At 64.6% G+C, this 222,145-nt stretch carries 222 protein-coding genes, 3 tRNA genes, 2 pseudogenes and 1 riboswitch (1 of these 228 cut by a window edge); of the genes and pseudogenes, 129 read left to right on the top strand and 98 right to left on the bottom strand.

The genetic code is table 11. From position 1 onward, the window contains the following. From E8E91_RS01190 to E8E91_RS01160, 7 genes are all read left to right on the top strand, one after another. Positions 1-1,433 carry the 3' portion of a DUF6160 family protein gene (locus E8E91_RS01190; RefSeq protein WP_280374258.1) on the top strand. 892 nt of this gene lie to the left of the window's left edge, so the window shows 1,433 of its 2,325 coding nt (coding positions 893-2,325); its start codon lies off the left edge, out of view; the stop codon is at positions 1,431-1,433. A gap of 303 nt (positions 1,434-1,736) precedes the next feature. Next, the gene (locus tag E8E91_RS01185) at positions 1,737-3,287 is read left to right on the top strand and encodes a 2-isopropylmalate synthase (RefSeq protein WP_280374257.1); all 1,551 of its coding nucleotides are present in this window, start codon (positions 1,737-1,739) and stop codon (positions 3,285-3,287) included. Next, positions 3,284-4,087, top strand: coding sequence for an energy transducer TonB (locus E8E91_RS01180; RefSeq protein ID WP_280374256.1), 804 nt, complete (start codon positions 3,284-3,286; stop codon positions 4,085-4,087). Before E8E91_RS01185 ends, E8E91_RS01180 begins: the two co-directional genes overlap by 4 nt. Next, entirely contained in the window at positions 4,084-4,536 is a 453-nt protein-coding gene (gene rimI, locus E8E91_RS01175; protein ID WP_280374255.1) for a ribosomal protein S18-alanine N-acetyltransferase, read from the top strand. The genes E8E91_RS01180 and rimI overlap by 4 nt, the downstream gene beginning before the upstream one ends. Positions 4,537-4,607: 71 nt before the next feature. Further along, entirely contained in the window at positions 4,608-5,252 is a 645-nt protein-coding gene (gene can / locus E8E91_RS01170; protein WP_151136873.1) for a carbonate dehydratase, read from the top strand. 3 nt (positions 5,253-5,255) lie between these two features. Next, entirely contained in the window at positions 5,256-6,167 is a 912-nt protein-coding gene (locus E8E91_RS01165) for a DMT family transporter (protein ID WP_280367607.1), read from the top strand. 4 nt (positions 6,168-6,171) lie between these two features. Beyond that, entirely contained in the window at positions 6,172-7,170 is a 999-nt protein-coding gene (locus E8E91_RS01160; RefSeq protein ID WP_280374254.1) for an isocitrate/isopropylmalate family dehydrogenase, read from the top strand. A gap of 105 nt (positions 7,171-7,275) precedes the next feature. On the opposite strand, the gene E8E91_RS01155 is transcribed toward E8E91_RS01160, so the two are convergent. From E8E91_RS01155 to E8E91_RS01120, 8 genes are all read right to left on the bottom strand, one after another. Further along, on the bottom strand, positions 7,276-7,503 hold the full coding sequence (locus E8E91_RS01155; protein WP_280374253.1) for a hypothetical protein: 228 nt from the start codon (positions 7,501-7,503) through the stop codon (positions 7,276-7,278). Between the two features lie 130 nt (positions 7,504-7,633). Further along, on the bottom strand, positions 7,634-7,837 hold the full coding sequence (locus tag E8E91_RS01150; RefSeq protein WP_190830608.1) for a hypothetical protein: 204 nt from the start codon (positions 7,835-7,837) through the stop codon (positions 7,634-7,636). 408 nt (positions 7,838-8,245) lie between these two features. Beyond that, positions 8,246-8,322, bottom strand: a tRNA-Met gene (locus tag E8E91_RS01145). 262 nt (positions 8,323-8,584) lie between these two features. Continuing rightward, positions 8,585-9,250, bottom strand: a complete 666-nt coding sequence (locus E8E91_RS01140; RefSeq protein WP_280374252.1) for a carbohydrate-binding family 9-like protein — start codon at positions 9,248-9,250, stop codon at positions 8,585-8,587. Between the two features lie 26 nt (positions 9,251-9,276). Further along, positions 9,277-9,630, bottom strand: coding sequence for a cupin domain-containing protein (locus tag E8E91_RS01135; RefSeq protein ID WP_280374276.1), 354 nt, complete (start codon positions 9,628-9,630; stop codon positions 9,277-9,279). Between the two features lie 36 nt (positions 9,631-9,666). Then, complete coding sequence (locus E8E91_RS01130; protein ID WP_280374251.1) at positions 9,667-11,061, bottom strand: FAD-dependent oxidoreductase; 1,395 nt, start codon at positions 11,059-11,061, stop codon at positions 9,667-9,669. 22 nt (positions 11,062-11,083) lie between these two features. Then, on the bottom strand, positions 11,084-12,367 hold the full coding sequence (locus E8E91_RS01125; protein ID WP_280374250.1) for a glycosyltransferase: 1,284 nt from the start codon (positions 12,365-12,367) through the stop codon (positions 11,084-11,086). Between the two features lie 183 nt (positions 12,368-12,550). Then, positions 12,551-13,480, bottom strand: coding sequence for a GntR family transcriptional regulator (locus E8E91_RS01120; protein WP_280374249.1), 930 nt, complete (start codon positions 13,478-13,480; stop codon positions 12,551-12,553). A 186-nt stretch (positions 13,481-13,666) separates the two neighbouring features. Between E8E91_RS01120 and E8E91_RS01115 the strand changes: the two genes are divergently transcribed. The 15 genes from E8E91_RS01115 to E8E91_RS01045 all read left to right on the top strand — a co-directional run bounded on the left by E8E91_RS01115 (position 13,667) and on the right by E8E91_RS01045 (position 31,481). Then, complete coding sequence (locus E8E91_RS01115; protein ID WP_280374248.1) at positions 13,667-14,719, top strand: spermidine/putrescine ABC transporter substrate-binding protein; 1,053 nt, start codon at positions 13,667-13,669, stop codon at positions 14,717-14,719. An 87-nt stretch (positions 14,720-14,806) separates the two neighbouring features. Continuing rightward, the gene (locus E8E91_RS01110; RefSeq protein ID WP_280374247.1) at positions 14,807-15,670 is read left to right on the top strand and encodes an ABC transporter permease; all 864 of its coding nucleotides are present in this window, start codon (positions 14,807-14,809) and stop codon (positions 15,668-15,670) included. Continuing rightward, positions 15,663-16,475 (top strand): ABC transporter permease, encoded by an 813-nt coding sequence (locus E8E91_RS01105; RefSeq protein WP_280374246.1) that lies wholly within the window; start codon positions 15,663-15,665, stop codon positions 16,473-16,475. The genes E8E91_RS01110 and E8E91_RS01105 overlap by 8 nt, the downstream gene beginning before the upstream one ends. Further along, entirely contained in the window at positions 16,465-17,544 is a 1,080-nt protein-coding gene (locus E8E91_RS01100; RefSeq protein ID WP_280374245.1) for an ABC transporter ATP-binding protein, read from the top strand. Before E8E91_RS01105 ends, E8E91_RS01100 begins: the two co-directional genes overlap by 11 nt. 28 nt (positions 17,545-17,572) lie before the next feature. Further along, entirely contained in the window at positions 17,573-18,859 is a 1,287-nt protein-coding gene (locus E8E91_RS01095) for a glycosyltransferase (protein WP_280374244.1), read from the top strand. After that, positions 18,852-19,217: a cupin domain-containing protein gene (locus E8E91_RS01090; RefSeq protein WP_280374243.1), complete on the top strand. Its 366-nt coding sequence runs from the start codon at positions 18,852-18,854 to the stop codon at positions 19,215-19,217. Before E8E91_RS01095 ends, E8E91_RS01090 begins: the two co-directional genes overlap by 8 nt. A 61-nt stretch (positions 19,218-19,278) precedes the next feature. Beyond that, positions 19,279-19,623, top strand: coding sequence for a cupin domain-containing protein (locus E8E91_RS01085; RefSeq protein WP_280374242.1), 345 nt, complete (start codon positions 19,279-19,281; stop codon positions 19,621-19,623). A 4-nt stretch (positions 19,624-19,627) separates the two neighbouring features. After that, the gene (locus E8E91_RS01080) at positions 19,628-20,671 is read left to right on the top strand and encodes a phosphotransferase (protein WP_280374241.1); all 1,044 of its coding nucleotides are present in this window, start codon (positions 19,628-19,630) and stop codon (positions 20,669-20,671) included. A gap of 16 nt (positions 20,672-20,687) precedes the next feature. Continuing rightward, complete coding sequence (locus tag E8E91_RS01075) at positions 20,688-22,190, top strand: aldehyde dehydrogenase family protein (protein WP_280374240.1); 1,503 nt, start codon at positions 20,688-20,690, stop codon at positions 22,188-22,190. A gap of 154 nt (positions 22,191-22,344) precedes the next feature. Beyond that, positions 22,345-23,400, top strand: coding sequence for a LuxR C-terminal-related transcriptional regulator (locus E8E91_RS01070; RefSeq protein WP_280374239.1), 1,056 nt, complete (start codon positions 22,345-22,347; stop codon positions 23,398-23,400). A gap of 181 nt (positions 23,401-23,581) precedes the next feature. Then, positions 23,582-25,330, top strand: a complete 1,749-nt coding sequence (locus tag E8E91_RS01065; RefSeq protein ID WP_280374275.1) for an amidohydrolase — start codon at positions 23,582-23,584, stop codon at positions 25,328-25,330. Between the two features lie 113 nt (positions 25,331-25,443). Next, complete coding sequence (locus E8E91_RS01060) at positions 25,444-26,916, top strand: OprD family porin (RefSeq protein WP_280374238.1); 1,473 nt, start codon at positions 25,444-25,446, stop codon at positions 26,914-26,916. A 193-nt stretch (positions 26,917-27,109) separates the two neighbouring features. Continuing rightward, positions 27,110-28,060 (top strand): NTP transferase domain-containing protein, encoded by a 951-nt coding sequence (locus E8E91_RS01055; RefSeq protein WP_280374237.1) that lies wholly within the window; start codon positions 27,110-27,112, stop codon positions 28,058-28,060. Positions 28,061-28,074: 14 nt separating this feature from the next. Further along, the gene (locus tag E8E91_RS01050; protein ID WP_280374236.1) at positions 28,075-29,556 is read left to right on the top strand and encodes an aldehyde dehydrogenase family protein; all 1,482 of its coding nucleotides are present in this window, start codon (positions 28,075-28,077) and stop codon (positions 29,554-29,556) included. Positions 29,557-29,819: 263 nt separating this feature from the next. After that, the gene (locus E8E91_RS01045; RefSeq protein ID WP_280374235.1) at positions 29,820-31,481 is read left to right on the top strand and encodes an NAD(P)/FAD-dependent oxidoreductase; all 1,662 of its coding nucleotides are present in this window, start codon (positions 29,820-29,822) and stop codon (positions 31,479-31,481) included. Between the two features lie 43 nt (positions 31,482-31,524). Here E8E91_RS01045 and ychF read toward each other — a convergent pair whose 3' ends face one another. From ychF to E8E91_RS01000, 9 genes are all read right to left on the bottom strand, one after another. Beyond that, a complete protein-coding gene (gene ychF / locus E8E91_RS01040) occupies positions 31,525-32,625 on the bottom strand; it encodes a redox-regulated ATPase YchF (RefSeq protein WP_280367617.1) in 1,101 nt (366 codons plus the stop codon). 26 nt (positions 32,626-32,651) lie between these two features. Beyond that, positions 32,652-33,236: an aminoacyl-tRNA hydrolase gene (gene pth / locus E8E91_RS01035; protein WP_077524268.1), complete on the bottom strand. Its 585-nt coding sequence runs from the start codon at positions 33,234-33,236 to the stop codon at positions 32,652-32,654. Positions 33,237-33,274: 38 nt separating this feature from the next. Then, positions 33,275-33,877 carry a 50S ribosomal protein L25/general stress protein Ctc gene (locus E8E91_RS01030; protein WP_280374234.1) on the bottom strand — a complete coding sequence of 201 codons (603 nt, stop codon included), beginning with the start codon at positions 33,875-33,877 and terminating at the stop codon, positions 33,275-33,277. Between the two features lie 108 nt (positions 33,878-33,985). Further along, positions 33,986-34,927, bottom strand: coding sequence for a ribose-phosphate pyrophosphokinase (locus E8E91_RS01025; protein ID WP_028629917.1), 942 nt, complete (start codon positions 34,925-34,927; stop codon positions 33,986-33,988). Between the two features lie 86 nt (positions 34,928-35,013). Beyond that, positions 35,014-35,088 (bottom strand) — tRNA-Gln (locus tag E8E91_RS01020). Between the two features lie 60 nt (positions 35,089-35,148). Further along, positions 35,149-35,223: transfer RNA gene (locus tag E8E91_RS01015), tRNA-Gln, on the bottom strand. A gap of 32 nt (positions 35,224-35,255) precedes the next feature. Continuing rightward, positions 35,256-36,107, bottom strand: a complete 852-nt coding sequence (gene ispE / locus E8E91_RS01010; RefSeq protein ID WP_280374233.1) for a 4-(cytidine 5'-diphospho)-2-C-methyl-D-erythritol kinase — start codon at positions 36,105-36,107, stop codon at positions 35,256-35,258. A gap of 1 nt (position 36,108) precedes the next feature. Continuing rightward, a complete protein-coding gene (gene lolB / locus E8E91_RS01005) occupies positions 36,109-36,726 on the bottom strand; it encodes a lipoprotein insertase outer membrane protein LolB (protein WP_280374232.1) in 618 nt (205 codons plus the stop codon). Between the two features lie 3 nt (positions 36,727-36,729). Further along, entirely contained in the window at positions 36,730-38,460 is a 1,731-nt protein-coding gene (locus E8E91_RS01000) for a tetratricopeptide repeat protein (protein WP_280374231.1), read from the bottom strand. 185 nt (positions 38,461-38,645) lie between these two features. On the opposite strand from E8E91_RS01000, the gene hemA reads away from it, so the two are divergent. The 6 genes from hemA to E8E91_RS00970 all read left to right on the top strand — a co-directional run bounded on the left by hemA (position 38,646) and on the right by E8E91_RS00970 (position 43,985). After that, positions 38,646-39,920 (top strand): glutamyl-tRNA reductase, encoded by a 1,275-nt coding sequence (gene hemA, locus E8E91_RS00995; protein ID WP_280374230.1) that lies wholly within the window; start codon positions 38,646-38,648, stop codon positions 39,918-39,920. Beyond that, on the top strand, positions 39,917-40,999 hold the full coding sequence (gene prfA, locus E8E91_RS00990) for a peptide chain release factor 1 (protein ID WP_280374229.1): 1,083 nt from the start codon (positions 39,917-39,919) through the stop codon (positions 40,997-40,999). The genes hemA and prfA overlap by 4 nt, the downstream gene beginning before the upstream one ends. A gap of 1 nt (position 41,000) precedes the next feature. Then, entirely contained in the window at positions 41,001-41,831 is an 831-nt protein-coding gene (gene prmC / locus E8E91_RS00985; protein WP_280374228.1) for a peptide chain release factor N(5)-glutamine methyltransferase, read from the top strand. Continuing rightward, entirely contained in the window at positions 41,825-42,580 is a 756-nt protein-coding gene (locus E8E91_RS00980; RefSeq protein WP_280367633.1) for a molybdopterin-synthase adenylyltransferase MoeB, read from the top strand. Before prmC ends, E8E91_RS00980 begins: the two co-directional genes overlap by 7 nt. After that, the gene (gene murI, locus E8E91_RS00975) at positions 42,573-43,367 is read left to right on the top strand and encodes a glutamate racemase (RefSeq protein ID WP_280374227.1); all 795 of its coding nucleotides are present in this window, start codon (positions 42,573-42,575) and stop codon (positions 43,365-43,367) included. The genes E8E91_RS00980 and murI overlap by 8 nt, the downstream gene beginning before the upstream one ends. Before the next feature lie 102 nt (positions 43,368-43,469). Next, a complete protein-coding gene (locus E8E91_RS00970; protein ID WP_280374226.1) occupies positions 43,470-43,985 on the top strand; it encodes an acyloxyacyl hydrolase in 516 nt (171 codons plus the stop codon). Between the two features lie 84 nt (positions 43,986-44,069). Here the strand turns inward: E8E91_RS00970 and phrB are convergent, their stop codons facing one another. The 4 genes from phrB to E8E91_RS00950 form a co-directional block, all read right to left on the bottom strand. Beyond that, positions 44,070-45,500: a deoxyribodipyrimidine photo-lyase gene (gene phrB, locus E8E91_RS00965; protein ID WP_280374225.1), complete on the bottom strand. Its 1,431-nt coding sequence runs from the start codon at positions 45,498-45,500 to the stop codon at positions 44,070-44,072. A gap of 11 nt (positions 45,501-45,511) precedes the next feature. Further along, the gene (locus E8E91_RS00960) at positions 45,512-46,384 is read right to left on the bottom strand and encodes a MerR family transcriptional regulator (RefSeq protein ID WP_280374274.1); all 873 of its coding nucleotides are present in this window, start codon (positions 46,382-46,384) and stop codon (positions 45,512-45,514) included. 50 nt (positions 46,385-46,434) lie between these two features. After that, entirely contained in the window at positions 46,435-47,403 is a 969-nt protein-coding gene (locus E8E91_RS00955) for a DUF523 and DUF1722 domain-containing protein (RefSeq protein WP_280374224.1), read from the bottom strand. A gap of 206 nt (positions 47,404-47,609) precedes the next feature. Further along, a complete protein-coding gene (locus E8E91_RS00950) occupies positions 47,610-48,593 on the bottom strand; it encodes an NAD(P)/FAD-dependent oxidoreductase (RefSeq protein WP_280374223.1) in 984 nt (327 codons plus the stop codon). Between the two features lie 197 nt (positions 48,594-48,790). Here E8E91_RS00950 and E8E91_RS00945 point away from each other — a divergent pair, with 197 nt between their 5' ends. From E8E91_RS00945 to E8E91_RS00935, 3 genes are all read left to right on the top strand, one after another. Next, positions 48,791-49,699, top strand: coding sequence for a TIGR01777 family oxidoreductase (locus E8E91_RS00945; RefSeq protein WP_280374222.1), 909 nt, complete (start codon positions 48,791-48,793; stop codon positions 49,697-49,699). After that, on the top strand, positions 49,699-50,727 hold the full coding sequence (gene hemH / locus E8E91_RS00940; RefSeq protein WP_280374221.1) for a ferrochelatase: 1,029 nt from the start codon (positions 49,699-49,701) through the stop codon (positions 50,725-50,727). The genes E8E91_RS00945 and hemH overlap by 1 nt, the downstream gene beginning before the upstream one ends. 211 nt (positions 50,728-50,938) lie before the next feature. After that, complete coding sequence (locus tag E8E91_RS00935; protein ID WP_280374220.1) at positions 50,939-52,306, top strand: MFS transporter; 1,368 nt, start codon at positions 50,939-50,941, stop codon at positions 52,304-52,306. A 148-nt stretch (positions 52,307-52,454) separates the two neighbouring features. Here E8E91_RS00935 and E8E91_RS00930 read toward each other — a convergent pair whose 3' ends face one another. Together E8E91_RS00930 and upp are read right to left on the bottom strand one after the other, a co-directional pair. Beyond that, a complete protein-coding gene (locus tag E8E91_RS00930; RefSeq protein WP_280374219.1) occupies positions 52,455-53,732 on the bottom strand; it encodes a uracil-xanthine permease family protein in 1,278 nt (425 codons plus the stop codon). 3 nt (positions 53,733-53,735) lie between these two features. Next, positions 53,736-54,374, bottom strand: coding sequence for a uracil phosphoribosyltransferase (gene upp / locus E8E91_RS00925; protein ID WP_028629936.1), 639 nt, complete (start codon positions 54,372-54,374; stop codon positions 53,736-53,738). Between the two features lie 279 nt (positions 54,375-54,653). On the opposite strand from upp, the gene E8E91_RS00920 reads away from it, so the two are divergent. Together E8E91_RS00920 and E8E91_RS00915 are read left to right on the top strand one after the other, a co-directional pair. Beyond that, positions 54,654-55,211 carry a hypoxanthine-guanine phosphoribosyltransferase gene (locus E8E91_RS00920; protein WP_280374218.1) on the top strand — a complete coding sequence of 186 codons (558 nt, stop codon included), beginning with the start codon at positions 54,654-54,656 and terminating at the stop codon, positions 55,209-55,211. 3 nt (positions 55,212-55,214) lie between these two features. Beyond that, positions 55,215-55,688 carry a WbuC family cupin fold metalloprotein gene (locus tag E8E91_RS00915; protein ID WP_280374217.1) on the top strand — a complete coding sequence of 158 codons (474 nt, stop codon included), beginning with the start codon at positions 55,215-55,217 and terminating at the stop codon, positions 55,686-55,688. Here the strand turns inward: E8E91_RS00915 and dauA are convergent. Next, positions 55,655-57,409, bottom strand: coding sequence for a C4-dicarboxylic acid transporter DauA (dauA, locus tag E8E91_RS00910; protein ID WP_280374216.1), 1,755 nt, complete (start codon positions 57,407-57,409; stop codon positions 55,655-55,657). The two genes, E8E91_RS00915 and dauA, sit on opposite strands and share 34 nt — an antisense overlap. A 129-nt stretch (positions 57,410-57,538) precedes the next feature. Here dauA and E8E91_RS00905 point away from each other — a divergent pair, with 129 nt between their 5' ends. Both E8E91_RS00905 and E8E91_RS00900 read left to right on the top strand, forming a co-directional pair. After that, positions 57,539-58,027: a hypothetical protein gene (locus tag E8E91_RS00905; protein ID WP_271470232.1), complete on the top strand. Its 489-nt coding sequence runs from the start codon at positions 57,539-57,541 to the stop codon at positions 58,025-58,027. 64 nt (positions 58,028-58,091) lie between these two features. After that, positions 58,092-58,379 (top strand): PA4642 family protein, encoded by a 288-nt coding sequence (locus E8E91_RS00900; protein ID WP_271470231.1) that lies wholly within the window; start codon positions 58,092-58,094, stop codon positions 58,377-58,379. Positions 58,380-58,527: 148 nt separating this feature from the next. Here the strand turns inward: E8E91_RS00900 and mqo are convergent, their stop codons facing one another. After that, positions 58,528-60,045 (bottom strand): malate dehydrogenase (quinone), encoded by a 1,518-nt coding sequence (gene mqo / locus E8E91_RS00895; RefSeq protein ID WP_280374215.1) that lies wholly within the window; start codon positions 60,043-60,045, stop codon positions 58,528-58,530. A gap of 352 nt (positions 60,046-60,397) precedes the next feature. After that, entirely contained in the window at positions 60,398-60,631 is a 234-nt protein-coding gene (locus E8E91_RS00890) for a hypothetical protein (RefSeq protein WP_280374214.1), read from the bottom strand. A 177-nt stretch (positions 60,632-60,808) separates the two neighbouring features. On the opposite strand from E8E91_RS00890, the gene E8E91_RS00885 reads away from it, so the two are divergent. After that, on the top strand, positions 60,809-61,393 hold the full coding sequence (locus E8E91_RS00885) for a YajG family lipoprotein (protein WP_190830662.1): 585 nt from the start codon (positions 60,809-60,811) through the stop codon (positions 61,391-61,393). Positions 61,394-61,598: 205 nt separating this feature from the next. After that, positions 61,599-61,883 (top strand): hypothetical protein, encoded by a 285-nt coding sequence (locus E8E91_RS00880; RefSeq protein WP_190830664.1) that lies wholly within the window; start codon positions 61,599-61,601, stop codon positions 61,881-61,883. 64 nt (positions 61,884-61,947) lie between these two features. On the opposite strand, the gene E8E91_RS00875 is transcribed toward E8E91_RS00880, so the two are convergent. Further along, positions 61,948-63,111 carry a 1-acyl-sn-glycerol-3-phosphate acyltransferase gene (locus E8E91_RS00875; RefSeq protein ID WP_280374213.1) on the bottom strand — a complete coding sequence of 388 codons (1,164 nt, stop codon included), beginning with the start codon at positions 63,109-63,111 and terminating at the stop codon, positions 61,948-61,950. Positions 63,112-63,217: 106 nt separating this feature from the next. Between E8E91_RS00875 and E8E91_RS00870 the strand changes: the two genes are divergently transcribed. Genes E8E91_RS00870 through E8E91_RS00860 form a run of 3 tightly spaced genes read left to right on the top strand, consistent with a single transcriptional unit; the run spans position 63,218 to position 64,299 of the window. Beyond that, the gene (locus E8E91_RS00870) at positions 63,218-63,400 is read left to right on the top strand and encodes a CPXCG motif-containing cysteine-rich protein (protein ID WP_280374212.1); all 183 of its coding nucleotides are present in this window, start codon (positions 63,218-63,220) and stop codon (positions 63,398-63,400) included. Further along, positions 63,400-63,660 (top strand): DUF2007 domain-containing protein, encoded by a 261-nt coding sequence (locus E8E91_RS00865; protein ID WP_190830670.1) that lies wholly within the window; start codon positions 63,400-63,402, stop codon positions 63,658-63,660. The genes E8E91_RS00870 and E8E91_RS00865 overlap by 1 nt, the downstream gene beginning before the upstream one ends. A 24-nt stretch (positions 63,661-63,684) precedes the next feature. Next, positions 63,685-64,299 carry an SOS response-associated peptidase gene (locus E8E91_RS00860; RefSeq protein ID WP_280374211.1) on the top strand — a complete coding sequence of 205 codons (615 nt, stop codon included), beginning with the start codon at positions 63,685-63,687 and terminating at the stop codon, positions 64,297-64,299. A gap of 134 nt (positions 64,300-64,433) precedes the next feature. Here E8E91_RS00860 and E8E91_RS00855 read toward each other — a convergent pair whose 3' ends face one another. Next, entirely contained in the window at positions 64,434-66,569 is a 2,136-nt protein-coding gene (locus E8E91_RS00855; protein ID WP_280374210.1) for a methyl-accepting chemotaxis protein, read from the bottom strand. A gap of 173 nt (positions 66,570-66,742) precedes the next feature. Here E8E91_RS00855 and E8E91_RS00850 point away from each other — a divergent pair, with 173 nt between their 5' ends. Both E8E91_RS00850 and E8E91_RS00845 read left to right on the top strand, forming a co-directional pair. Next, entirely contained in the window at positions 66,743-67,561 is an 819-nt protein-coding gene (locus tag E8E91_RS00850) for a M48 family metallopeptidase (protein ID WP_280374209.1), read from the top strand. A gap of 113 nt (positions 67,562-67,674) precedes the next feature. Further along, positions 67,675-68,658 carry an NAD-dependent epimerase/dehydratase family protein gene (locus tag E8E91_RS00845; protein ID WP_280367685.1) on the top strand — a complete coding sequence of 328 codons (984 nt, stop codon included), beginning with the start codon at positions 67,675-67,677 and terminating at the stop codon, positions 68,656-68,658. A gap of 29 nt (positions 68,659-68,687) precedes the next feature. Here the strand turns inward: E8E91_RS00845 and E8E91_RS00840 are convergent, their stop codons facing one another. From E8E91_RS00840 to E8E91_RS00820, 5 genes are all read right to left on the bottom strand, one after another. Then, a complete protein-coding gene (locus E8E91_RS00840; protein ID WP_190830680.1) occupies positions 68,688-69,131 on the bottom strand; it encodes a ketosteroid isomerase-related protein in 444 nt (147 codons plus the stop codon). Positions 69,132-69,297: 166 nt separating this feature from the next. Then, positions 69,298-69,879, bottom strand: coding sequence for a TMEM165/GDT1 family protein (locus E8E91_RS00835; protein ID WP_280368561.1), 582 nt, complete (start codon positions 69,877-69,879; stop codon positions 69,298-69,300). 31 nt (positions 69,880-69,910) lie between these two features. After that, a riboswitch (yybP-ykoY riboswitch) is annotated at positions 69,911-70,093 on the bottom strand. A 48-nt stretch (positions 70,094-70,141) separates the two neighbouring features. Next, the gene (locus tag E8E91_RS00830) at positions 70,142-71,602 is read right to left on the bottom strand and encodes an amino acid permease (RefSeq protein ID WP_280374273.1); all 1,461 of its coding nucleotides are present in this window, start codon (positions 71,600-71,602) and stop codon (positions 70,142-70,144) included. Between the two features lie 105 nt (positions 71,603-71,707). Beyond that, complete coding sequence (locus E8E91_RS00825) at positions 71,708-72,706, bottom strand: class I SAM-dependent methyltransferase (RefSeq protein WP_280374208.1); 999 nt, start codon at positions 72,704-72,706, stop codon at positions 71,708-71,710. A 51-nt stretch (positions 72,707-72,757) separates the two neighbouring features. Next, positions 72,758-73,720: a 2-hydroxyacid dehydrogenase gene (locus E8E91_RS00820; RefSeq protein WP_280374207.1), complete on the bottom strand. Its 963-nt coding sequence runs from the start codon at positions 73,718-73,720 to the stop codon at positions 72,758-72,760. Positions 73,721-73,801: 81 nt separating this feature from the next. Here E8E91_RS00820 and E8E91_RS00815 point away from each other — a divergent pair, with 81 nt between their 5' ends. Continuing rightward, positions 73,802-74,431 (top strand): LysE family transporter, encoded by a 630-nt coding sequence (locus tag E8E91_RS00815; protein WP_280374205.1) that lies wholly within the window; start codon positions 73,802-73,804, stop codon positions 74,429-74,431. Between the two features lie 31 nt (positions 74,432-74,462). On the opposite strand, the gene E8E91_RS00810 is transcribed toward E8E91_RS00815, so the two are convergent. Next, positions 74,463-75,278: a helix-turn-helix transcriptional regulator gene (locus E8E91_RS00810; protein WP_280374204.1), complete on the bottom strand. Its 816-nt coding sequence runs from the start codon at positions 75,276-75,278 to the stop codon at positions 74,463-74,465. 83 nt (positions 75,279-75,361) lie between these two features. On the opposite strand from E8E91_RS00810, the gene E8E91_RS00805 reads away from it, so the two are divergent. After that, positions 75,362-76,546, top strand: coding sequence for an MFS transporter (locus E8E91_RS00805; RefSeq protein ID WP_280374202.1), 1,185 nt, complete (start codon positions 75,362-75,364; stop codon positions 76,544-76,546). Between the two features lie 257 nt (positions 76,547-76,803). Here the strand turns inward: E8E91_RS00805 and E8E91_RS00800 are convergent, their stop codons facing one another. Further along, the gene (locus tag E8E91_RS00800) at positions 76,804-77,979 is read right to left on the bottom strand and encodes an acetyl-CoA C-acyltransferase (RefSeq protein ID WP_280367698.1); all 1,176 of its coding nucleotides are present in this window, start codon (positions 77,977-77,979) and stop codon (positions 76,804-76,806) included. 180 nt (positions 77,980-78,159) lie between these two features. On the opposite strand from E8E91_RS00800, the gene E8E91_RS00795 reads away from it, so the two are divergent. The 4 genes from E8E91_RS00795 to E8E91_RS00780 all read left to right on the top strand — a co-directional run bounded on the left by E8E91_RS00795 (position 78,160) and on the right by E8E91_RS00780 (position 86,353). Further along, the gene (locus E8E91_RS00795; protein ID WP_280374200.1) at positions 78,160-79,842 is read left to right on the top strand and encodes a fatty acid--CoA ligase; all 1,683 of its coding nucleotides are present in this window, start codon (positions 78,160-78,162) and stop codon (positions 79,840-79,842) included. 273 nt (positions 79,843-80,115) lie between these two features. Beyond that, positions 80,116-82,080, top strand: coding sequence for a DUF1302 domain-containing protein (locus E8E91_RS00790; protein ID WP_280374198.1), 1,965 nt, complete (start codon positions 80,116-80,118; stop codon positions 82,078-82,080). 31 nt (positions 82,081-82,111) lie between these two features. After that, entirely contained in the window at positions 82,112-83,479 is a 1,368-nt protein-coding gene (locus E8E91_RS00785) for a DUF1329 domain-containing protein (protein WP_280374197.1), read from the top strand. A 153-nt stretch (positions 83,480-83,632) separates the two neighbouring features. Next, entirely contained in the window at positions 83,633-86,353 is a 2,721-nt protein-coding gene (locus tag E8E91_RS00780) for a LuxR C-terminal-related transcriptional regulator (protein WP_280374195.1), read from the top strand. Here E8E91_RS00780 and E8E91_RS00775 read toward each other — a convergent pair. Next, positions 86,342-87,202, bottom strand: coding sequence for a hypothetical protein (locus tag E8E91_RS00775; RefSeq protein WP_280374194.1), 861 nt, complete (start codon positions 87,200-87,202; stop codon positions 86,342-86,344). The genes E8E91_RS00780 and E8E91_RS00775 overlap by 12 nt on opposite strands. A 90-nt stretch (positions 87,203-87,292) precedes the next feature. On the opposite strand from E8E91_RS00775, the gene E8E91_RS00770 reads away from it, so the two are divergent. Both E8E91_RS00770 and E8E91_RS00765 read left to right on the top strand, forming a co-directional pair. Then, positions 87,293-87,955: a TetR/AcrR family transcriptional regulator gene (locus E8E91_RS00770; protein ID WP_280367710.1), complete on the top strand. Its 663-nt coding sequence runs from the start codon at positions 87,293-87,295 to the stop codon at positions 87,953-87,955. Between the two features lie 69 nt (positions 87,956-88,024). Continuing rightward, positions 88,025-88,966, top strand: coding sequence for an alpha/beta hydrolase (locus tag E8E91_RS00765; protein WP_280374192.1), 942 nt, complete (start codon positions 88,025-88,027; stop codon positions 88,964-88,966). Between the two features lie 183 nt (positions 88,967-89,149). Here E8E91_RS00765 and E8E91_RS00760 read toward each other — a convergent pair whose 3' ends face one another. Next, positions 89,150-89,986: a metal-dependent hydrolase gene (locus tag E8E91_RS00760; protein WP_280374191.1), complete on the bottom strand. Its 837-nt coding sequence runs from the start codon at positions 89,984-89,986 to the stop codon at positions 89,150-89,152. Positions 89,987-90,108: 122 nt separating this feature from the next. Between E8E91_RS00760 and E8E91_RS00755 the strand changes: the two genes are divergently transcribed. The 6 genes from E8E91_RS00755 to E8E91_RS00730 all read left to right on the top strand — a co-directional run bounded on the left by E8E91_RS00755 (position 90,109) and on the right by E8E91_RS00730 (position 99,076). Continuing rightward, complete coding sequence (locus tag E8E91_RS00755) at positions 90,109-91,128, top strand: AraC family transcriptional regulator (RefSeq protein ID WP_280374189.1); 1,020 nt, start codon at positions 90,109-90,111, stop codon at positions 91,126-91,128. Between the two features lie 49 nt (positions 91,129-91,177). Then, on the top strand, positions 91,178-91,819 hold the full coding sequence (locus E8E91_RS00750) for an MBL fold metallo-hydrolase (RefSeq protein WP_280374187.1): 642 nt from the start codon (positions 91,178-91,180) through the stop codon (positions 91,817-91,819). An 80-nt stretch (positions 91,820-91,899) separates the two neighbouring features. Next, positions 91,900-92,601 (top strand): OmpA family protein, encoded by a 702-nt coding sequence (locus E8E91_RS00745; protein ID WP_280374186.1) that lies wholly within the window; start codon positions 91,900-91,902, stop codon positions 92,599-92,601. 193 nt (positions 92,602-92,794) lie between these two features. Further along, positions 92,795-96,523, top strand: coding sequence for a response regulator (locus E8E91_RS00740; RefSeq protein WP_280374185.1), 3,729 nt, complete (start codon positions 92,795-92,797; stop codon positions 96,521-96,523). After that, positions 96,504-98,660, top strand: coding sequence for an EAL domain-containing protein (locus E8E91_RS00735; RefSeq protein ID WP_280367725.1), 2,157 nt, complete (start codon positions 96,504-96,506; stop codon positions 98,658-98,660). The genes E8E91_RS00740 and E8E91_RS00735 overlap by 20 nt, the downstream gene beginning before the upstream one ends. Before the next feature lie 101 nt (positions 98,661-98,761). After that, a complete protein-coding gene (locus E8E91_RS00730) occupies positions 98,762-99,076 on the top strand; it encodes an EthD family reductase (protein ID WP_280374183.1) in 315 nt (104 codons plus the stop codon). A gap of 50 nt (positions 99,077-99,126) precedes the next feature. On the opposite strand, the gene E8E91_RS00725 is transcribed toward E8E91_RS00730, so the two are convergent. From E8E91_RS00725 to E8E91_RS00710, 4 genes are all read right to left on the bottom strand, one after another. After that, positions 99,127-100,032: an acyltransferase gene (locus E8E91_RS00725; protein ID WP_280374181.1), complete on the bottom strand. Its 906-nt coding sequence runs from the start codon at positions 100,030-100,032 to the stop codon at positions 99,127-99,129. 771 nt (positions 100,033-100,803) lie between these two features. Then, the gene (gene pta, locus E8E91_RS00720) at positions 100,804-102,840 is read right to left on the bottom strand and encodes a phosphate acetyltransferase (RefSeq protein ID WP_280374180.1); all 2,037 of its coding nucleotides are present in this window, start codon (positions 102,838-102,840) and stop codon (positions 100,804-100,806) included. 22 nt (positions 102,841-102,862) lie between these two features. Next, complete coding sequence (locus tag E8E91_RS00715; protein ID WP_280374178.1) at positions 102,863-104,029, bottom strand: acetate/propionate family kinase; 1,167 nt, start codon at positions 104,027-104,029, stop codon at positions 102,863-102,865. Next, positions 104,029-104,304 (bottom strand): DUF3565 domain-containing protein, encoded by a 276-nt coding sequence (locus E8E91_RS00710; protein ID WP_280374176.1) that lies wholly within the window; start codon positions 104,302-104,304, stop codon positions 104,029-104,031. The genes E8E91_RS00715 and E8E91_RS00710 overlap by 1 nt, the downstream gene beginning before the upstream one ends. Before the next feature lie 18 nt (positions 104,305-104,322). On the opposite strand from E8E91_RS00710, the gene E8E91_RS00705 reads away from it, so the two are divergent. The 5 genes from E8E91_RS00705 (at position 104,323) to E8E91_RS00685 (ending at position 108,631) form a co-directional block, all read left to right on the top strand. Then, the gene (locus tag E8E91_RS00705; RefSeq protein WP_179060472.1) at positions 104,323-104,808 is read left to right on the top strand and encodes a peptidylprolyl isomerase; all 486 of its coding nucleotides are present in this window, start codon (positions 104,323-104,325) and stop codon (positions 104,806-104,808) included. 126 nt (positions 104,809-104,934) lie between these two features. After that, positions 104,935-105,417 (top strand): glutathione peroxidase, encoded by a 483-nt coding sequence (locus E8E91_RS00700; protein WP_120654663.1) that lies wholly within the window; start codon positions 104,935-104,937, stop codon positions 105,415-105,417. 190 nt (positions 105,418-105,607) lie between these two features. After that, positions 105,608-106,198 carry a TetR/AcrR family transcriptional regulator gene (locus E8E91_RS00695; RefSeq protein WP_280374272.1) on the top strand — a complete coding sequence of 197 codons (591 nt, stop codon included), beginning with the start codon at positions 105,608-105,610 and terminating at the stop codon, positions 106,196-106,198. A 57-nt stretch (positions 106,199-106,255) separates the two neighbouring features. Further along, positions 106,256-107,365 carry an NADH:flavin oxidoreductase gene (locus E8E91_RS00690; RefSeq protein WP_280374174.1) on the top strand — a complete coding sequence of 370 codons (1,110 nt, stop codon included), beginning with the start codon at positions 106,256-106,258 and terminating at the stop codon, positions 107,363-107,365. Positions 107,366-107,671: 306 nt separating this feature from the next. Further along, positions 107,672-108,631, top strand: coding sequence for a DegV family protein (locus E8E91_RS00685; RefSeq protein WP_280374173.1), 960 nt, complete (start codon positions 107,672-107,674; stop codon positions 108,629-108,631). Here E8E91_RS00685 and E8E91_RS00680 read toward each other — a convergent pair. Both E8E91_RS00680 and E8E91_RS00675 read right to left on the bottom strand, forming a co-directional pair. Next, the gene (locus tag E8E91_RS00680; protein ID WP_280374271.1) at positions 108,628-109,839 is read right to left on the bottom strand and encodes a glycosyltransferase family 1 protein; all 1,212 of its coding nucleotides are present in this window, start codon (positions 109,837-109,839) and stop codon (positions 108,628-108,630) included. The two genes, E8E91_RS00685 and E8E91_RS00680, sit on opposite strands and share 4 nt — an antisense overlap. Before the next feature lie 344 nt (positions 109,840-110,183). Beyond that, positions 110,184-110,414, bottom strand: a pseudogene (locus E8E91_RS00675) (EI24 domain-containing protein); the annotation flags it as partial. 701 nt (positions 110,415-111,115) lie between these two features. Here E8E91_RS00675 and E8E91_RS00670 point away from each other — a divergent pair. Further along, the gene (locus tag E8E91_RS00670) at positions 111,116-111,781 is read left to right on the top strand and encodes a hypothetical protein (protein ID WP_280374171.1); all 666 of its coding nucleotides are present in this window, start codon (positions 111,116-111,118) and stop codon (positions 111,779-111,781) included. A 676-nt stretch (positions 111,782-112,457) separates the two neighbouring features. Here the strand turns inward: E8E91_RS00670 and E8E91_RS00665 are convergent. Next, on the bottom strand, positions 112,458-112,760 hold the full coding sequence (locus E8E91_RS00665; protein WP_280374170.1) for a hypothetical protein: 303 nt from the start codon (positions 112,758-112,760) through the stop codon (positions 112,458-112,460). A 456-nt stretch (positions 112,761-113,216) separates the two neighbouring features. Between E8E91_RS00665 and E8E91_RS00660 the strand changes: the two genes are divergently transcribed. Further along, positions 113,217-113,837, top strand: a complete 621-nt coding sequence (locus E8E91_RS00660) for a recombinase family protein (RefSeq protein ID WP_280374168.1) — start codon at positions 113,217-113,219, stop codon at positions 113,835-113,837. Between the two features lie 297 nt (positions 113,838-114,134). Here the strand turns inward: E8E91_RS00660 and E8E91_RS00655 are convergent, their stop codons facing one another. After that, positions 114,135-114,503 carry a Rap1a/Tai family immunity protein gene (locus E8E91_RS00655; RefSeq protein WP_280374166.1) on the bottom strand — a complete coding sequence of 123 codons (369 nt, stop codon included), beginning with the start codon at positions 114,501-114,503 and terminating at the stop codon, positions 114,135-114,137. 352 nt (positions 114,504-114,855) lie between these two features. Further along, positions 114,856-115,671 carry a hypothetical protein gene (locus tag E8E91_RS00650; protein WP_280374164.1) on the bottom strand — a complete coding sequence of 272 codons (816 nt, stop codon included), beginning with the start codon at positions 115,669-115,671 and terminating at the stop codon, positions 114,856-114,858. A gap of 155 nt (positions 115,672-115,826) precedes the next feature. On the opposite strand from E8E91_RS00650, the gene E8E91_RS00645 reads away from it, so the two are divergent. Continuing rightward, complete coding sequence (locus E8E91_RS00645) at positions 115,827-116,579, top strand: hypothetical protein (RefSeq protein WP_280374163.1); 753 nt, start codon at positions 115,827-115,829, stop codon at positions 116,577-116,579. Positions 116,580-116,683: 104 nt separating this feature from the next. On the opposite strand, the gene E8E91_RS00640 is transcribed toward E8E91_RS00645, so the two are convergent. From E8E91_RS00640 to cysZ, 3 genes are all read right to left on the bottom strand, one after another. Further along, positions 116,684-117,766 (bottom strand): type I restriction endonuclease, encoded by a 1,083-nt coding sequence (locus E8E91_RS00640; RefSeq protein WP_280374161.1) that lies wholly within the window; start codon positions 117,764-117,766, stop codon positions 116,684-116,686. 118 nt (positions 117,767-117,884) lie between these two features. Then, complete coding sequence (locus tag E8E91_RS00635) at positions 117,885-119,207, bottom strand: site-specific integrase (RefSeq protein ID WP_280374160.1); 1,323 nt, start codon at positions 119,205-119,207, stop codon at positions 117,885-117,887. An 85-nt stretch (positions 119,208-119,292) separates the two neighbouring features. Further along, positions 119,293-120,039 (bottom strand): sulfate transporter CysZ, encoded by a 747-nt coding sequence (cysZ, locus tag E8E91_RS00630; protein ID WP_280374159.1) that lies wholly within the window; start codon positions 120,037-120,039, stop codon positions 119,293-119,295. A gap of 287 nt (positions 120,040-120,326) precedes the next feature. Between cysZ and trxB the strand changes: the two genes are divergently transcribed. Next, a complete protein-coding gene (trxB, locus tag E8E91_RS00625; protein WP_280374158.1) occupies positions 120,327-121,274 on the top strand; it encodes a thioredoxin-disulfide reductase in 948 nt (315 codons plus the stop codon). Between the two features lie 219 nt (positions 121,275-121,493). On the opposite strand, the gene E8E91_RS00620 is transcribed toward trxB, so the two are convergent. The 7 genes from E8E91_RS00620 to E8E91_RS00590 form a co-directional block, all read right to left on the bottom strand. Further along, positions 121,494-122,081 (bottom strand): putative glycolipid-binding domain-containing protein, encoded by a 588-nt coding sequence (locus tag E8E91_RS00620; RefSeq protein ID WP_280374156.1) that lies wholly within the window; start codon positions 122,079-122,081, stop codon positions 121,494-121,496. Between the two features lie 176 nt (positions 122,082-122,257). Beyond that, positions 122,258-122,599 carry a HopJ type III effector protein gene (locus E8E91_RS00615; RefSeq protein WP_280374155.1) on the bottom strand — a complete coding sequence of 114 codons (342 nt, stop codon included), beginning with the start codon at positions 122,597-122,599 and terminating at the stop codon, positions 122,258-122,260. Continuing rightward, entirely contained in the window at positions 122,596-122,889 is a 294-nt protein-coding gene (locus tag E8E91_RS00610) for a DUF1244 domain-containing protein (protein WP_226282592.1), read from the bottom strand. Before E8E91_RS00610 ends, E8E91_RS00615 begins: the two co-directional genes overlap by 4 nt. Before the next feature lie 104 nt (positions 122,890-122,993). After that, a complete protein-coding gene (folX, locus tag E8E91_RS00605) occupies positions 122,994-123,368 on the bottom strand; it encodes a dihydroneopterin triphosphate 2'-epimerase (protein ID WP_151136724.1) in 375 nt (124 codons plus the stop codon). 3 nt (positions 123,369-123,371) lie between these two features. Continuing rightward, the gene (folE, locus tag E8E91_RS00600; protein ID WP_280374153.1) at positions 123,372-123,932 is read right to left on the bottom strand and encodes a GTP cyclohydrolase I FolE; all 561 of its coding nucleotides are present in this window, start codon (positions 123,930-123,932) and stop codon (positions 123,372-123,374) included. A gap of 20 nt (positions 123,933-123,952) precedes the next feature. Next, the gene (gene folM, locus E8E91_RS00595; protein ID WP_280374151.1) at positions 123,953-124,660 is read right to left on the bottom strand and encodes a dihydromonapterin reductase; all 708 of its coding nucleotides are present in this window, start codon (positions 124,658-124,660) and stop codon (positions 123,953-123,955) included. A 115-nt stretch (positions 124,661-124,775) separates the two neighbouring features. After that, complete coding sequence (locus E8E91_RS00590) at positions 124,776-125,345, bottom strand: antibiotic biosynthesis monooxygenase (protein WP_280374149.1); 570 nt, start codon at positions 125,343-125,345, stop codon at positions 124,776-124,778. 234 nt (positions 125,346-125,579) lie between these two features. Between E8E91_RS00590 and E8E91_RS00585 the strand changes: the two genes are divergently transcribed. Continuing rightward, a complete protein-coding gene (locus tag E8E91_RS00585) occupies positions 125,580-126,527 on the top strand; it encodes a MerR family transcriptional regulator (RefSeq protein ID WP_280374270.1) in 948 nt (315 codons plus the stop codon). Positions 126,528-126,606: 79 nt separating this feature from the next. Here the strand turns inward: E8E91_RS00585 and E8E91_RS00580 are convergent, their stop codons facing one another. After that, positions 126,607-127,053 (bottom strand): PAS domain-containing protein, encoded by a 447-nt coding sequence (locus tag E8E91_RS00580; protein ID WP_280374148.1) that lies wholly within the window; start codon positions 127,051-127,053, stop codon positions 126,607-126,609. 105 nt (positions 127,054-127,158) lie between these two features. Here E8E91_RS00580 and E8E91_RS00575 point away from each other — a divergent pair, with 105 nt between their 5' ends. Together E8E91_RS00575 and E8E91_RS00570 are read left to right on the top strand one after the other, a co-directional pair. Next, complete coding sequence (locus E8E91_RS00575; RefSeq protein ID WP_280374147.1) at positions 127,159-127,608, top strand: flavodoxin; 450 nt, start codon at positions 127,159-127,161, stop codon at positions 127,606-127,608. Next, positions 127,608-128,066: a cupin domain-containing protein gene (locus E8E91_RS00570; protein ID WP_280374145.1), complete on the top strand. Its 459-nt coding sequence runs from the start codon at positions 127,608-127,610 to the stop codon at positions 128,064-128,066. Before E8E91_RS00575 ends, E8E91_RS00570 begins: the two co-directional genes overlap by 1 nt. A gap of 40 nt (positions 128,067-128,106) precedes the next feature. On the opposite strand, the gene E8E91_RS00565 is transcribed toward E8E91_RS00570, so the two are convergent. Then, on the bottom strand, positions 128,107-129,009 hold the full coding sequence (locus E8E91_RS00565) for a LysR family transcriptional regulator (RefSeq protein WP_280374143.1): 903 nt from the start codon (positions 129,007-129,009) through the stop codon (positions 128,107-128,109). A 96-nt stretch (positions 129,010-129,105) separates the two neighbouring features. Here E8E91_RS00565 and E8E91_RS00560 point away from each other — a divergent pair, with 96 nt between their 5' ends. From E8E91_RS00560 to E8E91_RS00530, 7 genes are all read left to right on the top strand, one after another. Next, positions 129,106-129,492 (top strand): CidA/LrgA family protein, encoded by a 387-nt coding sequence (locus tag E8E91_RS00560; protein WP_280374142.1) that lies wholly within the window; start codon positions 129,106-129,108, stop codon positions 129,490-129,492. After that, positions 129,482-130,168 (top strand): LrgB family protein, encoded by a 687-nt coding sequence (locus tag E8E91_RS00555; RefSeq protein WP_280374140.1) that lies wholly within the window; start codon positions 129,482-129,484, stop codon positions 130,166-130,168. Before E8E91_RS00560 ends, E8E91_RS00555 begins: the two co-directional genes overlap by 11 nt. 94 nt (positions 130,169-130,262) lie before the next feature. Then, positions 130,263-131,045, top strand: coding sequence for a class II aldolase/adducin family protein (locus tag E8E91_RS00550; RefSeq protein WP_280374139.1), 783 nt, complete (start codon positions 130,263-130,265; stop codon positions 131,043-131,045). A 50-nt stretch (positions 131,046-131,095) separates the two neighbouring features. Continuing rightward, a complete protein-coding gene (locus E8E91_RS00545) occupies positions 131,096-131,917 on the top strand; it encodes an alpha/beta hydrolase (RefSeq protein WP_280374269.1) in 822 nt (273 codons plus the stop codon). A 107-nt stretch (positions 131,918-132,024) separates the two neighbouring features. Further along, complete coding sequence (locus E8E91_RS00540) at positions 132,025-132,276, top strand: hypothetical protein (RefSeq protein ID WP_280374138.1); 252 nt, start codon at positions 132,025-132,027, stop codon at positions 132,274-132,276. 104 nt (positions 132,277-132,380) lie between these two features. Continuing rightward, the gene (locus E8E91_RS00535; RefSeq protein ID WP_280374136.1) at positions 132,381-133,292 is read left to right on the top strand and encodes an SDR family oxidoreductase; all 912 of its coding nucleotides are present in this window, start codon (positions 132,381-132,383) and stop codon (positions 133,290-133,292) included. A 243-nt stretch (positions 133,293-133,535) separates the two neighbouring features. Then, positions 133,536-134,309: a crotonase/enoyl-CoA hydratase family protein gene (locus E8E91_RS00530; protein ID WP_190830766.1), complete on the top strand. Its 774-nt coding sequence runs from the start codon at positions 133,536-133,538 to the stop codon at positions 134,307-134,309. Between the two features lie 212 nt (positions 134,310-134,521). Here E8E91_RS00530 and E8E91_RS00525 read toward each other — a convergent pair whose 3' ends face one another. The 4 genes from E8E91_RS00525 to E8E91_RS00510 form a co-directional block, all read right to left on the bottom strand. Continuing rightward, positions 134,522-134,866 carry a cupin domain-containing protein gene (locus E8E91_RS00525; RefSeq protein ID WP_280374134.1) on the bottom strand — a complete coding sequence of 115 codons (345 nt, stop codon included), beginning with the start codon at positions 134,864-134,866 and terminating at the stop codon, positions 134,522-134,524. A 75-nt stretch (positions 134,867-134,941) separates the two neighbouring features. Then, positions 134,942-136,348, bottom strand: a complete 1,407-nt coding sequence (locus E8E91_RS00520) for an FAD-binding oxidoreductase (RefSeq protein ID WP_280374132.1) — start codon at positions 136,346-136,348, stop codon at positions 134,942-134,944. Between the two features lie 173 nt (positions 136,349-136,521). After that, positions 136,522-137,310: a nuclear transport factor 2 family protein gene (locus E8E91_RS00515; protein ID WP_280374130.1), complete on the bottom strand. Its 789-nt coding sequence runs from the start codon at positions 137,308-137,310 to the stop codon at positions 136,522-136,524. A gap of 54 nt (positions 137,311-137,364) precedes the next feature. Beyond that, the gene (locus E8E91_RS00510) at positions 137,365-138,168 is read right to left on the bottom strand and encodes a transglutaminase family protein (RefSeq protein ID WP_280374129.1); all 804 of its coding nucleotides are present in this window, start codon (positions 138,166-138,168) and stop codon (positions 137,365-137,367) included. A 163-nt stretch (positions 138,169-138,331) separates the two neighbouring features. Here E8E91_RS00510 and E8E91_RS00505 point away from each other — a divergent pair, with 163 nt between their 5' ends. The 5 genes from E8E91_RS00505 (at position 138,332) to E8E91_RS00485 (ending at position 143,572) form a co-directional block, all read left to right on the top strand. Then, positions 138,332-139,351: a Glu/Leu/Phe/Val dehydrogenase dimerization domain-containing protein gene (locus E8E91_RS00505; protein ID WP_280374127.1), complete on the top strand. Its 1,020-nt coding sequence runs from the start codon at positions 138,332-138,334 to the stop codon at positions 139,349-139,351. 92 nt (positions 139,352-139,443) lie between these two features. Next, a complete protein-coding gene (pdhA, locus tag E8E91_RS00500; RefSeq protein ID WP_280374126.1) occupies positions 139,444-140,538 on the top strand; it encodes a pyruvate dehydrogenase (acetyl-transferring) E1 component subunit alpha in 1,095 nt (364 codons plus the stop codon). Continuing rightward, positions 140,531-141,532: an alpha-ketoacid dehydrogenase subunit beta gene (locus tag E8E91_RS00495; protein ID WP_280367821.1), complete on the top strand. Its 1,002-nt coding sequence runs from the start codon at positions 140,531-140,533 to the stop codon at positions 141,530-141,532. Before pdhA ends, E8E91_RS00495 begins: the two co-directional genes overlap by 8 nt. A gap of 15 nt (positions 141,533-141,547) precedes the next feature. After that, entirely contained in the window at positions 141,548-142,654 is a 1,107-nt protein-coding gene (locus tag E8E91_RS00490; RefSeq protein ID WP_280367823.1) for a dihydrolipoamide acetyltransferase family protein, read from the top strand. 240 nt (positions 142,655-142,894) lie between these two features. Continuing rightward, positions 142,895-143,572, top strand: coding sequence for an AraC family transcriptional regulator (locus tag E8E91_RS00485; RefSeq protein WP_280374124.1), 678 nt, complete (start codon positions 142,895-142,897; stop codon positions 143,570-143,572). On the opposite strand, the gene E8E91_RS00480 is transcribed toward E8E91_RS00485, so the two are convergent. The 4 genes from E8E91_RS00480 to E8E91_RS00465 all read right to left on the bottom strand — a co-directional run bounded on the left by E8E91_RS00480 (position 143,569) and on the right by E8E91_RS00465 (position 147,282). Beyond that, positions 143,569-144,450, bottom strand: a complete 882-nt coding sequence (locus E8E91_RS00480) for a sterol desaturase family protein (RefSeq protein ID WP_280374123.1) — start codon at positions 144,448-144,450, stop codon at positions 143,569-143,571. The genes E8E91_RS00485 and E8E91_RS00480 overlap by 4 nt on opposite strands. Positions 144,451-144,566: 116 nt before the next feature. Next, positions 144,567-145,433 (bottom strand): DMT family transporter, encoded by an 867-nt coding sequence (locus tag E8E91_RS00475; protein ID WP_280374122.1) that lies wholly within the window; start codon positions 145,431-145,433, stop codon positions 144,567-144,569. A gap of 487 nt (positions 145,434-145,920) precedes the next feature. Further along, a complete protein-coding gene (locus E8E91_RS00470; RefSeq protein ID WP_190830791.1) occupies positions 145,921-146,178 on the bottom strand; it encodes a YebG family protein in 258 nt (85 codons plus the stop codon). A gap of 108 nt (positions 146,179-146,286) precedes the next feature. Further along, positions 146,287-147,282: an MBL fold metallo-hydrolase gene (locus E8E91_RS00465; protein WP_280374120.1), complete on the bottom strand. Its 996-nt coding sequence runs from the start codon at positions 147,280-147,282 to the stop codon at positions 146,287-146,289. Between the two features lie 209 nt (positions 147,283-147,491). Here E8E91_RS00465 and E8E91_RS00460 point away from each other — a divergent pair, with 209 nt between their 5' ends. Further along, entirely contained in the window at positions 147,492-147,983 is a 492-nt protein-coding gene (locus tag E8E91_RS00460) for a phosphate-starvation-inducible protein PsiE (RefSeq protein ID WP_280374118.1), read from the top strand. 22 nt (positions 147,984-148,005) lie between these two features. Here the strand turns inward: E8E91_RS00460 and E8E91_RS00455 are convergent, their stop codons facing one another. Next, positions 148,006-148,317 (bottom strand): DUF3509 domain-containing protein, encoded by a 312-nt coding sequence (locus tag E8E91_RS00455; RefSeq protein WP_280374117.1) that lies wholly within the window; start codon positions 148,315-148,317, stop codon positions 148,006-148,008. A 260-nt stretch (positions 148,318-148,577) separates the two neighbouring features. On the opposite strand from E8E91_RS00455, the gene E8E91_RS00450 reads away from it, so the two are divergent. The 4 genes from E8E91_RS00450 (at position 148,578) to E8E91_RS00435 (ending at position 151,314) form a co-directional block, all read left to right on the top strand. Then, a complete protein-coding gene (locus E8E91_RS00450; protein ID WP_280374115.1) occupies positions 148,578-148,874 on the top strand; it encodes a DUF3649 domain-containing protein in 297 nt (98 codons plus the stop codon). Then, complete coding sequence (locus tag E8E91_RS00445) at positions 148,871-150,394, top strand: PepSY-associated TM helix domain-containing protein (protein ID WP_280374113.1); 1,524 nt, start codon at positions 148,871-148,873, stop codon at positions 150,392-150,394. Before E8E91_RS00450 ends, E8E91_RS00445 begins: the two co-directional genes overlap by 4 nt. Further along, entirely contained in the window at positions 150,394-150,717 is a 324-nt protein-coding gene (locus E8E91_RS00440) for a DUF3325 domain-containing protein (RefSeq protein WP_280374111.1), read from the top strand. Before E8E91_RS00445 ends, E8E91_RS00440 begins: the two co-directional genes overlap by 1 nt. 87 nt (positions 150,718-150,804) lie before the next feature. Beyond that, positions 150,805-151,314 carry a DUF3016 domain-containing protein gene (locus tag E8E91_RS00435; protein WP_280374109.1) on the top strand — a complete coding sequence of 170 codons (510 nt, stop codon included), beginning with the start codon at positions 150,805-150,807 and terminating at the stop codon, positions 151,312-151,314. A 300-nt stretch (positions 151,315-151,614) separates the two neighbouring features. On the opposite strand, the gene E8E91_RS00430 is transcribed toward E8E91_RS00435, so the two are convergent. The 3 genes from E8E91_RS00430 to E8E91_RS00420 form a co-directional block, all read right to left on the bottom strand. Next, positions 151,615-154,161 (bottom strand): TonB-dependent receptor, encoded by a 2,547-nt coding sequence (locus tag E8E91_RS00430; RefSeq protein ID WP_280374108.1) that lies wholly within the window; start codon positions 154,159-154,161, stop codon positions 151,615-151,617. A 182-nt stretch (positions 154,162-154,343) separates the two neighbouring features. Further along, on the bottom strand, positions 154,344-155,306 hold the full coding sequence (locus tag E8E91_RS00425; protein WP_280374107.1) for a FecR family protein: 963 nt from the start codon (positions 155,304-155,306) through the stop codon (positions 154,344-154,346). 1 nt (position 155,307) lies between these two features. Continuing rightward, positions 155,308-155,784, bottom strand: a complete 477-nt coding sequence (locus tag E8E91_RS00420; RefSeq protein WP_280374268.1) for a sigma-70 family RNA polymerase sigma factor — start codon at positions 155,782-155,784, stop codon at positions 155,308-155,310. Between the two features lie 211 nt (positions 155,785-155,995). Between E8E91_RS00420 and E8E91_RS00415 the strand changes: the two genes are divergently transcribed. Both E8E91_RS00415 and E8E91_RS00410 read left to right on the top strand, forming a co-directional pair. Next, positions 155,996-156,403: a PA2779 family protein gene (locus tag E8E91_RS00415; RefSeq protein ID WP_280374105.1), complete on the top strand. Its 408-nt coding sequence runs from the start codon at positions 155,996-155,998 to the stop codon at positions 156,401-156,403. Further along, positions 156,403-157,368 (top strand): PA2778 family cysteine peptidase, encoded by a 966-nt coding sequence (locus E8E91_RS00410; RefSeq protein ID WP_280374104.1) that lies wholly within the window; start codon positions 156,403-156,405, stop codon positions 157,366-157,368. The genes E8E91_RS00415 and E8E91_RS00410 overlap by 1 nt, the downstream gene beginning before the upstream one ends. A gap of 179 nt (positions 157,369-157,547) precedes the next feature. Here the strand turns inward: E8E91_RS00410 and E8E91_RS00405 are convergent, their stop codons facing one another. Beyond that, on the bottom strand, positions 157,548-158,306 hold the full coding sequence (locus E8E91_RS00405) for an SDR family oxidoreductase (RefSeq protein ID WP_280367853.1): 759 nt from the start codon (positions 158,304-158,306) through the stop codon (positions 157,548-157,550). Between the two features lie 104 nt (positions 158,307-158,410). Between E8E91_RS00405 and E8E91_RS00400 the strand changes: the two genes are divergently transcribed. The 7 genes from E8E91_RS00400 to E8E91_RS00370 all read left to right on the top strand — a co-directional run bounded on the left by E8E91_RS00400 (position 158,411) and on the right by E8E91_RS00370 (position 164,512). Continuing rightward, entirely contained in the window at positions 158,411-159,142 is a 732-nt protein-coding gene (locus E8E91_RS00400; RefSeq protein ID WP_280374102.1) for a HugZ family protein, read from the top strand. A 66-nt stretch (positions 159,143-159,208) separates the two neighbouring features. Further along, complete coding sequence (locus E8E91_RS00395; protein ID WP_280367858.1) at positions 159,209-159,661, top strand: FxsA family protein; 453 nt, start codon at positions 159,209-159,211, stop codon at positions 159,659-159,661. Positions 159,662-159,855: 194 nt separating this feature from the next. Next, entirely contained in the window at positions 159,856-160,149 is a 294-nt protein-coding gene (locus tag E8E91_RS00390; RefSeq protein ID WP_028628402.1) for a co-chaperone GroES, read from the top strand. Positions 160,150-160,197: 48 nt separating this feature from the next. Beyond that, a complete protein-coding gene (groL, locus tag E8E91_RS00385; protein ID WP_280374100.1) occupies positions 160,198-161,838 on the top strand; it encodes a chaperonin GroEL in 1,641 nt (546 codons plus the stop codon). Between the two features lie 195 nt (positions 161,839-162,033). Continuing rightward, on the top strand, positions 162,034-162,717 hold the full coding sequence (locus E8E91_RS00380; RefSeq protein WP_280367863.1) for a response regulator transcription factor: 684 nt from the start codon (positions 162,034-162,036) through the stop codon (positions 162,715-162,717). Continuing rightward, positions 162,707-163,996 carry a HAMP domain-containing sensor histidine kinase gene (locus E8E91_RS00375; RefSeq protein ID WP_280367864.1) on the top strand — a complete coding sequence of 430 codons (1,290 nt, stop codon included), beginning with the start codon at positions 162,707-162,709 and terminating at the stop codon, positions 163,994-163,996. The genes E8E91_RS00380 and E8E91_RS00375 overlap by 11 nt, the downstream gene beginning before the upstream one ends. 291 nt (positions 163,997-164,287) lie before the next feature. Next, the gene (locus tag E8E91_RS00370) at positions 164,288-164,512 is read left to right on the top strand and encodes a hypothetical protein (RefSeq protein WP_280374099.1); all 225 of its coding nucleotides are present in this window, start codon (positions 164,288-164,290) and stop codon (positions 164,510-164,512) included. A 174-nt stretch (positions 164,513-164,686) separates the two neighbouring features. On the opposite strand, the gene E8E91_RS00365 is transcribed toward E8E91_RS00370, so the two are convergent. The 7 genes from E8E91_RS00365 to E8E91_RS00335 form a co-directional block, all read right to left on the bottom strand. Next, a complete protein-coding gene (locus tag E8E91_RS00365; protein WP_280374097.1) occupies positions 164,687-167,740 on the bottom strand; it encodes a multidrug efflux RND transporter permease subunit in 3,054 nt (1,017 codons plus the stop codon). A gap of 26 nt (positions 167,741-167,766) precedes the next feature. Then, a complete protein-coding gene (locus tag E8E91_RS00360) occupies positions 167,767-168,918 on the bottom strand; it encodes an efflux RND transporter periplasmic adaptor subunit (protein ID WP_280374095.1) in 1,152 nt (383 codons plus the stop codon). 241 nt (positions 168,919-169,159) lie between these two features. Next, on the bottom strand, positions 169,160-170,791 hold the full coding sequence (locus E8E91_RS00355) for a methyl-accepting chemotaxis protein (RefSeq protein ID WP_280374093.1): 1,632 nt from the start codon (positions 170,789-170,791) through the stop codon (positions 169,160-169,162). A 292-nt stretch (positions 170,792-171,083) separates the two neighbouring features. Further along, a complete protein-coding gene (locus E8E91_RS00350; protein ID WP_280374091.1) occupies positions 171,084-172,178 on the bottom strand; it encodes a DUF1513 domain-containing protein in 1,095 nt (364 codons plus the stop codon). Position 172,179: 1 nt separating this feature from the next. Beyond that, on the bottom strand, positions 172,180-173,244 hold the full coding sequence (locus tag E8E91_RS00345) for an imelysin family protein (RefSeq protein WP_280374089.1): 1,065 nt from the start codon (positions 173,242-173,244) through the stop codon (positions 172,180-172,182). A 10-nt stretch (positions 173,245-173,254) separates the two neighbouring features. Then, the gene (locus tag E8E91_RS00340; protein WP_280374088.1) at positions 173,255-174,682 is read right to left on the bottom strand and encodes a di-heme oxidoredictase family protein; all 1,428 of its coding nucleotides are present in this window, start codon (positions 174,680-174,682) and stop codon (positions 173,255-173,257) included. 292 nt (positions 174,683-174,974) lie between these two features. After that, positions 174,975-176,315: an imelysin family protein gene (locus tag E8E91_RS00335; protein ID WP_280374086.1), complete on the bottom strand. Its 1,341-nt coding sequence runs from the start codon at positions 176,313-176,315 to the stop codon at positions 174,975-174,977. A gap of 202 nt (positions 176,316-176,517) precedes the next feature. Here E8E91_RS00335 and E8E91_RS00330 point away from each other — a divergent pair, with 202 nt between their 5' ends. After that, positions 176,518-177,090 (top strand): LemA family protein, encoded by a 573-nt coding sequence (locus tag E8E91_RS00330; protein ID WP_280374084.1) that lies wholly within the window; start codon positions 176,518-176,520, stop codon positions 177,088-177,090. Position 177,091: 1 nt separating this feature from the next. Continuing rightward, complete coding sequence (locus tag E8E91_RS00325) at positions 177,092-177,991, top strand: GIDE domain-containing protein (RefSeq protein WP_280374083.1); 900 nt, start codon at positions 177,092-177,094, stop codon at positions 177,989-177,991. Positions 177,992-178,105: 114 nt separating this feature from the next. On the opposite strand, the gene E8E91_RS00320 is transcribed toward E8E91_RS00325, so the two are convergent. The 4 genes from E8E91_RS00320 to E8E91_RS00305 form a co-directional block, all read right to left on the bottom strand. Next, positions 178,106-180,172 carry a GGDEF domain-containing phosphodiesterase gene (locus E8E91_RS00320; RefSeq protein ID WP_280374081.1) on the bottom strand — a complete coding sequence of 689 codons (2,067 nt, stop codon included), beginning with the start codon at positions 180,170-180,172 and terminating at the stop codon, positions 178,106-178,108. Positions 180,173-180,459: 287 nt separating this feature from the next. After that, positions 180,460-181,041 carry a Fe-Mn family superoxide dismutase gene (locus E8E91_RS00315; RefSeq protein ID WP_190830849.1) on the bottom strand — a complete coding sequence of 194 codons (582 nt, stop codon included), beginning with the start codon at positions 181,039-181,041 and terminating at the stop codon, positions 180,460-180,462. Between the two features lie 205 nt (positions 181,042-181,246). Beyond that, complete coding sequence (locus E8E91_RS00310) at positions 181,247-181,849, bottom strand: LysE/ArgO family amino acid transporter (RefSeq protein WP_280374080.1); 603 nt, start codon at positions 181,847-181,849, stop codon at positions 181,247-181,249. Positions 181,850-181,854: 5 nt separating this feature from the next. Further along, positions 181,855-182,262 carry an ACT domain-containing protein gene (locus E8E91_RS00305; protein ID WP_280374078.1) on the bottom strand — a complete coding sequence of 136 codons (408 nt, stop codon included), beginning with the start codon at positions 182,260-182,262 and terminating at the stop codon, positions 181,855-181,857. A 99-nt stretch (positions 182,263-182,361) separates the two neighbouring features. Here E8E91_RS00305 and E8E91_RS00300 point away from each other — a divergent pair, with 99 nt between their 5' ends. Beyond that, a complete protein-coding gene (locus E8E91_RS00300; RefSeq protein ID WP_280374076.1) occupies positions 182,362-183,261 on the top strand; it encodes a LysR family transcriptional regulator ArgP in 900 nt (299 codons plus the stop codon). Positions 183,262-183,369: 108 nt separating this feature from the next. On the opposite strand, the gene E8E91_RS00295 is transcribed toward E8E91_RS00300, so the two are convergent. Continuing rightward, positions 183,370-184,410: a saccharopine dehydrogenase NADP-binding domain-containing protein gene (locus E8E91_RS00295; protein ID WP_280374267.1), complete on the bottom strand. Its 1,041-nt coding sequence runs from the start codon at positions 184,408-184,410 to the stop codon at positions 183,370-183,372. Between the two features lie 194 nt (positions 184,411-184,604). On the opposite strand from E8E91_RS00295, the gene E8E91_RS00290 reads away from it, so the two are divergent. Then, complete coding sequence (locus tag E8E91_RS00290; RefSeq protein ID WP_280374074.1) at positions 184,605-185,594, top strand: NAD-dependent epimerase/dehydratase family protein; 990 nt, start codon at positions 184,605-184,607, stop codon at positions 185,592-185,594. Here E8E91_RS00290 and E8E91_RS00285 read toward each other — a convergent pair. Further along, positions 185,591-185,854 carry a hypothetical protein gene (locus E8E91_RS00285; protein ID WP_280367894.1) on the bottom strand — a complete coding sequence of 88 codons (264 nt, stop codon included), beginning with the start codon at positions 185,852-185,854 and terminating at the stop codon, positions 185,591-185,593. The two genes, E8E91_RS00290 and E8E91_RS00285, sit on opposite strands and share 4 nt — an antisense overlap. A 305-nt stretch (positions 185,855-186,159) precedes the next feature. On the opposite strand from E8E91_RS00285, the gene E8E91_RS00280 reads away from it, so the two are divergent. Continuing rightward, entirely contained in the window at positions 186,160-187,008 is an 849-nt protein-coding gene (locus E8E91_RS00280; protein WP_280374072.1) for an ATPase, read from the top strand. A gap of 61 nt (positions 187,009-187,069) precedes the next feature. On the opposite strand, the gene E8E91_RS00275 is transcribed toward E8E91_RS00280, so the two are convergent. From E8E91_RS00275 to E8E91_RS00260, 4 genes are all read right to left on the bottom strand, one after another. After that, positions 187,070-187,402: an amidase gene (locus E8E91_RS00275; protein ID WP_280374071.1), complete on the bottom strand. Its 333-nt coding sequence runs from the start codon at positions 187,400-187,402 to the stop codon at positions 187,070-187,072. After that, on the bottom strand, positions 187,399-188,511 hold the full coding sequence (locus E8E91_RS00270; RefSeq protein WP_280374069.1) for a serine hydrolase: 1,113 nt from the start codon (positions 188,509-188,511) through the stop codon (positions 187,399-187,401). The genes E8E91_RS00275 and E8E91_RS00270 overlap by 4 nt, the downstream gene beginning before the upstream one ends. A 108-nt stretch (positions 188,512-188,619) precedes the next feature. Then, positions 188,620-189,405, bottom strand: a complete 786-nt coding sequence (locus tag E8E91_RS00265; RefSeq protein ID WP_280374068.1) for an MBL fold metallo-hydrolase — start codon at positions 189,403-189,405, stop codon at positions 188,620-188,622. Positions 189,406-189,602: 197 nt separating this feature from the next. Beyond that, positions 189,603-190,490, bottom strand: a complete 888-nt coding sequence (locus tag E8E91_RS00260) for an acyl-CoA dehydrogenase family protein (protein ID WP_280374066.1) — start codon at positions 190,488-190,490, stop codon at positions 189,603-189,605. Between the two features lie 171 nt (positions 190,491-190,661). Between E8E91_RS00260 and olsB the strand changes: the two genes are divergently transcribed. Both olsB and E8E91_RS00250 read left to right on the top strand, forming a co-directional pair. Then, the gene (gene olsB, locus E8E91_RS00255; RefSeq protein WP_280367909.1) at positions 190,662-191,432 is read left to right on the top strand and encodes an L-ornithine N(alpha)-acyltransferase; all 771 of its coding nucleotides are present in this window, start codon (positions 190,662-190,664) and stop codon (positions 191,430-191,432) included. Positions 191,433-191,440: 8 nt separating this feature from the next. After that, complete coding sequence (locus tag E8E91_RS00250) at positions 191,441-192,214, top strand: lysophospholipid acyltransferase family protein (RefSeq protein WP_280374064.1); 774 nt, start codon at positions 191,441-191,443, stop codon at positions 192,212-192,214. A gap of 6 nt (positions 192,215-192,220) precedes the next feature. Here the strand turns inward: E8E91_RS00250 and E8E91_RS00245 are convergent, their stop codons facing one another. Both E8E91_RS00245 and E8E91_RS00240 read right to left on the bottom strand, forming a co-directional pair. Next, complete coding sequence (locus tag E8E91_RS00245; RefSeq protein ID WP_280374063.1) at positions 192,221-193,102, bottom strand: universal stress protein; 882 nt, start codon at positions 193,100-193,102, stop codon at positions 192,221-192,223. A gap of 70 nt (positions 193,103-193,172) precedes the next feature. Next, entirely contained in the window at positions 193,173-193,754 is a 582-nt protein-coding gene (locus tag E8E91_RS00240; RefSeq protein WP_280374061.1) for an ACP phosphodiesterase, read from the bottom strand. A 124-nt stretch (positions 193,755-193,878) separates the two neighbouring features. Here E8E91_RS00240 and E8E91_RS00235 point away from each other — a divergent pair, with 124 nt between their 5' ends. From E8E91_RS00235 to E8E91_RS00200, 8 genes are all read left to right on the top strand, one after another. Beyond that, on the top strand, positions 193,879-194,187 hold the full coding sequence (locus E8E91_RS00235; RefSeq protein ID WP_280367920.1) for a helix-turn-helix transcriptional regulator: 309 nt from the start codon (positions 193,879-193,881) through the stop codon (positions 194,185-194,187). Positions 194,188-194,232: 45 nt separating this feature from the next. Then, on the top strand, positions 194,233-195,396 hold the full coding sequence (locus E8E91_RS00230; RefSeq protein ID WP_280374059.1) for an MFS transporter: 1,164 nt from the start codon (positions 194,233-194,235) through the stop codon (positions 195,394-195,396). Between the two features lie 15 nt (positions 195,397-195,411). Continuing rightward, entirely contained in the window at positions 195,412-196,461 is a 1,050-nt protein-coding gene (locus tag E8E91_RS00225; RefSeq protein ID WP_280374057.1) for an alkene reductase, read from the top strand. Positions 196,462-196,863: 402 nt separating this feature from the next. Then, a complete protein-coding gene (locus tag E8E91_RS00220; protein WP_280374055.1) occupies positions 196,864-197,445 on the top strand; it encodes a YceI family protein in 582 nt (193 codons plus the stop codon). Beyond that, positions 197,442-198,599: a phosphatidylserine/phosphatidylglycerophosphate/cardiolipin synthase family protein gene (locus E8E91_RS00215; RefSeq protein ID WP_280374266.1), complete on the top strand. Its 1,158-nt coding sequence runs from the start codon at positions 197,442-197,444 to the stop codon at positions 198,597-198,599. The genes E8E91_RS00220 and E8E91_RS00215 overlap by 4 nt, the downstream gene beginning before the upstream one ends. A 91-nt stretch (positions 198,600-198,690) precedes the next feature. Beyond that, positions 198,691-199,302: a DUF2846 domain-containing protein gene (locus E8E91_RS00210; protein WP_280374053.1), complete on the top strand. Its 612-nt coding sequence runs from the start codon at positions 198,691-198,693 to the stop codon at positions 199,300-199,302. Between the two features lie 108 nt (positions 199,303-199,410). Further along, positions 199,411-199,992 (top strand): DJ-1/PfpI family protein, encoded by a 582-nt coding sequence (locus E8E91_RS00205; RefSeq protein ID WP_280374052.1) that lies wholly within the window; start codon positions 199,411-199,413, stop codon positions 199,990-199,992. A gap of 119 nt (positions 199,993-200,111) precedes the next feature. Beyond that, the gene (locus E8E91_RS00200; RefSeq protein ID WP_028628683.1) at positions 200,112-200,414 is read left to right on the top strand and encodes a ribbon-helix-helix domain-containing protein; all 303 of its coding nucleotides are present in this window, start codon (positions 200,112-200,114) and stop codon (positions 200,412-200,414) included. A gap of 4 nt (positions 200,415-200,418) precedes the next feature. Here E8E91_RS00200 and E8E91_RS00195 read toward each other — a convergent pair whose 3' ends face one another. Beyond that, a complete protein-coding gene (locus E8E91_RS00195) occupies positions 200,419-200,817 on the bottom strand; it encodes a nuclear transport factor 2 family protein (protein WP_280374050.1) in 399 nt (132 codons plus the stop codon). Between the two features lie 113 nt (positions 200,818-200,930). On the opposite strand from E8E91_RS00195, the gene E8E91_RS00190 reads away from it, so the two are divergent. Beyond that, entirely contained in the window at positions 200,931-201,521 is a 591-nt protein-coding gene (locus E8E91_RS00190; protein WP_280374049.1) for a GNAT family N-acetyltransferase, read from the top strand. Further along, positions 201,518-202,396: a carbon-nitrogen hydrolase family protein gene (locus E8E91_RS00185; RefSeq protein WP_280374047.1), complete on the top strand. Its 879-nt coding sequence runs from the start codon at positions 201,518-201,520 to the stop codon at positions 202,394-202,396. Before E8E91_RS00190 ends, E8E91_RS00185 begins: the two co-directional genes overlap by 4 nt. A 125-nt stretch (positions 202,397-202,521) precedes the next feature. Here the strand turns inward: E8E91_RS00185 and E8E91_RS00180 are convergent, their stop codons facing one another. Further along, the gene (locus E8E91_RS00180; RefSeq protein WP_280367945.1) at positions 202,522-204,045 is read right to left on the bottom strand and encodes a fumarate hydratase; all 1,524 of its coding nucleotides are present in this window, start codon (positions 204,043-204,045) and stop codon (positions 202,522-202,524) included. 213 nt (positions 204,046-204,258) lie between these two features. Between E8E91_RS00180 and E8E91_RS00175 the strand changes: the two genes are divergently transcribed. The 3 genes from E8E91_RS00175 to E8E91_RS00165 are packed head-to-tail and all read left to right on the top strand — an operon-like array spanning position 204,259 to position 207,126. Continuing rightward, positions 204,259-205,386 (top strand): GGDEF domain-containing protein, encoded by a 1,128-nt coding sequence (locus E8E91_RS00175; protein ID WP_280374045.1) that lies wholly within the window; start codon positions 204,259-204,261, stop codon positions 205,384-205,386. Further along, positions 205,379-206,320 carry an iron-sulfur-binding ferredoxin reductase gene (locus E8E91_RS00170; protein WP_280374044.1) on the top strand — a complete coding sequence of 314 codons (942 nt, stop codon included), beginning with the start codon at positions 205,379-205,381 and terminating at the stop codon, positions 206,318-206,320. Before E8E91_RS00175 ends, E8E91_RS00170 begins: the two co-directional genes overlap by 8 nt. A 32-nt stretch (positions 206,321-206,352) precedes the next feature. After that, positions 206,353-207,126 (top strand): enoyl-CoA hydratase, encoded by a 774-nt coding sequence (locus E8E91_RS00165; RefSeq protein ID WP_280367951.1) that lies wholly within the window; start codon positions 206,353-206,355, stop codon positions 207,124-207,126. A gap of 199 nt (positions 207,127-207,325) precedes the next feature. On the opposite strand, the gene pyk is transcribed toward E8E91_RS00165, so the two are convergent. Both pyk and E8E91_RS00155 read right to left on the bottom strand, forming a co-directional pair. Then, positions 207,326-208,777 (bottom strand): pyruvate kinase, encoded by a 1,452-nt coding sequence (pyk, locus tag E8E91_RS00160; protein WP_280374043.1) that lies wholly within the window; start codon positions 208,775-208,777, stop codon positions 207,326-207,328. A 110-nt stretch (positions 208,778-208,887) separates the two neighbouring features. Beyond that, positions 208,888-209,691 carry a tetratricopeptide repeat protein gene (locus tag E8E91_RS00155; protein ID WP_280374041.1) on the bottom strand — a complete coding sequence of 268 codons (804 nt, stop codon included), beginning with the start codon at positions 209,689-209,691 and terminating at the stop codon, positions 208,888-208,890. A gap of 167 nt (positions 209,692-209,858) precedes the next feature. Here E8E91_RS00155 and E8E91_RS00150 point away from each other — a divergent pair, with 167 nt between their 5' ends. The 3 genes from E8E91_RS00150 (at position 209,859) to E8E91_RS00140 (ending at position 211,156) form a co-directional block, all read left to right on the top strand. Beyond that, a complete protein-coding gene (locus E8E91_RS00150) occupies positions 209,859-210,230 on the top strand; it encodes a tetratricopeptide repeat protein (RefSeq protein WP_280374040.1) in 372 nt (123 codons plus the stop codon). A gap of 83 nt (positions 210,231-210,313) precedes the next feature. After that, a complete protein-coding gene (locus tag E8E91_RS00145; RefSeq protein WP_280374038.1) occupies positions 210,314-210,736 on the top strand; it encodes a DUF4124 domain-containing protein in 423 nt (140 codons plus the stop codon). 60 nt (positions 210,737-210,796) lie between these two features. Beyond that, positions 210,797-211,156 carry a PilZ domain-containing protein gene (locus E8E91_RS00140; RefSeq protein ID WP_280367961.1) on the top strand — a complete coding sequence of 120 codons (360 nt, stop codon included), beginning with the start codon at positions 210,797-210,799 and terminating at the stop codon, positions 211,154-211,156. Positions 211,157-211,325: 169 nt separating this feature from the next. Here E8E91_RS00140 and E8E91_RS00135 read toward each other — a convergent pair whose 3' ends face one another. Continuing rightward, positions 211,326-211,829, bottom strand: a complete 504-nt coding sequence (locus tag E8E91_RS00135; RefSeq protein ID WP_280374036.1) for a L,D-transpeptidase family protein — start codon at positions 211,827-211,829, stop codon at positions 211,326-211,328. A gap of 45 nt (positions 211,830-211,874) precedes the next feature. Continuing rightward, complete coding sequence (locus E8E91_RS00130) at positions 211,875-212,429, bottom strand: NUDIX hydrolase (RefSeq protein WP_190830920.1); 555 nt, start codon at positions 212,427-212,429, stop codon at positions 211,875-211,877. Between the two features lie 169 nt (positions 212,430-212,598). Between E8E91_RS00130 and E8E91_RS00125 the strand changes: the two genes are divergently transcribed. From E8E91_RS00125 to E8E91_RS00105, 5 genes are read left to right on the top strand one after another with little or no spacing between them, the layout of a single operon-like run. Continuing rightward, positions 212,599-213,201: a CoA pyrophosphatase gene (locus tag E8E91_RS00125; protein ID WP_280367969.1), complete on the top strand. Its 603-nt coding sequence runs from the start codon at positions 212,599-212,601 to the stop codon at positions 213,199-213,201. Between the two features lie 21 nt (positions 213,202-213,222). Then, entirely contained in the window at positions 213,223-213,747 is a 525-nt protein-coding gene (locus tag E8E91_RS00120; RefSeq protein ID WP_280374034.1) for a gamma carbonic anhydrase family protein, read from the top strand. Next, entirely contained in the window at positions 213,747-213,956 is a 210-nt protein-coding gene (locus E8E91_RS00115; protein WP_178119382.1) for a DUF1289 domain-containing protein, read from the top strand. Before E8E91_RS00120 ends, E8E91_RS00115 begins: the two co-directional genes overlap by 1 nt. A gap of 17 nt (positions 213,957-213,973) precedes the next feature. Further along, entirely contained in the window at positions 213,974-215,155 is a 1,182-nt protein-coding gene (gene purT, locus E8E91_RS00110) for a formate-dependent phosphoribosylglycinamide formyltransferase (RefSeq protein ID WP_280374033.1), read from the top strand. After that, positions 215,152-215,925, top strand: a complete 774-nt coding sequence (locus tag E8E91_RS00105) for an SGNH/GDSL hydrolase family protein (RefSeq protein WP_280374031.1) — start codon at positions 215,152-215,154, stop codon at positions 215,923-215,925. Before purT ends, E8E91_RS00105 begins: the two co-directional genes overlap by 4 nt. Before the next feature lie 54 nt (positions 215,926-215,979). Here E8E91_RS00105 and E8E91_RS00100 read toward each other — a convergent pair. Both E8E91_RS00100 and E8E91_RS00095 read right to left on the bottom strand, forming a co-directional pair. After that, positions 215,980-216,660, bottom strand: a pseudogene (locus tag E8E91_RS00100) (transporter associated domain-containing protein); the annotation flags it as partial. A gap of 151 nt (positions 216,661-216,811) precedes the next feature. Beyond that, on the bottom strand, positions 216,812-217,612 hold the full coding sequence (locus E8E91_RS00095) for an inner membrane protein YpjD (protein ID WP_280367983.1): 801 nt from the start codon (positions 217,610-217,612) through the stop codon (positions 216,812-216,814). Between the two features lie 156 nt (positions 217,613-217,768). On the opposite strand from E8E91_RS00095, the gene ffh reads away from it, so the two are divergent. The 7 genes from ffh to E8E91_RS00060 all read left to right on the top strand — a co-directional run. Beyond that, entirely contained in the window at positions 217,769-219,142 is a 1,374-nt protein-coding gene (gene ffh, locus E8E91_RS00090) for a signal recognition particle protein (RefSeq protein WP_280374030.1), read from the top strand. Positions 219,143-219,277: 135 nt separating this feature from the next. Next, positions 219,278-219,529, top strand: coding sequence for a 30S ribosomal protein S16 (gene rpsP / locus E8E91_RS00085; RefSeq protein WP_069085410.1), 252 nt, complete (start codon positions 219,278-219,280; stop codon positions 219,527-219,529). 8 nt (positions 219,530-219,537) lie between these two features. Continuing rightward, positions 219,538-220,074, top strand: coding sequence for a ribosome maturation factor RimM (gene rimM / locus E8E91_RS00080; protein ID WP_280367987.1), 537 nt, complete (start codon positions 219,538-219,540; stop codon positions 220,072-220,074). A gap of 9 nt (positions 220,075-220,083) precedes the next feature. Further along, positions 220,084-220,836: a tRNA (guanosine(37)-N1)-methyltransferase TrmD gene (gene trmD, locus E8E91_RS00075; RefSeq protein ID WP_280367989.1), complete on the top strand. Its 753-nt coding sequence runs from the start codon at positions 220,084-220,086 to the stop codon at positions 220,834-220,836. A 44-nt stretch (positions 220,837-220,880) separates the two neighbouring features. Then, positions 220,881-221,231 carry a 50S ribosomal protein L19 gene (gene rplS / locus E8E91_RS00070; RefSeq protein ID WP_003451517.1) on the top strand — a complete coding sequence of 117 codons (351 nt, stop codon included), beginning with the start codon at positions 220,881-220,883 and terminating at the stop codon, positions 221,229-221,231. A gap of 193 nt (positions 221,232-221,424) precedes the next feature. Then, a complete protein-coding gene (locus tag E8E91_RS00065) occupies positions 221,425-221,853 on the top strand; it encodes an acyl-CoA thioesterase (RefSeq protein WP_271470165.1) in 429 nt (142 codons plus the stop codon). A gap of 92 nt (positions 221,854-221,945) precedes the next feature. Then, the coding region (locus tag E8E91_RS00060; protein ID WP_280374028.1) for a helix-turn-helix domain-containing protein at positions 221,946-222,145 on the top strand (200 nt) is incomplete at its 3' end.

Genomic DNA, 222,145 nt, shown 5'->3' with positions numbered 1-222,145 from the left:
ACCTGGCCCAGGACGTCGGCGGCAGTTATGCACAGGTGGCGTTCCAGGACCTCAAGCTCAACGCCACCCTGGGCGGCCTGATCATCGGCAACCCGACCAACCAGAAGCTCGGCAGCCTGGCCATCGACCTCAACTTCGCCGACGACGGCGCCAAGCAGAACTGGCTCAAGCTGCGCCCGGGCGGCGACCCCAACTCCGGTGCCAAGGGCCTGACTGCCGATGTCAGCTGGAACATGGCCAACAGCTCGGTTTCCCTCACCGATAACGGCAACAGCATGTGGTTCAGCGGCCTGCGCACCAATGGCACCGGCCAGATCACCCTGGACCTGACCAAGAGCTGCGCCAGCGGGGCCAGCGCTGGTTGCTATGCCGGCACCCAGAGCGACATGACCAAGGGCAGCTACAACGGCCATTTCGACGGCCTGCGCCTGGGGCTTTCCAACATCAAGGGCGGCTACAGCTTCGACGGCCTGCGCGTGGGGTCGGCCAACGCGCCGCTGCAGGGCGGCACCGAGTTGCTGGTGCTGATGGAAATCTTCCCCGCCTACGACTTCACCCTGAACGGCCAGATCACTCTGTTGCCGGGAGGCAGCAGCGGCGACGGCCTGCGCTACAACGCCGATTTCGTCTTCAGCGATGCCCGCGCCGCGATCTCGGTCGACGAGACCGGCAAGGGCCTGTGGTTGGCCGGCACGACCTACGACATACACTTCCGTGATGGCTCGGTGGACGTAAGCAACAACGGCGTGGAGCTGCGCAAGGGCACCTACTGGTCGAAGCTGGAAGTCAGCGACCTGCGCTGGGGTGACCGTGCTACTGGCACCAGTCTCGGCCGGCTGGTGCTGAAACGCTACGAGCTGGGCTCCACGCTGGCGCTCAGCTCCGGCGGTGCTGGCGCCCTCTGCGTGGGCGGTAGTGGCACCAGCGCTGGCGCCTGCTCGGCCAGTGGCGGCCGCTGGGAAGACCGGGGCAATGAAGGGGTGTCGGTGAAGCTGAAGAACGTCTTCGTCCGCGACACCGCCATCGAAAGCACCACCAACGGCGTGGCCACGGACGAGAAGCGCAACCAGGTCGTCTGGGAAACCAACCGCGTCAACGGCGCCGCCGGCAGCGGCAGCCAACTGGTTGTGGATAACTTCTACACCTCCGATGGCAACCCCAGCGACCCCAACGCCAACACCTATGGCTTCAACGCCGACCTCAACCTCGACGTGGCGCCCACCAAGGTCTGCAACAAGAACGGCGGCAGCTGCACCCCGGTCACCCCCGACCCGCTGGGCTTCGCGGTCAACGGCCGCATCCACTTCAAGGAAATCAACGTCGACCGCCTGCAACACGTCCACCCCACCGGCGGCGCGGTGACCTCCATGTACGGCATCAAGGTGCAGAACGCCGATATCAGCGCCAACCTGACGGCTACGCCGATCAATTGAGCCTTCGGGGCGCCGCCCCCACAAGGATTTCCGGGAGCGGATCTTTTCTTGTGGGGGCGAATTCAGTCGCGAAGCAGGCCGAAGGGCAGCCCAGCATGGTCGGTTGGGGCAGCTGCGATGCCCTTGGCGAATAAATTCGCCCCTACAGTGTTTCTCTGGCCCCTATCGACCACCCGCCCACCGACCTTTCCGCCCACCGCTTTTCACGCCACAATTCCCTGATCTGGAGCCGTCGCCACAAGCAGTCCGGCACCATCAGCCTGAGCCCGGCCGCACGCACGGTGGGGCCGTGAGGAGCGAGCCATGAGCAGCCAAGATCGCGTCATCATCTTCGATACCACCCTGCGGGACGGCGAGCAGAGCCCCGGCGCTTCCATGACCAAGGAAGAAAAGTTGCGCATCGCCAAGGCCCTGGAGCGGATGCGGGTGGACGTGATCGAGGCGGGCTTCGCCATTGCCAGCCCCGGTGACTTCGAGGCGGTCAAGGCGATCGCCGACAGCATCAAGGACAGCACCGTATGCAGCCTGTCCCGCGCGGTGGACGCTGACATCGACCGCGCAGCCGAGGCGCTGGCCGGGGCCAACTCCGGGCGCATCCACACCTTCATTGCCACCAGCCCCATCCACATGCAGTACAAGCTGCGCATGGAGCCCGACCAGGTGGTGGAACAGGCCATCCGCGCGGTGAAGCGTGCGCGCAACCTCTGCGCTGACGTGGAGTTCTCCTGCGAAGATGCCGGCCGCTCCGAGATCGACTTCCTCTGCCGCATCATCGAAGCCGCCATCGATGCCGGTGCTCGCACCATCAACATCCCCGACACCGTGGGCTACGCCATTCCACACCAGTACGCGGACACCATGCGCCAGCTGCTGCTGCGCATCCCCAATGCCGACAAGGCGGTGTTTTCGGTGCACTGCCACAACGACCTGGGGCTGGCGGTGGCCAACTCCCTGGCGGCGGTCGCCGTCGGCGCGCGGCAGGTGGAATGCACCATCAATGGCCTGGGCGAGCGTGCCGGCAACGCTGCGCTGGAAGAGATCGTCATGGCCATCAAGACCCGCCAGGACGTGCTCGGCGTCTACACCAACATCGACACCCCGCACATCCTCAGCACGTCGCGCATGGTCTCCGGCATCACCGGCTTCCCGGTACAGCCGAACAAGGCCATCGTCGGTGCCAACGCCTTCGCCCATGAGTCCGGTATCCACCAGGACGGCGTGCTCAAGCACCGCGAGACCTACGAGATCATGTCCGCCCAGTCCGTCGGCTGGCACACCAACAAGATGGTGCTGGGCAAGCACTCGGGGCGTAATGCCTTCCGCACCCGTCTGGAGGAGCTGGGCATTGCGCTGGGTAGTGAGGCCGACCTGAATGCCGCCTTCGCTCGCTTCAAGGAGCTGGCGGACAAGAAGCACGAGATCTTCGATGAAGACCTGCAGGCGCTGGTCTCCGACACACTGGGCGAGGAAGCCCCGGAACACTTCAAGCTGGTCTATCTGGAGGTCGCGTCCAAGACCGGCGAAGTGCCCCACGCCAAGCTCGTGCTGTCCATCGACGGCGTGGAGCAGGGCTCCAGTGCCGAAGGCTCCGGCCCGGTGGACGCCACGTTCAAGGCTATCGAAAGCCTGGCCACGTCCGAGTCGAGCCTGCAGCTCTACTCGGTCAACGCCATCACCCAGGGCACCGATTCCCAGGGTGAAGTTACCGTCCGCCTGGAAAAAGCCGGACGAATCGTCAACGGAAACGGTGCGGATACCGATATAGTTGTCGCCTCCGCAAAGGCCTACCTCAACGCGCTGAACCTGATGCAGGCAGGCGTGCGCAAGGCTCATCCACAGGTTGCTGACGTTTGATCACAGAACACCGTCGTCGCGCGTATCTCGATGCCATGCAGGTAGCCACCTGGCTACCTCGCACGGCATTGCCCTTTGCCGCGCCCTCCAACCCCGAATTGCTGGCGCTGGCCCCGGAAGTCCTCCTTGAGGATGCCCCCGCGCCAGTCGCCGACGTAACCCCCGAAGCGCCAGCCGCCGAGGCCCGCCCGGCGGCGACATCGGTGCGCGCCAGGATCGAGATTCCGCGCCCTGGCAGCACCCCACGCCCGGCCGTGCAGCCCGAACCCGAAGCAGCCGCCGAGCCTGAAGCCGCGCCGGCCAAGGTGGACGTGCTGCCCCCGCCGCGCTTCTCCCTGCAGCTGCTGCGTGCCGGCAACTGCCTGCTGCTGGTGGAACTGCCCACCGGCGAGCCCTTCCAGAGCCGCGACCCGGCCTACCTGCTGCTGAAGGATTTGCTGCGCGCTGCCGGCCTGCCGGACAGCCCGCAGATTCTCGGCGAGCCGGTGCGCTGGCCGCTGCTCAGCCGCGGCAATATGGACCAGGGCCCCGACGCCGCCCGCGACTTCGTCCAGGGCTTCGTTGGTATGCGAATGGAAGAGCAGGGCGACTGCGCCTGCCTCTGGCTCGTGGGCCTGCCGGCGGTGCGCTTCGCCGGTGAAGCCGATGCCGCCGCCTTCAATCGCGAACTCCAGGTCGAAGGCCTCGGCGCCGCCTGGGCCCTGCCGGGCCTTGAACTGTTGATGGACGAGCCCGAGCGCAAGAGCGAACTCTGGCAAGCCATGCGCCGTGTGATGCGCCGCTGGAAGCACACTGAATGACCGATGCCGTTTCCTTCCGCCCGATGACCGAGGCGGACCTCGATGCCGTCCTGAAAATCGAATATGCCGCCTTCAGCCACCCCTGGACGCGCGGCATCTTCACCGACAGTCTCAAATCCTACGATTGCTGGCTGATGTTCGAAGGCGACCAGCAGGTTGGCCATGGCGTGATCAACGTCATCATCGACGAGGCGCACCTGCTGAACATCACCGTCAAGCCGGAAAGCCAGGGCCGCGGCCTGGGGCTGCGTCTGCTGGAGCGCCTGATGGAGCGCGCCCGCGAGCTGAAGGCCGGCGAATGCTTCCTCGAAGTGCGCGCCAGCAACCAGTCCGCCTACCGCTTGTACGAGCGCTACGGCTTCAATGAAATCGGCCGTCGACGCGACTATTACCCCGCTGTGGGTGGCCGCGAAGATGCCCTGGTGATGGCCTGCACGTTGATCGACTGAACCCTGCGCAGGCCATTGCCAAAGCTCCCGGCGCTCCGTAAGGTGCCGCCAGCCACGAGAGGAGAAGACGCATGAGCGACCTGCAACAGCTGATCGACAACAACGCCCGCTGGGCCGAGAAGATCAAGCAGCAAGACCCGGACTTCTTCGCCAAGCTCGCCAAGCAGCAGGTGCCGGAATACCTCTGGATCGGCTGCTCCGACGCTCGCGTGCCGGCCAACGAAATCGTCGGCATGCTGCCCGGTGACCTGTTCGTCCACCGCAACGTGGCTAACGTGGTGCTGCACACCGACCTCAACTGCCTGTCGGTCATCCAGTACGCGGTGGATGTGCTCAAGGTGCGCCACATCCTCGTCACCGGCCACTACGGCTGCGGCGGCGTCCGCGCTGCCATGCGCGACACCCAGTACGGCCTGATCGACGGCTGGCTGCGGACCATCCGCGACCTCTACTACGACCAGCGCGAGCACCTGGCTACCTTCGCCACCGAGGAAGAGCGGGTCGATCGCCTGTGCGAGCTGAACGTTATCCAGCAGGTGGCCAATGTCAGCCACACCACCATCGTCCAGAACGCCTGGCACCGTGGCCAGGAACTGTCCGTCCACGGCTGCATCTACGGCATCAAGGACGGCATCTGGAAGAACCTCAACGTCACCGTCAGCGGCATGGAACAATTGCCGCCGCAGTACCGCCTGCGCCCTCTCGGACAGAGCTGAACCATGTCAAATCCCAACAGCCGGGCCGTTACCCTGGCCTGGCTCGGCCTGCTTGTGGCCAGCGTTTTCTGGGCCGGCAACGCCCTTGTGGCCCGCGCCTTCCACGATGCCATTCCACCCTTCACGCTAGCGTTCTGGCGCTGGACCCTGGCGCTGGTCATCCTCCTGCCCTTCGTCGCCCGACCCATGTGGGAACATCGCAGCGCGCTGCGTTACGCCGGCTGGCGCCTGTTGGTGGTGGCCGCCCTGGGGATCAGTACCTACAGCGTGCTGCTCTACTTCGCCGCGCGTACCACGGTGGCCATCAACCTCACGCTGCTCAACACCTGTCTGCCGCTGGCCACCTTCATCGGGGCCGGCGTGCTGCTCAACGAGTGGCCGCCCCGGCGCGCCTGGCTTGGCATGGCGGTAGCGACCTGCGGCCTGCTGGTGCTGATCGCCCAGGGGCAGTTGGCGCAACTGGCCGCGCTGTCGTTCAACCCGGGTGACCTGATCATGCTGCTGGCCGTGGTCGACTGGGCGCTTTACACCCTGCTGCTGCGTCGCTGGAACAGCTACTTCAAGCTGCCGCCGCTGGTGCTGCTGGGCGCGCTGGTGGCGTGCGGCGTGCCTATGCTGCTGCCGTTCTATCTGCTGGAACTGGCCAGTGGGCAGCGCTTCGAACTGTCCACTGAGAACTTTGCCGCCATCGGCTACACCGGGCTTTGCGCCTCTCTCCTGGCCTACCTGTTGTGGAACCAGGGCATCCGCGTGCTGGGTGTGGCCAAGGCCGTGCTCACCAACTACCTGATGCCGGTGTTCACCGCGCTGCTCGGTTATCTGCTGTTGGGCGAGGGATTGCAGGCCTACCATTGGTTGGGTGGGGCGATGATCTTCGCCGGCCTGCTGTTGGCGACGCGCCCCTCATTGAGGTGAGCCCATGCACACGCTAGTTGTCATCCCCGGGGACGGCATCGGCCGCGAAGTGGTGCCGGTGGCAGTCGAGGCCCTGGAGAAACTCCTGCCCGACCTGAAAACGGTGGAAGCCGAGGCTGGTTGGGACTGTTTCCAGCGCACCGGCAGTGCCGTGCCCGAAACCACCTTCCAGGCCCTGCGCGACAGCGGGGCGGGCATCTTCGGCGCCGTTTCCTCTCCCACCGGCCAGCGTGTGCCCGGCTATCGCAGCGCGATCCTGCAACTGCGCCAGGTTCTCCAGCTCAACACCAACCTGCGCCCGGTGCGCAGCTGGCCCTGCGTGTCGCACCGGTCCGGGGTGGATCTGATGATCCTGCGTGAGAACAGCGAGGGCCTCTACAGCGGCCGCGAACACTGGGAATCCGAAGGCGTCGCCATCGCCGAACGGGTCATCAGTCGTGATGCCTGCGAGGCCCTGGCCCGTCGCGCGCTGGAAGTGGCCAAGGCACGCAAGGCTCGGCGCATCACCCTGGTCCACAAGGCCAACGTCCTGCCCGTGACCTGCGGCCTGTTCCGCGACACCTGCCGCGAAGTGCTGGAAGGGGAAGGCTGGGCCGCCGAGATCGACGAACGCCTGGTGGATCTCGCTGCCCTGCAACTGGTGGAACAACCCGAAGCTTTCGACCTGATCGTGACCACCAACCTCTTCGGCGACATCCTTTCCGACCTCGCCTGCCACTGGAGCGGCGGTCTCGGCCTGGCGCCTTCCCTCAACTGGGGCAACCACATGGCCCTGGCCGAACCCGTCCACGGCAGCGCCCCCGACATCGCCGGCAGCGGCCGCGCCAACCCCATCGCCGCGATCCTCAGCGTGGCCCTGCTGCTGCGCTACCACTGGCAGAAGCCCGCTCTCGCTAAACGCCTGGAAACCGCTGTGGAAAACTTCCTGCGGGAAGAAGGCAAGGCCGACTTCGGCTTCGAGACAACCCAGGTAGTGGGGCAGGGCATCCTGGCTGCGCTTTAGGGCTTTTGCTCTCCCTCTCGTCTTCAGGGAGGGGGAGTTCCACCCCAGGCACCGATCTCCCGCCCCCCACAAAAAGAAAACCCCGCCAAAGCGGGGTTCCCACATTCACCCGGAATCAATCTCCGGCGGCCCCGGCAGAGTCTTCTCCACCAGGAACAACATCCTTTTGGGCGCCCGAACCTCGAGCCGCGCCGAGCCATTCACAATCGGCCCCACCACGATCTCGATCCCCTCCACCTTCAACATCTCCATCAACACTGATTCGCAGACTCCTTCCAGCACCCTCAGCGTAAGCACGTCACCTTCCCTGCGTTCGCCAACATGAATCTGCATGTGGATTGCCTCGCATGGATGACCGGGGAAGGGGACCACGGAGCGGAAAGGTGTGCTACGGGAGAAGGTGGAGTTCAGCGGTTTCGTACGGAGGGTTCGGACTTTCGGTAGAGCGGTCTACATCTCCCACTCAGGGAATAGCGATCTGCAAACTGCCCATGCTGAGCTTGAGGAAGATAAACCAGCCAATCGTGCTCACGATGCCCAGCACGGTGTAACCGACGATGATACCCAGCGCGATCTGCTTCCAGAGTCCCGCGTAGTTTCTGGTGGGGGCCACGCGGTGAGGCGGAGTTTCGCGTTCTGCTCGAATGCTTTCGAAGTCGTCTTTCACTTTCTCATCTGTCCGTATGGGCGAATTGTGAGGCTCAGGAATCGGTGCATGCCTTACTGGTTGCTATCACCTGCGCCACTGCATGAAGCACGGTCCGACCGGCAAAGGTCGGAGTTTCGATGCCTGTTCAGGGGCGATTCTTCCTGAAATCAGCCAGAGGGAATAGTGAGGATAGGCGACTGCCAGCATGCAATTTACTTCATCGTCTTGGGCCGCAGCGGGTCCTTGTCCACTCGTCGATGGCCATGACGAAGCATTGCGCGAGTTGGGCTAGCGAATGAATAGCGATGGTGTTCCCCGCGAGCACCAGTAGGGCGGTTGGGGGAGAGGTAGGCAGGGAGCAGTAACTTCGTAGTCACTACCCCAGAAAGCACAAAGGGCTAGCTTGCGCTAACCCTTTGTTTTGTATGGTGGCTACACCGGGACTTGAACCTGGGACATCAGCATTATGAATGCTGCGCTCTAACCGACTGAGCTATGTAGCCGAGTGGCGCGCATTTTCCGTATCTCGCGGTAGGCTGTCAACCCCTCCGCTTAGATAATTTTGTGATCTTTCAATTGTTTAGGCGGCGATGGCGTTTTCAGGGGCGCACACCGGGGAGGCTGCGCTGCGGTACTGCTTTGTCGCGGTGGTGGCGCTCTGGGTTTTGTCGGAGGTACGAGGTCGCGCCGAAAAGAGAAGCCCCGGAGATCCGGGGCGTTTTGTTGAGGGGGAGTCAGGATGGGCTGTGGTCTCCCGGTCCTGGATCAGGCGAAGCGAATCGTGCCGAACGACTCGGGAGCATGGAAGTTGAGTTCCGCCACCGGCTGCCAGGAGGCCCAGTGCGGGCGCGAGGTTTCATCGGCACATTTGAACAGGTTGCAGCGCCAGCTCTGTCCGCTCGGTTCGCCCAGCGGTCCGACGTAGTCTTCCAGCACGCTGAAGGGCAGGAAGAATTGCAGGCACCACTCGGTCGGCTCGGACCACTCGGGCTCGACCAGTTGGGGCAGTGTGCTGCGGATGGTGACCTGACGGCCCTGTTCCGGTGTCAGCCTGGCGAAGGCCTTGAAGCCTCCCGGAGCGCGCTCGGCGTCGGTGATGTAATAGCTGAGCAGCGTGCCATTGCCGCTCATTTCCAGATTCATATAGCCGAGTTCCGTCTTGGGCTGGAAATAGACCTCGACGCAACTGTCTTTGCACACGAGGTCCTGGAAGCGGGTATGCACGCAGCGCACATAGCGATCCTGCACCCGGAAGATGCCGTGGATGCCCTGCTCGCTGTAGAGCAGGCGCGCTTCGGTGGTGGGGCGGTGGTCGCTGCTTTCCGGACGGAACTGGTCGATGCGGATGAGCTCGGCCGCCTGCCAGGCGGGTGCTGCCCAGTCGGCAGTCAGCGGCAGCGAGCCGTTCAGGCGATTGACGCGATAGGCCATTTGCGGAGTTCCTGAGGGCGGCGCGCTCAGGCGCCGAGGATCACGTAGACCTTGCGCACCGGGGCGAGGTTTTCCCAGGTGCCTTTGAAGCCGGCGGCCACCACGAAGGTGCTGCCGGGACCGAATTCACGGCTGCTGCCGTCGGCGTCGGTCAGACGCACCCGGCCTTCGAGGATGTGGCACAGCTCGTCGTAATCGCAGTTGCAGTATTCCTTGTGCGTCCCGGCCTCCCAGACGCCGGCGGTGAAGTGCTTGCCGGGATTGCTGAAGTGGCGCCAGGTGTGGCTGCGGTAGGGCGCTTCGACGATGGCGGGATCGGTGATGTCGCGAACCAGGGCCCCAACCGGGCTGGCGGCGAAATCGATGACGTGGGCGGGCATCTGAGACACGGGGCGTTCCTTGTGGGCTGAGGTCTGTCAGGAGTCGAAGCCGACGCCGAAGGCGTCCATGGTGCGCAGCAGCAGGTTGCGTCGACCGGTCTGGTCCTCCCGCTCCAGGCCACGCTGGGCCAGGCTCACGGCGGTGTAGCGAATGGGTTCTGGCGGGAAGGCGACCGGGGCACGGCTGAGCATGCGCAGGGCGGTGCGCTCGGTCTGCTCGCCGGCCAGCAGGTCGAGCATGGTGGCGGCCGCGAAGCGACTGGCGGACACGCCCTGGCCGGTGAAGCCCAGGGCATAGGCGATGCGGCCGCGGGCGGCGCTGCCGGTGAACAGGGTGGTGCGCGCCGACGAGTCGATGATGCCGCCCCAGGCGTGGCTGAACTGGATTTCGCCCAGCTGCGGGAAGGTCGCGAGGAATTGCTCGGCCAGGCGCACGAAGGTTTCCGGGCGTTGGGTCAGGCCTTCGTCGAGGCGGCTGGCGAAGGGGTAGATGGCGTCATAGCCGCCCCACAGGACGCGGTTGTCGGCCGTCTTGCGCCAGTAGTGGAACTGGTTGCCGGAGTCGGCGATGCCATAGCGGCCGGTCCAGCCGAGGCTGCGCAGTTGTTCCTGCGTCAGCGGCTGGGTGGTCAGCGCGTAGTCGTAGATGGGGATTACCTTCGACTTCAGGCTCGGCAGCAGCGTGGTGAATACGTTGGTGGCCAGCGCCAGACGCCGAGCATGGACTTCGCCATAGGCCGTCTCCAGACGCAGGCCGTCGGCCAGCTCGGTGAGGCGGGTTACCGGTGAGTGCTCGTACAGCTCGATACCCTGTTCCAGGCAGACCCGGCGCAGTTCACGTGCCATCTTCGCCGGATTCAGCAGGGCATAGTTCGGCTCGAACAGGCCGGCGCTGTAGCCGGGTGAGTCGAGGTATTCGCGCAGCGCCTCGCCCTCCAGGTAACGGCAGTCGATGCCGAAGCGCTGGTATTTCTGCTGCAGCGCCCGCAGGCCTTCGATTTGCCACGGCGTGGTGGCGACATTGAGCTTGCCTTCGCGCTCGAACTCGACGGCCAGGCCGAAGCGCTCCAGATCCCGCTGCAGTTCGTCGAGATTCTGCCGGCCGAGGCGGATCAGGGTTTGCGCCTCGTCCGGCCAGCGCTTCATGGCATTGGACACGCCGTGGGAAATGCTGGGTGCGCAGAAGCCGCCGTTGCGTCCGCTGGCCGCGCCACCACAGGCCTGTGCCTCGATCAGCACGATGCGCTGCTGTGGATTGCGCTGGCGCGCCAGGAGCGCCGTCCACAGACCGGTGAAGCCGCCGCCGACGATGACCAGATCGCAACGCAATTCGCCCACCTGGCGGGTGAAGGCCGGTGCGGGGCCCTCGGCATCAAGCCAGTAGGGCTTGGGGGTGGCGTGTCTGAGGCTGGCGAGGGCGCGTTCGGTCATGGCGATTCTTCTTGTATTTAGGCTATGGGCTGGGCAGCCCGAGGATGGCGCGAGCGGCCACCTCGGTGCCCCGTGAGGACTGCATGGCCGTGCTGGCGCGTTGCAGGCGTTCGTGCATGGCCTGGTCCGCCAGCAGTTCGGCGATGGCATCCGGCAGCGCCGCCAAAGGGTCGGCGAAGCGCGGCAGGTAGCGGCCGACGCCGGTTTCCTCGGCACGCCGGGCGTTGTCGTGGCCGTCCCAGCAATACGGGATGATCAGCGACGGCAGGCCGAAGTAGAGCGCCTCGCAGAAGCTGTTGTTGCCGCCGTGGTGGATGAACAGCTGGCACTCGCGCAGCACGGCCGGCTGCGGGAACCAGCTGTCCAGGTAGACGTTGTCCGGCACGTTGTCGTACTGCTCGCGGTAGGCGCCGACATTGATCAGGAAGCGGTAGGGCAGGGTCTCCGCCACGGCGATCAGGCGTTTCATCATGGCCACGTCGGCGGCGCCCAGGCTGCCGAAGCTGAGGTAGATCAGCGGGGCGTCGTTGTGGCGCGGGAAGTCCGGCACCACGTAGGGCGCCTCGCGCCGTACGCAGCCTTCCAGGTAGACGAAGCGTTGCGGGTCGAGCGGCTGCTGGCGCTGGTAGCGCACTGGCGTCGGCGAGAGCAGCAGGTTGAGCCAGGGCGACTCCTCGAGGAACAGGCCCGGCGCGCAGGGCTTGTGGCCGTGGCTTTCGAGGAAGCGGGCGAGGCGCGCATGGGCCGGGGCGACTGCCTCGACATAGCGCTGCCAGTAGTCGGCGCAGGCCTGCCCGTCGTGGGTGCTGGCGCCGGACAGGTAAGGCGGTACGGCCGCATCCGGCAGTTCGGTCTCGGCGCAGGAAATGACCCGCACCCAGGGGCAGCCCGCCTTGGCGATCGCCGGGAACATCACCACGTTGTCCAGCACGATGGCATCTGGCTTGAGCCGGGTGAGCAACTGCTGCAGCGGCTTCTCGGCCTCGATGGCGGTGTCGATGACGGCTTCCCAGGCGGGCGCGACGTAGCTGTCGATCTGCTCCAGCGGAGTCTGGTCGAAGTAGGGGATGTTGCGCTCGATGAAGCGCTCCCAGTAATGCTGGTGCTCCTCGGCCGACAGCGGGCTGTCCAGCAGCAGGGGGTACTCGGCGAAGCCGTATTCGGCGAACAGCCCCTGGAAGTGCTCGTGACAGATGAAGACCGGGCGAGCGCCCTGTTCGCGCAGCGCTTGAGCGATGCCGATGCAGTTCAGCGCGGCGCCGAAACTGGCTTCAGGAAACAGGGCGATGAGTTTTTCTCTGGGCATGAGCGGTTTTCTTCCATCTCCGGGGGAGCTAGGGTCTCCGGCCGGGTTTTCTAGATAATGTATTTTTTCTAATAAAAAAACATTTTTATTTCGGAGACCCGGAAATTTTTCCACGGGCGAGCGCAATCGGCGACGAGCATGCCATGCTCGTCGCGCCTTTGCCTGAAGCTCAGGTTACAAGGCTTATCGGCGCTGGGAAAAACCCTGCGGGATGCCGCGGTTGGCGGTCTGCGGGCGTACCGCCGCGGACAGGCGCAGGTGCAGGCGCAGCAGGTCGGCGGCGATTTCGAGCTGGCCGCGTTCGATGTGCTCGATCACTCGCAGGTGCTCGCGAAGCGCCTCCTGCAGGCGGTGCACGCTGACCATCGGCAGCAGGTTGGGCAGGCGTCGCAGGCGCTGGTGCTGGAGCAGGGCGTCGCCGATGAAGCGGTTGCCGCTGCAGGTGGCGATCATCTCGTGGAAGCTGATGTCCAGCTCGCGGAACTGCTCGATGTCGAAGCGTTCGATCGGGCGTGCCAGCAGGTCCTCGGTGCCGTCGCGCAGTAGTGCCAGGCGCTGGCGGTCGATGTTGAAGCCCGCGGCGAGCAAGGCCTCCGGCTCCATGACCATGCGAAAGTGCAGGCTCTCCTCCAGCGCCGTGAGGTTGTCCAGCAGCGGACGGAACTGCCAGGACTGACCAGGGCCGCGCTCCAGTACCTGATTCTCGCTGAGCTGGCTTAGCACCTTCTGTGCGGCCGGCCGGCCGATGTCATAGCGGCGCATGATCTCGCTGACGCTGATGCTATTGCCCAGGCGGCCGGCCATGCGGTCGCGCAGTACCGAGGCGGCCAGTTCCTCTTCTTCAGCCTGCGGCAGTGCCGGGCTCAGCGCCTGGCTGGCGGGATCGGCCAGCAGGCTGTAGCCGCGTCCGGCCTGGTGTTCGGCCAGGCCTTGCTCGACCAGCAGATTGAGGCCGGCGCGAATCAGTGTGCGGGAGACCTGGAAGCTGCGCGCGAGCTGCTGCTCGGAGAGGGCATCGCCGCTGCCCATGCTGTTTTCCTGGGCGAGCTCGATGATGCGTCGAGCCAGTTCCAGGTGGTTGGTGCGCGGCTTTTTCTCGGTGCTCTTGGTCAAACCGTGGGCTCTCGTACGGGGGTGTGGCGTGCGCCCACCTTATGCCACAGCGCTGTCTCGCCAACAAGAAACAGAAAAGTGTTGACTTGTGGGTGTTGCGGGTTTTTATTTTTAAAAAAAGACACGTAACACCGCTTTGCCCATTGCTGCCTTCGAAACAACAACAAACAGTCGTTAGGTGTGCCCATGAACAGAAGCAGAACCCTGCTGTGCGCAAGTCTTTCCCTGTCCGCCGTGCTGGCCGCTCCGCTGGTCCAGGCCAAGGACATGGTGATTTCCATCTGGGACGGTTACATGGCCCCGGATGCGCTGGAGAAATTTCAGCAAGCCACCGGTATCCAGGCCGATAAGTCCCTGCACGCCACCAACGAAGAGATCATGGGCAAGCTCATGGCTTCCGGCGGTGAGGGCTATGACGTGGTGTTCGTCTCCGCCCAGTTCGCGGAGGTGCTGCAGAAGCAGGGGATGCTGGCCGAGATGGATCCGGCAAAAGTGCCCAACTTGAAGAACCTCTATCCCGAGGCGCAAAGCCTCGCCTACGACCCGGGCAACCATTTCTCGGCTCCCTACACCTGGGGCACCACCGGCATCTGCTATCGCTCCGACAAGCTCGCCCAGGCCCCGGCCAGCTGGAACGACCTGCTCAAGCCCAGCGACGAGGTCAAGGGCAAGCTGACCCTGCTGGCCACCGACCGCTGGCTGCTCGGGGCGGGCTTCCTGGCCAACGGCTGGAGCGTCAACGAGTCAGATCCGGCGCACCTCTCCCTGGTACGCGACGAGCTGATCCAGACCAAGAAACGCATCCTCTCCTTCGACGACACCACCTTCTACTCCAAGCTGGCCTCCGGCGAGACGCTGATGGCCCACGCCTGGGACGGCTGGTGCAACTACGGCACCCAGGCCAACGCCAGCATCAAGTTCGTGGTGCCCAAGGAAGGCTCCGACCTGTGGGTCGACACCATGGTGGTGATGAAGAGTTCGAAGAACCTCGACGCGGCCTACCAGTTCGTCAACTTCATGCTGGCGAAAGAGAACCACGCCTGGGTCGCCGAGAACATCCTCTACAAGGTGCCCAACCAGGCAGCCATGGCGGGGCTGAGCAAGGACCTGCTGGCGAAGTATCCGAACCTCACCACCACGCCCGCCGAACTGGTCAAGCAGGAGCTGCTGCGTGACGTTGGCGGTTCCACGCAGAAGGCCTACACCCGCGCCGTGACCGAGATCATGGCCGCGCAGTAAGGCGCCCGACCCGGAGCGGCGCCCGCCGCTCTGTTATCCGAACCCGCTGCATACAACCCCATTGGCTTGGGGTTGGGGGAACTACGCATGAGTGTTTTGCACGCTGACAGACGCCTGTCGGCCTGGCTGCTGCTGCCCGCGTTGGGCTGGCTGGCCCTGTTTCTGCTGGTGCCGTGCTTGCTGGTACTGGTCTACAGCTTCTTCGAGCGCGGCGCCTACGGTGGCATCGATTACGTGTTCACCTGGGAGAACTACCGGCGCGCGCTCGATCCGCTGTACCTGGAGATTCTCCTGCGCTCGGCGAAGATCGCCGGCCTCGCCACGTTGTTCGCTGTGCTGATCGGCTACCCGGCGGCCTACGCCATCGCCCGTGCGCCGCAGCGCCGTCAGGCGATCTACCTGTTCCTGGTGATGCTGCCGTTCTGGAGCAACTACCTGATCCGCACCTACGCCTGGATCGTGCTGCTCAATCGCAAGGGGCTGATCGCCGGCCTGCTGGAGCCGCTGGGGCTGTACGGCGAGCTGCTCGACATCCTCTATACCGAGAGCGCCGTGGTGCTGGGTCTGGTGTACAACTACATCCCCTTCGTGATCCTGGCGATCTTCTCTTCGCTATCGCGGATCAACCGCGAACTGTGGGAAGCCTCCAGCGACCTGGGCGCCTCCGGCTGGACCACCTTCCGCCGCATCATCCTGCCCATGAGCGTGCCCGGCATCGCTGCCGGCGCGGTGTTCGTCTTCGTCCTCAGCATCGGCAACTTCATCACCGCCGACCTGCTGGGCGGCAAGCAGGTGCTGATGGTCGGCAACCTGATCTACTCGCAGTTCCTCACCGCGCGCGACTGGCCGTTCGGCTCGGCGCTGGCCTTCTTCCTCATCGGCATCATGCTCCTGCTGCTGTTCGTCCAGGCGCTGCTCGCCCGTCGTGCCCAGGAGGTGCGCCATGCGTAACGCATCCGGACTGTTGCTCGGCAGCCACCTGTGGCTGGTGTACGCCTTCCTTTATGTGCCGATCCTGGTGCTGATCGCACTGTCGTTCAACGCCAGCGGCCTGCCCACCGCCTGGGGTGGCGCTTCGCTGAAGTGGTACGGCGCGCTGCTGGCCAACCAGGCGATCCAGCATGCGGCGCTGAACACCCTGATCGTGGCGCTGGTCTCTACCACCCTGGCCTGCCTGCTCGGCACCCTGCTGGCGCTAGGCGTCGAACTGCGCGCCCACGCCAGCGGCAATCCGGCGCGCAGTGCCGGGCTGGCCGACACCCTGCTGATGGCGCCGATGATCATCCCGGACATCGTCCTGGCCATCGCCCTGCTGAGCTTCTTCAACCTGCTGAAGATGAGCCTGGGCCTGCACTCGATCATCCTCAGCCACGTGGTGTTCAACATCGCCTTCGTCTGTGCGGTGGTGCGGACCCGACTCAAGCACTTCGATTACTCGATCCTCGAAGCCTCGATCGACCTCGGCGCGAGCTGGCCGACCACCCTGCGCCGGGTGCTGCTGCCGGCCATCTTCCCCGGCGTGCTGGCGGGTGGGCTGCTGGCGTTCACCCTGTCGGTGGACGAATTCATCATCGCCTTCTTCAACTCCGGCTCGGGCAGCGCCTCGACCACTTTGCCGATGCAGGTCTATTCGATGATCCGCTTCGGCGTCACCCCCGAAATCAACGCCCTGGCGACCCTGGTGATGCTGGTCAGCTTCACCGCGCTGTTCGCGTCCCAGCGACTCAACAAGGTGCAAAGCAAGCATGAAGACTAATAAAGCCCCGCTGCTGGTCCTGGACAAGATCAGCAAGAGCTATGGCCAGGGTCTGGCCGTCAACGATGTGTCGCTGAGCGTGCGCGAGAACGAATTCTTCGCCCTGCTGGGGCCGTCCGGCTGCGGCAAAAGCACTCTGTTGCGCATGCTCGCCGGGTTCGAGACGCCGACCTCCGGCAGCATCTACCTCGACGGTCGCGACATCTCGCCGGTGCCGGCCAACCGCCGGCCGCTCAACCTGATGTTCCAGTCCTACGCGCTGTTCCCGACCATGAGCGTGCGCGACAACATCGCCTACGGCCTGGAGATGGAGAAGCTGCCCAAGGACGAGATCGCCCAGCGCGTCGACGCCATGCTGGAGACCGCCCAGTTGCGCGATCTGGCCCGGCGCCGCCCGGACCAGTTGTCCGGCGGCCAGCGCCAGCGTGTGGCCCTGGCCCGTGCGTTGATCAAGCGCCCGCGCGTTCTGCTGCTCGACGAGCCGCTCGGTGCCCTGGACAAGAAGCTGCGCGAGAAGATGCAGCTGGAGCTCAAGCGTCTACAGCACGAGAGCGGCATCACCTTCATCGTGGTCACCCACGACCAGGAGGAGGCGCTGGTCATGGCCGACCGCATGGCCGTGCTCAAGGACGGCCAGGTCAGCCAGTGCGGCACCCCGGCCGATCTCTACGAGTACCCGAAAAACCGCTTCGTCGCCGGCTTCATCGGCGTCAGCAACCTGATCGAGGTCCAGCGCCTGTCCGGCAACCAGGTCGAGGCCGGTGGCCGGACCTTGCACATCGAGCCGACCGCCGAGGTCGTTGGCGGCCAGGTAACCCTTGCCCTGCGTCCCGAGCGCCTGCGCGTGCTGGGCGCCGCCGACAGCGCCTGTGACAACCAGCTCGACGGCCAGGTGGTGGAGGTCGCCTACCACGGCCTGGATACCAACCTGCATGTGCGCACGCCGATCTCGACCAAGCCGCTGATCGTCCGCGTGCCAAGCGCCGAACACGAATTCTCCGCCTTCGCCACCGGCATGCCGATCCGTCTCGGCTGGAATGCCGAGCATGCCCGCGTCCTGTCCTGCTGATTACAAGAACAACACTGGAGTACCGATCATGAGTGAACGCAAAGTCATCGCCTTCTTCCCCGAGGCCGCCTACGGCCCGGCGCTCAACTCCGTGGGCATCGCCCAGGCCTGCGAGGCCATGGGGCACAAGGCGGTGTTCCTCACCGACCCGGGCATGACCGGGGTCTATTCGGCCTACGGCTTCGAGGAGCACTACGTGAACATGTCCGAGCCGATGCCGGCCGAGGAGATGGCGCGTTACTGGACCGACTTCATCAACGGCCACATCCCCAACTTCGGCAAGGAGCCGATCGACCAGCTCGACAACTACGTAAAGGAATGCTGGTCCGCCATCGTCGAGACCAGCAAGTGGGCACAGAAGGAGCTGCCGGCGATCCTCGACCGGATCAAGCCGGACCTGATCTGCGTCGACAACGTCATCCTCTTCCCGGCCATCAAGCAGTACGGCAAGCCCTGGGTGCGCATCATTTCCTGTTCGGAGAACGAGGTTGAAGACCCGGATATCCCGCCTTACCTGTCGGGCATGAGCATTGACGACAAGGCTGGCCACGCGCGTTTCCGCGCCCGCTTCGAGGAAGTGATCCGGCCGATCCACGACGACTTCAACGCCTTCCTCAACGCCTGTGGCGAGCGTCCTTATCCGATGGGCACCTTCTTCGAGGAATCGCCCTGGATGAACCTGCTGCTGTACCCGGACCCGGTCAAGTTCGAGCGCCGCTACCCGCTGCCGGCCCGTCGCTTCCACTACCTGCAGGGCTGCGTGCGCCAGGACAAGCCCTACGAGATTCCCGAGTTCCGCGCCAACAACGACAAGCCGCTGCTGTACGTCAGCTTCGGCAGCCTCGGCTCGGGCGATGTCGGCCTGCTCAAGCGCCTGATCGCCAGCATCGGCCAGTTGCCATACCGCGCCCTGTTCAACGTCGGTGAGCACGTCGAGAAATACACCGAGCTTCCGGACAACGTGATCGTCTCCAACTGGTACCCGCAGCCCTCGGTGATCGCCCAGGTCGACGCGGTGATCCACCACGGCGGCAACAACAGCTTCACCGAGTGCCTGTACTTCGGCAAACCGGCCATCGTCATGCCCTACGTGTGGGACGGCCACGACAACGCCATGCGCGCCCAGGAGAGCGGCCACGGCTTCCGCATGCACCGCAGCGACTGGGAGCACGCCGAGCTGGCCGAGAAGTTGGCGCTGTGCATCGGCGACGCCGACATGAACGCGCGCCTGAAGCGCACCAGCGAGTACATGACCTCGCGCAAGGGCCCGCAAGACGCGGCCACGATCCTCGATGGAATCCTCGCCAATGCCTGAAGCCCGCCTGCAATCCAGCGCCCCGCACATCGTCGGCGCCCGTGACTACGCCGACCTGGTCGACTGGGGCTACCAGTCCGACGCCGTCTCTGGCCAGTCGCACTCCAGCGGTCGCCTGCTGTTCAAGGGACCGAACAACAGCCCGGAAACCGGCCTGTGGGTCTGCACCCCGGGCACCTGGCGCCTGTCCATCCCGCGCGACGAGCTGTGCCACTTCCTGGCCGGCCAAGCGATCTACCGCCGCGCCGACGGCGAGGTGATCGAGGTCGGCCCGGACACCCTGGTGCTGTTCCCCGCCGGCTGGACCGGCGAATGCGAGGTCCGCGAGACCCTGCGCAACGTCTACATGCTGGTCTGATCCGGCTTAATCCGCCGCGCCCATGCGGGCGCGGCCTGTCTGAAAAAGCGAGTACGCAACGATGAAAACCCCCGTTATCCACCGCCCCCTGGACGTGACCGAACTCAAGGACTGGGGCGTGATCCCGACCATGCTCGAAGGCCAGTCGCGCGTCAGCGGCGTGGTGCTGCACAAGGGGCCTGAAGGCCAGTCCGAATGCGGCATTTGGCACTGCACGCCGGGCAAGTGGTTCTGCCACGTGACCAGCGACGAGTTCTGCCACTTCCTCGAAGGCCGCTGCACCTATGTGCACGAGTCGGGCGAGGTGATCGAGATCACTCCGGATACCGCCGCCTTCTTCCCCAAGGACTGGAAAGGCGTGTGCACCGTCCACGAGACGGTGAAAAAGGTCTACATGATCCGGTGATGCCATGAACCAGGCCCTGAGCACTTCGACCGACGTCCGCGCGCAGCAGCGCGCGGCCTTCATCGCCCGTCACTGGCACGCCGAGGCGACCCTGCAGGCGCTGCCGGCCGATGCCTCGGCACGGCGCTACTTCCGCCTCGATGGCGCGGCCCTGCTGCTGATGGATTCGCCGCCGGAACAGGAACCGCTGCGGCCCTATCTGCAGGTGGCCGAGTTGCTGCGTGATCTCGGCCTGTCTGCACCGCGTGTGCCGGCGGCCGACGAGGCGGCGGGGCTGGCGCTGATCGAGGACTTTGGCCAGGCCACCTACACCCGCCTGCTGGCGGCCGGGCATGCCGAGGCGCCGCTGTACGAGTTGGCGGTGGACTGCCTGGCCGCACTGCACAGCGCTCCGGCTGAGCGGGGCGCTGTGCTGCCGGCCTACGACGATACGCGCCTGGCCGACGAGTTCGCCCTGTTCATCGACTGGTACGCGCCGCTGCTGCTCGGCGCGGCGCCGTCCTCGGCCCTGCGCGCCGCCTACATGGCGCTGTTCGACGGTCTCTGCGATGAAGTCGCCGGGCGCCGCGAGGCCGTGGTGCTGCGCGACTTCCATGTGGACAACCTGATGCTGTTGGACGGCCGCGCCGGTGTGGCCGCCTGCGGGCTGCTGGACTTCCAGGACGCTCTGCACGGCGCCTTTGCCTACGATCTGATGTCGCTCCTCGAAGACGCCCGCCGCGACGTGCCGGCACCGTTGCAGGAGCGCCTTTTGCAACGCTACCTGGCGCAGCGCCCGGATCTCGATCAGGAGACCTTCCTGGCCGATTACGCGGTGCTCGCCGCGCAGCGCCACGCCAAGGTGCTCGGCATCTTCGTGCGCCTGGCCCGGCGCGACGGCAAGCTCGGCTACCTGAACCACCTGCCGCGTGTCCTGCGCCTTTTCCGCGACGCACTTGAGCGGCCGGCATTGCATCCGCTGCGCGATTTCCTCGACTGCCACCTCAAGGGCTGGCGCGACGACCTGCCGGTCGCCGTGCTCGACGGCCTGCGCGGTCGATCCCTCTGACTTTCCAGGAGCTGCCATGAGCACCTTCAATTGCGATACCCCGCTGCGCTTCATCAACCCGGACTACCAGGTCCCGGAGAGCCGCCGCCTGCGCGGCATCATCGACCCGGCCAGCCTGCAGCAGGTCGGGAACATCGCCCTGTGCGAGCGCGATGACGTGGAGGCGGCGCTGGATGCCGCCGGCGCCGCCTACCTGGAGTGGCGCAAGGTCGATGCGAAGAGCCGCGCCGCCTTGCTACACCGTCTGGCCAATGCCATCGAGCAGAACGAGGCGTGCAATCGCGAAGTGGCCCGCCTGATGACCCTGGAGATGGGCAAACCCTTCCCCGAGGCCATGGGCGAGCTGGCCAACTGCGCGCCGATTTTCCGCTACTACGCCGAGATGGCCCGCGACGAGGCCGGCAAGGTGGCTGGCACCACCCAGCTCGGCTCCTTCCAGCACGTGCGCTACGAGTCCTACGGCGTCAGCGTGCACATCATGCCGTTCAACTTCCCGATCCTGCTGATGTGCTGGACCCTGGCCGCCTCGCTGGCCGCCGGCAACGCCTGCATCGTCAAGCCGGCCGAGAGCACCAGCCTGTGCACCCTGAAGTTCATGGAGCACTTCCGCGCGCTGCCTGCCGGCCTGATCTCCTGCCTGCCCGGCGATGCGCAGACCGCGCAGTTGCTGGTGCAGTCCGAGCGCACCCACGCGGTGGCCTTTACCGGCAGCGTGGCCGCCGGCAAGGCGGTGGCGGTGGCCTGTGCCGAACGCATGAAGCCGGCGGTAATCGAGGCCGGCGGCAGCGACCCGATGATCATCAGCAAGCACGCGCCGCTTGAAGTGGCCGCCGCCGGCGCGGTGACCGCCGCCTTCCACCTGAGTGGGCAGATCTGCACCTCGGCCGAGCGCTTCTTCGTGGTTGAAGAAGTCCACGATGAGTTCGTCGCCCGCTTCGCCGAGCGCGCTCGCCAGCTTCGCATCGGTCACGGCCTGGAGCACAGCGAAATCGGCCCGCTGGTCAGCCAGGCCGCCCGCGACAAGGTCATGCGCCTGGTCGATGACGCGGTGGCCAAAGGGGCCCAGGTGGCCTGCGGGGGACGGGTGCCGCCGCAGCATCAGGTCGGCTGGTTCTACGAGCCGACCATCCTCACCGGGGTGACCCCGGAGATGGCGATCTTCCACGAGGAATGCTTCGGTCCGGTGGCGGCCATCTGCAAGGTCAAGGATTTCGACGAGGCCCTGCGCCTGGCCAACGACTCGCCCTTCGGACTTGGCGCTTCGCTGTTCTCCACGGACCTCGCCGAGGCCATGGAAGCGGCCGACCGCCTGGAGGCCGGCATGGTCTGGGTGAACAACCCGCTGATCGACAACGACGCGCTGCCCTTTGGCGGCTGGAAGATGTCCGGCATGGGTCGCGAACTGGGTCGCCAGGGCCTGGACGCTTTCCGTCGCTCGAAGATGGTGATCATCGACCACCAGCCGCAGATCCAGTCCTGGTGGTACCCCTACGCCGACGACCAGTTCTACCGCAGCTGAGCCAGGAGAACGCCATGAACGTCGGTCACGCCGTGTCACCATCAGTGCGCTGCGCGCCTGTCACCCATCCCGGTGTCGGGCGTCGCCTCGTGGGCGGACCGATTCGTGGCACGTCGGAGGCTGGCCTGTGATCCGCTACGGTACGGCTACGTCGATGACGGCCCTGCAGGACTTCAACCTGTGCCTGCTGCAACTGGGACGCCTGCCCCGCGAGCGTGGGGCGGCACAATTCATCGCCGATGGCCTGAAACTGTTCCGTAGCCTGGTGCCTTTCGCTTCGGCCTGGTGGGGCGAGATGTCCCGTCCGGCCGCCGGCGTTCCGCCGCAAAGCTGGATGCACGGGCGGATCGGCCTGAGCGACTCGTTCGCCGGTGACTGGAACAAGGTCGCCGGCAACGACCGCTTCTGCCACGACAGCATGAGTCGACCGGGGGAGATCCTGCGCGCCAGTGGCTTCACCGATCCCTGTGCGGCGGTGAATGACTTCGCTCGCCGGCATGACCTTTATCACCTGCTGTCGATCACCTTCGAGCTGCCCGAAAGCGGCTTGATGTTCTTCGTTTGTCTCTACCGTGGTGCGTCCGAGCAGGCCTTCGGTGACAGCCAGGCCAGCCTGTTCGCCGCCTTCTGCGAGCACTTGCTGCAGCTCTGGCGCTTCCAGTTGCAGGACCTGCTGCGACTCGCCCCCAGCGACGCAGCCAGCGATTTCGCGGTGGCCGATCCGGGCGGCAATCTGCTCTATGTCGGCGCCCGGCTGTGCGCCTGCATTGCCGGCACGGTGCCCGGCTGGAACGGCTCACAGCTACCCGAAGCTCTGCTTGAGCATCTGCCCCGAGCGCCCTGCGTGGTGCGCCTGGGGCGCTCGGCCGTGGCGCTTACGCGTGTCGGGGAGCAGGTGATCCTGGCGCTGCAGGCGTCCTCGCGCAGTACTGCCCTGGGGCCGCGCGAGCACAGCGCAGCGATGCTGTTCGCCGCCGGTCACTCCCACAAGGAGATCGCGCGGATGCTCGACCTGAGTCCGGCCACGGTGCGCACCTACCTGCGCAATTGCTACCGGCAGCTCGGGGTGAAGAGCAAGGTCGAGCTGGGTTCGATCCTGCGCCTGTCGCTGCCCCTGGAAGGCCTGCCGAGGGCAGGGCAGATGGCGCTGGCGGCAAATAAATACGCCGGCCCTCCTCATTTGCAGAGGGCCGCTGCGGCGCGGCGCTAGATAGGCTGCTGCGGGTATGCCAGGGGCATACGGGGCGGTCGGTGTGGACCCCGCCTCAACATTCCTAGAGGTGCAGAATTTGAAACTCTCGAGATTTTGCAGGGCCGGCGCCAGCACGGCATTCACCACCCTGGCGCTGCTGGGCTGCCAAAGCGTGGCCTCGGTGCCAGCCGAGCTGGTGATGCGTAACGGCTACGTGTACACCGTCGACGGCCAGGACTCGGTGCAGCAGGCAGTGGCCGTATCCGGCGGGAAGATCGTCTATGTCGGCAACGATGCGGGCCTGGCGCCCTTTATCGGCAAAGACACCCGTCAGGTCGACCTCGCTGGCCGCATGCTGATGCCGGGGTTCATCGATGCACACATGCACCCGGGCGATGGTGGCCGCGCCTTGTCGCTCTGCGATCTGAAGTATCAGGCCATGACCCGGGCGGACTTCCAGAAGGCCATCCAGGCTTGCCTGGATGCCAGCAAGGACAAGGAGCCCAATGCCTGGCTCGAGGTCGGTAGCTGGGATCGCATGGGCATGAACAACCTCGACGGCGACCCCGACAAGTCGATCCTGGACGCCCTGAAGACCGACCGGCCGATCTCGGTTCGCTCCACCGACTTCCATACCGTGCTGACCAACTCGCGCGGTCTGCAATTGGCCGGAGTGACCAGGGCCACACCCGATCCCGAGGGTGGCAAGTTTGGCCGTGACAGCGCCGGCAACCCCAACGGCATCTGCGAGGACGGCGCCACCGAAGCCATAGTCGCCGCCATACCGCCGGCCACCGAGGCGGAGAAACTGGCGCAGATTCGCCGCGCCCTGGAGGCCATGCGTCAGCAGGGCGTCACCAGCTTCTTCGATGCCCTGTCCGGCCCGGAGAATGCCAAGGCATTTACCCGCCTGCAGCAGTCGGGCGAGCTCAGCGCCCGGGCCCTGCTGTCGATCAAGCTGGACCCGGCTGCGGCCGCGGCGGACCCGGTCAAGACCATCGCCGAAGCCAAGGCCCTGGCGCAGACCTACGACCAGGGCGCGCTGCAGGTCAGCCCCGGGGTGAACATGCGCCACGTCAAGTTGTTCATGGATGGCATCATCAACGCCCCGGCCGATACCGGCGCACTGCTGACCCCTTATCTGCACAACGCCGGCACCGACACCGCGCCCAAGTGGGTGCCGGGCAGCAATCGTGGTGAGCTGTATTACTCCGCCGAGGTGCTCAATCCGCTGTTGCTGGAAGCGGTCAAGGCCGGCTTCGATCCGCACCTGCATGCCACCGGCGAACGTGCGGTACGCGAATCGCTGGACGGTTTCGCCTACCTGCGCCAGCAACTGCCGGGCAACGATTTCCGCCCGTCCATTGCACACGCCGAGACGGTCGCGCCGTCCGATTACGCCCGCTTCAAGGCACTCGACGTGACCGCCACCATGTCCTTCCAGTGGGCCCAGCAGGCGCCATTCTCGGTCGACGGTACCGACGACCACCTCGGTGCCGAGCGCTTTGCCCGGATGGAACCCTTCGGCAGCCTGCAGGACGCCGGCGGGCGCATCGCCTTTGGCAGCGACTGGCCGGTTGATCCGCTGGATGAGCTGCTGGCGCTGAAGATCGGTGTCACCCGTGCCGGCGACCCGACCAACCCGCACAGCTATGGTCCCGCCTATGCCGCCCGACTGAACGCTGCGCCGGCGCTGTCGCGCAGTGCCGCGTTGCGCGCCATCACCCTCAATGGCGCCGAGCAGTTGCACCTGGAGGCGCAGGTCGGCTCAGTCGAAGTCGGCAAGTTCGCTGACCTGATCGTGCTGGATAAGAACTTCATGCAGGTCCCCGACACCGAGCTGGCGCGGAACGAGGTACTGCTGACCCTGGTCGGCGGCAAGGTGGTGTTCGCCAAGGAACAGTTCAGCAGCCTTGCACCCGCACCGCTGACCACCGCGAACAAGTGAGACGTACCCAACACGGCTGCCTATGCAGCCGTTGTGCCGGAACACGACAAGGTCGATCAGGCACAAGGTGTTGACCCAATAACAATAAGATTCAGGGAAGCAAGACTATGCAAATGAACACGTGGAGTGTTCTGGCCCTCGCCATCGCGGTGGCGACGACCCAGTTGGCCTACGCAGAGGAAGTGGCCGATGACGACTCGAAGGACATTGGCGCCGAACAGCCAGCGCTAAGCATGGAGGGGGCCAGCCAGGCCCAGGCCAAGGGCTTTCTGGAAGACGGTCACCTCCGTCTGCTGAGCCGTAACATGGCGTACTACAAGAACTTCAGAAACACCGACCCGGCCAGCCAGAACTATCGCAACGATTGGAGCCAGGCGGAAATGCTGACCTACACCTCGGGTTACACCCAGGGCACGGTCGGCGTTGGCCTCGACGCATTTGCCAATGGGGCGGTGCGCCTCAGCGGCGGCGGTGGTACCGGCGGCGGCAGCAACCTGCCCGTCGATGGCAGTCACTGTGACGAAAATGCTTTCGGCGAGACGATCAGCTGCCAAGGCCAGGCGAGTTACGGCATGGTCGGTGGCGCGCTGAAAATGCGCATTTCCGAAACCGAACTGAAAGCCGGTGACCTGAATCCTCAAAGCCCGGTATTCGGCACGTGGGACGGCTACCTGATGCCTGCCCACACCAATGGGGTGATGTTCAGCAGTAGTGAGATCGAGGGGCTGGCCCTGCAGGGCGGTCACTTCACCTCGGGCAACGCCGAAAACAGCACCAATCGCAATGGCAACCTGGGCACCACCTACGGCTTGACCAGGGTTGATCGCGCAGACTTCATCGGTGGTGACTACGCCTTCAGCGAAACCGTGTCGGCGGGATTGCATGCGGCCAACTTCGAAGATGTCTGGAATCAATATTACGCAGACCTTTACCACTACCTGCCGCTGGGCAAAGCCAACTCGTTACTGACCAGCATCAACTACTACAAGACGGTTGATGCCGGCGACGCGCGTGCCGGCGAGATCGACAACAACGCGTTCAGCGTGGCGTTGGCGCTGACCATGGGGCCGCACAAGTTCACCTTTGCCCATCAACGCATCAACGGCGATACGCCATTCGACTACCTGGGCATCAGCGGCTTCAGTGGCGCCGATAACGGTGTCAACGGCGCCAACCCGTTGGGCACCTACAACGGCGGTGGTTCGATCTGGCTGGCCAACTCCTCGCAATGGTGTGACTTCAACGCGCCCGGCGAGAAATCCTACAAGCTGCAATACGACCTCGATGCCAGCGGCCTGGGTATTCCGGGGCTGGGCTTCATGGTGCGCTACGTCACCGGTAGGGACTCGGATGGCTCGGGCGCCGATCCGGCAGGTGCCTACAGCTGGGAAAGCGCGGTCGTGGACGGCGAGGAGTGGGAGCGCGATATCCAGGTGGCTTACGTGGTGCAGAGCGGCCCAGCCAGGGCGCTGGCGTTCAAGCTGCGCCAGGCGACCTATCGGGGCAACAGCGCGGCCAACATCAACGCGGGCAGTGACAACGAGGAGATTCGTTTCATTACCGAGTATCCGTTGGACATTCTGTAATCCGGCATGGCCTGTGAAGCCCGGCTTTGCCGGGTTTCACAGGCCACGGAGAAGCCCGCCGTCTTTAGCCACAGGCCGCTCCGAGCACATTCGAAATTGAACCGCCACCCCAGGGTCCGTGCCTGTTCGACGCACCCTGGAGCAGGCATGAATCCTTCCTATCGGCGTATTCCCCTTGCAACAAGAGGCACCTATGAGCAACAGCCCTTCATTCCCCACCCTGGCGGTGATCCTTGCCGCCGGCCAGGGCACGCGGATGCGTTCCAGCCTACCCAAGGTGATGCACCAGGTGGGCAATCGTCCGCTGCTCGGCCACGTGCTGGCCACCGCCGAAGCGGCCGGCATCGAGCACGTGGCCGTGGTGGTCGGCCCGGATACGCCGGCCGTGGCCGAGTACGTGCAGCAGGTGGCGCCTAATGCCCGGCAGTTCGTCCAGCAACAACGGCTGGGCACCGCTCACGCGGTACTGGCTGCACGCCCGGAGCTGCTCCGGCATGAACAGGGCTGCGTGCTGGTGCTGTTCGGCGACTCGCCGCTGATCGGTGTACAGACCCTGGCGCACCTGCGCCAGACACTGATCGACGGCGCCGCGGTGGCCGTGGCCGGTTTCACCACTGAACAACCCGGACCCTACGGTCGCCTGCTGGTAGAGGATGGGCGTCTGCGGGCCATTCGCGAGGCCAAGGACGCCAGCCCGTCGGAGCTGGAGATCACGCTGTGCAACGGCGGGGTCATGGGCTTTCGCGCCGACCATTGCCTGTGGCTGCTGGAGCGCATCCACAACGACAACGCCCAGGGTGAGTTCTACCTGACCGATGCGGTGGAGCTGGCTAATGCCGCTGGCCTTTCGGTGGTAGCGGTGGAAGTGGCGGAAGAGGAAATCATGGGGGTCAACGACCGCGAACAGCTGCACGCCGCCGAGCAGGTGTTCCAGCGCCGCCGGCGCAGCCGGGCGATGCGCGAGGGGGTGACCCTGGCCGCCGCCGACACCGTGTATTTCAGCGCCGACACCGTGTTGGAAGCGGACGTGAAGGTTGAGCCCTGCGTGGTCTTCGGCCCTGGCGTGCGAGTCGGTCGCGGCGCGCGCGTGCCGGCCTTCAGCCGCCTGGAAAACGTACGCATCGAAGCGGCCGAAAGGGCCTGAGGGGGAGAAGCCGGATGGACATCTATCAGCATTTGTACATCGACGGGCAGTGGACGCTGCCGGTCAGGGGCTGCAGCTTCGCCAGCCTCGATCCAAGCGACGAGAGCCTGCTGGCCCAGGTGCCGGCGGCCAGCGCCGAGGACATCGACCTGGCCGTGCGCGCAGCCCGTCGTGCCTTCGACGAGGGACCCTGGCCACGCCTGTCCGGCGCCCAGCGCGCCGAGGTGTTGCGCGCCATCGCTGGCGGCATCCGCCGGCGCCTGCCGCAACTGGCCGAACTGGAGGTGCGCGACAACGGCAAGCCGCTGCCCGAGGCCGAGTGGGACCTGGGCGACGCGGCTGGCTGCTTCGACTTCTACGCCGACCTGGCCGAGGCCGCCGACCGCGCGCCCCGGCAGGAGATCGCCCTGGCCGATGAACGCTTCAGCTCCTGGGTCGAGCGCGAGCCCGTGGGTGTGGTGGGGGCGATCATCCCGTGGAACTTCCCGTTGCTGATGGCCGCCTGGAAAGTTGCCCCGGCGCTGGCCGCCGGTTGCTGCATCGTGCTCAAGCCGTCCGAGCTGACCCCGCTGACGGCGCTGGAGCTGGCTGCCATCGTGCACGAGGCCGGCGTGCCGGCCGGGGTGTTCAACCTGGTCACCGGCCTCGGCGCGGACGCCGGTGCGCCGCTGGCCGAGCACCCGCTGGTGGACAAGTTGGCCTTCACCGGCAGCGTGCCGACCGGGCGAAGGGTGATGCAGGCCGCCTCCCGCGAGATCAAGAACCTCAGCCTGGAGCTGGGCGGCAAGTCGCCCTTCATCGTCTTCGCCGACAGCGACGTTGCGGCGGCGGTGGAGTGGATCATGTTCGGCATCTTCTGGAACCAGGGCCAGGTCTGCTCGGCCACCTCGCGGGTGCTGGTGGATCGTTCGCTGTACCCGGTCCTGCTCGAACGGCTGGTGGAGGAGACCCGCAAGATCCACATCGGTAACGGCCTGGAGGAGGGCGTGCTGCTCGGTCCGCTGGTCAGCCGCGGGCAGTACGACAAGGTGCTGGCGGCCATCGATTCGGGCCGCGCCAGCGGCGCGCGCCTGCTGCATGGCGGCGAGCGCCCGGCGGGACTGGAGAAGGGCTATTACGTGACCCCGGCGATCTTCGCCGATGTGCCGACCGACAGTGCGATTTGGCGCGAGGAGATCTTCGGCCCGGTGGTTTGCCTGCGTGCCTTCGACGACGAGGCCGAGGCCCTGCGCCTGGCCAACGACTCGTCCTTCGGCCTGGCAGCGGCGGTGATGTCGCGCGACTTGCCGCGCGCCGAGCGGGTGGCCCGGCGCCTGCGTGCCGGCATCGCCTGGATCAACTGTTCACAGCCCACCTTCACCGAGGCGCCTTGGGGCGGCTACAAGCAGAGCGGCATAGGTCGCGAGCTGGGCCAATGGGGGTTCGACAGCTACCGCGAGGTGAAGCAGCTGACCCGCTACGACAGCGCCGATCCCTGGGGCTGGTACATCAAGTGAGTCCGGCGCCGCGGAGCTTGCTCCGCGGCGTTCTCAGCAAGAGGGTCGTGGTACGGGCTGACCAATCGACTGATTGTGTTGCCGCTCGTGGGGCGGCGCATGCCCGAGAAAGGGGGCAGTGCCGACGGTAATCGACGACGCCTGCTCGTCGCCCTTGGTGCTGGGGGAGCAACAAGTCCTTCTGAGGTATGGCGTTGCGCGGCTTGGGCAGTGACGCGAGGCGCCTTTGTGCGGTTGTCTTCCACCCTGATCTGGAGATCACCATGGGTTGCAAGTCTCGTCGTTCCAACTCTCCCTTTGCTCGTTTGCTGCGTCGTCTGCAGTGGTGCGAGCGGCAATCCGAAATAACCGGCATCCCCGCCGACGAACTCCTGGCCATGCGGCGCGAACAGGAGCAGCGGGCGCAGCAGAGCCGGCGCGATTTCATCAAGACACTGGGGGCTGGTGTGGCCGGTGCCAGTCTGCTCGGCGCCATGGGGCCGGCCATGGCCGCAATGGGCGGGCAGGGCAGGAACCCCGGGCGTGTCATCATCATCGGCGCAGGGCTGGCCGGCTTGCGCTGTGCGCACCGGCTGCAGCAGTACGGTTACGGCAGCACCGTCTACGAGGCCAGCAGCCGCATCGGCGGGCGCGCTTTCACCACGCGCGGCTTTTTCGACGAGGGCATGTCGGTGGAGCGGGGGGGCGAGCTGGTGTCCACCGAGCACAGTGCCCTGCGCAATCTGGTCAACCAACTCGGCCTCAGCCTGGAGGATGTCAACAGTGGGGCCCTGCCGGGGGGCGAGGAACTCTATTCGCTCAACAACGCGTTTTACCGTGAGGAGCAGCTCGCCGCGGACTGGCGCCAGTTTCAGTCCATCTTCAAGCGCGCCGAGCAGGATGCACCCTGGCAGCCGAGCTACAACAGCCACAATGCCGAGCACCTGCGTCTGGATCAAATCAGCGCGCCTGCCTGGCTGGATCAAGTCGGGATAGGCCGCAATAGCAACTTTGGCCAGCTCATGCAGACTGACCTGATTTCCGAGTACGGCCTGCCGCCGGAAGAGCAAAGCTGCCTCAATCTGCTTTATCTGATGGCCGGGAACCCGATCAACGAACCGTATCCACTGGCCGGCACCGATGAGCGTTACCACATTGTCGGCGGTAACGATTCGGTGGCGTACGCGATGCTCAGCCAGCTGCCGGCGGGCTCGGTGCAGACCGGCAAGGCGCTCATCAGTATCGCCGGCAGTGCCCAGGGGCCCTACGTCTGTGGCTTTGCCGACGGCTCAAGCGACATCTGCGATCAACTGGTGCTGGCCCTGCCGTTCAGCAAGCTGCGCGAGGTGGACATCGCTCCCGAAGTTCGGGCGACCTTTTCACCGACCAAGCGCCTGGCCATCGCCGAGATGCGCATGGGAACAAACGGCAAGATCCATGCTCAGTGCGGCTCGAGGCCGTGGGGGCAGGCGCGTTATGTCGACGGCCATCTGGTGCAGATGAACGGGGTCAGCTATTCCGGGGCAGAGGGCTTTGTCACTGTTTGGGATACCCAGGTGGGCAAACCCACCACGGGCAGTGTGCTCTGCAACTTTCTGGGCGGGCGCCAAGGGCAGAACCTGCACGCCAGCCAGCCCTTTCAGCAAGCGGCCAGCGCCGATGTCAGTAATTTGCTGTCGCAGATCGAGCCGGTTTTCCCCGGTACCACGGCCGCGTATCAAGGCAAGGCGCTGGTGTCGAAGTGGGCCATCAATCCCTGGAGTCGCGGCAGCTACTCGGCGCCGGCACTCGGGCATTTCACCCGCTTCTGGGGCGCGCAGTGGGAAAGAGATGCCGGCAATCGCATTCTCTTTTGCGGGGAGCACTGCTCCCGAGAGTTCTGGGGCTTTCTGAACGGTGCGGTGGAGACTGGGGAGTTGGCTGCCCAGGCCTTGGTGCAAGGCTAAGGATGACTGCCAGGGCAGGGAAGCCCTGGCAGTCCTGGTGCCGTTAGACGTTAAAGCGGAAGTGCATCACGTCGCCATCCTTGACGATGTATTCCTTGCCTTCCAGGCGCCATTTGCCGGCTTCTTTCGCACCGTTTTCACCCTTGAACTGGATGAAGTCGTCGTAGGCGACCACTTCGGCGCGGATGAAGCCCTTTTCGAAGTCGGTGTGGATAACGGCGGCTGCCTGCGGGGCGGTGGCGCCGACGCGGACGGTCCAGGCGCGGACTTCTTTCACGCCAGCGGTGAAGTAAGTCTGCAGGTTGAGCAGGTCGTAACCGGCGCGGATCACGCGGTTCAGGCCGGGCTCTTCGAGGCCGAGGGCTTCGAGGAACATGTCTTTCTCTTCGCCGTCATCGAGTTCGGCGATTTCGGCTTCGATCTTGTTGCAGACCGGAACCACGATGGCGCCTTCTTCCTCGGCAATGGCCCGGACCACGTCCAGGTGCGGGTTGTTGTCGAAGCCGTCTTCAGCAACGTTGGCGATGTACATCACCGGTTTGCTGGTGAGCAGGTGGAAGCCGCGAACCAGGCGCTTTTCGTCGTCGCCCAGGTTCTTCAGCAGGGAGCGCGCCGGCTTGCCTTCGCTGAAGTGGGGGATGAGTTTTTCCAGCAGGGCCTTCTGGGCCAGGGCGTCCTTGTCGCCGCCCTTGGCGTTACGGGCGACTTTCTGCAGTTGCTTCTCGCAGCTGTCGAGGTCGGCGAAGATCAGTTCGAGGTCGATGATCTCGATGTCGCGCTTGGGGTCGACGCTGTTGGAGACGTGGATAACGTTCTCGTCTTCGAAGCAGCGCACTACGTGGGCGATAGCGTCGGTTTCGCGGATGTTGGCGAGGAACTTGTTGCCCAGGCCTTCACCTTTGGAGGCACCCGCAACCAGGCCGGCGATGTCGACGAATTCCATGGTGGTGGGAATCACGCGCTCGGGCTTGACGATCTCGGCCAGCGCGTTGAGACGCATGTCGGGCATCGGCACGATGCCGCTGTTCGGCTCGATGGTGCAGAAGGGGAAGTTCTCCGCTGCGATGCCGGACTTGGTCAGGGCGTTGAACAGGGTGGACTTGCCGACGTTGGGCAGGCCGACGATGCCGCAATTGAATCCCATGGTATGTGCCTCTGCGCGGAGTGGGTTCAGGCCTTGCGACTGTGCAGCTTCTGCATGGCGCGGGTGAGGTCACCGGCGAGCAGTTCAGGCATCACGTCGAGGGCGAAATCGATGCTGGTGTCGAGCAGTTCCTGTTCGCTGCGCGGGGCGCGGCTGAGTACGAAACCGGATACCAGACTGCTGTGCCCCGGATGGCCGATGCCAAGCCGCAGGCGATGGAACGAATTCTGGTTGCCGAGCTGGGCGATGATGTCGCGCAACCCGTTATGGCCGCCGTGGCCGCCGCCGGTTTTGAGCTTGGCGACGCCGGGGGGCATGTCGAGTTCGTCGTGGGCCACGAGGATGGCTTCGGGCGGAATGCGGAAAAACCCAGCCAGCGCCGCTACGGACTGGCCGCTGCGGTTCATGTAGGTGGTGGGGATCAGCAGACGAACATCGCGGCCTTGGTGGGAGAACTTTCCGACCAGGCCGAAGTATTTCTTGTCGAGGCTCAGGTTGACGCGTTCGCGGTCCGCCAGGCGCTCAACGAAAAGGGCCCCTGCGTTATGCCGGGTCTGGTCGTATTCGGGGCCGGGATTACCCAGGCCAACGATCAGTTGAATGGCAGTCACTACAGGGGCCCTTTATCAGGCTGATACAGAGTAAGAAATTACTCGGCTTCGCCTTCTTCCTTCACCACGCGGGAAGCATGGATGTTGGCAACTGCCAGGTCGTTGCCGTGGGCCAGGGCCACCAGCTCGATACCTTTCGGCAGTTTCAGGTCGGACAGGTGAACGGTCTGACCTACTTCGACCTTGGCCAGGTCGACTTCGATGAACTCCGGCAGGTCTTTCGGCAGGCAGGAGACTTCGACTTCAGCGATGGTGTGGGAAACTTCGCCGCCGCCTTGCTTCACGCCAACGGAGGTAGCTTCGTTGATGAAGTGCAGGGGTACGTGGGCGGTCAGTTTCTGGCCGGCAACTACGCGCTGGAAGTCAGCGTGCAGTACGAAGCCTTTGGCCGGGTGACGCTGCAGGGCCTTGATCAGAACGGATTCGGTAGCACCGGCAACGTTCAGGGCGATCACGTGGCTGAAAGCAGCTTCGTTTTCCAGCAGCTTGGCCAGGTCTTTGGCCAGCAGGCTTACGGATACCGGGGCTTTCTCGCCGCCGTAGATAACAGCGGGAACCAGGTCGGCATTACGACGCAGGCGGCGGCTCGCACCTTTCCCCAGGTCGGAACGCGCTTCGGCATTCAGGGCGAAATCAGTCATTACAGTTCTCCAAAATAACCAAAACGCCCGTAATGCTTGCGACCAGCATCCGGGCGGTTGGGCAAAAAGCCCCGCCTGAGCGGGGCGCGTTTCGTCAGGGATGGCCGCTTAGCGGAACATCGCGCTGATCGATTCCTCATTACTGATGCGGCGAACCGCTTCAGCCACAACCGGCGCGATATCCAGCTGACGGATACGCGAGCAGGCTTGTGCCGCGGCGGACAGGGGGATGGTGTTGGTCACCACCAGCTCGTCCAGCACGGAGTTTTCGATGTTCTCGATGGCACGGCCGGACAGCACCGGGTGGGTGCAGTAGGCGTAGACCTTGGCGGCGCCATGGTCCTTAAGGGCCTTGGCAGCGTGGCCCAGGGTGCCAGCGGTGTCGACCATGTCGTCGACCAGCACGCAGGTGCGGCCTTCGACATCGCCGATGATGTGCATGACTTCGGACTGGTTGGCCTTCGGACGACGCTTGTCGATGATCGCAAGGTCAACGCCGAGGGACTTGGCCACGGCACGGGCACGAACCACGCCGCCGATGTCCGGGGAAACGATCATCAGGTTCTCGAAGCGCTGGTCTTCGATGTCGTCGACCAGGACCGGTGAACCGTAGATGTTGTCCACCGGAATGTCGAAGAAGCCCTGGATCTGGTCGGCGTGCAGGTCGACGGTGAGAACACGGTCGATGCCGACGACGGTCAGCATGTCAGCCACTACCTTGGCGCTGATGGCCACGCGGGCGGAACGCGGACGGCGGTCCTGGCGGGCATAGCCGAAGTAGGGGATGACCGCAGTGATGCGGGAGGCCGAGGAACGGCGGAAGGCGTCAGCCATCACCACCAGTTCCATCAGGTTATCGTTGGTCGGTGCGCAAGTCGGCTGGATCAGGAAGACGTCCTTGCCGCGGACGTTTTCATTGATTTCAGCACTGATTTCGCCGTCGGAGAATTTGCCTACGGAGGCATCACCGAGGGGAATATGCAGTTGACGTACGACGCGACGCGCCAGATCGGGGTTGGCATTCCCCGTGAAGACCATCATCTTGGACACGCGCAGTACCTGCCGGCTGAGGGTAGACCTGATGAATCAAAAAGCCGTTCAAAGGCCGTGGGCTTTTGAACAGCTTTTCAAGTGTATGGCAGGGGCGGCTGGATTCGAACCAACGCATGGCAGGATCAAAACCTGCTGCCTTACCGCTTGGCGACGCCCCTATGTGTGTAACTCGCTATGCAGGACTTTCGTTTCGTTGTGCGTATAACCCGTTGGGTTAATGGCAGGGGCGGCTGGATTCGAACCAACGCATGGCAGGATCAAAACCTGCTGCCTTACCGCTTGGCGACGCCCCTGTATCGGACAACCGACAGTCTTGCATTCCTTCTCAAGCCAGACTTTTAAGCTTGCGGTGCAACATGGAGATGTTGCGGCCCTGGGCTACGAAGCTCGGCAGAGTGGCCGGAAGTTGGCGGCGAACTTTATCAGCATCGCCTTTGTTTGGGAAGCTCCCAAACACACAAGCTCCAGTGCCGGTCAATCTAGCTGAAGTGAATTTATTCAACAAGATCAGCGCGTTACGTACATCCGGGTAACGCTTCTCGACCACCGGCTGGCAGTCATTACGACCGCCCCCCTCAAGAAGGCTGCGAACTTTAATGGGCGGAGTATCCCGTGTCAACTCGGGATCGGAGAAAACTTCTGCTGTGCTGACAAAGACTTGCGGCGCTGCGACGAGGAACCAGGGTTCCGGCAGTTCCACCGGGGTCAGCTGCTCGCCGACCCCTTCCGCGAAGGCCGCTCGACCGCGCACGAATACCGGCACGTCGGCGCCCAGGGTGAGGCCCAGCGCGGCCAGGCGATCCTCGCTCCAGTTGAGGTTCCACAGACGGTCCAGGGCAAGGAGGGTGGTGGCCGCATCAGAGCTGCCGCCACCGATGCCGCCGCCCATGGGCAGGCGCTTGTCGAGCCAGATGTCGGCGCCCAGGTGGCAACCGGATTCGGCCTGTAGCTTGCGGGCGGCGCGGACGATCAGGTTGCTGTCATGGGGAACGCCCGGCACGTCGGTTCGCAGGTGGATTTCACCATCCTGGCGCACGGAAAAGCCCAGCTCATCGCCGTGGTCGAGGAATTGGAAGAGCGTTTGCAGCTCGTGATAGCCATCGGCGCGACGGCCGAGGATATGCAGCATCAGGTTGAGCTTGGCCGGAGCCGGCAGGATGAGTTGCGCGTCCTGCATGTCACTGGCCGAGCTGGCGCGGCTGCCAGTCCTTGATCACCAGGGTGACGTCAAGGTTTTCGCCGCTGAGCTTGATGCGCTCGGGCAGGGCATAGCCGTTCTGTTCCACATAGCTCAGGTACTGCACCTGCCAGCCATCCTGCTCAAGGCGGGCCAAACGACTGTCGCCGTCGAGGGTCAGCCGGCTGCGGCTGTCCGGTGCGGGCAGGCCGCGTACCCACCAGAGCAGGTGGGAAACCGGCAGGCGCCAGCCGAGTTGTTCTTCCAGCAGGGCTTCAGGGGTTTCGGCTTGATAGCGGCCCTGATTGGCCACTTCGAGTTCGATCTTGCCCGGGCGACCGGTCAGGCGAGCCGCGCCGCGACCCAGCGGACCGGACAGGCGAATGTCGTAATAGTCCTGGCGTTGCAGCCAGAACAGGGTGCCGCTGCCGGAATCCTTGGGGGCACGGATGCCCACCTTGCCACTGATCTGCCAGCCATCGAGGGCGCTGATCTGGGTCTTGTGGGCGTCCCAACTGGCCTGGTTGCCCTGGCCTTCAAGGGTTTCGTGGGGGGCTAGGGCGGCGCAACCGGTGAGCAGGACGAGCGCACCGGCGGCCAGGAAGTTACGTAAACGCATGGATCAGATGTTTCCGGAGCCAGTCAGGCGTTGCAGAGTGTCTCGGAGGATGGCGCTGTCGGGCTGCTTCTGCAGGGCATCGGCCCAGACCTTGCGGGCTTCGACCTGCTTGCCCTGGGCCCACAGCACTTCGCCCAGGTGTGCGGCTACTTCGTGGTCGGGGAACTCCTGCAGGGCCTGACGCAGCAGGCGCTCGGCCTCCGGCAGGTTGCCCATGCGGTAGTTGACCCAGCCGAGGCTGTCGAGGATTGCCGGGTCGTCCGGGTTCAGCTTGTGGGCCTGCTCCACCAGCTTCTTGGCTTCGTCGTAGCGCGTGGTGCGGTCGGCCAGGGTGTAGCCGAGGGCGTTCAGCGCCATGGCGTTTTCCGGCTCGCGCTCGATGATGAAGCGCAGGTCCTGCTCCAACTGGGCCAGGTCGTTGCGCTTCTCCGCCAACATGGCGCGGGTGTAGAGCAGGTTGAGGTCGTCCGGGAACTGTTGCAGGCCCTGGTGGACGACCTTCCAGGCGCGTTCCGGCTGCTGACGCTCGGCCAGGCTCTCGGCTTCGATCAGATAAAGCTGGATGGCATAGTCGGGCTGGGTTTCGCGGGCCTTGGCCAGTCGGGCTTCAGCCTCGTCGGCGCGGCTGCTGTCCAGGAGGATGTCCACCTGGCGCATCTGCGCCGGCAGGTAGTCGTTGCCGGGGCCGACCAGGGCGTACTCGATCAGCGCGCTTTCCTTGTCGCCGCGCTTTTCGTAGACGTGGCCGAGGTTGAAGTGGGCGGAGTCGACGTGGCTTCCACGGTCCACCAGTTCTTCCAGGTAGATCTGGGCTTCGTCCCAGGCTTCGCCTTCCAGGCAGACCAGTGCCAGGGAGTAGCGCAGGTCGTCGTCATCGGGGAACTGCTGGACCAGCCCGGAGAACTCGGACTTGGCCTCATCCAGCCGGCCTTGCTCCACCAGCATGCGGGCGTAGGTCAGGCGCAGGCGCTTGTCGTCCGGATGCTGCTTGATGGATTTCTGCAGCAGCGGCAGGGCTTCGTCGCCACGCTTGAGCGCCTGCAGCAGGCGGGCACGGAGCAGGATCGGGGCGATTTCCTTGTCATCGGCGGGCACCCCTTCGAGCAGCTTGAGGGCTTCTTCGGTGCGGCCATCCTGCTGCAACAGCACGGCCTTGCCGAATACCAGCTGGCTGTTGTCGGGGTGCTTGGCCAGCAGGCGGTCGAAACTCTGCAGCAGGCCAGCGCGGGTGTCTGCGTCGGTTTCGGCAGCGGAAAGGGCAAGGAAGTCGAAATGGGTGTCGCCCTGGCCCTGGAGCACCTTCTCCATATAGGCCATGGCTTCGTCATAGCGGCCGGCGCGGGCCAGCTGCACGGCGGCTGCGCGCTGGGCATCGAGGTTGTCGGGGGCGTTCTTCGCCCAGATCAGCGCGGTATCCAGGGCTGCCTGGTCGGCGCCCAGGTACTCGGCGATGCGGAAGGCGCGCTCGGCTACGGCCGGGTCCTGAGTCGCATTGGCCTGCTGCACATAGTTGCCGAGGGCGATGTCGAAGCGGTTGCGCTGCCCGGCCAGTTCGGCGGCGAGCAGGGCATAGAGGGTTTCGCGGTTGAACGAGCCATAGACCTCAGGCTTGGCGGGCGTGGAGGCCTGGTTGCCTTCCTCGATCGGCGGGGCGCCGTCCGGGGACTTGTGGGTCAAGCTCTGACAGCCGCCGAGGAACAGGAGGGCGGTCAGCAACGCGAGGGATCTATTCATAGGAAGGAAGGCGACTAACCAGCGAGTGGTTCATCATGACACAAGCCGTCAGGCTAGCACATGGGGCGGGGCCTAACCTGCGGCTGGGGAAAACCTGTTCGGCCAGACAATTATCATCGGTGGTTGTCGTCGTTCGGGTGAAGTAGGACAATTGCGCGCCCTCCCGTTTCTATTAGCGACCCTGCATGGCCTTCATTGCTCTTGGTATCAACCACAAGACCGCTTCGGTGGACGTCCGCGAACGTGTGGCCTTCACTCCCGAGCAGTTGGTGGAGGCCCTGCAGCAGCTGTGTCGCATCACGCCCAGTCGCGAGGCGGCCATCCTCTCCACCTGCAACCGCAGCGAGTTGTACCTGGAGCAGGATCATCCCAGCGCCGATGAAGTGCTTGCCTGGCTGGCCGGCTATCACAACCTGAGCCTGGAAGAACTGCGCGCCTGTGCCTACGTGCATCAGGATGATGCTGCCGTCCGTCACATGATGCGCGTCGCATCCGGGTTGGATTCCATGGTCCTCGGCGAGCCTCAGATCCTCGGCCAGATGAAGTCCGCCTACGCCGTGGCGCGCGAGGCCGGTACCGTCGGCCCGCTGCTCGGCCGCCTGTTCCAGGCCACCTTCAGCACCGCCAAGACCGTGCGCACCGACACCGCCATCGGCGAGAACCCGGTTTCCGTGGCCTTCGCCGCTGTCAGCCTGGCCCGACAGATCTTCTCCGACTTGCACCGCAGCCAGGCACTGCTGATCGGCGCCGGCGAAACCATCACCCTGGTCGCCCGCCACCTGCATGAGCAGGGCGTGAAGCGCATCGTGGTCGCCAACCGCACCCTGGAGCGCGCCAGCCTGCTGGCCGAAGAGTTCGGTGCCCACGCCGTGCTGCTGGCCGACATGCCTCAGGAACTGGTCAACAGCGATATCGTGATCAGCTCCACCGCCAGCCAGCTGCCGATCCTCGGCAAGGGTGCGGTGGAACGCGCGCTGAAACAGCGCCGGCACAAGCCGATCTTCATGGTCGACATCGCCGTCCCGCGTGACATCGAGCCCGAAGTGGGCGAGTTGGACGACGTCTACCTCTATACCGTGGACGACCTGCACGAGGTGGTCGCGGAAAACCTCAAGAGCCGCCAGGGCGCGGCCCAGGCCGCCGAAGAGCTGGTGGGCGCCGGCGTCGAGGACTTCATGCAGCGCCTGCGCGAGCTGGCGGCAGTCGACGTGCTGCGTGCCTATCGCCAGCAGGCCGAGCGTCTGCGTGATGAAGAGGTCGCCAAGGCCCAGCGCCTGCTGCAGAACGGCACCGCGGCCGACGAAGTGCTGGCCCAATTGGCCCGTGGCCTGACCAACAAGCTGCTGCACGCCCCCAGCGTGCAGCTGAAGAAACTCTCCGCCGACGGTCGCTTCGACGCGCTTGCCGTGGCCCAGGAACTCTTCGCCCTCGACGAGGGCTCGGATAAAAGTTCGCAATGAAAGCTTCCCTGCTGAACAAGCTCGACCTCCTCCAGGACCGCTACGAGGAACTCACCGCCCTGCTCGGCGATGCCGAAGTCATCAGTGACCAGGGCAAGTTCCGTGCTTACTCGAAGGAGTTTGCCGAGGTCGAGCCTGTGATCCTCGCGTTCCGCGAATTCTGCAAGGTCCAGGGCGATCTCGAAGGCGCCCAGGCGCTGCTCAAGGACAGCGACCCCGACCTGCGCGAAATGGCCGAGGAAGAAGTGGTCCAGGCTCGCGAGCAACTGGTCGATCTGGAAGACCGCCTGCAGCGCATGCTGCTGCCCAAGGACCCCAATGACGGCCGCAACGTGTTCCTGGAAGTCCGTGCCGGCACCGGTGGCGACGAGGCGGCAATCTTCTCCGGCGACCTGTTCCGCATGTATTCCCGCTATGCCGAGCGCCAGGGCTGGCGTGTCGAGATCCTCTCTGAAAACGAGGGTGAGCACGGCGGCTACAAGGAAGTGATCGCCCGTGTCGAAGGCGACAACGTCTACGCCAAGCTCAAGTTCGAGTCCGGCGCGCACCGGGTTCAGCGGGTTCCGGAAACCGAATCCCAGGGCCGCATCCATACCTCTGCCTGCACCGTTGCCGTGCTGCCGGAGCCGGATGAACAGGCCGCCATCGAGATCAACCCGGCCGACCTGCGCGTCGATACCTACCGCGCTTCCGGCGCTGGTGGCCAGCATGTGAACAAGACCGACTCGGCGGTGCGTATCACCCACATCCCGTCGGGCATCGTGGTCGAGTGCCAGGAAGAGCGTTCCCAGCACAAGAACCGAGCCAAGGCGCTGGCCTGGTTGGCCGCGAAGCTGAACGACCAGCAGGAAGCCGCCGCCCACAAGGAAATGTCTGACACCCGCCGTTTACTGGTGGGCTCCGGCGACCGCTCCGAGCGTATCCGCACCTACAACTATCCGCAGGGCCGGGTCACCGACCATCGCATCAACCTCACCCTCTACGCGCTGGACGACATCATGGCCGGTGGCGTGGAAGCGGTGATCGAGCCGCTGCTCGCCGAGTACCAGGCGGACCAACTGGCGGCCCTGGGAGACTGACGTGACCATCATCGCCAGCCTCCTCGGCGAAGCCCGCCTGCCGGACTCGCCCACCCCGCGCCTGGACGCCGAATTGCTGCTGGCCGCCGCCCTCGGCAAGCCGCGCAGCTTTCTGCATACCTGGCCGGAGCGCGTGGTTTCCAGCGAAGTGGCCGAGCGCTACGCCAGTTACCTGGAACGTCGCCGCGGCGGCGAGCCGGTGGCCTACATCCTCGGTCACCAGGGTTTCTGGAGCCTTGACCTGGAGGTGGCGCCGGACACCCTGATCCCGCGCCCGGACACCGAACTGCTGGTGGAAACCGCCCTGGCGCTGCTGCCCGCGAATCCGGCCGAGGTGCTCGACCTGGGTACCGGCACCGGCGCCATCGCCCTGGCCCTGGCCTGTGAGCGCCTGGGCTGGAAGATCACCGGTGTCGATCGCATTGCTGCCGCCGTGAAATTGGCCGAGCGCAACCGCGCGCGACTGAAACTGAACAATGCCCGGTTCGTGGAAAGCCACTGGTTCTCCGCACTGGGCGAGCAACGCTTTGCGATGATCGTCAGCAATCCCCCGTACATTCGCGCCCAGGACCCGCACCTGGTCGAGGGTGATGTGCGCTTCGAGCCCACCAGTGCGCTGGTGGCCGGCGCCGATGGACTGGACGACATCCGGCAAATCATTCAGAACGCGCCACGGCACCTGTTGTCCGGCGGCTGGCTATTGCTGGAACATGGCTTCGATCAGGCCCCGGCCGTACGTGATCTGCTGGAACGCCAGGGCTTCCAGCAGGTGGAAAGCCGTCGCGACCTGGGCGGTCATGAACGTATCTCCCTGGGGCAATGGCCATGCTGAGTGATCAGGAACTCCTTCGCTACAGCCGGCAGATCCTCCTGCCGCAGATCGATGTCGACGGCCAGCTGCGCCTGAAGCAGGGGCGCGTCCTGATCGTCGGCCTCGGCGGCCTCGGCTCGCCGGTTTCCCTCTATCTGGCCGCAGCCGGCGTCGGTGAGTTGCACCTGGCGGACTTCGACACCGTCGACCTGACCAACCTGCAGCGGCAGATCGTCCACGACAGCAACAGCGTCGGGCAGAGCAAGGTGGATTCGGCCATGGCACGCCTTTCGGCACTGAACCCGGACGTGCGCCTGGTGCCGCACGCCCGCGCGCTGGACGAAGACTCACTGGCCGCCGCCGTGGCAGCGGTCGATCTGGTGCTGGATTGCACCGACAACTTCGGTACCCGCGAGGCGGTCAACGCGGCGTGCGTGGCAGCTGGCAAGCCGCTGGTATCCGGCGCGGCCATCCGCCTCGAAGGCCAGCTTTCGGTGTTCGACCCGCGCCGTGACGACAGCCCCTGCTACCACTGCCTCTATGGCCACGGCAGCGAAGCCGAACTGACCTGCAGCGAAGCCGGCGTGGTCGGCCCGCTGGTGGGCTTGGTCGGCAGCCTGCAGGCCCTGGAAGCCCTGAAGCTGATCGCCGGCTTTGGTGAGCCCATGGTGGGCCGTCTGCTGCTGGTGGACGCCCTGGGCAGCCGTTTCCGCGAGCTGCGGGTCAAGCGCGACCCGGCCTGCGAAGTCTGCGGGGCGCGGCATGCCTGAAGCCGCCGCGATCGGAGTCTTCGACTCGGGCGTCGGCGGTCTTTCCGTCCTGCGGGAAATCCGCTCCCTGCTGCCCGACGAGTCGCTGCTCTACGTTGCTGACAGCGGCCACGTTCCCTATGGCGAGAAGAGCGCCGATTTCATCCGCGAACGCAGCCACCGCATCGCAGAGTTCCTGCTCGAGCGGGGCGCCAAAGCGCTGGTGCTGGCTTGCAACACCGCTACAGTCGCCGCGGTGGCTGACTTGCGCGAGTGTTATCCACAGCTGCCCATCGTCGGCATGGAGCCAGCGGTCAAGCCTGCTGCCGCCGCTACCCGCAGTGGCGTGGTGGGTGTGCTGGCAACCACCGGCACGCTGAAGAGCGCCAAGTTCGCAGCGTTGCTGGATCGCTTTGCCGGGGATGTGCGAGTGATCACCCAGCCCTGCCCGGGCCTGGTGGAACGCATCGAGGCAGGCGACCTGATGGGGCCGGAGACGCATTCCCTGCTGTCGGGTTATGTCCAGCCATTGCTGGCCGAGGGCTGCGATACCCTGATCCTCGGCTGCACCCACTACCCCTTCCTGCGTCCGCTGTTGCACCAGATGGTGCCGGACTCGATCAGCCTGATCGATACGGGCGCCGCGGTAGCGCGCCAAGTGCAGCGCTTGCTGGAGGCCGGCGAGTTGCTGGCAGAGGGACCGGCAGAGCCCTGCCGTTTCTGGTCCAGCGGTGATCCGGCGGCGATGCAGGAAATCCTGCCAGTGCTGTGGGGTGAGTCTGCCCGGGTGGACAAGTTCCCAAACTGACAGAAAGCTCTGCTGGATATCTTTCCCCGATTAAAAAGCTATCTATAATCGCGGTCAGGTATTAACGAATTCTGTCAGCACTTCAGAAAAAGGATTGTTTTCATGAAGAAGCTTTTCTGCTGGGCCGCAGCAGCAGCCATTTCTCTGGGTCAGATCGTTTCCGCGCAGGCTGCGGACGTTTCCCTGGATATCGGTCAGACCGGTGAATCCACCATGGTCTATCGCCTGGGCACCCAATTCGATTTCTCCAGCAGCTGGTTCCAGAGCGACGTGGGTCGCGTGACCGGTTACTGGGACGCCGCTTATAGCTACTGGGACGGCGACGAGACGGCCAGCAACCACAGCGTTTCCTTCTCCCCGGTATTCGTTTACGAATTCGCTGGCGAAACCGTGAAGCCCTACATCGAAGCCGGTATCGGCGTGGCGCTGTTCTCGGACACCGACCTGGAAGACAACGACCTGGCCACTTCCTTCCAGTTCGAGGACCGCCTGGGCCTGGGCCTGCGCTTCGCCAACCAGGAAGTCGGCGTACGCGCTCTGCACTACTCCAACGCCGGCATCAAGCAGCCGAACGACGGCGTCGAGACCTACAGCCTGCACTATCGCCTGTCCTTCTGAGGCGAAACCGCAGCAAGAAAACCGGGCCAGATGCCCGGTTTTTTATTGCCCACAGATTGAGGTTCATCGACGTGCGCGGGCTCGTCACACTTCCCGTTCCGCCAGATTCCTGAAGGCCGCCAATGCCCGCTCGCGGCTCGCGGAGAGGTCCACCAGCGGCGCTGGGTAGTCCTCCACGCCGAACAGGCCGCCGAGCCCGGCCGGGTTGTGGATATCTCGCTTGTCCAGATGCGCCAGTTCCGGCAGCCAATGGCACAGGAAGTGCCCGTCCGGGTCGAACCTCTGCGACTGGCTGACCGGATTGAAGATGCGGAAGTAGGGCGCCGCATCGGTGCCGGTGGACGCACTCCACTGCCAACCGCCATTGTTCGCCGCGAGGTCGCCGTCGATGAGATGGCGCATGAACCAGCGCTCGCCCTCGCGCCAGTCGATCAACAGGTTCTTGGTGAGGAACATGGCCACCACCATGCGCAGGCGGTTATGCATCCAGCCGGTGGCCAGCAACTGGCGCATGGCGGCGTCGACGATGGGGATGCCGGTGCGCCCCTGTTGCCAGGCTTCCAGTTCCTCCGGGGCCTTGCGCCAGGCCAGGGCTTCCGTTTCCCGGCGGAAGGGGCGGTGCTGCGAGACGCGGGGAAATCCGACCAGGATGTGCTTGTAGAACTCGCGCCAGAGCAATTCGTTGATCCAGCAGACAACGCCCGGGCTGCCGCTATCGAACTCTCCCTGGTTGTTGCGAAGCGCCGCGTGCAGGCACTGGCGGGGAGAGAGCACGCCGGCGGCGAGGTAGGGCGAGAGCTGGCTGGTGCCGGGCTGGGCCGGGAAGTCGCGGCGCTCTTCATAGCACCAGAGTTCTTCGAGGGCGAAGGTCTCCAATCGCTCCAGGGCCGCCTCTTCGCCAGCCGGCCAGAGCTGGCGCAGGCTTTCCGGCGGAACGGGAAAACCATCCACCGCGGCGGGCAGTTCGTCGCTGGGGATGTCCAGATCCTCCTGCGCCGTGGGCGGTGGCAGGCAGCTTGGCAGGGCGGTGTGCAGGCGCTGGTAGCAGACCTTGCGGAACTGGCTGTAGACCTGGAAGTAGCTCCCGGACTGGGTCAGCACGCTGCCGGGGCGGAAGAACAACTGGTCGAGGTGGCTGCGCAGGACGATGCCGTCCGCTGCCAGACGTTCGGCCACTGCTCGATCGCGTCGGGTTTCGTTGACGCCATATTCCTCGTTGACCTGCACCGCGCCGACATCGAGTTCATGGCAGAGGTTGCGCACCACCTCCGCAGCATCGGCCCAGGTATCGGCCTGGCGGATCAGCAACGGCACGTTCAGCCGATCCAGCGCCCAGGCCAGCTCCGCCAGGTTGCGCAGCCAGAAGTCCACCTTGGCCGGCGCATCGTCATGGGCTCGCCACTGGCCGGGGCTGATGAGGTAGAGGGCGATGGTCGGACCGGTGGTCAGGGCAGCGTGCAGGGCAGTGTTGTCCCGAACGCGCAGGTCGGTACGGAACCACATGAGTTGGCGCATGGCGTGTTCCTTTAGTGTTTGTGCAGCAAGCCCAGGTCGGAAAGGGCTTGCAGGACGTCCAATGGGCCTTCGGCCGCGATGGCGCTGGAGTCGAGTTCGGCCTGGTGGATGGCCGCAGCGGGGCCGCCCAGCAGGCAAGGGCAGGGGTGGCCGGCCAGCAGACGGGGCAACTGGCCGGGGCCGAGTGGCTGGCTGGAATAGAGCAGCAGGGCGCGTGGCCGGATGCGCGCCACGGCAAGGGGCAGTTCGCTAGCGGGGATCGGCCAGTCGAAGACTTCAACCGCGCAATCGGTGCTGCTGACAAGCCATGCGGTGAGCCAGAGGCCAGGCTCCATGGGCAGCTCCGAGAGGTTGATCAACAGTATCGGCGCCCCGCTGTGCTGGCGGTTGTTGTGGTAGAGGCGTGCGCCGAGCTTGGTGCGCAGCCAGGAGTGCAGGAACACACGCTCCAGTTGACCGCCGAATTGACCACGCCAGCGCTGCTCCAGGGCTTCCAGCAGGGGGCGCAGCAACTGGAGGTAGATGGTTTGCGGTGGATAGAGCGCCACGGCGGCGTTGAAGCGCTCGTCGAGCTGACGTTCGGCGAGGTTGCCGATGGCTTCCTGGAGGTGCTGGCGCTGTTCTTCCCAGGGGGACGCGTCGATGGTGGCGGGCACTGCCTGGTCCTTGAGCAGGGCCTTGACCTGGCTGACGGCGACACCGCGGTCCAGCCAGGCGAGGATCAGGCGGATGCGCGCCACATCCTCCCGACTGTAAAGGCGGTGACCCTTGCCGGTGCGCAGTGGCACCACCAGGGCGTAACGACGTTCCCACGCGCGCAGGGTCACCGGATTGACGCCGGTCTGGCGCGCCACCTCGCGGATAGGCAACAGGCCCCGGCCCATGGCGGCCTGGTAGTCGTTCGTCCGTGGGGTGTCGTTCGGCGTGTCCATGGCTAGAGGGCGTTGCGCAGACTGAGTTCTTCCGGATGTGGCTGCAGGTAGGCCTGCTGGGCGATGTAGCGATCCGGGTGGCCGTTGAAGTGATGCTTGAGCAGGGTGATCGGCACCACCAGAGGAATCACGCCAGTGCGGTATTGCTCGATCAGGCGCTGGAGCTCTGCCTTCTCGGCGCGGCTTAAGTGAGCCTTGAGGTAGCCGCTGAGGTGCTGCAGCACATTGCTGTGGGTGCCGCGGGTGGCGCACTTCTTCAGGGCTGCCATCAGCCGCGAGAAGTAGCGCGGACCGATCTCCTCCGCAGGATATTCGCCGAGGCTGCCGAGCAAGCGGCCGAGAGCCTTGTACTGCAGCGGATCGTGGGCCATCAGCTGGTACTTGTAGCGGGAGTGGAAGGCGATGATCGCCTTGTACGTCAGGCCCTCGTTGCACAGCTGCTGCCACTGCGCATGGGCGTAGACACGAGTGAGGAAGTTCTCCCGCAGTACCGGGTCGTGGAGGCGGCCGTCTTCTTCGACCGGAAGGTCCGGGTGCCGGGCGCAGAACGCACTGGCGAAAATACCTCGGCCGCCACTGTCGATGCCGTGGCCGTCGGCCTGATAGACCCTGACCCGTTCCAGTCCGCAGGAAGGCGACTTCTGCATGAATATGTAGCCGCTGATATCGGCGAGCTGCCCGGCCATGATCTCGCCGAACTCGGCCAATGCCTCTGTGTGGTCCTGCTTGCGTTGGGGACCGCCCATCGCACGTGGGGCGGCCGGTTCGCCTACCAGGCGGATGGTCTCGCGGGGGACGCCCAGACCGATGGCCATTTCCGGGCAAAGGGGAACGAAATCGAAGTGATTCGCCAGGCTATGGCTGCACAGTCGCGACTCCTTGTGTCCGCCGTTGTAGCGCACAGGGTCGCCGAGAAGGCAGGCACTGATGCCCAGTTTGGGGCGCTGCTGCAGCTCGAACGGCATGAACATGGTGGGATGCCTGGACAGGAGTTATACAACGATCGATTCGTGTATAGGTTTATGGAAATCATAGAGTCAAACTTGTACAAGTCAAATGGCTTGTACAAGTTCTGGACAGGAGGGGCGGCTGAGGTGGAGTGGAGGCGTTAAACGCAAATGGACGGCCAAAGGGCCGTCCATTTCGAGAGCGGGATTTCGTGCCAGGCGGATAGCGGTTACAGGTGTTCCAGCAGGCGACGGGCAGCCTCCTGGCCACTGAGCCAGGCACCTTCCACCCGACCGGACAGGCACCAGTCGCCACAGGCATAGAGGCCGAGGTCGGCATCGGCGAGGGCGCCCCACTGGTGCGCCTGGCTGGGCCGGGCGTAGAGCCAGCGATGGGCCAGGCTGAAGTTCGGGGCCGGCACGGCGCAGCCGATGGTTTCGGCGAAGGCACCGTGGAGGTGTTCGATCACGGTCTCCTTGGGCAGGTCCAGGTGCTGCTTGCTCCAGGCGTTGGTGGCATGCAGGACCCAGGTATCCAGGCTGGATTCGCGGCCGGGCTTGGAGCGATTGCGGGCGACCCACTCCAGGGCGCTGTCCTGCAGGAAGCAACCTTCGACGCGAGTATCCAGCGGTTCGCTGAAGCCCATGGCCACGGCCCAGGTAGGGTCCATGGCGACGCTTGCGGCAGCGCCGGCCAGCTTGGGCGCGGCAGCCAGCAGGGCGGTGGCCTGGGGCGCCGGGGTGGCGACTATCACATGGCTGAACGGACCGTGGCTGAGGCCCTCGGCATCCTGCAGGCCCCAGTGGCGCTCGCCACGGAAGACTTCAGTGATGCGGCAGCCGAAGTTCACCGGCAGGGCGCCGAGCAGGGCGCGGGTGATGGCGCTCATGCGCGGCGTGCCGACCCAGCGGATCTGCTCGTCAGGGGAGGGCAGCAGGCGACCTTCGCTGAAGTTGTAGAGGCTTGGCGACCACTCGGCCACCCAGCCCCGGTCGCGCCATTGCTGCACCACTTCGGCGAAGCGGCGGTCGCGGGCAGTGAAGTATTGCGCGCCAAGGTCCAGGGAACCGGCGTCGCTGCGCTTGCTGGCCATGCGTCCGCCACTGCCGCGGCTCTTGTCGAAGAGCTCTACGTTCTGCCCAGCCGCATGTAGCGCCTGGGCCGCGGAGAGGCCGGCAATACCGGTACCGATGATGGCGATAGGTGCAGTCATGGTCTACCTCGTTACCTATGGCTTCAGGCTACGCTTTAGACAAGACCTGTACAACTTTCAAGCGCTGTACAGGTTGATCGGTTCCAATCGCGGACTTCTGAATTTCTGACGGTGCGTGGCCCGATCCGGGGCACGTCGGAACGTCATAAACCAGACTAGGGCGATATCCGCACTTAGCGCCATGCGAGGAGGATGCCATGCACATATTGCTGACCGGCGGTACTGGTCTGATCGGTCGGGCACTCTGTCAACGCTGGCTGGCGGATGGGCATCAGCTTACCGTGCTGAGTCGCCGGCCGCAGAGCGTGGCCAGCCTGTGCGGTCGTACGGTGCGTGGTATCGGACAGTTTTCCGACTATGGCGAAGAACCGCTGGACGCCGTCATCAATCTGGCCGGCGAACCCATTGCCGAACGGCCCTGGAGCAACAAGCGCAAGGCACAACTCTGGGGCAGTCGCATCACGCTCACGGAGCAGCTCCTGGAGTGGCTGGGAAAGCGCGACCAGATGCCGCAGGTGCTGCTCAACGGCTCGGCGGTTGGCTGGTACGGCGATGGGGGCGAGCGGGAGCTGACCGAAGACTCCGCGCCCATTACCGATGACTTTGCCAGTCAGCTCTGCGTGGCCTGGGAAGAGACTGCGCAACGGGCCGAAGCCCTTGGCATCCGCGTGGTGCTGGTACGCACCGGTCTGGTGCTGGCGCACGATGGCGGTTTCCTCAAACGTCTGGTGCCGCCTTTCCGGCTGGGGCTGGGCGGCCCGCTCGGCAACGGCCGCCAGTGGATGCCCTGGGTGCACCTGCATGACCAAATCGCCCTGATGGATTTTCTCTTGCGGCGGACCGATGCGCGCGGTCCTTATAATGCGTGCTCGCCGCAACCGGTCCGCAACCGCGACTTCGCCCGTAGCCTCGGGCGCGCGCTGGGGCGACCGGCCTTCATGCCGGCGCCGGCCTTCGTCCTGCGCCTGCTGCTGGGCGAGCTGTCCGGCCTGTTGCTGGGGGGCCAGCGCGCGGTTCCGTCCCGCCTGAGGGCGGCGGGTTTCACCTTTGCATTCACCGATCTGGACATGGCGCTCGGCGACCTGCTGAAGCCTAAGGATGTTTGATGACTGATCACGCGCTGTTGTTGGTCAACCTGGGGTCCCCGGCTTCCACCAAGGTGGAGGATGTACGGAGCTACCTCAACCAGTTCCTCATGGACCCTTATGTGGTTGACCTGCCCTGGCCGCTCCGGCGTCTGCTGGTCTCGCTGATCCTGATCAAGCGCCCGGCGCAGTCGGCTCACGCCTATTCGTCCATCTGGTGGCCGGAAGGCTCGCCGCTGATCGTGCTCAGCCGTGAGTTGCAGGACGCCATCGCTCCCCATTGGCCCCATGGTCCGGTGGAGCTGGCGATGCGCTACGGCCAACCCTCTATCGAAAGCGCGTTGCGCAAGTTGGCTGCGCAGGGCGTCAAACGCGTGACCCTGGCGCCGCTTTATCCACAGTTCGCCGACAGCACCACCACCACGGCTATCGAAGAAGCTCGCCGGGTGATCCGCGAACAAGGCCTGAAGCTGGAGGTATCGGTGCTGCCCCCTTTCTTCGCCGAAGCGGATTACCTGGATGCCCTGGTGGCCAGCGCCAAGCCTTACCTGGACCAGGGCTTCGACCATCTGCTGCTGAGCTTCCACGGCCTGCCCGAGCGGCACATCCGCAAGCTGGTGAAGGACATCGATCCGCAGCACGACCTGCGTGCTCCGGACAGCCGGGGCGTCAGCGACGAGGTCCTTGCGGTCTGCTACCGCAGCCAGTGCCAGCGCACTGCGGAAGCCTTCGCCGAGCGCGCGGGCCTGCAGCCTGGCCAATGGTCGGTGTCCTTCCAGTCGCGCCTGGGCAAGGACAAGTGGATCGAGCCCTATACCGAAACTCGTCTGGATGAGCTGGCGAAGCAGGGCGTGAAGAAGCTGCTGGTGATGTGCCCGGCCTTCGTTGCCGACTGCATCGAGACCCTGGAGGAGATCGGCCAGCGCGGCAGCGAACAGTTCCAGGAAGCCGGTGGCCAGGAGCTGGTGCTGGTGCCCTGCATGAACAGCCATCCGCAGTGGGTATCGGCCCTGGTGAAACTGTGCGAAACCGCGGTGCGGCCTCTCTGAGCCCTTCCATGTAGGAGTGAGCCGGTGCTCCATCGCGAGCAGAGCTCGCTCCTACGATCTCCTCCTGAGGTAGTCATTAGCCGAAGGGCACGGATCGCATTCAGCCCGCCTATATGGCGCCTTCCTCGGTATTCAGGCCGTCCATGGCCACCTAAGCTGGAATCTCCCTTCCACCGTCGTGCGCCGCACCGGCGGCGCCGAGGAGAGCCCAGTGCAGAACAAGAACAACGGCTATCCCTCGAGTCTGAGTGCCTGGACCACCGTCGCCATCCTGATGGTGGCGTACGTGCTGTCCTTCATCGACAGGCAGATCCTCAACCTGCTGGTGGAGCCCATCCGCCGCGACCTGGTCATCAGCGATACGCAGATGAGTCTGCTGATGGGCCTCTCCTTCGCGCTTTTCTATACGGTCTGCGGCATCCCGCTCGGGCGCCTGGCCGATACCCGTAGCCGGCGTGGACTGATCGCCGTGGGGGTGCTGTTCTGGAGCGCCGCCACCGCCGCCTGCGGCATGGCCAGGCTCTACTGGCAATTCCTGCTCTGCCGCATCGGTGTCGGCGTGGGTGAGGCGGCGCTGTCGCCGGCGGCCTATTCGTTGATCGCCGACAGCTTTCCCAAGGAGCGTCGCGCCACGGCCATCAGCGTCTATTCCATGGGCGTTTATCTCGGCTCCGGGCTGGCCTTCCTGCTGGGCGGATTGGTGATCAAATTCGCCTCGGCGCAGGGCGATGTGCATCTGCCGGTGCTGGGTGAGGTACGACCCTGGCAACTGATCTTCCTGGCCCTCGGCGCCGCTGGCGCGCTCTTCACCCTGCTGATGCTGGCGGTGCGTGAGCCGCAACGACGTGGTGTCGGTGCCGGCGTAGTGGTGCCCCTCGCCGAGGTTGGCCGCTACCTGCGCAGCAACCGGCGCACCGTGATCTGCCATAACTTCGGTTTCGCCGGCCTGGCCTTCGCCGGCTACGGCAGTGCAGCCTGGATTCCCACCTTCTATATCCGCACACATGGCTGGGATGCCGGCCAGGTCGGTGTGATCTACGGCAGCCTGGTGGCGGTGTTCGGTTGCCTCGGCATCGTCTTCGGCGGGCGCCTGGCGGACTGGATGGCCAAGCACGGCCGGACCGATGCCAACATGCGTGTCGGCCTGTTCGCCGCTTTGGGCGCGCTGCCGCTGGTGGTGCTGTTTCCGCTGCTGGACGATTCGTTCTGGGTCACGGTACTGATGGCGCCCACGGTGTTCTGCCTGAGCATGCCCTTCGGTGTGGCGCCGGCGGCGATCCAGGAGATCATGCCCAACGCCATGCGCGGCCAGGCTTCGGCCATCTACCTGTTCGTCATCACCCTGATCGGCCTGGGCTTCGGTCCCACCGCAGTCGCCTTGGTGACCGACTATGTATTCGCTGACGACAAGGCCCTGCGCTATTCGCTGGTGATCGTTACCACCATTGCGGTGGCCAGCTCGGTGCTGCTGCTGTGGGCCGGGCTCAAACCCTATCGTGAAAGCCTCAAGCGGTTGCAGCAGTGGGGGATGGAGTCACAGGACGACAGCATGCTCCGCGAGGCACAACCCTCCACGTAGGATGGGGCGGGCGGCGTTCCGCGAGGAACGAAACCCATCACTCCGACTTAATGGGTTTCGCTCCGCTCTACCCATCCTACGGGAATCCCTGAACGGCAAAGCTCTATGTAAAAGCCCCGCAGATGCGGGGCTTTTACAATTCAGCAGGTCAGATATGCGGCGCGTCGTCCGCGCTTTGATGCTTCCAGGTCTGGTGCCCCGGAAGGATCAGGTTCAGCGCGATGGCGACGATGGCGCAAAGGGCGATGCCCTTCAGGCCGAAGTCGTCCTGGCCGGTGCCGGTGCCCACCAGCATGCCGCCGATGCCGAATACCAGGGTCACGGAAACGATCACCAGGTTGCGGGCTTCGGCCAGGTCCACCTGGTGGCGGATCATGGTGTTCAGGCCTACCGCAGCGATGGAGCCGAACAGCAGGCAGAGGATGCCGCCCATGACCGGAACCGGGATGCTCTGCAGGATGGCGCCGAACTTGCCGATGAAGGCCAGGCCGATGGCGAAGGCGGCGGCCCAGGTCATGATCTTCGGGTTGTAGTTCTTGGTCAGCATCACCGCGCCGGTCACTTCGGCATAGGTGGTGTTCGGCGGGCCGCCGAACAGGCCAGCGGCCGAAGTGGCCAGGCCGTCACCCAGCAGGGTGCGGTGCAGGCCGGGCGTTTTCAGGTAATTGCGGCCGGTCACGCTGCCCACGGCAATCACGCCGCCGATGTGTTCGATGGCCGGGGCCAGCGCCACCGGGACAATGAACAGGATGGCCTGCAGGTTGAACTCGGGGGCGGTGAAGTTCGGCAGTTCCAGCCAGGGGGCGGCGGCGATCTTCGCGGTATCCACCACGCCGAACCAGAAGGACAGGGCGAAGCCGACGACCACGCCGGAGATGATCGGCACCAGGCGGAAGATGCCCTTGCCGAATACGGCGACGATCAGGGTAGTCAGCAGCGCCGGCATGGAGATCCACATGGCGGTGGCGTAGGGGATCAGCTCGGCGCCGTCACCGCCCTTGCCCATGGCCATGTTGGCGGCGATGGGGGCCATGGCCAGGCCGATGGAGATCACCACGGGGCCGATCACCACCGGCGGCAGCAGACGGTCGATGAAGCCGGTGCCTTTGATCTTCACCGCAAGGCCAAGGAAGGTGTAGACGAAGCCAGCCGCCACCACGCCGCCCATGGTCGCGGCCAGGCCGAACTGGCCCTTGGCGAGGATGATCGGGGTGATGAAGGCGAAGCTGGAAGCCAGGAACACCGGCACCTGGCGGCCGGTGACCAGCTGGAACAGCAGGGTGCCGAGGCCTGCGGTGAAGAGCGCTACGTTCGGGTCCAGTCCAGTGATCAGCGGCATCAGCACCAGGGCGCCGAAAGCCACGAAGAGCATCTGCGCGCCGGAGATGACCTGGCGCCAGAGCGGGTCCTTGAATTCGTCGCTCATCGATCAGTTTTCCTTCTGCTTGGTGCCGAAGATCTTGTCGCCGGCATCCCCGAGGCCCGGAATGATGTAGCCGTGCTCGTTGAGCTTCTGATCGATGGACGCAGTGAAGATCATCACGTCCGGGTGGGCATCGTTGACCACCTTGATGCCTTCCGGCGCGGCGACCAGCACCATGGCGCGGATTTCCTTGCAGCCGGCGCGCTTGAGCAGGTCGATGGTGGCGACCATGGAACCGCCGGTGGCGAGCATCGGGTCGATGATCAGCGCCAGGCGCTCGTCGATCTCCGGCGCTAGTTTTTCCAGGTAGGTGTGGGCTTCCAGGGTTTCTTCGTTGCGGGCCACGCCCACGGCGCTGACCTTGGCGCCGGGGATCAGGCTGAGCACGCCGTCGAGCATGCCGATACCGGCGCGCAGGATGGGCACCACGGTGATCTTCTTGCCGGCAATCTTCTCGACCTGCACGGTGCCGGCCCAGCCCTGGATTTCGTAGTTTTCCAGGGGCAGGTCATTGGTCGCTTCGTAAGTCAGCAGGGCGCCGACTTCCTGTGCCAGTTCGCGGAAGTTCTTGGTGCTGATGTCGGCGCGACGCATCAGGCCGAGCTTGTGGCGGATCAGCGGATGGCGGATCTCACGGATGGGCATGGGAAGATTCTCCGGCGGGCTGGCAAAAAAATTGCGTTAGCTTAATCCATTGATTACAGGCTGTGCTGCACTGACTGGTGGGTCCGGGGCACTGATGTCGCGGTCACGCAAGGAACTGTCACACGCGGCAGCAGCCTGCTGCAGTATGGTCGACGCTCGTCCGTCGGGGCTTGCTCAGGGGCAGGCGGATGAGTACCTTTGCCGACTTTTATCTTGACGACCTGTTCAAGTTTTAACCGGGAACCGCGCATGTTCCCCGCTGAATCCAGAGGAATTGCCATGTCCGCCGATCTCGCACACATCCGCCAGGTGATGGCCGAAGCCGATTGCCTGTACACCGACGCCCAGGTCGAGGCCGCCATCTCCCAGGTCGCCGAAGCCATCAATGGCGAACTGGCCGAGCGCAACCCGGTGGTTTTCTGCGTCATGAACGGCGGCCTGATCTTCGCCGGCAAGCTGCTGCCCAAGCTGGACTTCCCGCTGGAGCTGTCCTACCTGCACGCCACCCGCTACCGCAATGAAACCAGCGGCGGCGAGCTGTTCTGGAAGGCCAAGCCGGAAATTTCCTTCATCGACCGCGATGTCCTGATCATTGACGACATCCTCGACGAGGGGCACACCCTGGCCGCCATCATCGACTTCTGCAAACACGCGGGCGCCGCCAACGTGCACACCGCCGTGCTGATCGACAAGACCCACGACCGCAAGGCCCGCCCGGACCTGAAGGCCAACTACGTGGGCCTGCCCTGCGTAGACCGCTACATCTTCGGCTACGGCATGGACTACAAGGGCTACTGGCGCAACGCCGCGGGCATCTTCGCGGTCAAGGGACTCTAAGCCATGAGCTCGCCGCGTTTCCTCGATCAGGCCTTGTTCGCTGAACTGGCCGAGAAGTCAGCGGCGAGCCCGCGCAAACGCCAGCACCACAACTTCCACGCCATGGAAGAGCCCTGCCATCGCATGGCGGTGGGGCTGCAACCCGGAACCTACATCCCGCCGCACCGTCACCTGTCCGCCGACAAGGCGGAAAGCCTGCTGGTGATCAAGGGACGCCTGGGCCTGTTGATCTTCGACGAAGACGGCAAGGTGATCGACCAGCGTGAACTCGTGGCAGGTGGTGACTGCGTTGGCGTCGACGTGCCGCCGGGGGTATTCCACGCGCTGGTGGTGCTGGAACCGGACACCATCTTGTTCGAATGCAAGGCGGGCCCTTATCGTCCGGTGGGCGAAGGTGAATTGCCCGCCTGGTCACCCCGCGAGGGTGAAGCGGGCGTGGCGGATTACCTGGCCTGGATGACCTCGCTGTTCAACTGAGACTCGTCAGGCTCCAGCCATCGCAACGCCTTGGCGCGAGCCTGTTCCAGGGTTTTCACGTAGGCCAATCGGCCCGTCTCCCGATGCACGCCGGCGCGGCGCAGCTTCAGCCGCACCCGGGGTGACGTACCCACCAGCACCAGGCCGACGCCCTGTCGGCCGTAGTCGTGCAGCAGGTTTTCCAGTGCCGCCAGCGCCGTCATGTCCAGCATGGGCACGGCACTCATCTCGACGATCACCACCTTCACCTCCGGATTGAAGCGGCGTAGCACGCTCAGGGCCTTTTCCGCCGCGCCGAAAAACAGCGGCCCGCGAATGGCGTAGGCCAGCACCTGCTCAGGCAGCTCGCTCAGCGCCTCATGGAAGTGGCGGGGCAGGGGCGCGGCGTCGGTCAGGTCGCTCATGCGCTTGATGAACAGGCCGGCCGCCAGCAACAGGCCGACCCCCACCGCCAGCACCATGTCGAACAGCACCGTCAGCACCAGGCAGGTGAGCAGGACCAGCACATCGTTGCGCGGTGCGATGCGCAGGGTGTGCACCACGTGCCGAGCCTCGCTCATGTTCCAGGCCACCATCAGCAGCAGCGCCGCCAGGGCCGCCATCGGCAGGTAGCTGAACAGCGGTGCGAGCAGCAGCATGGCCAGCAGCACTACGCCGGCGTGGATGATGGCGGCGATGGGCGAACGGGCCCCGGCGCGTACGTTGGCGGCACTGCGAGCAATGGCGGCGGTGGCGGTGATGCCGCCGAACAGCGGAGCGACCAGGTTGCCCAGGCCCTGCCCGAGCAGTTCGGCATTGGGGTCGTGCCGGGTGCCTGCCATGCCGTCGGCCACCACGGCGCAGAGCAGCGACTCGATGGCGCCGAGCATGGCGATGGCGAAGGCCGGTGCCAGCAGCTGGCGGATCAGCTCGAACGACAGGCCCAGTGGCTGGCCGTCCGGTCCCGGTAGCTGCCAGGGCCAGGCGAAGGTGGGCAGGAAGGGTGGGATACCGGGATGGCTGACGCCGTCGACCACATAACTGAAGCGTTCACCCAGGGTGGCCACGGGCAGGCCCAGCACCTCCAGCATCAGGCCGAGCAGTGCGCCGAGGGCCAGCGCCACCAGGTGGCCCGGCACCTTGGGTACCAGGCGTGGCCAGATCACCAGCACTGCGAAGCAGGCAATGGCCACCAGGGTATCGCCCAGGTGTGTGGTCGGCAGCGCCTGGGCCAGCAGGTACAACTGGTCCACGTAGTTCTGCGGAGTCTGGGCCAACTGCAGGCCGAGCAGATCCTTGATCTGCAGGGTGGCGATGACGATGCCGATGCCGGCGGTGAAGCCGAGCGTCACCGGATAGGGGATGAACTGGATCAGCCGCCCTAGCCGCGCGAGGCCCATGGCAATGAGGATCAGCCCCGCCATCAACGTGCAGAGCAGCAGGCCGCCGAGGCCGAACTGCTGGGTGATGGGCAGCAGGATCACCACGAAGGCCGCCGTGGGGCCGGAAATGTTGAAGCGCGAACCGCCGGTGAGGGCGATCAGCGGTGCCGCCAGCAGCACCGTGTAGAGGCCATGCTGCGGGGCCACGCCGACGGCGATGGCCAGCGCCATGGCCAGGGGGATGGCGATGATGCCGACGGTCACCCCGGCGGCCAGGTCGCCACGCAGGTTCGCCAGACTGTAGCCCTCGCGCAGGGATTGGTGCAGGGCGGCGAAAACAGGGGGGAGGTATGCGGACATGGCGGCTCCTTCGCGGCAACCCGCCGAGTATAGGGCTTAGCGGCGGTGTGCAGGACTGACCTGAGTCGTATGCCAGAGCGCCCCGGGGCCGTGCTAGAGTGCTGCGCTCCCTCGCTGTTGGAGCTTTCGATGTCCGCCCCCCTGCGCTTTGGCGCTGCTCTCCTGCTGATCCTCTGCCTGCCCGCAGGCGCCGCTGAAAACGCCCCCATGCATGCCCAGTTCCTGCCACCGGACGACCTGTCGCTGCGCCAGGAACAGCCCGAGTTGCAACAGCTGATCCAGATCACCGAGTACGCGGTAGTGCTGGGTAGCCAGCGCCAGTCCAACCAGCAACCGATTCCCATCACCTCGCCCGCAGTGGTGCGGCTGAAGGGCAAACCGTTGAGCAAGGGCGCCGACGTGCGACAGGTGGTGATCCAGTTCGACGGCGAAGGCAAGAGCCTGAAGAAGCCCGGCTACGACCCGCAGACCCGTATCCTCAGCCTGAACTACCCGATGGCGCAGTACGCGGCGGTACTCGATCTGCTGCGCAACGGGCCGGTCTACTGCCAGTTCCTCAGCTATCCCAATGGCCATGTCTGGGCCGACCTGCACAGCGGTGCGGTACGCCTGCGTTGAGCGTGAGGGCCGGGCGGGGGTAAACTGCCCGCCCCCGAGATACCCGGCCCGAGAGATGTGAGCGATGCGTAAAGACAAGAAGCAGGTGATTGGCGAAGAAATCTCCGATGACTCGATCAAGCTGTTCCTCACGGTCGAGCCGGCCGACTCCACGCCGCCTTCGCTGCACAAGCTGATCAAGGCCTATCGCGGCCTGCGTATCGACGACTTCGAGCGCTTCGTCGGCTTCTTCATCGAGGCCGGTTACGACCTCAACGCCAAGGATGAAAACGGCAACGACTTCATCGCCCTGATCCAGGATCAGCGCATGGCCGAGCCGTACATCGAGGTGATCAAGGCCGCGCGCGGCTGATCCCTTTGCGCTGTTGAAGAGCCCGCTTAGAGCGGGCTTTTTCATGGGCGCGCTGATTCGCGAGCAGAGCTCGCTCCTACGAAAAGCGTTTCCGCAGGCAATAAAAAACCGCCCCGAAGGGCGGTTTCTTTCAGCTCAACGCTGGGACTCAGGCGATGCTCTGGGTCGCAGTGTTGACGCTGGTCAGGCCCAGGGCCGCATCGGAACGGGCGCTGATATCGCGGTACAGGGCCGCGTCGCTTTCCAGGGCCTTTTCGCGGGCCGGGAAGATTTCCTTCAGCTTGGTCGCCCATTGCTCGGAACGGGCCTGCTCGGCGAAGCAGCGCTCGATCAGGTTGAGCATGATGGAGACGGTCACCGAAGCACCTGGGGATGCACCCAGCAGGGCGGCGATGCTGCCGTCTTCGGAGGAGACCAGTTCGGTGCCGAACTGCAGGACGCCGCCCTTTTTGTTGTCCTTCTTGATGATCTGCACGCGCTGGCCGGCCACTTCCAGGCGCCAGTCGGCCGGGTCGAGCTCCGGGTAGAACTTGCGCAGGGCATCCAGGCGCTGATCCTGGGACTGCATCACTTCCTTGATCAGGTAGCGAGTCAGGTCCATGTTGTCGCGGGCCACCGAGAGCATCGGCAGGAGGTTGCTCGGACGGACCGAAAGCGGCAGGTCCATGAAGGAACCGTGCTTCAGGAACTTGGTGGTGAAACCGGCATAGGGTCCGAACAGCAGGGACTTCTTGCCATCGACCACGCGGGTGTCCAGGTGCGGCACGGACATCGGCGGGGCGCCGACTTCAGCCTGGCTGTAGACCTTGGCCTGGTGCTGCTTGACCACTTCGGGGTTGTCGCAGCGCAGCCACTGGCCGCTGACCGGGAAGCCGCCGAAGCCCTTGCCCTCGTCAATGCCGGAAAGCTGCAGCAGCGGCAGCGCGCCGCCGCCAGCGCCGAGGAACACGAAGCGTGCGGACACTTCTCGACTGGCGCCGCTCTGGGTGTTCTTGATGCTGACTTTCCAGCCGCTGTCGGTGCGGTTGAGGTCGGTGACCTTCTGGAAGTAGCTGACGCGGGTGCCCTGCAGGCTTTCGAGATACTGCAGCAGCTGATTGGTGACCGCGCCGAAGTTGACGTCGGTGCCGTTCATGGCGCGGGTCGCGGCGATCTTCTCGGACGCATCGCGTCCTTTCATCATCAGCGGTGCCCATTTGGCCATGGTGGCGCGGTCTTCGGTGTATTCCATCTCGCTGAAGGCGTGGTGCTGGCGGAGCAGCTCGAAGCGCTTCTTGAGGAAGGCGGTGTCCTTGTCGCCGCGCACGAAGGAGAGGTGCGGGACAGCATTGATGAAGGTCTTGGGCGAGCCGAACGCGCTCTTGCCGCTCATGTAGGCCCAGAACTGCTTGGAAACCTCGAACTGGGCGTTGATGTTGACGGCCTTCTTGATGTCGATGGAACCATCGGCCGCCTGGGGCGTGTAGTTCAGTTCGCAGAGGCCCGCATGACCGGTACCTGCGTTGTTCCAGGGGTTGGAGCTCTCGATGGCCCCCGACTCCCGGAGTTCTGCGATCTCCAGCTTGATGCCGGGATCGAGCTCTTTAAGCAGTACCGCTAGCGTAGCGCTCATGATGCCGGCCCCGACCAGCAACACGTCCACTGCTTCGTAATCGTTTTGCGCCATTTGCTCGCCACTCTCTCGTGAAGTAGTGAAAAACCGTCATCTCACGCTCTTTTGGAGTCGTGAACCTCAAAAGATTCGCCTGCTCCCGGACAAGCCGCTTCCGTCTGCACGCGCGTTGCTACGCGTGCGTCCCTGCAACAAACGTTTGCAATACGGGCGGAAGGATGCGGCAAGCCAACGAGTGGCAGCGCGAAAAGTGGACGGCTCTCTGTGGGGCTGTGCGGATGCCCAAGCTGGCGCGAGGTGCGGTGTTGCGAGGCCCGATCAGGAGACGACCTTATAATCGGGGGGCGATTATAACGATGAAATGGGGCGAATAGGGCGCTTGGTGTGACTTTTCTTCTTCCGCCGGTCAGGCTGCCAACGCGCGGCGGCGCGAAGATTGTCCGACGACCGGTGCGACGCGAGCGCTGGCGGGGAGGGGCTGGTCGAGCCAGGCAAGGCTGGCTTCGCTGACTTCGACCCAATTGCCGCCGGCCGGACGGTCGATTCCCTGGTGCAGGCCACGGCAGATCCCGGCCTGATCCACCAGGGCGAAGCTGCGGCGTTGCGGGCGGCGGGCGAACAGGGACCAGAAGAGGATCATCGGGGCTACTCCAACGGGGGCAGCGCCTTTATCCCACGCGGGCGTGACAGGGGCATGACAGGAACCGTGCATGCGGATGGCGGTCTGATATTGCATGGGAGCTGGCGCTCTGTCAGTACCTCGGCCGGGTGGTTATACTGCCGGCCGTTTTGCCTTCATTCCTGGAGAGATAAAAGCATGCTGAAACGCCCGTTGCTTGGCCTGCTGGCCGCCCTCAGCCTGACCCTGGTCGGCTGTGCCCTCAGCCCGCAACAACTCAGCCCGCAACCCAAGCTCACCGGCCCGCTGACTCCGGTTGGCCAAGGCCAGCCGGTGGTGGTGCGCGTCGCCGACGGTCGTCCGTCTCCGGTGCTTGGCACCCGTGGCGGCATCTACGCTGATACCAGCGCTATCAGCGTCCAGGGCCAGGACATCCTGCCGCGCCTGCAGGCTGAAGCCGAGGCCGCCGTGCGCCTGCTGGGCTTCACCCCGTCGCCCAACGCCTACAACGCGCCGCAGCTGACCCTGACCCTGGCCGACCTGAAGTACCAGTCGCCCAAGGAAACCTACGTGACCGAGGCCAACATCAGCGCCAGCTTCCGTGTCGATGTGCAGAACAGCGCCCGTCGTTACAGCGGCAAGTACGGTGCTTCGCTGAACCAGCGCTTCGGCACTGCACCGAACCAGCAGACAAACACCAAGCTGGTGAGCGACGTGCTGAGCGATGCCCTGACCCGCGCCTTCAAGGATCCGACCATCGGTCAGGTCCTGTCCCAGCAGTAAGCGGACCCCAAGTGAAAAAGCCCGGCCATGTGCCGGGCTTTTTCGTTTCCGGCCGGACAGCGGCGGCATTCGTCGGAACGTCCATCAGCGAAGCCGCCGGTTCGGTAAACTCAGCGCCATCCCGAGAACCGCCCGGAATCAGGGCGGACTGTTCCTTGTCTTGCAGGTTGTGTGCACGGCTGCACCCCCTGAAGCGGAGTTTGAGATGTCGCTGCAGGCGCTTTGGGCCATGTTTCTGGCCCACCCCGCCCAGGTCGTGAATGGCCTGGCCCTGTTCTTTGCATGTGCTGGTGCCTGGGTGCTGCTGGCTACCCGTTGGCGCGAGCAGCGCTCCATCGCCCGTCTGGCCGCCGAAAGCGAGCTGGAAGGGGTGGACGGCCCCACCGTCCAGGATGAGTCGGCGCAGCGCCTGAATCGCTTCTTCTACGCCTTCGGCTACTTCAGCCTGGCCGTGGCCCTCGGCGTTTCCTGGGCCAGTACCCAGGTCTGAGCCCGCAATGAAAAACGGCGACCTTCGGGTCGCCGTTTTCTTTTGTGCCGAGCCTTGATGCGAATCAGAGCGGCAGCCCGGCCTTGATCCGGTACTGGTTACGCACCGGGGTGGCGTACTGCTGGATCAGGTACGGGCGCTGTACCTCCGGGCAGGCGCCCAGGCGCTTCTGCCACTCGGCCTGGGCGCGGGCCAGTTCATCCTCGCCGAAGACCTCGGCCGCCGTCGGCACGCGCAGCTCGGGATCGCGTTCGCTCCACATGGCGTAAGCCAGGTAATGCGCGGGGAACAACCGGTAGCCACCGAGGATCTGCTTGTCGATTTCCTGGGCCAGCTGCTTGGCGTCTTCGCTGGCGCTGCCGATCTCGCTGCCGAAGGCGATGTGCACACGGCCCTTGTAGCCGGTGATGCCCAGGGCAATGCTCGCGTCGTCCTCACCTGGCGCCTTGGCGTAGCTGCCGGTGCTGGCGCGGACCTGCAGCTCGCGGGCCTTGGCCTGGTCGCAGGGATCGTACTCGTAGCTGATGGACACCGGGATCAGGTGCAGATCACGGATCACCTGCGGGAAAGGTTCGTCCTTGCGGCTCATGTGGAACATCTTGAGGATCGCCGAATCGGTGCGATCGTCACCGTCCTTGGCGCGGCCTTCGGCCTGGGCGATCCAGATCGACTGGCCGTCCTTGCAGATCGAGTGGTTGATGTAGGCCGACAGCAATTGGAAGGCCGCCAGCTTCTCGCGGCGGCCGGCCAGGTTGCGGTGCACGATGAAACTCTTGTTCAGGCGCATCAGATCGCTGACGAAGGGCTTCTGCAGCAGGTTGTCGCCGATGGCGATGCGCGGAGTCGGCAGGCCGGCGTGGTACACGGCGTAGTTGACGAAGGCCGGGTCCATCACGATGTCGCGGTGATTGGCCAGGAACAGGTAGGCGGTGCCCGGCTTCAGGCGTTCCACACCCGAGTAGGTCACGCCATCAGTGGCGCGCTCGATGGTGTTGTCCACATAGGGCTCGATGCGGTCCTGCAGCGCGGCGACGGAATCGATGCTGGCGAACTCGCGACGCAGCCGATGAGCTATAACAGGCTTGAGGAGCCAGCCCAGCGGGCCCGCCAGCTTCGGGAAACGATAGCGGGTGAGGGTGCCGAGGAAAGCGTCGTCGGCGAACAGGCGCGAAAGCACCGTCGAGACCTCGGCATCGTCATAGGGTCGGATGGCTTCAAATTCGCCCATTGGTCACTCTTGTTCTGGAATCGGCTGGGTATAAGGGTGAAGGCCCCGGCATGCGGGGCCTCAAATAGACCGGCGATTATACAGGCAAGTCACACGGGAGGCGGGGATGCTGGAAACGGAGGGCTATCAATGCCCCTACTGCGGCGAGCCGGCCGAGGCCGTGCTGGATCTCTCCGGCGGCGACCAGCAGTACATCGAAGACTGCCCGGTGTGTTGCCGGCCCATCCTGTTCCTGCTCTGGACCGATGGCCGGGAGTGGAATCTGGAGGTTCGTCGGGAGGATGACTGATGCGGCGCATCTATGAGCCCAGGGACCTGATCGAAGCGGAATTGCTGATGGGCATGCTGGCCAGCGAAGGCGTGGAGGCATACCTGGCCGGCGGCCACCTGCTGGGCGGCATCGGGGAGTTGCCGGTGTTCGGTCTGCTCGGCCTGCTGGTCGAAGACGAGGACGCCGAACGCGCCAGAGGGCTGATCGCCGCGTACAATGCCGCGCAACCCCTGGCGGGCGAGGAGCCCGACAGTTACCCCGGCACTCTGCTCTGCTGATTCCCGACCCGAACTGGCTGCCCAATGTCTGGACGCTTCGCCCTGTTCCGCTGGACGCCCACGCTGGCGGCCCTTCCCGGATTCCCCGCCGATCACCAGCCGCACTGGAACCTTGCGCCGGGCGGCCGGGTGCTGATGCTGCGCGAGCTGGACGGGCAGCGCCGCGCTGACCTGGCCCGCTGGGGGCTTACCCCGGCCTGGCTCACTGACCTGTCGAAGACTCCTGCTCACGCCCGTGCCGAAACCCTGGCCGACCAGCCTATGTTCCGCGAAGCCTTCCGTTCACGGCGCTGCCTGATCCTGGCCAACGGCTTCTATGAATGGCGCGGCGTGCGCAAGCGGCCCTACTGGATCAGCGCCGAGGGCGGGACCCTGTACATGGCCGGGCTCTGGGAGGCCTACCCGGTGGGGGATGTGGAGTACCTCAGCCTGGCCATGGTCACCCGGCCGGTCGCCGACATGCGCCGCCCGCTGGTGCTGGACGAAGAGGCGCAGCGCCTCTGGCTCGCCGCCGACTCGACGCCGATGCAATTGCTCGAACTGCTGACCCATCCCGGTCCTCAATTGCGCGAACGCGCCCTGGCCACCCTGGTGAACGATCCTAAGCTCGACGGGCCCGAGTGCCTGACGCCGGCTTGAGGCTGTAGGGGCGAATTCATTCGCCAAGGGCAGCTCGGCTGCCCCCACGGAGCCAGCAGGGCAGACCTTCGGCCTGCTTGGCGATTGAAATCGCCCCTACAAAAGAACAAGCCCCTCGTGAGAGGGGCTTGTTCTTAGACCTTGAACTGATTGATCAACCGCCGCTGTTGCTCGGCCAGTTTGGTCAGTTCCGCGCTGGCCTGGGAGGCCTCGTCGGCGCCGCCGGCAACCTCATTGGCCACCTGGCCGATGTTGATCACGTTGCGGTTGATGTCCTCGGCCACCGCGCTCTGTTCCTCGGCGGCGCTGGCGATCTGGGTGTTCATGTCGTTGATCACCGATACCGCCTGGGTGATGGACTCCAGCGCATGGGCGGCCTCGTTGGCGTGCTGCACGCTGGTGTCGGTCTTGTCCTGGCTGTCCTGCATCACTTTCACCACTTCGCGGGTGCCGTGCTGCAGTTGCTGGATCATGGTCTGGATTTCTTCGGTGGCCTGCTGGGTCTTCTGCGCCAGGTTGCGCACCTCGTCCGCCACCACCGCGAAGCCGCGACCCTGCTCGCCAGCGCGCGCCGCCTCGATGGCCGCGTTCAGCGCCAGCAGGTTGGTCTGTTCGGCGATACCGCGAATGGCCACCAGGATGGCGTTGATGTTCTCGCTGTCCTTGGCCAGGGTCTGCACCACGCCCACGGCGCGGCCGATCTCGGTGGCCAGGGCGCTGATGGCCTCGGCGGTGCTGTGGACGATGCGCTTGCCGTGGTTGGCCGCCTGGTCGGCGTGGCTGGCCGCTTCCGCCGCGTGGGTGGCGTTGCGCGCCACGTCCTGGGCGGTGGCTGTCATCTCGTGGACGGCGGTGGCCACCAGTTCGATTTCGGCCAACTGCCTCTGCACGCCCTGGTTGGTGCGGATGGCGATGTCGGCAGTGTGCTCGGAGGAGTCGCTGACCTTCTGCACCGAGGTCACCACCTGGCTGATCATCGACTGGAGCTTGCTGAGGAAGGTGTTGAAGCCGCCCGCGATGGCGCCCATCTCGTCAGCACGGTTGTTGTGCAGGCGCTGGGTCAGGTCGCCGTCGCCCTTGGCGATGTCGTCGAGCATGCCGACCATCTGACGCAGCGGACGGGCGATGCCGTAGCCGACGAACCAGATCACCAGCAGGCCGAGACCGGCGATCAGCAGGCCCACCAGGGTCATGCCGAGGATGTCGGCGTCGCGCTGGGCGGCCAGGTCCGTCTGCAGCTGTTTGAGTTCGCCATACACGGCTGTCTGCGGCAGTTGCAGGAACAGTGTCCAGCGCACCCCGGTGTCGGCGATGGTGAAGGGCATCAGCAGCTGGATCTGCTCACCGTCGGTGCTGAAGACGGGCTTGCCATCGGACAGGCTCGCCAGCTGCCTGATTGCCTCGCCCGGAATGGCCGTGTCGGCCGGTTCGCCCAGCTTGCTGGCATCCTTGGTGAAAGCGACCAGGCGGCCATTGGCGGAGATCAGCGCCAGTTCGCCGGCGCCATCGTAAAGCTGGCGGTCGGCGTTACGCAGCAGGTCCTGGATGAAGTCCAGCGACAAGTCGGCGCCCACGGAACCGCGGAACTGGCCATCGACCAGGATGGGTGCGTTGAACGAGGACATCATGACCATCTTTCCGCCCATCTCGTAGGGCGCCGGGTCGACGATGCAGGGGCGGCGCGTTTCCTTCGGGCACAGGTAGTACTCGCCCTCGCGGATGCCGGTGGCCAGTTTTTTCTCGCTTTCCAGTGTGTCGCCCATGGGCTCGACGGTCAGGCTGCCGTCGGCCTTGCGGTACCACCAGGGCATGAAGCGTCCATCCTGGCTGAAGCCTTCGGCGTTGCGCCCGGCGTACTCGCTGTCGCTTCCAGCGAAGGCGTTGGGCTCCCAGGCGGCGAAGGCATCCAGCAGTTTCGGGTTGTCGGTCACGGTGGCACGAAGCAACTGCGACATTTCTTCGCGCACCAGGCCCAGTTCCGGTTGCCCGTCGGCGCCGGTCTGGCCCATCAGGCGGTTGGTGCTGGCAAGACCCTTCACCACGGTCAGCGGATACTCCAGTTCGCGCTGAATCTGGCTGACCTGGGAGTGCGCGAGCGCCACGAGGCGTTCCTTGATGCCCTGTTCGAGCAGCGCCTGGGTGCGTTGCTGCACCAGTTCCTGGGTGCGGGCGCCGGAAAACAGCGCGTAGAGCACCAGGGCGGCAACCACCGCCAGCACGCTGGCCCCCGCGAGGGCTGCGATGGAGAACTGAATGGACCTGAACTTCATGTGGGCTCCGAAAAAGCAAATTCACCGTAAATCTGTATATCGGCCGCACTGTGAAATTTCCTAAGTCGCCGATGCAGATAAAAGCGTCGCCGGCTTGTCTACATGCGACGCGGTTGCCCGGGTCATGGGCCAGCCGTAGGATTACCGACCTTGCGAAACGATGGAGAGCCACCATGGCCAAGCTGTTTTACCTGTCCGGGCTGACTGCGGCCCTTCTCCTGGCAGGATGCCAGGCCGTCAATACCACCAGTGGCGGAGCGGTTGGCGTCGAGCGCAAGCAGTACATGTTCAGCATGCTGTCGACTGGCGAGCTCAATCAGATGTACGCCCAGTCCTATCAGCAGACCCTGAGCGAAGCCCAGCAGAAAGGTGTGCTGGACAAGAACAGCAGCGACGCCCGCCGTGTCGACGCCATCGCCAAGCGTCTGATCGCGCAGACCCCGGCCTTCCGCCCGGACGCGGCGCAGTGGGCCTGGGAAGCCAACGTCATCGACAGCGACGAGCTCAATGCCAACTGCGGTCCGGGCGGCAAGATCATCGTCTACAGCGGCCTGATCGATAAGCTCAAGCTCACCGACGACGAGCTGGCCGCGGTGATGGGCCACGAAATTGCCCACGCCCTGCGCGAGCACAGTCGCGAAGCCATGTCCAAGGCCTATGGCGTGCAGATGGCGAACCAGATCGGCTCGGTGCTGGGCGTCGGCCAGGCCGGCCTGGGAATGGCCAACGCGGGTGTGGAATACCTGATGACCCTGCCCAACAGCCGCTCCAACGAGAACGAGGCCGACCTGATCGGCCTGGAACTGTCCGCACGCGCCGGCTACGACCCGAACGCCGCCATCACCCTCTGGCAGAAGATGGAGCAGGCTGGTGGTGGCGCCCCGCCGGAGTTCATGAGCACTCACCCGTCGTCCAGTTCGCGCATGTCGTCTTTGAAGGCGGCCATTCCGAAGGTGATGCCGCTGTACCAGCAAGCCAAGGGCCAACGCTGAGGCCTCGGTCGCCGGATGCGCCTGCCTGGCATCCCGGCAACCCGCGTTCTAGACTGCTTGCCGCCACCCCGGAGACCCCGGGGTGGTGAATCTCCAGCGGATGAGGAGTTGCAGTGAAAATCGCCGTACTTGGAGCAACAGGGCTGCTCGGCCATCACACGGCACGGGCGGTGAAGGCCGCGGGGCACCAGTTGGTGCTGATTCACCGGCCGTCCTCACGGATTGAAAGGCTGTCCTACCTGGAGCCCGAATGCCGGGCCGCCGAACTGCTCGATCATGCGGGCCTGACCCGCGCACTCAGTGGGCTGGACGGTGTGATCTTCTGCGCTGCCAGCTACCCGAAGCGTCCGCGACGCTGGCAGGAAGAAGTCGCCAGCGCCCTCGACGAAACCAACCATTTCTATGCCGCCTGCCTCGCCGCCCACGTACCGCGCATCCTCTACACCGGCGCGGCCATCGCCCTGCCGCGCCACCCCGAAGGCCTGCCCGGCCACGAAGGGCTGTTCTATGAAGGAATGCCACGCTGGAAGAACCCCTATCTGCTGAGCAAGTGGGCCCTGGATGAACAGGCCCGCGAACAGGCGCGCAGCGGTCTGCCGGTGATCATCGGCATTCCCGGCATGTGCCTGGGGGAATTCGACGTCGGCCCCAGTACCGGACGCATCGTCACTGCCATGGCGCAAGGCTGGATGACCCACTACGTACCCGGCCGGCGCAACCTGGTGGATGCCGCCGATGCCGGACGCGGCCTGTTGCTGGCGCTGGAGAAGGGGCGGGTGGGCGAGCGCTATCTGCTCACTGGGCGGAACATCGAAATGGCCGAGCTGACTGAACGCATCGCCAACCTGCTCGGCGTACAGCCGCCCGAACCCATGCCGCTGGCGCTGGCCAAGGGCATGGCGGTGCTGGGGCGCTTGAGGTTCCGGTTGTCGGGCGAACTGCCCAAGCTGAATGACACCGCCATTGCGGTCATGGCGGGCGGGCAGTTCCTCGATGGCAGCAAGGCGCGCCACGAGCTGGGCTTCGTCGCCGAAACGCCGCTGGAGGTCACCCTGGAACGCACCATCGCCTGGTTCCGCAGCAACGGCTATCTCTAGGTTCCTTGCGAGAAGGCGTCGAGCCCTGATCAGGGTAGGGCTTTCTCGGCCAGGTGCTGAGTCGAGAGACCGAGCTGGGCGCGGAAGCTTTCCATGTCGAACATGGTGCAGATCTCCTGCACTTCACCCAGGCTGTTGAAGGTCCAGAAGGCCATGGCCGAGATGCTCAGCACCTTGTCGCTGGGCGGATAGCCCAGGGCGGGCTTCTGAATGCTGCCGATCAGGGTGCACCAGGTCACCACCTTGTTGCCTTCGGCGATGCATTCCTCGACCACCACTTCCAGGTCCGGCATGGCGTCGCGAATGTTCGCCACCATCTGGCTATAGCCGTTGCTGGTGAAGGGGCGGCTGATGAAGGAACTCTTGTAGAGGAAATCCTTGCTCTGCAACTGCTCGGCCAGGGCCAGGCGACCCTTGTTCCACGACAGCTCGATGTGCTGGCGAACCAGCCGCTTCATATCGTCCAGTGACACGATGCGCTCCCCTGCGCTTGATCCAGTGCGCCACTTTACCGATTCGGCCGGTGCCGCCATTGGCCGAAACGCCGCCGGGTGGTGGCATGTTCACGGCCTGGGGAAAAGAGAGCGCTGCGATGCCCGCCAGCCGGACGCGGTGACGGGCATCGTTTCACTCGATCACTCAGAGCATTCCGCTGAGCTTCAGGGCTTCGTAGACGGCGTAGACGGCCAGGGCGGCGAAGGCAGCGGCGGCCAGGCGACGGATCAGTGCCAGCGGCAGGCGATCGGCCGCGAAGTTACCGGCCAGTACCACCGGTACGTTGGCGATCAGCATGCCGAGGGTGGTGCCCATGACGACCATGACGAAATGCGGGTACTGGGCAGCCAGCATCACCGTGGCGACCTGGGTCTTGTCGCCCATCTCGGCGAGGAAGAAGGCGATCAGGGTGGTGACGAAGGGGCCGTATTTCTTCAGGCCGGATTCTTCGTCGTCATCGAGCTTGTCCGGGACCAGGGTCCAGGCGGCAACGGCGGCGAAGCAGGCGGCGAGGATCCAGCTCAGGGTGGCGGCGGAGAAGAAGCTGGCGACCCAGGAACCCACGGCACCGGCGGCGAAGTGGTTGGCCAGGGTGGCGACGACGATGCCCCAGATGATCGGCCAGGGCTTGCGGAAGCGGGCGGCGAGGAGAAGCGCGAGCAGCTGCGTCTTGTCGCCGATTTCGGCGAGCGCAACGATCAGGGTCGGGACGAAGAGGGATTCCAGCATCAGGGTTCCTACGGGGGCGGGTCGACTAATCACCATGACACACGCAATCTGCCCGCCCCGGGTCAGGTTGTGTGTGTCATAGGTCTTGTCAAACCGCGGACCTGTCTAGGCAGGTTCTGGGTCGCATGCGCCATGGTCTGTGGACCAAGTGTGTTGACGCACGCCGGGCGAGCAGGGCGCTCGCGGGAGACTACTCCCCTAGGACGGGGCGCATTTTGCACAAGCCGGGTTGCCCCGGCAAGCGCGAATTGTCGGGCGGTCAGTTGTCGCCGCCGCGAACGTCCATCTCCGAGTAATTCACCAGGCGGCTGCCCTTCTTCAGGCGGTAGCCCAGCCAGATGACGAGGAACAGCGGCAGGCTGATGTAGGTGGCGGCGAGGCCAGCCCAGTCGATCTTCTCGCCGAAGAAGGCCTGGTAGTTCTGCCCGAGGGTGATCAGCAGGCACAGGGTGAAGGCGAACAGCGGGCCGAAGGGGAACAGCTTGGCGCGATACGGCAGGTCGGACAGGCGCCCGCCCTGGGTCAGGTAGCCCTTGCGGAAGCGGTAATGGGAAATGGCGATGCCCAGCCAGGCGATGAAGCCGCACATGCCCGAGGTGTTCAGTAGCCAGGTATAGAGGGTGCTGTCCCCGACGATGGAGGTGAAGAAGCACAGCGCACCCACCAGGGTGGTGGCGTAGAGCGCATTGCGTGGCACGCCGTTGGCGGACAGGCTGGCGAACAGCTTGGGTGCCTTGCCCTGCAGTGCCAGGTTGTAAAGCATGCGGGTGGACGCATACATGCCCGAGTTGCCGGCCGAGAGGATGGCGGTGAGGATCACCGCGTTCATCACGCTGGCGGCAGCAGCGAAGCCGGCGCGTTCGAAGAGCAGGGTGAAGGGCGACACGCTGATGTCGCTGGCATCGTTCTTCAGCAGGGTCGGTTCGGTGTAGGGGATCAGCATGCCGATCACGAAGATCGCCAGGATGTAGAACATCAGAATGCGCCAGAACACCTGGCGGATGGCGATGGGGATGTTCTTCTTCGGGTTTTCCGACTCGCCCGCGGCGATGCCGATCAGTTCGGTGCCCTGGAACGAGAAGCCGGCGATCATCGCCACCCCGACCATGGCCTGCAGGCCGCCGACGAAGGGCGCATCACCCTGGGTGAAGTTGCTGAAGCCCGGGGATTCGATGCCGCCCATGATGCCGAAGATGGTGGCCAGGCCAATGCCAATGAACACCACGACCGTCACCACCTTGATCAGCGCGAACCAGAACTCGCTCTCGCCAAAGCCTTTAACCGAAACGAAGTTGAGCAGGAACATCAGGCCGAGGAACAGGGCGCTCCAGTAGATGCCGGGTACGTCCGGCAGCCAGAAACTCATGATCAATTGGGCTGCCACCAGCTCGGCGGCGATGGTCACCGCCCAGTTGTACCAGTAGTTCCAGCCAAGGGCGAAACCGAAGCCATCGTCGACGAAACGGCTGCCATAGGTGCTGAACGAGCCGGAAACCGGTATGTGGGCCGCCATCTCGCCAAGGCTGGTCATGAGGAAGTAGACCATCATGCCGATCAGCGCGTAGGCCAGCAGCGCACCGCCGGGGCCCGCAGTGGCCACCGTGGCACCGGAGGCGACGAACAGGCCGGTGCCGATGGAACCTCCGATGGCGATCATGTTCAGGTGGCGGGGCTTGAGAGAGCGGTGCAGCCCATCCTTGGCGGGAGTGGCGCTGGCAATGTTCAGATCGGTCACAAAAAAATCTCCAGGTCCCCCGGTCGAGAACGGGGGAGGGCGGCTATCGGGTGCCGCTTGAGTATGGATAAAGGGCCAGGGCCCGCCAGGTCAGGCCCGGCGGGCGCGGTAGATACGGAAGCCATCTCCCTCGGCGAGGGTCTGGCAGGGGCCGAGATGGTACTCGATAAGCGGCGGGTATTTGAGGAAGCTGTTGGCCACGATGCGCAGCTCGCCACCGGGCAGCAGGTGATTTCGCGCCTCGCGCAGCAGGTCTTCGCTTGCCTGGTAGTCGGTGTGCACGCCCTGGTGGAACGGGGGATTGCTGACGATGGCGGCCAGCCCTTCGGGGGCACCGTGAATACCGTCGGCGGCGATCACATCGCCCTCAAGACCGTTTGCGGCCAGGGTCAGTCGGCTGCTGGCAACGGCGAAGGCATCCACGTCCAGCAGGCTCAACCGGTTCTGTGGATAACGCCGCTTGAGTACTGCGCCGAGCACCCCGGCGCCGCAGCCGAAGTCCAGCAGGTGGCCGCTGGGCAGGCCATCCAGTTGCTCCAGCAGCAGGGCGCTGCCGCGATCCAGGCGACCGTGGCTGAACACGCCGGGCAGGCTGACCACGTCCAGCGGGCCATCGGCCAGGTCCAGGCGGTAGCGCTGGGCCAGGGCTTCCAGGTCAGGGGCTGCGGGAGCCTGGTCGACGGTTACTTGCCAGAGCTGGCAGTGACGGGCGCTGTCCAGCTTGCGCGGCTTGCCGAAGGCGGCCAGCTGCTTGGCGGCGCGTTCGATGCCCCCGCGTTTCTCGCCGACGAGGAACAGTTCGCCGCCGGGCAGGCGGGCGGCGAGGGCGGCCAGCAGGTAGTCGGTCAGTTCACGGGACTTGGGCAGGAACAGCACGGCAGCCTCGAAGGCATGCTCCGGCGGCGTGGTGCCGAACTGGCTGCGTCCGGCGAAGCGGCTTTCGAGGGCGGCCTGGTCGCCGGCATGCCAGCTCCAGCCGCTGGCCTGCGGCAGGGTGCCGAGCAGGTCATCTGCCGGCAGCCCGGCCAGCAACAGCGGGCGTTGGAACAGTTCGGCCTGTCGAAGCAGGACTTCGCTGCGTGGGTCCATCTGAAGAAGATCCTGATAAAAGCAGCGAATTTTATCAGGGTCTTGTGGGAATTATCCGATGACTCTGACAGGCGATTCCTTGAACCAGGCCGTGGCGTTCTCGGCAAGCTGCAGGACTATGCGTTGCCGCGCCTCACGGCTGCCCCAGGCGCTGTGCGGGGTGACGATCAGACGCGGGATATCGGCGGCCAGCAGCGGGTTGCCGTCGCGCGGCGGTTCCTGGGTCAGCACGTCGGTGGCCGCGCCCCCCAGATGGCCGCTGCGCAGGGCGGCGGCCAGGGCCTCTTCGTTCACCAGGCCGCCACGGGCGGTGTTCACCAGCAGGGCGCCGGGTTTCATCAGGGCCAGTTCGGCGGCGCTGATCATGTCGCGGGTCTGCTCATTGAGCGGGCAGTGCAGGGTAAGGGCATCCACCTGGGGCAGCAGTTCATGCAGCGGCAGGCGGTCCGCACGAGGCGGGCGGCCCGGTAGCTGGCCCAGCAGGACACGCATGCCGAAGGCTTCCGCCAGCCGTGCCACCGCTCCGCCCAGTTCACCGTGACCGAGCAGGCCGAGGGTCTTGCCTTCCAGTTCGAAAATCGGGAAATCCAGCAGGCAGAACTGGCTGGACTGCTGCCAGCGGCCGGCGCGTACGGCCGCTTGGTAGTCCGTCAGGCTGGTGGCCAGGGCGAGCAGCAGCGCGAGGGTGTGCTGGGCCACCGACGGCGTACCGTAGGCCTGGCAGTTGCAGACGGTGATGCCATGGGCGCGGGCCGCTTCGAGGTCGATGTTGTTGGCGCCGGTGGCGGCTACCAGGATCAGCTTGAGGTCCGGGCTGGCGGCCATGGCGGCGGCGTCTATGCGGACCTTGTTGCTGATCGCCACCTGGGCGCCGCGCAGGCGTTCGGCGACTTCGTCGGTAGCGGTCTGCGCGTGCAGCACCAGTTCGCCGAAGGCCTGCCGCAGGGGAGCCAGATCGAGATCGCCGAGGTCGAGGGAAGCGTGATCGAGGAAGACGGCGCGACGGCTGTTCATGCGGGCTGTACCTTTTTCGGGGGCGTGGGAAGGCGTAAGGTTGCCAGCCTAACAGGTCCCGTCACATCCATCGGAGGTCGCATGTACTGGACGGAATTCCTCACCGTTGCCCTGATCCACCTGCTGGCCGTGGCCAGTCCCGGACCTGACTTCGCCATCGTCGTGCGCGAAAGCGTGGCCCACGGGCGCCGCGCCGGCACCTGGACCGCGCTGGGCGTGGGCACGGGCATTTTCGTGCATGTGGCCTATTCGCTGCTGGGCATCGGCCTGATCGTGTCCCAGTCGATCATGCTGTTCAACGCGCTGAAGTGGGCAGCGGCGGCTTACCTGCTGTACATCGGCATCAAGGCCCTGCGCGCCAAGCCTGCCGACCCGATTGCCGCTGAGGCCGCCCTCATGGCTGGCGAGCGCAGCCCGCGCGGAGCCTTCGTCACCGGTTTCGTCACCAATGGCCTGAATCCCAAGGCGACGCTGTTCTTCCTGTCGCTGTTCACCGTGGTCATCAACCCGCACACGCCACTGGCGATCCAGGCCGGTTACGGCGTCTACCTGGCCTTCGCCACCGCCGCCTGGTTCAGTCTGGTGGCGATGCTGTTCAGCCAGCGCCGGGTGCGCGCTGGCTTCGCGCGCATGGGGCACTGGTTCGACCGGCTGATGGGCGCGGTGCTGGTGGGGTTGGGGATCAAGCTGGCCTTTACCGAGCTGAAATAGGCGGGCTGCATTCCCGCCTGTGGGAGCGAATTCATTCGCGAATAAATTCGCTCCCACAGGCTCCTGAAATGTCCTTCTCAAGTGTGGCCAGCTGCCCCAGGCTGGCCACGTATTCCCTCGGGTTCTTGCCCAGCAGGCGCCGGAACATGGCGCTGAAGGCACGACCGCTGCCGTAACCCAGATCGACGGCCACTTTCTGCACGCTCTGTCCGGACAACAGGCGGGGCAGGGCCTCGGTGAGCCGCAATTGTTGGCGCCAGTCGTTGAAGCTCATCTCCAGTTCGCGGGCGAACAGCCGGGCCAGGGTGCGACTGCTGGCGCCCACCTCCAATCCCCAGTCTTCCAACGTGCGGTCCTGTTCAGGAGCCTGCAGTAGCGCCAGGCAGATGGCCCTCAGCCGTCGGTCCTCCGGCAATGGCAGGTGCAGGGGCATGCGTTCCAGGGCGGCAATTTCAAGGAGCACCAGCCGCTGTACCAAGGTCCGGTGTTCCGCGGTGTCCAGGTCTTCCAGTTGAATGGCGCGCAGGATCAGTTCCCGCAGCAGCGGTGACACCGCCAGCACGCAGCAGTCGTCCAGTGTCGCGGGGGCGGCCTCGGCGGTGATGAACAGGGTGCGCATCTGTACCTGACCGGCCATGAATATCTGATGCTCCACGCCCGGCGGAATCCAGACTGCCTGGGTCGGCGGAATCACCCAGGCGCCGGCTGAGGTGACCAGGCGCATCAGGCCGCGTGCGGCATAGAGGAATTGCGCTTCCTCGTGGCGGTGGCATTCGACATGGGCGCCGTCCTGATAGTCGCGGGCGACTGCGCTCATGCGGCCTTGCTGGTGGAGTCTGATCAGCATGTCCGTTTCGATGACTTCTATGACAGGTTGAATCTTTCTGGACAACCTAGCATGGCACTTCCAACAACCAGAACAACGCTGCCATGAATCGACCTCGAACCGTCATCCGCTTCATCAACGCCGCCCATGTGATCGACCACATGTTCATGCTGATCTTCCCGGCCGCCGTGCTGGGCATGGGCCGCGATTTCGGCCTGTCCTACGGTGAGCTGATCGGTCTGTCCCTGGGTGGCTTCATCGCCTTCGGCGCCTGTTCCCTGCCGGCCGGCTGGCTCGGCGATCGCTGGAGCCGGCGGCAGATGCTACTGCTGTTCTTCGTCGGCATTGGTGCTGCCGCCATCTTCACCGGCCTCAGTACGTCGGTGCCGGCGCTCGTGGCGGGCCTGACCCTGGTGGGCGTGTTCGCCGCCATCTACCACCCCGTGGGGACCGCCATGCTGGTAGCCCACGCCGAGAACCGGGGGCGGGAAATCGGCATCAACGGCATGTGGGGCAACCTGGGCGTCGCCTTCGCCGCCTTGCTCACCGGTTTTCTCACCGCACGTTTCGGCTGGCGCGCCGCGTTCATCCTGCCGGGCGCCGTGGCTTTACTGCTGGGCCTCTGGTTTGCCTGGTGTGTGAAGGATGAAGCCCCGCCGGTCCTGGCCACTGGAGCCAAGCGCATCGGGAGCGGCATGCGCGTGTCGATGCCGCTGGTATTCGGTGTGCTGGCCCTGGTCACCGCCACCGGAGGCGTGGTGTTCAACGCCTCCACCGTGACCTATCCCAAGCTGTTCCAGGAGCGTCTGCATGACCTCTTCGCCGCACCGGAAACCCTCGGCCTGGTGGTCAGCCTGGCCTATGCCTTCGGCGCCATCGCGCAGTTGCTGATCGGCCGGGTGATCGACCGCGTCAGCCTGAAGGTGCCGTTCGTGCTGCTGACCTTCTTCCAGGCACCGTTGCTGCTGTCGATGGCCTGGGCCGACGGCTGGGTGGTGATCCTGCTGGGCGCGGCCTTCATGTTCGCGGTGTTCGGCCAGGTGACGGTGAACGATTCGATGGTGGCCAACTTCGTCGCGCCCCAGTGGCAGGCGCGGGTTTTCGCGTTGCGCTACTTCGTTTCCTTTGGCGCCAGCGCGGCGGCGATCCCGATGATCGCGTTCATCGAGCCGCGGCAGGGGCTGACAGGGTTGTACCTGGTGCTGACGGCGTTTGCCGTGCTGACCTTCGCGGCAGCGCTGGTGTTTCCGAGAACGCCGGCGCATGTGCCGAAGGTGGTGGCGGCCTGACGCTTCCCTCTCCCCCGGCCCCTCTCCCTAAAGTGGAGAGGGGTGACTCGCGCCTGAAGCTTCGAGAGATTCTGCCGTTCATCAATGGCCTGGATATGCGACGGGACCAAGGCGCGCTCGGAGTGTCGACCCCCTCTCCATGAGGGAGAGGGTTGGGGTGAGGGGGCGATGTAGCTGCGTGGCTCGGTGCATCTACTGGAGATGGTCCATAAAAAAAGCGCAGCCAAAGCTGCGCTTTTTTCTTCCTGCAACAGCCCTTACAGCAGCTCGATCGCCACCGCAGTCGCTTCACCGCCACCGATGCACAGCGAGGCGATGCCGCGCTTGCCGCCCTTGTTACGCAGGGCGTTGATCAGGGTGATGATGATGCGCGAGCCGGTGGAGCCCACCGGGTGGCCCTGGGCGCAGGCGCCGCCGTAGACGTTTACCTTGGCGTGGTCCAGGCCGTGTTCGCGCATGGCCAGCATGGTCACCATGGCGAAGGCTTCGTTGATCTCGAACAGATCCACGTCGTCCTTGTTCCAGCCGGTCTTCTTGAACAGGTTGGTCATGGCGCCGATGGGGGCGAGGGTGAACTCGGCCGGGTCCTGGCTCTGGGTGGCGTGGCCGACGATCTTCGCCAGGGGCTTGAGGCCGCGGCGTTGGGCTTCTTCGGCAGTCATCAGGACCAGCGCGCTGGCGCCGTCGGAGATGGAGCTGGCGTTGGCCGCGGTGATGGTGCCGTCCTTGCGGAAGGCGGGTTTCAGGCCCGGGATCTTGTCCAGGTTGGCGGTCAGCGGTTGCTCGTCGTCCTTCACCACCACCTCACCCTTACGGGTGGTCACGGTGACCGGGACGATCTCGGCGGCCAGCGAGCCATCGGCGATGGCGGCCTGGGCGCGCTTCAGGGATTCGATGGCATAGGCGTCCATCTCCTCACGGGTGACGCCATACTTGTCGGAAGTTTCCTGGGCGAAGGAGCCCATCAGGCGGCCGGTACGGGCATCTTCCAGGCCGTCGAGGAACATGTGGTCCTTGATCTCGCCGTGGCCCATGCGCAGGCCGGTGCGGGCCTTTTCCAGCACGTAGGGTGCGTTGGACATGCTTTCCATGCCGCCGGCCACCATCACCGAGTTGGTGCCGGCCTTGAGCAGGTCGTGGGCCAGCATCACGGCCTTCATGCCGGAGCCGCAGAGCTTGTTGATGGTGGTGCAACCGGTAGCGGCTGGCAGGCCGGCGTTCAGGGCCGCCTGGCGGGCCGGGCCCTGCTTGAGGCCGGCGGGCAGCACGTTGCCCATGATCACTTCCTGCACGTCGGCCGGCTGGATGCCGGCGCGGCTGACGGCCTCGCGTATGGCCAGCGCTCCAAGGTCCACGGCGGAAACGCCGGACAGGCTGCCCTGGAAGCCGCCCATGGGTGTACGGGCGCCACTGACGATAACGATATCGGACATCTCGAACCTACCTATCTGGATAACTGGCCGCGACCGGCCGGAGCCAACGATTCTATCTCGTGACCGAAAAGCTAAAAAGAGTCACCCATCAAATCACTCTTTTGACTGATTTGCGCCTGGACGAGGGGGCCTAAAGTCAGGAACAACAAAAAAGTCCTCCAACCTCACCAGGTGCGTCTCATGCTTCAGACCCGCGTCATCAAGCCCGCCGACAACGCCTACGTCTACCCGCTGCTGATCAAGCGCCTGCTGATGTCCGGCAGCCGCTACGAGAAGACCCGCGAGATCGTCTACCGCGACCGCATCCGCTACAGCTACGCCACTTTCAACGAACGTGTCGCGCGCCTGGCCAATGTGCTCACCGAGTCCGGGGTGAAGGCCGGCGACACGGTCGCCGTGATGGACTGGGACAGCCATCGCTACCTGGAGTGCATGTTCGCCATCCCGATGATCGGCGCCGTGCTGCACACCATCAACATCCGCCTTTCGCCGGACCAGATCCTCTACACCATGAACCACGCCGACGACCGCTTCGTACTGGTCAACAGCGAGTTCCTGCCGATCTTCAAGGCCATCGGCAGCCAACTGACCACGGTGGAGAAGACGCTGCTGCTCACCGACGGCACCGACCACGACGCCGACCTGCCGAACCTGGTGGGCGAGTACGAGACCCTGCTGGCCGCCGCCAGCCCGAAGTACGACTTCCCTGACTTCGACGAAAACTCGGTGGCCACCACCTTCTACACCACCGGCACCACCGGCAATCCCAAGGGCGTCTACTTCACCCACCGCCAACTGGTGCTGCACACCCTGTCCATGGCTTCCACCATTGGCGCGCTGGACAGCATCCGCCTGATGGGCACCGATGACGTCTACATGCCCATCACCCCGATGTTCCACGTGCATGCCTGGGGCGTGCCCTACGTGGCCACCATGCTCGGGGTGAAGCAGGTTTACCCCGGCCGCTACGAACCGGACATGCTCTGCAAGCTGATCCGTGAGGAGAAGGTGACCTTCTCCCACTGCGTGCCCACCATCCTGCAGATGGTGATGAATGCGCCTACCGCCCAGGGCCACGACTTCGGCGGCCTGAAAATGATCATCGGCGGCAGCGCGCTGAATCGCAGCCTGTACGAAACCGCCAAGTCCCGTGGAATCCAGCTCACCGCCGCCTACGGCATGTCCGAGACCTGCCCGCTGATCTCGGTGGCGCACCTCAATGAAGAGCTGCTGGCCGGCAGCGAGGACGAGCGCATCACCTACCGCATCAAGGCCGGCGTGCCGGTGCCGCTGGTGGAGGCGGCCATCATGGACGGCGACGGCAAGTTCCAGCCGGTGGATGGCGAGTCCCAGGGCGAGCTGGTGTTGCGTGCTCCCTGGCTGACCTACGGCTATTTCAACGAAGCGCAGAAGAGCGAAGAGCTCTGGGAACACGGCTGGCTGCACACCGGGGACGTGGCCACGCTGGACGGCATGGGCTACATCGATATCCGCGACCGCATCAAGGATGTGATCAAGACTGGCGGCGAGTGGATCTCCTCTCTGGAGCTGGAAGACCTCATCAGTCGTCACCCGGCGGTGCGGGAAGTGGCCGTGGTGGGAGTACCCGATCCGCAGTGGGGTGAACGTCCGTTCGCCCTCGTGGTGGTTCGTGACAATCAGACCCTCGACGCCAAGGTTCTGAAGGAACACCTCAAGCCCTTCGTTGAGCAAGGTCACATCAATAAGTGGGCTATTCCCAGCCAGATCGCCGTTGTTACTGAAATTCCCAAGACCAGCGTGGGCAAACTGGACAAGAAACGCATTCGTGTCGACATCGCCCAATGGCAGGCCACAGGCAGCACTTTCCTCTCCGCTCTCTGACCTGCCCCGCTTCGCTTCACCCCAGCCCAGGCCGCGCCTTGCGCGGCCTGGGCTTTTCTTTGTGCAGGCAACCAAGCAAACGCTTGGCTTGTTAATTGCTGCTTTCTGAGAATTACTGGCTATCTTTCCTACCGAAGGATCGGACTAGACCGTCGGAAGGTGCGAGCCAGAGTGCCTGGGGGTTCCAAATCACACTTTCGAGGGATCAAGCGCTAATACCCGCTGGCTATAGTCCGCAACCATCAATAACAAAAAACACATGGAGTAGCGTCGATGACAACAACCACAACGTTCTGGCGCCTGGCGAAACTGCCACTGGCCGTCAGCCTCGCTTCCACGCTTGCAGCTCCGGCATTCGGCGTGACGTTCAACATCGGTGAAATCGAAGGTCAGTTCGACTCTTCGCTGTCCGTGGGGGCCAGTTGGTCGATGCGGGGAGCCGACAAGGACCTGATCGGCGTTAACAACGGTGGGGATGGTCTGTCCCAGACCTCCGACGATGGCCACCTGAACTTCAAGAAGGGCGAAACCTTCTCGAAGATCTTCAAAGGCATCCATGACCTCGAACTGAAATACGGCGATACCGGCGTCTTCGTGCGTGGCAAGTACTGGTACGACTTCGAGCTGAAGGACGAGAGCCGTCCGTTCAAGGACATCGAGGAAAGCGGCCGCAAGGAAGGCGCCAAGTCCTCCGGTGCGCAACTGCTCGACGCCTTCGTCTACCACAACTACAACATCGCCGACCTGCCGGGCAGCGTACGCCTGGGCAAGCAGGTGGTGAGCTGGGGTGAAAGCACCTTCATCGGCAACAGCATCAACTCGATCAACCCGGTCGACGTGTCCGCGTTCCGTCGCCCAGGTTCCGAGATCAAGGAAGGCCTGATTCCGGTCAACATGTTCTACGTGTCCCAGAGCCTGACCGACAACCTGTCGGCCGAAGCCTTCTACCAGATCGAGTGGGACCAGACCGTCATCGATAACTGCGGCACCTTCTTCTCCCAGCCGGACGTGGTGGCGGACGGTTGCGATCGGAACCTCGCCGTACTCAGCCCCGCCCTCGGCGCGCTGTCTCCTTTCGCAGCTGCTCAAGGCTTCGGGTATGAAACGACTTCCGAAGGGGTGATTGTCCCCAGGGGCGCGGATCGCGATGCCCGTGACAGTGGCCAATGGGGTACCGCCTTCCGCTACTTCGCCGAAGAGCTTGATACCGAGTTCGGCGCCTACTTCATGAACTACCACAGCCGTGCCCCGATCTTCAGCGGCCGCGGTGCTCCGGCTGCCGCTTTTGCCGCCGCGGGCGCGGCGACTCAAGGATTCGCTGCCTCTCAGGTGGCCGCGCAGTGCGCCGCTCTGGGTGGCGCCTGTGCCAACCCCGCGGTGCTTGCAGCAGTACAGGCGGCGGTGGTGGGCAGCCCGGCCTTCCAACAAGCCGCCAGGGGGCTGGCATCCGCCACCGTTGCAGGTAATAGCCAGTACTTCATCGAGTACCCGGAAGATATCCAGCTCTTTGGCCTGAGCTTCTCCACCACCCTGCCCACCGGCACGGCCTGGAGCGGTGAGGTGAGCTATCGCCCCAACGCTCCGGTGCAGCTGAACACCACCGACATTCTGTTTGCCGGCCTCACTCCGCTGGGTAACCCGAACATATCGGTTCTCTCGGGAAGTCCGGATAGCGATCTCCACGGCTATCGCCGCAAGGAAATCACCCAATTCCAGACCACCTTCACTCACTTCTTCGATCAGGTGATGGGCGCCAGCCGCCTGACCCTGGTGGGCGAAGTCGGTGTCGTTCACGTGGGCGGCCTGGAGAGCACCACCAAGGCCCGTTACGGCCGCGATCCGGTATTCGGTCCTGGCCCGCTGCCGAACAATACCTGCGTGGCGCTCAATACCGGCACCCTGGGCAGCCCCACGGCTGAAAACGTCAGCAAGTACTGCGAAGACGACGGCTTCGTCACCAGCACCGCCTGGGGTTATCGCATGCGTGCTGTGTGGGACTACAACGACGTGTTCGCCGGCATCAACCTGAAGCCGAACATCGCCTGGTCCCACGACGTCGACGGTTACGGTCCGAACGGCCTGTTCACCGAAGACGCCAAGGCCGTGAGCCTGGGGCTGGATGCCGAGTACCAGAACACCTACACCGCCAGCCTGGCCTACACCGACTTCTTCGGTGGCAAGTACAACACCCTGATTGACCGCGATTTCCTCGCGCTCAGCTTCGGCGTGAACTTCTAAGCGGACTGCAATCTTGAGGAAGACGATGAAAATGAAAACAACAAAGAGTCTGCTGCAAACCGGCGCGCTGGCGCTCTCCCTGCTGGCCACCGGCGTCATGGCGGCCGTATCCGCCGACGAAGCGGCCAAACTGGGCTCCACCCTGACCCCGCTGGGCGCCGAGAAGGCCGGTAACGCCGATGGCTCCATTCCGGAGTGGACCGGTGGTCTGCCGAAGAATGCCGGCACCGCTGATGCCCGTGGCTTCCTGTCGGACCCCTTCGCCAGTGAGCAGCCGCTGTTCACCATCACCGCGCAGAACGTCGACCAGTACAAGGACAAGCTGACCCCCGGCCAGCTGGCGATGTTCAAGCGCTACCCCGACACCTACAAGATGCCGGTGTTCAAGACCCACCGCACCGCCACCGTTCCGGCCGACGTGCTCGAAGCCACCCAGTACAACGCCACCCACACCAAGCTGGTGGAAGGCGGCAATGGCCTGGAAGACTTCCGCACCGCCAACCCCTTCCCGATTCCGCAGAACGGACTGGAAGCGATCTGGAACCACATCACCCGCTATCGCGGCGGCAGCGTGCGCCGTCTGGTGACCCAGGCGACCCCGCAGCCGAACGGCTCCTACAGCCTGGTGTACTTCCAGGATGAGTTCACCTTCCGCGACAAGCTGAAGGACTACGACGCGAGCAAGCCGAGCAACGTGCTGTTCTACTTCAAGCAGCGCGTGACTGCGCCTTCCCGCCTGGCCGGTAACGTGCTGCTGGTGCACGAGACCCTCAACCAGGTGAAGGAGCCGCGTCTGGCCTGGCTCTACAACGCCGGTCAGCGTCGCGTGCGCCGTGCACCGCAGGTGTCCTACGACGGTCCGGGTACCGCCGCGGACGGTCTGCGTACTTCCGACAACTTCGACATGTACAACGGTGCGCCGGACCGCTACGACTGGAAGCTCGAAGGCAAGAAGGAAATCTACATCCCGTACAACAGCTACAAGCTGGATGGTCCGAACCTGAAGTACGCCGACATCATCAAGGCCGGCCACATCAACCAGGACCTGACCCGCTACGAGCTGCACCGCGTATGGCACGTGGTAGCGACCCTGAAGCCGGGCGAGCGCCACATCTACGCCAAGCGTGACTTCTACATCGACGAAGACACCTGGCAGGCCGCCGCCATCGACCACTACGACGGTCGTGGCACCCTGTGGCGCGTTGCCGAGGCCCATTCCCAGTACTACTACAACCACCAGGTGCCGTGGTACACGCTGGAAAGCCTCTACGACCTGCTGTCCGGCCGTTACCTGGCGCTGGGCATGAAGAACGAGGAGAAGCAGTCCTACGACTTCAGCTACACCGCTGGCGAAAGCGACTACACCCCGGCGGCCCTGCGCCAGGCGGGCGTTCGCTGATACACCTGCAACACCTTGTAGTGAAGCCGGCCTCCGGGCCGGCTTTTCTTTGTCTGTACTTCCTTCCCGGCGGGGCTTCTATTGGGTTCCCCGAACAGCTAGGCTCGTTCGGGTTTGCGCCTCCGCACGCACAACATTCCTAGAAGCTGGGTGATGACCGTACTGACCAGTTCGCGCTCCGTGACGCCGTCCGCCCCCTTGGCGGATGCGCGTTTCTTCCGCCCGCCGCGCCCCGCCGGCCATGTTCCGCGTCCGCGACTGTGCGAGCGGCTTGCCGATGGCCTCGACGGCCGCCTGCTGATGCTCAGCGCGCCGGCCGGTTTCGGCAAAAGCTCCCTGGCCATCGAATTCTGCGAAAGCCTGCCCCACGGCTGGCACAGCCTCTGGCTCAGCCTGAGCCGGCGCGACAGCGATCCGGGCCGCTTCCTCGAACGCCTGCTGGACGGCCTGCGCCAGTTCTATCCGGGCCTGGGCGACGAAGCCATGGGGCACCTGAAGATGCGCCAGCGGCACCAGCCGTTCGCCTTCGAGCAGTGGCTGGATGGCCTGCTCGACGAAGTTGCCGAACGCCTCGATGCCAACCAGCCCCTGCTGCTGGTGCTGGACGACTATCACCTGGCGCAGAACGCGGTGCTCGACCGCTGCCTGCAATTCCTCCTCAACCACCTGCCCGATGGCTGGGTGCTGCTGGTCACCAGCCGCCAGCGTCCGGACTGGCACCTGGCGCGGCTGCGCCTTTCGCGTCACCTGCTGGAGCTCAACGAACAGGACCTGCGCCTGACCGAAGATGAATGCCTGGCGCTGCTCAGCAGCCAGGGTGCAAGGCTCGAGGGTGAAGAGCTGGAAGGTCTGCTGCAGCGTAGCGAAGGCTGGGTCGCTGGCCTGCGCCTGTGGCTGCTCTCGGGTCAGGACGCACCTGCCGGTGCCGGCATGGAGCAGGTTGCCCGAGGCGACGAAAGCCTGATCCGCGAATACCTGCTGGAAGAAGTCATCGAGCGCCAGCCGGCGGAGGTGCAGGCGTTCCTCTTCGAGACCGCGCGCTTCGAGCGCTTCTGTGCCGAACTCTGCGATGCCGTGCGCGAGAGCCACGACAGCGCGGCCATCCTTCGTCACCTGCAGGCCCACCAGATGTTCCTGGTGCCGCTGGACGAACAGGGCCAGTGGTTCCGCTACCACCACCTGTTCTCCGACCTGCTGCGCACGCGCGGCACCACCAGCCTGGCGCCCTCCGGCATGCACCTGCGGGCCTGCCGCTGGTTCAGCGCGCGCGGCCTGCTGGACGAAGCGGTGGAACAGGCGCTGCGCGCCGGCCAGCCCGATGTGGCGGCCTCGCTGGTGCAGAACCTGTCGGAAGAACAACTGCTGGCGAACCAGAACATCGCCATGCTGCTGCGCTGGAAGATGGACCTGCCCGACAGCCTCCTGTCCAGCACACCACGACTGATCGTGCTCTACAGCCTGGCCCTGGGCCTGGCCTGCCAATTGGACGCGGCGGAAGAACTGGCCGGCAACCTGGCGCGCTTCCTTCCGGCGCCGGATGCAGCACAACAACGCAGCCTGCTGGTGCAATGGCAGGCCATCAATGGGCTGATCGCCCGGGGCCGTGGCGACATCGAGCGCGCGGAAAGTTCCTGTACCGAGGCCCTGACCGCGTTGTCGCCGGAAAACTACGGCCAGCGCCATCTCTGCCTGTCCCTGCTGGGCAACATCGCCCTGGTGCGCGGCGATCTCTGGCGCGCCCGCGGCCTCAATCGCGAAGCGTTGGAAATGGCCCAGCGCGGCGCCAATCCCCTGTTCGAATCCCTGGTTCATTACGACCGTGCCCGCGTCCTGCAGGTGCGGGGCGAAACCCTACGTGCCCAGGCCGAGGTGCAACAGGGCCTGGAGTGCCTGCGCGGTGTGGACGTGCCCAGGGCCTGCGTGGCCCGTGCGCGATTGATGCTCTACCAGGGCTTCCTACTGTGCATGCGCATGCAGAACCAGGCCGCGAGGGTCAGCCTGCAGGCCGGCATTGCCGAGGCCCGCGCCTGCCGCGACATCAGCCTGTTGATCGGACACTGTGCCCTGGCCGCATTGGAAGGCCGCGAGGGCCGCTTCGCCGCCGCCTTTGCGCAGCTGGCCGAGGCCGAGCGGCTGATGCACATCTGGGACGTGCCACCGGTCTATTACCTGGCCATGATCACCCTGTCCAAGTGCGAGCTCTGGCTGGCCCAGGGACAGCTGGAGCTGGCCGAGGCCTGGCTGCCGCGTCTGGCAGAAACCTATGCCGGCGAAGGCGCCGCCGCCGCGCCCGAATTCCATCCGTTGCTGCCGCTGTGCATCGAACAGCAATCGGCCGCGCTGGCCCGTGCCCAGGGCAAGCTCGCGGAGGCCGAGGCGCGACTGCGCACGCTGCTGGAAAAGGCCGAAGCGCAGGGGATCATGCATGTGGCGCTTGGGGCGCGGCTGCAACTCGTGAGCCTGCTGCGAGCCGGTCGCGAACGGGAGGCCGCGGCGCTGCTCGAACGCTCCCTGGAAAGCCTGGAAAGCGGTTCCCTGCTGCCTTATCGCGAGCTGCTGGAGCAGCACCCGCAGTGGCTGCGCGAACAACTGGCGACGCACTCACCAGACGATGTGCGGGAACTGCTCGAACTGCTGCCCGGCGCCGACGTTGTGATGCCGGCGGACGCAGGCGCTGCCGAGGCACTGAGTTCACGTGAGCTGGCGGTGTTGCAGTTGATTGCCCAGGGCTGTTCGAACCAGGAGATCAGCGATCGCCTGTTCATCTCCCTGCACACGGTGAAGAGTCATGCCCGCCACATCAACAGCAAGCTGGGCGTAGAGCGCCGGACCCAGGCCGTAGCCCGGGCCAAGGCTCTCGGCCTACTTCGCTGACGCGGCCGGCGGGACTGAGAGGTCCAGCGCCGGTTGGGCCGGCTTGGCTGGCGTCGGCCTGGCCAATTGGGCGTCCACGTCCTGCTGAATGCCCACCAGTACCGGCAGCAGGTCGGCCATGTTGCCGCGCACTTCGCTGTACTGATGCTTGTCTGCCAGATCACCTACCCGCGCCAGTAGCTGCCCGCGAATGTCTGCCGGCAAGTGCACGAACAGCTCCGGCAACTGCTTGGCCAGTTCAGCGCTGTAGAGCACCAGGTCCTCGCGGTTGAACTGGCGCGTCAGGCCCAGGTAATCCAGCGCGCTGGAGGTCAGCATGGCCGCCGCTGCCTTGGTTTCCTGCAGGCCTTGCAGGCGGATCTGGCTGCTCTGCTCCTTCTCGGAAAGCGTCATCCAGAACTCCACCGTGAGGGTGAAGAGAATGGCCTGCTGGCGCAGGGAATAGGTCATCAGGCCCAGGGCCTCCGCTCCGTAAGGCTGCTGCGCGGCCTTGAAGTCGAAGTACAGGCGCATCAGCTCCTTGAGCTGGAACAGCACGTCACGCGCCTCGTTCTGCCGCAGCTCCAGCGGTGCATAGATGTTCAGCTGTGGCTTGAAGTTGTCTTCGCTGACCATGCGCGTGTAGATCGGGCCGGTGAACTCGCCGCTGCGCCGGGGCAGGGCGTTGACCTGGTTGGTGTCGATTTTCTGCAGGGCCAGGAGCAACTGGTGATAGTCGGCGCTGACCCAGGGGCGCTGGATGTCCGGGATCTTCTGTCCCAGGTAGAACAGCTCGGCGGCCGGCGTGAGCCGCGCGAAAACCAGCAAAAGGATGGCCAGCGGCAAGAGCAGGGGGCGTGATAGCGTCATCGGTCTGGACAATCCTGCGGGGGAGGGCCGGCCAAGAGTAGCTAGGCCGTGCTGCGCCGTCACCCGCGCCTTGGTTGGGGATGCGGACGGATGGAAACGAGCGAGCAGGGTGCCGTACGCGCGGTGTTCGAGGACCTGGGTGGCTTCAACGCCGTGCGCCAGCAGGGAGAGGGTGAAGGACCGCTGGTGGGTCACCTTCTGCGGGCCAATATCCAGCTCGCGGCCATCCCGGTGTTCGCCCGCAAGGGCATTGCTGAAACCACGGTGAACGACCTGCTGGATGCGGCCAGGGTGTCGCGGCGCACCTTCTACAAATACTTCGCCAACAAGATGGACGTGCTGGAAAGCATCTACCGCACGGCCGTGGTCCTGCTGCTGGCGCGCTTTCGCGAAATGCAGGGCGACGCTGGCAGCGCCGAGGCCTGGCTACGGGGCATGGTGGCGCGCTTCTTCGACTACCACCTGGCCGTGGGGCCCATCATCCGGCTGATGCAGGAAGAAGCCCTGCGCGCCGACTCTCCCCTGGCCAGCCATCGCCAGCGTGCCCACGAGGAAATGGGCCGCCTGCTCGCCGAGCGCCTGCACGGCGAGGGCGACGAACGCGACCCGCTGACCTACCGCGCACTGATCTGGGCGATGGAAGCGGCGTCCCTGGAACTGCTGGCCGGTGCGGCGTCGGCGGCACGGATCGAACACGCCAAGACCGTCCTTGGCGATCTGCTGATTTCGGCGCTCTGTCGACGCTCAACCTAGGTTGGGCGCGGCAGGCCGGGCCCCGTGCTGTGATAGGCCCTCGATAACAACAACCACGAGGTGCCCCGCATGTCCGCATCCAGCTTGCCGCTGTTGCCGCCGCTTGCCGCCGGTTTCGCCCGCCTGGGTTTCGGCTCCCTGCCGCTCGACCGCCTCAAGGCGCGCTATGCCAGCGCCGATAGCGGTTCCCGCTTCATCGAGCTGGATGGCTTCAACGTCCACTACCGCGACGAAGGCAGCCGCGACAAACCGGCCCTGGTGATGATCCACGGCGTCGTGGCCTCCCTGCATACCTGGGACGACTGGGTCGAGGCCTTCGCGCCGCACTACCGGATCATCCGTTTCGACGTGCCGGGCTTCGGTCTCACCGGGCCGAAGCGCAGCGGCGACTACTCGGCCGAACGCATGATCGGCATTCTCGGCCTGCTGATGGACTACCTGGGCGTGGCCAAGGCGTCCATCGCTGGCAACTCCCTGGGCGGCTTCATTGCCTGGAACTTCGCCCTGGCCCAGCCGCAACGGGTGGACAAGCTGGTGCTGATCGACCCGGCCGGCTACCAGATGCGCAAGGTGCCCTGGATGATCGCCTCCGCCGCGCTGCCCGGCGCGACCCTGGCCATGCCGATGTGGATGCCGCGCGCCCTGATCGCCCAGGGCATCAAGGAGGTCTATGGCCAACCGGGGCGGATCAAGCCGGGCGTGGTGGACCGTTACTACGACCTGAGTCGCCGCCCCGGTAACCGCCGGGCGATGATGGAGATCTTCCGGGTACTGCTGAAGGTCAATCAGGATGAGCTGGAAGGCACTGGTGAGCGCGTGGCGCAGATCAAGGCGCCGACCCTGCTGATGTGGGGCGAGAAGGACCGCTGGATTTCGCCGAAGCACGTGCCGCTGTGGCAGCGCGATCTTCCGGGCATCCAGGTGAAGACCTATCCGGGCGTGGGGCACATCCCGATGGAAGAAATCCCGCAGCAGAGCGCAGCGGATGCGATGCGGTTTTTGTTGGGGTGAGATTGGCGCGGCGGATGCATCCCTCACCCCCGGCCCCTCTCCCGGAGGGCGAGGGGTGACTCAGGGCCTACCTCTTGCACGGACGGCCCCCTCTCCCTTTGGGAGAGGGTTGGGGTGAGGGAAGAAGGGTGCCGCGCCGAGCTTAAAAAAACGGCCCCGAAGGGCCGTTTTTCTTGTCCGGGCTCAAGCCGCACTCGCCTGCGGCACATCGAACTCTTCCCGCGTCTTGTACAGCAGCTCCAGATTGTCGTGCTGCCAAGGGTGGAAGCCCTTCTTGAAGAAGTCCAGGTAGGTGCGCACCAGCGGGCGGAAGATGCCGTTGCGGCCCCACATCCAGTTCAGGCCGTCGCGCCAGACGCGCCAGTTCCACAGCAGGCCGTCGCGCTTGAGCATGTGCGCCAGGCCGCGGGTGGTGTCGAGGACGAAGAAGAAGGTGCCCATCATCATCGCCCGGCGCAGCATGCGGTGGCTGCCACAGACCTGGTTGTAGACGTCGAAGGCCACTGCCTTGTGCTCGGTTTCCTCCAGCGCGTGCCAACGCCACAGGCGGGCCATCACCGGGTGGGCGCCGGCCATGTATTCCGGGTTCTTCAGCAAGCCGTCGGCCATGATCGCGGTGATGTGCTCCAGGGCTGCAGTGGCGGCCAGCTGGCGGCGGGCGGAGAACTTCTTCTGGGTGAAACGGATGCGCGCCTGGGCACGGCGTTCGATAGCGCCGATGTCGTAGCCGAGGTCGCGCAGGCGGTTGCTGTACTCCAGGTGTTCGCGGCTGTGGTGGCCTTCCTGGCCGATGAATCCGCGGATCTGTTCCTTCAGGACCGGGTCCTCGATCTGGTCGCGGAACTGGCGCACCGAATCGATGAAGAACCGCTCGCCGTCAGGAAAAAGCACCGACATCGCGTCGAACAGGTGGCTCTTGAAAGCGTCGCCGCTGTGCCAGTGGCGGGGCAGCGGATCGGGAAATTCGAAATCCATGTGGCGCGGACGGATAACCAATCCTTCGGGTGTGGTGCTGGCCATGGGGGCTCCTTGAGGCTGTATGGACCATGGTCCCAATATCCGCTTGCCGGGTTTTGTCGGACAAGGTTATCTTCTGCCAACCTTCGGGTCATATCCGGCCACAACCAGAACAAGACGCCAATATGAAACAACCCCTGACCTTCTCCGCCGAACTGGTGCCCGTCGCCTACGCCGAGGCCCTGCTGGGGCTGGCCGAGGAACTGGGCGTGGCGCGCGAGGCGCTGTTCACGGGCGCCAGGGTGCGGCCGGAGATCCTCGGCAATCCCAATGGCCGGCTGTCCTTCCTCGATTTCAACCAGCTCGCCGTCGCTGCCCTGCAGCTGTGCCGCGAGCCGGCCCTGGGCCTGGTGCTGGGCCAGCGCCTGAACGTGTCCACCCACGGCATCCTTGGCTACGCGGTGCTCTCCAGCGCCAACCTCGGCCGCGCTCTGCAATTCGCCCTGAAGTACTACCGGGTGCTGGGGCTGGCCTATGAGCTGGAACTGGCGGAGCAGGGCGACTGCCTGCAATTGCGCGCAACCGAATCCTTCCCCATGGGCCCCCTGGGGCGCTTCGCCGGTGAGGGATTGCTGGCCAGCTTCTTCAGCATCGCCCGCTTCCTGGTGGGCGAAGAACTGCGTGGCCAGCAGGTGGGTTTCGCCCATTCGGCCCCCGCGTATGCCACACGTTATGCGGACGTATTCGGCGTACCGGCGCAGTTCGGCCAGCCTTGCCACTGGTTGAGCCTGCCCAAGGCTTACCTGGAGCGCCCGATGGCCCTGGCCAACCCGGCCACGGTGCAGATGTGCGAGCAGCAGTGCGAGGCATTGCTGGCCACGCTGGACGTGCAGGATGCGCTGCTGACCCGCGTGCGCCGCCTGCTCCTGGCGCGCCCTGGCGATTTCCCCGATCTCGACGGCGCCGCCCGCGCCCTGCACACCAGCGGCCGCAGCCTGCGCCGGCATCTGGCGGCCATGGGGACGAGTTATCAACAGGTGTTGGACGAAGTGCGCAAGGGCCTGGCCCTGCAATACCTCAGCACGACCCAGCTGCCGTTGTTCGAGATTGCCAACCTGCTGGGCTTCAACGACCCCTCCAACTTCCGCCGGGCCTTCAAGAAATGGACGGGCAGGCTGCCAGGCGATTATCGTTCCGGGCCGTGAAGCCATTCCCCGTGCGCCGCAGAGCGCACCGCCGTACCGGAGCTGCCCAATGACCCAGTCCACCGCCCTGATCCGCGAAACCTTCCCCGTCGGTCCCTTGCAGTGCAACTGCACCCTGATCGGCGATCCGGTCAGCAAGAAGGCCATCGTCGTCGATCCGGGCGGCAACCATGAGTTGATCCTGGCGCGGCTGGAGGCCCATGGGTTGAAGCTGGTCAGTATCATCCACACCCATGCCCATCTGGATCACTTCCTCGCTTCCGGCGAGTTGAAGAAGGCCACTGGCGCAACGCTGCACCTGCACAAGGAAGACCAGTTCCTCTGGGACGGCCTGGAAATGCAGTGCCGCATGTTCGGTGTGCCCTACAAGCCGGTGCCGGCTCCCGACCAATGGCTGGCCGACGACGAGGCGCTCGCCTGCGGTTGCGGCGTCGCCCTGCACACCCCGGGGCACACGCCGGGTTCCATGAGCTTCTGGTTCCCCGAGGCCAAGTTGCTGATCGCCGGTGACACCCTGTTCCGCCGCGGCATTGGCCGTACCGACCTCTGGGGCGGCGACTACAACACCATCGAGCGATCCATCAAGCAGCGCCTGTACAGCCTGGACGAGGAGGCCACCGTGGTCACCGGCCACGGCCCGGACACACGCCTGGGCGACGAGATGCGGGAAAATCCGTTCGTGCGGGCCTGAAACACGGAATTTTTACGCGTTCTCATGTCTAATTGCCCGCAGCCACACCGGCTAAAAGATTTCTCAGGAGTAAATCGTCCATGTTCACCGTGCGTCGTCTGATCATCGCCGCTACCGCTTTCGCCATGCTGTCGGGTTGTGCTCAGAACCCCTACAACCAACAGGGTGAAGTCCAGGCTCCCGCCGAAGGCGGCATGAGCAAAACCGCCAAGTATGGTGCTCTGGGCGCCCTGGCGGGTGCCGTAGCGGGCGCTGCGATCAACCATGACAACCGTGGCAAGGGTGCGCTGATCGGCGCTGCCGTGGCGGGTGCCGCCAGCGCGGGTTATGGCTACTACGTCGACAAGCAGGAAGCCGAACTGCGCCGCAGCATGGAAGGCACCGGCGTGCAGGTGCAGCGCCAGGGCGACAACATCAACCTGATCATGCCCGGAAACATCACGTTCGCTACTGATTCGGCGAACATCGCCAGCAACTTCTACGCGCCGCTGAATAATCTGGCCACGTCGTTCAAGCAGTACGACCAGAACAACATCGAAGTGATTGGTCACACCGACAGCACCGGCAGCCACCAATACAACATGAACCTGTCGCAGCAGCGCGCCCAGAGCGTGGCCAACTACCTGATGGCCCAGGGTGTCAATGGTGCCCGCGTGACCTCCCGTGGCTTCGGCCCGGACCAGCCGGTCGCCACCAACGCCAACGAGGCGGGCCGCTCGCAGAACCGCCGCGTGGAAATCAAGCTGACCCCCATCCCCGGCGCCCAGGCTCCGCAGCAGTAATCCCCGCCCTCAACGAAAAGGCCCGCAGCAGCGGGCCTTTTCGTTCCTGCCGCTCGTCGCTCGACTACTGGCTCAACGCCAGTTGCCACTTTCCTGTCTAGACTGCGTTGCAGGGCTCCGCTGAGCCCAGCCTGAACCGCCCGTGCGCATTCCCTGCGATGCGGCGGCGGCCATGGAAAGGACAGGAGACTGCATGGACGAACGTCAAATCCCCCGATTCCGCATGTACCTGCTGCCATTGCTGGTGACGCTCACCCTGATGCTCCTTTCCGGGGGGCTGGTGCTCTGGCAATGGCTGGCTCTGGAGGCGCGTAACCGCGCCGAGTACGAGCAGCGTTTCCAGGTCGAGGCGGAGGAAATCGCCCAGCGCATCGGTATCCGGATGCGTGCCTACGAGATGGTTCTGCGCGGCATGGCTGGCCTGATGGTCGGCAGTACCTCCGTGTCGGCCGAAGAGTGGGCGCGGGCCACCGACCAGTTGCAATTGCAGGAGCGCTACCCGGGCATCCAGGCGCTGGCCTGGGCACGCTACCTCAAGCACGAGGAACTCAACGAGTTCGTCGGCGATATCTGGGAGCAGGGCAGGCGGGAGTTCCGCGTGTTTCCCACGGATCCGCGGGAGGAGTACCTGGTGGTGCAGTACACCAGCCCCATGGACTGGCGAAATCGCCGCACCCTGGGGTTCGACATGCTGACCGAATCGGTGCGTCGGGACGCCATCGAGCGCGCCTGGGAGAGTGGTGAGCCCAGCCTTACCGGGCCGGTCAAGCTTCGGCAGGAAACCGACCAGCAGGCGCAGACCGGGCTGCTGCTCTACATGCCGGTGTACCGCCCGGACGCGCCCAGCAGCACGGCGGAAGAGCGGCGCGCGGCGCTGGTCGGCATGGTCTGCGGCGCATTTCGCCTGAACGATCTGATGGACGGCATCCTGGGCACCCAGGGCAACCTCTACCGCATCGACCTCAAGGATCAGGGCAGCCCCGAAGCACCCATGCTCGATCACCAGGACGGAGCCGGACAGCCACGCTTCCACCGGATCGAGGAGCTGAAACTGTTCGGCCGCACCTGGGCGCTGGGCGTGGGCAGCACGGCCCAATACGAGGCGATGCTCGGCAACAATCGAATCGCCTTCAGCCTGTGGACCGGCCTGGCCGCCGCGATGCTGCTGTCGCTGCTGGTGGGCGGCTACCTCTACCAGCGCGAGCGTCAGTTGCTGCTCAGCCTGTCTTCCACTGCCGAGCTGGCCGAGCGCGAAGAGCGTTTCCGTATGCTGCTGCGGCATCTGCCGGTGGCGACGCTGACCTGCCTCGAGGATGGCCGCATCGAGATGGCCAACGCCCGCGCCGGGGACCTCTTCGGTAACGCGACGGAAAACCTTGTGGGGCAGAACCTGCGCCGGTTCCTGCCGGGCCTGCTCGACTTGCCGCAACAGCTGTCCAAGCAGGCCCCCGCCGACCTGGTGGAGACGGAACTTGTGCAGGATGACGGCGAGCGCATCGCCGTGGCCTTCAGCCTGAGCACCATCAATCACGGCCACGACCAGCGCTACCTGTTGAACCTTGTGGATCTGCAGGCACGCAAGAGCGCCGAGGAGCGCTTCCGCCTGGTGGTCGAAGCCTCGCCCAATGCCATCGTCCTGGTGGACAGCCGTGGGCGGATCGCCATGGTCAATCGCCAGACCGAGCAGCTGTTCGGCTACAGCCGTGCGGAGATGCTCGACTCTCCTGTGGAAATGCTCCTGCCCGAGTCCCTGCGCGAGGCCCATGTGGCCATGCGCGAAAGCTTCCAGAAAAAACCCGAACAACGGCGCATGGGGAGCAATCGCGAGCTGTTCGGCCAGCACCGCGACGGTCGCCTGGTCCCGCTGGAGGTCGGGTTGTCGCCGATCCGCGCCGGCCGCGAATTGATGGTCCAGGCGGTGATCATCGACATCAGCGAGCGCAAGGCTGCCGAACAGCGACTACGTGACCAGGCCGAGCAATTGATGCTGGCCAACCGTTACAAGTCCGAGTTCCTCGCCAACATGTCCCACGAGCTGCGCACGCCGCTGAACAGCATCCTGATCCTCAGCGACCAGTTGCGGCAGAACATGGTCGGCAACCTCACCGAGAAGCAGACCCGCCACGCCGACATCGTCCACCGTGCCGGCAGCGACCTGCTGCAGCTGATCAACGATGTGCTCGATCTGGCCAAGGTCGAGGCGGGACGCATGCAGCTCAAGCTCGAACCGCTCAATGTGCAGGACATGCTCGCAGAACTGGACGGCAGCCTGCGTCCCATGGCCGAGATCAAGGGCTTGCGCCTGAACACCCATGTCCAGGCGGGCGTGCCACGGGTTATCCACAGTGACCGGGTGCGCCTGCACCAGATCCTGCGCAACCTGTTGTCCAACGCCCTCAAGTTCACCGAGCAGGGTGAGGTGGAGCTGTCGGTGGAGCTGGACCCGTCAGCGGCGGTCGATGAGCGCGAAGTGCTCTGCTTCGTTGTCCGGGATACCGGCATCGGTATTCCCGAGAACCAGCACGAACGCATATTCCAGGCCTTCCAGCAGATCGACGGCTCCACCAGCCGGCGCTTCGGCGGTACCGGCCTGGGATTGGCCATCACTCGCCAACTGGTGCTCGCGCTGGACGGCGACATCACCCTGGAAAGCGCTCCGGGGCGCGGCTCGCGCTTTATCGTGCGCCTGCCGGTGGCGGTGGCCGCCAACCAGCCGAAGGACGACGAGGAACCCGCGCAACCGGTGCGCAGCGGCCAGGGCGCAGCGGTGCTGATCGTCGAAGACGACGTCAACTTCGCTTCGGTGATCGCCGAAGAAGCGCAGTCCCACGGTTTCTCCAGCGTCCACTGCCGCAGCGGCAAGCAGGCCATCAACCTGCTGCAGAACGAGCGATTTGCGGCGGTGATCCTCGACATCCTGCTGCCGGACATCAGCGGCTGGCAGATCTACCGGCGCCTGCGTGGCCACGCGAACCACCGCACCACCCCGGTGAACATCATCTCCTGCGTGCCCCAGCCCCAGGACTGGAATGAGGACGCCACCCGCTATCTGGTCAAACCCATTGCCCGCGAGGACCTGGAGCAGGTGTTCCAGGACCTGGAAGGCGGCCACCCGCCGGAGGATCGCAAGCTGCTGCTGGTGGAAGACGTTGAAGTAGAGCGCGAGCACTATCGCGAGCACCTGAAGCAACTGGGGTTCAACGTGGTCGCCAGCGCCAACGGCGAGAGCGCCCGCAAGGCTTATGCGGAAGGCGACTTCTCCGCCCTGGTGATCGACCTGGACCTGCCCGACCAGGACGGTTTCGAACTGCTCGACAGCCTCGATCGCGAACGCCCGCTGGACGGCTCGCGCGTAGTCATCAACACCGGCGTCGACGTCAACCAGCAGAACCTGCAGCGCCTGCGCCGCTACTCGGCGGTGGTGGTGCGCAAGGCAGGCAATGACCTCGACAACCTCAGCTCAGCGGTCCAGGGCTTCCTCTCCGGCCTGCGTCAGCCGCAGAACGGCTCGGTGGCGGATCCGCTGGAGGGCAGCCGTGTGTTGCTGGTGGACGACGACGTACGAAACATCTACGCCCTGAGTGCCCTGCTCGATGAAACCGGTATGAAAGTCACCGCCGCCCGCGATGGTGTGGAAGCCATCGATTGCTTCCAGCGCGAACCCTTCGACCTGATCCTGATGGACATGGCCATGCCCAATATGGACGGCTACACCGCCACCCGCGTGCTCAAGCAGGAGCACGGCTGCGGCATCCCGATCATCGCCCTGACTGCCCACGCGATGAAGGGCGACCGGGAGAAATGCATCACCGCCGGCGCCGACGACTACCTGGCCAAGCCGGTGAGTCGCCAGGAACTGCTGGACATGCTCTACCGCTGGCTGGAACAACCGGGAGGTCGCCATGGCGCACCTGCAGCTTAAGGAGGCCCCAGCGGCCAACATCCTGTTGGTGGTGGATGACCGCCAGGAAAACCTCGTCGCCATGGAAGCGCTGCTGGACGACGGCGAGTGGCAGGTGCGCACCGTGGACTCGGGCGAGGCCGCGTTGAAATGCCTGCTGGAAGAAGAGGTCGGGCTGGTCCTGCTGGACGTGCAGATGCCGCGCATGGACGGCTTCGAAGTGGCCCGGCTGATGCGCAGCAGCCCGCTGACGCGCTTCACGCCGATCATCTTCATCTCCGCCATCGCCCACACCCAGGACGCCGTGCTGCGTGGCTATACCTCGGGAGCGGTGGACTTCATCCTCAAACCCTTCGACCCCCAGGTGTTGCGCCACAAGATCCAGTCCTTGCTGGCCCATGAGCGCAACCGGCGCGACCTGTTGCAACTCAGCCAGCAACTGGACAGCGCCCGTGCCTTCAACGCCTCGGTGCTGGAGAACGCGGCCGAAGGCATTCTGGTGGTCGGCGAGGACGGCCTCATCAGCTTCGCCAACCCGGCCATGGCGCAGATGCTCCAGGGCTCGGTGGAAGACCTGGAGGGACGGCCGCTGTTGAGCCTGATCGCCCATCCGGAGACGGGTAGCGACTGGAAGTTCTCGGACTTCTACCGCCACTGGAAACAGAACGAGACCTACCGCCTCCACGACGCCAGCCTCAAGACCATGAGCGGCGAATGCCTGCCGGTGGCGCTGTCGTCGTCGCCGCTGCCGCGCCTGCAGCGCTCCATGGTGGTCATCGCCCTGGACATGTCGGTGGTGCGCCAGTTGCACGCGCAGCTCGAATCCCAGGCCATCACCGATGCGCTTACCGGGCTGCTCAACCGCCGTGGCTTCCACCAGGCGCTGGAGGCCTCCCTGGCGCGCATCGAACGCAACGGCAAGCGCATGGCGGTGCTGTACCTGGACCTGGACGGTTTCAAGCTGATCAACGATTCCCTTGGCCATGAGGCCGGCGACCGCGTGCTGCGGCGGGTGGCGGAGCAGTTGAAGAACTGCCTGCGTCCCTACGACATCCTGGCGCGCATGGGTGGTGACGAGTTCACTGCGCTGCTGGACACCCTTGACCATCCCGAGGATGCCGCGCGGGTGGCAGAGAAGCTCATCGAGCTGGTCTCGGTCCGCCATCGCATTGAGGGCATCGACGTCACCCTCGGCGCCAGCGTCGGCATCGCCTGCTTCCCCGAGTGCGGGCAGAGCGTGGACGGCCTGTTGCGCGCGGCGGATATCGCCATGTACGAGGCCAAGCGCGCCGGTCGCCAGCAGTACCGCTTCTACTCGCCGGAGATGAACGGCCGCGCCCGTTCGCGGCTGATGCTGGAAGAAAGCCTGCGCAACGCCATCGAGCAGAACGACTTCCACCTCGTCTACCAGCCGCAGATCCACATCGAGACCGGCCGCCTGCGTGGGTTCGAGGCGCTGCTGCGCTGGGAGCACCGGGTGGCCGGCACCGTGGCGCCCAACGTGTTCATACCGCTGCTGGAGGAAACCCGCCTGATCAACCGCCTGGGTGATTGGGTGCTGCGCGAGGGCGCCAGCCAGTGCAGTACCTGGCAGTCGTCCTTTGGCGACGACCTGGTGGTCAGCCTCAACGTCAGCCCGGTGCAATTCGGCATGCCGCAACTGGTGGATGACCTGCGGCGGGTGCTGGGTGAGTTCAAGCTGCGGCCCGCGCAGCTGGAAGTGGAGGTCACCGAAAGCGCGCTGATGCAGGACCTGGAGATGACCCGCGAACAGCTGCGGCAACTGCGTGCCCTTGGGGTACGCATCGCCATCGACGACTTCGGCACCGGTTATTCATCCCTGGCCTATCTGCGTCACTTCGAGCTGGACACCCTGAAGATCGACCGCCTGTTCATCTCCAGCATGCTGGAGTCGCGGCGCGATGCTGCGGTGGTCAGCACCATCATCGACCTCAGCCGCCACCTGGGCCTGGAAGTGATCGCCGAAGGGGTGGAAACCATGGCCCAGCGCGACTGGCTGCTGGAACACGGTTGCACCTTCATGCAGGGCTTCCTGGTGGCACCGGGGCTGCCGGTGGCCAGGGCCGAGGCCTTCCCCAGGGTGGTGGACTGGCGTGCCCTGCGGGAGGGTGTCGATAGCCTCACACCCTCGCCCTGACCGGGCGGGGGCCATCGCGCAGACCGGAATCGGCAGGCCTACACTTCACCTGTCGGGGCGTCCGGGATCAGGTCCCCGGCCAATCGCGATAAGGAGGCTCCATGTACTGCTTTGTTGTGGCGTACCCCAATGCACCGGGCGCCAAGTTCGACTTCACCTACTACTGCGAGGAACACATCCCGCTCCTGTCCCGCCTGATCGGCGAAAACCTGGTGAAGATCGAAGTGCGCAAGGGGCTGGCCTCAGCGGATGGCGCGGTGGCGCCTTTCATCTGCATGGCCAATTTCTGGGTACTGTCGGTGGAGGAATTGCGCAGCACGCTGGAACTGAACGGCGACGAGATAAGCGCCGATATTGCCAACTACACCAACCTGGCGCCGTTGCTCCAGGTGGATGAGGTGTTACAGACCGCATAGATGTGTGAAAAGAAAAAGCCCGCCAATCGGCGGGCTTTTCGTATCCGGCATCAGGCCGGTGGGAATTGCTGGTGCAGTTTCGCCAGCTGGGCGTCCTTGGCTTCCCACAGGCGGTTGACCCATTGCTGGAAGGCCAGGCGGTACTGCTCGTCCTGGTCGTAGTTCTTGCCAATGAACTCGCGGGGGATATCCAGCTTCTCGATACGCACCACCACCTGGCGCAGGCGACCGGTCAGCAGGGTCCAGAAGTTCGGGTTGCCGTCCGGGTAGTGGATGGTGACGTTGACCAGCGAATGCAGCTGCTCGCCCATGGCATCCAGCACAAAGGCGATGCCGCCGGCCTTGGGCTTGAGCAGGTACTGGAAGGGTGAACCCTGTTGATCGTGCTTGGCGCGGGTGAAGCGGGTGCCTTCGAGGAAATTGAAGATACCCACCGGGTTGTCACGGAATTTTGCGCAGGTACGGCGGGTGGTTTCCAGGTCCTTGCCCTTCTTCTCCGGGTGCTTGGTCAGGTAGGCCTTGGAGTAGCGCTTCATGAAGGGGAAATCCAGCGCCCACCAGCACAGGCCGATCACCGGGACCCAGATCAGTTCCTGCTTGAGGAAGAAGCGCAGCAGGCGGATGCGGCGGTTGAACAGGTGCTGCAGGACCAGGATATCCACCCAGCTCTGGTGATTGCTGGTCACCAGGTAGCTGTGCTGATAGTCCAGCCCGGCCAGGCCGTCGACGTCCCAACGGGTGTCGCGCACCAGGCGCATCCACGCCTTGTTGCAGCTGATCCAGCCTTCGGCGATGAAGCTCGCGGCCCAGTTCAGCACGCCCTTCGTGGCACGGAACGGCAGCAGCAGTTTCAGCAGCGTGACGGCGAACAGCGGCACGCACCAGAACAGGGTGTTGAGGGCCAGCAGCAGCGCCGCCAGGACACCGAGCAGGGGAGAGGGGATAAAGCTGAGCATGAAAGGGATGGAGCCTCACCGTGGGGTGGTCATGGCCACCTCGTTATGGACGGGCCCGCTACGTTCCCTGACGGCGGGCAGAATGGTGGCAAAGGTTAACGGTTGTTCACTCAACTGCAAGCGCGAAGGGTGACCGGGTGGTCGAGGTTGCTCACAGGTACAGCTATTCGCTCTTCTGTGGGGGCGAATTCATTCGCTATGGGCTGCGCAGCAGCCCCTCTGCGGTGAATCAGGGCAGACCTGCGGCCTGCTTGGCGAATGAATTGGCTATGTCTGTGCTGGGTGTTGCTAGCACCGCTGAGCCAGGCTGCTTACCGAGTTCTGCGGATATTTCTGGTTTCGCCTCCCGGCGAGTCACTTTTCTCAAACGCCAGAAAAGTAACCAAAAGCGCTTGCCCCTGCATCCGGCCCCGGCTTCGCCGGGGTGCCCTCCCTACATCGTTGTTCCGGGGGCACGGCGAGAGGGGCCATCCATGGCCCCACACGCCTCTCGCGGCATCCATGCCGCTCGTCCCCCTCCACAACGATTCCGCTCGGCCTCCTGACGGGGCGGAGTCCCCGCCCCACCGCTTCTGCTCAGATTCAGCCTGAGTGGGCTTCAGGACAACTTTGGATTAGCCGTCGCGAGTCACCCCTCTCCCTCTGGGAGAGGGGCGGGGGTGAGGGTTGTCTCAGGCTTGCGCAAACGCCTGAAAGTCCCGTGTTAGAGGGACCCTTCAACACTGCAAAGGCTAACGAAGACATAGCCAATGAACTCGCCCCTACAACGGCTCAGCTTTCGTTACTGCACGCCGCCTGTATCGCCGTCAACGCGATGGTGTGGATGATGTCGTCCACCAGGACATTGCGCGGCAGGTCGTTCACCGGCTTGCGCAGGCCTTGCAGCATCAGGCCGCCGCTCACCACGGGGTGGCTCTGCTGGGCGTCCTTGTAGGCGGCATCGCCGGTGGCGAGGTCGGGGAAGACGAAGACCGTGGTGCTGCCCTCCCGGGCGGCGGTGGAGTAGGGCAGGGGGCCTTCGATGGTCAGCTCGGGGCGGGCGGCGCGGGCCAGGCGGGCGGCTTCCCGGACCTTGGCCAGCGCAGCCTCATCGAGCGAATCGCAGATCATCGTCACCCGCGGGACGATCCCTAAGGCCTCGGCCGAATCCGCGCTTTGCAGGGCGATTTCCGCCAGGTCGTTGGCATCGGGCTCGGGGTTCACCGCGCAGTCGCCGTAGACCACCACCTGTTCCGGCAACAGCATCAGGTAGACCGAGGAGGCGATGCGGTAGCCGGGCGCCGACTTGATCAACTGCAGCGCGGGGCGGATGGTGTTGGCGGTGGGGTGGATGGCGCCGGACACCAGGCCGTCCACCTCATCCAGCGCCAGCATCATGGTGCCCAGCACGACGTTGTCTTCCAGTTGGGCGGTGGCCATCGGCGCGTTCAGGCTCTTGTTCTGCCGCAGGTCCACCATGGGCTGCACGTAGCGTTCACGGACACGTTCCGGATCGAGGATTTCCAGGCCTTCGGGCAACTCGATGCCATGGGCGCGGGCCACCGCGTGCACGTCCTCCGGCCGGGCCAGCAGTACGCAATGGGCGATGCCACGAGCCTGGCAGGCGGCGGCTGCCTGCACGGTGCGCGGCTCGCTGCCTTCGGGCAGGACGATGCGCTTGCCGGCGAGCTGCGCCTGCTGGATCAGGCGATGGCGGAAGGCCGGAGGCGACAGCCGCTGGCTCGCGCTGGGGGCGCCACAGCGGGCGCGCAGCCAGTCGAGGTCCAGGTTGCGGGCGACGAACTCGGTGACCTTCTCCGCGCGCTCGCGGTCGTCCACCGGGATTTCCTTGTTCATCCGGTTCAGGTTGGTCGCCGTGTCGTAGGTGCCGGTGGCCACGCCCAGCACCGGCAGGCCGCCTTGCAGGGCGCCACGGCAGAGTTCCAGGGTGCGCGGGTCGGGCTGGATGTCACTGGAAAGCAGCAGGCCGGCGAGCGGTACACCGTTCATGGCGGCGAGGCTCGCGGCAAGGATGATGTCGTCGCGGTCGCCCGGCGTCACCACCAGTACACCCGGCTTGAGCTGCTGCACGGTGTTGGGCACGGTGCGTGCGCAGACCACGATCTTCTGCACCCGGCGCTGGTCGTAATCGCCAGCGTTGATGACCTGCGCCTGCAGCAATTCGGCGACGTCGCGGGTACGCGGTGCGTTCAGCTCATCCAGCCAGGGCACGCTGCCGAGCAGGCGGAAGTCGTCGCCGCGCAGCAGGGGCGACTGGTCCTTGAGGCGGCGGGTGAACTCTTCGTCGCGCACCTTGTTGAGGATCACCCCGAGCACTTTCGGGTCGCGCGGGCCACCGAATTGCTGGGCCTGGATCTCCAGGCGGTCGGACAGTTCGGAAAGGCTTTCGTCTTCCGGCGCCGACACCAGGATCACATCGGCGTCGAGGCTCTTGGACAGGTGGAAGTTGATCCGCGCGGCGTAGCTGGCATGGCGGGTCGGCACCATGCCTTCGACGATCACCACGTCCTTGCCTTCGGCCGCCTGGTGGAACAGGCCGGTGATCTCATCCAGCAGTTCTTCCAGCTGGCCGTCGGCGAGCATCCGCTCGACATGGGACTGGGACAGCGGCATCGGGGGCTTCAGGCCGTGGGTGCGTGCCACCAGTTCGGTGGAGCGTTCCGGGCCGAGGTCGCCGGGGTGTGGCTGGGCCACGGGCTTGAGGAAGCCGACCTGCAGGCCAGCCAGCTCCAGGGCGCGCACCAGGCCCAGGCTGGTGGAGGTGAGGCCGACGCCGAAACCGGTCGGGGCGATGAAAAAGCAGTGCATGGTGCTCCTTGGCAAAGGCGGTTCAGGCGAGCAGGGCCAGGGTGTCGAGGGCGATCTGGCGTTCTTCGTTGGTGGGCACCACCAGCACGCGCGGATGGCCGCGCTTGTGGATGGGCCCGGCGACGCCGCGCACGCAGCGTGCGTTGGCTTCGCGGTCGATGGCCAGGTTGAGCAGCTTCAGGTGATCCACCGTGCGGCTGCGCACAAGGGGTGAATTCTCGCCGATCTCGCCGGTGAAGATCAGCCCGTCCAGCTGCGGCAGCGCACAACCAACAGCGGCCAGGGTCCTGGCCAGGCGATAGCAGAAGACTTCGATGGCCAGGGTGGCGCCCGCGTGGCCCTGGTCGCGGGCCGTCTCCAGGCTGCGCATGTCGCCGGCCAGTTCCGAGAGACCGAGCAGGCCGCTTTCCTGGCGCAGCACCTGGTCGATCTTCTCCAGGCTCCAGCCGAGGCTGCGGTGCAGTTGGGTGTAGAGGTGCGGGTCGATGTCGCCACTGCGCCTCGCCATCACCAGGTTCATGCTGGCGTCGCGGCTCTGGCCGTTGACGATGGCGCAGGTGGAACAGTGCTCGCCCAGATGGGCGGAGAGCCAGCAGCTGTCACCGAGGGAAAGCCCGGCCAGTTCGGCAGCGCGGCGGCTGACATAGCGGTGGCTGTTGCCGTGGAAGGCATAGCGGCGCAGGCCGTGGTCGCGGTAGACGGCGTCCGGCAGGGCGAGGCGGTAGACGTGCTCGGGCATGCTCTGGTGGAAGGCCGTGTCGAACACCGCGACATGGGGCAGGTTCGGCAGCAGGTGCATGGCGGCGTCGATGCCCACCAGGCTGGCCGGCATCTGCTGCGGCGCCAATGGGACCAGGGCCTGCAGGCGGCGGACCACCAGGGCGTCCACCCGGCAGGCGGAGGTGAACAGCTCGCCGCCGTGCAGCACGTGGTGGCCGACACCGTGGAGCTTGCCGCCGGCGGCGCCCTGGACGATGGGCAGCAGCTGCGACAGCGCGGCGCGGTGGTCGGCGTTGGGGATCATCAGGCTGTCCTTGTCTCCGCCGCGCTGCCAGCGCAATTCCGCGTCGCGGCTGCCGAGTCCGTCGGCCATGCCGTGGAGGATGAACTGGCTGTGGGCTTCGTTGATCAGGGCGAAGCGCAGCGACGTCTTGCGCGCGTGGATCACCAGGATGTTGCGTGCGGGCATCAGGTTTCCTCAGTGGACTCGGGCGCCAGGCCCTGGGCGCACCAGCCGCAGGGGAAGAGTCGACCCAGCTGGGCAGCGCGCAGTTCGGGGTCGAGCACCCAGGCGCGTGACTGCCAGGGCGGCTGGTGCCGCAAGTGCTGAGTATGGCCGCAGGAAAGCACCGCCACCCAGTGACCGTCTTCGTCTTGCCTGTAGCCGACGAGCCGGGGCCGCCCGTCAGCGTTCGGGTCGCAATCGACCGGCCGCGCGGTTAAACTTGCGCTTTCATCATTCATTCCAGAAGGTCTCGCACCATGCTGATCGCCGCCAACAAGGCCGTGTCCATCGACTATACCCTTACCAACGACGCCGGTGAGGTGATCGACAGTTCCGCCGGCGGCGCCCCGCTGGTGTACCTGCATGGCGCCGGCAACATCATCGCTGGCCTGGAGCGCGCCCTCGAAGGCAAGCAGGTCGGTGACGAGCTGAACGTTGCCGTCGAGCCGGAAGATGCCTACGGCGAATACAGCGCCGAGCTGGTTGCCACCCTGGACCGCGCCATGTTCGAAGGCGTCGATCAACTGGAAGTCGGCATGCAGTTCCACGCTTCCGGCCCGGACGGCAGCATGCAGATCGTGACCATCCGCGACATCGACGGCGACGACGTCACCGTTGACGGCAACCACCCGCTGGCCGGCCAGCGCCTGAACTTCAAGGTCAAGGTCGTTACCGTGCGTGATGCCAGCGACGAAGAGATCGCTCACGGCCACATCCACGGCGAAGGCGGTCACCACCACTGACCGGTCGTCCGCGACTGCCGCCCCGGCAAATCGCGAATCGGCTGCTAAGCTGATAAAACCGAAAAGGCGCCCCGGGGCGCCTTTTTTGTCTGCTGTGAAATCCCTGAGATTTTCGAGGAGTCAGTCATGAGTGCGTTTCACGACCTCAATTTGCGCGCGCTCGACGGTCAGGACCTGCCGTTGGCGCCGTACAAGGGCCAGGTGGTGTTGGTGGTGAACGTCGCCTCCAAATGCGGCCTGACCCCGCAGTACGCCGGGCTGGAAAAGCTCTACCAGCAGTACCGCGACAAGGGCTTTACCGTGCTCGGCCTTCCCTGCAACCAGTTCGCCGGGCAGGAGCCGGGCAGCGAGGACGAGATCCGCGAGTTCTGCAGCCTGAACTACGGCGTGACCTTCCCCCTGGGCAGCAAGATCGAGGTCAACGGCTCGGCACGTCACCCGCTGTACCGCCTGCTGGCAGGCGAGGGGGCCGAGTTCCCCGGCGAGATCACCTGGAACTTCGAGAAGTTCCTCGTCGGCAAGGACGGCCGCGTACTGGCGCGCTTCTCGCCGCGCACCGCGCCGGACGATCCCGCGCTGATCCAGGCTGTCGAAAAGGCCCTGGCCTGATCCAACCCCCGCACTCATGAACGCTTGACCGTAGGAGCCAGCTTGCTGGCGAATGCCTCATCTGGGACGTTCGCCAGCAAGCTGGCTCCTACATTTCCTCCCCGGCAGTATCTCCCCGCGCTTTTAGTAACCAATCACGCCGATCAATAGTGCTGGGCATGGCGAGACGACCGGTCATATGCTCGCCGCCATGACCAGTATCCGACTCGACAAACGCGACCTCATTCTCGCCAAGGGCTCCCAGGTGATGACCCGCCGTGGCTACCACGGCACCGGCGTGCAGGAAATCGTCCAGGCCGCGGGTATCCCGAAGGGCTCCTTCTATCACTACTTCGCCAGCAAGGAAGACTTTGCCGTGCAGGCGCTGGAGTACCTCTACCTGCCACGACTGGATCGTTATGCACAGGCCCTGGGTAACCCGGCGTTGAGCCCGTGCCAGCGCATCCTCGGCTATTACCGCGAGCTGCTGGCGCATTTCGCCGGGCGCGAGAAACCGGAATACCACTGTTTCATCGGCAGCCTCGGTTACGAGATGGCCGAACTCTCGCCCGCTATCGGCGAGCAGGTGGAAAGCATCCTGCAGGGCTCGGTGGACATCCTCCAGGCTTGCCTGGAAGAAGCCGTGGCCGCTGGCGAGCTGCCGGCCGATGAAGACTGCGCCAACCTCGCCGCCTTCATCGCCAACGCCTGGCAGGGCGTGCTCACGCGCCTGAAGGTAGGCGGTGGCACCGCCCCCATGAACGCATTCGTCGACCGCCTGGAACTGCTGCTCCGGGCCTGATTTTTCAATGCCTTGAAACCGAGACGACCGGTCATATGGCCGGCCACAGGAGAACCCATGACCGCTCCCGTACAAGCCCTGTTCGAACCCTTCCGCCTCGGCGGCCTGGAACTGCCCACCCGCGTGGTGATGGCGCCGATGACCCGTTCGTTCTCCCCGGGCGGCGTGCCCAATGCCAAGGTGGTGGAGTACTACCGTCGCCGCGCCGCTGCGGGCGTCGGCCTGATCATCACCGAGGGCACCACCATCGGTCACAAGGCCGCCAACGGCTATCCCCATGTACCGCGCTTCTTTGGTGAAGACGCGCTGGCCGGCTGGAAGGAAGTCGTGGATGCCGTGCATGCCGAAGGCGGTCGCATCGTTCCGCAGCTCTGGCACGTGGGTAACGTGCGTCGCCTGGGCACCGAGCCGGACGCCAGCGTTCCCGGCTATGGCCCGACGGAAAAAGTGAAGGACGGCCAGGTCGTAGTCCACGGCATGACCAAGGACGACATCCAGGAAGTGGTCGCCGCCTACGCCCAGGCCGCCCGTGATGCCAAGGCCATCGGCATGGACGGCGTGGAAATCCACGGCGCCCACGGCTACCTGATCGACCAGTTCTTCTGGGAAGGCACCAACCAGCGCACCGACGAATACGGTGGCAGCCTGGCCAACCGCTCGCGCTTCGCCATCGAAGTGATCCAGGCCATCCGCGCCGCCGTCGGCCCGGACTACCCGATCATCTTCCGCTACTCCCAGTGGAAGCAGCAGGACTACACCGCGCGCCTGGTGACCACCTCCGAGGCCTTGGGTGAGTTCCTCAAGCCGCTGTCCGATGCCGGTGTGGATATCTTCCACTGCTCCACCCGCCGCTTCTGGGAGCCGGAATTCGAAGGCTCCGAACTCAACCTGGCCGGCTGGACCCGCCAGCTCACCGGCAAGCCCACCATCACCGTTGGCAGCGTCGGCCTGGATGGTGAGTTCCTGCAGTTCATGGTCAAGACCGACAAGGTCGCCCAGCCGGCCAATATCGAAGGCCTGCTGGAGCGCCTGAACAAGGAAGAGTTCGACCTGGTCGCCGTGGGCCGCGCCCTGCTGGTGGACCCGGATTGGGCGGTGAAAGTGCGCGAAGGCCGCATGCACGACATCCTGCCGTTCAGCCGGGATGCGCTGGGTAGCCTGGTGTAAGGCACTGGTATGAAGAAGCCCCGCTTAGGCGGGGCTTTTTTGTATGCGTGTCGTGCTCAGCTACCCTCTCCCCCGGCCCCTCTCCCGCAAGCGGTAGAGGGGTGACTCGCGCCTGGCACGCAGTACCCATCATGCACGGACGGCTCCCTCTCCCTCTGGGAGAGGGCTGGGGTGAGGGTTGAGAGCAGCCAATCCCGCTCGGACTTCCCCTCAAACCCTCTTTCAGTTGGGCTGACACCTCCATCTTCGCCCGGCACTGTGCGCGCATCACAACAAGCGCCGGCACACCGGCCGAAGGAGTAACCCATGCGCATTGGCCTGGTAGTGGATGCCACCTGTGACCTGCCCCAGGACTTTCTGCAGAAGCACCGCATCCCGGTGCTGCCCATCCGCATCCGGCTGGGGGAGCATTCGCTGGTGGACCGTCGTGTACCCCAGGCCACCCAGGCCTTCTACAGCGAGTTGCTGCCCAAGGCCGGGCCGGCGGATCGCAGCGAGCCGCTGCAGGTCATGGAGATGCAGGAGTGGTTCCTGGAGGAGCTGGTCACCCGCTATGACCACGTGATCTGCCTGACCATCTCCTCCCAGCGCAGCCCGATCTTCGAGCACGCCACCCAGGCCTCTTTCGGCCTGCTCCAGCGCTACCGCGACCGCCGCGCAGCGGCTGGCGTGGCCGGACACTTCGCGATGCGCGTGGTGGATGGCGGCAACATCTTCGCCGGCACCGCCGTGCTGGCCGCCGAGGCCATGCGGCTGATTGGCGATGGCGCCCATCCCAACGCCGTGCGGACACGGCTGGAGCAGTTGTCCGGGCAGGTCTGCACGTTCCTGCTGCCTGACGACCTCGGGCATCTGCGCCAGCGTGGCTTCCAGAAGGGCGAGCGCAGCGGCCTGCTCGATCGCCTACGCGGGGCAGCACTGGGGCTGGGGTCGTTACTGGACGTGAAGCCGGTGATCAGCGTGCTGCAGGGCGAAGACAAGCCCGTATCCCTGGCACCCAGCTTCGACAAGGCGGCGGAAAAACTGTTTGCTCACGCCCGCTCGCGGGTGCTTTCCGGAGAGTTGCTAGCGCCGCAGTTGTGCATGAGTTTTGCCGGGGAGCTATCGCTGGTTCGCGACCTGCCAGGCTTCGCCGAACTGGAGGCGGCCTGTGTAGAGCGGGGTGTGACACTGCATCTGGCAATGCTCAGTCCAACGGGAGCGATCAACCTTGGACCTGGCGCATTGAGCCTGGCCTACGCCGCGCCCCCTGCCGCTTTCTCTTAAGCCTGCGGGGGCAGGGTGCTGCCGACTGGGGTTTCCAGTTCCGGGCGGCGCGCGTGCAGCAGGTATTGCTCGAATTGCTGGACGATGGCTTCCCAGCCCTGGCGTCCGGCGTGCATCCGCGCATTGAGGCGCACGCGGCGCAGGCATTCCGGGTCTTCCAGCAGCCAGGTGGCGGCCTCGACGAAGCTGCCCGGCTCGTCCGGCAGGGCCAGCGCACCGTTGTGCCCATGGCGAATGTGCTGGGCAGCGGCGGCCTGGTCGAACGCCACCACCGCAAGACCGGATGCCAGGGCTTCCAGCACGACGTTGCCGAAGGTTTCCGACAGGCTGGGGAACAGGAACAGGTCCCCCGAGGCGTAGTGCCGTGCCAGTTCCTCGCCGCGCTGAACGCCGCAGAAGATGGCTTCAGGCAGGGCACGCTGGAGCTGCGTTCGCTGGGGGCCATCGCCCACCACCACCAGCTTCAGGTTCTGCTGTGGATAACGCTGTTGCAGGCGCTGAAACGTGTCGCCGAGCAGACTGAGGTTCTTTTCCGCAGCCAGGCGACCGACATGGATCACCACGATGTCCTGCTCACCTGCTCCCCACTGCGCACGCAGGTCCGGGCAGCGGCGGGCAGGGTTGAACAACTGGCCGTCCACTCCGCGGGACAGCAGTTGCAGGCGCTCGAAGCCGCGCCGGGTGAGGTCCTGCAGCTGGCTGACGCTGGGTACCAGGGTCAGCCGCGTGGCGTTGTGAAACCAGCGCAGGTAATTGGTCAGCAACCGGGTCAGCAGGCCGGCGCCGTAGTGGCCGGTGTACTGCTGGAAATTGGTGTGGAAGCCGCTCACCACCGGAATTCCCAGGCGCCGTGCAGCGCGCAGGGCGGAGAAGCCCAGCGGGCCTTCGGTGGCGATGTAGAGCACATCCGGTTTGCGCTGACGCCAGCGGCGCAACAGCTTGTGCAGGCAGGACTGGCCCCATTGCAGGCCGGGGTAGCCCGGCAGCGGCCAGCCGCGAATCAGCAGCAGGTCATCGTCGCTCCTGCGGCCGTGGTCGCAGGACTGGCGCGGACGCACCAGCTGCAGCCGGTGGCCGGCGGTCCGCAGGCCGTCGCAGAGGCGGCCAAGGGTATTGGCCACGCCATTGACTTCGGGCAGGAAGGTTTCGCTGATCAGCGAGATGTACAGGGGCGCTATGGTCATGACGCCAGTGTCGGTACTGGCGATGTAGCCCGTGTGACAGCTGGATGACCGCTGAATGACGTAACTTCCGGGGGCGAGGCGTGGAACGGGCATGGTACTTGAGTGCCAGTGCGCGGAACCCCCTTGAAGGAGCGGCATGCAGGAAGCGGTGGAGAAGGAAATCGCCGAGCGCTTCCAGCAGGAGATTGAAATGCAGGCCCAGGAAGCGGAGGAGGAGCCGCAAGCGCGGGAGAATCCGATCAGCATCCAGGCTTGAGCTGCAGCTGCTCCGAGTTCGGACTATCTGTAGGAGCGAGCTTGCTCGCGAAGCATCGTGCTTGCCCGTTCGCGAGCAAGCTCGCTCCTACCAGTCAGTAGCTCGCCTGCACTCAGCGCATCACCTGACTGGATTGCTTCTGCAAGGCCAGGTCGCCCTGCTCGCGCACCCAGAACAGCGTCGCGCCGGCCACGGCAGCCGGCATCATCAGGATGTTCACGAAGGGAATCATCAGCGCCAGGTAGGTGATGCCGCCAAAACCCAGGCTCTGCCAGCGCTTCTCGCGCAGCCAGGCGAGCATCTCGTTCCAGCCCAGCTTGTGGTTGTCCGCCGGGTAGTCGATGGTCGGGTGACCTCGACCTGCACCGCTACAGTCCGCGTCATAAGCGACCCCTTTCCAAGGGAATCGTCCGAAGTGTATCAGGCGAATGGTCCACCTGACGTGTTCCTGTGGGGACATTCTCTACTGCTGGTGCCATACACCGAACAATCGATGGCGATTGGTAGTTGTTTAACAACTGTGACGAGTTCGCACCCCTCTTGGAGTCGCGTATACGCGGCGATCTCGCTCCGACCTTAGGCTTACTATGTCGAGTGCTGAAAATCGCTCAAATCGCAGCCTGGGCGGTTTTAGCAGGCATGGCAAGTTGTTGTTCAAAAAATATGCAGAAGCAGGCATCGAAACAGCTAACAGAAAGATTTCATAATTCTAAAAAACACATCTTTCCACCCTGGAAAACAATAATTACGTTAGGTTGCCACCGGTAAGGTTAAGCCTGCCCAATTACCCCTCCCTGTTTTCGCAATTTAAAATTCGTTTTCTTATTTTAGAAATAACAATTTAGGTCGGATTATTCCAATCGGAAAAGTTCGCTGCTATAATCGCCAGCCTGTCCAATTCCGGGCGGATTTCCAAAGCAGTTCCCTCTTCATGCAACTCATCGCAGTGATGCGTAAGTCTGTCTGTGGGGTTCTGTCATCTCCCGTAAATCACACGGAGTATCGAAATGAAACACAAACACCACCAGCTAGGGTTAAGCAAGAATGGTAGATGCGCGATTTTTAATATTTGATAAAAGAACAGTTCAGGAAGATGGTTTTTCAATTGACAAAGAAACCGGTGAAATCCTTGGAAAATACTATTCGGAAATTCCGATTTTTCCTGATGAGGGATTCCCGTCTGTCGCCCCGGAGGAGTGCGGAAGTGTTGATGAATGGAAGGCCTACCTGAAGAGTCACGTGGATCTTAGGAAGTTTCCAAAGCCAACAATCGGAAACCTTCGCAGCGCACAAGACTTGGCACTCGGCATGCACTTTAGGAAGGAAGGTGATTACCGGATTAGTGAGCCAATGATGAAACTTCTGGTAAAGCTACTGGGGCTCGTGCAGTACAGAAATTTGATCATTGACTCTCGGAGTGGACTTGCGAAGTCATTAGGTGTTTCCCCGTCCAACTTGATGAAAACGCTGGAGATTCTTTCAGGTAAGGGGCTTATCCGTTGTTCTACTTCAAGTAATAGTCAGATGCGAGTCGGAGAAATCAAGGTGGCGATAGCACCATTCTTGATATTCCGAGGTTACGACAGGCAGCAGGAAGCCGCTACTGAAGTTTGGTACAAGCCAGACGGGAAGGCGATTGTGGATGCTCTGGTACAGGAAGCGCTGTTCAATCTAGAACAATACCAGCGACACAGACAGGAGGCAGCGTAGCTTTGCGTAAGTTTCCGGGAAAAGTTACGACAGAAATTACACTGCAGCCCTAGTGCTGCAAGGGGGTTAATAAATTCCTTATTATAGTAGATGCGGTGTTGATTTACCGCAGGGAGAGCCGCATCAGGCTTACTCGCTCTGTGGATACTAGAGCTTGTCAATGTATCCAACTTGTGACCTTCGGTCATTTGGACGATACGCATCACACAGAGAGTTTAATCGCCCTAGCAGGGCCAACCTCCCGACCCCGGAAGGGGCGCCAGAGGCGGGGGCGAGCAGCCCCTCGAATACCCCGCCAAGTAAGTGAAAGGGCTTTGATGGTAGTGCTGGTCGGGAGACCATTGGTTACAAACATAAGCATTCGGTGGGCCGGGGATTGGTACACTTGTACTCCGGCTCGCCTTCTAATAGGGCGCTCTATGGGAAAGTATCCTTCAACGCATGATGGCAACATCATGGACTTGATACGCACCTACTGCACGCATAGAGAGCGGGTAACCGTATGCAGCGTCTCGCTTCGCTCAAGCATGGCTGCATAGTTTGCATCTCGTGTCCTACAAGCTAAGTCCATTCTAGATGTGTTCACTGATCCCTGACTGCAGAGCGTAGTCGCTGGCCTACTCTACTCGATCAGCTAGCCCCGTTAGAGTAAGCCCCCTTCAAGCTGCGGAAACAATCACTCCGAAGATTTGAGCCTTGGCCAGCGGTTGTAGCCAATGGCTGGGTCGTTGGCCTTCAGTTCGCTAATAAATTCGACTTCCTTCACGTTCACTTCCTTGTCGCTAGCATCTTCCGACTCCCACAGAATTTGCTTGCGAACGGTAAAGTCGCGTCTTTCTTCCGCAGTGAAGTCCTGCTCAATCAGCTTGCTATCCGCACTCCCGAAATAGGTCAGCGTCCCGGTTAGGTCTTTGCCAACGTAAATCTTCCCGTTCGGGTAGGTGATCTTGTAAATAACCTTCATGGTTCGTCCATTCATGGGCCAGTCCGTGTCCTAGTGGGGGTACAGTCAGGATAACAGGCGCTTGGCGTAGTGGTGTGATCGGGCCGGATTCAGCGTTGTTTCCCTGGAACCAGCTATTCCTGGGCTTAGGGCAGCGTGTTGTTTAACTAACGGTGAATCCGTGCCTGATTTTCAAATTCGCTCCCGGTAAACAAAATTCGCTCCGGGCTTTCACAAGTACGGAGCTGATTAGACTGGTGCCCATAATAAATTCGGACAATTGCAAGCGGACGGGCAGCCGGAAGCTGGTCAGCCCCTGGCAGGGGTAGCCTTTTCAAGCGGTAAGGAAGGGAGTTAGGCCCGTGTCAATTCGGGTACACCTGACACACCACAGCAATACGCGCCGGAATCCGTGTCACTAAATGGGCTTTTCGGATTCAAACTGATACGGTAGAATGTGATACACCCAAACTGACACAAAGGGCTTCAGCCATGTTTATCCGGGCCTACCTCAGAGCTTCCACCAGTGAGCAAGACGCCAGCCGTGCTAAACAGTCGCTGATTGACTTCGTAGCCAGCCACGGCCATCGGATCGCCAGCTTCTACTTGGAGAACGAATCCGGCGCCAAGCTCCAGCGCCCGGAGTTGTTCCGCCTGCTGGAAGATTGCCAACCGGGTGACGTACTCCTAACTGAACAGGTTGACCGACTGTCTCGCCTGAACGCTGAGGATTGGGAAAGTCTGAAAGCCATCATCGCGGCGAAGAAAGTAACCATCGTCACCCTGGACCTAACCACGAGCCACGCAGTGTTTAAACCCGAGAAAGATCAGGACGCTTTCACCAAGGGCATGATCGCGGCAGTTAACGGGATGCTGCTGGATATGCTCGCTGTAGTCGCTCGCAAGGATTACGAAGATCGCCGTCGTCGTCAGGCTGAGGGAATTGCGAACGGTAAGGCTCAGGGTGTTTACAAAGGCCGTCCGGCTGACGCGGAACTGCACGCCAAGATTGCCGAACTGCTGAACGATCACAAGTCCATCCGCCGCATTGCTGAGTTGCTGGATTGCTCCACAACCACAGTTCAGAAGGTTAAACGGGCCATGTCCGCATAACCCCAGTCGATAGACCCCACACAAGCCCGCATAGCGCGGGCTTTGTTGTTTATGCGAGGTCACCCGCAGGTAAACATTCCGCGTCGTGTACGGCCTTCCAGGGCTACTCCAGGGGTGTTCACGGATATTTTACCGTTAAGAAACATTATCATTCGAGCGTGGCAACCTTGCTTCTCCATGCAGCGAGCGATCCAGCTCACGGATATTCCTTGCCAGCCACAGGGGCATTACCCCCACCCCTTGTGATTCCCGCCAGAAAAGGGGACTGGTTTTTAGCATTTTGGAATCGCTCAGGGGTTACTTGCAGGGAAAGGCATTAGTCATTGCAATCATGGCTCCCACCCCTTCGTGTGCATGAAGGTCTTCAGGATGCTCTTTCAGGTATTTGACTACAATGCGAGCCAACTGGATGTGGGGAATGACTCCTTCCGGTCTGCATACCACTTGCATCTGTGGCATTTGGCGACCAACTGCGTCCAGTGTGGTTAAAGTGCCGTGAAGAGTTCCGTAGCAGAATCCAACCTCATAGAAGGATTTGACGTCTCGCATTTCACCACCGTCAGCCAGCCGCACCGCTTCTTGGCACTGTGCTAACAACTGGTTCCCGTCCGCCATAGCTCCAGCACACCACAGCACCCCCGCCACACCTATGATGATGCGTTTCATCACCGTCCCTCCCACTTGTCCTAGTGGGCAAGCGTAGTCAAGACGGGCAGGGTGGCTGTCTGGGAAAAGGGTCTATTCACCACCAAAGATCACGGCAAGCAGCACTAGCAGCACTAGCACCACAACGGTAAGTGCACGATCAAGAATTATGAGCGCCTTCCACACGTGCTTACCGGCGGCCTTCCTGTACGCAATCAAGGTGTGAACTGCTCACGCCAGTGCTGGTATGAGCATTAGCAGGGGGTATGTAAGGTCACCCACAGATCACTGTCCTTGTCGTCCTGGCAATTTGGAAGCCATAGCCCCGCAGGGGGGGCAGGGGTTGGCGGTAGGGGTAGGCCCTACTAAGCCTCTACTGCTTCGTCTTTCGTTCTTTCGCCAATTTCGCGCACTCTGAAATGACCCCCTTTGGTAAATGAATCCACTGATTCACTATGGGGGCAAGTTCTGGGCGAAGCCATAGCGGAGAATTGGACAATTTAAAATGCTGGACAGCGTCGTCAGCGTCCGGGATTGGTTGCCCGTCGCCAAACATCGCATTACGCCACACCAGTCCGTCGCGTGCGGGGTCGTTGCTTGCGAGAATGCTTTCGAGACGTCCGTTAGCGAGGTGGCCATCAACCGCAGGCCCACTCAATCTGGCCTCGATTCGTTCAATGCTCTTCGCTAGCACCGCCTCACTAGGAGAGTCGTTGTAATGCTCAACGTCGAGCGGTTCGCAGTATTGTCGCAGCCGCCACACTAGTGCATCGAGGCCATGTAGTTCATGGTCAAAGAAATGGAACGAGCCGATGAGGTAGCGGTCCTCACCCGATTGAGCAATATGGTCAAACACGATTTTTTCCGCTTCGGGCAGAGCAATCCTGAACGACAGCTTATCGTTGATGATGTTCAGTGCTTTAGAAATGTCATGTTTAATCTCTTTGGTGCTGATTCGATTCAACAGCAAGATGCACTTCAGGTACTTCTCCAGTGCCTGTAATCCCGACCATAGTGCTTGCGTAGGGAGACGTGCTCGTGTGGCCAATCGGGCCGCAATGTAATCTCCGTCCCCCGTATCCCTGAAGCAGCGGATAGCTAGATCGTTCACCCACGCGTGTTCGCACGGCTGTTGGTACGTCTCGGAGAACCGCCGAAAGGCGGCCACTTCATCTTCCGGCTTCCCCATGATCTGGCCTCCTGACGAGTTTCCTGTACTGGCTGAATGCTGCCAGTGTCGCAGAAAGCCTCCCAACGCCGGTAGGGGCGGGCCGCTTGTCACCACACTACCGTTGGTTTCCCTTTGGTTAACATGAGGCCATCTCAACCCGCCCAGGAAAGACCATGACAGCACCCCACGAGTGGAAGCATTCCGTTGCCGATGTTTACGCGAGCAAGTACGGGGCTGTTGCCCAAGACTTTCTTGCCTTGGTAGTGACGCCTTCGCTGGACGCCCTGGAGCGTAGGTGGGATGCCTTGCTTACCGGTGATAACAAGATCAGAGCGGCATTTGAGTCCTTAGATCACGCCGAGCTGATAAACAAAACGAGTTCGGCGTTTTGCTTGTCGATTCAGTCGCTGTGGGAACGCTACTTTCGCCGTTACCTGCTCACGTGCCCTAACGCCTTGGCCGTGGAGGGTGTCACCCGCGAAAAGCTGGAAAAGGCTCATTGGGGGGAGAAGCCTAAAGAACTTGGCGGACTGTTCCGAAAGATTCGCGGCCTTGATCTTGAATCGTTCGACTCCTACTCCACGTTGAACAAGCTCCAGCTTTTGGCGAACGTTTGTCGCCACGGTGATGGTCCGTCTGCTCGTGAACTCCACGATATCCACCCCTCGCTGTGGCCAGAATGGACGGACACTCCCGAACTAAGGGCCATTGGCGCTGTGCCTCCGTCTGTTGACCTCATCAAGATCAGCCGGGAACTCCTAACCCAGTTCGTAAACGCCATTGACGTGTTCTGGATGGACATGGAGTGCCGTGCCCTGGAGAGCTTCGGGATTGGTGAGTTTCACATCGAGCGCCAGATTGCCAACCTGCGTGAAGCTCGCATTCCGAAGCTGTTGACGTTCAAGCCTGAATCCGCCCAGGGATAGCAAATACGACGACGCGGGGTTGTTGGAGGTTGTGTAGGTTAAGCCCTTGGCTAAACGTGGAAAGGAAAAGCCCGCGATTAGCGGGCCCTTCCAGTGGAACCGGATCACTCGTAGTAAGCGATGGTGCCTTTAAGCTGTTCCGCAAAGGCGTAGATGTCGTCCAGGGACGCGATAGGGTGCCGAGTCTCGTTCTTCTCGTGGTCGAAGAGTCCGATGTACTTCTGACTGCGGTTAAAGTGGAGGCGGCAAATCGGCTTCCGATTGTTGTCGTCCAGCAGCACACCGAAATAGCTCTGCGTGTCGCGGTGAACGATACGCTTAGCGTCAACGACCGCCCGAACAATCGCCTTGACGATGTGGAAGCCTTCCAGCTCATCCAGTGTCGTCTGAACCCGATCCTCTTCCTGCTCGTTCGCAGCTTCGTTAGTTACGGTTGTCTCCGCCGGGGCTACCGCAAACGATGGTTGGATGGCTCCGCTCATGGCTGACTTGAGGCGATCATTAACCTGATCCCCGAGGAACTGGGCCGCTGCCTTTCGGGTGAGCGTGGCGAACTGCTCCCTCACCTTCTGTGTGATGATCCCGTCGTAAACTCGGGCCGCGAAGAACTTCACAAAGTCGTCGTCAGGTTGGTTGAACTGAGCAGCCATCTCCCGCTTGATCTGGCTGACGTACTTCAGCTCGCCAGCAGCATTGATGATCGAATCAACATCAAACGCGGCCTTGGTGATCTTCTGAAGCTCAGGCAAGACATGCTCATCAACGTCGAGCAGGTCGAGTTCCAGAAACGGTTTGTCATCCATCTTGTTCGCGGCGTCGAGGTCCGTGAAGAACTTGTAGACCTGGCCATTGGTGAGGATGGAAATTCGGGCACTGGTGACGTGGAAGTAGCGGAAAAGCTGGCTCGCATGGTTGATGTGTAGTGGCTCCCCGATCTTCTTGCACTCGATCAGAATCTGAATTTCGCCATTCTTCAGGATGGCGTAATCAATCTTCTCGCCTTTCTTGGTGCCGATGTCGCAAACGTATTCGGGCGTCACCTCGGAAGGGTCGAACACATCGTAACCAAGCACCGAGTTGATGAAGGGCATTACGAAGGCGGTCTTAGTGGCCTCTTCAGTTTGAATCGCCCCGCCTTGCTGCCGGACCTTGGCAGATAACGCGTTCAGTCGCTCTACGAATTCCATGTCACGCTCCTTGCTGAGGACGACTTCAGCGTAGTAAGCAGCCGCATTACTGGCAATTGGCAAGTACCGCTGTTGGTCCTTGGTCCGTCCGGTGAATCTGGAAATTCGAAACACCGAACTACGTCAGCAATCCCGCCTCCCTGGCGATGCTCGGTAGTTTTTGCATCTCCTCGACCATACGCGACAGTGGGTTGACCCCGTATCTGTCCCCCTCATTCTCCGCAGCATGTCCGGTTATCCAGTCGCTGACTTCCTTCGGGATACCGACCTCTCGGGCCAGGGTCTTGAAGGTATGCCGGAAGGCATGGAGCGGGTTGCGTCCTTGGCGATAGATACCCCATCGCTGGGTCAGTGGGCGCCATCCTTTGGAAACGATTCCGGCAAAGCCGTCAGCTACCTTCACCAGTTGTGGGAATACGCGAGCATCGGCTTGTTTGCCCTTCACCAGTTCCAAGAAGCCCAACGCAATCAGGTCATCATGCAAGGGCACGTCACGCCGACTGCTGTCGGTCTTTACCGATTTGTCGGGACGATCATCGATGATGCGGATGAACCATTGGCCGTTATCTTGCTGGCGTACATCACTGACGTAGAGCTGGGCAATTTCCTCACGCCTCGCCCCGGTGTAAGCCGCTATCAGGGGCAGCCAGAACAAAGCGTTGCCAGGGCGGCCTTGTAGGTGTCGCAGGGCTGCGAAATCGGGCTGGCTGAACATCCTCACCAGTTCCGACCATGTGTAGCCACGGTCGTCGTCTAGGCGGCGTTTGGGTTTCGCTGAACCGAGTCGTTTGTGGAGACGCGAGCTGCTGATCGGGTTAGTCGGGATGATGCCTGAGTCCACTGCGTAGGACAGGATGGAAGAGAGTCGGGCGATGGTCAGGCGAACCGTTGAGGTAGCTAAAGGTTTGTCCTGACCCTTTGCCTTGGATTGCGATAGCCGGGTAGCGAAGGTCTGTACTTCTATCGGATCGATAGTGGTGATTCTGAGGTCGCCCATCGCTTCGACGAAGCGTTCGACGGCTCGCCCGTAATCAATGAGGTGTCGCCGATGGACATACTCGGGTTTGTTTGCCAGGACGAGAGAGTCGGCATAACGCTGGAATACCTGCGAAAGCTTCAGAGTGTTGGCGGCTGCCGGAGCATGTTTGGTTAGCGGGGTGTTGATTGGGATGGGAAGCTGGGTAGGGGAGTCTTCGACAGCTTCCGTCTGGTCGCCAGCCGCTGTCCCCTGTCGATCCCTCTGACGGGCCTGCTGAAACAACCTCTCCGAATCTGCGTATGCGGCAGCGAAGGCTGATTTCGCCTGACGGTAGTCACGAGTTCGCAACGAGCGGCGTATTTCAACTTTACCGACTATCGGACGCAGTTCTTCAGGGACTACACGTCGCAGGTAGTAGATACCTGAGTCTGGATGCCGGAAGGGCTGAGCAATAAGGGCCATGTTCTGTACCTGCCTTCTGTATCAGTTAGCAGGAAAGGGGTCCACTTACGGCTCAGCCTGTAGGCGTTGTGAGCTGCGTCAGCAGCTACTTCACCAACGCCTTGTCGCCGCCCTCGCGCACCCAGAACAGGGTCGCGCCGGCCACGGCGGCGGGCATCATCAGGATGTTGACGAAGGGAATCATCAGCGCCAGGTAGGTGATGCCGCCAAAACCCAGGCTCTGCCAGCGCTTTTCCCGCAGCCAGGCGAGCATCTCGTTCCAGCCCAGCTTGTGGTTGTCCGCCGGGTAGTCGATGTATTGCACCGCCATCATCCAGACGCCGAAAACGATCCACAGCGGCGCGGCCACCAGGTTGACCACAGGGATGAAGGACAGGATCAGCAGGGCGGCGGCCCGTGGCAGGAAATAGGCCAGCTTGCGCAGCTCTCGGCCCACGGTGCGCGGGATCATCGCCATCAGTTCGGCCCAGCTGAAGGCCGGGAATTCGTCCTTGCCGCGTACCACCACTTCCACCTTTTCCGCGAGGAAGCCGTTGAACGGCGCGGCGATGATGTTGGCCAGCATGGTGAAGCTGAAGAACACCAGCACCAGGACCAGCAGCACGAAGAGCGGCCAGAGCAGGTACTGGAGGAAGCTCAGCCAGTCGGGGAGGCTGGGCATGAAGGCGTCGACCCAGCCGCTGAATTCCTGCACGGCGAAGCCGATAAGGGCGGCGAACAGCAGGAGGTTGACGGTCAGCGGTAGCAGGACGAACAGGCGCAGTCCGGGGCTGAGAACCAGTTTCAGTCCTTCGCCGAGGTACTGCGGTCCGGAAAGTGCGGGTGCAGGCATGGTGGTCCCTCAAGGTTGCAAACGCGCCGACCTTAACGGCTTTGCCGGCGGCGTGGAAAGCCTGGAAAAGGCTCGGAACAAATTTGATCGCGGCTTTGCAAATAGGTGTCACCTATGGCCGGGATTGAGAGCGGGTATTTCCGCTATCGAGCGCCCCCCGGTAACCTTGCGACCATTGCTGGCCAGTCGACAACGGCCAGCCCCTGTTCAACGGGGCCACTGCATCCAAAGCCTTCCCCAAGTGCCGCAGTGGCCCCTTTTTATGCCCCAAGGGGCGGGAGTCAGCCATGTCCGAAGCACGTCATTCGCGGGTCATCATCCTCGGTTCCGGCCCTGCCGGTTACTCCGCGGCTGTCTACGCTGCCCGCGCCAACCTCAAGCCGCTGCTGATCACCGGCATGCAGGCGGGCGGCCAGCTGACTACCACCACCGAAGTCGACAACTGGCCCGGCGACCCCCACGGCCTCACCGGCCCGGCGCTGATGCAGCGCATGCAGGAGCACGCCGAGCGTTTCGAGACCGAGATCGTCTTCGACCACATCAATGCCGTGGACCTGGCCGGCAAACCGTTCACCCTGGTGGGCGACAGCGGCACCTACACCTGTGATGCGCTGATCATCGCTACCGGCGCCAGCGCCCGTTACCTGGGCCTGCCCTCGGAAGAGGCGTTCATGGGCAAGGGCGTTTCCGCCTGCGCCACCTGCGACGGTTTCTTCTACCGCAACCGCGAAGTGGCGGTGGTCGGCGGCGGCAACACCGCCGTGGAAGAGGCGCTGTACCTGGCCAATATCGCCAGCAAGGTGACCCTGGTGCACCGTCGCGAGACGTTCCGCGCCGAGAAGATCCTCCAGGACAAGCTGAAGGCGCGGGTCGCCGAAGGCAAGATCGTCCTCAAGCTGAACGCGGAAGTGGACGAAGTGCTGGGCGACGACATGGGCGTCACCGGCGTGCGCCTGAAGCGCAATGACGGCGGCAGCGACGAGCTGAAGGTGGACGGCCTGTTCGTCGCCATCGGCCACACCCCGAACACCTCGCTGTTCGAAGGCCAGCTGACGCTCAAGGACGGCTACCTGGTGGTCAACGGCGGCCGCGACGGCAACGCCACCGCCACCAACATCCCCGGCGTGTTCGCCGCCGGCGACGTGGCCGACCACGTCTACCGCCAGGCCATTACCTCGGCCGGTGCGGGTTGCATGGCTGCCCTGGACGTCGAGCGTTATCTCGACGGCCAGTAAGCAGAGCCTGATGAGGAAAGCCCCGCGAATGCGGGGCTTTTTCTTTTCGATGGCATCGGAGACCGACGTTGGGCCGCGTTGCGCTTGGCCCAACCTACGGGGAGGTCTGCGCCCATCTCGTAGGTTGGGCTGAGTTCAGCGAAGCCCAACGCGACGGGGCTCGAGTCGGGCACTGAGGTCGGGCGGCTCTGCGCTTGGCCCAACCAGGGGAGGTCTGCGTCAGACCCAGGTATTCAACGACAACGTCCGCGCGCTCATGCGCTGGTACAGGCCCTGGGCTTCCAGCAGCAGGGACTGGCGGTCCACGGTGAGTTCGATGGCCTTGCGGCCTTCCGCCTCGCAGCGATAGAGGCTGTTCTGGGCTTGCTGGCGCAGGCAGTGGTAGCGCAACTGGCGGGCTTCCACCCGCAGGCTCGGCAGATCGATGTAGGCGACCTGCAATTGCTCGCTCTGGCCGGTGTCCAGTCCGCAGCGCTGCAGGGCCGGCGTGTGGGTGAAGGGCGTGGCGGAGAGCATCACCAGCTGGCACTGGTCGAGGTCGTGGCGGCGCTGGCCGTTCAGCAACCAGCGTCCGCGGATATCGCGCTCCAGGCGCAGGCTGCGCGAGCCATGGTTTTCCACCTTCAGCCAGAGATGACGGAAGCGCCAGCGCGGGTCGCTGTCCAGCACGTAGGTGGCGGCGATGCTCTGGCCGTTGCGGTTCTGCACCAGATGGCTGCTGGCGTGGATGCCCTGTTCATCCATGGACAGACGCAGGCTTTCCACGCCGGACGTCGTCAGGGGCTTCCATACGAGGGTTTGCTGCATCCGTGCGCTCCGCAAGTGGTGTTGTCGCTGGCCAATCGTGTGGGAGCGATCAGGCCAAGCATCCACAACAGATGAGAATCCTACTCGTTTGGTAGAAAAATGCTGTCAGCCATTGCCGACAGAAAGCGGAAGCCAAAGCGTAAGAAAACCGCCCCGGACGGGGCGGTTGAGCGGGGTCAGGCCTTGCGTTGCAGTGGCTGGCGCTCGAAACGAACGCCGGCGAGGCCAGTGTCCATCAGGGCGCGGATGTTGCCGTGGTCGTTGCCTTCCGGCGTGGCCAGCACGGAGCGGTAGTGCTCACCGAAGGCCAGCAGGGTTTCTTCCAGGCTGAAGCCTTCCAGCAGGGCCAGGCCGAGGGTCTTGCAGGAGCCTTCGTTCTGGCCGGCGGCGTTTTCCACCGGGCCGTTGGCAAAGGCGCTCTGCTGGTAGTCGTAGCCTTCGGCAATGAAGGCCAGGGTCTCGGCGAAGAGGAACTGGTCGCTGTGCAGGCGGGCGCGGAAGTCGTTCAGGTTGCTCATTCTTTGTTCGCTTTGTTGAAGGCCGATTGTTGCTCGGCGCTGGCTTCTTTCTGGTACTTGGCCTTCCAGTCGGCGTAAGGCATGCCGTAGATCTCTTCGCGGGCCTGGTCTGGCGTTACTTCCAGGCCCAGGTCGTCGGCGGCGGCCTTGTACCACTTCGACAGGCAGTTGCGGCAGAAGCCGGCGAGGTTCATCAGGTCGATGTTCTGTACATCGGGGCGGCTACGCAGGTGTTGCACCAGACTGCGGAAGGCTGCGGCCTCGAGTTCAAGGCGTTCTTGCTCGGTCATGGCAGGATTCTCCTGGGGCTTTCGGGAGGGACTGGCGGGGATGATAGGAGCCCTCCTTGGCCCCGGCAATCGACTCTGAACAGGTCAGCGACGAAGCGGACCTGTTACTCGCGATGGCTGGCAAGTGTGATCGACACCGATTCGGCGAAGCGCAGCGCGTGGGGCTTGTCCACCTCCACCTCGGCGTAGCGCACGCTGGGGTTGGCCATCACCAGGTCGAGGATTTCCTGGGTCAGGCGCTCCAGCAGGGCGAAGCGGTTCTCTTCGACGTGGCGGATGATGGCCTTGGTGATGGTGCGGTAGTTCAGCGCGTGGTCGATGTCGTTGTCGCGCACGGCCTCGGTGGCCGGGTAGAGGATGGTGAGGTTGATCAGCACATCCTGCTTGTTGAGGATTTCTTCCTCCTTGATTCCGATGAAGGTGCGCAGGCGCAGGTCCTTGACGCGGATTCGCGCCATTCCGGGCTCCAGTCTCGGCATTCTCTAGTTACTCCGTCCGATCAATTTCAGGAATTCGTGGCGGGTGTTCTGGGATTCCCTGAAGGCTCCGAGCATCACCGAGGTGCTCATCACCGAATTCTGCTTTTCCACGCCGCGCATCATCATGCACATGTGCTGGGCTTCGATCACCACCGCCACACCGGCGGCGCCCGTCACCCGCTGTAGCGCATCGGCGACCTGGCGGGTGAGGTTCTCCTGGATCTGCAGCCGTCTCGCGAACATGTCGACGATGCGGGCGACCTTCGACAGGCCCAGCACTTTGCCGGTGGGAATGTACGCCACATGGGCCTTGCCGATGAAGGGCAGCAGGTGGTGTTCGCAGAGGGAATAGAGCTCGATGTCCTTCACGGTCACCATCTCGTCGTTGTCCGAGGCGAAGAGGGCGCCGTTGACGAGTTCGTCCAGGTTCTGCTCGTAACCGTGGCACAGGTAGCGCATGGCCTTGGCGGCGCGCATGGGCGTGTCGCGCAGGCCTTCGCGCTCAGGGTCTTCCCCCAGCCCCCGCAGGATTTCCCGGTAATGCAGGTCCAGTTCATCGCTCATGGTGGCAGTCCTCGCGGCGCCTACTTGAGGTGGCGTCCGCCGTTGAGAGTCAGGGTCGTTCCGGTGACGTAGGAATTGTCCAGGAGGTAGCGCAGGCCCTGGTAGACCACCTGCGGGCCGGGCTCGATGCCCAGCGCCGACTTGGCCAGGGTCTTCTTGCGGTAGGCGTCATCGTCATCGGCATTGAACATCACCAGCGCCGGGGCGATGCCGTTGACCTTGATGTGGGGGGCGAAGCGGGCGGCGAAGGACAGTGTGAGGTTGTCCAGCCCGGCCTTGCTGGCGCAGTAGGCGACGCGCTTCTCGCTGCCTCGGCGCGCCACGTCGTCGCTCAGGTGGATGATGTCCGCGGGGCTGCTACGGCGCAGCAGCTCCTCGCAATGCAGGTTGATCAGGTAGGGCGCCAGCATGTGCACGCTGAACATGCGCTGGAAGGCGTCGGCTTCATGGCCAGGCGTTTCCGTCAGCCAGTCAGATGCGTTGTGAACAATGGCGCGCAGGCTGTCGGTGCAGTCCTTGAGCGCTTCGATGAAGTCGAGAATGCCGGCTTCGCTGGAAAAGTCCGCGGCGAGCGCCGTGGCGCCGCGTTCGCGCAGGTGCCTCACGCCGTCGCGTTCGGTGCGGTAGCTGATGATGACCGGTTGGCCTTCGTCCAGAAGGCGTTCAGCGCAATACAGACCGACGCGCTGGCTGGCGCCGGTGATGAGGATTGGAGCGGGTCGGCTCATTGACGCCTCGAAGCGGGAGGTACTGAGGGCGATGGCCGGGACGCGGTGCAGACGGCCTGATCTGCACCACGTTATACCAGGGGTGGGGCTTGTACAAATGGCCGGAGGGCCGGTCTCAGCGGGGTTGCACTGCCGCCGCGCCGCGAACCGGGGAGGGGCGGCTGGCTTGCAGCCAGGGCGCCAGCAGGCGGGTGGAAAGCGGGATGAACCAATAGGTCATCAGCGGCGTCAGCGCCAGGGTGCTGAGGAATATCCGCAGGGCCAGTGGCAGGTCGCCCAGCCAGCCGCCGAACAGCAGGTTGAAGGCCAGGGACACGGGGAAGAAAGCCAACCAGATGGCCACGCTCTGCTTCCAGCGCGGCGGCCGCTGCTCGGCCTTGCCGAACCAGGCGTCCAGGCCGAGGGCGCGATGCTCGTGGGGCTGCTCGAACAGTCCGGTGCCACGCTCCAGCCAGGCGCGGCGCGAAGCGGAGTGTTCCCAGGCGGCCAGGGTCGGCTCGTCGGTGAAGCGGAAGATCATCTGGAACTCGTCGTCATCCGGCGGCGGTGCCAGCACGCCCGAGCCGAGGTATCCGGGGAAGTCGGCGGCCAGTTGCTCGCCTTCGCGCAGCCAGGCCATGAAGTCCTGGTAGCGCTCGCGGGCGACGCGGCGGGCCACCATCAGGGTGACGGGATCGGCAGACATCGTGTATCTCCTTGCAACCGGGTGCCCGCCCGGATAGGGCCGGGGCACGTCACGCAGCGCCGGGGTGGTGGGCTGCGCTGAAAAAGAGGCAAGGATTATTCCGGTTTTTCGCCAAAGCGCCAGCGGGAAGGATGACCGGTGGGTCGTCCCGCGCCTGCCGCGGCCTGCGGTCGATTGGAATCCCCGCAACAAGGTTTAAACTGCGTGAATCCTTTCCCTGACGATTCCCACGCCATGACCGAATCCGGTGCATCCATCGCCGCAGCCGACCCGAAACAGGAAGAACTCTTCCCGATCCGGGAAGTTTCGCGTCTGACCGGGGTGAATCCGGTCACCCTGCGGGCCTGGGAACGGCGTTACGGGCTGATCCAGCCGACCCGCACCGAAAGTGGCCACCGCCTGTATTCCCTGGCGGATGTCGAGGCGGTGCGCAGCATCCTCGCCTGGATCGAGCGCGGTGTTTCGGTGAGCAAGGTGGGCAAGCTGCTGGCTCGCAGCAACGCCGCCAGGATGCCGGTGGCGCCGATCCACCAGGAAGCGGCTTCGGGGGAGTGGAACGAGCGTCGCACCCAGGTACGCAACGCCGTCGCTACCCTGGACGAGGCTGAGCTGGAGCGGGTCTACGGCCAGGTGTTTTCCACTTATCCACTGCACGTGGCGTTCGCCGATGTGCTGATGCCGGTCTGGCAGTCACTGCTGTTGCGCCAGGACGAGTTCGGTCGCGGCAGCGAATGGGTGTTCTTCGACAGCTTCCTGCGCGCCCGCGTCCTGCAGCGCCTGCAACTGTCGCGCAATAGCCAGCAGGAGCGGGTGCTGCTGGCGCCCTTGCCGGGGCAAGGGCGCGAGCTGGAGTTGCTGGTGGCCGGTCTGTTGCTGGGCAGCGGCGAGGTGGTGGTGAACGTGCTCGGCCTGGGCCAGCCCCTAGCGGAACTGGAGTTGGTCTGCGACAAGCTGCAACCCCAGGCGCTGGTGCTGTTCTCCAACCAGCCGCCGGCCGATGACCTCGGCCAACAGCTCAATCGCCTGGCCCTGGGTCTGGACTGTCCCCTGGCATTGGCTGGCGAGACCGCCGACCTGATGAGTGAGGAACTGGACGGCACGCCCGTGGCTTGCCTCGGCAGCGAGGGGCGCCTGATGCAGCGCCGCTTGCGGCAATTCCTGGTCGGGCATCTGGATACCTGAACCGGCCGTTGTCCCGTTGCAGGAGCGAGCTCTGCTCGCGAAAGATCTAATCAACGCGCTTCGCGAGCAGAGCTCGCTCCTACGTCCTGAGTTCTGCAAGTTCTGATCTGAGTGCCGCAACCTCCGCTTCCAGTTCGCGCACCCGCTGGCGGGTTTCCACCTGCTCGGTAACGTCTTTCTGGATGCCGATGAAATAGGTGAGCTGGTCGGATTCGTTGAATACCGGGGTGATGGACAGCTCGTTCCAGAAGGCGCTGCCGTCCTTGCGGTAGTTGCGCAGGATCTGCCGGCATGGCTGGCCATTGCGGATCGCCTGGCGGATGGCGGAGATGCCCAGCTGATTGCGGTCCTTGCCCTGGAGGAAACGGCAGTCCTGGTAGAGGATTTCGTCGCGGAGGTAGCCGGTGAGGCGCTCGAAGGAGGCGTTGGCGTAGATCAGGATGTTGTCTTCACCCTCTTGCTCGGCGACCACGATACCGTCGTTGGACGCGTCTATTACCAGTTGCAGCAGCTTGGCGTTGATCATGTTCCTGGCTCTGTCCGACCTGACCGGAAGCAGTCTACGGCATCCTGCGGACCTCGCCAGTTGCGGCATAATGCGAGGCATTTCGCCCCTCAGTTCGGAGTCCTCATGAAAGTCGCCATCCTGTCCGGCTCGGTGTACGGCACCGCCGAAGAAGTCGCCCGTCACGCGGAAAAGCTGCTCAAGGCCGCCGGCCTGGAGGCCAGCTACCTGCCCCGGGTGAGCCTGGACGAGCTGATCGCCTTCGACCCCGAAGCGCTGCTCACCGTGACCGCCACCACCGGCATGGGCGAGCTGCCGGATAACCTGCTGCCGCTGTACGCCGAGCTGCGCGACCGCCTGCCCAACTGGCGCGGCCGTTCCGGCGCCATCCTCGCCCTGGGGGATTCCAGCTATGACCTGTACTGCGGTGGCGGCGAGATGATGCGCGAACTCTATGCCGAGCTCGGCCTGCGCGAAGTGGTGGAGATGCAGCGCCTGGACGCCAGTGAAACCGTCACCCCCGAGCTGGATGCCGAGCCCTGGCTGAACGCTGTTATCGCAGCGCTGAAAGCCTGATGCACCCGCGCGCCGAATTCCTCATCCGCGAGCTGAAACTGGAGCCGCACCCTGAAGGTGGCTTCTATCGCCGGGTGTTCGAATCGGCCGCCCAAATGCCGGGTGGCCGCGCCGCGTCGTCGTCCATCTTCTTCCTGTTGCCGCAGGGTGGTGTGAGCCGCTGGCACCGGGTGGATGCCGACGAGGCCTGGCACTTCTACGAAGGCGACCCGCTGGAACTGCTGGTGGCTGAATCGCCCGCCGAGGTGCGCCGGGAAGTCCTTGGCCCGGTGGCTGAGGGTAGCCTGCCCCAGCGCACCGTACCCGCCCACGCCTGGCAAGCGGCCCGCTGCCTGGGTGCCTATACCCTGGTGGGCTGCAACGTGGCGCCCGGCTTCGAGTTCGCCGGCTTTCGCCTGCTGTCCGACGACCCGCAGGCTCAGCGGGAATGGCCGTTACTGGATCGCGAACTGATCTGATCCTGCATTGCATTTCCTGTAGGGGCGAATGAATTCGCCCCTACAGGGTCTCGTCATCTCGCCCTAGCGGCGAATACTCCCGCAACAGCTCTAGCCAGGCCTGCGCCGCGCGCGACAGGTAGGCACCGCGTCGCCAGACGAAGGCAATGTCCCAGCGCAGGTCGGGCTCGCGCAGCGGCACCAGACGCAGGCCCGGGCGTTGCAGTGGTCGGGCGACGATGCGCGGCAGCAGCACCACGCCCTGGCCGGCGGCCACCAGCGCGGCGAGGAAGTCGGCCTGACCACTGCGGCCCACTTCGCGCGGCGTGAAGCCGACCTGCCGGCACGCCTGCAACAGGCGGTCGTTGAGGGTGAAGCTCTGCTGGTAAAGCAGGAAGGGCGAGTCGGCCAGTTGCGCCAGTGCCAGGCTCTCTTCGCCGGCCAGGGGATGGTCCTCGGGCACGAGGATATCCAGCGGCTCATTGCAGAAGGGTTGGTAATCCAGCGCGGGGTCATTGGGGGTGAGGCTGCCACCCAGCTCCAGCTCACCCTGCAACAGCGCTTCTTCCATCAGCTTGCTGCCGCCTTCGAACAACCGCACCACGATGTTCGGATAACGCCGCCGGTACTGGGCGAACAGCTCGGCGAAGAGCACCTCGCCGCCCAGCAGCGGCAGTCCCAGGCGCAGCTCGCCACGGCGCAATTGGCTGAGGTCGTCCAGTTCGCTGTGCAGGTCCTGGCGCTGGCGCAGCATGTCCTCGGCATGGCGCAGCACCACCGCGCCGGCGTCGGTCAGGCGCAGGTGCGGGCCGCTGCGCTCCAGCAACTGCACGCCCAGGCGCTGTTCCAGCTGGGCCACTTGCTTGCTGACGGTGGACTGGGTGGCGTGCAGGGTTTTGCCGGCCTGGGTGAAACCACCCTGGCGGACCACCTCGACGAAGCTGCGTAACTGGCGGAATTCCATGGCTATTCCAATCTCGAATGGCTGCAAGTCGAACAATTCGCTTTTGGGATGATAGGCGCGGACCTAATCTGGCCACCAGTACCGAGGGTCACCGCCATGAACCGTTCCCGCCTGCTCCACCTCAGCCGTCTCGCCGCCGAACTCGTTGCCCTGGTCGGCCTCTATGCCCTGGGCTGCAAGCTCGCGGCGGTGTTGGGCTGGCCGATTCCCGGCGGTGTGATTGGCCTTGGCTTGCTGCTGGCTGCCTTCGCCAGCGGCTGGGTGAAACCGGCGGCGCTGCAACTGGGAGCCGGCCTGCTGATGGCCGAGATGCTGCTGTTCTTCATACCGGCGTTGATGAGCCTGCTGGACTACGGCGCACTGCTGCGCGAGGACGGCGTGCGCATCCTGGTGGTGATCGGCGCCAGCACCCTGCTGGTGATGCTGGCCACCTCACTGACCGTGGAAGCTGTGTGCCGCTGGAGGATGCGCCATGAACATTGAGCCCATGTCCTGGTTCTGGCTGGCGCTGACCCTGGCCGGCTACCTGGCCAGCCGCTGGATGTACCAGCGCACTGGCCGCTACCTGCTGTCGCCGCTGATCTTCGTGCCCGCGCTGCTGCTGGCAGTTGCGGTGCCGCTGCATACCGCCTATGCCGAATACGCCGGGGCGACCCATTGGCTGATGCTGTTGCTGGGCCCGGCCACCGTGGCTTTTGCCGTGCCCATCTGGCAGCAGCGCGCCTTGCTCGCCCGCCACTGGCCGGCACTGATGCTGGGCATGCTGGCCGGCAGTGGCGTGGCCATCGCCAGCTCCTGGGGCCTGGCCAATGCGCTGGCGCTGGAGTCCCAGGTGAGCCTGTCGTTGGTGCCGCGTTCCATCACCACACCCTTCGCCATGCCGCTCGCCCAGGACCTCGGCGGCGTGCCCGAACTGACGGCGGTTTTCGTCATGCTCACCGGCGTGTTCGGCGCTGTCGCCGGTGGCCTGCTGATTCGCTGGCTGCCCCTGAAGAGCGCCCTGGCCCGTGGCGCGCTGTTCGGCGTCGGCGCCCATGGCGCGGGTGTCAGCCGGGCCCAGGAAGTGGGCCGCGAAGAGGGCACGGTGGCCGGTCTGGTGATGGTGCTGATGGGCCTGCTCAACCTCTTCGCCGCACCGCTGGTCGCCGCGCTGATCTGACTCGCAAGGCCATTAAGCTGGCTGCCAAGGCGACTATCGCCCTGGCGGCCCGTGGCTAGACTCGTCGCACATACAACAACAACGAGGTTCCGCCATGACCGCCGCTCAAGCCCTCCCGTCGCTCAACCTCAAGGACAAGGTGTCCGCCGCCGAATGGCAGACCCGCGTCGACCTGGCCGCCTGCTACCGCCTGATCGCCCTGTATGGCTGGGACGACCTGATCTTCACCCACATCTCCGCCAAGGTCCCCGGCACGGAAGACTTCCTGATCAACCCCTACGGGCTGATGTTCCACGAGATCACCGCGTCAAGCCTGGTGAAGATCGACCTGGCCGGCAACAAGCTGATGGACAGCCCCTACGACATCAACCCGGCCGGCTACACCATCCACTGCGCGGTTCACGAGGTACGCCCGGACGTGGGCTGCGTGCTGCATATCCACACCTCGGCCGGCATCGCCGTTTCCGCGCAGAAGAACGGCCTGCTGCCGCTGTCCCAGCAATCGCTGTTCGTGCTCGCCAGCCTGGCTTACCACGGCTACGAAGGCGTGGCGCTGCACCACGAGGAAAAGGCCCGTCTGCAGGCCGACCTCGGCCAGGCCAACTTCATGATCCTGCCCAACCACGGCCTGCTCACTGCCTTCGGCAGCATCGCCGACGCTTTCCTCGGCATGTTCACCATGCAGCGCGCCTGCGAAATCCAGGTGATGGCCCAGGCTGGCGGTGGTGAACTTATCCACATCCCGCAGCAGATCCTCGACGGCGCCCGGGCGATGATCGCCGGCGTGATGAAAACCTCCACCGGCATGGGCGGTGCGCTGCCGTGGCCGGCGCTGCTGCGCAAGCTCGACCAGCAAATGCCCGGATACGACCAGTGACGGCGCTGTCCGGCATCCCCCTGGGCGACTGGCGCGCCCAGGCCAGGGACATGGACTTCCGGGGCCTGCGCGTCCGCTACTGGACGGCGGGAGAGGGCGAGCCGCTGCTGCTGATCCACGGTTTTCCCACCGCCTCCTGGGACTGGCACTACCTCTGGCAGCCCCTGGCCCGGCGCTTTCGCGTCATCGCCTGCGACATGCTGGGCTTTGGCTACTCGGCCAAGCCGAGCGGCCATGACTACCGGCTGCTGGAGCAGGCGGACCTGAAGCAGGCGCTGCTCGCCCACCTTGGCGTGGAGGGGGCGGTGCACGTGCTGGCCCACGATTACGGCGACAGCGTTGCCCAGGAGTTGCTGGCGCGGCATCACGAAGGGCGCTTCAAGCTGGCCAGCTGCGTCTTCCTCAATGGCGGTCTGTTCCCGGAAACCCACCGGCCGGTGCTGGTGCAGAAGCTGTTGCTGAGCCCGCTCGGTGGCCTGGTCGGGCGGCTGTTCTCGCGACGCAAGCTGGCCGCCAGCTTCGCCCAGGTGTTCGGCCCCGACACCCAGCCCAGCGATAGGGAGCTGGACGACTTCTGGCAACTGATCGCCGAGCAGGACGGTCCCGCCGTCATGCACCGGCTGATCCACTACATTCCCGAACGGCGCCAGCAGCGCGACCGCTGGGTGGCCGCGATGCAGAAGGGCGGAGTGCCGTTGCGCGTGATCGACGGGGCGGTGGACCCCATCTCCGGCGCCCACATGGTGGCGCGCTACCGCGAACTGATCCCGGATGCGGACGCCGTTCTGCTCGAAGGCATCGGCCACTATCCACAGACCGAAGCGCCGGAGCAGGTGCTGGAGCATTATCTGGCTTTTCAGGATCGGCTCTGACAACGGAATCGGATCATTCCTAGACCGCCTCCGCGGGGCGTGGCACTAGTATCCGGACCTCCCTGAAACGCCGGGCGGAAACTGCCCGGCAGCATCGAGGTCTGCTCATGCTTTTCCGTCTCCTGGTCTTCCTCTATCCCGTCGTCCGTACCCTTGGGCCGGGCGTTGCGGCCCTGCTGTTCATCTGCAGCCTCAGTCTCATTGGCTACGCCATCCTGCGCGATCCGGGCCCGTGGAGCTGGTTGGCCGCGATCGGCTGTCTCCTGGCGTCCGCCCTGCTTGCGCTGCTCTGCCACAGCTACCACTGGTGGCTGTTCAAGCTGCGTCCACGCGGAACCCTGTTCATTCCCATCAAGTAACGTCGCCCTTATCGGGCACCATTCATGGCGGTTCCGATTCTTGTGGGGCCGGGGTGAGCTGCCGGAGACTCGGCGGATACCCAGGCCTGCCAAGGAGCCAGCCCATGAGCGATGCAATCCGCTTCGAAGACAAAGTCGTAGTCGTCACCGGCGCCGGTGGTGGTATTGGCCGCGCCCATGCGCTGCTGTTCGCCCGTCATGGCGCCCGGGTTGTGGTCAACGACCTCGGCGGCAGCACCCACGGTGAAGGCGCCAACGCTTCGGCGGCCGACCGCGTGGTGGCGGAAATCCGCGAAGCCGGTGGCACCGCCGTGGCCAGCCATGACTCGGTGACCGACGGCGAGAAGATCGTGCAGGCCGCGCTCGATCACTTCGGGCGCATCGACGTGGTGGTGAACAACGCCGGCATCCTGCGCGACAAGACCTTCCACAAGATGGAGGACTCCGACTGGGACCTGGTCTACAAGGTCCACGTCGAAGGCGCCTACAAAGTCACCCGCGCCGCCTGGCCGCACATGCGCGAGCAGGGCTACGGCCGCGTCATCTTCACCTCGTCCACTTCGGGCATCTACGGCAACTTCGGCCAGTCCAACTACGGCATGGCCAAGCTCGGCCTCTACGGCCTGACCCGCAACCTGGCCATCGAAGGCCGCAAGAACAACATCCTGGTCAACGCCATCGCCCCCACCGGCGGCACCCGCATGACCGAAGGCCTGATCCCGCCGCAAGTGTTCGAACAGCTCAAGCCCGAGCTGGTAAGCCCGCTGGTGGTGTTCCTCGGCAGCGAGCAGTGCCAGGAAACCTCCGGCCTGTTCGAAGTGGGCGGCGGCTGGATCGGCAAGGTGCGCTGGGAGCGCAGCCTGGGCTTCGGCTTCGACCCCAAGGCCGGCTTCGACGCCGAGGACGTGGCGGCCAACTGGAAGACCATCTGCGACTTCGAAGGCGCTGCCCACCCGGCGGACAACGTCGAGGCCCTGCGCGAGATGATGGCCAACCTGCAGAAGTACGCCCTCTGATCCCGCCGTTCACCGGGGCAGTTCCGCCAGCGGGCTGAACATTCCGCCGGAGACGCACTATGTTGAAGGCCGGCCTTGTTGCCGGTCTTTTTCATTGGAGAAGCGACCGGCAATTCAATTGTTGTAGGAGCGAATTCATTCGCGAAGCTGGCCGCAGTTCAGTCATTGGGGCCGCTGCGCAGCCCATTCGCGAATGAATTCGCTCCCACAGGTTTTTTCTTTTCCTGCCCTTGGAGCCCCGTCATGAACGTCAGAGTCGAGAAGAACGGCCCCGTCACCACCCTGATCATCGACCGCCCCGAGGTGCGCAACGCCGTTGATCGTCCCACCGCCGAGGCGCTGGCAGCGGCGCTGCGGGCGTTCGAGGTGGACGAAGAGGCGCGGGTGGCGGTGCTCACCGGGTCAGGCGGAACCTTCTGCGCCGGCGCTGACCTGGGCGCCGTGGCTGAGGATGGCGCACGACGCAACCGCCTGGACTCCGAGGGCGACGGCCCCATGGGACCGAGCCGGATGCAACTGGCGAAACCGCTGATCGCCGCCATCGAGGGGCATGCGGTGGCCGGCGGCATGGAGCTGGCGCTGTTGGCGGATATGCGGGTGATGGCCGAGGACGCGGTGTTCGGCGTGTTCTGCCGGCGCTTCGGTGTACCGCTGATCGACGGCGGCACCGTGCGCCTGCCGCGCATCGTCGGTCAGGGCCGGGCGATGGACCTGATCCTCACCGGCCGTCCGGTCAAGGCCCAGGAAGCGCTGGCCATGGGGTTGGCCAACCGGGTCGTGGCCAAGGGCGAAGCCCGTGCTGCAGCCGAGGAACTGGCCCACGCCATCGCCGCCTTCCCGCAGCGCTGCATGCTGGCGGATCGGGCCAGCGCCTATGCCCAGTGGGAACTGCCGTTCGAGGCCGCCATCGCCAACGAGTTCAAGGGTGGGATGAAGGTTATCCACAGCGGCGAAACCCTGGCGGGCGCCCGATCCTTCAAGGCGGGGCAGGGGCGGCATGGCAGCTTTGACGATTGATTGCGATGGAACGCTGTAGTGAGTGCTTCCAGCTGCATGCTGTCTTCTGTGGGAGCGAATTTATTCGCGATCAAGGGGCAGACCTGCGGTCTGCTTTCGTGATTGAAATCACTCCCACAACGGCTGGATGCCTCCTGCTGCAATGCCGTGATTTCCTGTAGGGGCGAATTCATTCTCCAAGCAGGGCGAAGCCCTGCCTGGGGCCGACCCGATCAGCGCGAAATGATCACGTAGGTCTTGCGCAGCGTTTCCTTCACGTCCCACACGCCCAGGCTGTTGGCCGGCAGCAGCAGGGCGTCGCCTGCCTTGATCTCGATGGGCTCGCCACCGTCCGGGGTGAAGGTGCAGCTGCCGTGGGTGAAGTGGCAGAACTCCTGCTCGATGATCTGCCGGCGGAAGCGGCCGGGGCTGCATTCCCAGACGCCGGTTTCCACCTGGTCGGTGCGCTCCACCGAATGCACGCGGGTGTGCGGCACCGGCTCGCCGACAGGTACTGCGACCGGGGTCGGTTCGGACAGGGGAAGGTCGTGGGTGTTCTTCAGCAGGGTGGCTTTCATGTCGTTGGCTCCGCAAATGCCTGGATGTAGGAGCGAGCTCTGCTCGCGAATGGATGCAGTGAGAATTCGCGCGGCCTAGCGCATCAGGCCTTCCAGCAGGCCGGCCAGTTTCAGTGCCATGGTCCGGCGCCAGGGCGCGCTGTGGGGATTGGCCAGCACCCGGTCCTCGTGGACGAAGCTGCGGATGATGGCGTTGTAGCCGAGCCAGCGGCAGGGTTCCGGTTCCCAGGAGCTGAGGCGCTCCAGCGGGCCGTCGCCCAGCACCCAGGGCTGGCGGGTGAGCAGGGATTCCTTGCCGAGGATCAGGTCGGCCAGGGTGCGCCCGCCCAGGTTGCTGGCGCCCACGCCCTCGCCGCCGTAGCCGCCGGACAGGGCGATGCCGTTCTTGCGGTCCACCAGCATGTGCGGGCGGAAGCGTCGCGCCATGCCCAGGTTGCCGCCCCAACTGTGGGTGATGCGCACGTTACGCAGTTGCGGGAAAAGCTCGCCCAGCAGGTAGCGGCGCAGGCCGACTTCGTCCTCGGTGAGCTGGAAGTCCTGTCGTAGCTTGCCGCCGAAGCGGTAGCCGCCACGCGCACCGAAGGCCAGGCGATTGTCGGCGGTGCGTTGGGCATAAGTGACTTGGCGGCTGCTCTCGCTGAAAGCCTGGCCATGTTCCAGACCGATCTCTGCCCACTGCTCATCGGAAAGCGGTTCGGTGCCGATCAGCAGGCTCTGTACCGGCAATTGGTACTTGCCCAGCGGCGGCAGGCTGGCGGCGTAGCCTTCGATGGCCGGTACCACCCAGTGCGCCTTGAGTTCGCCCTGGGCGGTGCGTACCTGCCCCGGCTGCCAGTGGGTGGCGGGGCTCTGCTCGAACAGCTGCACGCCCATGCGTTCCACCGCCCGGGCCAGTCCGCGCACCAGCTTGGCCGGCTGGATGGTGGCGCAGTGCGGGGTGTGGATGCCGCCGTAGGGGTTGGCCACGCGCAACTGGCCGTTCAGTTCCTCGGGGCTCAGCCAGCGGTAGTCCGCTTCGGTCAGGCCTTCGGCGTACAGGTCGGCCAGTTGGCCGCGCAGACGCTTTTCCTGCTCCGGGTAGCGTGCGGCGCAATAGAGGATCCCGCCCTTGCGGTAGTGGCAGTCGATGCCTTCGCGCTGAAGCACGTCGGCCACTTCGTCGGGAATGCCATGCAGCAGGTCGAAGGACCCCTTGCGCACTTCGCTGGGCAGCGGCGCCAGGGCACGGTCCTCGCCCAGCAGGTTGCCCATCAGCCAGCCACCGTTGCGGCCGCTGGCGCCAAAGCCGGCGAACTCCGACTCGACGATGGCGATCTTCAGCTCGGGGGCCTGGCGCTTGAGGTAATAGGCCGTCCACAACCCGGTGTAGCCGGCGCCGATGATCGCCACGTCCACCTCGAGCGAACCGGACAGCGCCGGTCGCGGCTTGAGGTCTTCATCGAGCGTGTCCATCCACAGGCTGATCGAGCGCCAGTTCGGCATAGGCAGGTCCCCGTTGGCAGGTTGTTGTGGCTGGCAAGGCTAGAGCCTGGCCGGGCGCTTGTCGTGTGCGCGGGCACGCTGGGAATGAAGTACTGGGACTTGTCGGTAGGGTGCGCTGCGCGCACCAGCGTCACCGTGCAGGAAGTGAACCCCGCCAGTGCGCACGGCGCACCCTACGATTGGGGCAGCTGCTTGAGATAAGCCTTGGGCGACAGCCCGGTGTGCTGGCGGAAGCAGCGGTAGAAGGCGGAGAGCGAATTGAAGCCGGCGGTGAAGGCCAGTTCGTCGATGCGCACCGGCGGCACGGCAACTTCCAGCAGCTTGAGCAGGTGCTGCAGGCGGGCGTGGTTGACGTACTGGTAGAAGCTCTGGCCGAGCATCTGGTTCAGCAGGTAGGAAATCTGGTTGCGGGTATAGCCGGTGGCGCTGGCCACCTGGTGCAGGTCCAACGCCGGATCGAGGTAGGGCTGGGAACGCTGGAAGTATTCCTCGATGTCCCGCGCCAGCAGGCCGAGCTGGCGCGCTGACAGGCCGAGACGACTGGCCGCCGGTCGCTGCGACGGGGTCGTGCTGGACTGGGCCGCGGGCTGCACCAGCAGGGCGTACTCGTTGATCCGCCAGATCAGGCCGTCGCGCACGGTGATGGCTTCGCTGGCACGGAAGGTGCCGCCGCCGGCGACGCTGATGGCGTACTGGATGAAGGCGGTGTCGCCGTCGATGCGGATGCGGTCGTTGTGTTCGAGGAAGTCTTCCGGTCCGCTGGGCATGGTGGCGAGCAGGTAGTCGCGCATGTCATCGCGGCGCATGCAGCGGTTCTGGAAGAAGTCGTTGTATTCCACCTCGGGGTGGTAGAGCGCCAGCACGGCCTCGATGTCGCGGGCTTTCCAACTCAGGTGGTAGCGCATCACCACGTCACGGGTGGCGGCGGTCTGGGGATCGGGGGCTTGGTCGTGCGAACTCATGGGGCGGTCACGGCGGGAGGAATGTCAAAGCATGCCCGAGCCGCCGGGGCGCCATCAATGCAGCGGCTGTACATGCCCCAGCCGGCGCAGGCGCTGGGCCAGGTGCAGATGCTGGGCCGGGTTGTCGCAGAGCAGCAGGGCGCGCTCCAGGTCGTAGCGCTCCGCCTGGGGGCAATCCAGGCGCTGGTAGATATCGGCACGGGCCAGGTGGTCATGCATGCTGGGCGGGCCGAGCAGCAGCACGCGCTCGGCATCCTTCAGCGCGGCGAGGAACTCACCGGCGTCCTGGTGGAGCATGCGCAGGTTGCGCGACAGGCGCTGGAGCATTTCCTTCGCGCTGGCCGTTTGCAGGTGGGCTGCCTGGAGCTCGGCCTGGGGGCCTTGGATGCGGGCCAGCAGGTCGCGGCAATCGCGGGTGTACAGGCGCCGGCCGCTGCACGGGTCGAGCAGGTGGTCGGCACCGGGTACGCGCAGCAGGAAGTGGCCGGGAAAGCCTACCCCGGCCAGGGGAATACCCAGACGTGCGGCCAGCTCCAGGGCGATCAGCGCCAGCGACAGCGGCTGTCCCCGGCGCCGGGTGAGCACCTCGGGCAGCAGCGCGGCGCGCGGGCGCAGGGGCGCATCGTCGTCCTCGTGAAAGTCCAGCTCGTTCAGCCGCCGCAGCAGAGGCTGGGCCAGTTCGGCCGGCGCCAGGTTCGGCAGGCCGGCCGCCACCAGCTGGAGCAGGCCGCCGAATTCGCGCAGCACCCGTTCCGGGTCCAGGCGCGGATCGTGTTCGGCAGCGATCCACAGGGCCGCCTCCAGCATCGCCGGAGGCTCGCGTTCGAGGCAGGCTAGACAGCGTTGGCGCGGGTCCATGGGTATCTCCGAGAGGTTGTTTCCTTGTAGCCAACTGGTTGATTTTCGTCCAGTAGTGGCACGAACAGCGGTTATCTCGGCGCTCCGGCTTATGTCCGCATGCAAGGGGGCGGATGGCGCAGGCCGACCTATACTGGCCCTAAAGTCAGGAAGGGAGACCGCCATGTTCGCCATGATGGAAACCGCCCGGCTGGAGGCGTTGCACCTTGCCAACGACCCCGCCACCGGACTCAAGGCCATCATCGCCATCCACAACACCCGCCTCGGCCCGGCCCTGGGCGGGTGCCGTTACCTCGCCTACCCCGATGATGAAAGCGCCATCCGCGACGCCATCCGTCTCGCCCAGGGCATGAGCTACAAGGCGGCCCTGGCCGGCCTCGACCAGGGAGGTGGCAAGGCGGTGATCATCCGCCCTGCCCATGTGAATGATCGCGCCTCCCTGTTCGAAGCCTTCGGCCGCATGATCGAGTCCCTCAATGGCCGCTACATCACTGCGGTGGACAGCGGCACCTCCAGCGCCGACATGGACTGCATCGCCCAGCAGACCGGCCACGTCACCAGCACCACGGCGGCTGGCGATCCTTCGCCGCACACCGCCCTCGGCGTCTTCGCCGGCATCCGTGCCACCGCCCATGCGCGCCTCGGCAGCGATGACCTCGAAGGCTTGCGCATCGCCGTGCAAGGCCTCGGCCACGTGGGCTACGCCCTGGCCGAACAGCTCCATGCGGTCGGCGCCGAGTTGCTGGTCAGTGACCTGGACACCGGCCGCGTGCAGTTGGCCATCGAGCAGTTGGGCGCCCAACCGGTGGCCGCCGATGCCTTCCTCACCACGCCGTGCGACATCCTCGCGCCCTGCGGCCTGGGCGGAGTGCTCAACGCTCAGACGGTGGGCCAGTTGCGTTGCGCAGCGGTGGCCGGTGCGGCCAACAACCAGCTCGCCAGCCCCGAGATCGCCGACGAGATGGAAGCGCGCGGCATCCTTTATGCGCCGGACTACGTGATCAATTCCGGCGGGCTCATCTACGTCGCCCTCAAGCACAAGGGGGAGACGCTGCCGGCGATCACCGCGCACCTGTCGCGGATCCACCAGCGGCTCACCGAGATCTACGCGCACGCCCAGGCCGACAAGCGATCCCCCGCGCGGGTCGCCGATGCCCTGGCCGAGCGCCTGCTGTTCGGCTGAACGGCCGCCAACCAGCGGCCCGGCCCGTTAGCTCCCGGAGCCACAAGCCCCGGGCACTGCACAGGCACTCAAAAGGTGTAAGGAGCGAAGCCATGTCCAATCGGATCGATTTGCCCTATACGCGCTTCCTCGACCCCGAGGGACGGCTGGTCGGTGAACTGCCAGCCTGGGCCGACGATTTCAACCTGCTCACCAACCTCTATCGCCGCATGGTGCTGACCCGCCTCTTCGACCAGAAGGCGGTGGCCCTGCAACGCACCGGCCGCATCGGCACCTACGCCCCGACCCTGGGCCAGGAAGCCATAGGCGTCGCCATCGGCAGCCTGATGCGCGACGAAGACGTGCTGGTGCCCTATTACCGCGACACCGCCGTGCAGTTGATGCGCGGCGTGCGCATGGAGGAAATCCTGCTCTACTGGGGCGGCGACGAACGCGGCAGCGACTTCCAGGACCCGCGCTCGAAAGAGGACTTCCCCATCTGCGTGCCCATCGCCACCCAGGCGCTGCATGCCTGCGGTGTCGCCACGGCGATCAAGATTCGTGGGCAGCACCGCGCGGTGGTCACCACCTGCGGCGACGGTGCCACCAGCAAGGGCGACTTCCTCGAAGCCCTCAACGTGGCCGGGGCCTGGCAGCTGCCGGTGGTCTTCGTGGTGAACAACAACCAGTGGGCCATCTCGGTGCCCCGGCGCATCCAGAGCGGCGCACCCACTCTCGCGCAGAAGGCCACTGGCGCTGGCTTCCACGGCGAACAAGTGGACGGCAACGACGTGCTGGCCGTCTATGACCGCGTGCAATGGGCACTGGACCGCGCCCGCCACGGCAAGGGACCGATCCTGCTGGAATGCCTCAGCTATCGCCTGGGCGATCACACCACCGCCGACGACGCCACCCGTTACCGCAGCGCCGAGGAGGTCAAGGCGGCCTGGCAGGAAGAACCCATCAAGCGCATGCAGGCCTTCCTCGCTGCCAACCGGGTCTGGGACGAAGGGCGTGAGCAGGCGCTGATCGCCGACTGCCAGCGGCAGGTCCAGATGGCTGTGGATAATTTCGAATCCGCCGGAATCCAGCCGGTGGAGGCGGTGCTCGACCACGTTTACTCGCGCTGGCCGGCCGCTCTCGGCGAGCAGCGCGAAATGCTCCTGGAGCGAGTTGCCCGGCGTGAGCAAGGAGGTAGCCATGACTAACCTCAACACCAGCCTCGAAAAACGCGCCCTGCTGGAAGCCGTGAACCTGGCCCTGCACCGCGCCATGCAGGAAGACGAAAACGTCGTGGTCCTGGGGGAAGACGTGGGCGTCAACGGCGGCGTGTTCCGCGCCACCCTCGGCCTGCGCGACCGTTTTGGCTTCAAGCGGGTGATCGACACGCCGCTGGCGGAAACCATGATCGGCGGCCTCGCCGTGGGCATGGCCGCCCAAGGCCTGAAGCCGGTGATGGAAATCCAGTTCCTCGGTTTCATCTATGCCGCCATGGAGCACCTGGTGTCCCACGCCAGCCGCATCCGCTGCCGCACCCGTGGCCGGCTCACCTGCCCGATGGTGCTGCGCAGCCCCATGGGCGCCGGCATCCGTGCACCGGAGCACCACAGCGAAAGCACCGAAGCGCTGTTCGCCCACATCCCCGGCCTGCGGGTGGTGATCCCGTCCTCGCCGGCACGGGCCTATGGCTTGTTGCTGGCAGCCATCGACGATCCAGACCCGGTGATCTTCCTCGAACCCACCCGGCTTTACCGGATGAACCCGCAACCGATCATCGACGACGGCAGGCGCCTGCCGCTGGACAGCTGCTTCACCCTGCGCGAGGGCTCGGACATCACCCTCGTCAGTTGGGGCGCCAGCGTCCACGAAACATTGCAGGCTGCCGCGAAGCTGGAGGAGCAGGGCGTCTCCGCCGAAGTGATAGACGTGGCCAGCATCAAACCGTTGGACCTGGACACCCTGGAGGCGTCGGTGCGCAAGACCGGCCGCTGCGTGATCGTCCACGAGGCACCGCGCAGTTGCGGGGTCGGCGCGGAGATCGCGGCCAGTCTCTACGAGCGCGCGCTGCTCGACCTGCAGGCGCCGATCCAGCGGGTCACCGCGCCGGACATTCCACCGCCGCTGTATCGCCTGGAGCAGCTCTACATCCCCAGCCCGGAAGACATTCTTGCGGCCTGTGACCTGGTGCTGAACTACGCCTGAGACGAGGAGCGCACGATGAAATACTTCAAACTGCCCGACCTGGGCGAAGGTCTGCAGGAAGCCGAGATCGTCCAGTGGCACGTGAAGGTGGGGGACAGCGTCAAGGCCGACCAACTGCTCGTCTCGGTGGAAACCGCCAAGGCGCTTGTGGATATCCCCGCACCCCATGACGGCGTGGTGGCCAGGACCTTCGGCAAGGAGGGCGACATTCTCCACGTCGGCGAACCGCTGCTGGGTTACGAGGGTGAGGACGCCGATGCCGGCACCGTGGTCGGCCGCCTGGAGGGCGGGGGCAATGCCCAGGCTGACAGCTTCTTCGTCGGCGCCGCGCCATCTACCCGCGAACACCTGGCGCCACGCGCCACCCCAGCGGTACGCCAGCTCGCCCGCCAACTGGGCGTTGAGCTTGCCGCCCTGGCCGGCTCCGGCCCCGACGGCCTGGTGACACGCACGGATGTGGAGCAGGCTGCCCAAAGCGCCCGCGACAGCTTCGGCGGCGAGCGTCTGCGGGGCGTGCGCCGCAGCATGGCGATCAACATGGCGCGCTCCCATGCCGAGGTGGTGCCGGTGACCATCTTCGGCGACGCCGACCTGCACCGCTGGCCGGAAGCCCGCGACCCGCTGATCCGCCTGGGCAAGGCCATCGCCGCCGCCTGCGAGGTGGAACCCATCCTTAACAGCTGGTTCGACGGCCGCGCCTTGTCCATTCGCCAGCACGACAAGCTCGACCTCGGCATTGCCGTCGACACGCAGGACGGACTTTTCGTGCCGGTGTTGCGCAACGTTGGTGGGCGCAGTGCCGAGGACCTGAAGGAAGGCATGGCGCGGCTGCGGGCCGACGTGAAGGCGCGCTCGATCCCGCCGCAGGAAATGATGGGCGCGACCATCACCCTGTCGAACTTCGGCACGCTGTTCGGCCGCTACGCCAACCCGGTGGTCGTCCCGCCCCAGGTGGCGATCATCGGCGCCGGAGGCATCCGCGATGAGGTGGTGGCCTGGCAAGGCAAGGTGGAAATCCACCCGGTGCTGCCGCTGTCGCTGACCTTCGACCACCGGGCGGTGACCGGGGGCGAAGCGGCGCGGTTCCTGAAAGCGCTGGTGCAGGCGCTGGAGCAGCCGTAGGGCAGGGCTGTGCCCTGCTTGGCGAATGAATTCGCCCCTACAGGATTGCCCCAAAGGTGAGCCAGAAGTCACCCCTCTCCCCTTCAGGGAGAGGGGCTGGGGGTGAGGGTGGTTTCCGGCGGCTCTGTGCCAGTCCATTTCGCGAATGAATTCGCCCCCACAAGTCACCTCGGCCCACCCCTTGCCGAACCGGAATCCGGCAGCTATTGCTGTCTGCCTGGAATCGGCAGGAGGCCCCTGATGATCGAATCACCCTGGCAGGGCGCGCTATGGATGGCCCGCGACTTCTGCCTGCTCGATGGCGTTGCCGGCAGTGCGCGTCCCCACGCCCACTACGCCCACCAGGCGCTATTGGCCAAGGTCGCGCCACTGCGCCTGACCCTGGAGGGTGAGCCATGCGGCGGGCGCTTCCTGCTGGTGGAATCGATGCGCGCCCACGCCATCGAGGACCCCAGTCAGGACGTGGTCGCCGTCTATGCCGAACCCCTGGCCTTCAGCCCGGAGACTTTGCGCCAGTTGCTCGCAGATGCCCCGGCGGACCTTGAGCCCCTGGCCGGCTTGTTGCTGGCCGCGCCCCGGCAACAGCTGGACTCGCGAATCGGCAACGCGCTGGCGGCGGTGGATGCCTTGCTGGAGGAAAAGGTCAGCGCGGCGGCCCTGGCGCAACGGGCCTGCCTGTCACTGAGCCAGTTGGAAAGATTGTTCCGCGACCAGGTAGGGCTCTCGGTGCGGCGCCTCGTGCTCTGGCGACGCCTGCGCCTGGCGCTGCGTCTGGCCCTCGAAGGCGAGACGCTGACCCGCGCCGCCCTGGACGCCGGCTTCGCCGATGCCGCGCACTTCTCGCGTACCATGCGCGCCACCTTCGGCATCCGCGCCGACCGCAACCTGGCGCGGCTGAAGCTGCAACTCATCGGTTAGGCGCGGCGCAATCCGGCTGGCGCTTCCGGGCTGGTTCCGTGGGGCTGGTGGCGGAAGGGCTCGACCATCTGGGCGAGGTAGTCGCGGGGATAATCCGGGCGGCTGCCGACCCCCAGGTCATCGACGCCCATGCGGTAATCGCTGTGGAAGGCGGTGCCCAGCAGGTGGTCCCAGAAGCTGAAGAACAGGGCGAAGTTCACGTCTCCCGTGCGGCCGTACTTCATGTGGTGGAAACGGTGCACCGGCGCCCAGGCGAACAGGTGCCGCAGCGGGCCGACACGCATGTCCACATTGCTGTGCTGCAAGAGCAGTTGCAGGGCGATGGCGAAGGCGAGCAGCGCTGCAACCTGCATCGGCATACCCATCATCAGCAAGGGCGCGGTGCCGGCCAGGGCTTCAACCGCCTGGTGCAGCGGGTGCTTCATCAGCCCGTTGAAACCGTACATGCGCTGCACGCTGTGGTGCACGGCGTGCAGGCGCCAGAGCGGTTCCAGGCGGTGGCTGAGGTAATGCATCAGCGTGACGCCGAGGTCGGCGACCAGGACGGCCAGCAGCAACTGGAGCGGCAAAGGCCAGTGGTGGGGCCAGACGCCGGCATTCGGTATCCAGGCGGCTGCCAGCGGAATGGCCGCGATGCCGAGCAGGTTGAGGGTTTCGTTGACCAGCGCATGCAGGCCGTCGCGCAGCCGGTCTCCTCGTGGCCGGTTCCATTGCGGCTCGTAGGGCAGCCAGGCTTCGGCAAGGAAGGCCAGGGCAATGGCCGGCAGCAGCAGGGCGACAAGCCAGTAGGCCGGATGCAGGGCGGTTATCCACAGCGCGGCAGCGAGAAAGCCGAAGAGAAACAGCGGCGCAAAGAAGCAGGCGAAGAGTGAACGCATGGGAGGACTCCTTGTTCGGGGCCTTCAGCGTCGCGTCCTGTGCTCGTCGGGGATTGAACAAACCGCGCAAGTTGGACCAGGCGATTGCCCTTGTGCGGCAATCGCCTGGCCCGTTTTCATGCGGCTCGGTTACCGACGCTGAACACCAGTATCAGCCCCGCCAGTATCCCGCCCATCCCGGCCATGCCCAGGGGCGCCAGGGCATTGCCGAGGAAGAGGTAATCCATCCCCGCCGTCACCACAGGCACCAGGTAGAACAGGCTGGTGACGTTCACCAGGTTGCCCGCCTGCATCAGCCGGTAGAGCAGCAACTGCGCCAGCACGGAGATCACCAGCGCCAGCCAGAGCAGGGGAATGGCGAAGTCCAGGGTCGCCTCGAAGTGGAAGGGCTTGTAGGGCACCAGCAGCAGGCAGGCCAGCAGGCTGGCGCCGTACTGCACCGGCAGGACCTGCATGGGCGATTGCTTGAGGCCTTTTTGCAGGATGGCGCCGAAGGTCATGCTGCCCAGCGAGGCGAAGGCGTAGACCAGCCCGAGGGTGGAGACCTGCGCCCGGCCGATGCTTTGCCACACCAGCAGCACCAGTCCACCCAGTGCGATGGCCAGGCCCAGCAGACGCGCCAGGGAGAAGCGCCGTTCCAGCACCAGCAGCGTGAGGATCGGCTGCACCCCGAGCAGGGCAGCGAGCACGCCGGGGGTGATGCCGTTGTCCAGCGCCAGCAGGTAGCAGATGGTGTAGCCGCCAATCAGCAACAGGCCGACGCCCGCCACCTTCAACCGGCTGCCCGGTTGCGGCAGGGCCTGGCCGCGCCAGCCGCAGACCAGCAGCAAGGTGGCGAAGGCGAGGGCGAAGCGCAGGGTGAGGAAGGCAAAGGGCGAGGCGTGGTCCAGGCCCAGGCGCGCGAAGATCGCGCCGCTGCTCCAGAGCAGCACAAAGAGTGAAGTCGAGGCGAAAGCGCCCCAGACGGATTTGTCCAACGTCATGAATGTTCACCTGTCAGTGAGCAGCAACAGGCTCCGGCGCGCGCGAACGCCGACCGAAAGCGGTCAGGACCGGAGCGGTATCAGTGGCTGGTGATCAGCCGAGCAGCGCGTACGGGGGCGGCGGCGGAAAGCCGGCCCGCACGGCAGGCGGCGGTGCGACAGGCGGGGACATCGGCGACAGGCAGGCGCGAACGCGCGCACCGACGGGGTCGGTGATCATCGCGGAATGGGCGCTTGCGTTGGGCATCTGGGATTCGCCGAAGGAGATGGGCCCCGGAAGGGGGACTTGGCGAAATTAGACCGGGTTTGGCCGGACGTCAATCGGGAAAACATGTGATGCGGGAGGGGAACTGCCTGGGCCCAGCTGCTTGGTGCATCTGCTCCTGAAAGACCAATTCCCCGCCGCATCGCATCAGGAGTTACTCGTCACATCCGGCGCGAGTCACCCCTCTCCTCTTCAGGGAGAGGGGCCGGGGGAGAGGGCGGATCACTCGCCGGGCAGTTCCAGCTCGGTCAGGGCGTCGGGCTGATTCTTGAAGGCGCGGGCGAAGGTATCGCGATGCTTGGCCATGAAGATGCCGATGTCTTCCACCTGCTGCTCGCTCAGGGACGGCACCGCCTTTTGCAGGACCTCGGCCAGGGACTCGGCCAGTTCGAGCATCTTGTCGTAACGGTCGGCTTCGGCCTTATCCATGAACAGACGCTCCGGATCGCGGCTGCTGCGGTACACCACTTCGACGGCCATTCATCACCCCTCACCTTCATTGGTTGGAAAATACTGGATGTGCGTACAGTATTCGGAATGATGGCAAATGGAAATAGCCCGTAGGAAATTTCCATTCGCCGGCCTGTTTCAGCGATCGCTGCGAATCGGGCCGAATTCCGCTGGAACCCAAGCATAGCCCTTGCCTTCGCCTTCGCTACGGACGTGGCCGAGGCCGGGGAAGGGCAGGTGCGCGCCGGCTACCCAGAGCTTGTCCTTCGCGGCAGCGGCGAATACCTGCTTGCGGCTGGCGATGGCCTTGGCGTTATCCACATCGAACTCGATGGCGATGTCCGGGTTGGCGAACTGGGTGGCATGGCTGTGCACCACGTCGCCCCAGACCAGCAGTTCCTGGCCGTTGGAGCTGAACAGGTAGCCGGTGTGGCCGGGAGTATGGCCAGGCGAGGGTGCGACGCTGACGCCTTCCACCAGGGCATCACCTGCGCTGTAGGTCTTCAGCTTGCCGGCTGCCTTGTAGGGTGCCACGGCCTTCTGCGCCATTTCGAAGAAGGCTTTCGAGTCTGCCGGAGCCTTGGCCGCTACCTCGGGGTTCAACCAGAAGCCGGCTTCATCCCGGGTGACGAACACCGTGGCGTTGGCGAAGGCCGGTTTGCCCTCGGCGTCCAACAGGCCGCAGGCGTGGTCCGGGTGCAGGTGGGTAAGCAGCACGCTGTCCACTTGCTCCGGTTGGTAACCGGCGGCCTTGAGGTTGCCGAGGATGCCGCCGAGGGTGGGGCCGAAGCACTTCGACGAGCCGGTATCCACCAGCACCAACTGCTTGCCGGTGTTGACCAGATAGGCGTTGACCGCCGTCTGCACGCCCTTGCTGGACTCGATGAACATGCGCGCCAGCAAGCTCTGGATATCTTCCGCGCTGGCGCCCTTGAGCAGGTTGGTGCCGAGGTCCACGTAGCCGTCGTAGAGCGCGGTGACTTCCAGATCACCCACGGCCATGCGGTAGAAGCCGGGAACCTGGGTCTGTTGCTTGGCCACTGGCGCGGCCTGGGCGGTGATGGGCGCGGCGAACGGCAGGGCCAGGGCGAGGGCAGCGAAAAGGACGTGGCGAGGGTGAAGCGGGCGGCTCATGACGAAGCTCCATTTCGGGATGAGCGGTGTTTATGCGGGGTGAGCGCCGGTGATGTCCAGTACGCAGTTTTTCCTGCGTGACGCACCTGGCGGTAAGGGCTGCGACAACCTGCCTCGTGGCGCAGGCGATAGGGCGGCCCCCATCCTGCATAACCCCAATGTCACCTTTCCCCGTCACCATCGGGGCCGTCGTCGCAAGGAGTTGTATCGTGAAAATCAACTGGGCTGATCGAACGCGCGAAAACGTGCATGGCCTGGCCGAGTCGCTGGGAAATCTCCTGGTGGAGAGCTTCCACTACCTGGCGTTGTTCGCCATCGGCGGGATCACCGCCTGGGCCGCCGTGGTGGCTTTCCTGGGGATGGTGGACAAGGGGCACGCCACGGTCGATGACATCCTGTTGCTGTTCATCTACCTCGAACTGGGCGCCATGGTCGGCATCTACTTCAAGACCAACCACATGCCGGTGCGCTTCCTGATCTACGTGGCGATCACCGCGCTGACCCGCCTGTTGATTTCCGATGTCTCGCACCATCACCGGCCGGACCTGGGGGCGGTCTTCGTGTCCGGGGCCATCCTGCTGCTGGCGCTTGCCATCCTGGTAGTGCGCTATGCCTCCTCGCGCTTCCCCTCGGTACAGATCGACGCCCCGCCACGTCGTCGCAACCTGGCGCGCCGGGTCGAGGTGGAAGAGGAAGCCTGACCCCGTGCACAGATAGCGTGCATCAGATGCGCGCTATCTGTGCGGCGTTCACCCGCCCGGTGCGTACCGGCGCCACATGGCCGCCAGTCATGCTGGTGAGCAATTCCCCCACCTTGTTCCCGCTCTCGATGGCGATCCCCAGGCGAACGCTTTCGATCACCCGCTTCAGCCGGGCCGGATCATTGCGCTGGGCCGCGCTGATCATGCGCCGTGCTACCACGCCCTGTTCATTGGTAAGGGTCAGCAGGATGCTGCCGTCTGGGCTGACGAGGCTGAGGTTGACCCGGAATTCGGCCTGGAATGCGTCGGTGAGAATCTGGAAGGGGTTGTACATGGCCTGTCACCTGGTTGGTCGAGCGATGAGTCGATGGACGCCCGGAGAGCTGCAAAGTTCGAACCGCTGGGACCGGTGGTAGGGGCGTGTTCCGACCAGGTGTCGCAGATAGCCGGATCGGGGTCGTTTCGCGCAGGTTGATAGAAATTGTCTGTTGCAATACAAGAGCGAATGTAAATAATTCTCAAGTTTATTTCTGAGAATTCCTTTGCCTCTGTCGGATCGCGTTCCGCCAGGGCGCCCTCAAGCAAGGTAGCAACGTGAGCAAAGCCAAGACTTCTTCGCGCTGGGACGTGACTGCGCGGGTGCTGGCGGCGATTCTCGGCGGCTACGCCCTGGCCTACGCGGCCACGGCGTTCCTCTCCGTGTATCTGCCGCTGGTGCGCAGCGACCGGGTGGTATTCGCCAGCCTGGCCTGCTTCGTCGTCTACACCCTCGCCATCCTCTACGCCTTTGCCGCGCGTTCGGCCCTGCGGCTCTGGCTGGTGCTGATCGGGGTGACCGCCCTGATGGCCCTGGCGGCCTACCTGCCCGGCGACTTCGGAGTACGCCCATGAGCCTGCGCCAATCCATGGCCGGACTGCACACCTGGGGTGGACTGCTGCCGTCCTGGCTGTTGTTCGTGATCTTCTTCGCCGGCAGCATCGCCTGCTTCGACAAGGAGCTGGAGCGCTGGATGCGTCCCGCGCTGCATGAGCCCTCCAGCCACGCCATGACCGTCGACCAGGTGCGCGACGCGATGCTGGCCAAGGCGCCGGATGCCCACGCCATCTGGATTCGCCCGCCGAGCGAGCGCGAACCCTTCTACTGGGCCGGTTACGAGCCGGCTGACGAAAGCGAGTTCGTACGTTTTGCCCTTGACCCCGCCACCGGCGAGGCGATGCCGGAAACCGTCGGCGGACTGTTCTTCTTCACCCTGCACTACGACCTCAACGCCGGGATGGTCGGCATGTACATCGTGGCCATCGCCGCCATGTTCATGCTGGTGGCGCTGATCAGCGGCATCATCATCCACCGCCGCATCTTCAAGGATTTCTTCACCCTGCGCCCGGACGCCAACGGCCAGCGCGCCTGGCTGGATGCGCACAACCTGTTCGGCGTGGTGGGGCTGCCGTTCCACCTGCTCATCGCCTACACGGGCCTTGCCATCTTCGTGGTGTTCTACATGCCCGCCGGCATCCAGCGCGCCTACGACGGCGATGCCGAGGCGTTCTTCCACGACGTGATGGGCGCTTATTCGCGCGAAGACGTGAAGCAGCCGGCGCCGCCGCCCATGTCCCTCGACAGCCTGGTGGCTGATGCCCACCGTCGTTGGGGCGGTAACGAGACGGGCTGGATCAGCGTGCATCATCCGGGCGACGCCGCTGCCGTGGTGGATATCCGCCGCTACGACCGCTCCGGCATCGTCGACTTCCAGTGGACCTTGTCCTATGACGCCGCCAGCGGTGAGCTGCTCCACGAACAGAAGCCCTACAGCCCCGGCTACCAGAGCTACGCCTGGCTGACCAACCTGCACATGGCGCAGTTCGGCGGGCAGATCGTCCGTGCCCTCTACCTGCTGCTTGGCCTGATGGGCTGCGCGATGCTGGTGGCCGGCTTGCAGGTCTGGCTGCGCAAGCGCGAGGCGCGCGGCGGCTACGGCATCGGCCTGGTGCGTGCGCTGAATGGCGCGGTAGTCGGCGGCCTGCCGGTGGCCAGCCTCGGCCTGCTCTATGGCAATCGCCTGTTGCCGGCTGGCATGGCTGAGCGCGCCAGCGCGGAAACCTGGGTATTCGTTGGCGTCTGGTTGCTGGTGGCGGCCTGGGCCGTGCTACGCCGCAACAGCGGCAAGGTCGCCCGCGACGTGCTGGCTGTCGTGGCCGTCCTGGCCCTCGGCCTGCCGCTGCTCAATGCACTGCTCACGCCCCAGGGTAGCCTGCTGGCCACCCTGGCACGCGGTGATTGGGACATGGCCAGCATCGACCTCGTGCTGCTCGCGTCCGGCGTGCTCTGCGGCCACATGGCCTGGCGCCGTTCGCAACCCCAGGTGGTGAAGGCACCGCGCGTCCGCCGTCGCCTGGTGGAGGAGAGCGCCTGATGCTGGTCCTGAGTTTTGCCTTCTGTTACCTGGCCATGACCGGATTGGCCCTGGCCATGTCGCGCCAGCACAAACTGGTATTCAGCGGCGCCCCGAGCGAATCCCGCAGCCACTTGCTGCGGATCGGTGCGGTGCTCGCCATGTTGATTGGCCTGGCCCTGGCCATCGCCGAACTGGGTGGTGAAATCGGCGGCGTGATCTGGCTCTGCCAACTGATGCTCGCCGGCCTGCTGCTGGTCGCACTGCTGGCCTGGCAGGCCCGCTGGGTGCTGCCGCTGGTGGCCCTGTTGCCGCTGGGAGGCGGCGTACTGGCTCTGGTCTGAACCGTCCGACTGGAGCCGATATCGCGGGGTACCGGCAGGCGTAAACTGGTCCTGGCGGTGCCCTGCATCACCGTCAGGAGGTGTTCCATGCGACCCACGTTGCCCCTCATCGTGCTGGCCCTGCTGATCCTGTCTCCGACCGTGCTGGCATCCTCCACCGAGGTCAGCTTCAGCAATCCGGACAAGTACAGCGACGCGCGCCTGTACCGTGATTACGGCCGTGGCGCGGACGACTTCGTGCTGAAGGACCTCAAGGCCCACATCGAGAAGCTCGGCAAGCGCTACCTGCAATCCGGGCAGACGCTCAAGGTGGACGTCCTCGACATCGACCTGGCCGGCCAGTACGAGCCCTGGCGGGTGAACTTCCAGGATGTGCGCTTCATGCGCGAAGTGACCTGGCCCCGGATCAAGCTGCACTACAGCCTGGAACAGGACGGCAAGGTCCTGGTCAGCCGCGATGTGACGGTGATCGACCAGTCCTACCTGCAACACGGCAACTACTACTTCAGCAACGACCGCCTGCGCTACGAGAAGACCATGCTGGATGATTGGTTCCGCTGGAACATCGGGTCGAAGGACAAGACGGTTTCGTATTGATTGGCGGGGTAGGGCGGACCTGCGGCCCGCTTGGCGAATAAATTCGCCCCTACAAAATCACCGTCGCAGAGGTGAGCTGGGAGTCACCCCTCTCCTCTTCAGGGAGAGGGGCCGGGGGTGAGGGGGATAACCGGCGGCTCGGTGCTGCCCCTTTCGCGAATGAAATCGCTCACAGGGAAGGGCAGGGCTGCGCCCTGCTTAGCGATTGAAATCGCCCCCACAAAGTCGTCGCCACAGAGGTGAGCCGAGAGTCACCCCTCGCCCGCTTGCGGGAGAGGGGCCGAGGGTGAGGGAGGCCCGTTAAAACTCCACGCTGTAACTCAAGCTGTAGGTACGACCACGGCCGTGGTAGTCGAACAGGTCGGCGGGGATGTTGGCGCTGTAGAACACCTGCGCGCGCTGGCCCCAGACGGTGGTGTAGTCCTTGTCCAGCAGGTTCTGGATGCCGAAGTTGAGCGTGCCCACCGGCAGGACCTGGCTACCCAGCAGGTCGAAGGTCGCGTAGCCGTCGATCTTGTGGTCCTTGCCGTCGAACTGGCCGCTGGCGAGGACGTTGCCGTCGTCGGACAGGTTGAAGGTGCGCACGCCTTGCAGGCGCAGGCTGGTGTCGTCGTCGCGCCAGCCGACGAAGGCGGTCAGCTTGGAGGGGCTGGCGGCGGTCACGTCCTGCTTCTGCCAGCGGTCGTCGATCTTCTGTTGGGAACGGATGGCCAGCGCGCTGGTGCCGATCTGCCAACTGTCGTTCAACCAGTAGTTGGCCTGGCCTTCCAGGCCGTAGTTGCGCTTCTTGTTGTCCAGTTGCTCCACCAGCAGGGTGGTGCGGTTGTAGGTGATGCTCTTGTCGGACCACGCATAGAAGGCGGCCAGCTGCGCATCCAGGCTGCCGTCATAGTGGCGCCAGCCGAGTTCCACCTGCTTGGTCTTGATGCCGTCGAGGGCCGAATCCTTCACGTTCACGCCTTTCTGCAGCACCCAGCGACCATTGACCGGCGCGGCGGAGTAGGTGCCCTGGCCGTAGTACTTGGCTGGGTCCGGCAGCTCGAAACCTTCGGAGTAGTTGGCCCAGAGCTGCTGCGCCTTGTTCAGCTTGTAGACGGCGCCGAAGTTGTAGAGGTCGACCTGGTAGTCCTTCTCGCCGCCAGGAATGGCGTCGGCGCTGGTGCCGTTGCCCTTGCTGATCTGGATCTGTTGGGCTGCTGCAACGAAGTCACCGACATCATTGTTGGTGCGCTGGCGACGCACGCCGCCGGACAGGGTGAGGTCGTCGGTGGCGCGCCAGCTGCCCTGTGCGAACAGGGAGTTGCTGTCGGTGTCGATGTCCGGGTAGCGGCCGACCTTGGCATATTCGTCGGCCACCAGGCCACCGGTCTGCGCGGCGGTGTTGAGGTCGAACAGGGCCTGGTCGGAGTCGAAGCTTTCACGCTCGATGTCGGCGCCGTAGGTCAGGGTGAAACGGTCCCACTCCTTCACCAGCACGGCCTTCAACCCGTAGTAGTCGGTGTCCTGCTGAGAAGCGGAGTAGTAGGAGCGAGCCGGGTTGATGGCGCCGGTGCCGGTGAAGCTGATGCTCGGGTAGGGCTGGAAGGCCATCTCTTCGCTGCGGTAGTAGGCCTGCAGGTAGAGGTCGTGGCCCAGTACTTCGGGGGCGTGGTAGGTGGCGTTGAACTGGGTGCGCTCGGTGCGCGGCTCGCGGTCGAAGCTGGCGCCGCCTTCGATCTCGAAGGGTTCCAGGCCGCGCAGGCCAGCGAAGTTGCGGCCGAGGTCGACGCCCTTGTCGCCGTCATAGCCGGAGTCGTACCACTGGGCGCCGAGGCTCAGGCTGTGGCCATTGGCGAAGGCGAAGTCGAGGCTGCCCATGACGTCCACCGACTGGTTGTACTGCAGGTCGGTCTGGGTGATGTCGAGCATTACCTGGTCGCCGCTGCCGTCGTAGGCGGCGCCGTTCTTCTGGTAGGCCACCGAGGCGCGGCCCTTGATCTGCTCATTGCCGCCACTGACGGATTGGGCGGCGCGCCAATCGTGGTCCTGGCTGGTCTCGAAGCCGCTGCGCAGACCCACTTCGCTGTTGAAGCGCGCAGGTCCCGCCTCGCCCTTCTTGGTGACGATGTTGATGATGCCGCCGGTGGCGCCGCCGCCGTACACCGCGCTGGCGCCGGAGAGCACTTCGATGCGCTCGATGTTGAACGGGTCGATGGAGTCGAACTGGCGGCTGATGCCCCGGGAGCTGTTCAGGGATACGCCGTCGATCATCACCAGGGCGCTGCGGCCGCGCATGTTCTGGCCGAAGTTGGTGCGCCCCTGGGGGCCGACGTCGAGACCGGGGATCAGTTGGCCGAGCGCTTCCTTGAAGGGCACGCCGCCCTTCGTCTGCTCCTGCAGCTGCGGCGCGTCGATGATCCACACGGTGCCCGGCAGCTCGCTGATGCTGGTGGGCGCGCGGGAACCGACCACCACCTGGCGGTCCACCTCGATGGCGGCGCCGGAGGATTGCAGGCTGTAGCCGCCGTCCTGGGCCACGGCGTGCAGGCCGCTGCCGGCCAGCAACTGGTTCAGTCCCTCGTCGACACCGTATTGGCCATACAGACCCTGGGTCTGGCGGCCGGCGGTCAGCTCGGGGCTGAAGGACAGCAGCACGCCTGCTTCGCGGCCGAACTGGTTGAGCGCTGCTTCCAGCGGGCCGGCGGGAATGTCGAAGGCCTGGCGCTGGCTTTCGGCGCCGATTTCCAGGCTGGCGGCAACAGCTGCGTAGGGCAGGGCGGCAGCCAGACTGAGGCCGAGCAGCAGCGGCTGCATGGCACGGACCAGGGGCTTGCGGGCAAAGCGATGGAGGCGGGGCGGATACTGCATGGAGGCGTCTCGACTGTGAATTGGGAAGGTCTCTGTCTGCCTTGTCACGCGAGATCGGAAAAAAGGCTCAGCTTGCGCAAAAAATGTTGATTGCTATCGCTTCGTCCCTACGGGTCGGGGAGGTGCGGGCTTCGTAGGATGGCGTTGAGCGCAGCGATACCCATCGTTCCGGGCGCAGGGGATCACCCCGTAGCGCGCGGGTGCACCTTGATCCAGTAACGGGTCAGGCTGTGCACCTCCACCGGCAGCGCCTTGGGCAGCATGGCGAGGATGCGTTCGGTGTTGTCCAGCGGGTAGCTGCCGGAAATCAGCAGGCCGGCCACCTGCGGGTCGCAGCTGAGGTGGCCGCGTCGGTAGCGGCCGAGTTCAGCGAGGAAGTCGTCCAGGCGCATGTGGCTTGCCACCAGCATTCCCTGGGTCCAGGCCAGGCTGTCTTCGCTGGCGCTTGCGGGCGGGTCGATGCGGGTGGGCGAGAGGTTGGCCTGTTGGCCGGGCAGCAGCGACTGGCGCTGGCCATCGGCGAGCAGGTCGGCACTGCCATCGAACAGGGTGACGCGGCTGCTGCGTTCGAGGATGCGCACATTCAGGCGGCCGCCATGGCTTTCGATCAGGCCCTGGGGCGTGTGGATGCGCAGCGGACGCGGATCGCTGACGCCGTCGAGGAGGATTTCCCCCTGACGCATCTCGATCAGCCGCTGTCCCGCATCGAAGCGGATATCCACCGCGCTGGCGGTGTTCAGTTCCAGGCGCGAACCATCGGCCAGGTGCAATGCGCGACGTTCACCGACGCCAGTGGATTCGTCGTTGCGCAGGGCCAGGAAGGGTTCGTTGTCGCGCAGGCTGAAGGCCCCGCCGCCGACCAGTGCGCACAGCATCAGCAGCTTCAGCGCTTCGCGGCGATTGCGCTGGGCAGGGGCGCCGAGGGCCGCAAGTGCCAGCGGCGTATCCAGGCCGCGCAGCCCCTGATTGATGCTTTCGATGCGTTGCCAGGCGCGCTCGTGCTCGCTATCGGCGGCGCGCCATTGCTGCCAGGCCAGACGGCGTTGCTCGCTGATGTCGCCGCTCTGCAGTTCCACCAGCCACTCCACGGCCTGCTCGGCGACGACCGGGGCGATGTGGCTGCGATCAACTGTGGAAAGTCCCATCTCAGAAGCTCTCTGCGAAGTAGCAGCGCTGCGCCGCCCTGACCATGTGGCGCTTCACGGTGGACAGGGATATGTCGAGTTGCTCGGCGATTTCGGCGTAGGTCATGCCATCCACCTGGGCCAGCAGGAAAACCTTCTTCGCCAGCGGCGGCAGGCCGTCCAGCAGGCGATCCAGCTCCACCAGGGTTTCCAGGATGATGGCGCGCTCTTCTTCGCTCGGTGCCAGCGCTTCCGGTTGGGCGGCGAGCGCTTCGAGGTAGGCGCGCTCGATGTCCTGACGGCGGTAATGGTTGGCCAGCACGCGCCTGGCCACGGTGGTGAGGAAGGCGCGAGGTTCCAGGATCACCGGCCTTTCCCGCGCCAGCAGCACGCGCAGGAAGGTGTCCTGGGCGAGGTCGGCGGCATTCTGCGGGCAGCCCAGGCGACGGCGCAGCCAGCCTGTCAGCCAGCCATGGTGGTCGCTGTAGAGCTTTTGCAGGGAGTCGGCCGGCGGAGGTGAAAGGGCGTCGGCGCCGTGATTCAAGAGCTGGTCTCGGGAGCAAATGGGAATGTTTCGCATTCTATAGTTGCTAGCCGGACTTCAGCAATAATCAGAGGGTATCGAAGAATCTTCTTAACTTGCTGTAGGAAGGGTGGAACCGCCCAACACGCTCCGTGGTCAATTGCCAACAAAATCTGGAGAAACCACTATGCTTTCGCGTCACTGCAACCGTCGTCTCGCTTCCGTCCTGATCGCCGGCCAGTTCGTCTTCCTTGCCCAGATGCCGCTGGCCCAGGCCGCCATGATCGGCACGCCGCAGGCCATGCAGGAGCAAACCCTGCAGCAGCACCAACCGGTCGATCAGGCGCAACTGCGCGCCATGCTCGGCGACAAAGAAGTGCAGCAGAAGCTCGAATCCCTCGGCGTGCCCCGCGAGCAGGTGGAGGCGCGGATCGCCAGTCTGACGCCGGCGGAGCTGCAGCAGTTCAACCAGCGTCTGGAGCAGGAACCGGCCGGCGGCTGGGTGGGAATCATCGTGCTGTTCCTGGTGATCTTCATCATCACCGACATGCTCTGCGCCACTGACATCTTCAGCTTCATCAAGTGCATCAACTGATGCGGCTCTGGCTCGCCGTCCTGGTGCTGGCCCTGACGGGCTGCGCCGGGCAGCAACCCATGCTGACGCCGCAGAGCGACCGGCTGCCCCAGCGGGTGGAGCTGACCCAGACGCCGTTCTACCCGCAGGAAATCTACCAGTGCGGCCCGGCCGCGCTGGCCACTCTGCTGGTGCAGCGGGGCGTGAAGACTTCACCTGAAGAGCTCACTCCCAAGGTCTATCTGCCCGCCCGCGAGGGCAGCCTGAAGCTGGAACTGGTGGCCGCAGCGCGACAGTACGGCATGCTTGTGTACCCGCTTGAGCCGAACCTGGATGCACTGCTGGCCCAGGTGGCCGCGGGCAACCCGGTGCTGGTGATGCAGAACCTCGGGCTGGACTGGCTGCCGCGCTGGCACTTCGCGGTGGTGGTGGGCTATGACCGTGGCAAGGATGAACTGGTGCTGCGTTCTGGCACCGAGAAGCGCTGGGTGACCGACCTGCGCAGCTTTGACCGTACCTGGCAGCGTGCTGAGCGCTGGGCCGTGGTGACGCTGCCGGCGGACAAGCTGCCGGCGGAAGCGCAACTGGAACCCTGGATCAAGGCTGCCAGCGACCTGGAGCAGACCGCCCAGCGCCCAGCGGCGGAACGCGCCTATCGCACGGCTGCCGCGCATTGGCCTAAGGAGCCGTTGCCGCTTTTCGCCCTGGCCAACGCCCGCTATGCCGAAGGGGATCGCGACGGCGCCGAAGCGGCCCTGCGCGAAAGCCTGAAGCGCAAGCCGGACTACGCCCTGGGTTGGTTCAACCTGTCCGAAGTACTCAACGAGAAAGGCTGCGCGGCCCAGGCCGGCCAGGCGAGGGCCTGTGCTCGACAACTGGCGCCCAATGACCCGCGTCTGGCGGCGCCGCTAGGCGCTGCTCCTGTTGGAAAGGGGCAGTGCGGGGTGCTGCCGGTGTGTGGGGAAGGGGCGGCGATTCGCCAGTGAGGTCGCTGCTAATCCTGTAGGGGCGAATTCATTCGCCAAGGGCAACGCAGTTGCCCTGACGGACACTGCAGGGCAGGCCTTCGGCCTGCTTGGCGATTGAAATCGCCCCTACAGATTTACCGTCCATCGCCTCACAAAAAAGCCCCGCATGTGCGGGGCTTTTTCTTGGTGCGTGAGCCTTACAGGCGCAGGCCGCCGTCCAGCTCCAGGACACGACCGGTGTAGTAGTCGTTTTCCAGGATGTAGGCGACCGAGTGGGCGATTTCCATCGGCTTGCCCAGGCGGCGCAGCGGGATGCCCGAGGTCATCTTTTCCAGGGCTTCCGGCTTCATGCTGGCGACCATGTCGGTCTCGATGAAGCCAGGGGCAACGCCGGCCACACGGATACCGTAGCGAGCCAGTTCCTTCGCCCAGACCACGGTGTCGGCAGCCACACCGGCCTTGGCGGCGGAGTAGTTGGCCTGGCCCATGTTGCCGGCGCGGGAGATGGAGGAGATGTTGATGATCGCGCCCTGGTTTTCCAGTTCGATCATCTTGGCGGCGACTTCGCGGGTGCAGAGGAACACGCCGGTCAGGTTGACGTCGATCACCGACTGCCACTGGGCCAGGCTCATCTTGGTCATTTCGCCGTCCTTGACCTTGATGGTCAGGCCATCGCGCAGGATGCCGGCGTTGTTCACCAGGCCGTTGATGGCCCCGAAGTCTTCGGCTACCTGGGCGACCATGTGGGTCACCTGCTCTTCGTTGGCCACGTTGCAGATGTAAGCGCGCGCATCGCCACCGGCGGCCTTGCAGGCGGCTACGGCTTCATCCAGTTTTTCCTGATTCAGGTCCACCAGGGCGAGCTTTGCGCCCTTGGCGGCCAGATACTCACCCATTGCACGGCCGAGGCCCTGGCAACCACCGGTAATGATGATGACCTTGTCTTTGAGTTGCATGAGAATCCCCTCGAATATCTGTCGCTTTGCCCCCGCTTGCGACCTGAAACCGCTATTCTGGTCGCTCGTCCGTTTCCGACGGATTCTTTGCGAGGAGTCATAAGGTGAGCGTGAAAGCCGCAAAGCATGCACGAGAATTGCTGCTCAAGGAATACCAGGGTGTGCTGTCCACCCATTCCAAAGCCATGCCGGGCTTCCCTTTCGGATCAGTGGTTCCCTATTGCCTGGATGCCGAAGGCAGGCCGCTGATCCTGATCAGCCGCATCGCCCAGCACACCCATAACCTGCAGAAAGACGCCAGGTGCTCCCTGCTGGTGGGCGAGCGCGGCGCCGAAGATGTCCAGGCCGCCGGCCGCCTGACCTTGCTGGCTGAAGCTCGGCTGATCCTTGATGCCGCCGAGGTGGAAGCCGCCGCCTCCCGTTATTACCGCTATTTCCCCCATGCGGCGGACTACCACCGCACCCACGACTTCGATTTCTGGCGCCTGGAGCCGGTTCGCGCTCGCTTCATCGGCGGTTTCGGCGCCATCCACTGGGTGGATCAACTGGTGCTGGCCAATGCGTTCGCCGGTGAAGCCGAGATCAGCATGCTGGAGCACATGAACAGCGACCACGCCAATGCCATCGCCCACTATGTGGAGCTGGCCGGGCTGCCGAAGGAGCCTGCCGCGGAGATGGTCGGGATCGACTCTGAAGGATTCCACCTACGCATTGGTCAGACACTTAACTGGCTACCCTTCCCAACATCCTGTAACAACCCTGGCGCGGTCCGTCAGGCCTTGGTGCAGCTGGCTCGCGCCGAATCCTGGCCGACCAGTGGAGAGGCGGTGGCTTGAATTGGGAGGAGGGCGGCTTCATTTAACGGATTACCGGAAGCCGTTCTTCCACCAAGGAAACCCCTGATGCGCGCTTTTCTCTTTCTGTTCCTGCTCTTTCCGCTGATCGAGCTGGCCGTCCTGATCCAGGTCGGCAGTGCGATCGGCGTCCTGCCGACCCTGCTGCTGGTGATCGGTACCGCCGTGCTCGGCAGCGTCCTGCTGCGGGTGGCCGGCGTCGCCACCGCCTGGCGTGCCCGCGAGCGCCTGGCCCGCGGCGAGGTGCCTGAGCAGGAAATGCTCGAAGGTCTGCTGATCGCCGTTGGTGGCGGCCTGCTGCTGTTGCCGGGCTTCATCAGCGACATCTTCGGCCTGCTGTGCCTGATCCCCTTCACCCGCCGCCTGTTCATCCGCAACCTGCGTCAGCGCGCCGAAGCCCAGGCCATCCGCCAGCGCGCCTTCGCCGACGACCTGGCCGCTCGCAGTGGCCAGACCCGCCCGCACGTGATCGAAGGCGAATACGAGCGCCGCGACCAATAAAGTGCATTTTTTTTGTGGGTGCCCCTTGAAATGGTCCCAGGCGCCCCTATGTATCCGTCACCGCAAGGTTCCTGCCCGACGGCAGGTCAGATTCCAGCGGCGCGCCCGACGCGCTGCAACCGGCCCCGCCGGACATTACCAACCCGCCGGTGCAAGCACCGGTCGAGCAACAACACTATTGGGAGAGATCGACAATGAAGCTTCGTCCTCTGCATGACCGCGTCGTCATCCGTCGCAGCGAAGAAGAGACCAAAACCGCTGGCGGCATCGTGCTGCCGGGCTCGGCCGCCGAGAAGCCGAACCGTGGCGAAGTCGTCGCTGTAGGCACCGGTCGCCTGCTGGACAACGGCGAAGTGCGTCCGCTGGCCGTCAAGGTCGGTGACCAAGTGGTGTTTGGCCCGTACTCGGGCAGCAACACCATCAAGGTCGATGGCGAAGAACTGCTGGTGATGGGCGAGAGCGAAATCCTCGCCGTCGTCGAAGCCTGAGTTCCGCGAATCTCCGCCTACAACATCAAAGAATTGAGGATCAATTAAATGGCTGCTAAAGAAGTCAAATTCGGCGATTCCGCCCGCAAGAAAATGCTGGTCGGCGTGAACGTACTGGCCGACGCCGTTAAAGCCACCCTCGGCCCGAAAGGCCGTAACGTGGTTCTGGACAAGAGCTTCGGCGCTCCGACCATCACCAAGGACGGCGTTTCCGTTGCCAAGGAAATCGAGCTGAAAGACAAGTTCGAGAACATGGGCGCCCAACTGGTGAAAGACGTTGCCTCCAAGGCCAACGACGCTGCCGGTGACGGCACCACCACCGCTACCGTACTGGCTCAAGCCATCGTCAACGAAGGCCTGAAGGCCGTTGCCGCCGGCATGAACCCGATGGACCTGAAGCGCGGTATCGACAAGGCCACCATCGCCATCGTTGCCCAGCTGAAAGAACTGGCCAAGCCCTGCGCTGACACCAAGGCCATCGCCCAGGTAGGCACCATCTCCGCCAACTCCGACGACTCCATCGGCAACATCATTGCCGAAGCCATGGAGAAAGTTGGTAAAGAAGGCGTGATCACCGTTGAAGAAGGCTCGGGCCTGGAAAACGAACTGTCCGTCGTAGAAGGCATGCAGTTCGACCGCGGCTACCTGTCCCCCTACTTCATCAACAAGCCGGACACCATGGTCGCCGAGCTCGACGGCCCGCTGATCCTGCTGGTGGACAAGAAGATCTCCAACATCCGCGAAATGCTGCCGGTCCTGGAAGCAGTCGCCAAAGCCGGCCGCCCGCTGCTGATCGTCGCTGAAGACGTTGAAGGCGAAGCCCTGGCTACCCTGGTTGTGAACAACATGCGTGGCATCGTCAAAGTCGCAGCCGTCAAGGCTCCGGGCTTCGGCGACCGTCGCAAGGCCATGCTGCAGGACATCGCCATCCTGACCGGCGGCACCGTGATCTCCGAGGAAGTCGGCCTGTCCCTGGAAAGCGCTTCCCTGGAGCACCTGGGTAACGCCAAGCGCGTTGTCCTGAGCAAGGAAAACACCACCATCATCGACGGCGCTGGCGCCCAGGCTGACATCGAAGCCCGCGTTGCCCAGATCCGCAAGCAAGTCGAAGAAACCACCTCCGACTACGACAAAGAGAAGCTGCAAGAGCGTCTGGCCAAGCTGGCTGGCGGTGTTGCCGTGATCAAGGTCGGTGCGGCTACCGAAGTCGAGATGAAAGAGAAGAAAGCCCGCGTTGAAGACGCCCTGCACGCAACCCGTGCTGCCGTCGAAGAAGGCGTGGTTCCTGGCGGTGGCGTAGCCCTGGTTCGCGCCCTGCAGGCCATCGACGGCCTGAAAGGCGACAACGAAGACCAGAACGTCGGTATCGCCCTGCTGCGTCGCGCTGTAGAAGCTCCGCTGCGCCAGATCGTGGCCAACGCCGGTGACGAGCCGAGCGTAGTGGTCGACAAGGTCAAGCAAGGTTCCGGCAACTACGGCTTCAACGCTGCTACCGGCGTGTACGGCGACATGATCGAAATGGGCATCCTGGACCCGGCCAAGGTCACCCGTTCCGCTCTGCAAGCTGCTGCCTCCATCGGCGGCCTGATGATCACCACCGAGGCCATGGTTGCCGAAGTGGCTGACGACAAGGCCGGCCCGGCCATGCCTGACATGGGCGGCATGGGCGGCATGGGCGGCATGATGTAAGCCACCCGGCCATCCGGTCCGAAGAGAAGCCCCGCCTTTGTGCGGGGCTTTTTCTTGTCCGCGAGAATGCGCGGGAGCACGCCGCGTGGTTATGATCGGTGACTGGGCGCCGATGGGAACTCCCACAGGGATCCCGATCGAAGGTGCGTTGGCCGGCAAGTGGCCAACATTGGGCTGATGAATGGAGTTGAGCCGATGCGGATCCTGCTAGTCGAAGACAACAACGACATCCTCGCCAACATGGTCGACTTCCTTGAACTCAAGGGCTACAGCGTCGACTGTGCGCGGGACGGGCTCTCCGGCCTGCACCTGGCCAGCAACGAGCACTACGACCTGATCGTGCTCGACATCATGTTGCCGGGGCTGGATGGCTACAACCTCTGCCGTCGCCTGCGCGAAGAAGCCCGGCGCGATACGCCGGTGATCATGCTCACCGCCCGCGATGGCCTGGACGACCGGCTCCAGGGCTTCAAGTCCGGCGCTGACGACTACCTGCTCAAACCTTTCGCATTGTCCGAGCTGGCCGCCCGCATCGAGGCGGTGCTGCGTCGTTCCCAGGGTGGCGGCAAGCGCAGCCTGAAGGTGTCCGATCTCAGCTATGACCTGGACACGCTGGAGGTCATCCGCGCGGGCAAGACGCTCAAGCTCAACCCCATTGGTCTCAAGCTGCTCGCCGTGCTGATGCAGAAGAGCCCGCACCTGGTGCGCCGCGAAGCGCTGGAAGAGGCGTTGTGGGGGGACGACTGCCCCGACAGCGACAGCCTGCGCAGCCACATCCACCAACTGCGCCAGGTGATCGACAAGCCCTTCGGCAAGCCGCTGCTGCACACCATGCATGGGTTGGGCTATCGCCTGGCGGAGTCGGCCGATGGAGTTTAAGCAGAGCCTCGCGCGACGGATTCTCATCGCGTTCGTACTGATGACCGCACTCGTGGGCGGCACCTTCGCGGTGGGGATCATCGAGGTGGTGCACGTGATCGAGGAGCAGTTGATCTCCCGCGACCTGAACAACGAGCTCACGCGGGTCCTGACCCAGAACATCGCCCAGGGCCGGACGCCCAGCCTGGACAGCGACACCCGTTTCTACAGCAGCGATGGGCGTGGCCCCTATGCTCTCCCAGAAGACCTCGCCGGTCTGAAGCTGGGGTTCCACGAAGTATTCGAGGGGGAGAACTCCTACCACGCGCTGGTGCGCGAGATCGATGGCCGGCGCTATGTGATGCTGCAGGACCAGAGCGATTTCGAAGCTCGTGAGCAGGTGCTCTACCGCGTGGTGATGGTCGGCTTCGGAATCAGTGTGGTGCTCGCGCTGCTGCTGGGCTGGTTGCTGGCGCGCAAGGTCATCGAGCCCGTGGTTCGCCTGGCCGGCCAGGTCCGCCATCGCGACCAGTTGCTGGGTATGGCGCCGCCGCTGGCGCCGGATTACGCCTCCGACGAGGTGGGCCAGTTGGCCCAGGCTTTCGACGACACCCTGGGCCGGCTGCATGACGTTCTGAACCGCGAGCGCCTCTTCACCAGTGACGTCAGCCACGAGTTGCGTACGCCGCTGATGGTGCTGGCCACATCCTGCGAGCTGTTGGCGGAAAACCCCAGCCTCGATGCCCGGGGCCGCACCCAGGTGGAGCGTATCGCCCGTGCCACCGAGGAAATGCGCGACCTGGTGCAGACCTTCCTGATGCTGGCGCGCTCCCAGCGCGACGAGGCCAGTGTGGCGCCCCAGGCGAGCCTGAGCAGCGTGGCCGATGACCTCGCCAGCCAATGGCGCGGCGCTATCGAGCACAAGGGGCTGCGCTTTGAATATCAGCCGGGGCAGCCCCAGGAGCGGCGCTACAACGCCTCTTTCCTGCGCTCGGTGCTGGGCAACCTGTTGCGCAACGCCCTGCACTACACCGACAGCGGCAGCATCCGCCTGGTATTGAAGGACGATGGATTCGTCGTGGAGGACAGCGGCGTCGGCATCCCCGAGGAGGATCGCGAGGCGATGTTCCGCCCCTTCGTCCGGGGTCCTGCCAGGCGCGGCGACGGGCTTGGGCTGGGCCTTTCGCTGGTACAGCGGATCTGCGACAACCAGGGCTGGACCGTCAGCCTGAGTGCTTCCCAACCCACGGGTTGCCGTTTCGAGGTGGACCTCAAGGGAAACGCCAATCCCGCTTCTTGACGATTTTTTCACCAGTTGCTGGCTACATTGGCCAGCCAGCACTCCCCGGCCCGCCCTGAAGTTCCCGTTCACTCGAACTGCAACAATCGGCTGCTAACCTCGACCGCCTGAACCAGGGCGGCAGTCTTTCGGCTGGCCAGATGGAGCCGGAGAAGGCCCGGCAGAGGGCCTCGCGCCTGCGTACGGCCTGGGGAGGAAAAGGCGCCATTCGTCGCTGCATTGGGCACACGGGTAGTTGCTGATCTACGGTTATGAAGCAGCGTTTGGCAGCGCTATCAAGGGGTTGCGATCATGAAGTTAGAAGTCACGCGAGCTTTGTTCCTCGTCGGCGCCTTGGGATTGGCGTCCCTGGCGGTGGCTGCCTGGCATGAGCCTTCGCCCTCCGTGGTGAGCGACAATGGCCTGGGTTACTGCCCGCTACCGCCCAATGCGCGGTTGAAGGCGCAAGTGCAGCCGGACCAGAACCTGCTGCTGTTCATGTTCGGCCTGGCACAGGGGCTACGTGGCCAGGAGTGAGGGACGGATACACCGAAGACTTCACTCGGGTAGAGTGTGCCGCGCGCACCGACAGCGTTAGCCGGTTTCCTTTGATCTCCATTCAGGCGCAGAGCCGGTGCGCACGGCGCCCCGTTGATGAGCCCGGCAAGAAAAAGCCCCGCAATTGCGGGGCTTTTTTCGTCAGCTCGGCATTCAGTGGCTGGTCGCCGGCTGGCCTTCGGGCTGCAGGTCTTTCTTCGCCAGCAGCGTATACACGCAAGGCAGCACGAAGAGGGTGAACAGCGTACCGATGGACATGCCGGTGGCGATCACCAGGCCGATGTCGAAGCGGCTGACCGCGCCGGCGCCGGTGGCGATGATCAGAGGCACCATGCCGAACACCATCGCCGCGGTGGTCATCAGGACCGGCCGCAGACGGATGGCGGCGGCTTCCTCCACCGCTTCGCGCGCCGACAGGCCCTTCTCGCGGCGCAGCTGGTTGGCGAACTCGACGATAAGGATGCCGTGCTTGCTGATCAGGCCGATCAGCGTCACCAGACCCACCTGGGTGTAGATGTTCATGCTCGACCAGCCGAGGAACAGCGGGATCAGCGCACCGCAGATGGACAGCGGCACTGTTACCAGGATCACCAGCGGGTCGCGGAAGCTCTCGAACTGCGCAGCCAGCACCAGGAAGATGATCGCCAGCGCCAACGCGAAGGTGACGTAGAGCGCGCTGCCTTCCTGCACGTACTGGCGCGAGGCGCCGGCATAGTCGAAGCCGTAACCGCGTGGCGCTTCTTCGCGAGCGATCTGTGCCACGGTGTCGATGGCTTCGCCCATGCTCACCGTCGGGAAGCCTTCGACGATCGCCGAGTTCAGCTGCTGGAACTGCTTCAGGCGGGTCGGTCGGGCGCTGTCGTGAACGCTGATCAGGGTCGACAGGGGCACCATGGCGCCGCTGTCGCTCTTCACGTAGTAGTTGCTCAGCCAGCCCGGATTGTCGCGATAGGCGCGCTCTACCTGGGCGATGACCTTGTAGCTGCGGCCGTCGATGGTGAAACGGTTGATTTCACCTTCGCCCAGCAGGATTGCCAGGGTCGAACCCAGGTCCTCCATGGACACGCCCATCTGCGCGGCCTTGGCCCGGTCGATATCCACCACCACTTCCGGTTTGTCGAAAGCCAGGTCGACGTTGAGGAAGGCGAACTTGCCCGACTCCATGGCACGGGCCTTGATGCGCTCGGTCACCTGCAGCAGCGACTCGTAGTCATTGGGGGTGTTGACCACGAACTGGAACGGCAGGCCTTCACCCGTACCCGGCAGTGACGGCAGGTTGAAGCCGAAGATCTGCAGGCCCGGGATCTCGTTGAGCTTGCCCTGGACGTCATGGAGCAGTTCCATCTGGGTGCGCTCGCGCTCATCCCAGGGTTTGAGCAGGAAACCGCCGATGCCCGACTGCACCCCGTCGAACCCGTTGATCTGGAACGAGGAGTAGTACTCGGGGAACTCCTTGAAGATCTTCACGAACTTCTCGGTGTAGGCGTTCAGGTAGTTCAGGTTGGTCGGCTGCGGGGCCTTGGCCATGATGAAGACGATGCCCTGGTCTTCGTCGGGAGCCAGTTCGCTCTTGGTGAACTTCAGCAGCACCGGGATCAGGCACAGCACGATAACCGCGAACACCACCACCACGGGACGGGTGTTGAGGGTGCCGTGCAGGGCGTGCTGGTAACGACGCTTGAGGCGGTCGAAGATCATGTCCAGGCGGTGCGCGAGGCCCGTGGGGTTCTCGTCGTGGCGCAGCAACTTGGAGCACATCATCGGCGACAGGGTCAGGGCGACGATGCCGGAGATGATCACCGCCCCCGCAAGCGTCAGGGCGAACTCGCGGAACAGCGCACCGGTCAGGCCCTCGAGGAATCCGATGGGCGCGTACACCGCCGCCAGGGTGATGGTCATGGAGATGACCGGCACGGCGATCTCGCGGGCACCCTCGATGGCGGCGTCGAAGGGTGTCTTGCCCTCTTCGATGTGCCGGTGGATGTTCTCCACCACCACGATGGCGTCGTCCACCACCAGGCCGATGGCGAGCACCATGGCGAGCAGCGTCAGCAGGTTGATGGAGTAGCCCATCAGCTGCATGAAGAAGAGCACGCCGATCATCGACAGCGGGATGGTGATCACCGGGATCAGCACCGAGCGGAAGGCGCCGAGGAACAGGAACACGACCACGATCACGATCAGCACCGCTTCGCCCAGGGTTTTCACCACTTCGTCGATGGAGGCCTGGATGAAGCGGGTGGCGTCGTAGGCGATGGATACCTTGAGGTTCGGCGGCAGCTGGGATTCCAGCTCCGGCATGATCGCGCGCACGTGCTTGATCACGTCCAGCGGGTTGGCGCTGGGGGTGCCCTTGATGCCGATGTAGACCGAAGGAATGCCGTCGAACGAGCTGATGGAGTCGTAGTTCTCCGCGCCCATTTCCACCCGTGCCACGTCGCGCACCAGCACGCGGCTGTCACCCACGGTCTTGACCGGGATGGCGCCGAAGGCGTCGGGGGACTTGAGGTCGGTGGTGGCATTGATGCTGGTGACCACGTACTGTCCCTTCACCTCGCCGGCGGCGGAGAGGAAGTTGTATTTGCGCACCGCGTCGTTGATGTCGTTGGCGGTGATGCCGTAGGCCGCCATCCGCACCGGGTCCAGCCACAGGCGCATGGCGAAGACCTGATTACCGAGGATCTCCGCTTCGGCCATGCCCGGCAGGGTGGCCAGCTTGGGCTGGATCACCCGCGACAGATAGTCCGTGATCTGCGGGTTGGACAGCTCATCGCTGTAGAAGCTGATGTACATCAGCGCCGTGGAGTCCGCCGCTTCCTTGGAGAGCACCGGGTCTTCGGCGTCCTGCGGCAACTGGTTCTTCACCTCGTTGGCCTTGGCCAGCAGCTCGGTGAAGAGGCGGTCCGAGTTGGCGCCGATGCGTGCATAGATCTGGATGACCGACATGTTCTGCTGGCTCGACGACGTCATGTAGTCGATGCCTTCGGCACTGGCCAGGCTCTGTTGCAACGGCTGGGTAATGTAGCCCTGGATGGTCTCGGCGTTGGCGCCGGGGTAGGCGGTGGTCACCGTGATCAGGGCGTTTTCCATCTGCGGGTACTGGCGGATCACCAGCTTGCTGAAGGCCTGGAAGCCCAGCAGCACGATCAGCAGGCTGACCACGGTCGCCAGTACCGGGCGACGGATGAAAGGATCTGTGAAAGCCATGTTCCGTTCCTTCGCGCGTCTGTCGCTTATTGGGCGCGGGCTTGTTTGTCCGGATTATTGGACAGGGTCTGGTCGGGCGCGATGGCGACGTGGGAGCCGTTATCCAGCTTGAGCTGGCCGGAAGTCACGACTTCTTCGCCAGCCTGGAGGCCCTTGAGGACCACGACCTTGCCGTCGCGGCGTTCGCCGGTTTCGACAAAACGGCGCTCTACCACCAGCTGAGGTTGGCCGTCCTGGCCTTTCTCGGGTTCGCCCTCGGCGTTCTTCTTCTCGTCGATCACGTACACCGAGTTGCCGTAGAGGGTGTAGGTGATGGCGCTCTCCGAAACCACGACGCGCTCCTGGTCGCCCGGCAGCAGTACTTCGAGATTGGCGAACATGCCCGGCAGCAGCTTGCCATCGGGGTTCGGCAGCACGGCGCGCACCTGCAGGTTGCGGGTGGCTTCCTCGACCTTGGGATTGAGTGCGGCGATGTCGCCCTCGAAGAATTCGCCCGGGAACGCGGCAACGCTGATGCGCACCTTCTGGCCAACCTTCAGCAGCGGCGCGGATTGCTCCGGCAGGAAGAAGTCGACGAACAGGGTGTTGAGGTCCTGCAGGGTGGCGATGATGGTGCCCGAGGAAAGGAAATCACCGACGTCCACCTGGCGGATGCCGATGGTGCCGGCGAAGGGCGCGACGATGCGTTTCTTGTCCATCAGGGCCTTGAGCTGGGCAACCTTGCCAGTGGCGGCCTGGAGTTCCGAGGACAGGCGGTCGAACTCGCTCTTGGAGATGTTCTGCCGGCTGACCAGGCTGCGGCCCCGCTCGAACTCGACGCGGGCCAGGGACAGTTCGGCCTCGGCGGTAGCCAGGCTGGCGCGTTCGACGTCGCTGTCCATCTGGATCAGCGGCTGGCCGACCTTGATCTTCTCGCCGGAAAGGAACAGCACGTCCTGGACAGTACCGCTGGCTTCCACGGTGAGGTCGACGCCCTGGAAGGCTTTCAGCGAACCGATGGCCGGCAGGCGGCTTTGCCAGGGTAGCTCGACGGCTCTCTCGGCGGAGACGCTGATGGGAGGCTGGGGCGCAGAGAATTGCTGGATCTGCTGGTAGATCGAGAGAAATTTATAGGCGGCAAGGGCGGCCACCACGAGGGCAACCACCCCCAGCATGATGAGCATGCGGCGGAGCAACATATTCCGGTTCCTTGGCAGGGGAAAAGAGGCCTGGGAATAGGCGAGGCAAGCACCTTAGTACCAGAGTTAGACCAAGTCAAAGGCAAGAAATTGCAGAAGATTGCCTTCAGCGGAATAGTCGTTCTTAGGTGGGGGAAATCGACGGAGATCGCGCTTTTTTAGAACTTTTGATCTGGTGCACACCTGGCAGTTACTGGTCGGTGGTCCAGAAGTGCGTGGCACGTCCCTGTGCCACCTGCGATCAGGCGTGGAGGCGGGCGGTGAGCTGGTTGAGGTCGCCGGAAAGGCCATGCAGGTGCTGGCTGGCGCCTTGGGTGCGCTGCACGTTGCCCTCGTTGGTGGTGGCGATGGCGGTGATCTCGGTGAGGTTGCGCGAGATGTCCTCGGCCACGGAGGTCTGCTCCTCCGCCGCCGTGGCGATCTGCCGGTTCATGTCGCGGATCGCTTCCACCGCATCGGTGATGCGCTGCAGCATGGCGCCGGCCTCGGTGACCTGGGCGACGCTTTCCTCGCTGCGGGTCTGGCCGCTCTCGATGGCGCGCACGGCGTTGAGGGCGCCGGTCTGCACGGTGTCGATGATCTGGTGGATCTCGGCAGTGGATTCGGCGGTGCGCTGGGCCAGGGTGCGGACTTCGTCGGCGACCACGGCGAAGCCGCGGCCCTGGTCGCCCGCGCGGGCGGCTTCGATGGCGGCGTTCAGGGCCAGCAGGTTGGTCTGCTCGGCGATGCCGCGAATCACTTCCAGCACCTTGCCGATGCGGCCGCTGTCGCTTTCCAGGCGGCGGATCACTTCGGCGGTGTTGGCGATCTCACCGCGCATGCCGGTAATGCTGTGGATAGTCGCCTGCATCACCGCGCCACCCTGCTGCGCCGAATGATCGGCCTGGTCTGCGGCGCCGGCGGCCTCGGCGGCATGGCGCGCGACTTCCTGGGCGGTGGCCGACATCTCGTGCATGGCGGTCGCCACCTGGTCGGTGCGGGAGAACTGCTCGCGGGTGCCCTCGGCCATCAGGCTGGCGATGGCGTGGAGTTCGCCGCTGGCGTTGTCCAGTTGGTCGGTGCTCTGCTTGAGGCGGTTGAAGGTGTCGGCGAGGAAGTCCCGCAGGGTGTTGGCCGCACGGGCCAGGCGGCCGAGCTCGTCTTCGCGGGTGGCTTCCACGCGCTGCCCGAAGTTGCCCTGGCTGAGCCGGGCGATGTAGTCGATCAGCGAGGTGATGGGCGCTATCAGGTTGCGATTGATCAGCCACAGACTGAACAGGCCGATGCCGAGGCTCGACAGCAGCATGACCACGATGCCGAGGTTGACAGTGCTGTCGGCGCTGGCGCTGATGGCGTCGGACTGCTGGTTGCCACGGGCATGCAGCTCGGCCACCAGGGCGCTCATCTGCTCGCTGGCGGCACGGTCGATACCCTTGACCGCGTTGTCCCCGGCCACCGGGTCGGCGCCTGCGGCGATGAACACATCACGGCCCTTGCGGTAGGCGACGCCGAGGTTGCGGTGTTCGTTGCGCAGGCTTTCCACCTTGCTCCTGAGGACGCTGTCGCCCATGCCCTGGGCCTTGTCCACCAGCTTGCCGAGCACGGCCTGGACCTTGGCTTCCTGGCCTTCGAACTGGCCCCAGTACTTGTTCAGGTTCTCCTGGTCCTTGCCACGCAGGAGCACGTTCTTCCACTCCTGGACCTGCACCTTGAATTCGAGGTTGGCCTCATCCACAAGGCTTGATGCTTCCAGCGTGCCGTCCACCAGTCCGCGATAGGACTGGATGCCGCCGGAAAGGAAGTGGAAACAGGCCAGGGCGGTCAGCAGCAGCAAAAGCAGGCTGCCGCCCAGCAGGGTGAGGATCTGGCCACGCAGGGAGCGTCGCAGAGACATGGTGTTGCGCCTCTTGGAAAAGGAAAGGAGATGTGGGCTCTGTACCAGACGAATGTTGCAGTTGTGCGATCGCCGGAAGGGCGCGTTGAGGCACGTCGGGCAGGCATTCACTTAGTCGGCACGGCGAGGTGCCGCTGAAGGGCGCAAACAGGGAATTTGTGGGGTACGAAAGTGCCAGGAGGCCAGGTGTGGCGGGGCTTTCACGTGGGGACTCTGTAGGAGCGAGCTTGCTCGCGAAGAATGTGCTCGGATTGTTCGCGAGCAAGCTCGCTCCTACAAGTTCAACGGTGAGTCAGGCCAGGTGCAGGTGGTTGTCCCAGAAGCTGGCCGGCAGTTGCAGCGGCGTGGCGCTGAACTGTTCGCCACGGCAGTCGTACAGGCGGCAGCGGCCCTGGCCGGAGGTGACGACGAAGCCGTCCTTCACTGCGCCAACGCCGGCGCAGTCCGGCAGGGGCGCGTCAAGGCGCACGGCGCCGCTGTCCAGGTCCCAGATGAAGAAGCGGTTGCCGCGTGGCGCGGTCAGGGCCACCAGGCGCAGTTCGTCATGGATGGCGACGCTGGCGGTGTACTGGACCATCGCCAGGCGTTGCTCGTCCTCCAGCGGGAAGGGCTGGAAGGGCTGGCCGGGACGCTTGATGGCGAGCAGGTCGGCGTGGTCGGTGGCATCACCCATGTATTGCTGGCCGGCGACGATGGTGCCGTCGGCGCCGATGGCCAGGTGACGGATGCTGTTCATCTGTTGCGGCAGGGTTTCCTTCGACAGCAGGCTGCCGTCGCGGCGCATCAGCACCAGGCTTGGCTCCATGGCATCGAGGTTCATCTCCACCCGGCTTTCCGCTTCGGTGCGGATGCCGCCGTTGGCCACCACCAGGGTTTCGCCGTCGGGCATCCAGGACACCTGGTGCGGGCCCAGGCCGTGGGTGGAAAGCTCGCCGTCGTGAATCAGCTGGCCGCCTTCGAAGCGATAGCGGCCGAGCATGCCCCGGCCCGGATCGGTGGTGTCGTTCTCGGTGGCGTAGAGCCATTCGCCGCCGCGATGCCAGACGCCATGGCCGTAGAAGTGGCGATCCTTCTGCGAAACCAGCGTCTGCAACAGGCTGCCGTCGCGCAGGTCCACCAGGTAGCTCTCGGTACCCGGACGGCGGGCGACGAAGAGCGCTACCGGCTCGCTGGGGTGTTCGACGATGTCATGGCAGCGCTGGGCGACGCGGGTGGCGAACACCTGCGTGCCGTCCAGGCGGTAGCCGACCGCGTAATGGTGACCGTCGGCGTCGTCGCGGGCGGAGAGCAGCAGGGGCGAATCGCCCTTGCGGCTCAGGGTCCAGCCGCCCAGGCCGACGGCACCGAGCAGCAGGCTGGCGAGGGTGAGTACCTGGCGGCGGAGCATCTCAGTCACCGTCGTTGGCGTTGAAGCCGAGCTGTACGCCCAGGGCCTTGGCCAGTTCGCCGGAGTGCAGGCGCTGGACGCGATCCAGGCTGTCGTAGAAGTCGTTGACCTGCTTGCGGCCTTCTTCGCTGGCCAGCAGCTCGCCCAGGGGCTGCTTGAGGGCGTCGAGCTTGCCGCGGGCCTCGCTGTAACCGGCGTCGATCTTCTCCGCCAGGGCCTTCTGGTCGTCGCCCAGCAGGCTGCGGATGCCGTGCTTGTCGACGCCCAGCCAGAGGGACTCGGCGCTCGCCAGGGCGGCGGAGATGTTGGAAAGAGAGGTTTCGCTGCGCCAGGCTTCGGCCTGCATCGGCTGGGGCAGGCCCTTGGTCTGGCGGCCCAGCGGGGTGCCGAGCTTTTTCTTCAGGGTATCCAGGGCGGTGACCTGGACGCGCAGCAACTCGGAGATGGCTTCGTGGGAGTCGGCGTAGCGCTGGTTGGGGAACTTGCTCAGCTGGTCGAGCATGCCGTCCTTGCTGTTCCAGCGTGCAAGGATTTCCTCGGCGAGGGTCTTCTGGCGTTCACCGATGGCCTGCAGCAGCGGGCAGTAGCGCTCCTTCTGGGCGTTGTCGGCCATGTCCAGGTTGCTGTCGAAGAGGATGTACTCGTAAGCGGACAGGCCCTGCACGACCACACTGGCCTTGGCCAGGGCGGTGGCGTCGATGCTCGGCTGCGCCTTGACCAGTTGCTCTACCTGACGACCGACCAGGTTCTTCTTGTCCGGCCAGAACTGCACCTGCCACGCGCGGTTGCCTTCGGCCAGCGGGCCTACCATCAGCGGCTGCAATTCGGCCCAGGCTTTCTGTGCAACCAGGAAGTCGGCACGTGCCTTGGCCAGGTCTTCCTTGCCGGAGCAGAAGGCGAGGGCGCTGGCGGCGAGCTGGCGGTCTGCTTCGACCCAACGGCTGTAGGTGGGCAGAATCACTTCCTTGGCCAGGGCGGCCGCGGTCTGCGCCTGCTGGTCCTGCGGGGCGCAGGCGCCGAGGGCCAGTGCGGCGAGGCTGGTGAACAGCAGTTTGGGGCGGAACATGCGTGGCTCCTTATAGGGAATTCAGGAAAGCCAGCAGCGCGGCACGCTGCTCGGCGTTGTAATTCAGGACCTTCTGCTTCGCCGCTTCGGCTTCACCGCCGTGCCAGAGAATGGCTTCCAGCAGGTTGCGCGCACGGCCATCGTGCAGGAACTGGGTGTGTCCGCTCACCGCTTCGGTCAGGCCGATGCCCCACAGCGGCGGGGTGCGCCAGTCGCGGCCGCCGGCCTGGAACTCGGCGCGGCCATCGGCCAGGCCTTCACCCATGTCGTGGAGCAGCAGGTCGCTGTAGGGACGGATCACCTGGTTGGCCAGCTCGGGTTCGGCGGCACTGGCCGCGGTGGTGAAACTCGGGGTGTGGCAGGACTGACAACCGGCCTGATGGAACAGGCCCTTGCCATCCAGCACCTGTGCGGCGCCCACCTCGCGCCGGGCCGGCACGGCCAGGTTGCGGGTGTAGAACAGCACGAGGGACAGGATGTTGTCGCTGACTTCCGGCTCGCCACCATTTACCGCAGCCTTGCAAGCGGTCTGCGCCGCCGTGCAGTCATCCTTCGGCAGGGAAGTGGTGGTCAGGCCCATATCACCAGAGAAGGCGTGAAAATTCTGTTGGTTCAGGTTCGGCTGTCCGGCCTTCCAGCCGAAGCGGCCGAGCACCGTCTTGCCGGCTACGTCGTCCCAGACCTGGTTGGCGCGACCGCGGATACCGTCGCCATCGCGGTCGTCCGGATCGGCATTGGCGAGGATCGCGGATTCCGGAATCGCCTCCAGCAGGCCGAGGCCGATCATCGGCGGGGCGACCCGTGCGGAGAACAGGGTGTCAGGGTGCATCGGGCCGTAGCCGAGTCGGGTGATTTCCAGGCGCGGCTTGCGCAGCTCGACCGTGGTGCCGTCGGCGAAGGTCACCGGCACGCTGTCGTAGCTGACCCGCACCTTGCCCTCGGGCTCGACACCGGGAATCGAAACGTCCTGCAACTGGCCGCCGTACACCGGCTCCGGCACCACGCCCAGGCGTTCCAGCTGCTGCGCGTGGGTGGCCGAGGCATCGGCGGGGATCGACAGGCGCACCAGCATGGACACCGCATTGTTCGCACCCGGAGCCGGAGGATGACCACGGCCGTCCTTCACGTGGCAGTTCTGGCAGGCGTTGGTGTTGAACAGGGGGCCCAGGCCGTCGCGCGCCGTGGTGGTGGCGGGGGCGATCACCCAGGGGTTGCGGAAAAAGCTGTTGCCCACGCTGAAATCCAGCCGGCGCGAAGGCGTCAGGTTGGCCGAGGGCATGGAGAAGGCGTTGTGGTCGAACTGGCGCACCGTCGCGGCGCCGCCGGAGAGCTGTTCGCCGGGCTCGGCCTGGGTAAACCGCGGAGCGTCGTCACAGGCACTGAGACTGAGGGCCAGCAGCAGGGGCGACAGGCGGCGAAGGGCCGGTGGAGCGAGCATTGGCGGGGTCCGGTCGGCGAGAAACAGGCGGGCAAGCTTATCAGGACTGGGGGCTCTGAATAAGAGGGATTTGCGTTTGGCAACGTATCTGCCGGGGAGAGTTCGACTGAATGTTGTAGGGGCGATTTCAATCGCCAAGCAGGACATCGTCCTGCCCTTGAAGCCCATTGGGGGCGGCTTCGCCGCCCTTGGCGAATGAATTCGCCCCTACAAGGAAAAAACCGGATCCGCGGAAACAAAAAAGCGGATGCGGCACTGGGCCGCATCCGCTTCTTGCTTGCTAACGCGTCGATCAGAACTGGTGATCGGCGTTGTCCGGCTTCAGGTCGGTGATGCCGAGCTTGCCGGCGGCTTCTTCGATGGCTCCGGTCTGCTTGACCAGGGAGGCGATGGCGTCACGCACCAGTTGCTGGCCGGCGGTGTTGTCGGCGGCGATCAGCTGGTCGAAGTGCACGCCCTTGTTGGCGCTGTCCACCAGGGCTTGCAGCTTGCCTTCGGTGGCTTCCAGGTCGGCCTTCACGGTGGTGTCGGTCTGGGCGTCGACCTTGGCGACCAGGGAGGACAGGCTCGGGCCGGTCAGGGTGGTGCCGTCGACCTTCTTGTACTCGCCCAGGTAGACGTTGCGGATGCCCTTGCCGTTGTAGAAGTGCGAGTTGTGGGTGTTATCGCTGAAGCAGTCGTGCTCGTCTTCGGTGGAATTGGCTTCCAGGGCGACCTTCATGCGTTCGCCGGCCAGTTCGCCGAGGGACAGGCTGCCCATGCCGAAGAGCATCTTGCGCAGGCCGGACTCGGCCGGTTCGGCTTCCAGCTTGGCGCGGTAGTTGTCGGCAACGCCCGCTTTCCACTGGCCGACCATGTATTCCAGGTCGGAAACCAGCAGGTCGGTGGCGGCCTTCAGGTACGCGCGACGACGCTCGGTATTGCCGCCGGTGGCGCCTTTGCCGACCACGTAGTCGGTGGCGGGACGGTTGCCGGCGCCCGGGCCGGTGCCGTTCAGGTCCTGGCCCCAGAGGAGGAATTCGATGGCGTGGTAGCCGGTGGCGACGTTGGCTTCGGAACCGCCCAGCTCGTTCAGGCTGGCCAGCTTCTCACCGGTGATCTCGGTGACGTCGATCTTGTCTTCGCCAACCTGGATGGTGGTGTTGGCGATGATGTTGGCGGTGGCGCCGGGGTTGCCCAGGGCGTGCTGGTAGTCAGTGGCGACGTAGTCGATCAGGCCTTCGTCCAGCGGCCAGGCGTTCAGCTGGCCTTCCCAGTCGTCGACCACCGGGTTGCCGAAGCGGAACACTTCGGTCTGCATGTAGGGCACGCGGGCGGCCAGCCAGGCTTCGCGGGCGGCTTTCAGGGTGTCGGCATCGGGCTTGGCGAGGAAGGCGTCAACGGCCTTCTGCAGGTTCACACCGGTGGTGTGGGCGTCGGTGAATACGGCCAGGGCGAGGTCGGCGTAGTGGGCAACGACCTTCTTGGCTTCGGCCTCGTCGACCTTGGCGGTTGCAGCCGGGGCTGCGGCAGTGCTGGCGGCGGCCGGGGCGGCGGCTTGCGGTGCTGCAGCTTCTTTCTTGTCTTCACCGCAACCGGCGAGGGCGATAGCGATGGCGAGCAGGCTGGCGGTTGCCAGGGGCTTACGAATCATGGGCGAGGTCCTTTGCTTCTGGGTGATGGCAATGTGAAGTTGCGCAAATGAAAACCGCAACATAATGCGAAAGATTTTCATTTTTGGAAAGGCTGTTGTCGGGCGTTTTGCAACAGCTGAGTACGGGGTCTCCGCATCCTTGGCCAAACGCCATTAGAATCGCTGCAGCCCCCATGACCCGCAGCCTGAAGGAGAAGCCTGCATGAGTCTGACCAGCGTCGCCCTGATCGTGGTCCTGCTACTTGTCGCCGCCTATGCGGTGATCCTCTACAACGCGCTGGTGCGTCTCAAGCACGGTGTCGGCAAGGCCTGGTCGAACATCGAGGTGCTGCTCAAGCAGCGCCATGACGAGCTGCCCAAGCTGGTGGAGACCTGCAAGCAGTACATGCAGCACGAGCGCACCACCCTGGAGCGGGTGATCGCCGCGCGCAATGCGGTGGCCAGCGCCCGCGAGAAGGGCGATATCGGTGCCCTTGGCCAGGCCGAAAGCGGCCTGCGCGCCGGCCTCGGGCAACTCTTCGCCCTGGCGGAGAACTACCCGCAGTTGAAGGCCAGCGAAAGCTTCCAGTTCCTCCAGCAGCGCATCAGTGGCCTGGAGAACGGCATCGCCGACCGCCGCGAGCTGTACAACGAGGCAGTGAACCTCAATAACGTGCGCATTGAGCAGTTTCCGGATGTGATCATCGCCGGCCTGTTCGGCTTCAAGGCCGCCGAATTGCTGGAGTTCAGCGAGGCCGAAAAGGCCGACGTCGACCTCAAGAGCCTGTTCGGCTGACATGGCGGTGGATGTCGCCGGGCTGGCCATCAGCCTGGGGTTCAGCCTTGGTGCTTTCGCCGGCGGCGGCTGGTGGTGCCTGCGCCGCCTGTCGCAGGCGCGAATGCTGCTGGATACCCCGACTTCGAAGATCCGCTCCGCCGCCCAGGGCTACGTGGAGCTGTACGGCGTCCTGCACGAGCAGGGGGACGGCCAGCTCAGCGCACCGCTGACGGGCAAGCCTTGCCTGTGGTGGCGTTATCGGATCGAGGAATACAGCGAGAGCGGCAAGAGCAAGACCTGGCGGGTGGTGGACAGCGGTGTCAGCGATGCCTGGCTGCGCCTGGCCGATGCCACCGGCGAATGCCTGATCGATCCACGCGGCGCCGAAGTGCGTCCTTCCTCCCGCGAGGTCTGGAAGGGGACTTCACGTCATCCGCGTGGGCTGGTCAGGAGCGGGCTGGGCTCGTGGATCGGTAGCGGCGAATACCGCTACACCGAAGAACGCCTGCACGCCGGGGAGCCGCTCTATGCCATTGGTGACTTCCACACCAGCGGTGGAGGCCGTCAGGGGCTGGATCTGAACGCCGCCCAGGGCGCTGTGATTCGCGAGTGGAAGGGCGACTTCACCGGCCTGCTGACGCGCTTCGACAGCAATGGCGATGGGCAGCTGGACGAGGCGGAATGGGGCCGCGTGCGGCTGGCCGCACAGCTGGAGGCCGAAGACCGGCATCGCCGTACCAGTGCGGCGCCAGCGATGAACCACATGCGCCGTCCCAAGGAATCCCAGCCCTTCCTGCTCTCCAGTCATGGCGAAGACGTGCTGGCGCGGCAGTTCCGCTGGCAGGCGCTGTTCGGCGCGGTGTTTTGCGTGGCCGGGGCGGTGGCGACGATCTATGTGCTGAGAGTGACTGGGCTGTAGGAGCGAGGGGGACGCCGAGTTCTTGCTCGCGAACCGGCGGGGCGGAATCTTCTTTTCGCGAGCAAGCTCGCTCCTACAGGAAACCCGCTCGCCCTTCAGGGAGAGGGTTGGCGCTCAGAGCGTCGCCGGGTTGGAGGCGGCGTTGGTCAGGCGCCGGGCCTGCTTGAGGTAGAGGGTGAGTTCGCGGGCGGGCAGGGGCTTGCTATAGAGGTAGCCCTGACCCTCGTTGCAGCCCTGGGCGATGATGTAGGCCTCCTGCTCGGCGGTTTCCACACCTTCTGCAATCACCTGCATACCCAGGTTGCGCGCCAACTGGATGATGGCGCGGACGATGGTGGCGTCGTCCTCGTCTTCCAGCACGTCCTGCACGAAGCTCTTGTCGATCTTGATCTTGTCCAGCGGCAGGCTCTTCAGATAGCTCAGCGACGAATAGCCGGTACCGAAGTCGTCGATCGCGATCAGCGCGCCGGAGCGGCGCAGGCTGAGCAGGTGCTGGGCGGCGGTGGAAATGTCTTCCATCAGGCCCGTTTCGGTGACTTCCATCTCCAGACTGCGTTGCGGGAGGCGGTAGACCTGCAGCAGGTTGTTCACCACCCGCGGCAGTTCCGCATGGTGCAGCTGCACGGTGGACAGGTTGATGGCCATGCGCAGTTCGCTGAAGCCCTGGTCGTGCCATTCGCGCAGTTGGCGGCAGGCCTGGTCCAGCACCCATTCGCCGATGGGGATGATCGAGCCGTTCTGCTCGGCCAGGGGGATGAACAGGTCCGGCGGCACGAAACCGTGCTGCGGATGCTGCCAGCGCAGCAGCGCTTCGACGCCCACGACGCGGTGGTCGCGGTAGTCCACCTGGGGTTGGTAGACCAGGTGCATCTCGCCACGGTTGAGGGCTTCGCGCAGGTCCTTTTCCAGTTCGCGGCGGCGGCGCATCTCGCTGTCGACGCTGGCGATGTAGAACTGGTAGCGGTTGCGCGAGCGGCTCTTGGCCAGGGTCATGGTCTGCTCGGCTTTCTGCAGCAGCTTCTCGGTGCTGTCGCCATCCTCGGGGAAGAGCGTGATGCCGATGGTGGCGCGCAGGCGTACTTCCTGCTGCTCCAGGGAGAAAGGCACTTCGAGATCGTCCAGCACGCTCTGGGCCAATTCGGCGGCCTCGTACGGCTGCTCGATATCGGCCTGGACCAGGGCGAACTGGTCGCCACCCAGGCGCGCCAGGGCGCCGAGACGGCCGCTGTGGCCGCGCAGGCGGTCGGCCAGGGCGATCAGCAGTTGGTCGCCGGTCTGGTAGCTGAACTGTTCGTTGACGCCCTTGAAGTCATCCAGGCCCACGCAGAGTACGGCCACGCGCCGCTGCAGGCGGCCGGCGTCTTCGAGGATCTGGTCGAGCTGCTGCTGCAGTTGCTGGCGGTTGGGCAGGCCAGTGAGGAAGTCGTACTGGGCCATGCGCAGCAGGCTGTTCTCGGCTTCGCGGCGCAGGTGGGTGTTGCGTTCGATGGAGGCCAGCAGGTCGTTGGCGGTATTTATCCACAGGCCCAGTTCGTTCTTCTCGTTGCCCTTGAGCATGGGCAGCTTGTGTTCGCTGGGGCGGTCGGGATTGATGCTGGAGAGGTGTTCGATGATCTTCGACAGCGGCTTGGTCAGCAGCCAGTGGTACACGAGGTAGAGCACCAGGCCCATGGCCAGGGCGCGCAGTACGCCGGAGATGAAGATGATGACGGAGCTGGTGACGAAGTCTTCGCCGTAGGGGGCGGTATCGAGGGTGATGCTGAGGTCGCCGTAGTACTCGCTGTAGGGGCTGCGGCCGACCAGTTGGGTGGTGAAGGTCTGTTCCTTGCCGAGGATGGGGTCGGTCAGCCAGCGGGTCGGCAGCTCCATCAGCGGCCGGTCCTTCTCCGCCAGCATGGGTTCGTTGGGGTGGCCGATGGAGGCGTGGCGGACCGATTCGTGCTGGAACAGACCCTCGATCACCTGCATGCCCATCTCGCGATCCAGGCTGTAGACCGCCTGGGTCGAAGGATCGCGGAACATGCCGAGGATCCGGTTGGCGTCATTGGAGACCGCCTGCCGTGTCTTGTAGACATCGAACACGATCTGCGCGCAGCTCAGCACCACACCAACAACCAGTGCGGACAGCAGCACCACGCGCAGCAGCTTGAGTGACAAGCTGTGTTTGAGATCCAGCTTCAAATGAAAATTCCTTGTTCGATGCCGCCAGGCGTCAGACGGGTGTGAGTATTGGCAAACAGGCCCTGGCCGTCAAAGGGCCAGTACGCGAATGCCACTATTCAATACGCCGACCCACTGACGCGGTCGCCGCATTCAATTCCCCCTCGTCTTTATGTCGGTGCGAACAGGTCCGAGCTTGAGGGGGTGTCCGACAATTTTTCCCTTGTACCGCAACAAGACGACGAATAACGCACAAAAATGAAGAAACCCGGCGAATGGCCGGGTTTCTCTTACCGCTGGAGCGGGTCTCAGGCAGCGTAGTTCTTGGCTACGAAGTCCCAGTTGACCAGGTTCCAGAAGGCCTCTACGTACTTCGGACGCAGGTTGCGGTAGTCGATGTAGTAGGCGTGTTCCCATACGTCGCAGGTCAGCAGCGGGGTGTCGCCGCTGGTCAGCGGGCAGCCGGCGCCGATGGTGCTGGCCAGGGCCAGGGAACCGTCAGCCTTTTTCACCAGCCAGCCCCAGCCGGAACCGAAGGTGCCGATGGAGGTCTTGCTGAACTCTTCCTTGAACTTGTCGAAGGAACCGAAAGCGGCGTTGATGGCGTCAGCCAGGGCGCCGGTGGGCTGACCACCGCCGTTCGGGCTCAGGCAGTTCCAGTAGAAGGTGTGGTTCCAGATCTGGGCTGCGTTGTTGAAGATGCCGCCGGAAGAGGTCTTGATGATGTCTTCCAGGCTCTTGCCTTCGTACTCGGTGCCCGGAACCAGGTTGTTCAGGTTTACCACGTAGGCGTTGTGGTGCTTGCCGTGGTGGAATTCCAGGGTCTCGGCGGACAGGTGCGGCTCGAGGGCGTTTTTCTCGTAGGGCAGCGGCGGCAATTCGAAAGCCATGTCTATCTCCTTCATCAGGTCGGGATTTTTGCGCAAGGCGCGGGGCCGTTCACGGTCGGCCGAGAATGCGGCTGCGAGTTCGTACTCATTCTTGCCGCGAAGTCCGGATCATAGCACCGGGCATAGGGCTTAACCACGCAGCAAGTGTGTGGTTAAGCCATGGCCGGCGGCTCTGGCACGCCTATCCCATCTGGACCTTCCAGGCTCAGATACCGTTCACCAATTGTGCGGCCATGCCGAACATCATCAGTGCCACTGCCAGGTCGAGCAGGCGCCAGGTGGCAGGCCGCGCCAGCCAGGGGGCGAGCCAGGCGGCGCCGAGGGCCAGGGCGAAGAACCACACCAGCGAGGCACTGGCCGCGCCCAGGGCGTAGGCGCCGGGCGCCGTTTGCTGCGCACCGAGGGAGCCGATCAGCAGCACGGTGTCGAGGTAGACGTGGGGGTTGAGCAGGGTTACCGCCAAGGCTGCCAGCAGCACGGCGCGGCGCGAGCGAGGGCCGGTTTCGCTGGACTGGTCGAGGATGCCGGGCTTCAGCGCGCGACGCAGCGCCTGTATGCCGTACCAGAGCAGGAAGGCCACGCCACCCCAGCGGGCGATCGCCAGTAGCACGGGGTTCTGCGCCAGCAGGGTGGCCAGGCCGAAGACGCCGGCACTGACCAGCAAGGCATCACAGAGCACGCAGAGGGCGGCCACGGGCAGATGGTGCTCGCGACGCAGGCTCTGGGCGAGGACAAAGGCGTTCTGGGCGCCGATGGCGATGATCAGGCCGGCCGCGACGAGTATTCCGTTCAGATAGCTCTGCCACATGTTGCTCACTCCGCCTGGGCGTTGGCCGCCAGGGCCCGCAGGGTGGAAAGGGCGCGTTCGGCGTCGGCACTGGCGACGAACAGGTGATCGTGGAAATAGCCCGCCACCACGTTGCAGCTGATACCGGCCTGCGCCAGGGCACCGGCGAAGGACGCGGTCAGGCCCACGGCACTCAGGGAGGAATGCACTTCGAGGGTGATCCAGGCGGCGCTGTAGTCGTAGGAGAGATTCAGTCGATCGGCTTCGCTGCGTTCCAGGATCACGGTCAGTCCTTCGCGCTCGCGGAAGCTGCCCAGCGGCACGCTGCCTTGCAGGCTGGCAGCGTCGTCCAGGGTGCAGAACACGAACTGGCCGGGGTTCAGTTGCGGCGACATGTTGCGGATCAGGGTGGAGAGAGCGGTTTCGCCGGCCATGGTGCGTCCTTCGATAAGGCAGTTGGGATGTGGCGAGTCTGGGGCGCGGCAATGTATAAGGAAAACGAATCTTGCTGATCTCTCATTAGGAAAACTGATTTGTTCGACTACAAGTTGCTATCCGCCCTGGCGGCCGTGGTGGAGCAGGGTGGTTTCGAGCGTGCAGCCCAGTTGCTGGGGCTGTCACAGTCCGCGGTGTCGCAGCGCATCAAATTGCTGGAGGCGCGGGTTGGCCAGCCGGTATTGGTGCGTGCCACCCCGCCGGCTCCCACCGAGGTGGGCACCCGCCTGCTCAACCACGTGCAGCAGGTGCGCCTGCTGGAGCGCGACCTGCAACGCCAGGTGCCGGCCCTGGAAGAAGGCGGCTTGCCGGAACGTCTGCGCATCGCCCTCAACGCCGACAGCCTGGCCACCTGGTGGGCTGTGGCCGTGGGGGACTTCTGCGCCGAGCAACGGGTGCTGATGGAATTGGTGATGGAAGACCAGGAGGTGGGTCTTAAGCGCATGCGCGCCGGCGAGGTCGCGGCCTGTGTCTGCGCCGCCGAGCGCCCGGTGGCCGGGGCACGCAGCCTGCCGCTGGGCGCCATGCGCTATCGCGCGCTGGCCAGCCCAGCCTTCATCGAACGGCATTTCCCCAAGGGGGTGACGCCCCGGGCTCTGGCCCGCTCACCGGCCATCGTCTTCGGCCCGGATGACTTGCTGCAGCATCGCTACCTGGCGGCGCTGGGCGTTGAGGGTGGTTTCGTCCATCACCTGTGCCCCTCTTCCGAGGGCTTCGTGCGCCTGGCCGAAGGTGGATTGGGTTGGGGGCTGGTGCCCGAGCAGCAAGTGGGAGCGCAATTGGCGCGGGGCGAGTTGCAGGAACTGATTCCTGACCGCCCCATCGATGTGCCGCTCTATTGGCACCACTGGCGCCACGGCGGCGAGCTGCTCGGCCTGCTCACCGACCATCTGGCAGCCGCAGCGAGCCGCTGGCTGGTGCCCTTGTCCTCGCAATGACAACGGTGCGGTGGATGGGGGCTGTCTGTAGGGTGCGCCGCGCGCACCAGCGGCATAAGGCTTCTGACGCTGAACCGGTGCGCATGGCGCACCCTACGTACCGGACGCTCAGGTGATGCGGATGGAGCCGGAACCCGGCAATTGCTCCACGCAGCGCTCCCCCATCAGCCGCGAAGGCGTGAAATAGCCGCCTTCACCCTGGTAATCCAGCAGATGGCGCACCGTATGGAGCACGCCGTGCACCGTCACCTGGTAGCCGTTGGCGGTTTCCAGATGCGCGACGCGGCGCTCCCCGGCGGCGTTGCGCACCTCGCCCCAGACCCAGGTGGGGCGTCGCAGGCGGGTGGTTTCGTCCGGCCCCGCAACGTTCCGGGTCACCAGCCCCTTCAACTTGGCCTGCATCCAGTCGCCGGCCAGCAGGCTGCGCAGCGGGTCGATCAGGCGCATGCCCAATGCCACGGCGGCCGGGGCCGGCAGGTAGACCTCGATATTGGGAATGCCGGTGGAATAGAAGGCCGTGGCCACGTCGCCCCAGGGAATGGTCACGGCGGATTTCGCGCCGCGGCCGAAGTCGATCTCGCGGCGACGGTGCCCCAGCGGTACCGGACGCAACCGGCCGTTCTCCCGTACCTGGCCGCCCAGGGCCAGCCCCTCGATGCTGGTCTTGGCGGTGCCGGGGGACAACCCGCTGTCGGAGTCGAAGCCGAGCGCCAGGTGCGTGGCGTCGGGCAGAGCGGTCTTGAGGCAGGCCGCCACACAGTCGGTGGGAATGACGTCGAAGCCCGCGCCGGGGCAGATCACGATGCCGGCTTTGCGCGCCGCCGCGTCCTGGGCGTGGGCGAGGGCGAACACCGTGATCTCGCCGGTGATGTCCAGGTAATGCGCTCCGCTGGCGAGGCAGGCCTGGATCATCGGCGTGCTGGTGGCCGAGAAAGGGCCGGCGCAGTGGGCGACCACAGAGACGCCTTCCAGGCGCTCTGCGGCGTGGGCCGGGTCGTCCAGGTCGAAAACCCGTGTCGGCAGGCCGAGGCGACTGCCCAGGGCTTCCAGCCGGGCCGGGTCGCGACCGGCGAGGATTGGCGTCAGGCCTTGTTGCAGGGCGTGCTCGGCCACCAGTTGGCCGGTGTAGCCGTAGGCGCCATAGATCATCCAGGTCTTGGTGTTCACTGCGCGGTTCCTTGGCGGTGGATTCGCAGACAAAGGTAGCCCACGGCGTTCGTTCGGGCGGGAACGATGGAAGGGGATTGCGTTCAGAGTCGTTCTATTGGCTCGCGACGCCACCCCTGGCTGGTGCCCGGGCTGCTAGAGTCGCGGGCATCACGACGCATGGCAGGGGACCATAGATGAAGATTCTGGTGACGGGGGCGAGTGGGTTCATCGGCGGACGCTTCGCGCGTTTCGCCCTGGAGCAGGGACTCGACGTGCGGGTGAACGGCCGCCGTCCGGAAGGCGTGGAGCATCTGGTCAAGCGCGGTGCCGAATTCATCCAGGGCGACCTGTCGGACCCGGAGCTGGTGCTGGGCCTGTGCGATGACGTCGATGCAGTGGTGCATTGCGCTGGCGCCGTGGGCGTCTGGGGCAAGTACGAGCACTTCCACCAGGCCAACGTGCAGGTCACCGAGAACGTGTTGGAAGCCTGCCTGAAGCAGCGGGTGCGGCGCCTGGTGCACCTGTCGTCCCCCTCGGTCTACTTCGACGGCCGCTCCCATGTGGGCATTCGCGAAGAGCAGGTCCCCAAACGCTTCTCCGACCACTACGGCGCCACCAAGTACCTGGCCGAGCAGAAGGTCTTCGCCGCCGAGGAGTTCGGTCTGGAAGTCATCGCCTTCCGCCCGCGCTTCGTCACCGGTGCCGGTGACACCAGCATCTTCCCGCGGCTGATCGCCATGCAGCGCAAGGGCCGCCTGAAAATCATCGGCAACGGCCTGAACAAGGTCGATTTCACCAGCGTGCAGAACCTCAACGACGCCCTGCTCAGCGGCCTGCTGGCCACCGGCCCGGCGCTGGGGCAGGTCTACAACATCAGCAATGGCCAGCCGGTGCCGATCTGGGACGTCATCAACTATGTGTTTCGCAAGTTGGGTGTGCAGCAGGTGAATCGCCACGTTCCCTATGGCCTGGCCTACAGCGCCGCGCTGGTGAACGAGTCCGTCTGCCGGATTCTGCCGGGCCGGCCGGAACCGTCGCTCTATCGGCTGGCCGTGGCGGTGATGGCCAAGGACTTCTCCCTGGACATCAGCCGTGCCCGGCAATACCTGGAGTACGAGCCGCGGGTGAATGTGTGGACGGCGCTGGACGAGTTCTGCGCCTGGTGGGGCGCCCAGCAGCCTTAGCCACGCAGCGGGCCGGCGTACTGGGTGTATTTGCGCACCAGTTCTTCCTCACTGAGGACCGCCGGCTTCAGGCGTACGCCGGTAAGGGTGCTGAGATGTTCACCGAGCTCACGGGTGGCGTCGCGATGGGATTCGGCGCAGGCGTTGAGCATGGACAGGATGGCGTCGGGCTGGCTGAGACGGATATCCACAGCCTGTTCTTCACGAAGCTGGCGCCGCAGGGTCTGCATGCAATCCAGCACAGCCTTGGTCAATTCCATTCCTTCTTCCCCCATGGTCGAAGAGTGCTCCGTTCCTTCCTGGCGAACGGTCCGGAGCCAGACGGAGCCATCGGCTCCGGATGGTGATTTCCTGGCATGGCCCCGTGCCGGGGCTGGCATCTTGCTAGCAAGCCCCGTACCAGGCCGGAAGGCCCGGAACTGCGGGGCTCTGGCGTGGTCAATCGAGTGGCGTCGCCCCTGTGCGGTGCAGCCCGCACTGCCATGGCGCGACGCTGAAGACCGCCGTGCGAACCGGTATACTTCCGGCCATTCGCGGTTCTGCGTTTCTCTCCAAAGGTCCCCCCATGCGCAATGACGCTCTCGATGAATTGGATGATGTTCCCAGCCTGACCACCGATGCCCGTGATCGCGACGAGTTCGGCCATCACCCGGCGGCCGAGCCGCTGCACCGTCACACCAATGGCTATACCACGCCCGCCCCGGCGCCCAAGGCCGCCAGCACCGGTCCGCTCTGGGCCCTGGTGGTTGCCCTGGTCGTCGCCCTCTGCGGCCTGGGCTGGTGGAGCTTCCAGCAGATCAGCCTGATGGAGCAGCAATTGGTCGCCACCCAGGAAAGTTTCGCCCGTATCAGCGAAGAGGCCGCCGGCCGGATCCAGGACATTTCCGGCAAGGTGGTCGCCACCGAATCCAACATCACCACCGGCAACGAGTCCGTGAAGCTGCAGCTCAAGCAGCTCCAGGCCAAGGTGATCGAACTGTCCAAGCAGCAGCAAGCCGCGAATGTCCAATTGGGCACCCAGGGCAAGCGCGTCGACCAGCTGTCCGCTGACGTCAAGACCGCCCAGGGCGCCGCAGCCCAGTTGGGCAGCCAGTTGAATGGCAAGGTCGACGGTCTGGCTGCCGAGCAGGTCAAGCTGAAGGCCGCCCAGGGCGACATGGCTCAACTCGACAGCCGTCTGAAGGGTTTGGGCAGCGATGTGGAAGCGCTGAAGAAACAAGGCAACCCGAACCAGGCGATCAAGAGCCTGGAGCAGGACCTGCTCGTACTGCGTAGCGAGTTGGACAACCGTCCGGCACCCTCCCAGGGCGCCAGCACCGCCGAGTTCGATGCCTTCCGCGCACAGATGACCCGCAACATCAGCACCCTGCAGAGCCAGGTGCAGAACCTGCAGCAACAGATCAACATGCGCTGAGGTCAGTGCTTCAACGAAAAAGCCCCCGGATTCGGGGGCTTTTCTTTTATGGGGGACAGCCTCAGAGCGTGCTGTCCGCCTCGGGCATCAGCCGGCAGCCCTGGTGCGGGCTGACCCACGCCGCTGTGTTGCTGCGGCCCAGGCCGCTGGCGGTTACGCGCTTGTGCTCGGCGTCGTCGAGGAAAGCGCTGGTGGGTACGTACTGTTTCACGTAGCCCTGGCAGTAGTCGGCCGGGTTGCCCATCACGTAGCGGCAGGAGCAGTACTCCTTGGCGGTGTAGGCGCTGATGATGCCGGGGAAGGCGGCCAGGTGCTGGCGGTTCTGCCAGGCCGTGGCGGCCAACAGGATGAGCGCCAGCACGAGAAGGCTGAGCACGGGACGACGGGCGATCACGGCTGCACCTCCGGGGTGAATGCGGACAGGGCCAGCTTGAGGAAGTCGTTGTGGCGGTAGCTGCCGTCGCGGTCATCGGCGTAGCGCACGATCACCAGCTTCTGGCTGGGCAGCACGTAGAGTGCCTGGCCCCAGTGGCCGAGGGCGGCAAAGGCGTCTTCCGGGGCGTCCGGCCAGGGCTTGGCGGCGCCTTGCACCTGGCTGTTCAACCACCAGTGGCCACCCGGCACGGCTTCGCCCGGCTTGGCCGGGTCGGGTCGGTAATTGGCGAAGGGCTTGCGATTGAAGGCGACCCAGTCCGATGGCAGCAATTGGCGCTCGTTCCAGCGGCCATCGCGCTGCATCAGCAGGCCGACGCGGGCCAGGTCACGGGCGGTGAGGTAGGAGTAGGAAGAGCCGACGTAGGTGCCGGCGGCATCGGTTTCCCACACTGCCGACCGGATGCCCAGAGGCTCGAACAGGGCGGTCCAGGGATATTCCGCGTAGGCCTGCTCGCCCACTATTCCGCGCAGGGCGGCGGACAGCACATTGGAGTCTCCGCTGGAGTAGCGGAAGCGTTTGCCGGGCACGGCATCCAGCGGGTGCTCGGCGGCGAAGGCGGCCATGTCGCCGCGACCACGGGTGTAGAGCATGGCCACCACCGAGGATTTCAGCGGCGCGTACTCATAGTCCTCCTGCCAGGCAAGGCCGGAAGCCCAGTGCAGCACGTCATCGAGGCGGACGTTGGCGTGGCTGGTGAACGCCGGGTAGTAGCGCGCCACCGGCTCGTCCAGCTTGAAGCGTCCTTCGCCATAGGCGACGCCGAGCACGGAGGCCAGCAAGCTCTTGCTTACCGACCAGGTGAGGTGCGGCGTCTCGGCCTTGGTGGGACCGGCGTAATGCTCGTAGATGAGTTCGCCGTCGCGGATCACCACCACGGCGTCGGTGCGCACGCCCTTGCGTTCGTTGTCATCGCGCTGGGGAAAGGCGTAGCGCTCGAAGGCCTGGACTGCGGCACCGCTGGGTGCGGGGCCTTGTTGCCAGTCCGTGGCGGGCCAGGTTTCAGCCTGGGCCAGACTGGCCACAAGACCGAGCGCCAGGGCCAGCGGGCGAAGGAGGGGGAGGGGCATTGGTCGGCCTCTTCTGCTTATCGAAGGGCGCAACCTAGCACGGTCCGCGTGACGGTAAATAGCGCCGAACGTGCCGGCTGGTGGGGCTATTCGGCGCGTTACGTCAGTTCAACGTGGCAGCCGGTAGTCGTCCGGCCCGAGGAGGTCGATGCCGCACTCCAGGTTCTCGATCCAGTAGAGGAAGGCGCTGATCATTTCCTTGCCGACGAAGGGCCGGCCGTGTTGCGGGACGATCATCTCCACGTCCATGCCGCGCACCATGGAGGCCCAGAGTCGGCAGACCTTGTTGCTGGCCATGTAGCGGCGATGGAAGCCTTCCATGTTCGGCACATGGTTGACGAAGTCGCGCACCGGCGTGGCGTCTTCCACCAGCGATGCACCCATGTCGCCGGAAAAGAGGATGCGGCTGGTCGGGTCATACACCTGGAAATTGCCCACCGAGTGGAGGAAGTGCGCAGGCACCGCCTTCAGCTGACAGCGGCCCAGGGTGATGGACTGGCCGCGGTCGGGCAGGGCGATGATGCGGTCGTAGGTGGAGATGCCGTGGCTGATGGCCAGGTAGTTGGCGGTCAGGTGCGGCAGGAAGCGCGCCCAGAGCTTGGAGCAGATCACCTTCGCGCGGGTGTGCAGCAGCCATTTGTCCAGGGAGGCGATGATGTCCGGGTCCTGGTGGGAGGCGAAGATGTAGGTCAGGTCCTGCACCGGAATGTGCTTGGACAGTTCCAGCGACAGCGGGGTGTAGGTCAGGTCGCCGCCCGGGTCCAGCAGCAGGTACTGCTCGTTGTCGGTAATCAGGAACTGGTTGGACTGCACGCCGTCGCCGCTGACCAGATCGTCGAACATCAGGCATTGGTGGGAGCCGTTGTCGAACAGCACGATGGGTTCGCGACGCATGGAAACCTCTGTAGGAAAAGCGACGCGCAGATGTAAGGCATTTCCCTCAGGTACACCCTGACGTGGATCAAGGCACGGACTGTAGGAGCGAATTCATTCGCGAAGGACAGCGTAGCTGTCCGTATGCATCAGCCCGCACGACCGCCCTTCAGTCCGTATCGCGAATGAATTCGCTCCTACACGCATGCAGATCGCAATCAGGCCATGCCAAGCGCCGCGAGGGCTTTCTCCAGCCGCTTCGCCCTCGGTCCGCTGGCGATCTCCAGCACGCCCTGGTCGCGTTTCCAGAGATTCGCCCATTCCTCCGGTCCGCCGGCGAAGGCGGCGTCCAGTTCCGGCTTGATCGCCTTGAACTGGGCGAAGAGGGCGGCCAGCAGGAGGTGCATGGCCGGTGCCGTGGCGCATTGGCGGGAGACGTCCGCCGCGCCGCTGAGCAACGCCAGCAGGCGCAATTGCAGGTCCTGGGGCCAGGCGTTGTCGCGGCCCACGCCGTACAGCCAGGCCACCAGTGCGGCGAGGACGTGGAGGTCTTCGATACTGCGGAACGGCTTTACGTAGGCGTCCCAGCCATCGCCGGCCAGGCGCTCGCAATGGGCGCCTTCCAGATGCAGGCGTGCATGGGGGACGTCGGGCATCAGCGGCAGCGGTTTGAGCTGCTCGACGCGCACACCCGGGGCGCCGTTGCGCACCACGGTCAGGGCCAGGCGCGGCGATTCGCCGCCGGCTTCCTCGCGGGCCGCCACCAGCAGCCAGTCGGCGGCATTTCCGGCGGTGACGAAGTCCTTGCGTCCAGCGAGGCTGAGGCCGCTCAGGCGGGTCTGCATGTCCGCCGGACGTACGCTGCGGTTCTCGGTCACGCACAGCGCGCCCAGGCTCTGAGGCGCCGAAGGCCAGAGCAGGCGCAGGGCGCCCTGGTAGCCGGCGAGGAACGCGAGCCCGGGCGTGGCGGCCAGCTTGCCGCCAAGCACTGCCAGTTCGAAGGGCGTCACCTCGCCCAGGCGGTCGAGCAGGGCGCCGTACCAGTCATCCAGCGGTTGGCCGGAGGGCTGGCGGGCAGTGGCTTCGAACAGGCGTTGCCAGGGCATTGAAGGCTCCTCGAGGGGGATGGGGGCGTGGCTGCGGGATGTCAGCGGCCCCATGTCATACAAGCATCATCGGATCGTCATGGGGGTGACACCGGGTCTACCTAGCCTGAGCTTGCACAACAAGATCGTCCGGCTGCAACCGGGATCTAGCCGGCCAACGGAGGCTTATTCATGACTCAGATCGCCATGACCCGCGACAGCGTCGCACCCAACGGGAAAAGCCCTCGCCGTCTCCAGGCCGAGCGTCTGGAAGGCATTGCTGCGTTGCGTGAGGCGCAGGCCCTGCGTTTTCGAGTGTTCAGCGCCGAGTTCGACGCCAAGCTGCAGGGCGCCGAGTTCGGTCTCGATATGGATGACTACGATCCGCACTGCCAGCACATCGGCGTGCGCGACCTGGACAGCGGCGAGCTGGTCGCCACCACCCGCCTGCTCGATCACCACGCCGCCCGTGACCTTGGCCGCTTCTACAGCGAAGAGGAATTCAGCCTCCACGGCCTCGGCGAGCTGCAAGGCCCGGTGCTGGAAATCGGCCGCACCTGCGTCGACCCGGCCTACCGCAATGGCGCCACCATCGCCGTGCTCTGGGGTGAACTGGCTGAAGTGCTGAACCAGGGCGGCTACCGCTATCTGATGGGCTGCGCCAGCATCCCGATGCAGGACGGCGGCATCCAGGCACAGGCCATCATGCAGCGCCTGCGCGAGCGTCATCTGTGCACCGAATACCTGCGCGCGGAGCCGAAGAACCCGCTGCCGGTGCTGGAGCTGCCGGGCAACGTGATCGCCGAGATGCCGCCGCTGCTCAAGGCCTACATGCGCCTGGGCGCGAAGATCTGTGGCGAGCCGTGCTGGGACCCGGACTTCCAGGTGGCCGACGTGTTCATCCTGCTCAAGCGCGACGAGCTTTGCCCGCGCTACGCCCGTCACTTCAAGGCTGCGGTCTGAGGCTGGGCATGCTGAAGTCCGTACGTTTCTACGCCCGCGTCGCCCGCCTGCTGGCAGTGATCGGCCTCGGCTTGTCGCTGGCGGTGTGGGTTGGCGTGCTGGAACGCCTGGGGCGTCGTGATCTGATGGCCACCCGGCAGCGCCTGACCCGCTGGTTCCTCGCTCGCCTGGCTGGCGCGCTGCCGTTTCGCGTGCGGGTCGTTGGCCGGGTGCCGGAGCAGCCCATGCTCTGGGTGAGCAACCACGTGTCCTGGACCGATATCCCGCTGCTCGGCGCCGTGGCGCCGCTGTCCTTCCTGTCCAAGGCTGAGGTGCGTGCCTGGCCGGTGGCCGGTTGGCTGGCGCACAAGGCGGGCACCCTGTTCATTCGCCGTGGTTCGGGGGATAGCGGCCTGGTCGGCCAGCAGCTCGCCCGCCACCTCGGGGATGGGCGCCACCTGCTGATCTTCCCGGAAGGCACCACCACCGACGGCAGCCTGCTGAAGACGTTCCACAGCCGCCTGCTCACCAGCGCCGTGGAAACCCAGGTACCGGTGCAGCCGGTGGCGATCCGTTATCAGCGCGATGGCCAGCGCGACGAAATCGCGCCCTTCATCGGTGAGGACGACCTGCTCTCGCACCTGGTGCGCCTGTTGCGCAGCGATCTGGCCGACGTGGAAATCCAGCTGCTCGAGCCGGTTGCCAGCCAGGGGCTGACCCGTACCGTGCTGAGCCAGAAAGCAAAGAGCGCCGTGCAACTGGCGCTCTTCGGTGAGGTGGAAGACGAGGCTCTGGCCGCCTGAGGGTGGTCAGGCCTTATTCGTTTCCGGCCAGTGGATCGGCGGCACTGTGAGGATGTCGCAGTCCAGCTCGCGCATGGCGGCATCCGCCACGCTGCCGATCAGCACCCGTTTCATCCCCGTCAGTCCACGCGTGCCCATCACCACCAGGTCGACGGGTTCGCGGTCCAGCACTCGGCGCAATGCGGTCATTGGCTGGCCTTCCTCGATCAGGCGCTGGTCGATGAGGGCGCCCAGTTCTTCCTTGAGCAGGAACTCATCCAGCGCGGCGGTCGCCCGGCGGCGCTCATCGGCGGCGTAGTCGCCCGGAATCGTCCCGGCCCCTGCGCCAGCCGCCAGCAGCATGGCGCCACCCAGCGGGTCGAAAGCGTGCAGCGCCTTGGCGCCGGATTTCGGGATCAGACCCAGCTCGTGGGCGGCGCGCACGGCCTGGGCGGAAGCCGGAGAGCAATCCAGGGCCAGCAGCGGCATCAGGTAGTCGTCTTCGGCGGCCCTGTTCACCAGCAGGATCGGCACGTGACTGGTGCGGACCAGGCGTTCCAGGGTGGTCCCGACGAAGATGTCGCGCAGTGGGTTCTTGCGATGGCTGCCAACCACCAGCAGGTCGATGTTGGCCCAGCGGGTGCAGTCGGCGATGTGCTTGGCCGGGTCACCCACCTCCACCCAGATTTCCGGCGTGCGGCCGGCGAGTTCGGTGAAGAAGTCCACTTGCTCATTGAGGTAGCGGCGGACCTGCTCGACTTCCAGTTCGATCCGCAGCTGCGGCTGGTCTTCGTCGACCACATGGAGGATGAACCAGGGACAGTCGAACTGCCGAACCAGGCGCGCCGCGCGTCGCAAGGCGCGGTCGGAGCGGTTGGAAAGGTCGGTCGCCAGCATCAGCGCGTTCATCGGGCACCTCCAGTGTGTGTGGTTCTGACGCCATTCCACTGCAGGTGTAGGAAATTTCCTTTGATACAGGTCAACCGATATTGGGCTGGGCTCCCGCGAAGTGCTGGAGCTGTGGATAGAACTGACGGAAGTCATCGAACAGGGGCCGATACAGCGCCTCCAGCTCGGCCATCGCACCGTCCAGCGCTTCCGGCCGCGAGATGCGCCGCGCCATGCCGGCGATGACCAGCTCCAGGGTCTCGAACTCCCTGTAGCTGCCGAGCCAGTCCTGCTCGGCCATGCGCGGGGCGATCAGCGCCAGGCGGCCGGGCAGTGCGGGCTCGTTGACCAGCACGTCGTAGACATGGCGGGTGAAGGTATCCAGCGGTTCGGCGGAGTAACGCTCCCAGTCGCGGGCCAGGCAGTGGTCGAAGAAGACGTCCAGCAGGATGCCGGCGAAGCGCCGCCGCTCGCTGGGGAAACGCAGCTTGGCCTGGGTGATCAGAGGGTGGCTGTCGGTGAAGGCGTCGATGCGCCTGTGCAGGCGGATGCCGGCTTCGATGTCCGCCGGCCAGCGCCCGGCCAGCGGCCCTTTGACGAAGTCGCCATAGAGGCTGCCGAGCAGTTGCGCCGGCTGCGAGCCGCCGAGATGGAGGTGAGCGAGGTAGTTCATTGGCGGAGCTTAACCCAGAGTCGGTTTTATCATGGCGGTCGATGATGACTATCGGCACAAACGATCCCGTATCGCTCTTTCTCGATATAAAGTTCGTTCCATCTCGATATACGAATCCACGGCCATGAGCACATCCATCGACCTCGACGAAATCATCAAGGCACTCGCCAATCCCGTCCGGCGGGAGATGCTGCAGTGGCTCAAGGACCCGGAGAAGTACTTCGTCGAGCAGGACCACCCATTCGAAATCGGCGTCTGCGCCGGTAAGTTCGACCAGCGCTGCGGGCTGTCCCAGTCCACCGTCTCGGCGCACCTGGCGACCTTGCAGCGCGCCGGCCTGGTAACGAGCCGCAAGGTGGGCCAATGGAACTTCTTCAAACGCAATGAAGCCGTCATCGCTGAATTCCTTCGCCAGATGAGCGACGAGCTGTAACTGCAGCACCTGCCTACAACCCGAAACTTCCCAGGAGCAGGCCCAATGCCTACTGCGCTTCTCGTCCTCGCCTTGTCCGCGTTTGCGATAGGCACCACTGAATTCGTCATCATGGGCCTGCTGCCCGAGGTGGCCAGCGATCTCGGCGTGTCCATTCCTGGCGCCGGCTGGCTGGTCACCGGCTACGCCCTGGGCGTGGCCATCGGCGCACCGTTCATGGCGATGCTCACCTCGAAGTTGCCGCGCAAGCGCGCCCTGCTGGCGCTGATGGGGGTATTCATCATCGGCAACCTGCTTTGCGCCATCGCCGCCAACTACGGCCTGCTGATGCTGGCGCGGGTCGTCACCGCACTCTGCCACGGCGCCTTCTTCGGTATCGGCTCGGTGGTTGCCGCCAGCCTGGTGCCGGCCAACCGCAAGGCGTCGGCCGTCGCTCTGATGTTCACCGGACTGACCCTGGCCAACGTGCTCGGCGTGCCCCTGGGCACCGCCCTGGGCCAGGTCGCTGGCTGGCGTTCGACTTTCTGGGCGGTGACCCTGATCGGCATCGCTGCGCTGATCGGCCTCTGGCGGGTACTGCCGCGCCAGGATGACGAGGAGGCCACCGATATCCGCGCCGAGTTCGCCGCCCTGCGCGGTGCCGGGCTGTGGTTGGCGCTGTCCACCACCGTGCTGTTCTCCGCCGCGGTGTTCTGCATCTTCACCTACGTTGCGCCGCTGCTCGGCGAAGTGACCGGCGTTTCGCCCCGTGGCGTGACCTGGAGCCTGCTGCTGATCGGCCTGGGCCTGACCCTGGGCAACGTGATCGGTGGCCGCCTGGCGGACTGGAAGCTGGCACAGACGCTGATGGGCGTGTTCGTCGCCCTGGCCGTCGCCTCCAGCGTCCTGACCTGGACCAGCGCAAGCCTGATTCCCACGGAGATCACCCTGTTCCTCTGGGCCACGGCCGCCTTCGCCGCGGTGCCTGCCCTGCAGGTCAATGTGGTGAATTTCGGCAGCGACGCCCCGAACCTGGTTTCCACCCTGAACATCGGCGCCTTCAACGTGGGCAATGCCCTCGGCGCCTGGGTCGGTGGCCTGGTCATCAGCCACGGATTCGGCCTCACCAGTGTTCCCCTGGCCGCTGCGGTACTGGCGATCCTCGCCCTGCTAGCGACCCTGCTCACCTTCAGCAACCGTAATCCCGAGCTGCAAGCGGCTCTCGACTGACCCGAGGTAAATGACATGCCCACGCTCTTCGACCCGATCAAGATTGGCGACCTGGAACTTTCCAACCGCATCATCATGGCGCCGCTTACCCGCTGCCGCGCCGACGAGGGCCGCGTGCCCAACGCGCTGATGGCCGAGTACTACACCCAGCGCGCGACAGCCGGGCTGATCATCAGTGAAGCCACTTCCGTCACGCCGCTCGGCGTCGGCTACCCGGATACCCCCGGCATCTGGTCCGACGAGCAGGTGAAGGGCTGGAGCAATATCACCAAGGCGGTGCACGCCAACGGCGGCAAGATCGTCCTGCAGCTGTGGCACGTGGGCCGTATCTCCGACCCGAGCTACCTGGATGGCGAAGCGCCGGTGGCACCCAGCGCCATCGCTGCCAAAGGCCACGTCAGCCTGCTGCGTCCGCTGCGTGACTATCCGGTGCCGCGCGCCCTGGAAACCGAAGAGATCGCCGACATAGTCGACGCCTACCGCATTGGTGCCGAAAACGCCCAGGCCGCCGGTTTCGATGGTGTGGAAATCCACTCCGCCAACGGCTACCTGCTGGACCAGTTCCTTCAGGACGGCACGAACAAGCGCACCGACCAGTACGGCGGCTCCATCGAGAACCGTGCCCGCCTGCTGCTGGAAGTCACCGATGCCGCGATCAAGGTGTGGGGCGCTGGCCGCGTGGGCGTGCACCTGTCGCCGCGTGCCGACTCCCACGACATGGGCGACTCCGACCTGGCCGGTACCTTCGGCTATGTCGCCCGTGAATTGGGCAAGCGTGGCGTGGCTTTCATCTGCGCCCGTGAGAAGGAAGGCGAGGACAGCCTGACGCCCGCGCTGAAGGAAGCCTTCGGTGGGGTGTTCATCGCCAACGAGCGCTTCACCAAGGCCAGTGCCAGTGCCTGGCTGGAAAGTGGCAAGGCCGATGCCGTGGCCTTCGGCATTCCCTTCATCGCCAACCCCGACCTGCCCGAGCGCCTGCGCCAGGATGCACCGCTGAACGAACCGCGCCCCGAGCTGTTCTACGCCAAGGGCCCGGTGGGCTACATCGACTACCCACGCCTGTAACGCGCGGTCGTCCAGGAAGAAGCCCCGTGCCGCAAGGCCGGGGCTTTTTCGTTTCGGGCTGGAATGGACCGGGTGCTTGTAGGGGCGAATTCATTCGCCATGGGCTTCGGGTCTGTGGGAGCGAATTCATTCGCGATAGGGCTGCGCAGCAACCCATGGGCGTTGAAGGTAGCCCTTCGGGCTGTAATCGCGATTGAAATCGCTCCCACGAGGGCATGGAGGGCTAATCAATTGTTCCCGGCTGCTCTGGCGCCGTGCCCACCAATCGTCTTTCCTCTGGTAGCTTTGCACCCATCGCCGTCCGTCGGGATCGCCCAAGCGGGAACCCGGCGGCGATTCGTGTGACCAATGGAGTCCGGCCGAAGTCTTCCGGCCGTCAGCGACATGCCAAAGGAAGCCCGCATGCACAAATCGATACGCCCCCTCATTGCCCTGCTCGGCGCCCTGGCCCTGCCGGTGCAGGCCAGTTGGTACCTGGACAACGAGTCGTCGCGCATCTCCTTCATCTCCACCAAGGCCGGTAGCATTTCCGAGGTGCACCGCTTCCTCACCCTGCACGGCAAGATCGGCAAGGAGGGCAAGGCGCACTTGCGCGTCGAACTGGAGTCGGTGAGCACCGGGGTTCCGCTGCGTGACCAGCGCCTGCGTGACCAGTTCTTCGAAATCACCAAGTACCCCGAGGCTGAGATCACTGCCCAGCTCGACCTGCGTCCCATCACCGACCTGGCTCCCGGCGCCCAGCTGGAGCTGGGCCTGCCGCTGACGGTGAAGCTTCATGACAAGTCCCAGCAATACCGCGCCGAACTCCTGGCCACGCGCCTGGACGACCATCGCTTCCAGGTGGTGACCCTGGCGCCGCTGGTGCTGCAGGTGGAGGACTTCGGCCTGACCACGGCACTGGACGGCCTGCGCAAGGTGGCCGGCCTGCCCGGCATCAGTCTGTCGGTGCCGGTGGGCGCCGTGCTGATCTTCACGGAGCGCTGATGGGGCAGATCTTCCCCTGGAAGTCCGGCAACCGCTTCGAGCTGTTGATCGACGGCCCTCAGTTCTTTCCGACCATGCTCACGGCCATTGCCCGGGCCGAGCATCAGGTCGCGCTGGAGCTTTACCTGGTGGAAGACGGCCGCTGCAGCCAGGCCCTGGTGGACGCCCTCTGCGTGGCTGCCGTGCGCGGCGTGCGAGTGCGCTGCCTGTTCGATGATTTCGGTTGCCTGAAGCTGGGTGCGGCGCTGCGCGAGCGGCTGGTCGAGGCCGGAGTGATGCTGCAGTTCTACAACCCGCTGCGCTGGCGGCACGGCTTCAGCAACCTGTACCGCGACCACCGCAAGATCCTGGTGGTGGATGATCGCCAGGCGTTCATTGGCGGCACCGGTGCCACCGACGAGTTCTGGGACCCGAGCCAGGAGACCAGCCGCTGGCACGAAGTGATGGTGGCCATCGAGGGGCCGCTGGTGGCGCACTGGCAACTCATCTTCGACTACCAGTGGCTGGCCAACCTCGGCCGCCGCCCCTGGAAACCGGGTGAGGCACCGGGGCTGGCCCACCTGCCACCCTATCCGGCGGTGGGGGAGGGGCTCGGCAGGCTGGCCTACGCCGATGCGAACCAGCACCGCGACATCGTTCAGTCGCTGGTGCGCAGCATTCGCACGGCGCGCAATCGCGTGTGGTTGGCGACGCCCTATTTCCTGCCGAGCTGGAAGGTGCGCCGGGCCCTGATCAAGGCCGCGCGGCGTGGCGTCGAGGTGCGCCTGCTGCTCACCAGTCGGCACACCGACCACCCGCCAGTGCGCTTCGCCGGCCAGCGCTACTACCCGCGCCTGCTGCGTGCCGGGGTGCGGATATTCGAGTACCAGCAGCGCTTCCTGCACCTGAAGATGGTGCTGGCCGATGACTGGGTCAGCGTGGGCTCCTGCAACTTCGACCACTGGAACCTGCGCTTCAACCTGGAAGCCAACCTGGAAGCGCTGGACCCGAACTTCACCCAGGCGGTGGACGCCTGCATGCGCCAGGACTTCTCCGACAGCCGCGAGATCACCATGGACGATTGGCACGCGCGCCCGCTGGTGAAACGCCTGCGCCAGCGCCTGTGGGGCTGGCTGGACCGGCTGGTGGTGAACCTCCTCGATCGTCGCCGTTAGCGGTACGCGACCAGTCGCCGCACTTTCGTCGGGTGCCTGCGGATCAAGGCGGGGCTAGGCTTGCTCCACAACAACAAGAGGGAGTGGCTGCATGGGCCGCCGATACCTGCCGATCCTGCTGCTGTGCGCTGTGCTGGGCGGCTGTTCCACCCCGGGCGCGTTCTTCGGCGCGACCGAAGGGCCTGAGTTCCAGCCGTCCGCACCGAGCGATGGCGAGCACGCACTGGTCTACCTCTATCGCCCGCAAAGCGAATGGGCGGACCAGGAACTGGAAGCTCCCGGCATCTTCCTCAACAACGAACTGATCGGCAGTCTGCCGAGCAACGGCCACCTGGCCCTGGAGTTCGACGCGGCCAGCTACAAGCTGGAAATGCGCCGGCCGCTATTCGGCAGCTACTGGACGCTGTTCGCCGATGGCCCGCTGGATTTCACCCTTATCAGCTCCTTCGCCCTGGAAGCCTCCGCCGGACGCACCTATTACCTGCGCTACGACGAACTGGACCCGCCGCCGAGGAACAGCGAGCAACCCGGTGCCGGCAATGGCCCGCTGCAACTGGTGGAGGAGTCCCTGGGCAGCCAGGAAATCGCCGCCACCCGCCAGGTCCAGCCGAGCCAGCGCGTAGCCGCCAACGGTGAAGTGGTTCGGCCCCAGGTTGGGTTCTGGCGCGGAGTGGGGCGGGCGCTGGACAAGATCGGCATCTGACCCCGCCATCCATCCTGTAGTAGGGGCCTATTACCCGGGCTCGAAGTCTGCCGGGGATAATTGGCTAACCTTTGAAGCCCCGAGGCTTCCAATCCAGGAGGATGAGCAATGGCCGCGAAGAAGATTCTGATGCTGGTCGGCGACTACGCCGAAGACTACGAAACCATGGTGCCCTTCCAGGCCCTGCTCATGGTCGGTCACACGGTACACGCCGTGTGCCCGGACAAGGCCGCCGGACAGACCGTGCGCACCGCCATCCATGATTTTGAGGGCGACCAGACCTACAGCGAGAAGCCGGGGCACAACTTCGCCCTCAACTTCGATTTCGCTAAGGTCCGGGCGGAGGACTACGACGCCCTGTTGATCCCCGGCGGACGCGCCCCCGAATACCTGCGCCTCAACGCCAGGGTGCTGGAGCTGGTGAAGGCCTTCGACCAGGCCGGCAAACCCATCGCCGCCGTCTGCCATGGCGCCCAGTTGCTGGCGGCTGCCGGCGTGCTGGAAGGCCGCGAATGCAGCGCATACCCGGCCTGCGGCCCGGAAGTGAAACTGGCCGGTGGTCAGTACGTGGATATCCCGGTGGACGCCGCCCATACCCAGGGCAATCTGGTGACCGCTCCGGCCTGGCCGGCTCATCCCGCCTGGCTGGCAGGTTTCCTCAAGCTGCTCGGGACGAAGATCGAGCTGTGATCGTAGGGTGTGGCTGAGTTGCGCAAAGCCCAGCAATCGAGTGTGTTGGGCTTCGCTGCGCTCTGCGCCAACCTACCTGGCTCAATTGAACCTGCATCGCCAAAAACAGGAGGCGCGCCATGTGCGAGCTGTACGTCAAGGCTGACCCCATCCTCTACGAGTCCCGCTCGCGCTCGTTGCGCATCCGTGGCGTCGTCACCACGCTGCGCCTGGAAAACCAGTTCTGGGACATCCTGCGGGAGATCGCCGAGGTGGACGGCATGACCACCAACCAGCTCATCACCAAGCTCTACGACGAGGTGATGGAGTACCGGGGCGAGGTGGTCAACTTCGCGTCCTTCCTGCGGGTGAGCTGCACCCGCTACCTGGCCCAGCGTCGCGCCACGGTGGTCGAGTTGCCGAAGGCGCGAGTGCAGGGTTGAAGCCTCAAACCACCTGGTCGAGCCAGTCGTTCAGGTTGTAATAGTTGGTCACGCGGGCAATCTTGCCGAAGTGGATGTGGAAGAAGGCGCCGGCCGGCAGCACGTAGGTCTGGCCCTTGGCTGGCGGCAGGCCTTCATCGTCGGCCAGGTACTGGCCGTGCACCACGAACTCGGCGGCGGCACGGCTGCCGTCGGCGCTCTGCATGACCACGATGTCAGAGAGGCGCTCCTTGTAGCAGCGGTTCATCTTGTCCATGAACGCGGCGAAGGCGGCCCTGCCCTGTTGGCGTTCACCCTGGTTGATGTCGTGCACCACGTCCTCGCTGAGCAGGGCGAGGAAGGCTGGCATGTCGCCGGCGTTGAAGGCGTCGTAATAGGCTTGCACCAGTTCGATAGCGGTCATGGCTGGGTTCCTGTCGCAATGGGGTCAGTCGGTTCGTGACCGGCATGATAGGTTCTTGACCCAGGCCCGGCTTAGCCAGGGGCGTCATCCACTTCCCCAGAACGACCGCTCCCATGCAGATCCGACTTCTTCACGGCGGCGCCATCGCGCCCCATATCAATGACCTCGCGCGCCTGCGCCTGACGGTGTTTCGCGAGTTTCCCTACCTGTATGACGGCACGCTCGAGTACGAAGCGCGCTACCTCGCGACCTACGCCGAGTCGAAGGAAAGCCTGTTCGTGCTGGCGCTGGACGGCGAGCGGGTAGTGGGGGCCTCCACGGGCCTGCCGATGGCGGACGAAACCGAGGAATTCCAGCGGCCTTTCCGCGAACAGGGCTGGGCGCCGGAACGCATCTTTTATTTTGGCGAGTCGGTGTTGCTGCCCGAGTACCGGGGCAGCGGCCTGGGCGTGCGCTTCTTCGCCGAGCGCGAAGGCTATGCGCGGCGCCTGGCGCGCTTCGACCATTGCGCCTTCTGCGCGGTGGAGCGTCCGGCCGATCATCCGCGCCGCCCGCCCGGCTACCAGCCACTGAACGAGTTCTGGGCGCGGCGTGGTTATCGCCACCACCCGGAACTGCGCACCGAATACCACTGGCGTGACCTGGATGAAGACACCGAGTCGGCCAAGCCCATGTCCTTCTGGCTCAAGGAACTCACCCGATGATCAGGATCGCCGCCTGCCAGTACGCCATCGAGCTACATGAACGCTGGGACACCTACGCCGCCCACCTGGAGGGCCTTTGTGCCGAAGCCGCCGCGAGGGGCGCGAAGCTGCTGGTGCTGCCGGAATACGCCGGTCTGGTTCTGGCCGGTCAGTTGCCGCCGGATGAGCGAGGGGACCTGCAGGCTTCCATCGTCGGCATCCAGCCCCTGCTTCAGGATTGGCGGGCGCTGTGCGCCGGTATCGCGGCGAAGCTTGGCGTCTACCTGCAACCCGGCAGCCTTCCCGTGCGCGATGCCGATGGGCGATTTCGCAACCGCGCCTGGCTGTTCGGTCCGGGTGGCGAACTGGGCTTTCAGGACAAACTGATCATGACCCGCTTCGAGCGCGAGCAATGGGGCATCGCGGCAGGGGAGGGGCTCAAGGTGTTCGACACGGCCCTCGGTCGGCTGGGCATCCTGATCTGCTACGACAACGAATTCCCCATGCTCGCCCGCACCCTGGCCGAAGGCGGCGCCGACCTGATCCTCGCTCCCAGTTGCACCGACACCGAGGCGGGCTATAACCGAGTGCGCATCGGTGCCCAGGCCCGCGCGCTGGAAAACCAGATCGCCGTTCTGCAATCGCCTACCGTGGGGCTCGCCCCCTGGTCGCCGGCGCTGGACGAGAACATCGGTCGTGCCGGCCTCTACGTGCCGCCGGACTACGGCATGCCGAGCAACGGCGTGATCGCCGAAAGCCCCGAACTCTGCCCCTCGACCAGCCAGTGGCTGATCTGCGACCTGGATCTGGACGAAGTGCGCCGGGTGCGGACCGAGGGCCAGGTGTTCACCCGGCGGGACTGGCCAGAGCAGTTCGACCAGGCACAGCTTCTGTAGGTTGGCGCTGAGCTTGCGAAGCCCAACGCAGCGATGTTGGGCTTCGCTCCGCTCTGCCACAACCTACGGGAGCATAAAAAAGCCCGGCACATGGCCGGGCTTTTTCGTTCAGCGAAGGTGAAGGCTTACTTCACTTCCACCGCCAGGTTCTCAGCGATCTTCTGTTGCCAGATCGCCGGGCCGGTGATGTGTACCGATTCGCCGTTGGTGTCGACGGCGACGGTGACCGGCATGTCCTTCACGTCGAACTCGTAGATGGCTTCCATACCGAGTTCGGCGAAGGCCAGGACCTTGGACTTCTTGATCGCCTGGGCCACCAGGTAGGCGGCGCCGCCGACGGCCATCAGGTACACGGCCTTGTTGTCCTTGATCGCTTCGATGGCGATCGGGCCACGCTCGGACTTGCCGATCATGCCCAGCAGGCCGGTGCTTTCCAGAATCTGGCGGGTGAACTTGTCCATGCGGGTCGCGGTGGTCGGGCCAGCCGGGCCAACCACTTCGTCACGTACCGGATCGACCGGGCCGACGTAGTAGATGAAGCGACCTTTCAGGTCCACCGGCAGCTCTTCGCCCTTGTTCAGCATATCGACGATGCGCTTGTGCGCGGCGTCGCGGCCGGTGAGCATCTTGCCGTTGAGCAGCAGGGTCTCACCCGGCTTCCAGCTCTGCACTTCTTCCGGGGTGATCGTGTCCAGGTCGACGCGGCGCGCAGACGGGCCGGCTTCCCAGACGATTTCCGGGTAGGCGTCCAGCGACGGCGCTTCCAGCTCGGCCGGGCCGGAGCCGTCGAGCACGAAGTGGGCGTGACGGGTAGCGGCGCAGTTGGGGATCATGCAGACCGGCAGCGAGGCGGCGTGGGTCGGGTAGTCCATGATCTTCACGTCGAGCACGGTGGTCAGGCCGCCCAGGCCCTGGGCGCCGATGCCCAGCTGGTTGACCTTCTCGAACAGTTCGAGGCGCATTTCCTCGATCTTGTTCTGCGGACCGCGGGCCTTCAGCTCGTGGATGTCGATCTCGTCCATCAGGACTTCCTTCGCCATCACAGCGGCCTTCTCGGCGGTACCGCCGATGCCGATGCCGAGCATGCCCGGCGGGCACCAGCCGGCACCCATGGTCGGCACGGTCTTCAGTACCCAGTCGACGATGGAGTCGGACGGGTTGAGCATGGCCATCTTCGACTTGTTCTCGGAGCCGCCGCCCTTGGCCGCGACGTCCACTTCCACGGTATTGCCGGGAACGATGGAGTAGTGGATGACCGCCGGGGTGTTGTCCTTGGTGTTCTTACGGGCGCCCGCCGGGTCGGCCAGGATGGAGGCGCGCAGGACGTTCTCCGGCAGGTTGTAGGCGCGACGCACACCCTCGTTGATCATGTCGTCCACGCTCATGGTGGCGCCATCCCAGCGCACGTCCATGCCGACGCGGACGAACACGGTGACGATACCGGTGTCCTGGCAGATCGGGCGGTGGCCGGTGGCGCACATGCGCGAGTTGATCAGGATCTGCGCCATGGAATCGCGCGCGGCGGGCGACTCTTCGCGCAGATAGGCCTCATGCATGGCCTGGATGAAATCCACGGGATGGTAGTAGGAGATGAACTGCAGGGCGTCGGCGACACTCTGGATCAGATCGTCTTGCTTGATCACGGTCATGTGGGCGCTCCTCTTGGAGGGAACATCAGGGAAGCGCCGGACCACGACCCGGCGCGCGAGGCTAAAAAAGGCGCGGCAGTATAGCGCGTGGGGCCCGTCGGGCACAGTCGCCGGTAGTCGACCTTGGTCGGTTGTCGGACGTTTCCTACGTACTAGGCAATCTGTGATCACAGGCGTACATTGAAGGCATGGTGCCATTACGGGAAGGAGCCCATGAGCCCATCCAGCCAACGGGTCAGCCATAGAGCCTTGCAAAGTCTGCTGCTGAAGCGCTTCGGTATGGCCGTGGCTACCTACTCGATGGTACTGCTGCTGTGCTGGGTCGCCATGCTGGGCGGGCTGTTCCGGGTTACGGCGAGCACCGCCCTGATCGGTACCGGCCTCGTTGCCCTGTCCCAGCTCGTGCTGTTCTGGTTGTTCGTCAGCGGACACAACCTGCGTTTCTCCGACCCCAGCCTGACGGAACCCCAGGTGCTGCTCGCCCTGGTCTGGAACACCTGGCTGATGTCCATGGTCGACGACGCGCGGGGCACCCTGCTCGCGGTCTACGTGCTGATCATGATGTTCGGTGTGTTCCAACTGAAACCCAGGGTGTTCGCCCGTTGCGCGGCAATCGGCTTCTTCGCCTTCGCCGGTCTCAACCTGTACGAGGCGTACCAGATGCAGTTGGCCGACCCGGCCCTGGCGCTGCTGCAGGTCTGCGTGCTCTTCGTGCTGATGGTCTGGCTGAGCCTGTTCGGGAGCTACGTTCAGGCGCTGCGTCAGCGCATGCGCCAACGCCGCTTCGCCCTGCAGGCGCACCAGGACACCCTGCGCGGCATGATGCGCCAACTGGAAGACCTGGTCGCCACGGACGAGCTGACCGGGCTGTTCAATCGCCGCCATTTCCTGCGCCTTGCCAGCCGCGAGCTGGACAGCCTCGCGACAAATCGCCAGCACGGTCTGGCGCTGATCGATCTCGACCATTTCAAGCGAATCAACGACGTTCACGGCCATGCCGCCGGCGATCGGGTGCTGCAGACCTTCGCCGCGGTGGCGCGTGCCTGCCTGCGCGACGGTGATGTGCTGGCGCGCTACGGCGGCGAGGAGTTCGTCCTGCTGCTGCCCGGTTGTGATGCGGATCGCCTCACCGCGTGCTGCGAGCGCCTGCGCGAAGCCTTCACCAGCGCTGAGCCGGTGGGGGTACAGGTGGAACGGTTGAGCCTCTCGGCCGGCATGACCCTGCTGTCTGCCGGAGACGACCTGGATGATGCGTTGCAGCGTGCGGATCAGGCACTCTATCGGGCGAAGCGCGGCGGACGTAACCGTTGCGATGCCGCCTGGGAGGGCCAGGGTGCCTGAACTCGAAGTCGCTGGAAAACGCTGGACCGTAGCACCTGCAAGCAACCTGCTGGATGCCCTGAACGCCGGGGGCTGCAAGGTCCCCTACAGCTGTCGGGCCGGTAGTTGCCATGCCTGCCTGGTGCGTTGCCTGTCAGGCGAGCCGGCAGACGCCAGGCCGGAAGCGCTGGACCGTTTCCAGCGTGCCGAGGGCTGGCGGCTGTCCTGCCAGTGCCTGGTGGTGCAGGACCTGGTGGTGGAGGTGTTCGACCCGGCACGCGATGGCGTGGACGCCGAAGTCGTCGGCGTCGACTGGCCGGCCCCGGATGTCCTGCGCCTGCGACTCGTGCCTTCGCGGCCGCTGCGTTACAGCGCCGGCCAGCATCTCCTGCTGTGGAATGACGAGGGCGTCGCCCGACCCTATTCCCTGGCGAGCCTGCCTGGTTTTGACGACTTCCTCGAATTCCACCTGGATTGCCGCAACCCCGGAATGTTCAGCGACAGGGCCCGGCGCCTGGTGCCGGGAGACAAGCTGCGCCTGGGTGAACTGCACGGCGGTGCACTGCACTACGATCCTTCCTGGGACGCCCGGCCGCTGCTGTTCCTTGCTGCGGGCACTGGACTGGCGCCGCTCTGGGGGCTGCTGCGGGAAGCGCTGCGGAATCATCATCAGGGCCCCATCCGCATCATTCATCTGGCCCATGACGCCGGCGGGCATTATCTGGCCAAATCCCTCACCGAGCTGGCTGCAACCCATTCCGGGCTTGCCGTCCAACTGATCACGCCGGCCGAGCTGCCAGAGGTTTTGGCGCAATTCCGCCTTGTTTCGCGGCAAACCATCGCCTTACTCTGCGGCCACCCCGCCAGCGTCGAAGAGTTCGCGCGCCGGCTATATCTGGCCGGCTTGCCCCGTAATCAGCTGCTGGCCGATACCTTCCTGACCCGCGAAGCCTGACGCCGCGGGCCAACACCAATCGAGGAGTTGCCATGAGCGAGCACATTCTGGTCGAGCGCGAGCAGGGCCTGCTGACGCTGCGCATGAACCGCCCGGACAAGATGAATGCCCTGACCCGTGCCATGTACAGCCGCATGGCCGAAGTGCTGGACGCGGCGCGGGACGATCGCGAAGTGCGTGCCGTGCTGATCACCGGCACCGAAGAGTGCTTCACCAGCGGCAACGATATCGTCGACTTCCTGCAGGAGCCGCCGAGCGGGATGGACAGCCCGGTGTTCCAGTTCATGCGCGCGCTGTTCGAATTCCCCAAACCGGTGGTGGCGGCCGTGAGTGGCCCGGCGGTGGGCATTGGCACCACCCTGCTGCTGCATTGCGACCTGGTCTATGTCAGCTGCAACGCCAAGCTGAAGATGCCGTTCGTCAACCTGGGCCTCTGCCCTGAATTCGGTTCCAGCCTGATCCTGCCGCGCCTGCTCGGCCACGCGAAAGCCGCGGAGCTGTTGCTGCTGGGCGAAGGCTTCACCGGTGAGCAGGCCGCCAACTGGGGCATTGCCAACGCGGCCCTGGAAAACGGCGCCGTGACCCTGGCCCGTGCCCGTGAGGCGGCAATGCGCTTCCTCGACCTGGCGCCCTCGGCCCTGGCGGTGAGCAAGCGCCTGATGCAGGCGCCGGGCCGTGAGGAGCTGCGTCGGGTGATCGCGGAGGAGGGTGAGCTGTTCACCCAGCGCCTGCGTTCTCCGGAAGCGGTGGAAGCGCTGTCGGCCTTCACCCAGCGTCGCAAGCCGGATTTTTCGAAGTTCGTGTGACGCTGCGCGAACAACTGTTGGGGGAATAGATGCTGTAGGGGCGAATTCATTCGCCAAGGGCAGCTCGGCTGCCCCCTTCGACATCTCAGGGCAGACCTTCGGCCTGCATGGCGAATGAATTCACCCCTACAAGCAATCAGCTGATTTACGCCCATGAAAAAGCCGCCCTGAAGGGCGGCTTTTTCGTTTCCAGGTCAGGTCAGACCAGCAGGTCGCCGACGTGGAGGATCTTCATGGTGTTGGTGCCGCCCTGGGTGGTGTAGCTGTCACCCTTGGTCAGGATCACCCAGTCGCCCTTGGTCACCACGCCGCGTTGCAGCAGTTCGTCCACGGCCATCTGGCTGACCTTCTCCGGCGGCAGCGCGGCGGCGTCGAAGGGGATGGTTTCCACGCCACGGAACAGCGCCACGCGGGCCTGGGTCTCGCGGTGCGGCGAGTAGGCGAAGATCGGCACCGAGGAGCGGATACGCGACATGATCAGCGGGGTGTAGCCGCTTTCAGTCAGGCAGATGATGGCCTTGATGCCCGGGAAGTGGTTGGCGGTGTACATCGACGCCAGGGCGATGCTTTCGTCGCAGCGGTCGAAGGTCTGGCCAACGCGGTGGTGCGAGCGGCGGCTGTCCGGGTGCTTCTCGGCGCCCTGGCAGATGCGCGCCATGGCCTGTACGGCCTCGACCGGGTATTCGCCGGCGGCGCTTTCGGCGGAAAGCATCACGGCGTCGGTGTAGTCGAGCACGGCGTTGGCTACGTCCGAAACCTCGGCGCGGGTCGGCATCGGGCTGTGGATCATCGACTCCATCATCTGGGTCGCGGTGATCACGGCTTTGTTGTAGCGGCGGGCGTGCAGGATGATCTTCTTCTGGATGCCCACCAGCTCGGCATCGCCGATTTCCACGCCCAGGTCGCCACGGGCCACCATCACGGCGTCACTGGCGCGGATCAGGCCGTCGAGGGCTTCGTCGTCGGCCACCGCTTCGGCGCGTTCGATCTTGGCCACCAGCCAAGCCTTGCCACCGGCTTCGTCGCGCAGGCGGCGGGCCAGTTCCATGTCGGCGGCGTCACGGGGGAAGGACACCGCCAGGTAATCCAGTTCCATTTCCGCGGCCAGCTTGATGTCGGCCTTGTCCTTGGCGGTCAGGGCCGGAGCGGTCAGGCCACCGCCACGGCGGTTGATGCCCTTGTGGTCCGACAGCGGGCCGCCGATCAGCACGGTGCAGTGCAGCTCGTCAGCGGTGGTGGAGACGACGCGCATCACCACGCGACCGTCGTCCAGCAGCAGCTCGTCGCCGACGCCGCAATCCTTGATCAGGTCCGGGTAGTCGATGCCCACCACTTCCTGGGTGCCGGCGTCACGGGGATGGGTGACGGAGAAGCGGAAGCTGTCGCCTTCTTTCAGTTCGATGCGCTTGTTGGCGAACTTGGCGATGCGGATCTTCGGACCTTGCAGGTCGCCGAGCAGGGCGACGAAGCGGCCATGCTTGGCGGCCAGTTCGCGGACCAGGCGGGCGCGTGCCTTGTGTTCTTCGGGGCTGCCGTGGGAGAAGTTCAGGCGGGCGACGTTCAAGCCCGCGATGATCAGTTGCTCCAGGACCTCCGGGGAGTTGCTGGCCGGGCCGAGGGTGGCGACGATTTTGGTGCGGCGGAAAGGCATGCGAAGACTCCATTTTTCAAGCAGAGCCCGAGGCTACTACGCAGAAAAACTGTAGTCATTGTTCCTTTTCACTACCCGCTGAATTGTTTCAGGTGGCCCGCCGGGCGGTGTCACGGGCGATCTGAATTCAGTGCCTGGTCCAGGTGGCGTGAGGCCTTGGTGGCCAGATCGCTGTCGGGGAACTGCACCAGCAGCCGGCGGAAATAGCCGATGGCCTTGTCGCGGTTGGCGTGGGGGTTGTCCGGCGCCAGGTACATCAGGCCCAGTTGGTAGAGCGCCTTCTGCTTGATGTCCGGCTGCACATGGGGGTCGGACAGCGCCAGCATATAGAGCTCCTCGGCTTCGGCGACGCGGTCCTTGAGCACGGCGCGACGCGAGAGCAGGGTCATGTCCGGGTCCAGCCCCGGTTTGTACAGGTCGAGATTGTTGCTTGGCTGCCAGGTGGCCAGGAGCTCGCGGGAGGTCTTTTGTACCGGGTCCTTCGCCCGCTGGCGGATCACCAGGATGCGCGCTTCGGCACGTTCGGCGGCGCGGCTGCTGGGGAATTCGTTCAGCACTCGCTCCAGGTAGGCCAGCGCCTTGGTGTCATCACGCTGCTCGTTGAAGCGGCTCATGTAGATCAGGCCGATCTGGTACAGGGCGATGGCGCGCACGTCGTCGCTGAACTTGTCGTCGCGGTAGCCGACCAGGTACAGCTCCTCCGCCTCGGGGCTCTTCGCGTCGCGGATGGCCATGGCGCTGTAGGTGAGCAGGTCGCCTTCCTCTTCCACGGCGGCGGCCATGCGCTTGCTCTTCATGGTCTTGTATTCCACCACTTCGTTGGTGGTGACCTGCGCGATGAACAACGGGGTAGTGGGCGAGCAGGCGCCCAGCAGCAGGCACAGGGCGAGCAGGGCGGGAAGGCTGGGATGCATGGCGGAACCGGGTCCTTGGGCGACCTCCGCAGTCTAGCAGTGGCGGCGTGCCAACCGTGGCAGGCGCCGGCAGGACCAATCGGAGGTTATGCTTCGCATCCTGATCGCCCGGTGGCCTGAAGAAGCGAGGCGCCCGGCCGATATCCCGGTGGACGGAGGAACCAACCATGCGAACCCTGATCATCCTGACCCTGCTGGTGGCCGTGAGCGGCTGCACGCGCTGGTCCCTCGACCATCACCTGAACAACGCCTACCGCTCCTACGAGGACGGCGACTGCGAAGACGTGATGCTCGAACTGTCCAAGGCCGAGCGCAAGAGCCGTTCCCGCCAGTACCTGCAGCCGGAAATCTCTCTGCTGCGCGGCCAGTGCCTGGAGCGCCAGAACCTGTTCGTCGATGCGGCGCAGACCTATCAGTTCATCATTGCCCGCTACCCCTCCAGCGAGTACGCCTACCGCGCCAAGGCGCGCCTGGAGACGCTCCAGCAGCTCGGCCGCGTGGGCAGCAGTACCACCAAGGCCAACGCGGCGCCGCTCTGACCCGTAACCCGGCCGTCGGTCGTTGGCCGCTTGAGCTGCGACGGGCCGGGACTAAGCTGAGCCTCTATCCGAGGAACCCTGGAATGCGCCACCTGCTGTGCTGCCTGTTGCTGATACCGGCCATCGCCGGCGCGGAGATATATCGCTGGACCGATGCGCAGGGACAAGTGCATTTCAGCGAGACGCCACGGGAGGGAGCCGAAGTGGTATCGGTGAAACCCCAGGTAGTGGAGCGGGATCAGGCGACCCGGGAGCGTGAGGCTCGCACCGAGAAAATCCACGACGCGCGTCGCCAGGAACAGGCAGCCGCCGTCGAGAAGGCCGAGGTAGCACGCGAACAGCGGCAGAAACTGTGCGGCGAGTGGCGCGATCAGCAAGGACAGCTGAGTCACGGCGGACCGTACTACCGTCTCGACGAGCGTGGCGAGCGACAGTACTACACTGATCAACAGATCGAGTCCTTCCGTCGCAAATTGGCCGAGAGCCTGGCCCGGGATTGCAATTGAAGGTTGGTCTGGGGCGGCAACGAGTCCATACTGAAATGCCATCAATAGCGATTTGATATCATGCCGACAAAGCGCCGTATCGAACGCCATCAGTTGCCTTACTACCTGAAGGTGTTCAATCGCATCACCGACAAGCCCATGGGTTACCTGGGCAACGTCTCCATGGACGGCCTGATGCTGATCAGCCAGCTGCCCATGCTGGTGGGCGCGCGCTTCGACATGCGCTTGAAGATTCCGGGCAAGGATGGGCAACTGCACTTCATCGACTTCTACGCCACCTGCCAGTGGTGCCATGAGGACGTGACCCCGGCGAACTACGATTCCGGCTTTTCCCTGGTGGCACCGCCTGCTGAATACGCGGACCTCATCGATGCCCTGCGTTTCTATTTCAGCTTTCGCCCTTTGGCCGCCTCGGCCTGAGTCTGCCTGAAAAAAGTGCGAATCCTTCTCCGGGACAGTTCGTAGTGTGCGCCGTGCGCACGGGCGTTGGCACAAGTACATCGGTGCGCGCAGCGCACCCTACTAGGACGCTTCCCTCCTACATGCGCGAAAAAGGCGCCAGATGGCGCCTTTTTCATTGCAGATGGGGTCAGGGGCGGATCTCGATCAGGGTGCCGTCCTTCACCAGGCTCCAGATCTCTTGCATGTCCGCGTTCTTCATGGCGATGCAACCCTCGGTCCAGTCCAGGGTGTGGAAGTACCACTCCGGGTATTCCTCATCCAGGGGGGTGCCATGGATCATGATCATGCCGCCCGGCGGCACGCCCTTGTCCCGTGCCTTGGCGGCATCGCGGGCATTGGGGTAGGAGATGTGCATGGCCAGGTTGAACTTGTCGCTGGTCTTGCGCCAGTCGATCCAGTAGAAGCCTTCCGGGGTGCGCTGGTCGCCTTCACGCAGCTTGGGGCCGGTGGGGACTTTGCCAAGGGAAATGCGGTACGTCTTGAGAATGTCGCCGCGATTCATCAGCAACAGTTTGCGTTCCGACTTCACTACCAGAACCTTGTCGATGGATTTGCCACCCAGCGTCGGCGTAGTGCTTGCCTGGGCGAGAGCGGCAAGGCTCATGGAAAGTACGACTAGCAACCAGCGCATCGGCACGACATCCCCACAGTGTTCACATATTAAGCAGAATAGCGGTCAGGCTTTCTTGTAATAGGCCAGCAACGGCGCGAGTGGCTCGTTGCGCACCGGGAAGACCTGCCCGGCGCGATCGGCGAAGTAGCATTCTAAGGTACGGCCCACGGTCGGAAAAGCCAGCTCCGACCAGGGAATATCCCGTTCGTGAAACAGACGAACCTCCAGGCTTTCCTCGCCGGCAGCGAAGTCCAGGTCCACCAGTTCGGCGCGGAAGAAGGTGTAGACCTGACTGATGTGCGGCAGGTCGAACAGGGTGTAGAGGCTGAGGTTGCGCACCCGGGCGCAGGCTTCTTCGAGGGTTTCGCGCGTGGCGGCCTGCTCCATGGTCTCGCCGTTCTCCATGAAACCGGCGGGGAGCGTCCAGTAACCCTTGCGCGGGTCGATGGCGCGACGGCAGAGCAGCACCTGCTCACCCCACACCGGCAGGCAACCGGCGACGATACGTGGGTTCTGGTAGTGGATCGTGTGGCAGCTTTCGCACACGTAGCGCAGGCGGTTGTCGCCGTCGGGGATGCGCTGGACGACCGGGCCGCCACACTGGCTGCAGTATTTCATCGTGGTTCCTCAGGGGCAGGCGCCCATCTTGGCGCGGCACGGTGTCGCACGGCAAGCGGCGTGCCGGGCAAACCAGAGGTGGTGAATGCTGCGACCTGTCGGCGTAGGACTTGGGCGGTCCCAAGGTTCATGCCATGATGCCCGGCAGTCGAGAACAACGAGAAAATCCATGCTGGATGACCTGCTCCGTCGCGTGCAGAGCTACTCCCCGAGAACCCTGGAAACCGATCACGACTTCCCCGAAGCCGCGGTGCTGGTGCCGATCACCCGCAGCGACGAGCCGGAACTGGTGCTGACCCTGCGCGCCAGCGGCTTGTCCACCCACGGTGGTGAGGTGGCCTTTCCCGGTGGCCGCCGCGATCCCGAGGATCAGGACCTGATTCGCACGGCTCTGCGCGAAGCGGAGGAAGAGGTCGGACTGCCTCCGGGTCTGGTGGAAGTCATCGGCCCGCTCAGCCCCCTGGTCTCCCGCCATGGCATCAAGGTCACGCCCTATGTCGGTCTGGTTCCGGACTTCGTCCAGTACAAGGCCAACGATGGCGAGATCGACTCGGTGTTCAGCGTCCCGCTGGAGTTCTTTCGCGATGATCCGCGCCAGATGACCCACCGCATCGACTACCTCGGCCGCAGCTGGTACGTGCCCAGCTATCAGTACGGCGAATACAAGATATGGGGCCTGACCGCCATCATGGTGGTCGAGCTGGTCAACCTGGTGTACGACGCCGGGATCGACATGACCCGCGCCCCCGAGACCTTCATAAGACTCAAATAAGCCCCGCTCGAGGAGCGCCTGATGAAATACCGCCTTGGAACCGCCCAGGTCGAAGCCCATGCCGACAGCTGGACCGCCCCCACTGCCACCCTCGTGGGCAAGGTGCGCCTGGACGCCGGCGCCAGTGTCTGGTTTGGCGCAGTACTGCGCGGCGACAACGAGCTGATCCACATTGGTGAGAACAGCAACGTCCAGGATGGCACCGTGATGCATACCGACATGGGCTATCCGCTGAACATCGGCCGTTCCGTCACCATCGGCCACAACGCCATGCTGCATGGCTGTTCAGTAGGCGACTTCAGCCTGATCGGCATCAACGCCGTGGTGCTCAACGGCGCCAAGATCGGCAAGTACTGCATCATCGGCGCCAACGCGCTGATTCCCGAAGGCAAGGAAATTCCCGACGGTTCGCTGGTCATGGGCTCCCCCGGCAAGGTGGTGCGGGAGCTGACCGAGCAACAGATGAAAATGCTCGAAGCCAGCGCCGCCCATTACGTGCACAACGCCCAGCGTTACGCCCGCGACCTGGCGGAGCAGGACGACTGATGGACGCCGAACGCCCCGTCCGTTCGCCCTGCGTGCAGGTCTGCGTGCTGGACGACCACGACATCTGCAGCGGCTGCCAGCGCACCGCCGATGAAATCACCCGTTGGGGCCGCATGGACAATGCCGAGCGCCGCGAGGTCCTGGCCCGTTGCTTCGAACGCGCCAAGGCCAGCGGCCTGTTCATCATTCCCCCGACCCAGGCTTCTTGACTCCCCGAGGAAACGACATGCCCCGTATTGGAACCCCCTTGTCGCCCAGCGCGACCCGTGTACTGCTGTGCGGCTCTGGTGAGCTCGGCAAGGAGGTGGCGATCGAACTGCAGCGCCTGGGCTGCGAAGTCATCGCCGTCGACCGTTACGCCGATGCCCCGGCCATGCAGGTGGCCCATCGCAGCCACGTGATCAGCATGCTGGACGGCGTCGCCCTGCGCGCCGTGATCGAGCAGGAGAAGCCGCACTTCATCGTGCCGGAGATCGAGGCCATCGCCACCGCCACGCTGGTGGAACTGGAAGCCGAAGGCTTCACCGTGGTGCCCACCGCTCGCGCCGCCCAGTTGACCATGAACCGCGAAGGCATCCGCCGCCTCGCTGCCGAGGAGCTGGGCCTGCCCACCTCTCCGTACCACTTCTCCGACAATTTCGAGGATTACTGTGCCGCCGTGGCCAGCGTGGGTTATCCCTGCGTGGTCAAGCCGATCATGAGCTCCTCCGGCAAGGGCCAGTCCGTACTGAAGTCGGACGCGGACCTCAAGACCGCCTGGGACTACGCCCAGGAAGGCGGCCGCGCCGGCAAGGGCCGGGTGATCGTCGAAGGCTTCATCGATTTCGACTACGAGATCACCCTGCTCACCGTGCGCCACATCGGTGGCACCAGCTTCTGCGCCCCTATCGGCCATCGCCAGGTGAAGGGTGATTACCACGAATCCTGGCAGCCCCAGGCCATGAGCCCGAAGGCGCTGGCCGAGTCCGAGCGCATCGCCCAGGCGGTGACCGAGGCCCTGGGTGGTCGCGGTCTGTTCGGCGTGGAGCTGTTCATCAAGGGCGACCAGGTGTGGTTCAGCGAAGTCTCGCCGCGTCCCCATGACACCGGCCTGGTCACGCTGATCTCCCAGGACCTTTCCGAATTCGCCCTGCACGCGCGGGCCATCCTCGGCCTGCCGATCCCGGCTATCCGCCAGGTAGGACCGTCCGCGTCGGCAGTGATCCTGGTCGAAGGCAAGTCCAGCCAGGTCAGCTTCGGCAACCTGGGCACCGCCCTCAGCGAGCCGGATACCGCCCTGCGGCTGTTCGGCAAGCCTGAAGTGGATGGCCAGCGCCGCATGGGCGTAGCCCTGGCGCGGGATGAGTCCACCGACCTCGCGCGGGCCAAGGCGACCCGTTCGGCTCAGGCGGTCGACGTGCAGCTGTGATGCATCTGGCCGGTCTGTGCTGGTGGGCGGCGGCGCTGCCGCTGCTGCCCCTGGCATTGCCCATGGCCGTGCATACCCGCCGTACCGCTCTGCGCCTGGCACCTGCCGCCGGGCCGGAGCGCGGCCTTGCAGGGGGTGAGCTCGACGGCGAGCCCCTGCGTCTTCTTCTGATTGGCGAGTCCACGGTGGCTGGGGTTGGTGCGTCCTGCCTGGACTTCGCCCTGGCCGGTCAGCTGGCCGCTGCCCTCGCGATGCGCCTGAGGCGCCCCGTCGCCTGGCGTGCCTGTGGCGAGAACGGCATCACCGCCGGCGAGGCTCTGGAACGGCTACTGCCGCAGGTGGCGGAGGAGCCCGCCGATCTGGTGCTGCTCGTGTTCGGTGTAAACGACACCACCCATTTCAGCTCCAGTCACAGTTGGTTGAGTTCGCTCCAGGGGCTGGCCCGACACTTCACAGAACGCGGCGCGCAGGTTGTCCTGGCCGGCGTGCCGCCGCTGCAGCACTTCAGTGCCTTGCCCTGGCTGTTGCGCCAGTTGCTGGGCTGGCGGGCGCGCCTGCTGGATCGTCAACTGCGAGCATTGGCGCAGCGGGAAGGGCTGGCGTGCTGCGCCACCAGCCTGGAGATGCGCCCGGAATACCTGGCCCTGGATGGCTACCATCCTTCTTCGATTGGCTATCGCGTCTGGGGCGAGTCGCTCGCGGACTGGTTCGTCGCTTCGGTTCAACCTATCCGGGAGACGGAAGGCGTGGCGCTCGATCTGAGCGCATGAGGCCGGGCTGCTGTCGTGGCTTTCTTCGGGCTTGGAGCGGTCAGGATGGGGGGATCAGGCCTTCGGCGTAAGCCCGGCACGCCAGGCGAGTACACGCTGCACGCGGTTTTCGCCAGACTGGAGGATCTCCAGGCGATAGGGACCGACCTTGAGGCAGACGCTGCAGTCGGGAATTTGCTCCAGGGCCTCGGTGATCAGCCCATTGAGGGTTTTCGGGCCGTCGCAGGGCAGGTGCCAGCCGAGCACCCGGTTCAGCTCGCGCAGGTGCAAAGCGCCGTCCAGCTCATAGCGGCCGTCGTCGCGGGGTTGAATTCCGGGGTTGGGGGCGAAGTCTTCCAGGCTGCCGAACTCACCCACCAGTTCCTGGAAGATGTCTTCCAGGCTGACCAGGCCCACCACGTCGCCGTACTCGTCTACCACGATGCCAAGGCGACGCTTCTGCTTCTGGAAATTCACCAGTTGGGTCAGCAGCGGCGTGCTTTCCGGGACGAAATAGGTCTCGCGGCTCACTGCCATCAGTTGCTCGGCGCTGGTCGGGCCTTCAGTCAGCAGGCGCGGCAGCTGGCGCAGGTGGAGGATGCCTTCGATCTGGTTGATGTCTTCGCGGTAGAGCGGCAGGCGGGTGTGGGTGGCGTTCTGCAGCTGGGCGAGGAGCTCGTCCGGCGACGTGTCCAGGTCGATGCCTTGGATTTCGTTGCGGGGAATCATGATCGAGCTGACGGTGACCTGCTGCAGCGCGTCGCTCACCGCCACTGGCAGGCGGGATTGAGGCTGGATCTCGACGCCATGGCGGCGCCGGGTCGTCAGCCAGGCCACTATCGCGCCGGCTACCAGGGAGAGGGTGATTCCTAGGAGGAGGCCGGCGAGCAGTCCGTGCATGGTGTCTTCAGACGTGGAGGATGAATTCGCGGACCAGCTTGCTGCCGAAGTACGCCAGCATCAGCAGGCAGAAGCCCGCCAGGGTCCAGCGGATGGCCTTGTGCCCGCGCCAGCCCAGTTGGTGGCGGCCCCAGAGCAGCACGCCGAACACCACCCAGGCGATACAAGATAGGATGGTCTTGTGCGCCAGATGCTGGGCGAACAGGTTGTCGACGAACACCCAGCCGGAGATCAGCGAAAGCGAAAGCAGGCACCAGCCAGCCCAGAGGAAGCCGAACAGCAGGCTTTCCATGGTCTGCAGGGCGGGGAAGTTCTTGATCAGCCCGGACGGGTGCTTGTGCTTGAGCTGGTGGTCCTGCAGCAACAGCAGCAGGGCCTGGAACACCGCCATGGTCAGCAGGCCGTAGGCCAGGATCGACAGCAGGATGTGGGCGAGAATGCCCGGCTCTTCGTCGATGGCCTGGGAGGTGCCGCCCGGAACCAGCGCTGCCGCCATTACCGTCAGGGCGCCGAGGGGCAGCAGCAGGAGCAACAGGTTCTCGATGGGGATCCGCGCGATGGCCACGATGGTCAGCAGGATCACCGCCGCAGCGATCAGGCTGGCGGCGTTGAAGAAGTCCAGGTAGAGACCGGCAGGCGTCAACAGCTCGAGGAACAGTGCGGTGCCATGGGCGAGCAGCGCCAGGCCGCCGCCGATAATCAGCAGGCGCTTGTCCGGCGTAGTGCGCTGGCCAAGGCGAAGGCCCTGGTAGCCAGTGATGCCCGCATAGAGGAATGCAGCCAGGAGGCTGGGCAGCAGAGGGTGCATAAGTCCTTGTAAGGCAAGCCCGAAAGGCAGTGAGTGTGGCATACAAGGCCTGCCGGTGAAAGACCGCTGGCGGTGTCGGCAAAGCCGACACTTCGTTATACTCCGCCGCCTGCCGCAAGCTCAGCCGGGGCTCACGAGAGCCCGAAAGGAACGCGCATGTTTGAAAACCTTACCGATCGCCTCTCACAGACGCTGCGCCATGTCACCGGCAAGGCCAAACTGACCGAGGACAATATCAAGGACACCCTGCGCGAGGTGCGCATGGCCCTGCTCGAGGCCGACGTCGCCCTCCCGGTGGTGAAGGACTTCGTCGCCAAGATCAAGGATCGAGCGGTCGGTACCGAGGTTTCCAAGAGCCTGACCCCGGGTCAGGCCTTCGTGAAGATTGTCCAGGCCGAACTGGTGGAGCTGATGGGCGCCGCCAACGAGGACCTGGCGCTGAACGCCGCACCGCCTGCGGTGATCCTGATGGCTGGCCTGCAGGGCGCGGGCAAGACCACCACCGTGGGCAAGCTGTCGCGCTTCCTCAAGGAGCGCAAGAAGAAGTCGGTACTGGTGGTTTCCGCGGACGTCTACCGTCCGGCGGCCATCAAGCAGCTGGAAACCCTGGCCAATGACATCGGCGTCACCTTCTTCCCCTCCGATACCAGCCAGAAGCCGGTGGATATCGCCCAGGCGGCGATCCGCGAAGCCAAGCTGAAGTTCATTGATGTGGTCATCGTCGACACCGCAGGCCGCCTGCACGTCGACGCCGAGATGATGGACGAGATCAAGCAGGTCCACGCCGTCATCAAACCGGTGGAAACCCTGTTCGTGGTCGACGCCATGACCGGCCAGGACGCCGCCAACACCGCCAAGGCCTTCAACGACGCCCTGCCGCTGACCGGTGTGGTGCTGACCAAGGTCGACGGCGATGCTCGTGGCGGTGCCGCGCTCTCGGTGCGCGCCATCACTGGCAAGCCGATCAAATTCCTCGGCATGGGCGAGAAGACCGAAGCCCTCGATCCCTTCCACCCGGACCGTGTCGCTTCGCGCATCCTTGGCATGGGTGACGTGCTCAGCCTGATTGAGCAGGCCGAGCAGACCATGGACCGCGAGAAGGCCGAGAAACTCGCGAAGAAGATCAAGAAGGGCAAGGGCTTCGACCTCGAAGACTTCCGCGACCAACTGCAACAGATGAAGAACATGGGCGGCCTCGGCGGCCTCATGGACAAACTGCCGATGCTCGGCGGCGTCAACCTGGCGCAGATGGGCAACGCACAGACTGCTGCAGAGAAGCAGTTCAAGCAGATGGAAGCGATCATCAACTCGATGACGCCCGCCGAGCGCCGTGATCCGGAAGTGATCAGTGGCTCGCGCAAACGCCGCATCGCGCTGGGTTCCGGCACCCAGGTGCAGGACGTCGGCCGCCTCATCAAGCAGCACAAACAGATGCAGAAGATGATGAAGAAGGTCACCGCCAAGGGCGGCATGGCCAAGATGATGCGCGGCATGGGCAGCATGTTCCCCGGCGGCATGCCGAAGATGTAAGCCCGGCCGCCGACCGGCGGCCCCTAAAAAGAGATTTGCAATCGGCCGCATAATCCTTAGAATATGCGGCCTTTCGGGCCCATGGCCCATGTGTGTGCACAGCTTGAAAAGCACCGACTATAGGAACGAAGTTCAATGGTAACCATCCGTCTTGCCCGTGGCGGCTCCAAGAAGCGCCCCTTCTACCACCTGACCGTGACCAACAGCCGCAATGCGCGCGATGGTCGCTTCGTTGAGCGCGTTGGCTTCTTCAACCCGGTTGCTCAGGGTGCCGAAGTCAAGCTCTCCGTAAATCAGGAGCGCGTCAGCTACTGGCTGAGCCAGGGCGCCCAGCCGTCTGAGCGCGTTGCTCAGCTGCTGAAGGAAGCTGCCAAGGCTGCTGCCTAAGCATCTTTATGAGCACGACGCCGGCCCCCGCCGATGAACTGATCGTTCTCGGCAAGATTTTCTCGGTGCATGGCGTACGTGGCGAGGTGAAGGTCTACTCCTTCACCGATCCGCTGGATAACGTGCTCGATTACCGCCGTTGGACGCTCAAGCGTGACAACGAGGTAAAGCAGGTCGAAGTCGCCAGCGGACGTGTGCACGGCAAGGTCCTGGTAGTAAGGCTGAAAGGGTTGGACGACCGTGAGGTTGCCCGGACCTACGCAGGTTTTGAAGTCTGCGTTCCCGTCAGCGAACTGCCGGAGCTCGACGATGACGAGTTCTACTGGCACCAGTTGGAAGGTCTCAACGTGATCAACCAGGACGGGCACCTGCTCGGCCGTATCGATCACCTCCTGGAGACCGGCGCCAACGATGTGATGGTGGTCAAGCCCTGCGCTGGAAGCCTGGATGATCGCGAACGCCTGCTGCCCTACACGGAGCAGTGCGTACAGTCGATCGACCTGGAGTCCGGCGAGATGCGGGTGGAATGGGACGCCGATTTCTGAGGACCTGACATGAAAGGCATGCAGGTTGAAGTGATCAGCATCTTTCCCGAGATGTTTGCCGCCATCAGCCAATACGGCATCACCAGCCGCGCGGTGAAGCAGGGGCTGCTCAAGCTCAACTGCTGGAACCCACGGAGCTTCACCGAAGACCGCCACCAGACGGTGGATGACCGGCCCTTCGGCGGTGGCCCCGGGATGGTGATGAAGATCCAGCCCCTGGAACGGGCCCTGGCGGCAGCCAAGGCAGCGGCAGGGGAGAAGGCGAAGGTGATCTACCTCTCGCCGCAAGGGCGCCAGCTGAAGCAGGCGGCCGTGCGCGAGCTGGCGAACGAGGAAGCATTGATCCTCATTGCTGGTCGTTACGAAGGCATCGACGAACGCTTCATTGAGGAGCACGTCGATGAGGAATGGTCGATCGGCGACTACGTCCTGTCCGGCGGTGAGCTGCCGGCCATGGTGCTGATCGATGCGGTGACGCGGTTGCTGCCCGGTGCGTTGGGCCACGCGGACTCCGCCGAGGAGGACTCCTTTACGGACGGCCTGCTCGATTGCCCGCATTACACTCGACCGGAGATGTATGCAGGCAAACGTGTTCCCGAGGTGCTGCTCAGCGGCAACCACGAACACATCCGGCGATGGCGTTTGCAGCAGGCGCTTGGGCGCACCTGGGAACGTCGGGTCGATCTTCTGGATTGCCGCTCGCTTTCTGGAGAAGAGAAAAAGCTGCTGGAGGAATATATCCGCCAGCGGAACGATAGTTAACGTATCGATGGCACGCCCAGAAGGCCTGCCTTAGGAGCATAGCGATGACCAACAAAATCATTCAGCAGATCGAAGCTGAACAAATGAACAAAGAGATTCCGGCTTTCGCCCCGGGCGACACCGTAATCGTTCAAGTGAAAGTGAAGGAAGGCGACCGTTCCCGTCTGCAGGCCTTCGAAGGTGTGGTCATCGCCAAGCGTAACCGCGGCCTGAACAGCGCTTTCACCGTGCGTAAGATCTCCAACGGCGTTGGTGTAGAGCGTACCTTCCAGACCTACTCCCCGCTGGTTGACAGCCTGAGCGTCAAGCGCCGCGGCGACGTGCGCAAAGCCAAGCTGTACTACCTCCGCGACCTGTCCGGCAAGGCAGCTCGTATCAAGGAGAAGCTGGCCTAATCGCCACGGCTTCCCCGAAAACCCGCCCAGGTTCGCCTCGGCGGGTTTTTTCTTGCCTGCGTGCGGGGGATAATCCGCGCCCCGCCGGTCTAGACGGACGGGAGTATTCCTGCCCATCCGGCAGCGCACAGAAGAACGACAAGAGTCGCAGCACGAGTGGCAGCCACATAGGTTTGATTCAGGTAGTAGTGGCATGACCCCGAGAGAGCAAGAGATCGCCCGCCGGACAGAGCTGTCCGAAAGCCGGGTAACCAAGGCGGTATTCCCGCCCAGCACCAACCATCACAACACCCTGTTCGGCGGCACTGCCCTGGCCTGGATGGACGAAGTGTCCTTCATCGCTGCCACGCGCTTCTGCCGCCTGCCTCTGGTGACCGTTTCCACTGACCGTATCGATTTCAAGCACCCGATCCCGGCCGGCTCCATCGTCGAGCTGGTGGGGCGCGTAGTGAAGGTGGGCAACACCAGCCTCAAGGTCGAGGTCGAGGTGTTCGTAGAGGACATGTACAGCGCCACCCGTGAGAAGGCCATCACCGGCGTGTTCAGCTTCGTTGCCATCGATGACGAGAAGCGCCCGGTACAGATCCTGCCAGCGTTTCCCCAGGCGGCTGACGCTGCGTGAATGAAAAAGGCACCCAATGGGTGCCTTCTTCGTTATCGGTGTCCCGTCCTGAATAAGGTTTACACCTTTGCCCTTATTTTCAGGAGAGCTCCATGGCAGAAGGTGTACGACGTAGCCAGCGCGATTACACACAGGCTTTTAAATTGGCGGTGGTCGATCAGGTCGAAAAAGGCGAAATGAGTTACAAGGAAGCTCAGGCCCGTTATGGCATCCAGGGCCGGTCGACGGTGTTGGTGTGGTTACGCAAGCATGGTCGGCAGGATTGGAGCCAGGGGGCGTCCATTCGTACGTC

Source organism: Pseudomonas sp. BN515, from assembly GCF_029873155.1.
In the GTDB taxonomy this organism is placed as follows: Bacteria; Pseudomonadota; Gammaproteobacteria; order Pseudomonadales; family Pseudomonadaceae; genus Metapseudomonas.
Note: the sequence above shows the minus strand (reverse complement) of the source record. Positions and strands in the feature narration are given on the sequence as shown.

Bases quoted from the DNA above. Each gene is read 5' to 3' on its own strand.
- E8E91_RS00945 (WP_280374222.1), top strand. From the start codon at position 48,791: ATGCACATATTGCTGACCGGCGGTACTGGTCTGATCGGTCGGGCACTC.
- E8E91_RS00365 (WP_280374097.1), bottom strand. From the start codon at position 167,740: ATGGCTTTCACAGATCCTTTCATCCGTCGCCCGGTACTGGCGACCGTG.
- E8E91_RS00525 (WP_280374134.1), bottom strand. From the start codon at position 134,866: ATGAAAGCCACCCTGCTGAAGAACACCCACGACCTTCCCCTGTCCGAA.
- E8E91_RS00250 (WP_280374064.1), top strand. From the start codon at position 191,441: ATGCTGAAGTCCGTACGTTTCTACGCCCGCGTCGCCCGCCTGCTGGCA.
- E8E91_RS00265 (WP_280374068.1), bottom strand. From the start codon at position 189,405: ATGCGTCGCGAACCCATCGTGCTGTTCGACAACGGCTCCCACCAATGC.
- E8E91_RS01085 (WP_280374242.1), top strand. From the start codon at position 19,279: ATGAAAACCCCCGTTATCCACCGCCCCCTGGACGTGACCGAACTCAAG.
- E8E91_RS01000 (WP_280374231.1), bottom strand. From the start codon at position 38,460: ATGAATAGATCCCTCGCGTTGCTGACCGCCCTCCTGTTCCTCGGCGGC.
- E8E91_RS00370 (WP_280374099.1), top strand. From the start codon at position 164,288: ATGAAGTTAGAAGTCACGCGAGCTTTGTTCCTCGTCGGCGCCTTGGGA.
- E8E91_RS00135 (WP_280374036.1), bottom strand. From the start codon at position 211,829: ATGCGCTGGTTGCTAGTCGTACTTTCCATGAGCCTTGCCGCTCTCGCC.
- E8E91_RS00900 (WP_271470231.1), top strand. From the start codon at position 58,092: ATGCGTAAAGACAAGAAGCAGGTGATTGGCGAAGAAATCTCCGATGAC.
- E8E91_RS00875 (WP_280374213.1), bottom strand. From the start codon at position 63,111: ATGGGCGAATTTGAAGCCATCCGACCCTATGACGATGCCGAGGTCTCG.
- E8E91_RS00705 (WP_179060472.1), top strand. From the start codon at position 104,323: ATGCTGATCGCCGCCAACAAGGCCGTGTCCATCGACTATACCCTTACC.
- E8E91_RS00740 (WP_280374185.1), top strand. From the start codon at position 92,795: ATGGACGAACGTCAAATCCCCCGATTCCGCATGTACCTGCTGCCATTG.
- E8E91_RS00245 (WP_280374063.1), bottom strand. From the start codon at position 193,102: ATGAACGCGCTGATGCTGGCGACCGACCTTTCCAACCGCTCCGACCGC.
- E8E91_RS00870 (WP_280374212.1), top strand. From the start codon at position 63,218: ATGCTGGAAACGGAGGGCTATCAATGCCCCTACTGCGGCGAGCCGGCC.
- hemA (WP_280374230.1), top strand. From the start codon at position 38,646: ATGGCCTTCATTGCTCTTGGTATCAACCACAAGACCGCTTCGGTGGAC.
- E8E91_RS00570 (WP_280374145.1), top strand. From the start codon at position 127,608: ATGCACCCGCGCGCCGAATTCCTCATCCGCGAGCTGAAACTGGAGCCG.
- E8E91_RS00915 (WP_280374217.1), top strand. From the start codon at position 55,215: ATGAGCTCGCCGCGTTTCCTCGATCAGGCCTTGTTCGCTGAACTGGCC.
- E8E91_RS00850 (WP_280374209.1), top strand. From the start codon at position 66,743: ATGGCCAAGCTGTTTTACCTGTCCGGGCTGACTGCGGCCCTTCTCCTG.
- E8E91_RS00530 (WP_190830766.1), top strand. From the start codon at position 133,536: ATGAACGTCAGAGTCGAGAAGAACGGCCCCGTCACCACCCTGATCATC.
- E8E91_RS01125 (WP_280374250.1), bottom strand. From the start codon at position 12,367: ATGCCCAGAGAAAAACTCATCGCCCTGTTTCCTGAAGCCAGTTTCGGC.
- E8E91_RS00445 (WP_280374113.1), top strand. From the start codon at position 148,871: ATGAGCCTGCGCCAATCCATGGCCGGACTGCACACCTGGGGTGGACTG.
- hemH (WP_280374221.1), top strand. From the start codon at position 49,699: ATGACTGATCACGCGCTGTTGTTGGTCAACCTGGGGTCCCCGGCTTCC.
- trxB (WP_280374158.1), top strand. From the start codon at position 120,327: ATGTCCGAAGCACGTCATTCGCGGGTCATCATCCTCGGTTCCGGCCCT.
- E8E91_RS00610 (WP_226282592.1), bottom strand. From the start codon at position 122,889: ATGACCGAGCAAGAACGCCTTGAACTCGAGGCCGCAGCCTTCCGCAGT.
- E8E91_RS00270 (WP_280374069.1), bottom strand. From the start codon at position 188,511: ATGCCCCTCCCCCTCCTTCGCCCGCTGGCCCTGGCGCTCGGTCTTGTG.
- E8E91_RS01110 (WP_280374247.1), top strand. From the start codon at position 14,807: ATGAGTGTTTTGCACGCTGACAGACGCCTGTCGGCCTGGCTGCTGCTG.
- E8E91_RS00325 (WP_280374083.1), top strand. From the start codon at position 177,092: ATGGCGGTGGATGTCGCCGGGCTGGCCATCAGCCTGGGGTTCAGCCTT.
- E8E91_RS00860 (WP_280374211.1), top strand. From the start codon at position 63,685: ATGTCTGGACGCTTCGCCCTGTTCCGCTGGACGCCCACGCTGGCGGCC.
- E8E91_RS01105 (WP_280374246.1), top strand. From the start codon at position 15,663: ATGCGTAACGCATCCGGACTGTTGCTCGGCAGCCACCTGTGGCTGGTG.
- E8E91_RS00415 (WP_280374105.1), top strand. From the start codon at position 155,996: ATGCTTTCGCGTCACTGCAACCGTCGTCTCGCTTCCGTCCTGATCGCC.
- E8E91_RS00220 (WP_280374055.1), top strand. From the start codon at position 196,864: ATGCACAAATCGATACGCCCCCTCATTGCCCTGCTCGGCGCCCTGGCC.
- E8E91_RS01100 (WP_280374245.1), top strand. From the start codon at position 16,465: ATGAAGACTAATAAAGCCCCGCTGCTGGTCCTGGACAAGATCAGCAAG.
- E8E91_RS00695 (WP_280374272.1), top strand. From the start codon at position 105,608: ATGACCAGTATCCGACTCGACAAACGCGACCTCATTCTCGCCAAGGGC.
- E8E91_RS00885 (WP_190830662.1), top strand. From the start codon at position 60,809: ATGCTGAAACGCCCGTTGCTTGGCCTGCTGGCCGCCCTCAGCCTGACC.
- folX (WP_151136724.1), bottom strand. From the start codon at position 123,368: ATGCCGAGACTGGAGCCCGGAATGGCGCGAATCCGCGTCAAGGACCTG.
- E8E91_RS00360 (WP_280374095.1), bottom strand. From the start codon at position 168,918: ATGTTGCTCCGCCGCATGCTCATCATGCTGGGGGTGGTTGCCCTCGTG.
- E8E91_RS00405 (WP_280367853.1), bottom strand. From the start codon at position 158,306: ATGCAACTCAAAGACAAGGTCATCATCATTACCGGTGGTTGCCAGGGC.
- E8E91_RS00640 (WP_280374161.1), bottom strand. From the start codon at position 117,766: ATGGAATTCGTAGAGCGACTGAACGCGTTATCTGCCAAGGTCCGGCAG.
- E8E91_RS00475 (WP_280374122.1), bottom strand. From the start codon at position 145,433: ATGACGTTGGACAAATCCGTCTGGGGCGCTTTCGCCTCGACTTCACTC.
- E8E91_RS01060 (WP_280374238.1), top strand. From the start codon at position 25,444: ATGAACACGTGGAGTGTTCTGGCCCTCGCCATCGCGGTGGCGACGACC.
- E8E91_RS00590 (WP_280374149.1), bottom strand. From the start codon at position 125,345: ATGTCTGCCGATCCCGTCACCCTGATGGTGGCCCGCCGCGTCGCCCGC.
- E8E91_RS00130 (WP_190830920.1), bottom strand. From the start codon at position 212,429: ATGAAATACTGCAGCCAGTGTGGCGGCCCGGTCGTCCAGCGCATCCCC.
- pta (WP_280374180.1), bottom strand. From the start codon at position 102,840: ATGCACTGCTTTTTCATCGCCCCGACCGGTTTCGGCGTCGGCCTCACC.
- E8E91_RS00095 (WP_280367983.1), bottom strand. From the start codon at position 217,612: ATGCACCCTCTGCTGCCCAGCCTCCTGGCTGCATTCCTCTATGCGGGC.
- E8E91_RS00225 (WP_280374057.1), top strand. From the start codon at position 195,412: ATGCCCACGCTCTTCGACCCGATCAAGATTGGCGACCTGGAACTTTCC.
- E8E91_RS00235 (WP_280367920.1), top strand. From the start codon at position 193,879: ATGAGCACATCCATCGACCTCGACGAAATCATCAAGGCACTCGCCAAT.
- E8E91_RS00585 (WP_280374270.1), top strand. From the start codon at position 125,580: ATGACCGAATCCGGTGCATCCATCGCCGCAGCCGACCCGAAACAGGAA.
- E8E91_RS01115 (WP_280374248.1), top strand. From the start codon at position 13,667: ATGAACAGAAGCAGAACCCTGCTGTGCGCAAGTCTTTCCCTGTCCGCC.
- dauA (WP_280374216.1), bottom strand. From the start codon at position 57,409: ATGTCCGCATACCTCCCCCCTGTTTTCGCCGCCCTGCACCAATCCCTG.
- E8E91_RS00685 (WP_280374173.1), top strand. From the start codon at position 107,672: ATGCGCATTGGCCTGGTAGTGGATGCCACCTGTGACCTGCCCCAGGAC.
- E8E91_RS00455 (WP_280374117.1), bottom strand. From the start codon at position 148,317: ATGTACAACCCCTTCCAGATTCTCACCGACGCATTCCAGGCCGAATTC.
- E8E91_RS01075 (WP_280374240.1), top strand. From the start codon at position 20,688: ATGAGCACCTTCAATTGCGATACCCCGCTGCGCTTCATCAACCCGGAC.
- E8E91_RS01080 (WP_280374241.1), top strand. From the start codon at position 19,628: ATGAACCAGGCCCTGAGCACTTCGACCGACGTCCGCGCGCAGCAGCGC.
- E8E91_RS00660 (WP_280374168.1), top strand. From the start codon at position 113,217: ATGTTTATCCGGGCCTACCTCAGAGCTTCCACCAGTGAGCAAGACGCC.
- E8E91_RS00480 (WP_280374123.1), bottom strand. From the start codon at position 144,450: ATGCGTTCACTCTTCGCCTGCTTCTTTGCGCCGCTGTTTCTCTTCGGC.
- prfA (WP_280374229.1), top strand. From the start codon at position 39,917: ATGAAAGCTTCCCTGCTGAACAAGCTCGACCTCCTCCAGGACCGCTAC.
- E8E91_RS00280 (WP_280374072.1), top strand. From the start codon at position 186,160: ATGCGCAATGACGCTCTCGATGAATTGGATGATGTTCCCAGCCTGACC.
- E8E91_RS01050 (WP_280374236.1), top strand. From the start codon at position 28,075: ATGGACATCTATCAGCATTTGTACATCGACGGGCAGTGGACGCTGCCG.
- E8E91_RS00540 (WP_280374138.1), top strand. From the start codon at position 132,025: ATGCTTTTCCGTCTCCTGGTCTTCCTCTATCCCGTCGTCCGTACCCTT.
- E8E91_RS00165 (WP_280367951.1), top strand. From the start codon at position 206,353: ATGAGCGAGCACATTCTGGTCGAGCGCGAGCAGGGCCTGCTGACGCTG.
- E8E91_RS00615 (WP_280374155.1), bottom strand. From the start codon at position 122,599: ATGAGCAACCTGAACGACTTCCGCGCCCGCCTGCACAGCGACCAGTTC.
- E8E91_RS01130 (WP_280374251.1), bottom strand. From the start codon at position 11,061: ATGACCGAACGCGCCCTCGCCAGCCTCAGACACGCCACCCCCAAGCCC.
- E8E91_RS00175 (WP_280374045.1), top strand. From the start codon at position 204,259: ATGAGCCCATCCAGCCAACGGGTCAGCCATAGAGCCTTGCAAAGTCTG.
- purT (WP_280374033.1), top strand. From the start codon at position 213,974: ATGCCCCGTATTGGAACCCCCTTGTCGCCCAGCGCGACCCGTGTACTG.
- E8E91_RS00435 (WP_280374109.1), top strand. From the start codon at position 150,805: ATGCGACCCACGTTGCCCCTCATCGTGCTGGCCCTGCTGATCCTGTCT.
- E8E91_RS01160 (WP_280374254.1), top strand. From the start codon at position 6,172: ATGCACACGCTAGTTGTCATCCCCGGGGACGGCATCGGCCGCGAAGTG.
- E8E91_RS01135 (WP_280374276.1), bottom strand. From the start codon at position 9,630: ATGCCCGCCCACGTCATCGATTTCGCCGCCAGCCCGGTTGGGGCCCTG.
- E8E91_RS00230 (WP_280374059.1), top strand. From the start codon at position 194,233: ATGCCTACTGCGCTTCTCGTCCTCGCCTTGTCCGCGTTTGCGATAGGC.
- E8E91_RS01185 (WP_280374257.1), top strand. From the start codon at position 1,737: ATGAGCAGCCAAGATCGCGTCATCATCTTCGATACCACCCTGCGGGAC.
- E8E91_RS00930 (WP_280374219.1), bottom strand. From the start codon at position 53,732: ATGAGCGACGAATTCAAGGACCCGCTCTGGCGCCAGGTCATCTCCGGC.
- E8E91_RS00290 (WP_280374074.1), top strand. From the start codon at position 184,605: ATGAAGATTCTGGTGACGGGGGCGAGTGGGTTCATCGGCGGACGCTTC.
- E8E91_RS01065 (WP_280374275.1), top strand. From the start codon at position 23,582: ATGCGTAACGGCTACGTGTACACCGTCGACGGCCAGGACTCGGTGCAG.
- E8E91_RS01090 (WP_280374243.1), top strand. From the start codon at position 18,852: ATGCCTGAAGCCCGCCTGCAATCCAGCGCCCCGCACATCGTCGGCGCC.
- E8E91_RS00760 (WP_280374191.1), bottom strand. From the start codon at position 89,986: ATGGCCAGCACCACACCCGAAGGATTGGTTATCCGTCCGCGCCACATG.
- E8E91_RS00470 (WP_190830791.1), bottom strand. From the start codon at position 146,178: ATGGCCGTCGAAGTGGTGTACCGCAGCAGCCGCGATCCGGAGCGTCTG.
- E8E91_RS00795 (WP_280374200.1), top strand. From the start codon at position 78,160: ATGCTTCAGACCCGCGTCATCAAGCCCGCCGACAACGCCTACGTCTAC.
- E8E91_RS00725 (WP_280374181.1), bottom strand. From the start codon at position 100,032: ATGCTCAGCTTTATCCCCTCTCCCCTGCTCGGTGTCCTGGCGGCGCTG.
- mqo (WP_280374215.1), bottom strand. From the start codon at position 60,045: ATGGCGCAAAACGATTACGAAGCAGTGGACGTGTTGCTGGTCGGGGCC.
- E8E91_RS00665 (WP_280374170.1), bottom strand. From the start codon at position 112,760: ATGAATGGACGAACCATGAAGGTTATTTACAAGATCACCTACCCGAAC.
- E8E91_RS00735 (WP_280367725.1), top strand. From the start codon at position 96,504: ATGGCGCACCTGCAGCTTAAGGAGGCCCCAGCGGCCAACATCCTGTTG.
- E8E91_RS00745 (WP_280374186.1), top strand. From the start codon at position 91,900: ATGTTCACCGTGCGTCGTCTGATCATCGCCGCTACCGCTTTCGCCATG.
- E8E91_RS00350 (WP_280374091.1), bottom strand. From the start codon at position 172,178: ATGCTCCGCCGCCAGGTACTCACCCTCGCCAGCCTGCTGCTCGGTGCC.
- E8E91_RS00510 (WP_280374129.1), bottom strand. From the start codon at position 138,168: ATGGACCCGCGCCAACGCTGTCTAGCCTGCCTCGAACGCGAGCCTCCG.
- murI (WP_280374227.1), top strand. From the start codon at position 42,573: ATGCCTGAAGCCGCCGCGATCGGAGTCTTCGACTCGGGCGTCGGCGGT.
- E8E91_RS00635 (WP_280374160.1), bottom strand. From the start codon at position 119,207: ATGGCCCTTATTGCTCAGCCCTTCCGGCATCCAGACTCAGGTATCTAC.
- E8E91_RS00970 (WP_280374226.1), top strand. From the start codon at position 43,470: ATGAAGAAGCTTTTCTGCTGGGCCGCAGCAGCAGCCATTTCTCTGGGT.
- E8E91_RS00505 (WP_280374127.1), top strand. From the start codon at position 138,332: ATGTTCGCCATGATGGAAACCGCCCGGCTGGAGGCGTTGCACCTTGCC.
- E8E91_RS00905 (WP_271470232.1), top strand. From the start codon at position 57,539: ATGTCCGCCCCCCTGCGCTTTGGCGCTGCTCTCCTGCTGATCCTCTGC.
- lolB (WP_280374232.1), bottom strand. From the start codon at position 36,726: ATGCGTTTACGTAACTTCCTGGCCGCCGGTGCGCTCGTCCTGCTCACC.
- rimI (WP_280374255.1), top strand. From the start codon at position 4,084: ATGACCGATGCCGTTTCCTTCCGCCCGATGACCGAGGCGGACCTCGAT.
- E8E91_RS00790 (WP_280374198.1), top strand. From the start codon at position 80,116: ATGACAACAACCACAACGTTCTGGCGCCTGGCGAAACTGCCACTGGCC.
- E8E91_RS00730 (WP_280374183.1), top strand. From the start codon at position 98,762: ATGTACTGCTTTGTTGTGGCGTACCCCAATGCACCGGGCGCCAAGTTC.
- E8E91_RS00340 (WP_280374088.1), bottom strand. From the start codon at position 174,682: ATGCTCGCTCCACCGGCCCTTCGCCGCCTGTCGCCCCTGCTGCTGGCC.
- E8E91_RS00310 (WP_280374080.1), bottom strand. From the start codon at position 181,849: ATGTGGCAGAGCTATCTGAACGGAATACTCGTCGCGGCCGGCCTGATC.
- E8E91_RS00065 (WP_271470165.1), top strand. From the start codon at position 221,425: ATGACCCCGAGAGAGCAAGAGATCGCCCGCCGGACAGAGCTGTCCGAA.
- groL (WP_280374100.1), top strand. From the start codon at position 160,198: ATGGCTGCTAAAGAAGTCAAATTCGGCGATTCCGCCCGCAAGAAAATG.
- E8E91_RS00715 (WP_280374178.1), bottom strand. From the start codon at position 104,029: ATGCCCGCACGCAACATCCTGGTGATCCACGCGCGCAAGACGTCGCTG.
- E8E91_RS00240 (WP_280374061.1), bottom strand. From the start codon at position 193,754: ATGAACTACCTCGCTCACCTCCATCTCGGCGGCTCGCAGCCGGCGCAA.
- E8E91_RS00950 (WP_280374223.1), bottom strand. From the start codon at position 48,593: ATGACTGCACCTATCGCCATCATCGGTACCGGTATTGCCGGCCTCTCC.
- E8E91_RS00855 (WP_280374210.1), bottom strand. From the start codon at position 66,569: ATGAAGTTCAGGTCCATTCAGTTCTCCATCGCAGCCCTCGCGGGGGCC.
- E8E91_RS00140 (WP_280367961.1), top strand. From the start codon at position 210,797: ATGCCGACAAAGCGCCGTATCGAACGCCATCAGTTGCCTTACTACCTG.
- E8E91_RS00960 (WP_280374274.1), bottom strand. From the start codon at position 46,384: ATGGGCCGGGGCCTGTTGCCTATCCGCGAGGTGGCGCGCCAGACCGGC.
- E8E91_RS00560 (WP_280374142.1), top strand. From the start codon at position 129,106: ATGAACCGTTCCCGCCTGCTCCACCTCAGCCGTCTCGCCGCCGAACTC.
- E8E91_RS00545 (WP_280374269.1), top strand. From the start codon at position 131,096: ATGGACTTCCGGGGCCTGCGCGTCCGCTACTGGACGGCGGGAGAGGGC.
- E8E91_RS00550 (WP_280374139.1), top strand. From the start codon at position 130,263: ATGACCGCCGCTCAAGCCCTCCCGTCGCTCAACCTCAAGGACAAGGTG.
- E8E91_RS00145 (WP_280374038.1), top strand. From the start codon at position 210,314: ATGCGCCACCTGCTGTGCTGCCTGTTGCTGATACCGGCCATCGCCGGC.
- olsB (WP_280367909.1), top strand. From the start codon at position 190,662: ATGACTCAGATCGCCATGACCCGCGACAGCGTCGCACCCAACGGGAAA.
- E8E91_RS00125 (WP_280367969.1), top strand. From the start codon at position 212,599: ATGCTGGATGACCTGCTCCGTCGCGTGCAGAGCTACTCCCCGAGAACC.
- E8E91_RS00565 (WP_280374143.1), bottom strand. From the start codon at position 129,009: ATGGAATTCCGCCAGTTACGCAGCTTCGTCGAGGTGGTCCGCCAGGGT.
- E8E91_RS00700 (WP_120654663.1), top strand. From the start codon at position 104,935: ATGAGTGCGTTTCACGACCTCAATTTGCGCGCGCTCGACGGTCAGGAC.
- E8E91_RS00155 (WP_280374041.1), bottom strand. From the start codon at position 209,691: ATGCATCCCAGCCTTCCCGCCCTGCTCGCCCTGTGCCTGCTGCTGGGC.
- ychF (WP_280367617.1), bottom strand. From the start codon at position 32,625: ATGGGATTCAATTGCGGCATCGTCGGCCTGCCCAACGTCGGCAAGTCC.
- E8E91_RS00620 (WP_280374156.1), bottom strand. From the start codon at position 122,081: ATGCAGCAAACCCTCGTATGGAAGCCCCTGACGACGTCCGGCGTGGAA.
- E8E91_RS00200 (WP_028628683.1), top strand. From the start codon at position 200,112: ATGTGCGAGCTGTACGTCAAGGCTGACCCCATCCTCTACGAGTCCCGC.
- E8E91_RS01070 (WP_280374239.1), top strand. From the start codon at position 22,345: ATGACGGCCCTGCAGGACTTCAACCTGTGCCTGCTGCAACTGGGACGC.
- E8E91_RS00880 (WP_190830664.1), top strand. From the start codon at position 61,599: ATGTCGCTGCAGGCGCTTTGGGCCATGTTTCTGGCCCACCCCGCCCAG.
- E8E91_RS01140 (WP_280374252.1), bottom strand. From the start codon at position 9,250: ATGGCCTATCGCGTCAATCGCCTGAACGGCTCGCTGCCGCTGACTGCC.
- E8E91_RS00345 (WP_280374089.1), bottom strand. From the start codon at position 173,244: ATGTTCCGCCCCAAACTGCTGTTCACCAGCCTCGCCGCACTGGCCCTC.
- E8E91_RS00305 (WP_280374078.1), bottom strand. From the start codon at position 182,262: ATGGCCGGCGAAACCGCTCTCTCCACCCTGATCCGCAACATGTCGCCG.
- pyk (WP_280374043.1), bottom strand. From the start codon at position 208,777: ATGCCTTTCCGCCGCACCAAAATCGTCGCCACCCTCGGCCCGGCCAGC.
- E8E91_RS00440 (WP_280374111.1), top strand. From the start codon at position 150,394: ATGCTGGTCCTGAGTTTTGCCTTCTGTTACCTGGCCATGACCGGATTG.
- E8E91_RS00120 (WP_280374034.1), top strand. From the start codon at position 213,223: ATGAAATACCGCCTTGGAACCGCCCAGGTCGAAGCCCATGCCGACAGC.
- ffh (WP_280374030.1), top strand. From the start codon at position 217,769: ATGTTTGAAAACCTTACCGATCGCCTCTCACAGACGCTGCGCCATGTC.
- E8E91_RS00690 (WP_280374174.1), top strand. From the start codon at position 106,256: ATGACCGCTCCCGTACAAGCCCTGTTCGAACCCTTCCGCCTCGGCGGC.
- E8E91_RS00355 (WP_280374093.1), bottom strand. From the start codon at position 170,791: ATGTCTCTGCGACGCTCCCTGCGTGGCCAGATCCTCACCCTGCTGGGC.
- E8E91_RS00785 (WP_280374197.1), top strand. From the start codon at position 82,112: ATGAAAACAACAAAGAGTCTGCTGCAAACCGGCGCGCTGGCGCTCTCC.
- E8E91_RS00115 (WP_178119382.1), top strand. From the start codon at position 213,747: ATGGACGCCGAACGCCCCGTCCGTTCGCCCTGCGTGCAGGTCTGCGTG.
- E8E91_RS00390 (WP_028628402.1), top strand. From the start codon at position 159,856: ATGAAGCTTCGTCCTCTGCATGACCGCGTCGTCATCCGTCGCAGCGAA.
- rpsP (WP_069085410.1), top strand. From the start codon at position 219,278: ATGGTAACCATCCGTCTTGCCCGTGGCGGCTCCAAGAAGCGCCCCTTC.
- E8E91_RS00395 (WP_280367858.1), top strand. From the start codon at position 159,209: ATGCGCGCTTTTCTCTTTCTGTTCCTGCTCTTTCCGCTGATCGAGCTG.
- E8E91_RS00980 (WP_280367633.1), top strand. From the start codon at position 41,825: ATGCTGAGTGATCAGGAACTCCTTCGCTACAGCCGGCAGATCCTCCTG.
- cysZ (WP_280374159.1), bottom strand. From the start codon at position 120,039: ATGCCTGCACCCGCACTTTCCGGACCGCAGTACCTCGGCGAAGGACTG.
- upp (WP_028629936.1), bottom strand. From the start codon at position 54,374: ATGCCCATCCGTGAGATCCGCCATCCGCTGATCCGCCACAAGCTCGGC.
- rimM (WP_280367987.1), top strand. From the start codon at position 219,538: ATGAGCACGACGCCGGCCCCCGCCGATGAACTGATCGTTCTCGGCAAG.
- E8E91_RS01045 (WP_280374235.1), top strand. From the start codon at position 29,820: ATGGGTTGCAAGTCTCGTCGTTCCAACTCTCCCTTTGCTCGTTTGCTG.
- E8E91_RS00805 (WP_280374202.1), top strand. From the start codon at position 75,362: ATGAATCGACCTCGAACCGTCATCCGCTTCATCAACGCCGCCCATGTG.
- E8E91_RS00780 (WP_280374195.1), top strand. From the start codon at position 83,633: ATGACCGTACTGACCAGTTCGCGCTCCGTGACGCCGTCCGCCCCCTTG.
- E8E91_RS00380 (WP_280367863.1), top strand. From the start codon at position 162,034: ATGCGGATCCTGCTAGTCGAAGACAACAACGACATCCTCGCCAACATG.
- E8E91_RS00465 (WP_280374120.1), bottom strand. From the start codon at position 147,282: ATGAGCCGCCCGCTTCACCCTCGCCACGTCCTTTTCGCTGCCCTCGCC.
- E8E91_RS00195 (WP_280374050.1), bottom strand. From the start codon at position 200,817: ATGACCGCTATCGAACTGGTGCAAGCCTATTACGACGCCTTCAACGCC.
- folM (WP_280374151.1), bottom strand. From the start codon at position 124,660: ATGAGCCGACCCGCTCCAATCCTCATCACCGGCGCCAGCCAGCGCGTC.
- E8E91_RS00890 (WP_280374214.1), bottom strand. From the start codon at position 60,631: ATGATCCTCTTCTGGTCCCTGTTCGCCCGCCGCCCGCAACGCCGCAGC.
- E8E91_RS01030 (WP_280374234.1), bottom strand. From the start codon at position 33,877: ATGACTGATTTCGCCCTGAATGCCGAAGCGCGTTCCGACCTGGGGAAA.
- E8E91_RS00580 (WP_280374148.1), bottom strand. From the start codon at position 127,053: ATGATCAACGCCAAGCTGCTGCAACTGGTAATAGACGCGTCCAACGAC.
- E8E91_RS00555 (WP_280374140.1), top strand. From the start codon at position 129,482: ATGAACATTGAGCCCATGTCCTGGTTCTGGCTGGCGCTGACCCTGGCC.
- E8E91_RS00295 (WP_280374267.1), bottom strand. From the start codon at position 184,410: ATGATCTATGGCGCCTACGGCTACACCGGCCAACTGGTGGCCGAGCAC.
- E8E91_RS00495 (WP_280367821.1), top strand. From the start codon at position 140,531: ATGACTAACCTCAACACCAGCCTCGAAAAACGCGCCCTGCTGGAAGCC.
- E8E91_RS00205 (WP_280374052.1), top strand. From the start codon at position 199,411: ATGGCCGCGAAGAAGATTCTGATGCTGGTCGGCGACTACGCCGAAGAC.
- E8E91_RS01155 (WP_280374253.1), bottom strand. From the start codon at position 7,503: ATGCAGATTCATGTTGGCGAACGCAGGGAAGGTGACGTGCTTACGCTG.
- E8E91_RS00260 (WP_280374066.1), bottom strand. From the start codon at position 190,490: ATGCCCTGGCAACGCCTGTTCGAAGCCACTGCCCGCCAGCCCTCCGGC.
- E8E91_RS00485 (WP_280374124.1), top strand. From the start codon at position 142,895: ATGATCGAATCACCCTGGCAGGGCGCGCTATGGATGGCCCGCGACTTC.
- E8E91_RS00425 (WP_280374107.1), bottom strand. From the start codon at position 155,306: ATGGGACTTTCCACAGTTGATCGCAGCCACATCGCCCCGGTCGTCGCC.
- E8E91_RS01095 (WP_280374244.1), top strand. From the start codon at position 17,573: ATGAGTGAACGCAAAGTCATCGCCTTCTTCCCCGAGGCCGCCTACGGC.
- rplS (WP_003451517.1), top strand. From the start codon at position 220,881: ATGACCAACAAAATCATTCAGCAGATCGAAGCTGAACAAATGAACAAA.
- E8E91_RS00670 (WP_280374171.1), top strand. From the start codon at position 111,116: ATGGTAGATGCGCGATTTTTAATATTTGATAAAAGAACAGTTCAGGAA.
- E8E91_RS00820 (WP_280374207.1), bottom strand. From the start codon at position 73,720: ATGAACAGCCGTCGCGCCGTCTTCCTCGATCACGCTTCCCTCGACCTC.
- E8E91_RS00765 (WP_280374192.1), top strand. From the start codon at position 88,025: ATGTCCGCATCCAGCTTGCCGCTGTTGCCGCCGCTTGCCGCCGGTTTC.
- E8E91_RS00655 (WP_280374166.1), bottom strand. From the start codon at position 114,503: ATGAAACGCATCATCATAGGTGTGGCGGGGGTGCTGTGGTGTGCTGGA.
- E8E91_RS00150 (WP_280374040.1), top strand. From the start codon at position 209,859: ATGCGAACCCTGATCATCCTGACCCTGCTGGTGGCCGTGAGCGGCTGC.
- E8E91_RS00180 (WP_280367945.1), bottom strand. From the start codon at position 204,045: ATGACCGTGATCAAGCAAGACGATCTGATCCAGAGTGTCGCCGACGCC.
- E8E91_RS00800 (WP_280367698.1), bottom strand. From the start codon at position 77,979: ATGTCCGATATCGTTATCGTCAGTGGCGCCCGTACACCCATGGGCGGC.
- E8E91_RS00535 (WP_280374136.1), top strand. From the start codon at position 132,381: ATGAGCGATGCAATCCGCTTCGAAGACAAAGTCGTAGTCGTCACCGGC.
- ispE (WP_280374233.1), bottom strand. From the start codon at position 36,107: ATGCAGGACGCGCAACTCATCCTGCCGGCTCCGGCCAAGCTCAACCTG.
- trmD (WP_280367989.1), top strand. From the start codon at position 220,084: ATGAAAGGCATGCAGGTTGAAGTGATCAGCATCTTTCCCGAGATGTTT.
- E8E91_RS01055 (WP_280374237.1), top strand. From the start codon at position 27,110: ATGAGCAACAGCCCTTCATTCCCCACCCTGGCGGTGATCCTTGCCGCC.
- E8E91_RS00815 (WP_280374205.1), top strand. From the start codon at position 73,802: ATGTACTGGACGGAATTCCTCACCGTTGCCCTGATCCACCTGCTGGCC.
- phrB (WP_280374225.1), bottom strand. From the start codon at position 45,500: ATGCGCCAACTCATGTGGTTCCGTACCGACCTGCGCGTTCGGGACAAC.
- E8E91_RS01165 (WP_280367607.1), top strand. From the start codon at position 5,256: ATGTCAAATCCCAACAGCCGGGCCGTTACCCTGGCCTGGCTCGGCCTG.
- E8E91_RS00775 (WP_280374194.1), bottom strand. From the start codon at position 87,202: ATGACGCTATCACGCCCCCTGCTCTTGCCGCTGGCCATCCTTTTGCTG.
- E8E91_RS00190 (WP_280374049.1), top strand. From the start codon at position 200,931: ATGCAGATCCGACTTCTTCACGGCGGCGCCATCGCGCCCCATATCAAT.
- E8E91_RS00335 (WP_280374086.1), bottom strand. From the start codon at position 176,315: ATGATTCGTAAGCCCCTGGCAACCGCCAGCCTGCTCGCCATCGCTATC.
- can (WP_151136873.1), top strand. From the start codon at position 4,608: ATGAGCGACCTGCAACAGCTGATCGACAACAACGCCCGCTGGGCCGAG.
- E8E91_RS00575 (WP_280374147.1), top strand. From the start codon at position 127,159: ATGAAAGTCGCCATCCTGTCCGGCTCGGTGTACGGCACCGCCGAAGAA.
- E8E91_RS00185 (WP_280374047.1), top strand. From the start codon at position 201,518: ATGATCAGGATCGCCGCCTGCCAGTACGCCATCGAGCTACATGAACGC.
- E8E91_RS00515 (WP_280374130.1), bottom strand. From the start codon at position 137,310: ATGAGTTCGCACGACCAAGCCCCCGATCCCCAGACCGCCGCCACCCGT.
- E8E91_RS00825 (WP_280374208.1), bottom strand. From the start codon at position 72,706: ATGGACCCACGCAGCGAAGTCCTGCTTCGACAGGCCGAACTGTTCCAA.
- pdhA (WP_280374126.1), top strand. From the start codon at position 139,444: ATGTCCAATCGGATCGATTTGCCCTATACGCGCTTCCTCGACCCCGAG.
- E8E91_RS00315 (WP_190830849.1), bottom strand. From the start codon at position 181,041: ATGGCTTTCGAATTGCCGCCGCTGCCCTACGAGAAAAACGCCCTCGAG.
- E8E91_RS00710 (WP_280374176.1), bottom strand. From the start codon at position 104,304: ATGAATGATGAAAGCGCAAGTTTAACCGCGCGGCCGGTCGATTGCGAC.
- E8E91_RS00810 (WP_280374204.1), bottom strand. From the start codon at position 75,278: ATGCTGATCAGACTCCACCAGCAAGGCCGCATGAGCGCAGTCGCCCGC.
- E8E91_RS00520 (WP_280374132.1), bottom strand. From the start codon at position 136,348: ATGCCGAACTGGCGCTCGATCAGCCTGTGGATGGACACGCTCGATGAA.
- E8E91_RS00430 (WP_280374108.1), bottom strand. From the start codon at position 154,161: ATGCAGTATCCGCCCCGCCTCCATCGCTTTGCCCGCAAGCCCCTGGTC.
- E8E91_RS00755 (WP_280374189.1), top strand. From the start codon at position 90,109: ATGAAACAACCCCTGACCTTCTCCGCCGAACTGGTGCCCGTCGCCTAC.
- E8E91_RS00375 (WP_280367864.1), top strand. From the start codon at position 162,707: ATGGAGTTTAAGCAGAGCCTCGCGCGACGGATTCTCATCGCGTTCGTA.
- E8E91_RS00920 (WP_280374218.1), top strand. From the start codon at position 54,654: ATGTCCGCCGATCTCGCACACATCCGCCAGGTGATGGCCGAAGCCGAT.
- E8E91_RS00770 (WP_280367710.1), top strand. From the start codon at position 87,293: ATGGAAACGAGCGAGCAGGGTGCCGTACGCGCGGTGTTCGAGGACCTG.
- E8E91_RS00955 (WP_280374224.1), bottom strand. From the start codon at position 47,403: ATGTTCATGCCGTTCGAGCTGCAGCAGCGCCCCAAACTGGGCATCAGT.
- folE (WP_280374153.1), bottom strand. From the start codon at position 123,932: ATGAGCGATGAACTGGACCTGCATTACCGGGAAATCCTGCGGGGGCTG.
- E8E91_RS00210 (WP_280374053.1), top strand. From the start codon at position 198,691: ATGGGCCGCCGATACCTGCCGATCCTGCTGCTGTGCGCTGTGCTGGGC.
- E8E91_RS00865 (WP_190830670.1), top strand. From the start codon at position 63,400: ATGCGGCGCATCTATGAGCCCAGGGACCTGATCGAAGCGGAATTGCTG.
- E8E91_RS00750 (WP_280374187.1), top strand. From the start codon at position 91,178: ATGACCCAGTCCACCGCCCTGATCCGCGAAACCTTCCCCGTCGGTCCC.
- E8E91_RS00285 (WP_280367894.1), bottom strand. From the start codon at position 185,854: ATGGAATTGACCAAGGCTGTGCTGGATTGCATGCAGACCCTGCGGCGC.
- E8E91_RS00490 (WP_280367823.1), top strand. From the start codon at position 141,548: ATGAAATACTTCAAACTGCCCGACCTGGGCGAAGGTCTGCAGGAAGCC.
- E8E91_RS00645 (WP_280374163.1), top strand. From the start codon at position 115,827: ATGACAGCACCCCACGAGTGGAAGCATTCCGTTGCCGATGTTTACGCG.
- E8E91_RS00330 (WP_280374084.1), top strand. From the start codon at position 176,518: ATGAGTCTGACCAGCGTCGCCCTGATCGTGGTCCTGCTACTTGTCGCC.
- E8E91_RS00650 (WP_280374164.1), bottom strand. From the start codon at position 115,671: ATGGGGAAGCCGGAAGATGAAGTGGCCGCCTTTCGGCGGTTCTCCGAG.
- E8E91_RS00410 (WP_280374104.1), top strand. From the start codon at position 156,403: ATGCGGCTCTGGCTCGCCGTCCTGGTGCTGGCCCTGACGGGCTGCGCC.